Genomic DNA, 225,818 nt, shown 5'->3' with positions numbered 1-225,818 from the left:
ATCGGCATTCGTCTCTTGCGCGCACCGGCGCCCACGGCCGATGTGCAATCGCAGGGCATCACCGCGCCGCCTTCGCTGCGCGCGTTGGCGCGGCAGGAGTTCACCGTGGCGGCCGGCAATCCGAAGGCCATCCTGGTGTTCACCGCGTTCTTTCCGCAGTTCGTTGTGCCCGGTGCCTACGCCTCCAGCTATGTGCTGCTGGGTGCGACCTTCCTGGTGTTCGAGCTGGTCGCGATCGCGCTCTACGCGATGCTGGGTGCGCGCATGCGCCGGTTGGCGAACGGCAGCCGCGCGATGCGCTGGTTCAACAAGGTGAGCGGCAGCATGATGGTCGGCTTCGGGTTGATCCTCGCCTTCACGCGCCGGCCCACCTCCTGATTTCACACGCCCGTCGGGCTGAGCTTGTCGAAGCCTCGCGCAGCGCTTCGACAAGCTCAGCGTGAACGGATTCTTGTTGCTCGCCGACCTTGAGTTGGCTCGCTCAGGCTTTCAGGTACTCGGCCTTGGTGCCGAGCCAGCGGTCGATGTGTCGTTGGGCCAGATCGGGGTGCTTCTCGAGCATCACCGGCGCGAGTTCGCGGGCCCAGTCGAGCAGCAGCGTGTCGGTGGTCAGGTCGGCGAAGCGCAACAGCGGCGCACCCGACTGCCGCGCGCCCAGGAACTCGCCCGGTCCCCGGATCTCCAGGTCGCGCCGCGCGATCTCGAAGCCGTCGCCCGTCTCCGCCATCGCCTTGAGCCGCGCGCGCGCCGCCTCGCCCACGCGGCCACTGTCGCCCGGCGCGTAGAGCAGCACGCAAGCCGAAGCCGCCGCGCCGCGCCCCACGCGCCCGCGCAACTGGTGCAACTGCGAAAGCCCGAAACGCTCCGCATGCTCGATCACCATCAACGAGGCGTTCGGCACATCGACGCCCACTTCGATCACCGTCGTGCTCACCAGCACCTGAATCTCGTTGGCGGTGAAGGCGGCCATCACCGCCTGCTTCTCGGCCGTGGGCATGCGCGAATGCAGCAGGCCGACATGGACGGTCTCGCCCAGCGTTCCGGCGAGTTCGTCGCGCGTCTCGGTGGCGTTGCGCAGGTCGACCGCTTCGCTCTCCTCGATCAGCGGACATACCCAGTAGACCTGCCGGCCCTGCGCGATCTGCGCCTGGATGCGGTCGATCACCTCGTCGCGCCGGTGATCGGCCACCAGCTTGGTGACGATGGGCGTGCGGCCGGGCGGCAGCTCGTCGAGCGTGGAGACGTCCAGGTCGGCGTAGTAGCTCATCGCGAGCGTGCGCGGAATCGGGGTGGCGCTCATCATCAGCAGGTGCGGTTCGAGGTGGCCCACCGCCTTGCCGCGCAATGCGAGCCGCTGCGCCACGCCGAAGCGGTGCTGCTCGTCGATGATCGCGAGCGCGAGGTTCTTGAAGCGCACCTTCTCCGAGATGACCGCGTGCGTGCCGATGACCAGCGCGGCCTCGCCGCTCTCGACCGCGGCAGACATCGCATCGCGCTCTTTCTTCTTCTGGCTGCCGGTGAGCCAGGCCACGCGCAGGCCGCGCTCGGCCAGCAAGGGATCTAGCCAGCCCACGAGCTTGCCGAAATGCTGCGCCGCGAGGATTTCGGTCGGCGCCATCAGCGCGCACTGGAAGCCCGCGTCGATGGCACGCGCCGCCGCGAGCGCCGCCACCACAGTCTTGCCCGAGCCGACGTCGCCCTGCAGGAGCCGGTGCATCGGAATCTCGCGGCCGAGGTCGCGCGTGATCTCCTCGCCCACGCGTTGCTGCGCACCGGTCAGGCCGAAAGGCAGCACCGCGAGCAGTTGCGCATGCAGCGAAGTCGCCACGGGCTCCGGCGACGAAGGCAGCACCGGGGCGCGCTGGGCCGCGCGTTCCATGCGGGCCTGCAATTGCGAGAGCTGTTGGGCGAGCAGCTCCTCGGCCTTGATGCGCTGCCAGGCCGGGTGGCTGTGGTCTTCGAGCGTCGCCATCGCCACGTCGGGCGTGGGGTAGTGCAGGAAGGTGAGCGAGCTGCGCAGGTCCCAGGCGCCGCGCAGGCCGATCTGCACCGGAATCGTCTCGTCGAGCACCGCGCGTGCGAGGCCCGATCGCACCTCGCGCCGCAGCACCGGCTGCGCGAGACCGGCCACGGTCGAATACACCGGCGTGAGCGCCTCCGGCAGCGAGGTGCCCGCGGCTTTCACCGTGGGATGCATGATCTGCCGCCCCACGAAGCCGCCGCGCATCTCGCCCCGCACGCGGACCCGCGCGCCGACCGCGAGCTGCTTCTGCTGCGACGGGTAGAAGTTGAAGAAGCGCAACTGGCAGGTGTCGCTGCCGTCGTCGATGGTGGCGATCAGCTGACGGCGCGGGCGATACACCACCTCGCACTCGGTGACCACGCCCTCGACCTGCGCCATGTCGCCGTCGCGCGTGTCGGCGAGCCTGACGATGCGGGTCTCGTCCTCGTAGCGCATCGGGAGGTAGAGCGCGAAATCGATGTCGCGCACGAGGCCGAGCTTGCGCAGGGCGCGCTGCACGAGGCTCAGGCCCGAACCCGGCGCGGCGGACGCGGCAGCGGGCGCCGCAACGGGCTTTTCGGGGGGCGGGGACTTCGCGGCAGCGGGCATGGGACAATTCTGCCCGGCTCCCGCCTCCTTTTCCTCCCTTTCCCATGCCTCCTTGGCACGGGCCCGTCCGGCCCTCAAGCACCATGCGCGCCTTCACGCTTTCCGATTTCGATTTCGACCTGCCACCCGAGCTGGTGGCGCAACACCCGGCCTCCGAACGCACGTCTTCCCGTCTCCTCGACGGCACGGGGGACGCCCCGGTCGACCGCATTTTCAAGGACCTGCCCTCGCTGCTGCGCGCGGGCGACCTGCTGGTCTTCAACGACACCCGGGTGGTCAAGGCGCGCCTCTTCGGCGAGAAGCCGACCGGCGGCAAGCTCGAGCTGCTGGTCGAGCGCGTGCTGCAGGGCCAGGAGGTGGTCGCGCACATGAAGGTCAGCAAGAAGCCGCCTGTGGGAACGACACTGGAAATGGTCGGCGGCTTTCGCGCGACGCTCCTGGGCCGATGGCCCGAGGAGGACGGCGCGCTGTTCCGCTTTGCCTTCGAGAGCGACACGGGCGAGAACCCCTACATGCTGATGGAACGCTGCGGCCATGTGCCGCTGCCGCCCTACATCACGCACACCGATTCGGCCGACGACGAGAGCCGCTACCAGACCGTGTTCGCACGCGTGCCCGGCGCGGTGGCCGCGCCGACCGCTGCACTGCACTTCGACGAAGGCCTGCTGGCCGCACTCGAAGCGCGCGGCGTGCAGCGCGCGAACGTCACGCTGCACGTGGGCGCCGGCACCTTCCAGCCGGTGAAGACCGAGAACATCGCCGAGCACACGATGCATGCCGAGCGCTACGAAGTGCCCGAAGCTACGCAGCGCGCCATTGCCGAATGCAAGGCACGCGGCGGCCGAGTGGTGGCGGTCGGCACGACCACCGTGCGCACGCTCGAATCGTGGGCCCAAAGCGGCGAGGCCACGGGCGACACGCGCATCTTCATCACGCCGGGCTTCGCCTTCGCGCACGTCGATGTGCTGGTCACCAACTTCCATTTGCCCAAGAGCACGCTGATGATGCTGGTCTCGGCCTTCGCGGGCTACGAGCGGGTGATGGCGCTGTACGCCCACGCCATCGCGAACCGCTATCGCTTCTTCAGCTATGGCGACGCCATGCTGCTGGCACGCGCAAACACCCCGCATTCACGATCGATATAATTTCGCTTACCAACCAGGTATCGATATGCCAACCGTCACTGTTTCATCCAAATTCCAGGTGGTCATCCCGCAAGCTATCCGCGAGCAGATGGCCATCGAGCCGGGCGCGCGATTCAGCGTCGTGCGACACGGCAAAGCCATCGAACTGATCCCCGTCCCGACACTGGAGGAATTGCAGTCCGAGTTGCGCGGCATTCCGACGGACATCCTCGACGATCCCGAGCGGTTCTGATGGCGCGCACTTCTATCAAGGCACCCGTCGGACCTTTGGTTCTGGATTCGTCTTGCTGGCTCGAAGTCTTCGGCGCCACGGACCGCGCAAAGCTCTATCAGGCTGCCGCAGCCGATCCCAGCCTGCTTGTCGTTCCGGTCGTGACCTTGTATGAGGTTTACAAGACCCTGCGCCGCATCCGCGAGGCCTCCATCGCTTCGCGTGCCGCAGCCTACATGCAACAGGGCGAGGTGGTGGAACTCGATGCCGCCTTGTGCCTGGGTGCGGCCGACAACGGACTGCCTTTTGCCGATAGCCTGATCTATGCCACGGCGCTGTCGCGCAGCGCCACACTCTGGACCCAGGACGCCCATTTCGACGGACTGCCCGGCGTCAAGTACTTCTCCAAGCCCTGATGCTGAACTTCGAACTCCTCAAGACCGACCCCGACAGCCACGCGCGCCGCGCCACGCTCACGCTCAATCACGGCAAGGTGCAGACGCCGATCTTCATGCCCGTGGGCACCTACGGCACCGTCAAGGGCGTGATGCCGCGCAGCCTGGAAGAGATGGGCGCGCAGATCATCCTGGGCAACACCTTCCACCTCTGGATGCGCCCGGGCCTGGACGTGATGGCCAGCTTCGGCGGGCTGCACCAGTTCGAGAAGTGGAACAAGCCCATCCTCACAGACTCGGGCGGCTTCCAGGTGTGGTCGCTGGGCGCGATGCGCAAGATCAGCGAGGAGGGCGTGAAGTTCGCCTCGCCCGTCAACGGCGACAAGCTGTTCCTCACGCCCGAGGTTTCGATGCAGATCCAGACCATCCTGAACAGCGACATCGTGATGCAGTTCGACGAGTGCACGCCCTACGACACCAAGGGCCATATCACGACCGAGGCCGAGGCGCGCATCTCGATGGAGCTGAGCCTGCGCTGGGCCAAGCGCTGCCAGAGCGAGTTCGCGCGGCTCGAGAACCCCAACGCGCTCTTCGGCATCGTGCAGGGGGGCATGTTCGAGAACCTGCGCGAGGAGTCGCTCGCGGCGCTGGTCGACATGGACTTCCCCGGCTACGCCATCGGCGGCGTGAGCGTGGGCGAGCCCAAGGAAGAGATGCTGCACATCATGGGCCACACGCCGCACCGGCTGCCCGCGAACAAGCCGCGCTATCTGATGGGCGTGGGCACGCCCGAAGACCTGGTGCAAGGCGTGGCCGACGGCGTGGACATGTTCGACTGCGTGATGCCGACCCGCAATGCGCGCAACGGCACGATGTTCACGCGCTTCGGCGACCTGAAGATGCGCAACGCCCGCCACAAGAGCGACCCCCAGCCGGTGGACCCAAGTTGCACCTGCTACGCCTGCGCCGGCGCACCAAGAGGCCCCTCCGGTAGCCCGGGCGTGTCGTGGAACGACGGCGGCCGCGAAGGCTTCAGCCGCGCGTACCTGCACCACCTGGACCGCTGCGGCGAAATGCTCGGGCCGATGCTGTGCACCATCCACAACCTGCACTACTACCTGAACCTGATGACCGAAATCCGCGCGGCGCTCGATGCGGGCACGTTCACGGAATTCCGCGCACGGTTCAAGGCCGAGCGAGCGCGCGGCGTCTAGCCGGCGGGCTGGTCCGCGCCCTACTTCGCGACGCCCGGCGGCTTGATCGCGAGCGGCGTGGTGTAGGGCTCGATGCGCAGCAGGTCGTTCTTGAAGACGACGATCTGCCGCAGCGGCGCCTGCACCAGCGCGCCGCCCTCGCCGTGCTGGGAGGCGTACTGCCAGAGCGTGAGCTGGCCCTTGTCGGCCAGCATCGCGGCCAGGCGCTGCACGGGCGGTGTCGTGCCAGCGCCGAGTTGGGCCGACTCGATGCCCACGACGACATCGTCGCGCGGCGAGACCACCTTGAACAGCAGCACCGGTGCCGTCCCCGCCTGGGCGCGCACCTGCCGCGCCACGATGAAGGCCGGCAGAAGCGCAAAGCTGACGAGGGCGCGGCGGTGGAAGGAGTTCATGTCGGCAAGCCTATCCACGCCACGCCCTCCTGCCCACAGGCCGGAAGCCATACGCCGGGCGGAAGCCCGCGTTTCCCCCATGGCGGCGGCATCCGGTACGCTCGTGGCCTGTTTCCATCTTCATCGCCGTCGTCTTCATTCCCATGACCACAGCCACCTCAACCTCTCCCTACACCGCCCGCTATCCGTCGCTCGCCGGGCGCACTGTCTTCATCTCCGGCGGTGCCAGCGGCATCGGCGAATCGCTGGTGCGGGCCTTCCACGCGCAGGGCGCCAAGGTCGGTTTCTGCGACCTCGACACGGTCGCCGGCACGGCGCTGGCCGCTGAGCTGCAGGGCGAGACGCCCGCGCTGTTCGCCGCCTGCGACGTGACCGACACTGCCGCGCTGGCCGCGACCATCGCCGGTGTTCGGGCGCGCTTCGGGCCCATCGGCGTGCTGCTGAACAACGCGGCCAACGACCGGCGCCACGAGATGGCCGACGTGACCAGCGAGGACTTCGACCGCCTCGTTGCCGTGAACATCAAGCATCAGTTCTTTGCCGCACAGGCCGTGGCCGAGGACATGCGCGCACTGGGCGGCGGCTCGATCATCAACTTCGGCTCGATCAGCTGGATGATGAAAGGGCGTGGCTACCCGGTCTATCAAGCGTGCAAGGCGGGTGTGCGCGGCCTCACGCGCTCGCTGGCGCGCGACCTCGGCAAGCAGAACATCCGGGTCAACACGATCATGCCGGGCTGGGTGATGACCGAGCGGCAAATCAAGCTGTGGGTGAAGCCCGAATCCGCCGCCGAGATCGATGCGGCCCAGTGCCTGCCGGGCCGCGTGATGGCCGAGGACATCGCAGCGATGGCGCTGTTCCTGGCCGCCGACGATTCGCGGATGTGCACCGCGCAGGATTACGTGGTGGACGCCGGCTGGATCTGAAGCCTTTCGCCGTTCCCTTCAAAGCAAAAAGCCCGGCAGTGCCGGGCTTTTTGCTTTGAGCGACCCGAAGGGCGATCAGTCGCGCAGTTCGGCTGGCAGCGTGCCGCCATTGGCTGCGATGCGGGTCATCACCTGCTTGTGCAGGCCGATGTTCCATTCGGCCGAACCCGGCTCGCCGTCGCTGTAGAGAATTTCGCTGGCCAGCTCCTTGCGCGCGGCGAGGCTGCTGTCCAGGCCCAGCAACTTGAGCAGGTCGACGATCGAGGTGCGCCAGTTCAGGCTGGCGGCACCAGGCATTGCGTCCAGGATCGCCGGCACGTCGCCCAGCGGGATCGAGGGCGGTGGTGCCGCAACGGCCGGTGCGCCCGGTGCAGGCGCCGGCGGTGCGGCGACGACTTCAGCGGCGTTGGCCGACGGAAAAATCTTGGAAAAAATCTTGCCGAAAAAGCTCATGGAAGGAGGTCCTCGTCGTGTGTGGTGGAGGCCGGGCGACGCATGAAAGTGAACGCCGGCTGCGTGCGAAATGCAGCGCAGGCCAAGGTTCTAACACTTTGCGGCGACAGCTTCGCCAAAGTTGGCCACGCAGCGTGCGGAATACCCGCTCGTGGCGGAAAGATGCAGTGCCTCCGCGCCCTCTCAGGCCGCCGCCGTGCCGCCACCGGGCACCGCATGTGCCGAGGTGCCGCAGGCGTGGCAAAACTTCGAGAACGCGCTCTTGCGCGATTCGCACTGGCCGCAGTGGTCGAACAGGCCGATGCCGCAGTGCGGGCAGAAATCGATCTCGCCGTTCTTCAGGTCGACCGGCCGTTCGCAGCCCGGGCATACGCCCTTGCCGAGCCGCGCGAGCGCGACGTCGTAGCTCAGCTCTTCGCGGCGCACTTGGTCGGGCTGCTGTTCGGCGAGCTTCTGGCGCGCCAGGTAGGCGTTGAGCGCCACGATGGCGTAGCGTCCCACGAGCACGGTGAGCGAGATGCCCACCACGTAGCGCACATAGCCGCCGTAGCTCGGCAGATATGGCACCAGCTCCACGAAGAACGCGAACAGCGCGAAGAAGATGAAGCCCCAGACAAACGGCCAGTAGGTGCTCTTGCGCTTTTTCGCGAACAGCCAGCCGGCCACGGCCAGCAGCGGCAGCGTGAGCGCGAGGCGGTAGGCGAACACCCGCAGCTCGATGCGCCGGTACTCGGCATCGAGCTTCACCTGCGCATCGCGCTCCAATTCCGCGAGCGTCGTGCGGGCGCGCTGCTCGGCTTGGCGCGCGTCGAGCATGATCTTTTGCTGCGCGTTGACCTGGCGCTGGACGGCGTCTTCCTTCTGCTTGAACGCATCCAGCGCCTTGGTGCGCGCGATGAGCTCGGTGTCCTGCTCGGGCTGCGCGGTGGCGCGGCGGGTGGCGATCCAGTTGCCGAAGGTCTCGCGCGCATTGGCGCTGGCCTGCTGCGCGGCGCTCTGCTGCAGGCGGATCTGGTCGAGGTCGCGTGAAGCCTGAAGCTCCGCGGCTTCCGAGGTCTTGATGGTGTCGCGCAGCGGTTCGGCCGCGGGCAGGTCGATGAAGTCGTCGATAACGCGCACGCGCTCGACCTGCGGCAGGTCGCCGACGACCGTGCTGCCCAGGCCTATCAGGAAGCTCGCGAACACCAGCGCCACGAGCCAGAGCCCGCGGCGGAACCATTTTTCGGACAGGCGCAATGACTTGCTCATTTCTTGTTGCTCCTTGTTCTTCCCATCGGGATTCATGTTCAGAGGTACCGCTGCCAGAGTGAGTTGCTCAGCCGCCCTTGTGGGTCCACCGTGCGCTTCACCGCGCGAAAAGCCTCGGCCTGCGGATAGGCGGCTGCGAACTGCGCCGTGCTCGCATGCAATTGATAGGGCAGGTAGTAAGTACCGCCATGCTTCAACGCGGCGTCGATCATGTCGCGCGTCCACGCGCCCACGGCCTCCCGCGCCGCCGTCTCCGTGCCCTGCTTGTAGTAGACGACGAAGGAGAACACCTCCTCGCGGGCCCACGGCAGCATCGAGACCTCGTCGCGCGGTGAATGCCGGATCGACACGTTGAGCACCTTCGCACCATGCGTGCGGATGACCTGCGCCATGTCGGCGGCAAAGGCGAGGCACTGCGCCACGGGAATGAAGTACTCCTGGAGCACGTAGGTCGAGGCGCGGCGGCTGGCCGGCTCCAGCATGCGCACATCCAGGCTCGCCTCGTGGTTGCGCCAGGCCACCTCGGACTTGCCGAGGAGCGCCGGCCGGACGTACTTGCGCTGCAGCGCGTCGCCGTTCGGCAGCTCCGACACGGCCCACAGCAAGCTCTGTTCCATGCGATAGGTGCGATCTTGCGGAATCATTCGATCGGGCACCGTCACCGGCTTGTCCGTGACGCACCAGTTAGTGGCCCAGGCTTCGTCGAAAGCGGGCGGCAGCAAGTCGGCGTTGTGCAGCAGGCAGGCTTTCGCCGGCGGCCGTACCTCGCGCTCGAACCACGCGGGGTAGTCGCGCAGCGGCATCCTGGTCATGCGCTGCTCGATGCGCGCGTTGTCGTCCAGGTCGAGTTCCACTTCAGTGATCACGCCGATGGCGCCGTAGCCACCGATTGCCGCGCGGAACAATTCGGGGCGCGTCTGGCGGTCGGCTTCCACGACCTGGCCATCTGCCAGTACCAGCTGCAGCGCGCGCACCGAATGCCCGACCGGCCCGTGGCCGACGTAACGCCCGTGCGCATTGACCGACACCGCCCCGCCGATGGTGAAGTTGGCAAAGCTCTGCATGGTCCGCACCGAGAGCTGGTGGCCGTCGATGTGGTCCTGGAGGTCGCGCCAGCGCATGCCGGCTTCGACGCGCACCGTCTTCGCGTCGGGTCGCAGCCACACCAGCTTGTTCATCTGGCGCATGTCGACGTGCAGGCCCTGCGCGATCGCCACCTGCCCGCCCATCGAATAGCAGCCGCCGCCAACGGCAATGGCACCCGACCAGTCGCGCACCGCACGGCGCAGCTCCTCGCACGAACGGGGCGCGACGATGCGGGCCACCTCCACGGTGTAGAGGCGCGACGCGTTCTCGATGAGAAGCGGCGTTGCCGCATGAACCCTCGCGGGCGCCACGAGCAACAGGCCCGCGCCGGCCATCGCGGCCGTGAGCAGCGTACGCCGCGACAACAGGATGTCGTCGCCGCGCGCCGTCGATTCGTGTGCTCGCTTGCCCACGGACTTACAGCTTGAACGCCACCGGTGCCGCCCCCAGTCCCGCGCGCGGCATCCACGCGAAGACCGAATCGACAGTCACCGTCTCGATGCGGTCCGAAAACCGCTTCTCGTTCGGGTGATCGTCGAAGGCGATGTTGGCCGAGCCCACGCGGCCGCCGAGGCGGGTCAGCGGGCCGAGCTTCAGCGTGGTCGGCTCATAGCCCTTGAACTGCATCCACGCCTGCGCCTGCGCGCGGTTGTTGATGGTGGCGGGCTCCATGGCGGCGGCCAGCGTCTCGACAGCCCATTGGTTCGACTGCTGGTACTTCTGTCCCCATGCGTAGCTCACGATGCTGTAGGGCGCCACGTTGAGCCGAACGATGCGCGAAGGCGACTCGTCGAGCGCCGCCAGCAACTGCGTCTGCACCTGCGGCGTGGGTACGACCCAGGCGGCCTCGTAGCGCCACAGGTCGTCGAGGAAGAACTCGCCCAGCCCCTGCCGATAGACCGCAGCCACCGCGGTGCCGCACTGGTTGAGTTTGTGCACCACGCGCCACGGACCCTCGTCGGTCTTGTAGGCGATGCCCAGGTGCGAGTAGCGCAGGCCGTACTTGCTCAGGTCCTGCCCCGCACGCGCCAGCAGCACGACACGGGCGCCGCTCGCGTCGAGCTGCTGCGAGGTGCGCTCGGCCAGTTGCATGCCCTTGACGATGAGCGCCGGACTCGGCTTGACCTGCTCGCACGAACGGCCGGCCTGCGCCTGGAGCGCCGCGAACGCAAGCAGGCACACCACAAGCGCGCGCGTCATGACAGCCTCTCGTTGTGCAACAGCGCGCGGCCGATGGCGTTCGGCACGAAGGCCAGCACCTCGCCCGCGGCCGAGAGCACGACACCGCTGCCGATCACGCTGACCAGGACCGCCGTGCCGACCGATGCGGCCGCACCGTTGGCGGCGCGCCCCATCACCTTGACGCTGGCGCGTGCGCCGTCCGACGCGCGTTCCAACACATAGACGGTGCCGTCGGCCGATGCTTCGACGGCGACCACCGCGAGCGTCGAGCCGCCCACCGACAGCGCCGTGGGCACCGCGACCACCGCCGTCGCGGAAGCGCCGACGACGGACGCCGCGCCGATCACCGAGGCGACCGGCAGCAGCGAGAGCGCGACCGAAGCATCGCTCTGGGCCTGTGCGTGGAGCGGCGCCGCGACACCCGCGAACGCGGTGCAGACAACGAGAGCAAGCGTGGCAATCGACTTTTTCATGACGTTCTTTCGTTGGTTGACGGTGGGTGGAATACAGCGGCTCATTCGGCCGAGGCGGAAGCAGCAGCCTCCTGGCGGGCGGCGCGGCGGCCTTGCAGTCGCGAGTCGATCAGGTCGGCTTCGTGGCGGTCGCGCAGCGTCTTGGCCAGCGTGAAGACCGAGCTGATGAGGAACAGCCAGCTCACGCCCAGGAAGGCCTTGTAGGCATCGTTGATCTCCATGCGGACGAGGCCCCAGCCCGTCAGCCCCATCGCGGTGAAGAAGCTGCCCCAGACCACAAGGCGCCACATCGGCACGTCGCGACTGGTGGTGCCTTCGGCCTGCTGGTTGTCGCGGATGAACTTCGCCAGCATGAAGGCGGTGCTCAGGCAGAACACGTAGCCCATCACCATGAACGCCCGGTCCAGCGTCTCGCCCGGCAGCCAGCTCAAGCCGGTGGCGCAGAGGAAGACGGCGACTGCGAACGACGCCCAGACCTGGAACTGCCAGGCCCGCGTGTCACGCTGGATCGAAACGGTGGTGGACGAGAAGGGTTGCATGAGTGCCTCGCGGCGTTGTGAAGGTGGGCGAATGATGGTTCGCCACCGCACCGCGGGACTCGGATGCTTCTACCAGTGGCGGTTTGAGCCGCCACAGGTATCTCAACGGGATACTTTTCAGGCCGCGAGCAACCCGCTCACGCGCTGCTGCAGCGCCTCGGGCTGCACCTCGACCGGCGGCACCGGCAGGCCGACGTTGAGGCCCACGCGGCTGTAGAAGCCGCGGCGGAAAGGTTTGGCCATGGCCACCTGCTCGCCGCCGCGCAGTTCGATGCGGCTGAAGTACGAGCCCCAGAGGTTGGTCAGCGCCATCGGGATCACCGGCGGTTCGATGCCTTCGGCGCGCGCGCTCTCCACGATCTTCATCACGCCGCCCTTGAAGGGCTGCAGCGTGCCGTCGCGCGTGATCGCGCCCTCGGGGAAGATCGCGAGCAGGTCGCCTTCGCGCAGCACTGCCAACGCCTTGGCGAAGGCCGCTTCGTAGGCCACCGGGTCTTCCTTCTGCGGCGCGATCGGGATCGCCTTGGCCAGCTTGAACAGCCAGCCGAGCACCGGCACCTTGAAGATGCGGTGGTCCATGATGAAGCGAATGGGCCGCGGGCTCGCCGCCATCAGCAGCACCGCGTCGATGAAGCTCACGTGGTTGCACACCAGCACGGCCGCGCCTTCGGTGGGAATGTGCTCGTCACCCTTGATCTCGAAGCGGTAGACGAAGCGCGACAGCACCCAGGCCACGAAGCGCAGCAGGTACTCGGGTACCAGCATGAAGATGTAGAACGCCACCACCGCGTTGGCGATGCCGGTGAACAAAAATATCTGCGGAATCGTGAAGCCCGCGCCCAGCAGCGCGCCCGCGATGACCGAGCTGCCGATCATGAACAGCGCATTGAGGATGTTGTTCGCCGCGATGATCCGCGCCCGGTGCGTGGGCTGGCTGCGCAGTTGGATGAGCGCGTACATCGGCACGCTGTAGAGCCCCGCGAACAGCGACAGCAGCCCGAGATCGGCCATCACGCGCCAGTGCGCGGGCTGGTGCACGAAGGCGCCCAGGCCCATCTCGGCCACCTTCGGCAGCGCGCGCGAGGCGAAGTACAGGTCGATCGCGAACACGCTCATGCCGATGGCGCCCAGCGGCACGAGGCCGATTTCCACCTGTCGGCGGCTCAGCGTCTCGCACAGCAGCGAGCCGACGCCGATGCCGATCGAGAACACCACCAGCAGCAGCGAGGCGACCTGCTCGTCGCCATGCAGCACCTCCTTGGCGAAGCTGGGGAACTGGCTCAGGAACACCGCGCCGAAGAACCACATCCACGAAATGCCCAGCAGCGAGCGGAACACCACCACGTTGCCGTGCGCGAGCTTCAGGTTGCGCCAGGTTTCGCTGAAGGGGTTCCAGTTGATGACCAGCCCCGGGTCGGTGGCCGGCGCCTGCGGAATGGCCTGTGCCACGCCCCGGCCGAGCAACGCGAGCAGCACGCAGGCCACGGCCACGCTCGTGTGGCCGATCTGCGGCACCGCCACCAGGAGGCCGCCCGCCACCTGGCCGAGCAGGATGGCCACGAAGGTGCCCATCTCGACCATGCCGTTGCCGCCGGTGAGCTCGCGCGAATCGAGCACCTGCGGCAGGTAGGCGAACTTGACCGGCCCGAACAGCGTGGAGTGCAGTCCCATGAGGAACACGCAGCCCAGCAGCACCACCGCATTGCCGGTGACGAAGCCCCAGGCCGCGATCAGCATGATCGCGATCTCCAGGTTCTTGACGAAGCGGATCATCTTCGTCTTGTCGAACTTGTCGGTGAGCTGCCCGGCCGTGGCCGAGAACAGCAGGAAGGGCAGGATGAACAGCGCGCCGATCGCCAGGCCCGCCATGGCCGGCGGCATCCAGCTGAGCTGCAGCTGGTAGGTCACCATGACGGTGAAGGCGAACTTGAAGAGGTTGTCGTTCGCCGCGCCCGCGAACTGGGTCCAGAAGAAAGGCGCGAAGCGCCGCTGCTTGAGCAAGGCGAACTGGTTGGCGTGGGCGTTCGCTTCGTGAGGCGCCACGGAAGTGGCGGCAGCGGCGGGGGTTGTCATTCGAAGAATTCTCCTCAGGCCGTGATAGCGGCTGCGTCGGGATTGTGCCGCAGCAGGTCCGCTTGCCAGCCCTTCTCGAGCGACCTGAGCGCCAGCAGAACCGGCAGGCCGGCCAGCGCCGCGGTCAGGTGCTTGAGCGTGTGGCCGGAGACCAGGTGCTGCGTCGCTTCGTAGATCTGCCGGTCGCCCATCTCGAAGGCCTTGGCCAGTGCGTAGAAGAAGATCACCCAGCCCAGCTTGAGCCCCACCGCGCCGCGCATCGGCGCGGCCAGCGCCAGGGTGAGCACCAGCGCCATGCCGCCGAACTGCACCAGCGCCCAGGGCATGACGTTGCCGGTTTCCTGCGACACCTCCGCCGCCAGCAGGCCCGCCGTCAGGATGAACCACGCGGCCGGCCAGCCGGCGCGCTGGCTCACCCGTTCGCACACCGCGATGCCGATCAGTCCGGCAAAGGCCACCGCCATGCCGGCGCGGTCCGCCGCGAGCCGGGGGGCATCGGGCATCAGGTGATAGAAGGCCGAGCCGGCGGCGGTGGCGATCAGGCCGGCGAAGAAGAGCCAGGCGCAGTCCAGGGTGTTGTCCGGCGGATCGCTGGCGGGCGGCGCGAGCGGAAATTCGGCCAGCGCCTCCTGGTGCGAGCGGTCGATCCGGTTCAGGCGGTACAGCCCGAGGAAGCCGATGACCACGAACGGCAGGTTGCTCAGCACGTCCATCGCATTCGGCAGCCCGTGCCAGGCCCGGTTGTCCGCGAAGACCGAGGCGAATGCCACGTCGGCAGCCGGCAGCGCGGGGCCGAAGAAGGCGAGCAGCGTGAGCAGCGCGAAGGTGAAGAGCAGGGCGCGTTCACGGCGGCTGAAAGTGGGCAGGAGCATGGCGGACCTCGGTGGGTGGGTAACGAGCCGCGGAATTTAGTTGCCAGCCTCTCTGGCGGCATCGAGAATCGATACGAGGCACTATTTCACACCCAACGGTATCCTTTTCTAATACCCACCCAGCGCCCCGCACCCCTCATGAGCACCACCGTCGACCTCGTACTCGCCCTCAAGAACGAACTCAAGAACGCCCGCATGACCTATGCCGACCTGGCCCGGTCGCTCGACATGGCCGAATCCAGCGTCAAGCGGATGCTGGCCAAGAGCGACATGCCGCTGTCGCGCGTCGACGCCATCTGCCGGGCCCTGAAGATCGATTTCGCCGAACTCGCCCGGCGCGTGGCCGACGCCCAGCCGCTGCTCAAGGAACTGACGCAGGAGCAGGAAAAGGCGGTGGTCAAGGACAAGAAGCTGCTGCTGGTGGCCATCAGCGTGCTGAGCCAATGGACGCTGGAGCAGATCGTGGCGGCCTACCGCATCAGCGAGGCCGAGTGCATCGGCTGCCTCGCGCAACTGGACCGCATCGGCATCATCGAGCTGCGCCCGCTCAACCGGTATCGCCTGAAGCTCGCGAAAACCTTCCGCTGGCGGCCGCACGGCCCGGTGATGGAGTTCTTCCGCGAGAACGTGGTGCTCGACTACTACCGCGGCGGCTTCGACGGCCCGGCCGAGGGTCTGCTGCTGGTGCACGGCTCCATCAGCCGCTCGCTGGCGCCGGCCTTCCTGGAGCGCCTGCAGCGCGTGGCGCAGGACTTCGCGCAGCAGCACCAGACCGACCAGAAGCTGTCGGCCAAGGACCGCGAGGGCTACACGCTGCTGCTGGGGATGCGCAATTGGGAGTTCGAGCTCTTCACCCGCCTGCGCCGGGCTTGACGGCTCAGGGCTTGGCGGCTTCGAGCGCGTCGCGGGTGGCGCGCGCGGCGTTCTTCGCCGCATCGGCGAAGTCTTCGCCCGACGAGGCGTAGATGATCGCTCGCGACGAGTTCACGATGATCGGCGCATCAGCCCGCCAGCCGGCGCGCACCGTGGCGACCGCATCGCCGCCCTGGGCGCCGACGCCCGGAATCAGCAGCGGCACCGTCGGTGCGAGTTCACGCACCCGCTCGATTTCCGCCGGGTAGGTCGCGCCCACCACGAGGCCGAGCTGGCCGTTGAGGTTCCACGGCCCTTGTGCCAGCTTGGCGACGTGTTCGTAGAGGAAGGGCTGGCCTTCGATGTCCGCCAGCCGCTGGCCCTGCAGGTCGGCGCCCCCCGGGTTGCTGGTGCGGCACAGCAGGAAGGCACCCTTGCCTTCGTGCTTGAGGTACGGCGCCACCGAGTCGAAGCCCATGAAGGGCGAGAGCGTCACCGCGTCGGCGCCGTAGCGCTCGAAGGCTTCGATGGCGTATTGCTCGGCGGTCGAGCCGATGTCGCCGCGCTTGGCATCAAGGATCACCGGCACGTGGGGCGCGTTGCGGCGCATGTGCTCCATGAGTTTTTCGAGCTGGGCTTCGGCGCGGTGCGCGGCGAAGTAGGCGATCTGCGGCTTGAAGGCGATGACCAGGTCGGCCGTCGCGTCGACGATGCGCGCGCAGAAGTCATAGATGCTGCCGGCGTCGTCCTTGTATCCCCCGGGAAACCTGGCCGGCTCGGGATCGAGCCCCACGCAGAGCAACGAACCGTTTTTTTGCTGTGCGGCGGCCAGCTTGTCGAGAAAAGTCATGGGGGCCGATTTTAAGGACCCCATTCGTCAGTCCTGCTTCGACGGCGTTTGCTGTTCCGCGGCAAGGCACAGGTCGGCCCAGGCGCGCGCCTTGTCGGCGGGGTTTCGCAGCAGGTACGCCGGGTGATAAGTCGCCACCACCGGCACGCCATTGACCGACGCGAGCGGCACCGCGCGACCACGCAGCTTGCCGAGCGGGTCGCCGCTCTGCATCAGGCTTTGCGCGGCCAGTGGGCCCATCGCCAGCACGACGCTCGGCGCCAGCGCAGCGGCGTGCTCCGCGAAGGCTTCGTCCATCTGGCGCGGGCTGCCGGGCTGGCCGGCGGCCACGCCGCGGTGCGTGCGCATGAGGTGCACCGGTATCCTGCCGTCGTGCAGCTTCAGGGCACGCAGCATGTTGTCGAGCAGCCGGCCGGCATCGCCCGAGAAAGGCTCGCCGTGGCGGCCGTCGGCCTCGGGGGGCATGTCGGCCACGACGAGCCAGCCGCCTTGCGGGGAGGCCGGGGCTTCGGCCGCGTCGGCATAGAGACGGCAGGGCGCTTCGACAAGCACGGCGGCGCCTTGCGTTGGCGTCACCGCAGGGCGTGCAACCGGCGCGGGCGCCGCCACGGGCCTTGCGACGGGCGCAGGCGCCGGTGCGGCGACCGGCGCTTCCGCCACGTACCGCTCGGCGACCGGTTCCGGCGCCGCCGCGACCGCTTCTTCAACGACCGGCGCAGCCTCGACCATTTCGGCCGCCTGAGGAACGGGCCACCAGACCTTCACCCCCATCTCGTCGAGCATCGCGCGCTGGCGCGCATCGAGCTTCAGTGTCTGCACGGCGGTCATTACTTCAGGGCTCCCCAGGCGGAGCCTGTTTCATTCAAACGCAAACTCATCACGACCGCGTCTTCGCGCTTGCCTTCGAACGCCGGGTAGTAGCCCTTGCGCACGCCGACGCTGCGAAAACCCTGGCGCGCATAAATCTCCAGTGCGCGCCGGTTGCTCTCGCGCACCTCCAGCCAGAGCCACTGCGCGCCCTCGGCGCGCGACCAGCCGGTGAGCGCCTCCAGCATCAGCGGCGCCCAGCCCTGGCGCTGGAAGGCCGGCGCCACGGTGATGTTGAGCAGATGCACCTCGTCCACGCCCTTCATGGCGACGAAATAGCCGATGAGCGTCTCGCCCAGGCTGGTGACCGGCGAGGTCACGCCCTCTGCGAGGCCAGGTGCCAGCAGGCACTGGCAGTGATAGCCGACGGCCATCGAATCGGTGAAGTTCGCGCGCGTCCAGGGGTGCGTGTAGGCCGTCTGCTCGACCGCGCAGACGGCGTCGATCCGCTCGATCGTGAGCGGTTCGAGGCGGGCTTCGACGGGCTGGAGGACAGCGCTCATGCGGTGGTCGGTGGCGTAACGGTGGCAACAGCAGCAGCAGCCTTGATGGCGGCGCGCTCCTCGGTGGTTTGCGCCACTTTATCGCGAACATAGAGCGGCCAGGCCTGCGCGGCTGGCACGATCCGCCCGGCCGCGAGCAACGCGGGCGCCAGCCGCAGCATCGCGGTGGCGGTCGGCAGCACTTCGTGGCGGGCAGTGGCCGGCGCCAGGCGCGGGCCGTAGGCGGCGAAGGCATTGCCGGCGACCGACCAGCCGGCGGGCACTTCGACTGCTTCCGGCGAGAGCAGCAGCGGCTCGTCGTCGCCGCCAAGCGGACCAGCGGCATCGAAGTCGTAGCGCGCGGCGTAGAGCTGGTCCATGCGCGCGTCGAGCACGGCGACCACCTGCCGGGCGCCGAAGGCGTGACGCGCCTCCTCGGCCACGGCCAGCAGCGTGTCGACCGGCAGCAGCGGCACGTCGGCACCGAAGGCCAGGCCCTGCGCCACCGAGCAGGCGGTGCGCAAGCCGGTGAAAGAACCCGGTCCGCGGCCGAAGACGATCGCATCGAGATCGCCCAGCGCCAGCCCGGCATCGGCCAGCAATTGCTGGATCAGCGGCAGCAGCGTGGTCGAGGCCTGCGCGCCGCCTGCGCCGCTGTGTGCGAGCAGTTGCTCGCCGTTCTGCACGGCCACCGACAGGTGCTCGGTGCTGGTGTCGAAGGCGAGGAGGCGGGACGCAGTGGGCATCCCCCGATTATCGAGGGCGCCCCGAGGCGATGTCCGCGCGGGGATGTATCAGCCGGCACCCGGATCGTCGCTGCGCAGGATCGCGAGCCCGGCCTTGCGCAGCGGCGCCAGCGCCTTGGCGGGCGCGTCCGGCGATACCAGCAAGCTCGTCGCCGCAGTAACGGGGTTGATCACCCAGGCCGACGCGACGCCGAGCTTTTCGGACGAGGCCAGCACCACCGTCTCGGCGGACGCGGCCATCAGCGCGCGCTTGATCTCGGCCTCCTCGATGTCGCCGGTGGTCAGCCCGGCCTCGGCATGCACGCCGGCAACGCCCATGAAGTACGTGTCGGCGTGAACCCGCGCAATCGCGCCCATGGCCGCGGCGCCCACCGCCACCAGCGAATGCTTGAACAGGCGCCCGCCGATCAGCACCACCTCCAGCTGCGTGTGCGACACCAGCTCGATCGCCACCGAGGGGCTGTGCGTCACCACCGTCGCCTGCAGGTTCCTGGGCAGGTGGCGCGCGAGCTGCACGGCCGTGGTGCCGCCGTCGATGAAGACCACCTGCCCCGGCTTCACCAGGCGCGCGGCGGCGCGGCCGATGGCCACCTTCTCGTCGGGCGCGAGCTGCTGGCGGCTTGCGAAATCGGTGTCGGCCGGCGCAATGGGCAGCGCGCCGCCGTGCACGCGCTGCAACAGCCCTTCGGCCGCCAGCTCGCGCAGGTCGCGCCGGATGGTGTCTTCGGAGAGCGCGAGTTCTTCGCTGAGCGACTTGGCGACGACATTGCCGTCGCGCTGCAGGACCGAGAGGATGTGTTGCTTGCGCTGGCGGGTGAGCATCGGCCGATGGTAGTCGGGCTGCACGATTTCTGCACGAATTTTCTTGTTATTGCACGAATTTGCATTCACGCCTATGCTCGCCGCCCATGACCATTCATGACCGCGTCCGGGTGCACGAAGTCACCCTCCTATCCGACAACTGGTACACGCTCAAGACCACCCGCTTCGAGTGGCGGCGCAACGACGGCCAATGGCAGCGCATGGACCGCGAGACCTACGACCGCGGCAACGGCGCGACGCTCCTGCCCTACAACCTCGCGCAGCGCACGGTGCTCCTGACGCGGCAGTTCCGCTACCCGGCCTTCGTCAACGGGCACGACGACCTGCTGATCGAGGCTGCCGCGGGCCTGCTCGACGACGCGGCGCCCGAAGAGCGCATCCGCGCCGAGGTCGAGGAAGAACTCGGCTACCGCCTCGGCACGGTGCAGAAGATCTTCGAGAGCTTCATGAGCCCGGGCTCGGTGACCGAGAAGCTGCACTTCTTCATCGCGCCCTACGAGCCCGCGATGCGCATCGGCAGCGGCGGCGGGCTGGCCGAGGAGGGCGAGGACATCGAGGTGCTCGAACTGGGCATCGACGAGGCGCTCGCGATGGTGGCGGACGGCCGCATCGCCGACGCCAAGACGGTGATGCTGCTGTACCACGCGAAGCTGCACGTCTTCGCTGCGGCGTAGTTGTGAACCTGATCGGGATAATCGCCCGATGCCTTTCGCCACCCGCCTGATCCCGTCCCTCTTCGTCTCCCTTGCCACGCTGGTTTCGGCCAGTGCCTTCGCCCAGCAGGCCCTTCCCACCGGCGTCGAAGCCGCCCTGGCGCGCGCCAAGGTGTCGCGCGAAACGGTGACGATGCTGGTGGTCGATGCCGACGGCACCCGCCCGCCGCGCCTGGCCTGGCGCTCGCAGGTGCCGGTGAACCCGGCATCGATGATGAAGCTGGTCACCACCTACGCGGCGCTCGACCTGCTCGGCCCCGCCTACAGCTGGAACACGCCGGTATACATCGAGGGCACGGTGAACAACGGCGTGCTCGACGGCAACCTCTACATCAAGGGCCAGGGCGATCCGAAGCTGGTGCTCGAACGCGTGTGGCTGATGCTGCGCCACGTGCAGGGCCTGGGCATCACCACGGTGAGCGGTGACATCGTGATCGACCGCAGCGCCTTCGAGAACACGGCCGAGAACGACCCGAGCGCCTTCGACGGCGAGCCGCTGCGGCCCTACAACGCGTCGCCGGATGCGCTTCTCATCAACTTCAAGTCGGTCAACATGACCTTCGCGCCCGACCGCGCGGGGCAGATCGCACGCGTGAGCTACGAGCCGCCGCTCGCGAGCGTGGCGATGCCGGCCACCGTGCCGCTCGTGCCCGGCGAATGCGGCGACTGGCGCACCGCGCTCAAGACCGACTTCAGCGACGTCAACCGCATCCGCTTCAACGGCGGCTTCCCGGCTTCCTGCGGCGAGAAGAGCTGGGCCGTGGCGTACGGCGATCCGCGCACCTACAGCCTGCGCGCCATCGGCGGCATGTGGGCCGAGATGGGCGGGCGCGTCGGCGGCCAGATGCGCGAAGGCCGCGTGCCCGCGAACCTGAAGCCGGCCTTCGAATTCGGCTCGCCGCCGCTCGCGGAGGTGATCCGCGACATCAACAAGTACAGCAACAACGTGATGGCGCAGCAGGTGTTTCTGACCATCGGCCTCACGCAGAAGAACCGCGGCACCTTCGAGGCCTCGCGCAGCGCGCTGGGCCAGTGGTGGCGCGACCGCATCGGCACCGGCGAGGCGCAGCCGGTGTTCGAGAACGGCTCGGGCCTGTCGCGCGACGAGCGCATCAGCGCCGCCGCGCTCGGCAAGATGCTGCAGGTGGCATGGCGCTCGCCGGTGATGCCGGAGCTGATGTCCTCGCTGCCCGCCTCGGGCGTCGATGGCACGCTGAAGAAGCGCGCGCTGCGCTCGGGCGGTGCCGCGCACCTGAAGACCGGCACGCTGCGCGACGCCTCGGGCGTGGCCGGCTACGTGCACGGCGCGAGCGGCCGGCGCTATGTGCTGGTGGCCATCGCCAACGGCGAGAACGCAGGCGCCACGCGCGCCGCGTTCGACGCGCTGGTCGACTGGGCTTCTCAGGACAACTGACCGACGACAAAGGGTTGCCTTGCCGCGACTTCGGCCAGCCTTGTACTGAAAACTTCTGTAGGTGTAGGCCGCTTGCGCGCGGCCATGGCGCTGCCCAGAATCGGACGCTCGTTCGGTTCAACACTCAGCGATACAGCGCCACAGCGACACAGCAGGAGACACGCCTTGAACAAGCCGCAACCACAACGACCCACCACCCCGCTGCACAGGACGGCGGCCCTTGCCGGCGTCACGCTGCTGCTCGCAGCCTGCGGAGGCGGCGGAGATGGAGGCGGCATCGGGGTCGGCTTCCCGCCGCCCGTCACCGACACCGGGCGCGGCTCGGTCATCACCAATCCGCCCGCGCAGGTCACGCGGCTGTCGGTCGACCAATTCAAGACGCTGCTCGGCGCCGACGACAAGGGCCGCGCGCTGCTGCAGGTCGCGGGCACGCCCAAGTGCGGCATCGACACGCGCTACCTCGAATACCGCACCGTCGGCGGCAAGGGCGAAGCCACCACCGCCACGGCCGCGATCATGGTGCCCTCGGGCACCGACGTGGCCTGCAATGGCGCGCGGCCGGTGGTGCTCTACGCCCACGGCACGAACGCCGCGCGCGACTACAACCTCGCCAAGTGGACCGACATCAACCAGGCCGCCGCCGGCGAGGGCGTGGTGGTCGCCGCCATGCTCGCAGCCCAGGGCTATATCGTGGTGGCGCCCAACTACGCGGGCTACGACAAGTCGACGCTCGCCTATCACCCGTACCTGAACGGCGACCAGCAGGGCAAGGACATGGTCGATGCGCTCACGGCCGCGCGCAAGACCTTCTCGGGCATCGATGCGAACGATGCGGGCTCGCTCTTCATCACCGGCTATTCGCAGGGCGGCTACGTGGCGATGGCGGCGCACCGCGAGATGCAGGCCACGGGCAGGACGGTGACGGCCTCGGCGCCGCTGTCGGCGCCCTCGGCCATCAGCCTCTTGACCGACTACACCTTCCAGGGCTGGCCGGCGCTGGGCGCGACGCTCTTCGTGCCGCTGCTCTCGACCAGTTGGCAGCAGCAGTTCGGCAACGTCTACAACGCCACCGGCGACGTGTACGAAGCGCAATACGCCACCGGCATCGACACCCTGCTGCCGAGCGCGACGCCCGACACGCTGTTCTCCAGCGGCAAGCTGCCGCAGCTCGCGCTGTTCCCGGCCAATGCGACGCCGGGGCCGGTGAGCCCCGACCTGTCGATCTTCTACGGTGCCAACAACCTGGTGCGCCAGAGCTACCTCACGCAGGCGGCCGGCGATGTCCAGTCCAACCCCTGCCCCGGCAACGCGCTGCCCGCGACGGCGGCATCGCTGAGCTCGACGTCACCGCTCAGTTGCAGCCCCTCGACGGGCTTTCGCAAGGCGGCGCTGGCCAACGACCTGCGCAACTGGGTGCCGACCCGGCCGGTGCTGATGTGCGGCGGCGCCAACGACCCGACGGTGAACTTCGTCAGCACCCGCGCCACGGCGGGCTACTTCCGCGCGAAGGGCATGCCGGCTTCGGCATTGGCGGTGGTGGACCTGGAGGACTCGGGCGCGACCGACGCCTACTCGGCCGCCCGCGCCGGCTTCGCGCAGGCCAAGGGCACGCTCGCGCAGAACACGCCGGGCAGCAACGCCGACAAGGCACGCGCGGTCACGGCCGCGTACCACGGCACGCTGGCGCCGCCGTTCTGCCTGGCGGCAGCGCGCGGGTTCTTCCAGGGTGTGCTGGCCGCCGGGGGTTGAGGCTAGTCCTCAGGCTGCGCGCACTTCGTATCGCGCGCCTTCCTCCTGCCGGGGGCAACGCCTGAGGGCCGGCCAGGCCGGTTCCTCGGTGTTCCGGATCAGGCGGCCGAGGCTCGCTGGAGCCGGTCGCGCACGCCTTCCCACTCGGGCGTATCGGGCGGCGTCTCGACCCAGATCAGCTTGACGCCCTGCGCGTCGAACTCGCGCAGCACCGCGAACAGCTGGTGCGCGCTGGCCGCCGCGTCGTCGGGCATGCGCCGCTGCAGCACGCGCTGCGAACGGCAGCGCAGGCTGGTGCGCGACCAGACGGCGATGTGCGCGGCATTGGCGCCGAGCACGTCGAGCCCGGTCTGCAGCGCCTTCGCATCCATCAACCGCACCTTGGCATTCGGCGCGTAGTGCGCCTCGAGCGTGCCCGAGGCGCGCGGGTCGGGGGTTTCGAGCACGTCGCGGTCGCTGAGCTTTTCGCCGCAGGCCGCTTCGATCTGCGCGCGCGTGATGAGGCCAGGGCGCAGCAGCACGGGCGCACCGCGGCTGCAGTCGACGATGGTCGACTCGATGCCGACCTCGCAGGCGCCGCCGTCGATCACTGGCACCGCCTCGCCGAACTCCTCGTACACATGCTGGGCGGTGGTCGGGCTCACGCGGCCGAAGCGGTTGGCGCTCGGCCCGGCGACGCCCGGCACGCCCTGCTCGGCGCAGGCTTCGAGCAGCGCCTGCGCCACGGGGTGCGAGGGGCAGCGCAGGCCGATGGTGTCCTGCCCGCCCGCGGCCGCCGCGCCCACGCCGGGCTGGCGCGTGACGATCAGCGTGAGCGGACCGGGCCAGAACGCCTGCACCAGCTTCTGCGCGAAGAGCGGCAGCGGCTGGGCGAAGCGCGAGAGCGCCTCGGTGCCCTTCATGCCGGCTGCGACGTGAACGATCAGCGGATGGTCGGCGGGCCGCCCCTTGGCCTTGAAGATCCCTGCCACGGCCGTGTCGCTGCTCGCGTCGGCACCCAGGCCGTAGACGGTCTCGGTCGGGAAGGCGACCAACCCGCCCGCGCGCAGCACGCGCACCGCCTCGGCGATGGCCTCGGGGGATTGGCCGTCGAGGATCATGCGAGGCCGGTCACTTCCACCGGCGGCAGTCCCAGCAGCTGGGCAGCCTGCGAGGCGTTGGCGCGCACGCTCTCCAGCGTGGCGCCGGTGAGGGTCAGGTGGCCCATCTTGCGGCCGGGCCGCGGCTCGATCTTTCCGTAGAGGTGCAGGTGCACGCCGGGCAGCGCGAGCACGTCGCTCCAGCGCGGCGAAACGGGTTTCTCTTCGCCCGAGGTGAACCACAGGTCGCCCAGCAGGTTCAGCATGATCGCGGGGCTGTGCTGGCGCGGCGGCGCGAGCGGCAGGCCGGCGAGGGTGCGCACCTGCAGCTCGAACTGCGACACGTCGCAGGCTTCCATCGTGTAGTGGCCGCTGTTGTGCGGGCGCGGGGCCATTTCGTTGACCACCAGCGAACCGTCGGCCAGCGCGAAGAACTCGACGCACAGCACGCCGACATAGCCCAGGCCGTTGGCGATGCTTTTCGCGGAATTGACCGCGCCCTGCGCCACCGTCTTGGGCATGTTCAGCGCATGCACCTCGGTGACGGCCAGGATGCCGTCGCGGTGCAGATTGCGCTGGGCCGGGAAATGCACGATCTGCCCGTCGCGGCCGCGCGCGAGGATCACCGAGCATTCGAATTCGAGCGGCAGCAGCTTCTCGAGCACGCAGGGCACGCAGCCGGTGGCCTGCCAGGCTTCGACCAGTTCGGCGCGCGTTTTCACGCGCTGCTGGCCCTTGCCGTCGTAGCCGAGGCGCGCGGTCTTCAGGATGCCGGGCAGGAGGTGGTCTTCGATGGCGGCGAGCTGGGCGGCCGTCTCGATGGCCGCGTAGGGCGCGCAGGGCACGCCGCAGCGGGTGAAGTGGGCCTTCTCGGCGATGCGGTCCTGCGCGATGGCGATGGCCGAGGCGGCCGGCGATACCGGGCGTGCCACGGCCAGGTGCTCGAGCGAAGGCGCAGGCACGTTCTCGAACTCGGTCGTCACCGCATCGGCGAGGCCGGCGAGGCGGGCGAGGCCGTCGACATCGGCGTAGTCGCTGTGGATGTGGTGATGGCTCACCCGGCCGGCGGGGCTGTCGGCATCAGGGTCGAGCACCGCCGTGAAGTAGCCCATGCGCTGGGCGGCATGCGCGAACATGCGACCCAGTTGGCCGCCCCCGAGCACGCCGAGCGTGGCGCCCGGGAGGATGGGCAGGTCGCCGTTCTGGGTCACAGGGCACCTCCGCCTTGCGGCGAGAAAGGAGAAACGGCGGGCGCTTCGCCGGCAGGGGCCGATGGCAGCGTCATGGCTTCGGCAGCGGCGGTCTGGGCCGTGCGGAAGGCGTCGAGCTTTGCGCGGAGCGCCGGGTTGTTCACCGCCAGCATCGCCACCGCGAACAGCGCCGCGTTGGCCGCGCCGGCATTGCCGATCGCGAAGGTGGCCACCGGCACGCCCTTGGGCATCTGCACGATGCTGTAGAGGGAATCGACGCCCTGCAGGTGGCGGCTGGCCACCGGCACGCCGAGCACCGGCACCGTGGTTTTGGAGGCCAGCATGCCCGGCAGGTGGGCCGCGCCGCCCGCTCCCGCGATGATCGCGGTGAGCCCGCGCCCGGCGGCGCTTTCGGCGTACGCGAACAGCGCATCGGGCATCCGGTGGGCCGAGACCACCTTTGCTTCGTGCCCGATTCCGAATTGCTGGAGAATCTCGACCGCGTTGCGCATCGTCTCCCAATCGGAGCTCGAGCCCATCACTACACCGACCTGAATGGTTTCGTTCATGGTTTCAATTTTACGTTTCACCCCCAGTTGGTTCCGATGATCGACATCACTCTCGAAAATTTCCAGGCCGAGCTGATCGAAGGCTCCGTCGCCGCGCCGGTGCTGCTGGACATCTGGGCCGAATGGTGCGGCCCCTGCAAACAGCTCGGTCCGGTGCTCGAAAAGCTCGAGGTCGAGTACGCCGGCCGCTTCACCCTGGCCAAGCTCGACGCCGACAAGGTGCCGCAGATTTCGTCGCAACTCTCCGAGATGTTCGGTGTGCGCAGCATCCCGTTCTGCGTGATGTTCAAGGACGGCCAGCCGGTGGACGGCTTCGTCGGCGCCATTCCGGCCGAGAAGATCCGCGAATTCCTCGACAAGCACGTGCCCGGCGCCGACGAGGCCGAAGCCGCTTCGGAAGAAGCCGCCGCGCAGGAAGCGCTGGCCGAGGGCGACACGGAGGGCGCGCTCGAGAAGCTGCAGCACGCGGTGGCCACCGATCCGGCCAACGACGACGCCCGCTTCGACTACATCAAGCTCTTGCTGCAGGAAGGCCGCGTCGACGATGCCAAGGTCGCTTTTGCACCGGTGATCGCCAAGACCACGCTCGTGCGCCGCTTCGACTCGCTGCAGCGCTGGATGGACGCCATCGATTTCGCGGCCCCCGTCACCGGAGCCGCACCCGCGATCGCCGAGTTCGACGCGAAGATCGCCGCCAACAAGCGCGACTTCGAGGCCCGCTTCGGCCGCGCCCGCCTCCTGATGGCCGAACAGCGATGGACCGACGCGATGGACGAACTGCTCGACATCCTCATGCGCGACAAGACCTGGAGTGAAGACCTCGCCCGCAAGACCTACATCGCGATCCTCGATGTGATCGAGCCGCCGAAGGTGAAGGTGGCCGACGGACAGATTCCGCCGGACGACCCGGTCGTGGCCACCTACCGCCGCCGGCTCAGCAGCGTGGTACTGAGCTGAAAACACAAAATGCGCAGCTTGATGCGCATTGAATTGAAAAAGCGACCCTTGGGTCGCTTTTTTATTGCTTGCTCATCCCTAAATAGATAGCATTGCTACTCAATTTAAAGAAAAAGCGTACGCCAATGCTCCAACTCACCGAAGAACTCGAAAAAGCCCGCAAGGCCGGCGGCCTGAGCCAGGAGGCACTGGCCACACAGGCAGGCCTTTCGCGCATGACGGTGCAGCGCATCGAAAGCGGCCAGATCGATCCGCGCCTGTCGACGCTGCTCGAAATGGCGCGCGTGCTGGGGCTCGAATTGATGCCCGTGCCCGCCACCCTGCGCCCGCAGCTCGAGGACTTCGTGCGCTCGGGCGGCCGCCTGCTCGGCCAGCCGGCGGGCGTGGGCGCACCGCCGTCTATTGCGCAGAGCCTGGCTGACGAGAGCCGGTGAGTACGAGCGCCGCGTTCAACACCGGCATCCGCTACCTGCGGATGCATCTGCATGCGCCAGACGGCGGGCGGCGCGCCATCGGCTATCTCTCGCAGTACGGCGACATCCTGCGCGTGTCGTTCGACGAGGCGTACATCGCCGACCCTGGCCGGCCGACGCTCTCGCTCGCCTACCGCGGTGCGGATGAAGCCGCGACCCGCGCGATCCTGGCCTCGGCGCGCGACACCCGCGTCTCGCGCAGCGACGGCCACTGGCCGAGCTACTTCCAGAACCTGCTGCCCGAGGGCCACAACCGCGAACGCCTCGCGCAGCAGCGCGGCTGCGCGGCCGACGACGAGTTCGAGTTGCTGGCCGCAGCCGGCCACGACCTGATGGGCGCGCTCGAGGTCGAGCCGGTGCCGACGGCCGAAGGCATTCCCGACACCGTGCGCCACTGGCACACGGCACTCGGCCTGGACGTGCTGGAGCCCGGCTTCGTCGAAATGCCCGTGGAAGACGCCGCCGCCATCCCCGGCGTGGTGACCAAGTTCTCAGCCGTGCAGGACGGGCGGCGCTACGTGGTGCGGCGCCACGGGGCCGCGGGCTCCTTCATCCTCAAGCTGCCGAGCACGCGGCACCCGGACCTGGTCGACAACGAATTCACCGGCTACCGCCTGTGCGGCGCGCTGGGCCTCGATTGCGCCGAAGCCAGCGTGATCGGCCGCGCCGACGCCGACCTGCCCGAGCAGGTGCGCTTCGAGCAGATCCTCGCGGTGCGCCGCTTCGACCGCACGCCGGAAGGCGGGCGCATCCACATGGAAGAGTTCGCGCAAGTGCTGCAGTACGAGCCCCGGCAGAAATACGGCCGCGGGCTCGCGGTCGACTGGCCCGCGATGCTGCGCGTGCTCGACCGGCTCTCGCCCAATCCGGTGGCGGACGTGCGCGAGTGCGTGCGCCGAATCGTCGCGTTCATCCTGCTGGGCAACAGCGATGCCCACCTGAAGAACTGGGCGCTGCGCTACCCCGACGGCGTGGCGCCGGTGCTCGCGCCGCTCTACGACCCGGTGTGCGTGGCGGCCTTCTTCGAGGACGTGCCGGCCGGCGACTACGGCGTGAACCGCGCGATCGACGCCAAGCTGCGCGCCTTCGACGGGCCGGCGCTCGACGCCCTGCTGCGCTCGGCGGGCCTGCTGCGCCCGGCGCGGCTCATGGCGATTGCCCGCGACACGGTGCGCCAGGCGCAAGCCGAATGGCCCGCGCTGCTCGCCCAGGACGGCACACCGGCCAGCGTGCGGCGCTGCGTGGAGGCCCGGCTGGCGGGCGGCGTGGCGCTGGCGTCATTGGCGAGCTGAGCCGCGTCGCATACGATGGCGCCCGATTTCATCTTGTTGCAGATTCTCAAAAGGAAAGACTGGCCATGCGTTCCTTCGCCCGCCACATTGCGCTCCCCGTGCTTGCAACGGCCGCGCTGCTGACCACCTTGACCGGCTGCGGGAGCGGCATCAGCCTGGACGAACCCATCGAAGGCCCGGTGTGGCGCCTCGCGCAGCTGGGCGACGAGCCCATCGCGCCGGGCGGCGATGCGCAGATCCAGTTCGACCGCAGCAGCGGGCGCGTGAGCGGATCGGGCGGATGCAATCGCGTGTCGGGCACGTTCACCCGCAGCGGCATCACGTTGAAGATCGGGCAGCTGGCCTCCACGCGCATGGCCTGCGCCGACCCGGTGCGCGGGGCCAACGAGGCGCAGTTCCTCTCGGCGCTGCAGAGCACGACGAGCTACAGCCTTGCGCCGGGGCGGCTGGCGCTGCTCGACGCCGGTGGGCGGACGGTGGCGACGTTGAGCAGCACGGGGCGCTGACCTGCACCCATCACCGCTCGAATCACCGGAAGGTTCGCGAGCCTGCGCCCGCGGGCATCAGGCCTTCTTTGGCTTGGCAGTGCAAAGGCGGACCGCGCCGATACCCGCCTCGACCCTCGCGATGTCGAGCTCGCCCGCCACGGACTTGACCGCTGTATCGAATTCCGGTTTCTCCGCGCTGAATTTCTTGCGCAAGTCACCACTGGCCTTGGTGGCGACTTCTCCAACGACACGTTCATAGCGATCGAGCTTGGCGACAAAGCCGACAGTGGCCCTTCTTGCGTCTTCCAGCGCATCGGCCGTGCTGCGTTCGTCCGTTCCCGTTGCCTTGGCTTGCAGGGCTGCGTTCCGGGTCCGGGTCAAGGTCTCCGCGATGACCTTGGCATCGGCAAAGCAACCGAAAGCTGTCGCACCCTCCTTGTCCGCAAACTGCGTCCCGAGCGCCGAACGCAGCAATTTCAACGCAGCGGTCAACGTGGCCACCGCCGCTGGCGTGGACTTGTCCCCGATCACGCCCATGAGATCGTTCTCCAGCAATTTCAGCGTCCGCTCGATCCGCCCGAGGGACTGCGCAGCAGCCGCCACGACGTCCGTTCCACGTGTCGCGTCATAGGCCGATCCGGCACCACCGCGCAGCACCGCATCACCTGTGGCCAAGGGCGCCCCGCCCACCAACAAGGAGCTCGCTTCGATGTTCAGCGCCGCGGCCAGCTTGTTGAACTCGCCCACGGCATTCACATCCCCGGACGCCAACGCGCGGGCAAGCCTGTCCTTGAGCAACGCCCGGTTGATGGCGTCGCGCCCCGGCTCGTTGAGCCTCTGCAGCGCTTCGTTGGCCTGCTCCAGCCCATTGACAATGTTGCAGGACGCGTCGTAGCGCACGCCATCGGCCACGGCGGCGGCAATGTCGTAGCGCTCATAAGGTTGCGCCTGTGCCGCCTGCAGTTGGAGTCGCAGTTCCTTGCGCTTTTCGTCGATGGCCTTCGTGATCACGGAGACGGCCAGATTGGCGTAGTACTCGTTGTTGTACTCGGCGCGCACACCCGACGCCAGCGCGCTCAGACCCGACAGATTCTGGGCAGCCCGGATGCCGGGCACCAACGCGCCCGCGGTGGCCAGCACGCTGCTGCCGATGGCGAAGTAGAAATTCTTGTCGGCGTTCTCCTTCTTGAGGTACTGGAAAAATCGGCCGCATCGCCGCTCGGAGGCGGCGACCAGGCGGTTCAGCACAAGATTGCGGCGCACCTCGGGTGCGACATCGTCCGGGTGCGCCGCGAAGCTGGCGAAAACCCGGTCGTAGCGAACAGAGAAAGACAGCTTGCCCCAGCTCTCGCGTCCGCCGCCACCTCCACCCTCGCGTTCATACGATTGCCTCGTCAGGTCCTTCGGGTCGAGCAGCTCGATCAAATTGATCTGCTCGAGCACATGGTGGGTGACCGGCTCGATGCCGGAGCGGTTCAGGTCCTCCCAATTGCTGTCGGACGTACGGTCGTACTTGTTCGTGCCACAGGCGCCGAGCAAGACGATGCACCCCAAACCCAGAAGGCGAAGCAGTCGCGTGGTGATCATGGCGTCCCCAGCTTCATTGCAGCTTGTAGAGGCCCAGCAGCCTGCTCATCTCGACCTGCCGCGAACTGCGCGCCCAGAGCTCGAAGCTGTTGATGGTGCTGCCCTCGGCGTACTGCGGGGCGCCGAAGCGCGAGTCGCAATGCGCATCTGCTGCGGTCTGCGGCGAGCAGAAGAGCTGCGCCTTCCGCGCCTGGCCACTGACGCCGGTGGTGTCGTTGAAGCGGGCACCGGCGGGCGCGCGGCCCAGGGCGCTGAACGAGGTCGGTGCCAAGGCGCCGACTGGCACGACCCAGCCATCCTGATTGCCATCGGCGCTGAAGTCGACGATGTTCGGTTCCGCCTGGCTCGGCGCACCGAATGCGAAGTCGCCGGTGGCCTTGCTCGCGGCGACCAGCTCGGCACGCAGCGCCGGGGTGATCTCCGCAAAGGCCGACTGTCTAATCTCTCCGATCGTCAGCGACCGCGACAACGTGCGATGGTGCTGCACCACGTTCTGTACGGCACTGTCGACGTGGACGAACTCCAGTGTCCACGCGCCCTGGTTGTTCAGTGCGGCGATTCGCGCATCGGTGTACTGCGGGCTGACGAAATAGATGCCGCCTTCCTTTTCGCTCGGGTTGCCGGGCGTGGCCGCGTCCTGGTATTCGCCGCGCAGACGGAAGACCGGAGTCGCCGTGGGCGTGACGCCATCGTCGCGCGTCACCACCAGGTAAGACAGACCCGGCTGCGGCAGGTAGATGCGCTGCTCGCCGGTGGGCGCAGTCACCTTCACCTGGCTGAACACCGGGCTGCCGGCGCCATCGGTGCGGTTGTCGATGCTGATGTTGTAGCCGGTGGTGAAGGAACTGAAGGCCGGCGTGTTGAGCAATTCGCGGTTCTGCGCAAAGGGGCGCACGCTGACGTTGTAGGCATTGCTGTTGCCCGTGAGCTTGAGCACGCCCCCGACCTCGCGCGCTGCGAGGGTGTCTGTGTCGGTGTTGCCCGACGCGTCGGTCCACCGGTAGCTCAGGATCATGGTGCTGCCGTCGCGGAAGAACTCGACGTTGCCCTGCTCCCATTGGAGTCCCGTCGCGCCCGCGCGGAACAGGCTTGCAAAAGCGCCCGCGTTGTTTGCGTTGCGCCCGACCTCTCGGCCATTGGCGACGTAGCTGGCCGGATCGTCCCCCTCGAACAGCGTGCGGCAGGCCGGCGCGATGACATCGGCCGCGGTACCGATGGCATTGCCCGCATCGCTGTTCGCGTTGACACGCTGCGACAGCGGCAGCACATAGCAGGCGGTCAGGCGCTTCAACAGGTCGGACACCACGCCTGGTGCGGGCACGGGCGCAAGTTGTTGCGCAGTCAGCGCGGCTGGCAACGCCGGGATCGCCACATCGCTGCTGCGAAACACGATCGACAGCGGTGCGCTGTCGGCCGCTGCGGGCAGTGTCTTGACGGTGATTTCGACATTGGCGGAGGAGCCATCGGGTCGCACGCTGACCGAGATGGTGTCGAGCAACTTGTCCTGGCCTGTGCCATCGGCGGAGAACACGCCACCGATCGGATCGATGTTTTCGCTCAGGCCCAAGGCCCTCAACAGGGGCTGCAACGCGGCGATCAACGCACTCACCTGAACCCGCAAGGTGTCGGCAGTCACGGTCTCTGGGCCCGACTGGATCGCAGCGGCCAGATTACCCGGATGGCCCTGCGGCGCGAGCCTGGACACGACGATCGTGGTCAGCGGCGTCACGTTGGCGGTGCCATCGGCCGAACTCGCCACGGCGCTGTAGAGAACCTGCTCGTCGCGTGCAGCGCGTATGACCAGCGGCACCTTGGTGCCGGCTGGCAGGGTGCAGCGATAGCTTCCACCGGAATCGGTAGTGGTGCTGCAGACCGTTGCCCCCGTAGCATCGGTCACAGTGATCGCAGCCTGCACGAATGCGGCACCCGTGGCCGCCACACCGCTGAGCGTGCTGCTCGATGCCACGGGGGATGGCTCGACCGGTGTGCCGCCGCCGATCGGCCCCATGGGCCAACCGCCTGCGCCACTCCCGCCGCCTCCGCCGCCACAGGCCGCAAGAACCACAGAAAACGCACCGATGACTGCCCCACGGCGGGTGGAAGAAAAAAGTATCTGCTTCATGGAAACCTCTCGGCTTTGTGTGACAAGCCGGAATCCGACACGGACTCCGATGCCGAGCAGTGTTCTGGCCCTGGCCTCGAGGCACATCCCCTTCGCGGAGGAGACAAGGTGCGGTGAAACGCCTAGTTGTGAAATGTGTACCAAAGTCACAACATCCCGTTACTATCGCGAAAAAGAACTACGAGGCGCCCGCCGCCTCATTTCGCGGATTGCTCCATCCTGGGGAGGATGACCTTGTCGTCAAGGGACACCAACATGCCTGCATCGGCCGTTGCCGGGTTCAACCTTCAACGCCACCGCAAGGTGGTGCTGATCGTCGATCTCGTCGAATCGGTCAGTCTCATGCAGGCGGATGAACTGGGCGTGATCCAGCGTTGGCAAGCGTTTCTTGCCCACGTGAACCAGGTCATCCTGCCGGCCAACAAAGGGCGGCTTGTGAAAAGCTTGGGGGATGGGTTGCTGGTGGAGTTCGATGCCGTGCCGCTCGCTGCTGCGGCGGCGAATGCCATGCATGCGTGGATGGCGTCGAACATTGCGCCGCTGCGGTCGGGCAAGTCCCTGTCGCTTCGCGCGGGTCTGCATGCCACCGACGTCTACGCCGACGGCATCGACATCTACGGCAACGGCGTGAATCTCGCCGCACGGGTTGCCACTTTGGCTCAGCCGCATCAGACGGCCATGACTGTCGCCGCAAGAGAAGAACTTGTCGACGGACTCGATGCTGACATCGAGGATCTTGGAGAGTGCTATCTGAAGCACATTGACAAGCCGATACGCATCTACCGAATTGGCGCCAACGATGCGCGTCCCACCGCCTCGACCGAAACCAAAGCCCAAACCGCGTCCGACCAAACGGTGGTTGCTGTTCTTCCTTTCGACAATCGACGCGGCGATCCTCAGCACGCCATGGTCGGCGACCTGATCTCAGATGCCGTCATCCATCAACTTGCTCGGACCGAATTGCACGTGCTGTCGCGGCTTTCCTGTGCCGCATTCAAGGGACGCACACTGGATTCCGCGGCCATCGAAAGGCATCTCGGAGCGCGCTATGCACTGACCGGCGCGTTTCATGTGCGCGGTGCGCGCTTGTTCATCAGCTCGGAATTGAGCGATCTGCAGACCGGCGCCGTTCTGTGGACCGATAGCCGCTCAGCAGCGCTGGAAGATCTCTTCGATGCGCAGAGCGAACTCGTAGGCGCCATTGCGAACGGTGCGTATGACACATTGCTCCAGTCGCGTATCAGGCATGCACGCAATCAGCCACCGGAGACACTGGACGACTACTCGCTGCTGGTCGGCGGGATCGCACTCATGCACCGCCAGTCGCATGGCGACTTCGCGCGCGCCCGGCAACTGCTCGAACATCTCACGGAGCGCCGCCCGCGCTTCGGAATGCCTCGAGCCTGGCTCGGGCAGTGGTACGTGATCGGTGTCTCTTCAGGCTGGCTCGGAGATCCGCAGCACGAAGCGAAGCGCGCCATGTTCGAGATCGAGCGCGCATCCGATCGCGATCCGTCCTTGTCATTGGCCATGACGATCAAGGGACAGATCGCGGGCTATTTGCTCAAGGATTTTGACGCGGCCGAGCGTTCGTACCAGATGGCTATTGCAGAGAACCCGAACGAAGCGCTGGCGTGGTTGTTCATGGCTACCCTGAATGCCTGGAAGGGCTTCGGCCAACAGGCGCGCGAAGCCGCGGACAGGGCACTGCTGCTCTCGCCGCTGCACCCTGCCCGCTACTACTACGAATCGCTTGCCGCCACTGCGTATCTCTCGGCGGGCGAATATGCCACGTCGGCGATGCTGGCAGAACGCTCGCTCAGGTCCCATCGCCTGCATGCGTCCACCTACAAGACCCTCGTTGTCGCGAGCGCGATGTGTGGGAACGAAGCGCGCGCCCGAGAGGTCGCCACCGCACTGCTGACCATCGAACCGCTTTTCACGATCGAGCGATTCGTCGCCCGATCCCCAATGGCCAATTCACCACAACTGCAGGAAATCGTGCAAAGCATGCGCATTGCCGGTCTTCCAGCCCACTGACCAGGAACAGAAACCATGAACAAGTTCAGCGCCGAAAACATGTCCGGTATGTCGGGAATGTCTGGCATGTCCGGTATGTCTGGAATGATCACCATGGACTTCACGAACGCAGCCAATACGTTTGCTGGGTATTCAGGAGCCATCAGCAACCCTCTGCTTTACGGCGCCATGGATCTCAGCCGGCAATATGCTTCGCCGGTCCGTGCACCTGAGCCAGTGGAGCCCGTCGCATATCCTGAAAGCTCGCTCCCTGGCTACCTCCAGCAAAACGACGCGAGAACCCGGTTCCACCTGCTCACGCAAGAGTGCCTGGAGGGGTTGAGCGTAGCAAGCCCGCAACCCGAAAACGGTCCTCTCGAAGTTCAACTTCGATACGACGCATCGCCGTGGGTCACGCTCAAACGACCCGACAAGGGAGCATTCGGATCTCAAACAAAGCTCGTTCTGGCACGAAGAGCCGAGCGACCGGAGCGGATGGCGGAAATCATCTCTCAGGTGACGCCCCAGTTCGCGTTCTGGGCCAGCATCTGCAACCTTCATCCCGAGAGAAATCGATACACGATCGAACTGGCACTTGTGCTTCTGCACGTGACGATGCAACTGATCCACCGCATCAAGCATGAGCTTGTGTGCCCTCGGCCGGCTTCATGGAGCGTCGATGTCCAGCCCTGCATCCAGACGCCCGCCTATTTCAGTTGGCCGAGCGGGCACGCCACGGAAGCCTTCTTCTTCGCATCGTTGATGTCGCACCTGCGACCAAACCGGCACTCGCAGAACGAGCGCCTGCATGCGCTGGCCCATCGCATCGCGGACAACCGGGTCGTGGCCGGCTTGCACTTTCCCATCGACACGCCACCGGGCCAGTTTCTGGGGCACCGTCTGGCGGCCTACTTTGCCGCGCGCGCCGGAAACGAGAGCCCACAACCACGGCAGGTCGACTGCTGGTCTTTGGCTGGGAACCAGCTGCCCGACAGCAATCCCGAGATATCGAGGGCCAACGATTCGGGTATCCACCTTCTCGAAGGGAGTGGGGTCACGCGCGGCGTCGATGGCACGCCTGTGATCGAGGTCGAGGAGTCCAAGTCGCTCCATTGGCTTTGGCACAAAGCGCAAGAAGAAATTTCTTACTGAACTTCCAGGGAGATTTCGATGCCCGAACCCACGCCCACGCCCACGCACACCGTCGTTGCCGCATTGACGCAAGACCCCTATGTGGAGTGGGCTCTGTTGAAAGGATTGAAGTTCACCATCTGCGGCTTGCCCTCTCCCGAACCCAAAAGCTTGCAGTTGGTGCTCGAGTGCGATGAAGCGCTCAAGGACGACCTCCAAGCTCAGGCGCAGGGAACAAGTGGGCCGTATGCCGAGTACTTCAGCGTAGCCTTTCATGAGATTGCCGATGGTGATCACGGCAAGAAGATCTACAGCGTCTCCGCAAACGCTGACCATGTTGTGGGCTGGCGCGAAAAGGGGATGCTTCTCGCCGCTCATGCAGAGTACTCGACCGCGCGCGCCGTGCCGATTGACGAAGTCCTGAACTGGTTTCCGCCTGTGCTCGCCTTTGAACCACCCGAAGCAGCGTGGTCAAGCGCCCTTCAGGTGAACGCGTCTGTACAACCGTTGACCGGCAATGTCATGGTCATCATTGACGATGGACTGGCCTTCCTGCATGACGCCTTTCGCAAATCGGACGGCAAATCCACGCGGATCGCTTACTTCTGGGACCAAGATCCCTCACACGTCGTGGTTCAGCAATCAGGCGGGCAGATAGAGGAGTTCGTGCTGGGCAAGTCACCCGGACGCTATCCAACCGAATGGAGCCCGGTGGACGACTTCGCCTACGGACGAGAGCTCGCCGCCGCAAAGATCGACACGCTCATCGAGAACCTCTCCGACAGCCGGTCCGAAACCCGGATGTACGGCGACCTTCGCTACGACCGCGTACGGCTCGCACTCGCGCACGGGACCCACGTGGCGGATCTGGCCGCTGGGAGGCAACCTCCAAGGCACGGTCCCGCTGCCGCAGACGATGCAGGCTCCGACGCAACGCACATCGTCATGGTCCAGCTTCCGCCTCTGGTCTCGCAGGACACGTCGGGCGGGGGGCTCGCGAAACATGTGCTGGACGCGCTCACCTACGCCTTGCGCAAGATCGACAGCACGGCCAGCGTGGTCGTGAATCTCAGCTTCGGCGCAACGGGAGGTCCGCACAACGGCAGCAGCCTGTTCGAACGCGCGCTAGACAGCATCATTCAACGCGAGCGCGGCAAGGGGCGGGACTTTGCATTGGTACTCCCGGCCGGCAATCACTTCGACGCTGCGGGGCACGCGGCAGGGGTCGTCCGGCCAGCATCACCGGTCCAACTTGGTTGGCAGGTGCGGGTCGAAGACCCGACCGAGAGTTTCTGCGAGCTGTGGATCGAGACAAACCGCATCGGAGATGTGATGGTCGATCTGATGAAACCGGACGGCTCCCACGGCGGTCGAGCCCAGGTCGGCATGACCGTGTTCGATGGCGACACCGTTGAGTCGTCTTGCTGTGCCATTTCCACGTCGACAGGCAGCGTCCCCTCGGCCCCCGCGATGTCCTTGATCCTGATTTCGTTGCTTCCGACGCGTCTCGAAAAAGATTGTTCGGCTTCTGCACCGCATGGGCTATGGAGCATCAAGTTGTCCATTGCAGACTGGAAGACGCCCGTTGCCTTCGACGCATGGATTCAGCGCGACGAAGCCATTCCGGGTGCGCGCTATAACGCGCGGCAATCGCTGTTTCTGTCCACGCGCCCACGCCAGCCGGCCACGGTCGACGACGTCGCGGAGGATCCGGTCAAGCGTCGCGGCACCGGCAACAGCATTTCCAACGGTCTGCATCCCATCGTCGCAGGAGCCTGCTACGCAACGTCGGGGCTTCCATCGCCGTATACGGCCGCCCGTGTCTCTGTTCTATGCAACGGGCGGCACCAATGGCCGGATCTCGTGGCACCCGGAGACCAAGCAGAGGCCGCCCCTGGCCTGCTCGCCGCCGGTTCGCGCAGCGGCACGACCATACGGATGAACGGGACCAGCGTTGCCGCCCCTCAGGTTGCGCGCGCCATCCTGAATCTGTTCGCAGGCAACAGAGGCGGGCCGTCGTCCAAACCGCCGTCCCCGGGCATGGACAGCGCGGAGATCACCGATGCGCTGCTGGCGGGGACAAACCAAGGCTGCCGGATCAATTCGGTCAAGGCACCACTCAGCCCGCTGTTACCGCTGGATCCGCTCACACAAGCCCGAATCGGCGCGGGCTGGTTGAATGTGGGCTGTGACAGCATGGCCTCCATGCCGGTCACCGCCAACTCGGCGAGCCGCCTGGCTACCAGCGCGCGGGAAGGTCGCCCACAAGAATGAGCATCCGCCGGTCAACGGCGATGTAGCCACCTTCCTCCAGGTCCTTCATCAACCGACTGACCATCTCCCGCGAGCACCCGATCTCGCTAGCAATCGCCTGGTGCGTCAACCGCTCCGCAATGCAACGCCCCCCATCCGGCTGCATCTGCGCCCGCTCCTCGAGCAGCCGCTTCAACCGGCTGTAGACATCCAGCAGCGCGATGCTGCGGGTGCTCTCGGTCGCCAGCCGCGCGCGCCGGATCAGGCGCACGACAAGCTCCAGCGCGAACTCCGGATCGCGCGCCAGGTGCCGCAGCATCGTTTCCCGCGTGAGCACCGCGCACACCGTGGGCTCGGCCGCCTGCACGCTGGCCGAGCGCTGGCCCCCGTCGAGCGACATCTCGCCGACGTAGTCGCCAGGGCCGTGATAGCCGAGCGTGATCTCGCGGCCGCGGGCGTCCGAGACGTAGGCGCGCAGCCGGCCGCTGAGCACCACAAAAATGGTGTCGCCCGCGTCGCCTTCCTGAATCAGCAGGGTGTGCGTGCGATAGCGCCGCTGCACGCCGAGCGCGGCCAGTTTCAGGACCGCTGGCGGCAGTTCGGGCGGGGCAGGCGTCGGCATGCGCGGACTATAGCCGCGCCCTCTGACACCGCCGCCGGGGTTAGCTGGGGGCGGCGATCCGCAATGCAGACATCAACTGCGGCATGCGCGATACGCGATGCACGACCTCGCGAATGCTGGTGCTCCCGGTCTTCAGGCGAACGTTCTTGATGTGGGTGCGCACGGTCGACAGGCAGACCCCTTGCTGGCTGGCGATTTCTTCGGCGCGCTGCCCCGCACAGAGCTGCGCCAGCACGGCTTGCTCGGCGCGCGTGAGTTGCCTGGCCCGCGCGAACATCTGCATGGTGAGCGCCTCGCAGCCATCGGCGCGGCTGCACATGACGAGCACGGCGTCGATACCGCGCGAGGCCAGGGGAACGAAGGCCAGCGAAAGCGGCCAGTTGGCATGCTCGAGTTCGACCAGGCTTCGGCAGCCGCGCCCCGCATCCTGGAGCGCACGCCGAACCGCGGTTCGGCCGACGGGTTGCGTGGCGCAAAGCAGGCCGTCGATGCTGCACAGGGCGCGCTGTCCCGACAGTTCGCGCCGCGCCAACTGGTTGGAATGCAGGATGCGGCCGCTCATGTCGACCAGCAGCAGGCCGTGGTCGATTTCGTCGAGCACGCAGGCCAAGAGGCCGGCTTGCCACACATCCGGTGGCGGCATCGGCGTCGCATGCTCTGTGGGGCTGCTGTGAGGCAACCGCACATCGGTGGCAGAGCTCATCTTGTTTCTCCTCATCTGTAGGGATGAAGAAAGTGTCTGAAATCCCTGCCCTCGCGGATGGGCACTATTGCCGAGGCGTTTGTGACTTATTCACATCAGCCGGTGAGACGCTCCAGCGCCTCACGGTACTTGGCAGCAGTCTTCTCGATCACCTCAGCCGGCAGGCGCGGCGCCGGCGGCGTCTTGTCCCAGGGCTTGCCGTTGATCTTCGTGGCCTCGAGCCAGTCGCGCACGAACTGCTTGTCGTAGCTCGGGGGATTCGTGCCGGCGGCCAGCGCGGCTTCGTAGCCTTCCACGGGCCAGTAGCGCGAGCTGTCGGGCGTGAGCACCTCGTCCATCAGCACCAGCGTGCCGGCTTCGTCCAGGCCGAACTCGAACTTGGTGTCGGCAATGATCATTCCCTTGGTGAGGGCGATCTGCGCAGCGGTTTCGTAGATGGCGATGCTGGTCTCGCGGATCTGCTGCGCCAGCTTGGGGCCGACGATCTCGACCACGCGGTCGTAGCTGATGTTCTCGTCGTGCTCGCCGGCCGCGGCCTTGGCGGCGGGCGTGAAGATCGGGCGCGGCAGCTTGCTCGCGTTGGTCAGGCCCTCGGGCAGCGGCACGCCGCAGACTGAGCGGCTTTCCTGGTACTCCTTCCACCCGCTGCCGGCGAGATACCCGCGCACCACGGCCTCGACCGGGATCGGCTTCAGGCGCTTCACCAGCATCGAACGTTGGGTGACTTGCGGTACTTCCTCGGCAGTGACCACGCTCTCGGGCGCATCGCCGGTCAGATGGTTCGGGCAGAGCTGGCCGAGCCGCTCGAACCACCACAGCGCCATCTGCGTGAGGATCTCGCCCTTGCCGGGAATCGGCTCGCCCATGATCACGTCGAAGGCGCTGAGCCGGTCGCTCGCGACCATCAGGATGCGGTCCTCGCCGACGGCGTAGTTGTCGCGCACCTTGCCGCGCGCAAGCAGGGGCAGGCTCTGGATGGAGGAGGTGTGGACGGTGGTCATGGGCGCAAAGAGGGGGAGATGCTGTGGGGAAACGGGTGACGGGAAAGCGGATTGTGCGCGCAGAAAAAAGCCACCGCGAACGGTGGCCTTCGGATCGCAGGGAAGTTTTTAGACGACTTCCTGCGCCAGCTCGCCCTTGGCGTACTTGGCGGCGACCACTTGCAGCGTGTCGCCCTTGATCTTGGCGCCCTGGCCTTCGCAGCCGAACTCGATGTAGCGCTGCTTGCAGATCAGCTTGGCGGCTTCGCGCGCGGGCTTGAGCCACTCGCGGGCGTCGAACTTCTCGGGGTTCTCGGCGAGGAACTTGCGCACCGCGCCGGTCATGGCCAGGCGGATGTCGGTGTCGATGTTGATCTTGCGCACGCCGTGCTTGATGGCTTCCTGGATTTCCTTGACGGGCACGCCGTAGGTTTCCTTCATGTTGCCGCCGTACTGGCGAATGATCGCCAGCAGTTCCTGCGGCACGCTCGAGGAGCCGTGCATCACCAGGTGGGTGTTGGGAATGCGGCGGTGGATTTCCTTGATGCGGTCGATCGCCAGGATGTCGCCGGTGGGCTCGCGGGTGAACTTGTAGGCGCCGTGGCTGGTGCCGATGGCGATGGCCAACGCGTCGATCTGGGTGCGCTTGACGAAGTCGGCGGCCTGCTCGGGGTCGGTGAGCAGCTGCTCGCGCGTCATGGTGTCGTCGGTGCCGTGGCCGTCTTCCTTGTCGCCCTTCATGGTTTCGAGCGAGCCGAGGCAGCCGAGCTCGCCTTCGACGGTCACGCCCAGGCGGTGGGCCATGTCGGACACCTTCTTGGTGACGTCCACGTTGTAGTCGTAGCTGGCGATGGTCTTGCCGTCGGCCTCGAGCGAACCGTCCATCATGACCGAGCTGAAGCCCAGGTCGATGGCGCCCTTGCAGACGTCGGGGTTCTGGCCGTGGTCCTGGTGCATGACCAGCGGGATGTTCGGGTACTGCTCGATCGCGGCCTGGATCAGGTGCTTGATGAAGGCTTCGCCGGCGTATTTGCGGGCGCCTGCACTGGCTTGCAGGATGACGGGCGCGCCGGTTTCCTTGGCGGCCTCCATCACGGCCTGGACCTGTTCGAGATTGTTGACGTTGAAGGCCGGGATGCCGTAGCCATTGGCTGCGGCGTGGTCCAGCAGTTCGCGCATCGAGACGAGTGCCATGGGAAATACCTCGCGGGAATTAGGGGAAAAAGAAGGCTGAAAGACGAGAAAAACTGCCGTAATTCTACCGAGGCCCCTTGTGGGACAGGACTGACGCCAACCCGAGGAAGTCCATGACCGGCGGCAGCACTGGACCGCCCAGCCACTGCACCGGCTTGCCGAAGGCGCCGATCAACGTGACGTGGCTCAGGTTGTCGAACAGCCGCACCTGCACCGGAACCCCGGCGGCGCGGAGGGCCGCGGCCATTTGTCCGGTGTTTCGGTCGGGGTAGACGAGGTTGTCCTTCGACGCCGCCATGAGCAGTGCGCGGGGTGACGCGGCGCTTGCGTGCGCGAGCGGCTGGGAGTCGCGCGGCGTGTTCGGCCAGTTGAAGGCGGCCCGCGCCTGCGGGTCGCCGATGGGCAGGAAGTCATAAGGGCCGGCCAGGCCGATCCAGCCCGCGAGCTGCCGGGGGCTCGCGCCGAGTTCGCCGAGCCAGCGATCGTCCAGCGCCACCATCGCGGCGTTGTAGCCGCCCGAGCTGTGGCCCATCACGTAGACGTGCTTCGGGTCGGCGCCGAGCTGCGCGGCGTTGTCGAGCGCCCATTTCACGGCCAGGGCGCTGTCGCGCACGAACACCGGGTAGGTGAAAGCGGGCGAAAGACCGTAGTCGGGAATCACGACCACCGCGCCCCGGGCGGCCAGCGCCTCGCCGACGAACTTGTAGCTCGCGCGGTCGCCGCTCGTCCAGGTGCCGCCGAAGAAGAACACCACCAGCGGCCGCGCACCGCGTGCCGGCGGCGTGGCGGGCAGCGGCTGGTACACGTCGAGCTGCTGCCGAGGGGCTGCGCCATAGGCGATGCCGCCCTGGAACTGATAGGTGTCTTCCGGCACCAGCCCGTTGAGCACCTTGATCGGCGAGCAGGCCGACAGCACGGCGGCTGCGGTCACGGTAAAGGCGGTGGTGATGGCGCTGCGGCGCCGGCGCAGGGACGCGAAGGTGGGAAAGCTCATCGCACCAATACGCACGCGGGCGCGCCGCGGTTTCGTCAGATCGGAAGCTGCGTCGTCGACAGCACCTGCTTCAGGACCACGAAGGTGCGGATCTGCCGCACGCCCGGCAAGTACAGCAGTTGCTCGGCGTGCAGGCGGTTGAAGCTGTCGTTGTCGCGGGTGCGCACGAGCATGAAGTAGTCGAATTCGCCCGAGACCACGTGGCATTCGAGACAGCCGGAGACCTTCTGCGCGGCCTTCTCGAAGTCGGCAAAGGAATCGGGCGTGGAGCGGTCGAGCACCACGCCGATCATCACCAGCATGCCGACCTCCAGCGCGTCCGGATCGAGCAGCGCGACGATGCCCTTGATGAACCCGGCCTCCTTCAGGCGCTCGACACGGCGCAGGCACGCGGGGGCACTGAGATTGACCTTGGCGGCCAGCGCCACGTTCGACACCGAGGCGTCGCGCTGCAGCGCGCGCAGGATGGCGCGATCGGTGCGATCGAGTTCCAACGGTGGACGCAACTTTGTTGTGCTCATGCAGCCATCCTTGAACTGAAAAACTTCTACTGTCGAATCTTGCCTTCTTTTTTCCCAAAATCCTTCAGAAATTCGCAAGCACGTTGCGAGCGCTTCTTCCTACGATCAATGGCTTCAACCCCCTCGGAGCCGCGTCGATGAACCTGAAGAAATTTCCCCGCCATGCCCTGACCTTCGGCCCCACGCCGATCCATCCGCTCAAGCGCCTGAGCGCCCACCTGGGCGGCAAGGTCGAGCTTTACGCCAAGCGCGAGGACTGCAACAGCGGCCTGGCCTTCGGCGGCAACAAGACCCGCAAGCTCGAATACCTGATCCCCGAGGCGCTCGAAGGCGGCTACGACACGCTGGTGTCCATCGGCGGCATTCAGTCGAACCAGACGCGCCAAGTTGCAGCGGTGGCCGCGCACCTGGGCCTCAAGTGCGTGCTGGTGCAGGAGAACTGGGTCAACTACTCCGACGCGGTGTACGACCGGGTCGGCAACATCGAGATGTCCCGCATCATGGGCGCCGACGTGCGCCTCGACGCCGCGGGCTTCGACATCGGCATCCGCAAGAGCTGGGAAGACGCGATGGAAAGCGTGCGCCAGGCCGGCGGCAAGCCTTTTCCGATTCCGGCGGGTTGCTCCGAGCATCCGAGGGGCGGCCTGGGCTTCGTGGCCTTCGCCGAAGAAGTGCGCCAGCAGGAAGCCGAACTGGGCTTCAAGTTCGACTACGTCGTGGTCTGCGCCGTGACCGGCAGCACGCAGGCCGGCATGGTGGTCGGCTTCGCAGCCGACGGCCGCGCCGACCGCGTGATCGGCATCGACGCCTCGGCCAAGCCGCAGCAGACCTTCGAGCAGATCCTGCGCATCGCGAAGAACACCGCCGAACTGGTCGAGCTGGGCCGCGATATCACCGAGAAAGACGTGGTGCTCGACCGCCGCTTCGGCGGCCCGGAATACGGCCTGCCGAACGAAGGCACGCTGGAGGCGATTCGCCTCTGCGCGCGCTTCGAAGGCATGCTGACCGACCCCGTGTACGAGGGCAAGTCGATGCACGGGATGATCGAGAAGGTGCGGCTCGGCGAGTTCCCGGCTGGATCGAAGGTGCTGTACGCCCACCTGGGCGGCGTGCCGGCACTGAACGCCTACAGCTTCCTGTTCCGCAACGGCTGAACGGGACGATGCGCTGAATCACGCAACGAAAAAGGCCGGCATGCGCCGGCCTTTGCTTTGCCTTGCTGAGCGCGCGCTCAACTCGCGCGGCAGATCTTCAGCATGTTGGTGCCGCCCGGCGCGCCCATCGGCTCGCCGCAGGTGATGGCGTAAACGTCACCGCTCTGCACGATGCCGCGCTTCTTCAGGTGGTTCTCGGCCTGCTGCAGCGCGGTGTCGCGGTCGCTTTCCGAATCCATCAGGAGCGGGCGCACGTTGCGGTACAGCGCGAGCTTGCGCTGCGTGGCCAGGCGCGAGGTCAACGCGTACATCGGGATGTGCGCGCGGTGCCGGCTCATCCACAGGATGGTCGAGCCGGATTCGGTCAGCGCCACGATGGCCTTGGCGCCCAGGTGGTGCGCGGTGAAGAGCGCGCCCATGGCGATCGACTGGTCGATGCGGCTGTAGGCCTTGCCGCTGAAATCGGCGTCGAGCGTCTTGTCTTCGGCGGCCTCGGCGGCTTCGCAGATGCGGCTCATCTCCTGCACGGTTTCCAGCGGGTAGCGGCCGGAGGCGGTTTCGGCGGAGAGCATCACGGCATCGGTGCCGTCGAGCACGGCGTTCGCCACGTCGCTCACCTCGGCGCGGGTGGGCACGGGGTTGGTGATCATCGACTCCATCATCTGGGTCGCGGTGATCACCACCTTGTCCATGTCGCGCGCCATGCGGATCATCTTTTTCTGCAGCGCAGGCACGGCGGCATTGCCGACTTCAACGGCGAGGTCGCCGCGGGCGACCATGATGCCGTCGCTGGCGCGCAGGATCTCTTCGAGCTTCGGAATGGCTTCGGCACGCTCGATCTTGGCGATCATGCCGGGCTTGTGGCCGTACTCGGCGGCCGCCACATTGCACAGCTGGCGGGCCATTTCCATGTCGGTGGCGTTCTTCGGAAAGCTCACCGCCACGTAGTCGGCCTGGAAGCTCATCGCGGTCTTGATGTCTTCCATGTCCTTGGCGGTCAGCGCGGGCGCGGTGAGGCCGCCGCCCTGCTTGTTGATGCCCTTGTTGTTCGAGAGCTCGCCGCCGAGCTTGACGATGGTGTGCACCGCCTCGCCCTTGACGCCTTCGACCGTCAGCACGATGAGGCCGTCGTTCAGCAGCAGCTTGTCGCCGGGCTTCACGTCACGCGGCAGGTCCTTGTAGTCGAGGCCCACGGCGTCGATGTCGCCCAGCTCGGTGCGCGAAGCGTCGAGCACGAACTTGGCACCCGCCTCGAGCATCACCTTGCCCTGCGCGAACCGGCCGACGCGGATCTTGGGACCCTGCAGGTCGGCCATGATGGCCACTTCGCGGCCTGCCTTCCGGGCGGCTTCGCGCACCATGGTGGCGCGGTCGATGTGGTCCTGCGCGGTGCCGTGGCTGAAGTTCAGCCGCACCACGCTGACCTTGGCCTGGATCATCTTTTCCAGCAGTTCGGGGGTGCTGGACGCCGGACCGAGCGTGGCAACGATCTTGGTGGCGTGGCGGGGGATGCGATCCGTGCTCATGAAGTTGGTCTCCGTTTTTGTATTCGCTACTGTATACACTTTGTGTGTCTGACGGAAGTCACCCTCACGAGATTCCCCGCCGCCGAACTCAACCGGCCGCGCGCTTGGACAGGATTTCGAAGGCCGGCAGGGTCTTGCCCTCCAACACTTCGAGGAAGGCGCCGCCGCCGGTCGAGATGTAGCCGACCTGCTTCTCGATGCCGTACTTGGCGATGGCCGCGAGCGTGTCGCCGCCCCCGGCGATCGAGAACGCGCTGCTCTCGGCAATCGCCTGCGCGATGGCCTTGGTGCCGCCCGCGAAGGCATCGAACTCGAACACGCCGACCGGGCCGTTCCAGACGATGGTGCCGGCTTCGCGCAATTGCGCCGAAAGAATCGCGGCGGTCTTCGGACCGATGTCCAGGATCAGGTCGTCGTCCGCCACGTCGTTCGCGTCCTTGACGATGGCGGGCGCATCGGCCGCGAAGGTCTTCGCCGTGACCACGTCCACGGGAATCGGCACATCGGCGCCGCGGGCGCGCATGGCCTCGATCACCGCCTTGGCTTGGTCGACCAGGTCGGCCTCGGCCAGCGACTTGCCGATCGAAAGGCCTGCGGCCAGCATGAAGGTGTTGGCGATGCCGCCGCCGACGATCAGCTGGTCCACATTGGCAGACAGGCTCTTCAGGATGGTGAGCTTGGTGCTGACCTTCGAACCCGCCACGATCGCGACCAGCGGCCGCTTGGGCTGGGCCAGCGCCTTGGTGATGGCGTCGATTTCGGCGGCGAGCAGCGGACCGGCGGCTGCGATCTTGGCGAACTGCGCGATGCCGTAGGTGGTGGCCTCGGCGCGGTGGGCGGTACCGAAGGCGTCGTTCACGTAGATATCGGTGAGCGCGGCGAGCTTGCGGGCCAGGCCTTCGTCGTTCTTCTTCTCGCCCTTGTTGACGCGGCAGTTCTCGAGCAGCACGACCTGCCCGGGCTTGACGTCGACGCCGTCGACCCAGTTGGCGACCAACGGCACATCGCGGCCGAGCAGTTCGCCCAGGCGCTTGGCCACGGGGGCGAGCGAGTCCTCGGGCTTGAATTCACCCTCGGTCGGGCGGCCCAGGTGCGAAGTGACCATCACGGCCGCACCGGCGTCGAGCGCCAGCTGGATGCACGGCACCGAGGCGCGGATGCGCGTGTCTTCGGTGATGTTGCCTTGGTCGTCCTGCGGCACGTTGAGATCGGCGCGGATGAAGACGCGCTGGCCGGCGGCCTTGCCCTCAGCGCAGAGGTCGGTGAATCGAATGACGTTCATGGGTCTCTGGAGATAGTGGAAAACAGGTCGTCTTGCATTGTAGGTATCGCCCCAGAGCGGCTCTATGCGCCTCTTGCAGCGTTCCGATGCTTTTCAACCCTTCGGCTGCGCCTTCGCAAAGCGCTCCAGCAGCTCGACAAAGCTTGCCGCGGCCGGCGAGAGCGTGCGCCGCGCCGCGCTGTAGATGCACACCTCGCGGTGAAAGTCGGGCGACTCGAGCCGCACCATCTGCAGCCCGTGGGCACGTACAAGCGGCGCGGAATAGGTCGGGCACACGGTGAGCCCGAGCCCCGAGGCGACCATGCCGAGCGCGGTGGTCATGTACGACACCTCCTGGGTGCCGGGACGCAGCATGTAATCGCGCTCGGCCGGGGCCAGCTCGGGCAGCACACGCTGGCGGAAGTCGCGCGTGGGCGCGATGAAGGTGTAGGGACCAAGCTCGTGCCAGCGCACCTTGCGGCGTTTGGCAAAGGCGTGGTCCGGCGGGCAGATCAGCCAGTGGCGGTCGCGAAACAGCGTGCGGCGCTCGATGGCGCCATCGACTGTCACGTCCTGCCCCACGGCGAGCTCGACATCGCCGGCCATCACGCCGGCCAGCAGGTGCTCGGGCAGCGTGTCGGCCAGGCGCACATCGACGTCGGGATACGCCTCGCGGTAGGCCGCGATCACGCGCGGCATCAGCGTGCAGGCCATGAGCTGCGGCGCTGCAAGGCGTAGCACCCCTTTCTTCTTGTCACGCAGATCGGTCACCCCAGCCACGGCACTCGTCAGGTCGCCCAGCAGCCGGTGCACCGAAGGCAGGAACTCGCGCCCCGCCTCCGAGAGCTGCACGCGCCGGGTGTGGCGGTCGAGCAGCTGCACGCCCATCTCGCGTTCGAGTTCGCGCACCAGCACGCTGAGCGCCGACTGCGTGAGATGCAGCTGCTGCGCCGCAGCCGTGAAGCTGCCGGCTTCGGCGACGGCAGCGAAGGCGCGCAGTTGGCGCAAGGTCAGATTCATATGGCTATTTCATCAATCGATGAATTAATTTCGATTGCATCATAGGACGCGGCATCGCCCAATCAAGGCTCACCGGAGACACGCATGCCGACCACGACCGCCACCGCCGCGCCACCTGTGCGCGGGCTGCACCACTTCGCCTGGCGCTGCCGCGACAGCGAGGAAACCCGCCACTTCTACGAAGACCTGCTGGGCCTGCCGCTCGCGCACATCATCCAGAGCGACCACGTGCCCAGCACCGGCGAGTACTGCCCCTACGTGCACATCTTTTTCCAGATGCGCGACGGCTCGTACATCGCCTTCTTCGACCTGGGCGACGACACCGCCGCGCTGCCCTCGCCCAACACGCCCGCGTGGGTGAACCACATCGCACTGCGCGTCGATTCGGTGAACGATCTGCTCGCAGCCAAGGCGCGGCTCGAAGACGCGGGCATCGAGGTGCTGGGCGTGACCGACCACCACATCATCGAATCGATCTACTTCTTCGACCCGAACGGCATTCGCCTCGAATTGACTACGCCGACCGTGCCGCAGGCTGAGATGGACGCGCATGCGCGGCGCGCCCGCGCCGACCTCGACGCATGGACCGTGCGCAAGGCGGAACTGCGCGCAGCGAAAGGCGCGACGCATGTCTGATCTGCAACTCGCCGTCATCGACGTGAAGCCCGGCGCGGCGATGGAAAGCCAGTCGGGCCTGCAGTTGCTGCGCCCGCGCATCTACGGCGCCTTCCGTGAGCCAACGGGTCCGAAGAAGGTCGCGGCCCTCGTGATGCATCCGACCAGCAACTTCATGGGCCATTACCTGATCGGCCCTCTGGCCGAGCGTGGCATCTGCTGCATGGGGTTGAACTCGCGCTTCGTGGGCAACGACACGGTGCTGCTGATGGAGCGCGCCATCCAGGATCTGGGCGCCGGCGTGCAGTACCTGCGCGAAGCCGGTTACGACAAGGTGATCCTCGTCGGCAACTCGGGCGGCGCAGCGCTCGCGGCCTTCTACCAGGCGCAGGCGGAGAACCTCACCGCCACGCACTTGCCCGATGGCGACCCGACGCACCTGCACCCGAGTGACCTGCCACCGGTGGACGGCATCGCGTTGTGCGCCGCCCACCTGGGCCGCACACGACTGATGCGCGACTGGATCGATCCCTCGGTCACCGACGAGCACGACCCGCTCTCGGTGAACCCCGACCTCGACATGTACGACCCGCGCCATCGCGTGCCCTACGACGCTGAATTCCTCGCACGCTTCAGCGCAGCGCAGAAGGCGCGGCTCGATCGCACCGAGCAATGGTGCATCGACCGCTTGGCGTTGTTGCGCAACACACCGGGCGCGCCGCGCGACCAGACCTTCGTCGTCTACCGCACGCATGCCGATCCGCGTTGCGTCGACCTCTCGCTCGATGCGAACGACCGCTTGCCCGGCAGCGTGTGGGGCGATGCACGCCAGGTGAACTACTCGGCGAACGCAATGGGCCGCACCACCTCGCTTACTGCGTTCCTTTCGCAATGGTCATCGCGCTCGCAAGCCGACGGGCCGAGCAACCTCGCGCGCACCACGGTGCCCAAGCTGCTGCTGACCTACACAGGCGACCAGTCGACCTTTCCGAGCACGCGTGATGCGTGGATGGCCGCAGGCGGCGCGCGCATCCGCAACGTCGACATCGTCGGCGGCAATCACTACCTCGCGGGGCAACCCGAACTGATCCCGAAGGCGGCCGACGCCATCGCCGAATTCGCGCACGCCCTTTAGAAGAGACATGGAAACCTTTGCATTTGCGCCGGCCTATGAACTGCCGGCCTGGCCCTTCACGCCGCCACCGGAGCTGGACAACCCCAAGGTCGTGCGCCACCCGATCGTCATCGTCGGCGCCGGGCCTTCGGGGCTCACGCTGGCCTGCGACCTCGCGCAGCGCGGCGTGAGCGCCGTTCTGCTCGACGAGGACGACACCGTCGGCGTGCGCGGCGCCTCGTCGCGCGGCATCTGCTATGCGCAGAAGAGCCTGGAAATCTTCGAGCGCCTGGGCATCTACGAACGCATCGCGGCCAAGGGCATCACCTGGTCGTTCGGGCGCACCTTCTCGGGCGACGAGGAGGTCTACAACTTCAACCTGCAGGCGAACAGCGTCTCCAGGCAGCCGCCGTTCATCAACCTGCAGCAGTTCTACGTGGAGTGGTTCCTGGTCGAGCGCATCCTCGAACTCGGCGTGACGGACCTGCGCTGGAAGAGCCGCGTGACGCGCGTGCAGCAACTGGCCGACGGCGTGCGGCTCGACATCGAGACACCCGCCGGCAGCTACACGATCGAGGCCGACCGGCTCATCGACGCCACGGGCGCCAACAGCGCGATCCGCACGCAGCTCGGCATCGAGGCGCACGCCTCGCGCAGCACCGACCGCTGGTGCATCAGCGACGTGCGCTTCAAGAAGCCGCTGCCCACCGAGCGCTGGACCTGGGTCGACGCGCCCTTCAATGAAGGCCGCGGCGTGTGGCAGCACCTGATGGCCGACGGCGTGTGGCGCATCGACTACCAGATGCCCGAAGACTGCGACACGGCCTACATCAGCCAGCCTGAAGTGGCCGGCGCGCGGCTGCGCGAACAGCTCGGGCCCGGTGTGGAGTTCGAGTTCGTGTGGATCGGGCCCTACGGCTACCGCGACCACCTGCTCGACAGCTTTCGCCACGGCCGCGTGTTCTTCATCGGCGACGCCGCGCACGTGGTGAGCCCCTTCGGCGCGCGCGGCGGCAACAGCGGCATCCAGGACGCGGCGAACCTCGGCTGGAAGCTGGCGCTGGTCGCGCAGGGGCGGGCAGGCAATGCGCTGCTCGACAGCTACGACACCGAGCGGCAACCCGCGGCCAGGGAGAACCTGCAGGTGACGAGCCGCTCGGCGCGCTTTCTCGCGCCACGCTCGCCCGCCGAACACACGCTGCGCCGCGCGGTGGTGGCGCTGGCGGCGCGGCATCCGTTCGCGCGGGCGCTGGTGAACACCGGGCGCATGTCGGTCGCGAACGCCTACCCGGTCGCGCCGCTGCTGCCCGAAGGCGGGCACACGGTGCAGAACCTGCCGCTGCGCTGGGCCGACGGACGCGAGACCACGCTGATGCAGTTGCTGGCCGACGGCACGCAATGCATAGGGCTGTGGTTCGCACCGACGCGCGAGCAGGCCGACGCGGCGCGCGAGGCCACGGCCTCGTTGCCGCTGCGCCTGGTGGCCGTGGGTGGCGAGAGCGACAACCACGGGCTGCCCACGCTGCAGCCCGACGAGACGCTGGCCGCGCACCTCGGCATCGGCATCGACGACCGGGGCAGCTTCGCGCTGGTGCGCCCCGACGCCTACCGCGCCGCCGTGCTGGCGAAGGCCACGCCGACGACCATCGCCGCCGCCCTGCGCACGGCCCTCGCCCTGGACGCTGCCCCATGAACACAGCACCCCGCATCCCCGACCCCGACGGCTTCTACGCCGCCCTGCTCGCCGCGCACGAAGGCCGCAGCGAAGCGCAAAGCGCCGACCTCAACGCCCGCCTCGTGCTGCTGCTGGCCAACCAGTGCGCCGACCAGGCCGTGCTGCTCGCCTGCATCCACGCGGCAGCGACCGCCGAAGACCCCACGACCAGCCAAGCCCCATGACCACTTCCGTCTCTTTCGCATCCGCCTCCGACACCCGCGAACAGAAGCCGCAACTGCGCGAGCTCGCGCCGGGCGCCTACGGTTACATCAGCGACTTCGATCCCAACTGCGGCTTCGTGGTCGGCGACGACCACGTGGTGCTGATCGACACGCGCCCCACGCCGCGCATGGCGCGCGACTTTCTCGCGGCCATCCGCACCGTGACAGACAAGCCCGTCAAGACCATCGTGCTCACGCACTACCACGCGGTGCGCGTGATGGGCGCGAGTGCGTTCGAGGAGGTGGCGCAGATCGTCGCGAGCAACGGCACGCTCGACTGGATCCGCACGCGCGGGCAGGCCGACTTCGACTCGGAAGTGGGCCGCTTTCCGCGCCTGTTCGCGGGCGTGGAGGAAATCCCGGGCCTGACCTTTCCGACGATGAGCTTCGCCGGCGAGATGAGCCTGTGGCTCGGCCCGCGGCCGGGCACGGGGCGCGAACTGCGCCTGATGGCGCTGGGCCGCGGCCATTCGAGCGGCGACACGGTGGCTTGGCTCCCTGACTGCGGCGTGCTGTTCTCGGGCGACGTGGTGGAGAACCACTGCGGCGTGTACGCGGGCGACGCCTACATCGGCGACTGGGCCGGCACGCTCGATGCGGTGGCGGCGCTGGAGCCGCGCGTGCTGGTGCCGGGACGCGGCGCGGTGCTGCAGGGCGAGGCCGCGTGCGCCGAGGCCATCGGCCTGACCCAGGCATTTCTCTCGACGCTGCTCGACAGCGTGAAGGCGGGCATTGCCGCGGGCGACACGCTCAAGGGCTGCTTCGCGCGCGCCGAGGCCGCCATGGCGCCGCGCTTCGGCGGCTGGCCGGTGTTCCAGCACGTGCTGCCCTTTGACGTGTCGCGCGCCTACGACGAGCTGCGCGGCATCGAGCACCCGGTGGTGTGGACCGCCGAGCGCGACCGCGAGCTGTGGCAGGTGCTGCGCGGCGAGTGACCTGAACAGATTCCAAGACAAGCAAACGGAGACAAGAAACGATGAAGCGATTTTTTCCCCTGCTGGCCGCGACCCTCGCGCTGGCGACCACCTTCGCGTCGGCGCAGCCGGCGGCCTACCCGAGCCAGCCGGTCAGGTGGATCGTGCCCTACTCGGCCGGCGGTGGCACCGACAACCTGGCGCGCACGCTGGCCGAGGCGATGCAGCCGTCGCTCGGGCAGCCGCTGATCATCGACAACCGGCCCGGCGCCTCGACCAACATCGGCGTGTCGGTGATGATGCAGGCCAAGCCCGACGGCTACACGGTCATGCAGGCCGAGAACGCGGCGCTGCTGTTCAACGAGCACATGTTCGTCAAGCTCCCGTACAAGCCCGCGAGCGACTTCACCTACATCGGCACCATCGGCCGCTTTCCGGTGGCGCTGGTGGTGCACCCCGACTTTCCCGCGAAGAACGTGGCGGAGTTCGTGCGCTACGTGAAGGCCAACCCCGACAAGGTGAGCTACGCCTCGCCCGGCAACGGCTCGCCGCACCACATGGCGATGGAGCTCTTCAAGCAGAAGGCGGGCCTGACGATCACGCACGTGCCGTACAAGGGCGCTGCGCCGGCCATGACCGATGTGATGGGCGGGCAGGTGCCGGTGATGATGCTGGACCTGGCTTCGGGGCTGCCGATCATCCGCTCGGGCAAGGTGCGGGTGCTGGCCATCGCGCTGCCGCAGCGCGCCAGTGCCCTGCCCGAGGTGCCGACCTTCGTGGAGGCTGGCTTCAGCGACGTGAACGCCTACGCGTTCCACGGCCTGATCGGCCCGGCCGGCATGACGCCCGAGACGGTGGCGCGGCTGAACGCCGAGCTGCAAAAGGCCATGAAGGCGCCGAAGGTGGTGAAGCTGTTCGCGGACTTCGGCTTCGAGGCGTTGCCGGGAACGCCGCAAGACTTCTACAGGCTCTCGCGCTCGGAAAGCGACCGCTGGGGAAAGATCATCGCGGCGGCCGGCGTGAAGCTGGACTGACCCGAGGGCCTTCCATCCCCCTTCCATCCCCCCTCTCTTCGCTTACCAGCCAAGGCCGAGGTGCAAGGGCAGGTAGACGGCCATGCCGGCCAGCATCGTGCCGAGCACGCCGCGGCGCCAGAAGTAATACGCGCCGCCAACGACGGCCGCGTAGAGGCGCGCGTCGTGCAGCGTGGTGATCAGGTGGCCTTGGGTCATGACGATCTCGGGCGCGATCACGCCGGCCAGCGCCGCGGCCGGCGCGTAGTGCAGCGCGCGGTGCGCCCAGTCCGGCAGGCCCCACGGGCGGTCGAGGATGAAGAAGAAGCAGCGCGTGAGCACGGTGACCAGGGCCAGGCCGACGATCACGCCCAGCGTCCAGAGATCGGTGCCCCTCACTTGTCGTCCTCCGCGTCGGGGTCGAGCCCGAACTGCTTCTCGAGCCAGAAGCACAGCAGCACCGCCGCGCCGATGGCCACGACGATGTTGAGCTTGAGCGGCAGCGCATAGGCCGCGACGGCGGTGGCGCCCGCGATCAGCGCGGCCAGGATGCGCAGCGGCGTCGTCGCCATCGAGCAGACGATCGCCACCAGGCTCAGCACGCCGGCAAAACCGAGGCCCCAGGTCTGCGGAATGAGGTTGGCGAGCGCGATGCCCAGAAGGCTCATGCCCATCCACGAGCACCAGGTCACGAAGTAGTTGCCGGTGAGGTAGGCCTCCTGCGACTGCTGCTCGGCGAGGGTCACGGGCGGCGCCGGGTATTGCTTGGTGAAGAGCGCGTAGCTCAGGTCCGCCGTCAGGTAGCCGTGCGTCATGCGCCGCAGGCGCGGCATGTGCATGAGGTAGGGCCGCAGATGCAGGCTGAAGACCACGAAGCGCAGGTTCACGCAGAAGCCCGTCGCCAGGATCACCCAGGCCGGCGCGCCCGCGAACAGGAGCGGAATGGCCGCGAGCTGGGAGCTGCCGGCATAGACGAACAGCGTCATCGCCACCGCCTCGACCACGCTCATGTTCGACTTGACCATGGCCACGCCCGTCATCAAGCCCCAGGCGCCGATGCCCAGCGCGGCCGAGGACATGTCGCGCATGCCCTTGCGGAATTCGGGGCGCTGGCGGATGGCCGACGAGAGGAACATCAGCCGAACACCTGCCCGGGCTTCAGGTCGAAGCCGCGCAGGAAATCGGCCACGGACAGGCGCTTGCCGCCCGGACGCTGGAGTTCAGTGAGCATCACGCCCGCATCGCCGGCAGCCACCTCGACGCCGGTGTCCGAGACGGCCAGGATCGTTCCGGGCGCGGCGGACGCGCTGGCGGGCACCGCATGCGCGGTCCAGAGCTTGATGGTCTCGCCGTCGAGCGGACTGTTGGCGCCTGGGAACGGATCGAAGGCCCGGATGCGCCGCACGATGGCATCGGCAGGCTGCGTCCAGTCGATCAGCGCTTCGTGTTTTTCGACCTTGTTGGCGTAGGTGACGCCTTCGGCCGGCTGCGGCGTGCGAACGAGGCTGCCGATGTTCGCCAGAGCCTCGACGATCATCCGGCCGCCCAGTTCGGCCAGCCGGTCGTGCAGGCGGGCGGTGTTGTCGCTGCCGATGGCCACAGCTTCGCGCAGCAGCATGTCGCCGGTGTCGAGGCCCGCGTCCATCTGCATGATGGTGATGCCGGTTTCCGCGTCGCCGGCCTCGATGGCGCGGTGGATCGGCGCCGCGCCGCGCCAGCGCGGCAAAAGGCTCGCGTGGATGTTGAGGCAGCCGTGTGCCGGCAGGTCGAGCACCCACTGCGGCAGGATGAGCCCATAGGCGGCGACCACCATCACGTCGGGTTGCGCCTTTTGCAGCGCGTCGCGGCCAAGGGCGGCTTCGTCCGGGTACTTGCCATCGAGGCGCAGGCTGCGCGGCTGCGCCACCGGCCAGTTGTTGGCAACCGCGAACTGCTTGACGGGGGACGCCTGCAGCTTCATGCCGCGCCCGGCGGGCCGGTCGGGCTGGCTCAGCACCAGCACGACGTCATGGCCGGCGGCGGCAATGGCCTCCAGCGCGACGCGCGCGAACTCGGGCGTGCCCGCAAAAGCGATCTTGAGCCGGTTCAATCCCGGATCCGTTCGAATTCGAGGTCATCCCCCGTGTGATAGCGACGGACCACGCCGGTGGGGTCTATATAGATATAGAGCATGCGGCGCTCGTTCACGGCCTTGTAGCGCCAGGTCCAGACCACGCCGTCGAAGGAACTCACGCGGTCGATCTGGTAGGGCCGGCCGTAGAAGGCCATGACGTCGTTCTGGCGCCACTGATCGACCTTGATGTCGTATCCGAAGCGCGCCTCGTTGAGCACCTGGGTCACCGAGACGACCTTGCCCGAAGCGTCCACGTCGATGTCGGTGACCTCGAAGCCGGCCGGCATGCGCGAATACTGGAGGCGCTCGCCGCCGTTGTTGAGCGGGTAGCGGCCGGTCGGTGCGCCCAGGCGTTGCAGGGTTTCGGCGGCGGTGGTGCCGGGCTGGATGCCGGTGGGCTCGTTGGCGCAGCCCGCGACCGCTGCGAGAACCGCCAATGCCACGAGGGAGCCGAGGCTGCGCAAGGTCATGGGATTCAGGCTCGCTCGCGCGTTTCTTCGCGCTGCTGCTTGAGCAGCTTGCTCTTGATGCGGTTGCGCTTCAGGGGCGAGAGGTATTCAACGAACACCTTGCCCAGCAGGTGGTCGAGCTCGTGCTGGATGCACACGGCCAGGAGCCCGTCGGCCTCGATGGTGCGCATTTCGCCGTTCTCGTCGAGCGCCTGGACCTTGACCGAGGTGGAACGCATCACGCCGTCATAAATGCCGGGAACCGAGAGGCAGCCCTCTTCATTGAGCACTTTTTCGTCGCTGGCCCAGGTGATTTCGGGGTTGATCAGAACGATCGGCTTGTTGCGCTCTTCAGACACATCGATGACGACGAGCCGCTCGTGCACGTCGATCTGCGTTGCCGCCAGGCCGATGCCTTCGGCGTCGTACATGGTCTCCAGCATGTCGGCGACCACGGCCTTGATGCGTGCATCGACGCCCTGCACCGGCTTGGCCACGGTGTGCAGGCGCTTGTCCGGGTAACTCAGAATGATTCGTTTGGCCATGAAATCGGGGGGAAGTTGTGGCTATTTTCGCCAATTCCGCGACGCGAGGCCGCCTCCGGACCCGAAAACGTTGCCCTCTCAAGGGCTTCGGGCGCAGAATTCGTAGCAAATTGTGAGATTCGTATGCGCAACGATACGTCGTGCGCTCACCCATCCAGACATGAAAAAGCTCAGATCCACCGAACGCCAGCGCCCCAATCTCTTCGCCACGCTGACCGCCCTGGCGGTAATCGGCAGTTGCGGCGCCACCACGGCCTGGGCTCAGAACTACCCCGTGACGCCGCAGCAGCGCGCCACCGCCCAACAGACCGCCCAGGCAGGCGTGCCACTGAGCGAGCTGTCGCCGAAGGCGCCCGACGAGTACACGGTCAAGCCCGGCGACACGCTCTGGGCCATCTCCCGCCTCTACCTGCTGCGCCCCTGGCGCTGGCCGGAGCTGTGGGGCATGAACATCAACGAGATCGCCAACCCCCACCGCATCTACCCCGGCCAGGTTCTCTATCTGGACAAGAGCGGCGGCCGGGCTCGCCTGACCACCCGCCGCGGCGGCGTGAGCGGCGACGGCGGCACCATCAAGCTGTCACCGCGCACCCGTTTCGACTCGCTGGCCGGCATGGCCCTGCCCACGCTCAACCCGAGCCTGATCGAGCCGTTCCTGAGCGAACCGATCGTCGTGGACGCCAACACGCTCGAAAGCGCGCCGCGCATCGTTGCCGGCAACGACAGCCGCGTGCTGCTGTCGCGCGGTGACCGGGCCTACGCCCGCGGCAACCCCGAGTCGCCGCTGGTCGAAGTGCCGGGGCCGATCCAGAACTTCCGCATCTTCCGCAACGCGACGCCGCTCAAGGACCCGGGCACGGGCGAGATCCTCGGCTACGAAGCGCAGTACCTGGGCAAGGCTCAACTGCAGCGCGGCGAATCGACCACCATCGAGACGGTCGAGGACAAGGACATCATCACGGTCGTCCCGGCCAGCATCGACATCGTGGCTTCGCGCGAAGAAATGCGCGCCGGCGACCGCCTGCTGCCCGAACCGCCGCGCCAACTGCTGAGCTACGCGCCGCGGGCGCCTTCGACACAGGTCGATGGCCGGATCATCTCGGTCTATGGCAACGCGGTGCAGTTCGCGGCGCAAAACCAGGTCGTGGCCATCAACAAGGGCACGCGCGATGGCATCGACAGCGGCCATGTGCTGGCCATCCTGAAGAACGGCGAAACCATCCTCGACCGCACCGGCGCCCGCAAGGAAACCATCAAGCTGCCGAACGAACGCATCGGCCTCCTGATGGTGTTCCGCACCTTCGAGAAGGTGTCCTACGCCCTGGTGCTCGAGATCAACGACACCCCGAAGGCGGGCGACTACCTCGTCAACCCCTGATCGGCTTTCCGGCGCCCACGTCCTCGCCCCTACCCGTTTGGAACGCGCAGAACTCGCAGGCTGGCTGCGGCTTTCACTGACGCCGGGCATCGGCGATGGCTCCGCGCGCAAGTTGCTCGCGGCGTTCGGCCTGCCCGAAGCGGTCTTCGCGCAGACCCACGCCGCGCTGCGACAGGTCGTCAGCCATGCGCAGGCGGAGGCGCTGCAGCAGGCGCCCCACGGCCTTCAAGCATCGATCGACCAGACCTGGCAATGGCTGCAAGCGGCCGAGGGCAACGGCGTCGCCCGCCGCCTCGTCACGCTCGGCGATACCGGCTACCCGGCCTCGCTGCTCGAAATGGCCGATCCGCCGCTGATGCTCTACGTGCTCGGTGCCTCCGATTTCGACCTGACGCAGCTGCAGAACAGCATCGCCGTCGTCGGCAGCCGCAATCCGACGCCGCAAGGCGCCACCAACGCGCGCAGCTTCGCGCGGGCGCTGGGCGATGCGGGCTTGCCCGTCATCTCAGGGCTCGCGCTCGGCGTCGATGGTGCAGCGCACCAGGGCGCCCTCGATGCAGCCGGCGATGCACCGCGGCTCGCCACGGTCGCCGTGGTCGGCACCGGCCTGGACCGCGTGTACCCCGCGCGCCACCGCGACCTCGCGCACCGCATCACCTTGCAGGGGCTGATCGTGAGCGAGCTGCCGCTCGGCACGCCGCCCCTCACGCAGAATTTTCCGAAGCGCAACCGGCTCATCGCGGGGCTGGCGCGCGGCACGCTGGTGGTCGAAGCGGCGCTGGCATCGGGATCGCTCATCACCGCGCGGCTCACCTCGGAGCAGGGCAAGGAAGTGTTCGCCATTCCAGGCTCGATCCACTCGCCGCAATCGCGCGGCTGCCATGCGCTGATCCGCCAGGGCGCGAAGCTGGTCGAGTCGGTGGCAGACATCCTCGAGGAGCTGCCGCCGCTGCGCACAAGCGGTACAGCCAACGTCGCGCTGTCGAACGGCCACGGAGGCCACGACGCATCGGCTTCCGAAGACCCGCTGCTCGACGCTCTCGGCTTCGAGCCCGTGAGCCTCGATGCGCTCAGCGCACGCACCGGGTGGAGCGCCGCGGCACTGCAGGCCAGGATGCTCGAGCTCGAACTGGACGGGCATATCTCGCGCCTGCCCGGCGGGCTCTTTCAACGGACCGCATCCGCTTAGCGTGTTGCCACGCAAATAGCTGCGCGGACGAAATGCGGGGCAACACACTAGCCTGCCCTGCACATTCGTGGGCTATATTGGGCTCATGTTCGAAGTGCTTGTTTTTGTCTACGAAAACTATTGGCGCGGCGATGCCTGCCCCGAACCCGAACAGCTGGGCCGCAAGCTCAGTGCCCACGGCTTCGAGGCAGACGAGATTCGCGATGCCCTGCACTGGCTCGACGGCCTGAGCCTCGCAACGCAGGGCATGCAGCTGGAGCTCGATGCCGACGACGACACCACCGCCACGGTCACCTTCCGCGGCGCGCCCGAATCCTCCCTGCCCCAATCGGACGACGCCATGCGCGTCTACTCCCATGCCGAGCAGGAACACCTGGGCGCCGAATGCCTCGGCTTCATCCGCTTCCTCGAATCGTCGAACGTGCTGTCGTGTGGATTGCGCGAGATCGTGATCGAACGCGCGATGGCGGCACCGGGCGATCCGGTGGCGCTCGACGAGCTCAAGATCATCGTGCTGATGGTGCACTGGAGCACCGGCATCGAGCCCGATGCATTGGTGCTCGATGAGCTCTGCGAAAGCCGCGAAGGCCGCGTAGCGCACTGACGAAGTCGGGCCGCGGCGGCCGGCCAGTTCAGTTCAGCAGCCGCTCCGGATTCGCATCGAGCTTCGCCAACGCCTCGCGCGTGGCGCGCACCGTGAGCGTCTCTTCCTCGGCCGGCACCAGGAGGCCGGCCTGCAGGTACGTCGCCAACCGACCCGCCTGAATCAGGAAGCTTCGACCGTCCGCCGTAGCGAACAGGTGCAACTGCTTCCTGTCGCTGCGCCAGACGAATTGCACCTGGCTCACGCGGTCGTTGTGGTCCAGCATGAACCAGTTGCCCACCTGCAGTTCGTGCGCCCAGGCCAGCATGTCCTCGGCCACCTGCACGCCGGCCGCATCGGGCACCACCTCGATCGAGGCGGCATCCACGCCCAGCAGCAGTTCGATGCTGTGCGCATCGAGCGGCAGGTCGGCGGTGCCGCCGATGTCGCTCACGAAATCTTCCAGGTGCGCCAAGCGCTCGGCCATGGCTTCGATCTTGGCCTGCGGGATCGCCTCGGTCTTCGACAGGAAGGCATCGGACAGCGTGGCGCCGATGGTCTTGATGTGCGCTTCCTGCGGCTCGTCGACGATGCCCAGGAGCGCCATCCCTTGGCGCAGGCGCTGCAGCAACTGCGGCAGGTCTTGAATGACGCGGGCGCGGTCGGTGCGGTTGGGCTTGGCGCTCGCGGCCCAGACCAGCTCGGAAGCCACTCGCTTCAACATCACCGTCTGCTCGCCCTGCGCGCCGTAGCGCAGCGCGGCAATCGCCAGCACCTCGGCCCACACCTTGAACAGGAACTCGCGGATCTCGTCGCGCACCGGCATGTCGTTGAGCATCTTGCGCAACTCGATGGTGTACTGGATCGCCATCGTTTCCTTCTGCTCGACCTGCTGCGCCACGCTCATCACACGCTGCGTGGTGTCGCTCTGCGTGAGATAGCGATTGAGGAAAGCGACGAACTCGTCGAACACCAGCTTGAACACGCGCTGGCCGGTCTCCGGGTATTGCTCGATCACCTGCACCACGCGACGGATCTCGCCTTCGAGCGCGCTGCCGGTGATGGCGGCTGCATCGAAACCCATCACGCAGGAGCCCATGCGATCGATCAGCATGCGCGCGGGATGCTGCAGCGTGCCGAAAAATTCAGGCTCGGCGATGGCCACGCGCAGCACCGGCATCTGCAGCCGCGCGAACCACACGCGCGCCGAAAACGGAATCCGCTCCTCGGCCAGGATGGCCTGGAACATGAGGGCGACGATTTCCACGGTGGCCTTGTCGGCGGTGGTCGGTGCGCGCTTTTTGAGTTCGGTGCTGCGCCGACGCAGGTCGACTGCCGTCTGCTGGATGACTGTGGCCTGCTCGCCCGATGCGTCCATGTACTGCGTGGCGGCCATGCGGTAGGCCACCTCGGCTTCGGCGATGGCGCCGGCAAAGGTCCTGGAGAACTGCCGCGGGGCGGTGTTGCCGCCGGTGCCCGGCGTGCCGCCGCCGGTCGCACGGCCCGCCGGAGCGGTGCCGGTGATTGAATTCTGGGCGGGGACGGTGGTGGTGGTATCGCTGCCGATGCGCCCCGTGACGAATCGCTTGAGGCTCAGCAGCGCGGTCTGGGCTCGCTGCCGCGCCATCATCAGCGGCGAGCCGCCGATCGTCGACGTGCCGGCGGACATCGGTACGGAAGCTTGCGGTTGCGACTGGTGCGAGTGTTGTGGCGCCTGCGTGCCGTAGCCAGGACGCTGCTGCGAGCCACCGCCACCGCCACCGCCACCGCCATCCATCATCGGCGCGGTCGCCGAAGCCACCCCGCCCGCAAAGGAGGTGTTGAAGCCCGCGCTGTTGCCGGCGCCTGCGGCATTTCCGGTGCGCCGCACGAAGCTCTTGAGATCGATCTCCTGCATCACGCCATTGGCGATCAGGTAGGCATTGGCGCTCTCGTAGGCCTTGACGATCACATCGATCAGTTGCTGCTGCACCGTGTCCTGCACGCGAGCCCAGAGCTCGCGGCTCAGGCCGGCGGCCAGCCACTGCTCCACCAGCAGCCGCGCCAGCGTCTCGGGCTTGAGCACGTCCTTCGAATCGAGTTCGTTCGTGCCTTCGAGGTGCTGGATGCGCAGGCGCAGATCGCTGAGCTCGAAGCTCGCCTTGTCGTGGATCACCTGCGCGAGGCGCGAGGCGAGGATGTTGGTCTCGACCACCTCGTCGCCGATCAGCTCGAGTCGCAGCGCCGTGGGAAAGGTCGTCAATCCGCCGGTGGGCGCAGCGGCGCCAAGCGCCTTGCGCCAGCTCGTCTGCGAGAGCGTCACCCATTGCGTGGCCTGGCCCTGGAACGCCACGAAGTCGTCGCGGTGCTCCTGCATGGCGCGGGCGTTGCTCACCTCGGAGGCCAGCTGCGTCAGCCGGTCGCGGATCGCGCGGGCCAGCGGGACGATGGCCCCTTCCGTAGCCAATACGAAACGCTCACGCGTCTCGCGTGCGAGCTGCAGGGAAGAGGCGGACCGCGCAATGCTCATTGAAGGATCGGGAAGGCCAGGGAGAACTGTTCATCGGCAACAACAACCGCGAGCTTGCATCGGGAAGCGCCACCGCACAAGTGTGGACACTGCCCGGCGTTGCACGGGAACAGCGGTGCGGCCCCGCCGCCTGCTTTGTTGAACCCTGAAGTATCCGTCAGACCACGGCGCCGGCGTTCGGGTCGTCTTCCGTGTCGCCTTCGCGCTTGGTCGGCGGGCCGCCGCCCTTGATCAGGTCTTCGCGCTTCACGCCCAGCCACATCGCGATGGCCGCTGCCACGAAGCACGAGGAGTAGATGCCAAAGCAGATGCCGATGGTCAGCGCCAGGGCAAAGTAATGCAGCGTCGGGCCGCCGAAGAAGAACATCGACAGCACCACCAGCTGCGTGGAGCCGTGGGTGATGATCGTGCGGCTGATGGTCGAGGTGATCGCGCTGTCGATGACTTCGGCCGTCGTCATCTTGCGGTAGCGGCGGAAGTTCTCGCGCACCCGGTCGAAGATCACGACCGATTCGTTCACCGAGTAGCCCAGCACCGCCAGCACCGCCGCCAGCACCGCCAGCGAGAACTCCCACTGGAAGAAGGCGAAGAAGCCCAGGATGATCACCACGTCATGCAGGTTGGCCAGAACGGTAGCCAGCGCAAACTTCCATTCGAAGCGAAACGCCAGGTAGATCATGATGCCCACGACCACCATGCCGAGCGCCTTCAGGCCGTTGCTGGTGAGCTCGTCGCCCACCTGCGGACCGACGAACTCGTTGCTGCGCAGTTCCACGGTCGGCTCGATCGCCTTCAGGGCGCCCATCACCTGGTCGCTCTGCTGGGTCGAGGTCATGCCCTTGGCCACCGGCAGGCGGATCTGCACCGCGGTGCCGAAGCTCTGCACCTGCACCTCCTGGTAGCCCAGCTTGGCGACGACCTCGCGCACCTTGCCGACGTCGGCCGATTGCTTGTAGGCCACTTCCATCACCGTGCCGCCGGTGAACTCCACCGACAGGTGCAGTCCGCGGTGGAACAGGAAGAACACGGCCAGCGCGAAGGTGACGACGGAAACGATGTTCAGCACCACCGCGTGGCGCATGAACGGGATGGTCTTGTGGATCCGGAAGAATTCCATGGCGGTCTCTTATTTGGTTTCGGCCACGACCGCGGCATCGGTGCCATCGGCTGCATCGGTCTTGGGACGCCATACCGTGCCGATCGACACGCTCTTGAGCTTCTTCTTCTGTCCGTACCAGAAGTTCACCAGACCGCGCGAGAAGAACACGGCCGAGAACATCGAGGTGACGATGCCGATGCAGTGCACCACCGCGAAGCCGCGCACCGGGCCCGAGCCGAAGGCCAGGAGCGCGATGCCCGCGATCAGCGTGGTCACGTTGGAGTCGAGAATCGTGCCCCAGGCGCGCTCGTAGCCCGCATGGATCGCCGCCTGCGGCGAGGCCCCGTTGCGCAACTCTTCGCGTACGCGCTCGTTGATCAGCACGTTGGAATCGATGGCCACGCCGATGGCGAGCGCCATGGCGGCAATGCCGGGCAGCGTGAGCGTGGCCTGCAGGATCGAGAGGATCGCCACCAGCAGCATCAGGTTGACCGCCAGCGCGATCGAGGAGAACACGCCGAACAGCGCGTAGTAGATGCACATGAACACCATGATCGCGGCGAAGCCGTACATCACGCTGTCGAAGCCCTTCTTGATGTTCTCGGCACCTTGCGTCGGGCCGATGGTGCGTTCCTGGATGATTTCCATCGGCGCGGCCAGCGAGCCGGCGCGCAGCAGCAGCGCGAGGTCGTTGGCCTCAGACACGGTCATCGCGCCGGAGACCTGGAAGCGGTTGCCCAGTTCGCCGTTGATCGAGGGAGCGGTGAGCACTTCGCCCTTGCCCTTCTCGAAGATCAGCATGGCCATGCGCTTCTTGTAGTTCTCGATGCTGACCTGCCGCATGATGTTGCCGCCCTTCGAGTCCATCGTCAGGTCGACCTTGGGCTGGTTGGTCTGCTGCTCGAAGCCGGGCTGCGCGTCGGTGAGGTTCTCGCCGGTGACCAGCACCTGCTTCTTCACGATCACGGCGCGGCCGGAGCGGTCGAGGAATTTCTCGGAACCGAACGGCACCGGGCCCGTGCCTTGTTCGGCTGCACGGCCTTCGGTGCTTTCGTCCACCAGGCGCATCTCGAGCGTGGCGGTGCGGCCGATGATGGTCTTGGCTTGAGCCGGGTCCTGCATGCCGGGCAGCTGCACGACGATGCGGTCGAGGCCCTGCTGCTGGATCACCGGTTCGGCCACGCCGAGTTCGTTGATCCGGTTGTGCAGCGTGGTCACGTTCTGCTTGAGCGCCGCGTCCTGGAAGCGGCGCGCCGCTTCGGGCTTGATGCTGGCCACGATGCGCGATTCGGTGCCCTGCTGGCTCTCGACGGTGCTGAGGTCGGGCATCTGGTCCTGCAGCATGCGCCGGGCGATCTCCAGGCTGGCGGCGTCGCGCAGCGTGATCTCCACGGTCTGGCCGTTGCGGTTCACCGCGCTGCCGCGCACCTTCTTGTCGCGCAGGCCCGCGCGGATGTCGCCGGCGAAGGACTCGGCCTTCTTGTCCAGCACGCCGCGCATGTCGACCTGCAGCAGGAAGTCGACCCCGCCGCGCAGGTCGAGGCCCAGGTACATCGGGAAGGCATGCAGCGCCGTCAGCCAATGGGGCGAGCGCGACACGAGGTTCAGCGCCACCACATAGGACGCTTCGTCCTTGTTGGGTACCAGGGCCTGCGTCAGCGCATCACGCGCCTTGATCTGGTCGTCGGTGCTGACGAAGCGCGCCCGCACGGCGGTCGGCTCCAGTGTCAGCAGATCGGGGGTGAGGCCGGCCGTCTTGAGTACCTCTTCGACCCGGGCCTGGGTCGAGGCATCGATCTTGACGGTGGATTTGGCCGCCGACACCTGCACCGCAGGCGACTCGCCGAAGAAATTGGGCAGGGCGTAGATGAGCCCCACGAGCAGCACGATCACGATGATCGTGTACTTCCAGACCGGGTAACGGTTCATGAGAAAGCGCTTTTCAAGAAACGGGACACGGCGTGAATTGGGGCCCTGCGCCGCAAAGCGCAAGGATCAGCTCACGCTTTTATTTGACGGCGCCCTTGGGCAGGACCTGAACCACGGCGCTGCGCTGGATCTTGATTTCGATGCCGTTGGCGATTTCCAGGCCGAGGTACTGGTCGCCCAGCGAGGTGATCTTGCCGAGCACGCCGCCGGCCGTTGCGACTTCGTCACCCTTGGCCAGGGCCTCGATCATGGCGCGGGCTTCCTTCTGGCGCTTCATTTGCGGACGGATCATGACGAAATACAGCACCACGAACATCAGCACCAGCGGCAGCATGCTGCCGAGGGAGGACAACATGTCGCCGCCGCCGGCGGCTGCGGGCGCGGTCTGGGCGAAAGCAGAGGAAATGAACAAGAGAGTCTCCAGCAGAGGGAAGAGAAGAAAGCGAGAGGAGTGCGGGCCGGGCCTGCCATTCCATCTCTGAGCGGTCGCGGGAAAAACCGGCCGCAAATCAAAGCTCGGCGGGGCTTGGCCACCGCACAGCACCGGGCATTGTATTCGGGGCACGGCGCCCTTCCAGCGGCTTATCCGGCGCGGTGGGGAGGGCTTTCCGGGTATCCGGCCCGGCCGTTCTTTGCTACGTTTTGAATAGCAAAAAGCGCCCGGCGGGCGCTCTTTGAAGACGGGAACGGCTGAAAAAAATCAGGCCGCCGCGCGCTGCCCCTGCGGGTTGCGCCACTTGGCCATCAGTTCGCTCCAGCGCGCACGGGCCGCCACGAGGTTGCGCTCCTTCACATGGCCGTAGCCGCGGATCTGCTCCGGCAGGCTCGCGATTTCCAGCGCCAGCGCGTGGTTGTCGGCACGCAGGGCGCCGATCACCTCTTCGATGCTCGCGCGGTACTCGGCGATCAGCGCGCGCTCGGTCTTGCGTTCTTCGGTGCGGCCGAAGATGTCGAGCGCCGTGCCGCGCAGGCCCTTCAGCTTCGCGAGGAAGCGGAAGCCAGTCAGCATCCAGGGGCCGAACTTCTGCTTCTGCAGCTGGCCCTTGGCGTTCTTCTTGGCAATGATCGGCGGGGCGAGGTGATAGTTGAGCTTGTAGTCGCCTTCGAACATGCCTTCGACGCGGTCGAGGAACGTGCGATCGGTGTGCAGGCGCGCGACTTCGTACTCGTCCTTGTACGCCATCAGCTTGAACAGGTAGCGCGCCACCGTCTCGGTGAGCGCCGTCTTGCCCAGCGGCGATTCCGACTGCTGCACCTTCGCGACGAACTGCCTGTATTCCTCGGCGTAGGCAGCGTTCTGGTAGCCGGTCAGGAACTCGGCGCGGCGTGCCACCAGGCTCTCGACCGTCTCGCGCTTCTTGAACTCGATGACCTGGCCCGGGCGCACGCGCTTTTGCAGTTCCTCGGGACGAACGGCTGCCTGGCGGCCCCATTCAAAGGCGGTCTTGTTGTTCTCGATGGCCACGGCGTTCAGCTCGATAGCGCGCATCAGCGACTCGTGCGCCAGCGGCAGCCAGCCCTTCTGCCAGGCATAGCCCAGGATCATCGGATTGACGTAGATGCTGTCGCCCATCAGCGTGGTGGCGGCCGCATCGGCGTCGAAGGTGCCGATGCCGTCGATGCCCACGGCGCGCGCGATCTCGGCGGCACAGGCGTCTTCGGGGTTCTGCCAGTTGGCGTTGCGCACGAAGGCGGCCGTCGGCGAGCTGTGGCTGTTGAGCGCCACGTGCGTGCGCCCTTCGCGCATCCGCGCCATGGTTTCGCCGTTGACCGTGACCAGCGGGTCGCAGGCCAGGATCAGGTCGGCGGCCGCGGTGCCGACGCGCGTGGTGCGGATGTCGTCCTGCGTATCGCCGATGAGCACGTGGCTCCAGGTGGCCCCGCCCTTTTGCGCAAGGCCCGCCGCATCCTGCGTGACGATGCCCTTGGCCTCGATGTGCGCTGCCATGCCGAGCAGCTGGCCGATGGTGATGACGCCGGTGCCGCCGACGCCCGCCACCACCACGCCCCAGACCTTGCCGCCCGCCAGCGACGGAATCACGGGCTCCGGCAGCAGGCCGAATTCGGCCGGCGTCGCGCCCTTGTTCTTGCTCTTCTTCTTGAGCTGGCCGCCCTCGACGGTCACGAAGCTCGGGCAGAAGCCCTTCAGGCAGCTCATGTCCTTGTTGCAACTGCTCTGGTTGATGGTGCGCTTGCGGCCGAATTCGGTTTCCAGCGGCTCCACCGAGAGGCAGTTGCTCTGGACGCTGCAGTCGCCGCAACCTTCGCAGACCAGCTCGTTGATGACCACGCGCTTGGCCGGATCGACGGCCGTGCCCCGCTTGCGGCGGCGGCGCTTCTCGGTCGCGCAGGTCTGGTCATAGATGATGGCCGTGGTGCCGGCCATCGCGCGGAACTCGCGTTGGATCTCGTCGAGCAGATCGCGGTGCTTCACCTGCACGTGGTCGCCCGGAATCGAGACGCCCTCGTACTTCTCGGGCTCGTCGGTGACGATCACGACCTTCTTCGCGCCCTCGGCATGCAGGCTCTCGGCGATCTGCAGCACCGAGTGGCCTTCGGGGCGTTCGCCGACCTGCTGGCCGCCGGTCATCGCGACCGCGTCGTTGTAGAGGATCTTGTAGGTGATGTTCACACCGGCCGCGATGCTCTGGCGAATCGCGAGCAGGCCGCTGTGGAAGTACGTGCCGTCGCCCAGGTTGGCAAAGATGTGCTGGTCGGTCGTGAAGGGCTGCTGGCCCACCCATGGCACGCCCTCGCCGCCCATCTGCGTGAAGCCGATGGTGGAGCGGTCCATCCAGGTCGCCATGAAGTGGCAGCCGATGCCGCCCATCGCGCGCGAGCCTTCGGGCACCACGGTGCTGGTGTTGTGCGGGCAGCCCGAGCAGAACCACGGCTGGCGCGTGGCGTCGGCCACGCTGGTGGAGGCCTGCTGCACCACCATCGAACGCTCCTTGGCTTCGAGGATGGCCAGCTGCGCGTCGATGCGCGCGGTCATGTCGGCGCCGGCCGCGGCCAGGAGGCCGGTCTTCTTCAGGCGCAGCGCGATCGCCTTGGCGATCAGCGCGGGGTTCAGGTCGGCGTTGGCGCGCAGCAGCGTGTGCGCGGTCGGGTTGGGCATCGACCATTCGCCGCCCGAGTAACCCTCGGCCGCATGCACTTCGCCTTCATCGAACTTGCCGACCACGTTGGGCCGCACGTCGGGGCGCCAGTTGTAGAGCTCTTCCTTGAGCTGGTATTCGATGACCTGGCGCTTCTCTTCGACCACCAGGATTTCTTGCAGGCCGGTGGCGAATTCGCGCGTGAGCTGCGCTTCGAGCGGCCACACCACGCCCACCTTGTGCAGGCGGATGCCGAGCTGGCGGCAGGCGGCATCGTCGAGCCCCAGGTCGAGCAGCGCCTGGCGCGTGTCGTTGAAGGCCTTGCCGCTGGCCATGATGCCGAAGCGGTCGTTCGGGCCTTGAATGACGTTGTGATTCAGCCGGTTGGCGCGGATGTAGGCGAGCGCGGCGTACCACTTGTAGTGCATGAGCCGGGCTTCCTGCTCCAGCGCATGGTCGGGCCAGCGGATGTGCAGGCCGCCGGGCGGCATTTCGAAGTCGGTGGGAATGACGATCTCGACGCGCTCGGGGTCGATCATGGCCGTGGCGCTCGACTCGACGATCTCCTGGATCGTCTTCATGCCCGACCACACGCCCGAGAAGCGGCTCATTGCGAAGGCGTGAATGCCCAGATCCAAAATTTCCTGCACGCTCGTCGGAAAGAACACCGGCGTGCCGCAGGCCTTGAAGATGTGGTCGCTCTGATGAGCGGCGGTGGAGCTCTTGGAAATGTGGTCGTCGCCCGCCACCGCGATCACGCCGCCAAATTCGGTGGTGCCCGCCATGTTGGCGTGCTTGAAGACGTCGGAGCAGCGGTCCACGCCCGGGCCCTTGCCGTACCAGATGCCGAAGACGCCGTCGAACTTGTTGGTGCCTTGCGGGGAGAAGCCCAGTTGCTGGGTGCCCCAGAGCGCGGTAGCCGCGAGCTCTTCGTTCACGCCCGGCTGGAAGACGATGTTCTGTTCCTTCAGGAACTTGCTGGCCTTCCACAGCGCCTGGTCGTAGCCGCCGAGCGGGGAGCCGCGGTAGCCGCTGATGAAACCGGCGGTGTTCTTGCCGGCCTGCTTGTCGCGCAGCTGCTGCAGCATGGGCAGCTTCACGAGGGCCTGAACGCCGCTCATGAAGGCGCGGCCGTAATCGAGGGAGTACTTGTCGTCGAGCGTGACGGTTTCTAGCGCGCGGCGAATGTGCTCGGGCAGCGGGGCGTTCATGTTGTCTGTCTCCGTATTGGCAGGGCCTTGTGGGCCTGGCTGGATTGGCTGTGGGTCTGTGCCCGGTAGGGCGCGAGCCCATGATCACGCAAAGTGTATGCCGGGGTCCGCGACAGGTGTTTGCGTTCTTTGCCCCGAAAAACGCGCTTCCAGAAAGAATCTTGCTTAGCATCGGCATCCATGGAAAGCATTGACAAGTTCGACCTCGCAATCCTGCAAGAACTGCAGGCCGATGGCCGCCTCACGAACGCCGAGCTTGCGCAGCGCGTCGGACTCTCGGCGGCGCCCTGCTGGCGGCGGGTGCGGGCGCTGGAAGAAGCCGGCTTCATCAAGGGCTACCGCGCCGAGATCGACCGCCACAAGATAGGGCTGGGCGTGCTCGCCTTCGTGCGCGTGGACACCGAGCGCGTCACCAACGAGGCCACCCGCAAGCTGGAAGACGCGATCCGCAAGATGCCCGAGGTGGTGGCCTGCCACTACATCAGCGGCACCGGCACCTTCGAACTGCAGGTGGTGGCGCAGGACCTGAACGGTTTTTCGGCCTTTGCGCGGCAGCATTTGATGAATCTGCCGAACGTGAAGGACCTGCACACGAGCTTCTCGCTGGGTGAGGTGAAGGCGAGCAGCGCGCTGCCGCTGGGGCATCTGGCGAAGTAGCGGCGCACGGCTGCTGTGCGAGCATCCGCCATCACTAGGACAAGAAAGAAGAGGGAGCCGCATGAATCTCGACCCTAGCCGCCGCGCACTGGACCATCTGCAGCAAGTCCGCCTGCTCACCGACGCCGAACACGCAGCCGCCACCAACGATCCGGAGTTGCCCAACGCCCTGTTCCGCACGCCAGCCGAAGCGCTCGCCTGGATCGTCGCCCGCGAAATCGTTCCACAGGCGCAACTCGCCGATCTGCCCGCCCGCGCCGCCGTCGCGGGCCAGGAGAACGAAGCCCAGGCCATCGTTTCCGAGGCCACCGACCTCATCAGCGGCGAGTTTCCGCTGCCACCCTGGGCGCTGCTGCACATGCGCCTGCTGGACCGCCGGGTGCACGACGGCGTCAGCGCCAACGCGCTCGACCAGTTGCTGGCCCTGCAGCTGATCGACGCGGCGCAGCACTCGCACAGCCTCTCGATGCTGCCGACGCACGAGGAAGCCTGGGCCGCGCCCGATTCGCTGCCCGCCACGCTCGCCTGGACGGTGCTCCGGGCGGGCGCGCTGAGCGCGGATGACCTGAAGGCGCTGGCCGGCCGTACGGCGCATGACGAGATCGTCGCGGACGCCGTGGCCCGCGTGGCCGGCGCGCGGACGGAGATGCGAACGACGAAGACCACGACGACGTTCTCCGTCGATTCGATGGACTTCACCACCTCGTCGTCTTCGTCGACGTCTTCCTTGCCGTCCATGCCGTTCGCGTTGCCGCCGTCTTCCAGCTCGCAGACGCGGACCTTCACCTGGACATCGTCCTCGGCTTCAGAGTCCGCCCCTGGCGGTTGGAAGAAGAAGGTGATCGGCGCGGTCGTGGTCGCGCTGATCGCGCTTTACTTTCTCTTCGGTCGCTGAAGAGAAAAAGACAGCCGGCGCGCCAATCAGCGCCGCTCGGCGCGGCTCGCATCGCGCGTCGCGCGGAATTCCGATCCCTGCCCCCATTCCGGCCAGCGCTTGCTGTTCGCCAGCGTCTCGCCCACGCGATAGAGCAGCGGCAGGTCGTGCGCCATGCCGGTGAAGGACCAGTCGGCTTTCCATTCGTCGGCCGGCTGGTGGTAGCGCTCGGCGGTGTAGGCCTTGGCGGACGCTTCGCCGGCCGCGAGGCCGCCCTCGACCCAGTCGTTGCCCGAGGCGAACGACAGCGCCGGCACGCCGCGCTTGGCAAAGGAGAAATGGTCGGAGCGGAAGAAGTAGCCGGCCTCGGGGTGCGGGTCCGGCGCATAGGCGAGGCCGAAGCCCTTGGCCTGTTCGACCAGCAGGTCCTGCAGCTGCGACTCGGCGCTGCCCGAGGTGCTGAAGTTGCGCGCCCGGCCTTCAGGGCTGAGCGCGTCCATGTTGATGACGGCGACGGTCTTGGCCAGCGGGTACAGCGGCTTGGCGCCGTAGAACTCGGAGCCCAGGAGGCCGCGCTCCTCGGCGGTCACGGCCAGGAAGACGACGGAGCGCTCGGGCTTCTTCGGCGCGCTGGCGAAGGCGCGGCCCATCTCGATGAGCGCGGCGAGGCCGGTGCCGTTGTCGACCGCGCCGTTGTAGATCCTGTCGCCCTTGGCATCGGGGGCGCCGACGCCCAGGTGGTCCCAGTGGGCGCTGTAGATCACCGTTTCGTCGCGGCGTTGACGGCCTTCGACGCGGCCGACCACGTTCTTCGAGACGATCACCTGCCGGTCGATCGCGTACTCGGCGGTGAGGCTCGCGTCCTTGAGCACCTGGGGCTGGAACTCGCGGGTCTGCGCAAGCTTCTTCTGCGCCTCGAAGTCCAGCCCCGCGCGGCGCAGCAGCTCGACCGCCACATCGCGCTGGATCCAGGCCTCCAGCTTCGGATGCACGGCGGCGGGCTGGTCGCGCTCGATGTCGAGCATGGTCGCGGTGTTGGAGTTCTTGACCGTGGCCCAGCCGTAGGCGGCCGGCGCGGTCTCGTGCACGATCAGCACGCCCAGGGCGCCGCGGCGCGCGGCCTCCTCGAACTTGTAGGTCCAGCGGCCGTAGTAGGTCATGGCCTTGCCGCCGAAATCTCCGCTGCCTGTCTCGAAGTCGGGGTCGTTCACCAGCACCACGGCGATCTTGCCCTTGAGGTCGACGCCCTTGTAGTCGTCCCAGCGCCGCTCGGGCGCGCTCACGCCATAGCCCACGAAGACCAGCGGCGCCTGCTGGATCGAGACCGAGGTCGAGCCGTCCATCGCGGCGCGCACCGCGATCTGTTCGCCCTGCACCAGCGCATCGCGCTGCGTGCCGACCTGCAGCGTGAGCTTCGGGGCGCCGCGGAAATCGGTCTTCACCAGCGGCACCGACTGCGTCCAGCCGCGCTGGCCGCCTTCGAGGTCGCCGCCGGGCACTAGGCCCGCGGCCTTGAACTGGGCCACGAGGTAGTCGACTGTCTTGGCCTCTGCCGGCGTGGCGGGCGCGCGGCCCTCGAAGTCGTCGCCGGAGATGGTCTTCACGATCTGCGACAGGCGCTGCGGATCGAAGCGCGGCGCCGAGTCGCCGGCGGCCAGCGCGCTCGTGGCGCTCCATGCCAGGCCGATGCCGCAAAGAAGAAAGGCAGGTCCGAGTCGCCGGGTCATGCAGAGCTCCTGAAAAGGGTAGCTCCGGATACTAGACAGCGCGCCACGCCGCCGGGCGATGCCCCCGGGCCCGCCCGGAGAACCTTAGTTAGCCCGCGGGCGCGCTTATGGCAAGGACTCAGTCGAAGCACTCACATTCCGCTTTGCAGAGCGGTGCGAAAGGGCGCCCGATAGCGCCAGCCTAAAATCCTCGCCCACCACACATACGCATACCGCCGCGCCCCGCGGACACAGAGGACCCTCGAATGAACCCCATCCGCCGCGCACTGGCCCTCGGCCTTGCTGGCCTTGCCGCCGCCACGCTCGCCTTCGGCGCCCAGGCGCAGAACCGCGAACTCACCGTCGCCTCCAGCGCCACCTACGCTCCCTTCGCGTTCGAGAACAAGGACAAGCAGATCGTCGGCTTCGACATCGACATCATCAACGCCATCGCCAAGCAGCAGGGCCTGAAGATCAAGGTGGTCAACACGCCGTTCACCGGCATCTTCGGCGCGCTGAACAACGGCGACGTCGACCTGGTGATCTCGGGCGTGACCATCAACGACAAGCGCAAGCAGAGCTACGACTTCACGCCGCCCTACTTCGCCGCGCGCCAACTGATCGCGCTGCCGAAGAACAGCACGGTCGCGTCGCTGAAGGACCTCGCGGGCAAGAAGATCGCCGTGGTGAGCGCCTCCACCGCCGACGACATCGCCTCGCGCGAATTCGGCAAGACCAGCCCCAACATCCGCCGCTTCGAGAGCACGCCGCTCATCATTTCGGAGCTGGCCGGCGGCGGCGTCGATGCGGCCATGGGCGACAACGGCGTCATTGCCTACCGCGTGGCACAGCATGCGGACCTCAAGACACTGGACGACAAGTCCTTCCCCGAAGAGGGCTTCGGCATCGTGGTGAAGAAGGGCGACAAGGTGCTGCTCGACAAGCTCAGCGCGGGCCTGGCGGCCATTCGTGCGGACGGCAGCTACGTCACGATCTACAAGAAGTGGTTCAACAAGGACCCGAACGTGCGCTGAGCCGCACGGCACCTGTGACCCGATCACGGCCGCCCTCGAAGCGGCCGTTTGTTTTTTGAGAGTGATGACGCGAAGGCGATGAATATGGAACAACCGATCCTCCTGTTTGGATGGTTCCGCTGGGACATCCTGGTCGAATACAAGGACCTGTTCTGGCAAGGCGCATGGATGACGCTGCGCATGACGGTGGTGTGCGTGCTGCTGGGTTCGAGCTGGGGCCTCTGCCTTGCGCTCGCTCGCCTCGCGCAGCCTCGCCATGCGCCGTGGACCTGGATCGCGCGCTTCTTTTTGCGCTGGCCGGCCACGGTGTACGTGAGCTTCTTCCGGGGCACGCCGCTGTTCGTGCAGATCCTCTTGATCCACTTCGCGGTGATGCCGGTGTTCATCCATCCGACGAGTGGCATCCTGATCGATGGCGAACTCGCGCGCACCTTGAAGCAGGAGCACGGCGCGCTCATCTCGGGCGTGGTGGCGCTCACGCTCAACTCGGCGGCGTACATCTCGGAGGTGTTCCGCGCGGGCATCCAGTCGATCTCGCGCGGGCAGTTCGATGCGGGCCGCTCGATCGGTTTCTCGCCCGCGCAGGTGATGCGCTACGTGGTGCTGCCGCAGGCGTTTCGCCGGATGCTGCCGCCGCTGGGCAACAACGCGATCGCGCTCTTGAAAGACACATCGCTGGTCTCCGCCATCGGCCTGGCCGAGCTGGCCTATGCGGCGCGCACCGTGGCTGGGGCCTATGCGCGCTACTGGGAGCCGTACCTCGCGATCTCGGTCATCTACTGGGTGATGACGCTGGTGCTGACGACGATGCTGAGAAGACTCGAACACCGCCTCGCACGCAGCGACCGGGGCTGACGCCAAAAAGCGCGCGCCACAATAGCGCCACATGCCACCGATAACGACCGAAGAGACACCCCTGCCGCCCACGCGGCCGCAACCCTCGAAGTTCGCGGCCCTCGAGCCGCTGAAGCTCCCCGTGTTCCGCATGCTGTGGAGCACCTGGCTCATCGCCAACATCTGCATGTGGATGAACGATGTGGCCGCGGCGTGGATGATGACCTCGCTGACCACCTCGCCGATCTGGGTCGCGCTGGTGCAGTCGGCCTCCACGCTGCCCGTCTTCCTCCTGGGCCTTCCGAGCGGCGCGCTGGCCGACATCCTCGATCGCCGGCGCTGGCTGGTGGCCACGCAGTTCTGGCTGGCCGGCACGGCCATCGTGCTGTGCGCGGCACTGGCGCTCGACCTCATGACCGCGCCGCTGCTGCTCGCCCTCACCTTCGCCAACGGCATCGGCCTGGCGCTGCGCTGGCCGGTGTTCTCGGCCATCGTGCCGGAGCTCGTGCCGCGTCCGCAGCTCCCGGCTGCGCTCGGCCTGAACGGCATCGCGATGAACGCCTCGCGCATCATCGGGCCGCTCACGGCCGGCATGCTGATTGCGAGCGCGGGGACCATCTGGGTGTTCGCGCTCAACGCGGTGCTGTCGGTGGCCTCGGGCTTCGTGGTGCTGCGCTGGCGGCGCGAGCACACGCCCAATCCGCTGGGGCGCGAGAAGCTCATCAGTGCGATGCGCGTGGGCGTGCAGTTCGTGCGGCAGTCGCAGCGCATGCGGGCGGTGCTGACGCGCATCTCGATCTTCTTCTTTCACTCGACGGCGCTGCTCGCACTGCTGCCGCTGCTCGCGCGCAACCTCAAGGGTGGCGATGCGGGCACCTTCACGCTGCTGCTGGCCGCGATGGGCATGGGCGCGATCATCGCGGTGCTGTTTTTGCCGCGGCTGCGCCAGGCCTTGGGGCGCGACCAGTTGGTGCTGCGCGGCACGCTGCTGCAGTCGGGCGCGACGGCGGTGATGGCCTTCGCGCCCAACGCCTGGGTCGCGGTGCCGGCGATGTTCTTCGGCGGCATGGCGTGGATCACGGTGGCCAATTCGCTCTCGGTGTCGGCGCAGCTCGCGCTGCCCGACTGGGTGCGGGCGCGCGGCATGTCGATGTACCAGATGGCGATCATGGGCGCGAGCGCGATCGGTGCGGCCATCTGGGGCCAGGTGGCGACCATGACGGCGCTGAACCTGAGCCTGGCGGTGGCTGCGGTGAGCGGCACGCTGCTGATGCTCATCGCCCTGCGCTTCGTGACCGACGTCACCGGCGAAGACGACACCAGCCCCGCCGAAGCCGGCTGGGCCGCGGGGCCACCGGCCGAGGCGCCGCAGGAAGAAGGGCGCGTGGTGATCACGGTCGAGTACCTCATCGAGCCGGCGCGTGCCGCCGCCTTCCATATCGTCATGCAGCAGACGCGCCGCGCGCGCCTGAGCCAGGGCGCGATCGGCTGGGAGCTGCTGCACGACATCGCGCAGCCCAGCCGCTACGTGGAGCAGATCGTGGATGAATCGTGGACCGATCACCTGCGCCGCTTCAACCGCGCGACGGCCAGCGACATGGTGCTGCGGGAGCGGCGGCTGGCCTTTCACATCGGCGAGTCGCCGCCTGTGGTAACGCGGTACGTGGTGCGGCGCTGAATGTTGCCATTCCTTAACCACGCGAAACAAGACCAAGACCTCGTGAATTAAGTCCGGGGCCATCTGAGTGGTGTGAGAAGCAAGTCACCCAATGCGCGCTTTGGCTGCCGATGATCTGCAAGACACAACACAGGGGGATCCATGACACAGACACATCAGGTGCTGGCAACAGACATCGTTTCCGATATCGATGCGCGCATAGAAAATCTGCTCGCACTTATGTCGGAGCATGATTTCGAAGGACTCAAGTCCGTGTTGAGCCAGCGCTTCGGCCTCGAGTATTTCGAGATCGACGCTCATCCGAACCATATCAAGACCATCATCACGGGCAAGAAGGTCATTTTTTCGAAAGCGGTATCTTCCGCTTCGCGTGCCTTCATGGTCCTGCACAGTCTTGGGCACTACTACTTCATTTGCGAAGCAAAGCGCAAGAACATCGAGCGATACGCTTACATATACGATTCACGCGGCGTCCAGGCGGCCCTTCACTACTACGAGACGGAGGGCAAACCCAACGGCCTCGACCAGCCACCCGAGATGACTGAGCAACGCCGCAAGGATCGTGTGTCTTTCGAGGTCGGCGCGAACAATTTCGCAATCGACATGTTGTCGAGCATCGGCATCTCGGGCGGTGCCCAGATCATTCAGAACTATCAGGCCGGCGATATCAACTACATCCTCGATGTCTCCCGTGGCGGCAAGCACGCAATCACGCCCACAGATCGCGACTATCTGGAGAAATATGTCTGCTCCGGGTTGACGATCGACCCAGGTGACGCCTGCGACGACGGCGTCTATGACCGTAAATCGTTCGATATCGAGGCGATCGACTGGCAGTACATCGCGGATATCAAACTCGAGATCCACTTCTTCTGACAAGCAGGCGGCCAGCAGTCCATGACGCTCCAACAAACCGCAACGCTCTTCAGTTGCCTTTTCCTCATCGGGTCGGCAGAGGTTCTGGCAGGACCAATGATGGGCGCCATGAGCGCCGACTTCGGCGTTCGCTCCAGCGCCATCGCCTACCTGCCCGCCGCCTATGGCCTGAGCTACGGCGCGGTGGCGCTTGTGGCGGGGCCGCTGTCGGACCGGTGGGGGCGCAGGCGGCCGCTGCTGGCAGGCTTGCTGGGTTTCGCGCTGCTGAGCGCCGCGATCCCGAGTGCGCCCCACCTGCTGGCGGCCATCGTGCTGTCGGCGCTGGCCGGCGTGTGCGCGGCCGTGGTGCAGCCCAACTCGCTGGCGCTGGTGGCCGACGAATCGCCGCCCGCAGAGGTGGGCCGGCGCCTGGGCCAGGTGTTCATCGGGCTGATGCTGGCCTTCGTTCTCACGCCGGTGCTGGCGGGACGGCTGGCGGACACCTGGGGATGGCGCTCGGCCTACTACGCGATGGCGGTTCTCGCCGTGCTGGCCGCGCTGGCGGTGGCGCGCAACTTCACCGACCGCGTGCCGACCGCGCATGCGCACATGGACTTCCTGGCCACGCACTGCGAAGCCCTGAAGACGCCGGGCGCGCGCCGCCGGCTCCTGGCCAGTTACCTCTGGCTGGGCTGGGTCGCCGGCTTCGGAGCGGTCGTGGCGGAGGTCGCGTCGCGCAAGCTCGCGCTGTCGCCCACCGACACCGGCCTGCTGGCCGGCTTCTACGGCCTCGCGGTGATCGCGGGCAACCTCGCGAGCGGCACGCTGCAGCGCGTATTCGGCGAAGCGGCGCTGCCGGGCGCGGCGCTGGTCGCGGCCGTGGGCCTGCTCGGCTTCATGCTGCCGGTCGGCTCGATGACGCAACTGGCGCTGCTCGGGCTGCCGTGGGCCTTCGGCTACGGCTGCGCCGGCCCCTTGCACCACGCGCGGCTGAGCGCCTTGTCGGAGCGCTGCCGGGGCACCATCAACTCGTACCACGCGAGCTTGCTGAACCTGGGCATCTTCTCGGTCTCGTTCGCGCTGGGCACGATCGCCCCGCGCTTCTCGATGGCCGTGTTCTGCGGCCTCGCCGGCGTGGTCACACTGCTCGGCGCTTGCCTGCTGCTGCCCTGGCCGGGCCGCAAGGCGCGGACCGCGGCGGCCTGAAGAAGCGGGCGCGCTGCCATTGACCAGTTGATCTGGTTTGGGTGGCCTTCTCGGGCGAATTCCCAAGCGTACGGGTAATTGCGGAGCTACTTTTTTTGACCGATCGGATGATTTAGGCCATCATCCGGCCGTCGCGTCACGAGGTACACCCCGATGAATCCGCCCACACTGCGCAGCCGCTTCTGGTCCGACCTGACCAGCGAAGAGTTCTCCCGCCTCGACCGCGAACGGCTCATCGCCGTGCTGCCGGTGGGTGCCACCGAGCAGCACGGTCCGCACCTGCCGATGTCGACCGATACCGCCACCATCGACGGCATGGTGCGCGCCACGCTCCCGCACCTGCCCGACGACCTGCCGGTGCTGTTTCTTCCCACCGTGCCCTATGGCAAGAGCAACGAGCACTCGCGCTACCCGGGCACGCTCACCGTGTCGGCGAACACGTTGATCTCGCTGTGGAAGGACATCGGCGCCTGCGTCGCGAAGGCCGGCGTGCGCAAGCTGGTGCTCTACAACAGCCACGGCGGCCAGATGAGCGTGATGGACATCGTGGCGCGCGACCTGCGCGAAGAGCACGACATGATGGTCGTCGCCGCCAACTGGTACACGCTGGGCCTGCCCGAGGGACTCTTCACCGCGCACGAAGGCAAGCACGGCATCCATGCGGGCGACCTCGAAAGCTCGGTGATGCTGCACCTCACGCCCGACTACGTGCGCCGCGACCAGTTCCAGAACTTCAGTTCGATGACCGAGCAGCTGGCCGAAGAAAACAGGTTCCTGTCGATCACTCCCAGCGGCAAGCTCGGCTGGCAGATGCACGACATCAACCCCTCGGGCGCGGCCGGCGATGCCACGCGCGCCACCGCCGAGAAGGGCGCCGCGGTGCTCGATCACGTGGGCCGCCGCTTCGTCGAACTGCTGCATGAGGTGGACCGCTTCCCGCTGTCCCGCCTCGCCAACGAACCCGCCTGGCGCTAGGCTCGCCCACCATGGAAAGCACCACGCCATCCACGACCCCGCCGCTGGTCAGCCTGCGCCATGTCAGCAAGCGATTCGCCAACGGCACGCTCGCGCTGCAGGGCATGACGCTCGACATCGGCGAGCACGACTTCATCAGTTTTCTCGGCCCTTCGGGCTGCGGCAAGAGCACGGCGTTGCGGCTCATCGCGGGCCTCACGCGGCTCAGTTCGGGCGAGATGCAATGGTCCGGCGCCAACACCGGCAAGACGCAGAGCGACCGCGACCTGGGCTTCGTGTTCCAGGAGCCCACGCTCATGCCCTGGGCCAAGGTGTTCGACAACGTCTGGCTGCCGCTCAAGCTGGCAGGTCAGAGCCGCGACGCGGCGGCGCCCGTGGTGCAGCAGGTGCTGGAGATGGTCGGCCTCTCGCGCTTTGCCGACGTGTACCCGCGCGAGCTTTCGGGCGGCATGAAGATGCGTGTGTCGATTGCGCGCGCACTGGTCACGCACCCGCGCCTGCTGCTGATGGACGAGCCCTTCGCCGCGCTCGACGAAATGACGCGCATCAAACTCAACAACGACCTGCTCGCCATCTGGCGCGAGCACCGCTTCTCGGTGGTGTTCGTCACGCACAGCGTGTACGAGTCGGTGTATCTCTCGAACCGCATCGTGGTGATGGCCGCGCGACCGGGCCGCGTGATCGACGAGATCCGCATCGAGGAGCCCTATCCGCGTGGCGAAGAGTTCCGCACCTCGAGCCGCTACAACGCGCACTGCACGGCGGTGTCGCAATCCCTGCACGGAGCCCTGCATGGCGTCGACATCGATCACTGAACCCGTGGCCCTCGCGGACGTGGACGCGGCGCCCTCCGAGGCGTCGCTGCGCGTGCATGAAGACAAGCTGCGCCGGCGCGAATCGCTGCTTCGCATCGTGGTGCCCGCGGCCATCGTGATGTTGCTGCTGCTCATGTGGGAATGGACGGTGCGCGCCAACAACATCCCGCACTACATCCTGCCCGCGCCCTCGCTCATCCTGAAGACGCTGTTCGACAACTGGGACACGCTCTCCAGCGCGCTGTGGTTCACGGTGAAGCTCACGCTGCTCGCACTGCTGGCGGCCATCGTCGGCGGCGTGCTGCTGGCGATCGCGTTCGCGCTCTTCAAGTGGGTGGAGATCGGCCTCTTCCCCATCGCGGTGATCCTGCAGGTGACGCCGATCATCGCGATCGCGCCGCTGATCCTGATCTATGTGTCGAGCACCACTGCGGCGCTGTTGCTGTGCGCGTGGATCGTGGCGTTCTTCCCGATCCTGTCGAACACCGTCATCGGCTTGAAGAGCGCCGACAGCAACCTGCGCGACCTGTTCCAGCTCTACAAGGCCTCGCCCTGGCAGACCTTCCGTTATCTGCTCGCGCCGAGTGCGCTGCCGTACTTCATGGCAGGTTTGAAGATCGCGGGCGGGCTGAGCCTGATCGGCGCGGTGGTGGCGGAGTTCACCGCCGGCACGGCGGGCAAGGAGACGGGCCTGGCCTCGCGCATTCTCGAGTCGAGCTTCCGCACCGAGATCCCGATGATGTTCGCGGCGCTGCTGCTGGTGTCGTTGCTCGGCATCGTGATCTTCATCGTGTTCGCCGCCCTCTCGCGCATGGTGCTTGGCCACTGGCATGAAAGCGAAATGCGCCGTGAAAGGTAATTGGCTCGCCCCCAGGCTTCGCGCACTTCGTGTCGCTTCTCCAACCCCCTACCGGGGGCAACACCTGAGGCCCGGCAAAGCCGGTTCCTCGGTGTTCCCTTGCAATGCGATCCCGCGAGCAGAGCCCCGATGATCTTTGAACGACCGTTCACCACAGACGTCGACTGGGACGCCGTGCGCGAAGACCTGCGCGGCCTCAACCTCGTCACCGCACCGAGCCAGCGCAAGCAGCTGTCGAAAGACTTCTACTGGTACAGCCCCATCCTCACCGCGCAGCTCGCGGGCTGCGTGGCCGACCTCGTGGTGAAGGTCAGCACCGAGGACGACGTGCGCCAGGCGGCGGCAGTCGCCGCGAAGTGGAAGCTGCCGCTCACCGTGCGCGCGGGCGGCACCGGCAACTACGGCCAGTGCGTGCCACTCGAAGGCGGCATCGTGCTCGACGTGACGCAGATGTGCCGCGTGCTCGACATCCAGGACGGCCGCATGCGCGTGGAGGCCGGCGCGCGCATGCACGACATCGACCTCGCCGCGCGCGAGACCGGGCAGGCGCTGCGCATGTGGCCCTCGACCTGGCATGTGGCCAGCATCGGCGGCTTCATCGCGGGCGGCTTCGGCGGCATCGGATCGTTTCGCCACGGCATCCTGCGCGACCCCGGCAACCTGCTGCGCGCGCGTGTGATGACGGTGGAGCGCGAGCCGCGAGTCATCGAGTTGCACGGCGACGAGATCCAGCAGGTGCACCATGCCTACGGCACCAACGGCGTGATCCTCGATGTCGAAGTAGCGCTGAGCCCGGCGGTCGAATGGGTGCACTGCACGGTGCTGTTCGAGACGTACCGCGGTGCGCTCGACTTCGGCATCGCAGCGCAGACGCCGACGCTCGACATCTTCCTGCTCTCGACGGTGGAAGCCCGCTTCTCGCCGTACTACACGGCAATGCGCGACCGCTTCCCGATCGACCGGCATGCGGTCTTCACCATGGTCTCGCCCGAATCGATGGCCGAGTTCCGCGCGCTGGCCGATGCGCACGGCGGCACGATCTCCGTCGCGGGCACCGAGGCCGAGCTGCTGGCCGACGGCTTGCCGCCTGCCTACGAGTGCGCCTTCAACCACACGACGCTGCAAGCGCTGAAGGCCGACCGGGGCTGGACCTATCTGCAGGTCGCGTATGCGCAACCGTTCGACCCGTCGGTGGTCGAGCGCCATCTGCAAATCTTCGGCGACGACGTGCTCCAGCACCAGGACTTCGCGCGCGCGGGCGGCGAGTGCGGCACCTTCGGCATCCTGCTCGTGCGCTGGAAGGGCGAGGCCCACCAGTACGAGGTGATCCGCGAGATCGAGTCGCAGGGCGGCTGCCAGATCTTCAACCCGCACGTGGTCACCATCGAGGACGGCGGCATGAAGACCATCGACACGCAGCAGATCGAATTCAAGAAGCGCAGCGACCCGATGGGTTTGATGAACCCCGGAAAAACGCGCGGCTGGACGCCCGAGATGGCCGTCGAGCGCTGAAAAGATTTAGTCTCCGCATCCCGTACTTTCCAAAACCTCCACAGGAGTCCGTCCCCATGCGCATCCCCGCCTTCCACCTCCGCCCATTGGCCTTCGGCCTGGCGCTGACAGCAGCCGCCTTCGCCGTGCAGGCGCAGGAAAAAGTGGTGTTCGCCACCAACTGGAAAGCGCAGGCCGGCCACGGCGGCTTCTATCAGGCGCTGGTGGATGGCACCTACAAGAAGTACGGCCTCGATGTCGACATCCAGCAAGGCGGGCCGATGGTCAACAACCGGCCGATGCTGCCGGCCGGCAAGGTCGATTTCCTCATGACCGGCAACCTGCTGCAGTCCTTCGACAACGTGAAGAACGGCGTGCCCACCGTGGTGGTCGCGGCCTTCTTCCAGAAGGATCCGCAGGCCATGTTCGCGCACCCGGGCCAGGGCTTCGACACCTTCAAGGACATGACCAAGGCGCCCGTGGCCTTCATCGGCAAGGACGGCCAGTTCAGCTTCTGGCAGTGGATGAAGTCGGAGCACGGCTTCAAGGATTCGCAGCTCAAGCCCTACACCTTCAACGTCGGCCCGTTCCTCGCGGACAAGAAGTCGATCCAGCAGGGCTATGCCATCTCGGAGCCGCTGTCGATCAAGGCGCAGGCCGGTTTCGATCCGGTGGTGCAACTGCTGGCCGACAACGGCTTCTCGACCTACTCGACCACCATCGAGACGCGCGCGGACCTCATCAAGACCAAGCCCGAGACGGTACGCAAGTTCGTCGAGGCCTCGATCATCGGCTGGAACAACTACCTCTACGGCGACAACAAGGCCGCCAACGAGATGATCGCCAAGATCAACCCCGATTCGCCCGTGGCCGCGTTGCAGGGCTCCATCGAGCTGATCAAGAAGATGGGCATCGTGGACAGCGGCGATTCGCTCACCAAGGGCATCGGCGCGATGGACGAAGCCCGCGTGAAGGACTTCTACGACAAGATGGTCAAGGCCGGTCTCTACAAGACGGGCGAGGTCGACCTGTCGAAGGTCGTGACCACGCAGTTCGTGAACAAGGGCGTCGGTGTCGACGTTCGCAAGAAGCTCACCGGCAAGTAATTCGTTCAGTTTTTCCCGTGGGTCGCGCGGGGCTTGCGCCGGGGTCAGATGCCGGCGCCTGGGTTGCCATAAGGCACCGCGCGGCCTTTTGTTCCTTGGGCTCTGACCCCGTCTCGCCGACAGGCGATGCGGCCCTCCACATGAAAACGCTAGTCGTCCACTGCCATCCGAACCCTGACAGCTTCAACCACGCGCTCTACCGCACCGCCCTCGAAGCGCTCGAACAGCGGCATACCGTCCGCGCCATCGACCTCTACGCCGAGGGCTTCGATCCGACGCTCACCCGCGAAGAGCGCATCGCCTACATCGACAACCCCGACCTCATCCGCGAACGTGTGAAGCCACATGTCGAAGCGCTGCTGTGGGCCGAACACCTGGTGTTCGTGTTCCCCATCTGGTTCTACGGGCCGCCGTCGATGCTCAAGGGCTGGCTGGAGCGGGTCTGGCTGCCGGGCGTGGCCTTCCTGCCGGCCGAGCGCAAGGGCCAGCTCACGAAGTCGGGCATGCGCCACATCCGGCGGCTCACGGTGGTGACCACGGGCGGCTCGCCGCGCTGGTTCCTGAAGGTGATCGGCGACCCCTGCCGGCGGTTGTTCACGCGGGGCCTGCGCGCGCTGTTCGCGTGGCGCTGCAAGGTGACGTGGCTGCAGCTGCACGACATGAACGCCGTCACCGAGCGCGACCGCACGCATTTCATCGAGCGCGTTTCGCGGACGTTGCAAGCGCTCTAGAAAAATTCGATCCGAGCGAGAGCAACAAATGCCAACCACCGTTCGGGCTGAGCTTGTCGAAGCCTGCGTCCATTGGGCACAACCCTTCGACAAGCTCAGGGCGAACGGCGGGAAGGTTCAGGGCGAAAGGAATCGCTCAATGAACATAGAAAGGAAAACACCATGAGCCTCGAACGCACGCTGACCGTCCGCGTCGAACGCATCTCGCGCGAGACGCCGGAGATCCTGGCCTTCGAGCTGGCGCATCCGTGGGGGCGCGCGCTGCCGGGGTACGAGGCCGGCGCGCACATCGATGTGCACATGCCCGGCGGGTTCTCGCGCCAGTACTCGCTGGCCCGCTGGTCGGGTGCGCCGTCGAATGCGCCTTCGTACGTGATCGGCGTGAAGCGCGAGCTTGCGAGCCGCGGCGGATCGGCCTCGATGCACGAGCGGGTGCGCGAGGGCGACCTGATCGCGATCAGCACGCCGCGCAATACCTTTCCGCTGCGCGAAGAAGCCGCGCACCATCTGCTGATGGCAGGTGGCATCGGCATGACGCCGCTCCTCGCGATGGCGCAGGCGCTCGCGGCGCGCGGCGCATCGTTCACGCTCTGCGTGTTCGCGCGCAGCGAAGAGCACCTGGCGTTTGCCGATGCGCTGCGCGACCCCGCGCTCGCGCCGCATCTGCGTCTGCACCTCGACCAGGGCGATGCCTCGCAGCGCATCGACCTGCAGGCGCTGCTGGCCGATCGCGCGCCCGACACGCACCTCTACGTCTGCGGCCCCGGCGGCTTCATGAAGGCGGTGCGCGACGCGGCCGCGCACTGGCCCGAAGACGCGCTGCACACCGAGTACTTCGCCGCGCCGACCGATGCCAACACGACCACCGGCCTGCCCTTCACGCTGAAGCTCGCGCAGCGCGGCATCACGGTGCCGGTCGCGGCGGACCAGACAGCGGTCGATGCGCTGCATGAAGTGGGCATCGACATCCCCGTGTCCTGCCAGCAGGGCCTGTGCGGCACCTGCGTGGTCGAAGGCGACGGCGAGGCCGCCGAGCACCGCGACTTCTGCCTCACCGGCACCGAGCGGCGCAGCAAGGTGGCGCTGTGCTGCTCGCGCGCCAAGGGCCTCGAACTGGTGCTGCAACTGTGAGCGTGGAAGCGAAAGGCATCGAGAGCGACAGCGAAGCGCCGGCCACGCGCGGCCGGTCGCGCAAGTACACGCAGGTGCTGGGCGTGATCTACCAGGCCGCCATCGAGGTGTTCGCGAGCGAGGGCCTGGCCGGTGCAACCACGCAGGCCATCGCCGACAAGGCCGGGCTCTCGAAGGCGCAGCTGCACTACTACATCGACAGCAAGGAAGCGCTCTACCGGCTGGTGCTGCAGGACATCCTGAACGACTGGATCGTGGTGTTCGGCTTCAGCGACGAGGCCTTCGGGCCGCGCAAGGTGCTGAGCGATCTGATCCATCGCAAGATGGTGTTCTCGTTCCAGCATCCGCTGCGCTCGCGCATCTTCACCGCCGAGATGATGCGCGGCGCGCCGGTGCTCAACACCATGATGGACACGAGCAAGGCGCGCACCGACCAGGCGGCCGCCGTGATCCAGAACTGGATGAACCAGGGGCTGATGGACAAGGCAGACCCGATGCTGGTGCTGTTCCACATCTGGGCGGTGACGCAGTTCTATGCGGACCATGCGACGCAGGCCGCGTACTTCCGAAACGTCGCGCAGGACGGCGACGACAAGGACCGAAGCTACCTGATCGCGCAGGTGACGGATTTCCTGCTGAAGGGGGCGGGGGTCAAGTAGCCGGAGGCGTCAGCGCTTCGGCAGGTACATGGTTGCTTCGACCTCGACCAGCACCTCATCGCCTGGCAGGAAACGCGACACCTCGACCACCGTGCTCACCGGCGGCTCGCCCGGATAGAAGAGCCCGCGCACGCGGTTGTAGAACGCGTAGTGCGGCAGATGGCGGAAGTACTGCACCAGCTTGACCACGTCGTCCATCGTGCCGCCGTGCTCGGCCGCGATCTGGCGGATGCGCTCCAGCACGAACCAGCTCTGCGCGACGATGGCCGCCTCGAACACATCGACCGACATCTGGCCGGTGGCGTAGCCCACGCCCTGCAGGGCGGTGCGGGCTTCCTCGGGAATGTCGTCGTAGCCCGCGACCGCGCGGCGCTTCGCGGGATCGACCGCGACCACGCCGCTCATGAAGACGAAATCGCCGACGCGTTTCGCGGCGGCGTAGTTGGCCATTGGCTTGCCCATGCTCATTGTGTTTTCTCCAGAATTCGACCGCCACGGATGACAGTGCGTTCGCGCCCGCGCGGCCCGATCAGCTCATGCTCGTCGGTCGCCGCGAGCAGCACCAGGTCCGCGGGGCAGCCCGGTGCGATGCGGCCGTCCCACGCGAGGCCGAGCGCCTTCGCGGGGCTCACGGTAATCGCATCGAGCCAGTCGCTTGCGGGCGCGAGGTGCGCCATCTGCACGCCGAGGCCGAAGGTCTCCAGAAGATCGTAGCTGCCGTAGGGATAGAAGGCGTCCTGCACGTTGTCCGTGGCCAGGCTCGCACGCAAGCCCCGTGCCGCCGCTTCGTGGATGCGCGTGATGCCGCGCGGCACGGGGGTGCGGTCCCAGGCGCCTTGCAGGTAGAGGTTGGTGGTCGGCAGCGCGACGATGTGCAGGCCCGCGCCGGCACAGAGCGCGAGCGTTTCGTTGGCGACGGCGTCGTCCTGCACCGAGAGCGAGCAGCAGTGGCCACAGACGACGCCCCGCTTGAAGTCGCGCGCGCGTACCAGTTGGGCAATGCTGCGCAGGCCCGTGGCCTCGGCATCGAGGCCTTCGTCGACATGGAAGTCGAGACCGAGGCCGTGCTGCTGCGCGAGATCGAACACGCGGCCCAGCTTGTGGACGATGCCTTCGTTGCGATAGACGAACGCGCCGAGCACGCCGCCTGCGCGCTTCACCTCGGTGGCGATGCGCTCGCCCGCCGCGAGGTCCGCGAACACGTCGAGCGGGGTGAGCGAGACGAACTGCAGCTCGATGCGGCCGCGCCACTCCTCGCGCAGTGCTTCGAACACGGCCAGCGCGGCCGGCGCCTCGGGCTGCACCCAGTCGATGTGCGTGCGCAGTGCGCGGGTGCCCGATTGCCAGGCGTCATGCAGCGCGCGTTCCATGCGCAGGCGCAGCGTTTCGCGGGTCCAGCCGGCGCGATGCCTTTCCATGCGCTCGATGGCCGCGAACAGGTTGCCCTGCGCCGCACCCACTTCCTGCACCGTGTAGTTCTTGTCGATGTGCGCGTGGGCTTCGACCAGCCCGCTCAGCAGCGTGCCGCGCGCTTGCGTCTGCGAGGCACTGGGCACGATGGCCGCGACCTTGTCGCCATCGAGCGTGACGTCGAAGACCTGCGCACCGCCCGCCGCGAAGCCGCGCAGTGGCGCCGGAATGCGCAGCGCCTCGAGCTTCATGCGCGTTGCTGCAATGCGCGCAGCCAGCCCAGGCCCGCGGAAGTGCCGCCGGGCTCCGAGCCGCGCTTCGGCCGGTACTCGCAGCCGACCCAGCCCTGCCAGCCGCTTTGTTTCGACACCTCGTCGATCACGTCGAAGAGGTAACCGTAGTTCTGCTCGCCGATGTCGGGCTCATGGCGCTCTGGCACACCGGCGATCTGCAAATGGCCGACGCGGCCGGTAGGCAGGTACTTGCGGATCTTCATCGCCACGTCGCCTTCAACGATCTGGCAGTGGTACAGATCCATCTGCACCTTGAGGTTCGGCGCGCCGATGGTCTCGACGATCTCGTGCGCATCGTCCTGCCGGTTGAGGAAGAAGCCCGGGATGTCGCGTGTGTTGATCGGCTCGATCAGCACGTCGCGTCCGGCCTTCGCTGCCTCTTCGGCGGCCCAGCGCAGGTTGTCGAGGTAGACGGGCCGCACCGCATCGCGCTGCAGATCCTGCGGCACGAGGCCGGCCATGATGTGAATGCGCGGGCAGTCGAGCGCCACGGCGTAGTCGATGGCTTTGGCGATGCCGTCGCGGAACTCGGCGTCGCGGCCGGGCAGGCACGCGAGGCCGCGCTCGCCGCCCTCCCAGTTGCCGGGCGGACCGTTGAAGAGCACCTGCTGCAGACCGTTGTGCTTCAGGCGCGCGACGATGTCTTCCTTCGCGAACGCATAGGGGAAGAGGTACTCGACGGCCTTGAAGCCGTCTTTGGCGGCGGCATCGAAACGGTCGAGGAAGTCGAGCTCGGGATAGAGCATCGAGAGGTTGGCTGCGAATTGGGGCATGGCTTGTTCCTGCTACCAGCGCGCACCGAAGGTGGTGCGCAGTTCATCGATCTGTGAGGCATCCAGCGGCGACGGCCTTGCGGCATTCGTGCGCATCTGGAGCCTGGCGGTTTCCTCCAGTTCCTCGAGCACTGCCATCGCGGCAGCCGGCGTCTCGTGCCACACGTTGGGGCCGAGGCGGTCGAGCATCACGGCGCGGATAGGCGTGCCGGCAGCGCCGAAGCGCTCGATGGCTTGCGCCACCTGCTCCGCCGCTTCCGGCGCGCCGGGGCGGTGGTACGGAATGAGCGGCACATGGCCGACCTTCATCACGAAATACGGCGTGAGCGCGGGCAGCAGTTCGTCGCCCGCTGCGGTCAGCGTGAGCGCGACGCAATGCGTGCTGTGCGTGTGGATGACGCAGGCGGTCTCTGCATCGAACCTGCGCGCGGCCGCGTAGATGCGCGTGTGCAGCGCGATGGTCTTGCTGGCGCGGTCACCACCGACCTGCTTGCCGTCCGCATCGAGCCGCGCAAGCCGCGCCGGATCCAGAAAGCCCAGGCAGGCATCGGTCGGCGTGATGAGGAATTCATCGTCGTCCAGCCGCACGCTGATGTTGCCCGCCGTCGCATGCACGTAGCCGCGCTCGAACAGACTGCGGCCGACGCGGCAGATTTCTTCGCGTGCTTGGTTCTCGGTCATGCCAGCACTGTAAAGGCCTTGGTGAAGAAATCGTCGCCGCCGAAGTTGCCGGACTTGAGCGCGATGTGCACGCCTGCGCCACCAGCAGTTTTGGCAGCCTCGGCGCGTGCGTGGCACCACGGCACGCCGGGGTCTATCTGCGGGCCGATCTGCATCTGCGCGATGCCCAGTGCCTGCACGCACGCGCCCGAGGTTTCGCCACCCGCGACAACCAGTTGGCGCACGCCCTTGTCGACCAGGCCGCGCGCGATGGCGGCGATGGTGCGCTCGACCATCGCGCCGGCTTCCTCGACACCGAGCTTGCCCTGCACCGACTTCACAGCGCCGGCCTCGGCGGTGGAATAGACGAGCACCGGTTGATTGGCGACCAGTGGCGCGGCCCATGCCAACGCTTCGGCCGCGACATCGATACCCGCCGCGATGCGCAGCGGATCGATCGCCAGCGCCGCGCCACCGCGCTGGATGAAGTCGAGCACCTGCCGGTTGGTCGCGAGCGAGCAGCTGCCCGACACGATGGCGCGCAGCCCGCCCGCTGCCGGCAACGCGCTGGCTTGCGAAGAAGGCGAGAGTCCGAAGTTGGCGGGCAGCCCGATGGCCACACCCGAGCCAGCGGTGACCAGCGGCATCTTCGCGAGCGCCGGGCCGAGGCGCAGCAGGTCGTCGTTCGACACGGCATCGACGATCGCGATCGAGACGCCTTCGCCCTTGAGCTGCGCGATGCGCTCCGTGATGGCCGCATCACCGCGCGCCACCACCGTGTGATCGATCAGCCCGACCTTGCGCGTGCACTGCGCCTGCAGCACGCGCACGAGGTTCGCATCGATCATCGGCGTGAGCGGATGGTTCTGCATGCCGCTCTCGTTGAGCAGCACGTCGCCCGCGAACAGGTAGCCCTTGAAGACGGTGCGCTTGTTGTCGGGGAAAGCGGGCGTGGCGATGGTGAAGTCGCATTGCAGCGCCTCCATCAGCGCCTCGGTGACCGGGCCGATGTTGCCTTGCGGTGTGCTGTCGAAGGTGGAGCAGTACTTGAAGTAGATCTGCTGCGCGCCCTGCGCCTGCAGCCAGCGCAGCGCGTCGAGCGACTGCGCGATGGCCTCGGCCGGCGCGATGGTGCGCGACTTGAGCGCGACCACCACGGCATCGACATCCGCATCGAGCGGGGTGGCCGGCACGCCGATGGCTTGCACCACGCGCATGCCGGCGCGCACGAGGTTGTTGGCGAGATCGGTCGCGCCGGTGAAATCGTCGGCGATGCAGCCGAGCACTAACTTGGCCATGGATCAGTCCTTGATGTCGACAGGAAGTTTCACTGCCTGCGGGTTCTCGCGCACGTAGTCGCGCAGGATGGCGTCGAAGCTCGCATCGGCCTTCAAGCCCAGCGCTTCCGCGCGTGCGGCGTGGATGCGGCTCGGCCAGCTGGTGACGATCTTCGCGACCTGCGCGTCGGGCGTCCAGTCGATCAAACCCGTGGCGTCCTTGCCCGCGATGCGTTCGAGCGCATCGGCCATCTCGCGCACTGTCGTGGTCAATGCGGGCAGGTTGATGGCGGTGCGCGCGCCCCATTCGGCCGCGCTCGCGGTGGCCGCGCGCACGATGCCCGCGACGGTGTTGCCGGGCGAGGCCAGCGCGACCGGTGTTTCAGGCGCTACCGGGCAGCGCGCGCGCTCGCCGGCCAGTGGTTCTCGCAGCATGCCGCTCAGGAAACTGGAGGCGGCGCCGTTCGGACGACCCGGACGTACCGACACCGTCATGAGCCGCACGTTGCGGCCTTGCACGAAGCCCTTGCGCGTGAAGTCGGCCACGAGTTGCTCGCCGATGAACTTCTGGATGCCGTAGCTGTTCTGCGGCGTTGGCAGCGTCGTGTCTTCTATCACCGCGGGCAGGCGCTGCTCGGGCGAATCACCGAACACCGCGACCGAACTGGAGAACACGAGCACCGGTGCGTGGCCCGCGCGGCGGCAGGCATCGAGCAGCGCACGGGTGGTGTCGAGGTTGCTGCGCATGCCGAGGTCGAAGTCGGCCTCGCATTCGCCGCTCACGGCGGCGGCGAGGTGAAAGACGGCATCGGTGTCGGCCAGCGGCAGCGCGCCGTTGCCGGCCTGGTCGTACAGGTCGCCTTGCACGAACTGGATGCGGGCATCGGATGCGAGGTCGGCGGGCGGCGGCACGCGGTCGGCCAACGTGATGCGCGCGATGTTCTTGGCCGTGCCGCCGGCCAATGCGAGCGGGCCGCCCGCGAGCAGCGTGCGCGCGAGCCGTGCGCCGAGAAAGCCGCAGCCGCCGGTGATGAGGATGTTCATGGTGTCGTCTTGTCTGGCGTGGATTCAGGAAATGGCGGGCAGGAAGCGCAGCAGCGCATGAGCCACCGCCTCGGGTGCTTCGCGTTGCGGGAAGTGACCCACGCCGTCGAGCAATTCGCGGCGATAGGGACCGCTGAAGAAGCGCTCCTTGTCGGCCGAGGTATCGGGATGATTGCAGCTGTCGGCCGCGCCGTGCAGCACGAGCGTGGGCACGGGCAGCACGGGCGCGGGGTTGAGTGCGGCATCGTCCGCCGCATAGCGCGGATCGCCGGGCGCGAAACCCCAGCGGTGGCGGTACGAATGCAGCACCACCTTCGCCCAGTCGTCACCCTCGAAGGCGGCGGCGGTGGCCTCGAACTCGGCGGGGTCGTACCAGCCCTCGGGTGCCCAGGTGTTCCACATCAACCGCGTGAAGGCGATGCGGTCGGCGTGCACCGTGCGCTCGCCGCGCGAGGTGGCCATGTACCAGTGGTACCAGTAGTTGCGCGCCTGCTCGAGCGCCATCGGCTGGTCGGGCGCGTTGGTGCCGTAGCCGACCGACATCAGCACCAGCGCACGCGCCACATCGGGCCGAAGGCCGCAGGCATTGGCGACCGCGCGGGCACCCCAGTCGTGGCCGACCAGCGCGGGCTTCTCGAGGCCGAGCGCATCGATGAAGTCGAGCATGTCGCGGCCGAGCGCCGAGAGCTGGCCGCTGCGCGGCGTGTCGCCATGCAGGAAGCGCGAGGGCGCGAAGCCGCGCAATGCGGGTGCCAGCACGCGCCAGCCGGCTTCCGCGAGTTGCGGCGCCACGCCGCGCCAGCAGCGCGGGCTGTCGGGCCAGCCGTGCGTCAGCACGACCGTGGCGGCGCCGCCCGGGTTCCACTCTTCGTAGCCGATGCGCAGCAGCGGCGTGTCGACGGTCTTGATGTCGCTCATGGTGTCTTTCCTTTTGCAGCCGGCAGTTCGATGCCGGGAAAGATCTTGATCACCGCGCTGTCGTCCTCGCGCGCAAACCCCGCGGTCGATGCCTGCATGAACATCTGATGCGCGGTGGACGACAGCGGCAGCGGAAACTTGCTCGCGCGCGCCACGTCGAGCACGAGGCCCAGGTCCTTCACGAAGATGTCGACGGCCGACAGCGGCGTGTAGTCGCCCGCGAGCACGTGCGCCATGCGGTTCTCGAACATCCAGCTGTTGCCCGCGCTGTGCGTGATGACTTCATAGAGCGCCTCGGGGTCCACGCCTTCGCGCAGGCCCAGCGCCATCGCCTCGGCGGCGGCGGCGATGTGCACACCGGCCAGCAGCTGGTTGATGACCTTCACCTTGCTGCCAGCGCCAGCCGAATCGCCGAGGCGGTAGACCTTGGCAGCCATCGCGTCTAGCGCGCCGCCGGCCTTGGCGTAGGCGGCGGGCGTGCCGGCGGTCATCATCGTCATCTGCCCGCTCGCGGCCTTCGCGGCGCCGCCGGAGATCGGTGCGTCGAGGTACAGGATGCCCTGCGCGGCGAGGCGCGCCTCAAGCGCGACCGACCAGTTCGGATCGACGGTGGAGCACATCACGAACAGGCTGCCGGGCTTCATCGACGCCGCGCAACCGGGCGTGGTGCCGTCACCGAACAGCACCGATTCGGTCTGCGCCGCGTTGACGACGACGCTGACCACGATGTCGCATTGCGCACCGAGCGCGGCCAGCGTGTCGCATGCCGTCCCGCCCTCGCGCGCGAAGGCTTCGGCGACGCCGGGGCGCACGTCGAACACATGCGGCGCATGGCCGGCGCGGCGCAGCGATTGCGCCATGCCGCTACCCATGGCGCCGAGGCCCACGAGGCCGACGACGGGGGAGTTGCTTTGGGTGTCTGTCATGGTGTCGTTGCTCCGTTCAGCGGTTGACGAGTTGCTTGGGTGTGAGCCATACGCCGATGGCGCCGAGCACCAGCGCCGCGGCCAGCACGTACATGCCGATCTGCGTGCTGCCCGTGAGGTCCTTCAGGTAGCCGATGAGGTAGGGGCTCACGAAGCCCGCGAGGTTCCCTACCGAGTTGATGGCCGCGATGCCTGCAGCCGCCGCGGTGCCCGAGAGGAACGCGGTGGGCAGCGACCAGAAGAGCGGCGCGCAGGTCAGTACGCCGGCCGCCGCCAGCGACAGAAACGCGAGCGACACGGCCGTGTTCTGCGTGTACGAGGCGGCGACGGTAAAGCCGATGGCGCCCATCATCGCGGGCACGATCAGATGCCAGCGGCGCTCCTGCAGGCGGTCGGCGCTGCGGCCGAAGAGGTTCATCGCGATGATCGCGCAGACGAACGGAATCGCGCTCAGCAAGCCGATGTTGAAGTTGCCCTGCACGCCCGTGGCCTTGACCAGCGTGGGGAGCCAGAAGGTCAGCGCGTACTGGCCCATGACGAACGCGAAGTAGATGAGCGCCATCCACCACACGCGCGCATCGCGGAACACCGCGGCCACCGAGTGCGGGCCCTTGGCGCCGTGCGCCTGGTCGCGCGCGACCTCGCGCTGGAGCAAGGCCTTTTCCTCGGGCGAGAGCCAGCGCGCCTGCTGGATGCCGTTGTCCAGGTAGAAGAGAACCATCACGCCGACAAGCACCGCGGGAATGGCTTCGATGATGAACATCCACTGCCAGCCGTGCATCGACGACACGCCGTGAAACGCATCCATGATCCAGCCCGACAACGGATTGCCGAAGATGCCCGCCACCGGAATCGCCGACATGAAGACCGCGATGATCCGCGCGCGCCGGTGCGAGGGATACCACTGGGTCAGGTAGAGGATCACGCCGGGATAGAAACCCGCCTCCGCCACGCCGAGCAGGAACCGCAGGATGTAGAAACTGGTGGGCGTTTCCACGAACACGAAGCATGCCGAGAGGATGCCCCAGGTGATCATGATCCGCGCGATCCACATGCGCGCGCCCACGCGGTTCAGAAGCAGGTTGCTCGGCACCTCGAAGAGAAAGTAGCCGAGGAAGAAGATGCCCGCGCCCAGGCCGAACACCGTTTCGCTGAAGCCCAGGTCCTGCCCCATCTGCAGCTTGGCGAAGCCGACGTTCACGCGGTCGAGGTACGCGACCACATAGCAGAGCATCAGGAAGGGAACGAGGCGCCAGAAGACCTTGGAATACGCGCGCTTCTCGAGCGCGGTGTCGGCGGGCAGGTCGGCCATGGCCGAGGGCGCGCCGGCCTGGAGGGTTGAAGTCATGAAGGGAAGTCCGCTTGCTTGGATGAGGGAAGCGAGGTCGTCCCGTCGCCCTGAAAGCGCGGTCGCCTCTTGATTTGTCAGGTCATCATACAAATTCAAGACAAGTTGACCGACTCGGGTAAACCCTCGAGCTACACCTCGTTTCCTTCTTATTTGCCTGCGGGCCAGCCTTCGACCAGCGGCTTCGCGAGCTGCGCGCCTTCCTGCTGCCAGAAGGCGGGATCGGCCTGCTCGATGCGGCGGATCGCGTTGTCCATATGGGACTTGGCCGCCTCGCGGGCGCGGAGCGCATCGCCGGCCTCGATCGCTTCGACGATCTGCGCATGCTCCTCTGCGACCTCGCGCGCGAAGTCCGCGCGGCGCGCCTCGTTGGCGCGGGTGACGCGCGTGGCGCCGTGCAGGAACTGCCGCAGGTACTGCAGCGTGCCGATGAGGAACGGATTGCGCGCGGCCTCGGCGATGGCGCGATGGAAGCGCACGTCTTCGTCGGCGCCGTTGCCGCCGGCCGCCACCGCGGCATGCAGCGCGTCGATCGCCTCGCGAATGCGCTGCACGTCTTCGGGCGTGCGGCGCTCGGCGGCGAGCGCGGCCACCTCCGCTTCGAGCGCGCGGCGCAGCTCGACCATCTGGATCACCGCTTCGCGCGAGGCGACATGCGGCATTTCGAAACGCAGCGGCTCGACCCCTGCGGCGCGCACATACACGCCGCTGCCCTGGCGCGAATCCACGAGCCCCAGGGACTTGAGCCGCGAGACCGCTTCGCGCACCACGGTGCGGCTCACGCCGAACTGCTCGGCAAGCACCGCCTCGGTCGGCAGCCGGTCGCCTTCGGACAAGCGCCCGCTGCGCACCTCGGCCGCGAGCGCATCGGCCACCTGGTCGGCCAGGCGGACGGCGGGGGCGAGGGATTGGAAGCGGGCGGTCATGGGCGCGATGCGTCGGGGCCTGCGACTCTAACGCAGGCCTTCGCGCCGTGTCCTCCAGAAATGCGAGCACCCGACGCAGCTCCCGACCCGTGAAGCCCGGCCTGCCGGGCGTGCGGCGTACACCAGGAATGCGAGTAGACGAATGCGAGTGCCGGCTCGTATTCTTTCCACATGCGAAACCATTCAACGATGCAACTGGAGATCGACCGCATGACAACCCCATCCAACCGACTGCTGGAGTGCCACCGTCATTTCCGTGGGGCAGGCACTGCCTGAATACGCCGATGCTCTACACAACCGTCTTGATGATTCATACCGGCGCGACGCTGGCGGCACTTCTGTCGTTCATGGCCGGCGAACTGTTCCTTGCCATGGCCCGCAGGGGCCAATGGCAGCCTGCGAGGATGGCGTTGCTGGCCGGCCGCTCCGCGCACTTGCTGCTCAACGCGGGCGTGCTCGCCGGCATCGTCCTCGTGTTCCTCGGCGGCTGGCCACTGTGGACACCGTGGCTGCTTGCGGCATTCGCCGTCATCGCCGCGGCCATGGTGGTGCAGAAGAAATTCGTCGCGCCGTGGCAGACCCGCATCGAATCGGCGCTCGGCGGCGAGGCTGCAGGTGTACAGGTCGAAGCGTTTGCCGGCGAGAAGTCCGCCCTCATTGCGCGCGTGGCTGTGATCGCCCTCTTCGGTGTGGTCGCAGCCTTGATGACGACAAAGCCGAGCTTCGCGCTCCTGGTCGGCGGTTGACCCCGGAACTCGCCGCCCGCATGAGCGGCGACTCGCATTTCCCTTCGTCCCGAGGAACGCCGACATGACACGCAAGGCCATCACAAGACCCAGGAAGCACGCCACGCAGGAGCGCTCGAAAGTGACCGTCGATGCGCTGGTCGAAGCGACAGCCCGCATCCTGGTGAAGGAAGGTTTCGACAAGGCCAGCACCAACCGCATCGCCGAAGCGGCGGGCGTCAGCGTCGGCTCGCTTTACCAATACTTCCCCAGCAAGGAGGCGCTCGTGGCAGCCGTCATCGAACGCCACAACGCGGAGATTGCGCAGATCGTCCGGGGCGCCATGGCCGAGGTCGCCTCGCAGCCGGTGGCGAAGGCGGTGCGCAGGCTCGTGGCCGTGGCCATCGAGGCGCACCGCCTCGATCCGAGGTTGCACCGCGTGCTCGCGGAGCAGATTCCGCACACGGGCCGCTTCGAGAACGCGGTGGGCCTCATCCGCGAAACCCATGCCTTCTTCGCGGGCTACCTCGAAGCCCATCGCGAGGAGCTTCGCGTGACCGACCTCGAACTGGCGGCCTTCATGTGCGTGACGGCCATCGAGGCGCTGGCCCACACCGCGGTGCTGCACCGCACCGACATGCTGTCGGACAAGGCACTGAAGAAGCTCACCGACGAGACCACGCGCCTGGTGGTCGGCTATCTGCAGTAGGCGTTCGACGGGGGGGCGGGGGCGGCACTCACCGGCTCGTGCCGAGCGCCACGCGTGCAGCCCGCGCGATGCTCGCCGCATCCACGCCGAAGAACGCGCGCAGCGCGGCGCGCGTGTCGCTGCGGCCGAAGCCGTCGGTGCCGAGCGTGAGATAGCGGCGGCCTTCGGGCAGGAAGGCGCGCACGCTCTCGGGCACGCTGCGCACGTAGTCGGAGGCGGCGACGATCGGGCCTTTGCCCTTGCCGAGTTGCTGGGCGATGAACGCTTCGCCGGCCTCTTCTTCGCCTGCAATCGCGCGCTGCTCGCACGCCAGGCCATCGCGCGCAAGCTCGCTCCAGCTCGTGACGCTGAACACCTCGGCCTCGATGCCTTCGTCGGCCAGCAGTTGCGCGGCCTTCACGACTTCGGTGAGGATCGCGCCCGAACCCATCAGCGTGACCTTCTGCTTCGCCTTGCCCTTGGCCGGCGCGTACGTGCCGAAGCGATAGCACCCGCGCAGGATGTCCGCCTCCGCACCTTGCGGCACATCGGGCTGCGCGTAGTTCTCGTTCATGAGCGTGACGTAATAGAAGACGTCCTTCTGCTCGACCATCATTTCGCGGATGCCCGCATCGACGATCACCGCCATCTCGCCCGCATAGGCCGGGTCGTAGGCCTTGCAGTTGGGGATGGTCGCGGCCACGAGGTGGCTGCTGCCGTCCTGGTGCTGCAGGCCTTCGCCGCCGAGCGTGGTGCGGCCCGAGGTGGCACCCAGCAAAAAGCCACGCGCCCGCTGGTCGGCCGCGGCCCAGATCGCATCGCCCACGCGCTGGAAACCGAACATCGAGTAGTAGATGTAGAAGGGCAGCATCGCCAGCCCGTGCACGCTGTAGCTGGTGGCCGCGGCCGTCCAGCTCGCGATGGCGCCGGCCTCGCTGATGCCCTCTTCCAGGATCTGCCCGTCGGTCGCTTCGCGGTAGCTCAGCACCGAGCCGATGTCTTCGGGCGCATAGCGCTGGCCCACGCTCGAATAGATGCCCACCTGCTTGAAGAGATTCGCCATGCCGAAGGTGCGCGCCTCGTCGGCCACGATGGGCACGATGCGCGGGCCAAGGGCCTTGTCCTTCATGAGGTTGCCCAGCATGCGCACGAACGCCATGGTGGTGCTCATCTCCTTGCCGGCCGCCGCGGTTGCGAACTGCGCGTAGCTTGCGATGTCGGGCTTGGGCACCACGTCGCAGGCGGTCTCGCGGCGCGGCATGGCGCCGCCGAGCGCTTCGCGGTGCTGGCGCAGATAGCGCATCTCGGCGCTGTCCTCGGCCGGGCGGTAGAAGTCCATCGCGGTAACCTGCGCATCGGTGAGCGGCAGGTTGAAGCGGTCGCGGAATTCGATGAGGTCCACGTCGCCCATCTTCTTGTGCGAGTGCGTGGTCATCTTGCCCTGCGCGGCGCTGCCCATGCCGTAGCCCTTCTTGGTGTGGGCGAGGATCACGGTGGGCTGGCCCTTGTGCTTGGCCGCCGCGGCATACGCGGCATGGATCTTCACGAGGTCGTGGCCGCCGCGCTTGAGGCGATCGATCTGCTCGTCGGTCATGCCTTCGGCCAGCCGCGCGAGTTCGGGGTTCTGGCCGAAGAAGTTGTCGCGGTTGAAGCGGCCGTCCTTCGCGGCGAAGGTCTGCATCTGGCCGTCGACGGTGTTGGCGAACACGCGCGCGAGCGCGCCACTCACGTCCTGCGCGAAGAGTCCGTCCCAGTCGCTGCCCCACACGAGCTTGACGACGTTCCATCCTGCCCCGGCAAAGAGCTTTTCGAGCTCGTCGATGATGCGGCCGTTGCCGCGCACCGGGCCATCGAGGCGCTGCAGGTTGCAGTTGACGACCCACACGAGGTTGTCGAGTTTTTCGCGCGCGGCGAGCGTCAGCGCGCTCATCGATTCGGGCTCGTCCATCTCGCCGTCGCCGAACACGCCCCAGACCTTGCGGCCTTCGCAATTGAGCAGGTTGCGGTGCGTGAGGTAGCGCATGAAGCGCGCGTGATAGATCGAGCTGATCGGACCGATGCCCATCGAGCCGGTGGGGAACTGCCAGAAGTCCGGCATCAGGTACGGATGCGGATAGCTGCTGAGGCCGCGCGCGCCGCTGCCTTCGGTGAAGGCTGGCGCGGTGAGTTCCTGGCGGTAGTGCGCGAGGTCTTCTTCGCTCAGGCGGCCTTCGAGGAACGCGCGCGCATAGACGCCAGGCGCGCTGTGCGGCTGGAAGAACACGAGGTCGCCGCGATGTTGCTCGCTGCGCGCATGGAAGAAGTGGTTGAAGCCGGTCTCGAACAGGTCGGCCGCGCTCGCGTAGCTCGCGATGTGCCCGCCGAGTTCGCCATACGCCTGGTTGGCCTTGGCCACCATCGCAAGCGCGTTCCAGCGCATCAGCGAAGCCAGGCGCTCTTCCACCGCGAGGTCGCCGGGGAACGGCGGCTGGTCTTCGGCGGCGATGGTGTTGACGTACGGCGTCGCGAGCTCGGGCTGCCAGCCGATGCGCTGCTGCCGCGCGAGGCGGGCCAGCTCGACCAGCATCTGGCGCGCGCGCTGCGGCCCCTGCGTTTGCGCGAGCGCCAGGAAGGCGTCGCGCCATTCGGCGGTCTCCGCGGGATCGGGGTCGTTCGACATCGGGCTGTCGAGCAACAGGGCGCGCATCTGGTCGGCTGAAATCGGGGCGTTCACGACGGCACTTTAAGCCGGTGTGCGGAAAATTAGCTACTGGCGCGGGCAATTCCACGCTCTCATCGCGGCATAAAATGCCGCCACTTCTTCATTTCGAAGCATTTCATGCAACTGGACGCCATCGACCTGCGCATTCTCGACGAGCTGCAACGCGACGGCGCGCTGTCGAACGTGGAGCTCGCGCGCCGCGTGCACCTCTCGCCATCGCCCTGCCTCGCGCGCGTGAAGATGCTCGAAGCCAATGGCGTGATCGATCGCTACGTGGCGCTCGCAAGCGCGAAGGCGCTGGGCCTCGGGCTCAATGTGTTCATCTCGATCAGCCTCACGACGCAGAGCAAGCAGTCGCTCGCCGACTTCGAGCAGCGCATCGCCGAGCACGACGAGGTGATGGAGTGCTATCTCATGACCGGCGACAGCGACTACCTGATCCGCATCGCCGTGGCCGACATGGCGGCGCTGGAGCGGTTCATCATGGAACAGCTCACGCCGATTCCGGGGATCGAGAAGATCCGCTCGAGCTTTGCGTTGAAGCAGGTCAGATACAAGACGGCGCTGCCGTTGCCGGCAGCGCCGTCCTGAATCGAATCCGGCTTTGAAAAGCTGGCTTACTTCGCGAGCTTCGGCTGGATCGGGTCGGCCGTGAGGTAGCCGACGACGGCGCTGAAGCCTTGGTTGTAGTTAGCCTTGACCAGCGGGCCGAGCGTGCTCTTCACATCGGCGGCAGCGGTCTTGATGAACTCGCCCGGGTGCTGGAAGTTGCTCATGATGTAGGTCCAGCCATTGATCTCATCCACCGCGTGAAGACCCGTGCATTCGGCGCCGGTCGGGGTCGACAGGATGCGCGACAGCTTCTTCGTGTCGACGTTGTAGGCCCACAGGAAGTTGTTGACGTGGTTGCCGCTGTCTTCGCCGATGAAGAGGGTGCGCATCTTCTCCGAGAACTTGATGTTGTCGGGGCTGGCGATCTTGTCTGCGTGGGCGTTGTTGCCAAGGTTGTCGGGGGTGTCGAGATCCTCGCCAACGATCAAGGCCTTGGTCTTCACGGGCACCCATTCGCTGTTGATCGCGGTGCCGCCGGTGTCCTTCTGCCCACCGGTCAGGTTGTGGGCCATCACGCCGCCGGCAACGAGGGCCTTGGCGACCGTGACGTTCAGATCTGCGCGCCACGCGGCGTTGTCCTTGACCATCGACGACTGGATGTTGGCCAGCGCGGAATACGCGATCTTGTCCTTCGCGTTGACGGTGGTGCCTTCCATCTTGGTGAAGGCCATGCTGGCGCCCACGAGGTTGGCGTAGCGGTGCGTCTCGAGGAATGCGGCGGCCTTTTCCATGCCGGGCACGAGCTTCACCCATTGCGCGACGCCGTCGGCAAAGATCTTCGTGTAGCTCGCGTCGGCCGGGTCGGCGAACTTCACATCCATGATGTCGGTCGGCGCAACGGTGTTGGCCAGCGCCTCGATCTCGGCGCTGGTGGCGTGGCCCAGCTTGATCCAGGTCAGGTCGGCGCCGGCGGCGGCCGGGTCGATCGAGAAGCCGGCGCCCACCTTGGCGACGTACAGCGTGCCGGCGGAGAGGTCCTTCTCCTTGTCGGCCACGAACATGAAGAGGCCGCCGTTGGTGTAGTCGTCGCCCATGAGCGCGGTGCGGTTGTCGGGCATCACCTGGATCAGCTCGTGCGAGATGCGGCCGAGGCAATAGTGTTTCTTCACGCTGCCGGTGCCGTCGGGGTTCACGGTGACTTCGGGCAGGTGGCCGTAGTGGTAGGCCTTGGCCGTGGTCTCGCTGCCGAACACGTTCTTGCTGTAGGCCTTGAACTGCGCATTGCCCGAGGCGGTGAAGGCGTCAGGTTCGTACTCTTCGCTCGAGAGGTGCGTGCCCCAGGGCGAGAGGCTCGCGCCGCAGGTGATCCACAGGCCGTGGGCGCTGGACATGTCCACGTTGTGGTACTTCACCAGGCTCAGCTTGCCGGTGGCCTGGTCCTGGTCGAGCGTGAGCACGGCGATCGGCGAGGGCAGTTGGCCGTAGGTGCTGGCACCAGCCTGGTTTTTCGTCGTGTATTCGAACTGGACCACCGCGAACACCGGCTTGCCCTTGACGCCGGGCACGCTGGCATTGGGCACGGTCAACAGCGAGCTGCCGTCCGGTGCGTCCGAGAAGAACTGGCGCTCCTTGCCGGCCACCGAGGCATCGATGATCGGCTTGTTGTTGATGTCGACGTAGCCACCGGCGAGCACCTTGCCGCCCTTGCCGTCGGACACCATGTCGCCGGTCAGGAAGAACGGCTGGTAGGCCAGCTTGTATTCGGTGGAGCTGCCGTTGTCGAACGACACCTTGAGCGTGGAGCCGACCGTGGTGGTGGCCATGGCGGCCGCATCCGCGAGCGACGGCGCGGCCATGCTGCCGAACTCGGCCGAGACGAAGTTGGCGGCGGGAGCCGGTGCCGGTGCCGGCGAAGGAGCGGGCGCTGGGGGAATGAACGGGAAGCTGGTGCCGCCGCCACCACCGCCGCCGCAGGCAGTGAGGAAGGCAAGGCCGCCGAGCGGCAGCATCGGTGCGGCACCGAGCAATTTGAGGGCGTGACGGCGCGAGGCGCCGGACTGCGCCTTGGAATCGGACATGGAAATTCTCCCGAGTTATCGTGGGTGTTGCGGGTGGATGACCGTGCAGCCTCTCTCGCTGCCGGTCAGGCGTGAACCTTAGTTATCCACTGTGACGACGGCGTGCATCGCTCATGACAAAACGATGACGCCGCACGCACGCGAACACGACGACAGCCGCGTGTCGTCGTCCACATTCGGGAGCCGCACGCGTGGACCGGCGAGGCCGGTCCACGGTGCCTGGCTAACTTCAGACGCCGATCAGGCCGCCGTCGTTCTTCGTGATCACCACCGTCGCCGAGCGCGGACGGGACGTGCCGCCGTCCGGCCAGTGGCTGATCGGCGCCTTGATGTCGCTCGTGCCTTCACCCGGATGCTGGATGTTCACGAACAGTGCGCGACCGTCGCCTGATTCAGCGATGCCGGTGATCTCGCAGTCCTTCGGGCCGACCAGGAAGCGGCGCAGGCCGTCAGTGCCAGGCGCCTTGCCGACGAAGGTCGCCTGCGTCGCGGTGGTGCCGCCGTCCACGTTGGTGATGGTCTTCGCAGCGCCGTCGCCGACCTTGCCCGGCAGTGCCGCGAGCAGCATGCAGTTGGTCACGTCGGTGTACTTGCCGTCGTCGGTTTCCAGCCACAGCAGGCCGGGGGCGGCCTCGCTGAACCACATGCCGTCGGGGCTGGAGAAGTCGTTGTCCGCGCCCAGGGCCGACAGGTTCACGTCGGCCGACGCGCTGGAGCGTGCGCCGAAGAGGTAGCAGTCCCAGGTGAAGGTCACGGCCGCAGGGTTGCCGCCAGCGTCGGCGAAGCGAACGATGTGGCCGTTCGGGTTGCCCTTCTGCGCGATGCCGTTCCTGGGATCGTTGTACGAACGCGGGTTGGCCGCGTCGGTGCCGCCGACCGGGCGCGCCGAGTTGTTGGTGAGGGTGAGGTACACCTCGCCGTTCTTCGGATTCACGGCCGTCCATTCCGGGCGGTCCATCTTCGTGGCGCCGGCCGCGTCGGCGGCGTGGCGCGCGTTGATCACCACGTCCGCCGCGTCGGCGAATGCGTATTTGGCGTAGCCCGAAGTGATGTTGTTCACGCCCAGCTTCAACTCGAGCCAGTTGCCCGTGCCGTCGGCGTTGAACCTGGCGACGTAGAGCTTGCCGTCGTCCATGTACTTGTCGCCGGCCGCGATGCCGCCGCCGATGTCGGCCGCATCCCACGCCTTGGTCGAGACGAACTTGTAGAGGTACTCGTTCTGCGAGTCGTCGCCCATGTACCAGACCAGCGGCTTGCCGACCACGACCGGGCCGAGGCAGGCGCCTTCATGGCCGAAGCGGCCGAGCGCGGTGCGCTTCTTGGGCGTGCTGGCGGGCGTGAAGGGGTCGATCTCGACGACCCAGCCGTAGGTGTTGTGGCCGTTGCGGAAGTCGTCGGTGGCGGTGGCGCCGATGACTTCGGTGTTCCAGCGGCCGTAGAGGTTGTCGGCGGTGTCGGGCGTGACGGTCGCCCAGAGTTCGCGGCCGTTGCTCGCCACGCCGTAGCGATTGAAGCTCGCGATTTCCTTGGCGCTGCGCTTCGGATCGTCGTTCGCCTTGATGCGGCGGAAGTAGCCGGCCCAGTTCTCCTCGCAGGTCAGGTAGGTGCCCCAAGGCGTGGTGCCGTTGGCGCAGTTGTTGAGCGTGCCGCGGGTCTTGCTGCCGTCGGTCGAGTACTTGGTCTTCAGGTAGTCGGTCTTGGCGGCCGGGCCCGAGAAGGTCATCTCGGTCAGCGTGTGGACGCGGCGGTTGAGGCTCGAGTCCTGCTTGTAGGTCCAGGTGTTGCCGACCTTGTTGACCTCGATCACGCTCACGCCGTGCAGGTAGAACTCGCGCAGCACTTCGTCGGCGACGGTGCGCACGCCGCCCACTACCGTTTGGCCGGCGGGGTGCAGGAACAGCGGCGTGATGGCTTCGTGGTTCATCACGAGCAGGCCGCGCGATGCGCCGGCCGGGTCCCACTTGTTCGACGCGTTGATGCCGAAGAAGGTCATGCCGTCGTGGTGGTCGCCGGCGCGGCGGTCGTAGGTGGCCGGAGCGTCGGTGCCGTCGTTGGCATAGGCGGGCACGCCGGCGGCGATCGGGTCGCCGAGGCGGTAGAGCACGCTGGCGGTGTAGCCGGCGGGAACGGTCACCACGTCGTCCAGGCTCTTGGCCACGGCATTGAAATTGAGCTTGAGCGGTGCCTGCTGCGCGGGCGGTGCGGGTGTCGGTGCCGGCGGTGCGGGCGCGGGTGCCGGGGGCAGGATCGGGAACGAAGTGCCGCCACCGCCACCACCGCCGCAAGCTTGCAGCAGTGCGGTGCCTGCAGTGCCGACGCCCAGGCCGAACAGATGGCGGCGGCTCAGGCGCGACGCGATCAGGTCGGTGAACGAGGGGTTGGCGGTGGGGTTGGTGCCGATATCGTCGAGATCGATCCCGGATTCGTCGGAACGGGTGTTTGCGGTCATGCGCAATTTCTTTCGTGGGTTGAAGAAGAAGACAACCCGCGAAGCTAGGCACTTCGTATGACACTCCCGTGAATTGATCAGGTCCCCGTCAGGTTGAATCTGGCTCGCCCCCAGGCTCCGCGCACTTCGTGTCGCTTCTCCTACCCCCTACCGGGGGCAACACCTGAGGCCCGGCAAAGCCGATTCCTCGGTGTTTCTGGAAAGGGAAGGACGCGCCCTTTGGGGGCCCCTCCCTTTGAGTTCAGGGCGCGGGGAGTTGCCTTGGCCACAGGGCCCACAGGCGCAGCGGCTGGTTCACGCTCGCGGCCAGCCGGCCCGCATCGGGGCCGGTGCCCGCGAAGTAATCGGCGCGCACCGCGCCGAGGATCGCGCTGCCGGTGTCCTGCGCCACCACCAGCTTCTGCAGTTGCGCCGCCGGCCCGCTCGAGACGAGCCACACCGGCGTGCCGTAGGGAATGCTCTCGCGGTCGACCGCGATCGAGCGGCCCGCGGTGAGCGGCACGCCCTGCGCGCCGCGCGGGCCGAAGGCGGCATCGACCTCGCTCATGGTTTCCTCACGGAAGAACACGTAGCGCGGATTGCTCCACAAAAGCTGCGGCACGCGCTGCGGGTTCTGCACGGCCCAGGCCTTGGTGTCGTCGGGCCACTTGCCGACCTTGCTCACGCCCTGGCTCATCAGCCACTGCTGCACGCTGCGATAGGGCTGCTCGTTGGTGGCCGAGAAGGCCACGCGCACGGTGTGCTGGTAGCCGTTGGCCTCGGTGATGCGCAGGCGCCCCGAACCCTGGATGTGCAGCATCAGCGCATCGATGGGATCGGCCATCCACGCGATCTCGCGGCCGCGCAGCGCGGCCTGGGCTTCGGGCAGGGTCTCGATTTCCTGGCGCGTGTACCAGGGCCGCTTGGGCACCAGGCCATCGGGCGCCTGGTAGAGCGGCACGTTGAAGGCGGCGCTCGGCACGCGCGAGGCTTCGTACACCGGCTCGTAGTAGCTGGTGAGCTTGCCTTCGCTCTGGCCCGCGAGCGATTCGACGCGGTAGGGCTGCAGCCGGTCGGTCATCCACTGGCGCTGCTCCTCGGGGGTCGCGATGGCCAGCTGGCGCACATCGCGGCACAGCGGCGCGAAGGCGGCGTTGGGGCGCACGCAGTTGGCGAGCAGCGCGATCCAGGCTTCGTGCAGCGGGTCTTCGCTGAAGCCCGGCAGCTCCGCCCAGCCGACGGGCACCCAGCGGCTCTTGGGGTGCGCGAGCGATCCGGTCAGCGGACCGAGCTCGCGCGGCGGGGTGGCGGAAGGCCGGGTGGGGGCGTCGGGCACGCGGGGGCCGACGGAACAGCCGGCGAGCGTTGCTACGATCGCAAGCCCGACCAGCCACTGGAGTCCATTTCTCATGGGTTTGATTCTGCTTGAAGCCCTCGCCGCGGGACTCGTGTTCATCTTGATCATCTGGTGGACCATGTTTTCCGGCCGCAGCAAGGGTGAATTGCATGACGACACGGAGGCCGAAGCCGACCGCGCGCCCGACGATGGACGCTCGCCGCCGAAACCGTGAATTGCTCGTGTAGCCCGCCGCCGCGCACCCATGTCGGAGAAGCGCCTGGTCGCTATTACTTTAGTAGCAATCATCGCAGCATGCACGCGCAATGGCGAAGGTTTTCTTATTTTCCGTAGGGCCTTGAACCCGTACCATCGCTACCCTCCCCAGCGCTAAGCTGTGCCCCGCTTGATTCAACATCGAAAGGGATCGCCATGAAAAAGTTCGTACTCGCCACCTGTGCCACCGCCATCGTCTTGTCCGGCTGCGCCGGCGGCATGACAGACACCCAACGCAACACCGGCATCGGTGCCGGCATCGGCGCACTGGGCGGCGCCGCCATCGGCTCGGCCACCGGCGGCAACCGCGGTGCCATCGGCACGGGCGCGGTGGTCGGCGCGGCAGCCGGCGCGCTCGGCGGCTACCTGTGGTCGCAGCGCATGGAAAACCAGAAGCGCCAGATGGAAGCCGCCACGCAGGGCACCGGCGTCGCCGTGACCCAGACGCAGAACAACGAGCTGAAGCTGGCCATTCCGAGCGACGTGTCGTTCGACGTGGGCCGCGCCAACATCAAGCCCAACTTCGCACCGGTGCTCGACCAGTTCGCCAGCGGCCTGCGCAACAACCCGAATGCCGAGGTGCGCATCATCGGCCACACCGACAGCACCGGCTCGGACGCCATCAACAACCCGCTGTCGGTCGACCGTGCCACCAGCACGCGCGACTACCTGGTCGCACGCGGCGTGAACGCGGCGGCCTTCCGCATCGAGGGCCGCGGCTCGCACGAACCGGTGGCCGACAACAACTCCGACGCCGGCCGCGCGCAGAATCGCCGGGTCGAAATCTACGTGGGTGAGCGCGGCCCGCGCGGCTAAGCAGCCATCACCCACCGGGAAACCGGCCGCATCGAACGGCCGGTTCCCGCCATCGTTTTTATTGGTCCATAAGAGGGAAAACTCATGAGGAAGCTTCTAGTCTCGGGTGCAGCAGCAGCGGCTGCGTTGATGTTCATTGCAGGTTGCGCTTCGCAGTCCGCACCGCCGCCGGCACCCGCGCCGGCCGCACAGCCGGCAGCGCCCGCCAACAGCTGGACAGCGCGCCTGGCCGCACTGAAGTCCGACCTGGAAACCTCGACCAAGGGCACGGGCGTGGTGATCGAGCAGACCGCCGACAACCAGCTGCACGTGGTCATTCCGAATGAGCTGTCGTTCGACACGGGCCGCGCCAACGTCAAGCGCAACCTCGCGCAGGTGCTCGACAAGGTCGCCGAAGGCCTGAAGACCGCCACCGCCGCCAGCGTGCGCGTGGTCGGCCACACCGATGCGACGGGCAGCGAGGAAGGCAACGAGCGCCTCTCGGTGAGCCGCGCCGACAGCGTGCGCAACCACCTGGTGGGCCGCGGCGTGTCGACGACCGCCATCACGACCGACGGCCGCGGCTCGCGCGAACCGCTGGCCGACAACGGCACCGCCGCAGGCCGTGCCCAGAACCGCCGCGTCGAGATCTTCGTCGCGGAAAAGGCCTGATCTCTTAAAGATCCCGAAGTCGGTTCGCCAATTCGACGGCCGACTTCACTTCCATCTTCTCGAACACGCGCGCCCGGTGGACCTCCACCGTGCGCACGCTGATGGCCAGCTGATCGGCGATCAGCTTGTTCGGCAGTCCCTCGACCACGAGCCGCATCACGTCGCGCTCGCGGTCCGTCAGCTCGGCGATGCGCCCGGCGAGGCTGCGGCGCACGCGCTGCACCTCGAGCGCGCGCAGCGACGCACCGAGCGCCTGCTCGATGCGGTCGACCAGCGCGTTGTCCGAGAACGGCTTCTCGCAGAAATCGAAGGCTCCGCGCTTGACGGCATCCACGGCCGTCGGCACGTCCGCATGGCCGGTGAGAAAGATCACCGGCATCGCATCCAGCAGGCCGCGTTCGGCCAAGCGGTCGAACAGCACGAGCCCGCTGGTGCCGGGCATGCGCACATCGAGCAGCAGGCAGCGCGGCTGATCGGGCAGCGGGCCTTCCGCCAGCAATTGCTCGAAGGCCTCGGCGCTGCCGAAATGCTCGCTCGCCAGGCGGCGCGAGCGCAGCAGCCAGGCGAGCGCCTCGCGCACGCTGGCGTCGTCGTCGACGATATAGATGAGTCCATCGATCAGCGGTTGCATATCAACAATTCCAGGAAGAACGAAGGCCGGGAGCGCGTCATGTGCTCGGCAAGGTGAATCGGAAGATGGTGCCGCGCGGCCGGTTGGGCTCGTGCATGAGCGCGCCGCCGTGCTGCTCCACCACCGTGCGGCACAGGCTCAGCCCGAGGCCCATGCCGTCGGCGCGGGTGGTGAAGAAGGGCGTGAAGAGCCGCTCGGCCACGTCGTCGCTGATGCCGCAGCCGAGATCAGCCACCGAGAACTCGAGCCAGCGGCGGGCGTCGTCGGGGGCGGTGCTTCCGCCCACCGCCACGGCGCGCGCCACGCGCAGCCGCAGCACGCGGCTGCCGACGTTGTCGGGGCTGTCCATCGCCTGCATCGCATTGCGCGCGAGGTTCAGCAGCACCTGCTCGACCAGCGTGCGGTCGCACATGGCCGCCGGCAGCCGGTCTTCGAGCACCACCTCGATGATCACGCCGAGCTTGCGCGCCTGCAGCCGCACGAGCGGCAGCACCGCGTCGATGAGTGCCTGCGGCGCGACAGCCTCGCGCGTGCGGTCGCGCCGGCGCACGAAGTCGTGCACGCTGCGGATCACCTGGCCCGCGCGGTCGGCCTGCTCGGCGATGCGCTTGACCGCCATCGCGACTTCGCCCTGGTCGCCCTTGGCGTTCGGCCCGAGCAGGTTGAGCGAGCCGCTGGCATAACTCGCAATCGCGGCCAACGGCTGCGTGAGTTCGTGACTGAGGAGCGACGCCATCTCGCCAACCGTCGCGAGCCGCGCGCTGGCCTGCAGGCGCTCCTGGCTCGCGCGCGAAAGCTCCTCGATGCGGCGCTGCTCGCTCACGTCGATGAACGCGCTCATCCAGCCGGTCTGCACGCGGTGCGCGTTGATCAGCGGCGCCTCGAAGATCAGCACCGGAAAACGCGTACCGTCCTTGCGCATGAAGACCGATTCGAACCCCTCGCGCGGCGGCATACCGCCGGCCAGCCGCCGCGCCTGGCGCTGCTGGTATTCGTGCGCCAGCTCGGTGGGCCAATAGGGCGCTTCGGGTGCATCGGCGCTGTCGGCCATGAGCTCCTCGGGGGTGAAGCCGACCATCTCGCAGAAAGCCGGGTTCACGTAGGTGATGCGCCCCTGCAGGTCGCGTGCGCGCAGGCCGGTGATGACCGAATCTTCCATCGCCTTGCGGAATGCGAGCGCATCGGCCAGGTCGCGCTCGGCGCGCAGGCGCATCCGCGTGTCGCGCGCGAGCAGCACCAGCACCGACACCAGCGCGATCGAGATCGCGGTGACCAGCGCCGTGAGCATGTTCGGGAACAGGTCGGGCGCGGCGCGCCAGCCGTCCACACGCAACATCAGCGCGGCGCCCGGCAGGTCGATCAGCTGCTGCGAGGTGAAGACGCGCGTGCCGACGCGGCGCGAACTGCCCAGCGCCACCAGCCGCGTGCCGTCGGTCTCGGTGAACGCCACTTCCTGCCCGCGCGTGAGCGTGGGGCCGACGAGTTCGATGAGCGCATCGCGCAGCGAATAGCTCGCCACGAGGAAGCCGCCGGCGTCGATCGGCACGCAGAACTCCATCACCTCGACACCACCGCCGCCGGCAATCGGCACGTAGTGGCTCGGCGAGTACGCGCCCGCGCCGAGCTTGCGGGCGGCCGCGCAGGCCAGCATCACGTCGGACTGCTCGGGGCCGCGGCTCGCCTCGTCGAGAAGGCGCATGCGGTAGGGCGTGTTGATGGCCTCGACCGGCCGCAGCGCGGCATCGCGCCATTCGAGCCGGAGCCACTCGCGGTGCTCGCGCAGCAGGGCGGCCGCGGCGTCGTTCCATTTCGCGCGGTCCGTGCCCGGCGTCTGCGTGGCGCGCAGGCTCTGCGCATTGCGCTGGAAGCCGCTGCGCAGATCGGAGACGGCGTCGGCGGTGTCGCGGTCGAGTTGCGCCTGCACCTGCTCGACCTCGTGCCGACCTGCCAGCCACACCACCGTGACCAGCAGCACCGACACCAGCACCGCAAGCAGCAGCCACAAGAACCAGCGCTGCCACAGCGAGCGCATCCGCACATAGGCGGATCGCGCCCACCGCGGCGGTGCGACGGTCAGCAGCGCATCGGAGGACATCGCGGCTAAAGCACGCAGTGCGACAACACGGGCAGCTGCGCGCGCGTGCGCTCGATCTGCTTCGCGTCGATGTCGAACAGCACCACGCCTTCGTCGCTCGCCTGCTGCGCCACCACCGTGCCCCAGGGATCGATGACCAGCGACTGGCCCCAGGTCTGGCGGCCGTTCTCGTGCGTGCCGCCCTGCGCGGGCGCCACCACCCATGCGAGGTTCTCGATGGCGCGGGCGCGCAGCAGCACTTCCCAGTGGGCTGCGCCCGTCGTGCGGGTGAAGGCGCTGGGCACCAGCAGCAGGTCGGCGCCCTGCTTGGCGAGTGCACGGTACAGCTCGGGAAAGCGCAGGTCATAGCAGACGCTCATGCCGATGCGCCAGTTGTGGCCGTCGCGCGAAGGCAGGTCGAACACAACAGGCTTGGCGCCTGGCGCGATGACACGGCGCTCGTCGTAGCGCTCGGTGCCGTTGTCGAAGAAGAAGAGATGGATCTTGTCGTAGCGGGCCACGCACTGGCCGTCGGGCGAGAAGGCCAGCGAGCTGTTGAAGACGTGCTCGGCATCGGTGCTCTCGATGGGCAGCGTGCCGCCCACGATCCAAAGGCCGAACTCGCGCGCCGCATCGGCCAGGAAGCCCTGCACCGTGCCCGCGCCGGCTGTCTCGCGCAGGCCCAGCTTGTCGGTGTCGCGCGCGCCCATCATGCAGAAATACTCGGGCAGCACCGCGAGCTCGGCGCCCGCCGCGGCGGCCTCGGCGAGCAGGTCGTGGGCGCGCGCGAGGTTGGCTTCGCGGGCGATGGCCGACACCATCTGGATGGCTGCGACTTTCATTGCGTGGTCTCCGTTTTCTTGCCTTCTTCCGCGGCCGCGGAACCGGTCCGGCCCGGCGATCCCGGCAAGCCCGGGAGGCTCGGCATTTGCAGCGAGCGCGGCACCTTGGCTATTTTGGGGTCGGCCCAGGTGCCCTCGATGTGGAACTCCTGCGTGGCGGCGGCGGCGAGCGGCTTGCTCAGCACCCACTGCGCCAGGAAGGTGCCGAGGCCGATGGCCGGGTTGATGGCGGTGGCCACCAGCGCGGCGGTGCCGGCGTTGATCTCGGGCACCACCACCACGCGCAGGTTCTGCGTCTCGCGCACGATGTCGGCCGAGCCGTCCATCAGCGCCGCGGCGTTGACGCCCTTCATCTGCAGGTTGTTGGTGCTCGCGATGCCTTTGTTGATCTTGGCGTCGCCGCGGATGAAGTCGAAGGCGAAGCCCTCGCTGAACACGTCGCGGAAGTCCAGCGTGAGGCGGCGCGGCAGTGCCTGCAGGCTCAGCACGCCGAGCAGCTTGGCCAGCCCCGGATCGGCCTTGAGGAACTGGCCCGATTCCACATCGACCTGCAGGTTGCCGCCCAGGCTCGGATAGTCGAGCGAGAACGGCGAGCCGCGCCAGTTGACGTCGCCTTCCATCCGCCCCTTGCCGCGCCGCAGCACGCCGGGCATGCCGAAGCGCGCGAGCAGGTCGCCGGCATCGGCGATGTCCAGCTTGAAGGTCATGGCGGTGCGGCGCTGGCCGGCGGCGGCGCCGGGAATGGCGGCCCAGGTGCCCTTGGCCGCGAAGCTCGCTTCGGGCATGGTGAAGGTCAGCTTGTTCAGCAACCACTCGCGGCCCGCGCCGCCCCGGTTGACCGCATCGATCTCGGCGCGGCCCAGGCGCTTGCCGAGCAGTTCGAAGTCGTCGATCACGATGTCCAGCGCGGGCAGCGTGCCGGGCTGCTCGTCGAGCAGTGCCTCGACCTGGGTCGCCTCGGACGGCGCGATCTTCAGGCGCGCGAGCCGCGCGTAGAGCCGGCCGGCCTGCGTGTGGCGGTACTCCGCGTAGCCGCTCAGTTCGGTGGCGTCGATGTTGGCGCGCCAGAGCGCCCCTTCGCGCGTGCCGCCCAGCACCACGTTGTGCAGCGTGCGCCCGGCAACGCCCAGCTGCTGCGCGCGCACCGCGATGCGCGTGGGCATGTAGGCCTGCGCGGCGTCCTCGCCGGCGCCAGGCGCTTCGCTCGGGGTGCTGCTGCTCGCGGCGGCGCCCAGGAGGGCATCCCATGCGGCGATGTCGAGCTTGTCCACGTTGACGTTCGCGAACACGCCCTTGTCGGGCAGGCTCGCGGTCTCGCCCGCCGAGAGTCCGACGCCGATGCTGCCGCGCAGCACGCGCGCCTCGGCACCCGAGATGTCGCGCACGAACTGCACCGCGCCGACGCGGCCCAGTTCCAGCGAGAGCTGGTCCTGCGTGGCGACAGTGGTGCCGCCCTGGCGGCTGTCGCGGGTCTCGCGCGCCAGCACCTTCTTCTCGATGCGCAGCGGCATCTGCTCCTCGGCCGTCTTCACCAGCGGCGCCGGCAGTTGCAGCGCAAGGCCTTGCAGGCTGCTCGTGAGCGAGAGCTCGGAGGCACCGTCGCGCACCGAGAACGTGGCCGCGTACGGCGTGCTGCCGGTGGCCTTCTCGGCCAGGCGCGCAAGCCAGTCGACCTCGCGCGCGCTGCGCAGGCCCTCGGCGGTGGCGGTGCCCTGCGCCTTCAGCGCGACCTCGCGGTTGGGGCCGGTGAAGCGGCCCTTGCCTTCGAGGCGGATGTCGCCGCCGAGCAGCTTCGCCTGCACGCCGGCCAGCGAGAACCCGGTCTCGGTGAAGTTCAGCGTGCCTTTGCTGTGCGTGAGCGAGGGCGCCTCGGGCACGACCTGCAGCTCGTTGTCGGCCAGTGCGACGCTGGCCTGTACCTTGGCGTTGTCCATCGCCGCGAGCGGCAGCTCCAGGTGCAGCTTGTAGTCGGCCGAGCCGGTGGCGCGCGCGGTGCGCATGATCTCGCCCGTCTCGCCGGCCAGCGGCGCGCCCACGCGCAGCACCTCGCCGAGCGGGCCCTTGGCCTGCACATCGACGCGCAGCACCTGCGCGTGGTGCGACAACTCGGGAATCTGCGCCTCGCCCTTGGTCACCTCGACACCGGTGGCGCCGACCAGGCGGCCGCGCGCATTGCGCACCAGCATGCTGTCGCGCTCGAACACCAGTTCGCCCGAGAGGCCGGTCAGCGCCGGCCACACCGGCGCGGGCGCTGCGCTGCGCGGCGACGCGGCTGCGAGCGAGGGAGGCACATAGGCGTAGTCGACATCCGCCACCTTGGCCGCGATGCGGAAGTCGCCGAGCTTCGGATCCTTGAACGGCATGTCGTGCAGATCGCCGCGCACACGGAAATCGACGGTGCTCGCGGTGCCCTTGGTGACGGCGTCGCGCACGTAGTCGCGGGTGTGCTGGGGAATGTCGAGCGGCAGGTAGCGGAACACGCGCGTGCCGTCGGCGCGGGTGAGCTTGCCCTGCAGCTCGAGCACGCCCGGGAAACGGCCCTTGCCGCTGGAGACGGCCGGGTCGCTGGTGCGCCAGCTCGCCTCGGCATCGCCCTCGGCGTCGGTATTGGCGAAGCGCAGCTTGGAAACCTGCAACTGCGCGTTGCCGTTGTCCAGCTTCCACTGAAGCTGCGTGGAGAGCCGGTCGATCGGGATCACGGGCTCTTCGAACACGCCCGGGAATTCGAGCGTGCCTTGCGCGATGGCCAGCGTGGCCGTGCCGCCGGCCTGCGTGGCGTCGAAGTCGACGGTGGCGCCGCTCAGGCCGGGCGTGCCGGGATGCGCGCGAGGAGGCGTGGCCGTGGCCGTGGCCGTGGCAGGCGTCGCAGGTGGAGCCGGCGTTGCCGGCGCCGGCTGCGAGGCCACGCGCAGGCCGCTCACGCGGCCGCGCGCCTGGTACTTGTCGGGCGCGCCCAGCGAGCCCTGCCAGCTCAGGTCGATGTGCTCGACCAGCCCGCGCGGCGCGTAGCTGTCGAGCACGCGGTGCGTGGCATCGCCCAGAGGCAGCCGGTCGGCGATGAGCGCGAGCGCGGCCAGGTCGAGCCGGTCGGCGCGCAGCGCGCCCTTCTCGGGCGTTCGGCCTTTGGCCGGCGTGTGCTGCAGCCAGAGGTTGCCGCCGGGCCAGCGCATGCCGTCCGAGGTGTCGAACTGCAGCGCGGTGGTCGAGAACTCGAGGGTGTCGTCGTTCAGCTGCCCCGCGAGGCGGCCGGTGACCGAGCGCAGCACCAGCGGCTGCAGGCCCTTGCCCAGCGAGGCATCGACGCGGTCGAGCCCCAGGTCGGCCGCGCCGCCCAAGAGCAGGCCGTCTTGCACGTCGGCCCAGAGGCGCACCGCACCGTTGCCTTCGCGGATGCGCGCATCGAGCGAGACGTATTGGCCGAGGCGCGTGACATCGATGTAGGGCAGGTCGGCGTAGATCTGGCCGTCCCACGTCTGCCAGTGGCCGGTGCGCACCGACAGCAACGGCTGGCGGAATTGCCCGCGCAGCGTGAAGCGCCGGCCCCAGCCGGCGGGCGGCGTGGCATCGAGCCGGAGGCCGTGGCGGCGGCCGCCGTTGCGCGCCACGAAGCGCACGTCGGTCAAAAGGAGCGGCTCGGCCCGGCGCTGCTCGTCGGTCCAGCGCACGGTGCCGCCTTCGATGACCAGCTCGCGCTGCGCGAAAAACCAGTCGGCGGCGCGGGTCTCTCCGGTCGTATCGGTGTCCATGTGCAATCCAGCCACATGGAGTTTTCCCTGAGCGTCGCGGCGCACGTCGAGCTGCGGACCCTCGATGTAGAGCTGCTCGAAACTGAAGCGCCAGATCGATCGCGGCGACACGCTGGCCACCACGCGCACGAGGCGAAGCGCCTCGCGCTGATCGGCATCCTGCAGCACCACGTCGCGCAGTTCGAAGGCGGGGAAAAGCCCCTCGGGGCGGGCGGTGATAGACCCGATGCGAACCGGCACGCCGATGGCCTTGCTAGCCTGTGCCTCCAGAGCGCCGCGGAAATCACCGATTCGCGGCACAATCCACGCGTGTAGGACAACGACTGACAGCGCCAGCAGAAGCCATGCAGCGATCAGCAAACCCAACAGCCAGCGCGCCGTCGCAGCGGTGATCTTGAGCAGACGTGAAGGGGAAGACGCCGTGTCGTTCATTGAGGATCGCGCTGTGTCGGGAATTATGACCGCCAGCATTCAGAGGGGTTCCACGGAAACCGATAGCAGTGTGAACCAGTTGCCAGCCACTTCGACGCAGACCGCAGAGGTCGCGCTCTCTTCCTACTCCCGTTTCGTACAGCGCCTGCGTCGCAGGTATGCGGCCGAGCTTGCATTGCTTCCCCCGGGCGAGCCGCGGCGCGAATCGATGGCCGTGGCCTTCGAGGCATTGCGCCAGCGCGGTGATGCGGTGGGCGATGCCTTGCGCATTGTCAGGCAGCTCGTGATGGAGCGGCTGGTCACGCTCGATTGCGACCAGCAGGCGCTTCTTGCGGTGGTGACCACCGCGGTCACCGAGCTCGCCGAATTCGCGCTCGATATCGCTTGCGCCGATGCCTGCCGCGAACTCGACGCGGTGCACGGCGCGCCGCTCGGCCCCGAGGGCCAGCGCGCGCAGCTCTGGGTGATCGGCATGGGCAAGCTCGGCGCGCGCGAGCTCAACGTGTCGAGCGACATCGACCTCATCTACCTGTACGACCTCGACGGCGAGACGAAAGGCGATGCCGACGGGCGCGGGCGCCTCGCCAACCAGGAGTACTTCTCGCGCGCCGTGAAGCGCATCTATGCGCTCGTTGGCGATACCACCGAGCACGGCTTCGTGTTCCGCGTCGACCTGGCGCTGCGCCCCAATGGCAACTCGGGGCCGAGCGTGGTCTCGCTCGATGCGCTCGAAGAGTATTTCCAGGTGCAGGGCCGCGAGTGGGAGCGTTTCGCGTGGCTGAAGAGCCGCGTGGTGGCGCCGCGCCACGTGGTGCTCGATGGCAATGCGCAGGGCCTGCGCGGTGCGGTGCTGCCCTTCGTGTTCCGCCGCTATCTCGACTACAGCGTGTTCGATTCGCTGCGCACGCTGCACCGGCAGATCCGCGAGCAGTCGGCACGGCGCAGCGCCGGCCGGCCCGAGCGTGCGAACGACGTCAAGCTCTCGCGCGGCGGCATCCGCGAGATCGAATTCACCGTGCAGCTCCTGCAGGTGGTGCGCGGCGGGCAGTTCCCCGAACTGCGCACGCGGCCCACGCTCGACGCGCTGCAGCGCCTCGCACGCGCCAACCTGATGCCGCAGGAAACCGCCGATGCGCTGGCCCTCGCCTACGAGTTCCTGCGCCGCGTTGAGCACCGCATCCAGTACCTGGACGACCAGCAGACCCATGTGCTGCCGGTGGCCGACGACGACCTGCGCTGGATCGCGCAATCGATGGGCTACGCCGACTGCTGCCCCTTCCTCGCGCAGCTCGACACCCACCGCGAGTTCGTCGCGCAGGAGTTCGACAAGCTGCTCGGCGGCGAAAAGCCCTGCAGCGGCAAGTGCAACGGCAAGAAGGCCTCGGCCCCCGCCGATCTGGTCGACCTGCTCGATGACCTGCCGCCCGTTTTTGCCGAGCGCATCCGCGACTGGTGCGAAACGCCGCGCGTGCTCGCCCTGCGCGAAGAAACCCGAGGGCGGCTGCGCCAGCTGGTGCAGCGCACCGGCCAGTGGCTCAAGGAGCCCGATGGCGACGGCCCGGGCCAGACGCCGCGCCACGTCGATGCGGCGATGCGCTGGGCCGACTGGATCGAACCGCTGATGCGCCGCGAAAGCTACCTCGCATTGCTGGTCGAACGGCCCGCCGTGCAGGAGCGCCTGCTGCGCCTGTTGGGCGCCGCGAAATGGCCCGCGCGCTACCTGATGCAGCACCCCGGCGTGATCGACGAGCTCGCGAGCGACGAGATGCTGTCGGGCCGCTTCGTGGCCGATGAGTTCGAGCGCGAACTCGAAGCGCGCCACGCGTCGCTCACCCGCACCGGCGAAGCCGACGAAGAGCGCCTCTTGAACCTGCTGCGCCATGCCCATCACGCCGAGGTGTTTCGCACCCTGGCGCGCGACGTCGACGGTCGCATCACCGTCGAGCAGGTGGCCGACGACCTGAGCGCGCTGGCCGACACCACGCTGCGCGTGACCGCCCGCTGGTGCTGGCCGCATGTGCGCAACCGCCACCGCGAAGTGCCGCAGTTCGCCATCATTGGCTACGGCAAGCTGGGCGGCAAGGAACTGGGCTACGGCAGCGACCTGGACATCGTGTTCGTCTACGACGATGACGACGAGCGCGCCGGCGAGGTCTATGCGGCCTATGTGCGCAAGCTGATCAACTGGCTCACGGTGAAGACGCGCGAGGGCGACCTCTTCGAGATCGACACGGCGCTGCGGCCCAACGGCAACTCGGGCCTGCTCACCACCAGTTTCGAGGCCTACGAGAAGTACCAGCTCCGACGCGGCAGCAACACCGCATGGACCTGGGAGCACCAGGCCATGACGCGCGCGCGCTTCGTGCTCGGCAGCGCGGACCACGGTGCCGAACTGGGCGCGCGTTTCGACCAGGTGCGTGAGGCCGTGCTGGTGTCGCCGCGCGACCGCGAGGCGCTCAAGGCCGAGATCATCGCGATGCGCGACAAGCTGCGCGGCGCACGGCCGGTGAAGGCCGGCCGCTTCGATGTGAAGCACAGCCCCGGCGGCATGGTCGATGCCGAGTTCGCGGTGCAGTTCCTGGTGCTGTCGTCGTCGGGCGAACACCCCGAGCTGATTCCGAACGTGGGCAACATCGCGCTGCTGCTGCGCGCCGAACTGGCGGGGCTGCTGCCCGAAGGCATCGGGCGCAGTGCGGCACGGGCGTATCGCGAGCTGCGCCGCGTGCAGCATCGCGCGCGCCTGAACGAAGAGCCGACACAGGTCACTCCGCCTGCATTGGCCGCCGAGCGCGACGCCATGCTGGCGCTCTGGAAGGCGGTATTTGGCTGACGGAGCCCGTGACCGCACGACCACCGCGCTGGCTGCGTGCGCGGTTGCCGTCGCCGTCTTCCTCGCCGGTTGCGCGAGCGGTCCGCGCAGCAGTGGCGGCGTAGCCAGCGGCCGCGACGGCCCGGGCACGAACATCCCCTCGGACCTGGACCGCGTGCCCGACGCCGAGCCCCGCATCGAACCCATCCGCAGCAGCGGCGGCACCAGCAAGCCCTACACGGTGCTGGGCCGCGGCTACCAGCCGATCACCGAGGACCGGCCGTTCCGGGAGTCGGGGCTGGCTTCCTGGTACGGCCGCAAGTTCCACGCCGCATCGACCTCCAGCGGCGAGCCCTACGACATGTACGCGATGACGGCCGCGCACAAGACATTGCCGCTGCCCAGCTATGTGCGGGTGCGCAACCCGGCCAACGGGCGCGAGGTGATCGTGCGGGTGAACGACCGCGGGCCGTTTGTCGACGGACGCGTCATCGACCTGAGCTACACGGCCGCGCTCAAGCTCGACCTCTTGCGCGGCGTCGCGCCGGTGGAGATCGAGCGGATCACGAACGAGGACATCCGCACGGGCGCATGGCGGCGCGATTCGGGGACCGCGTATGCGGCAGCTTCGCCGGCCCCGCGCGCAACGGCTGCGTCGGTGCCTGTGCCATCGGCCTGGGTGGCGCCGGTGGCGATGATGAATGGGCCGGCGGCTGCCACGATGCCTGTCGCACCGCAAACACCGGTGACGGCCATGGCACCTGTGGAACAACAGCAGCCCGTGGCGCAAGCAGCGCCGCAGGCCGTCGAAGCAGATGTGCCACCGCCACCGCGGCAGCCGATCGTGGTCACCGACCTTGCGCCGATGGCACCGCTCGACGTACCTGCAAGGACGCCGTCGGCAGCTTCAGCAGCCGCGCCGTCTGCAGCCTCGGCGACGGGTTTCTGGGTGCAGCTCGGTGCCTTCCGCGAACGCGACGGTGCGGAAACCCTGCTGAGCCAGGCCGCGCGCGGATTGCCTTCGCTGGCGCCGCAACTGCGCGTGTTCAGCGAGGCCGGCACGCATCGCCTGCAGGCCGGGCCGTTCGCCTCGCGCAACGCGGCCGGCGAAGCCGTCACGCAGTTGCGCGAGAGCCTGCGGATTGCGCCGATGGTGGTCGAGCGCCGCTGAAATTCAGTCCAACGCTTTCACCGCGACGGGCACGCGCATGCCGACGTTGATGCGGTTCCAGGTGTTGATCTGCGCAACCGCTACGGTGAGCTCGGCAATCTCGACATCACTGAACTGCGCCTTCAAAGCTGCGAACTCCGCTTCGCGCTCGTCGTGGTGATCGGCCAGCCGAGTGAGCGATTCGGCCCAGGCCAGCGCCGCGCGCTCGCGCTCGTTGAAGAAGCTCACTTCGCGCCAGGTCGCCAGGCTGTTGATGCGCTGCCATCCCTCGCCCTGCTTGCGCAGATCGCGCACGTGCATGTCGAGGCAGTAGGCGCAGCCGTTGATCTGCGAGACGCGGGCGAAGACGAAGTCGAGCGTCGTCTTGCCGACGGTGCTCGCGTCGATGCTGGCGCTGACGGCCAGGATCGCTTCGAAGGTCTTGGGGATGGTCTTGAACCAGTTCAGGCGGGGGGTCGTGTTCATGCGAAGGCTCCAGTGGATGGGTTGAAGAAAAAATCTGCTTCCTACCCACTGAAGACGGGCCAGCCTTCGGCCCTGTGACACGCCGCGCGAACTATTTATTTCGAGGCGAAGCGCTGCGCGATGCGGGCGAGCTTGTCGGGATTGCGCTGCACACGGATGCGCGCGATGCGGTCGTCCTCGATCTCGAAGGTCTGTGCCGATTCGAGCTCGCCGTCGATGAAGCGCAAGAGGCCCGGCTCGCCGTTGATCTCCACCAGTTCCATGCGCACCACCGGGCCCATGCGGCGCCAGAGCGAGTAGTAGAGCTGCGCGAGGCGCTGGTTGCCGGTGAGCACCTTGCTGAACGACTGCACCTTGCCGCCGCCGTCGCCGATGAGTTCGACCTCTTCGGTCATCAGCGCCTTCAGGTCCTGCATGCTGCCGCGCGCGGCGGCATCGGCGAAGGCGCGCAGCAGGCGCTGATGGGTTTCGCGCGAGACCTGGTAGCGCGGGCGGGCGTCCTGCACCTGCGCCTTGGCGCGGTGCACCAGCTGGCGGCAGGCGGCCTCGCTCTTGCCGAGCGTGAGCGCCACTTCGTCGTAGTCGGCCTCGAACACCTCGCGCATCAGGAAGGCGGCGCGCGCCTCGGGGGCGAGGCGCTCGAGCACGGCGAGGAAGGCAACCGAGATGTTGTCGGCGCGCTCGAGCGATTCTTCGGGCGTGTCGGGAGATTCGGTCAGCGTGGGTTCGGGCATCCAGGCGCCGATGTAGTGCTCGCGCTGGACCTTGGCGGCGCGCAGCCGGTCGATCGACAGCCGCGTGACGACTGTGACGAGCCAGGCTTCGGCGCTGTCGAAACCGGCCTTGTCGGCCTCATGCCAGCGCAGCCAGGCGTCCTGCACCACCTCTTCGGCCTCGGCAACGGAACCGAGCATGCGGTAGGCAATGCCCTGCAGGCGGCGACGGTGGCTGTCGAAGGTGAGGGTCGGGTCGTCCATGCCCGATTAGACGTTCGGCGCCCGCGGGTTGTGACACCGGCCGCCCAAAAAAATCGCCCCGGATTGCGGGGCGAAGTTTCTGGTTATGCGCCTTGGTACTCGGGCTTGGGCCCCAGGGTGGCGGCGACTTCCTTGCGGTACCGGTTCAGTTCCTGCACGGTCTTGAAGCTGCGATTCATCAGGAGACTCAGGTTGTGCAGGATGCGCTCGCCGACCTTGGTTTCCCAGACGGCATCGAACTTGATCTGCTTGTCGAGCCAGTGCTCGAGCCAATCGGGGTCGGGCATGCGGCTCTGGATGGTGTCGTTCGGGAACAGCGCCTTGTTCACATGCAGGTTGGTCGGGTGCAGGGCCTGCGCGGTGCGGCGGGCGCTGGCCATCAGGACGCCGACCTTGGTGAACGCGGCACGGGCCTCGTCGCCGAACTTCTCGAGCGCGCGCTTCATGTAGCGCAGGTAGGCGCCGCCATGGCGGGCTTCGTCCTGGCTCAGCGTGGTGTAGATGTGCTTGATGACCGGCTCGGTGTGCCACTGGGCGGCACGGCGGTACCAGTGGTTCAGGCGGATCTCGCCGCAGAAATGCAGCATGAGGGTTTCGAGCGGGGGGGCCGGGTCGAAATCGAAGCGCACTTCGTGCAGTTCGGCTTCGGTGGGCGCGTGCTTGGGGCTGAAGCGCTTGAGGTACTCCATCAGCACCAGGGAGTGCTTCTGCTCCTCGAAGAACCAGATCGACATGAAGGCGGAAAAATCGCTATCGTGGCGGTTGTCGCGCAGGAACATCTCGGTGGCCGGCAGCGCCGCCCACTCGGTGATGGCGTTCATCTTGATGGTCTGGGCCTGCTCTTCCGTCAGCAAGGAAGCGTCGAACGACTGCCAGGGAATGTCCTTGTCCATGTCCCAGCGGACGGATTCGAGTTGTCTGAAGAGTTCCGGATAGAGCATCAAAGTCTTTCTATGGCCGCCGATTTTAGTCGGCCCGTTTGGCGCGCCCATGACAGACGCGCGATGATGCGAATACGTGCGCCGTAGCGGCACGGATGCACACCCCCCACTTTTGAACCAGGAGCCCGCCATGCGAACCCTTTTCTTATTGTCGACGCTCTGGCGCTGCACACCGGCGGTTTCCCTCGTGGCGGCGCTGTTTACGGCGGTTCCGGCGAGTGCCCAGACACCGCCCGCCGCGCCCGCTCCGGCAGAGGCTGCAGGCTGCCCCGCCATCCTTCAACACACCTTCCCACGGCTGCAGGACGAAAAGCCCCAGACTTTGTGCCAGTACTCCGGAAAGGTGGTCCTGGTGGTCAATACGGCGAGCTTCTGCGGCTTTACTCCGCAATACAAGGGCCTGGAAGCGCTGGACCTGAAATACCGCAACCGCGGGCTGGTGGTTCTGGGCTTCCCGTCGAACGATTTCTCCCAGGAATCGGGCTCCAACAAAGAAATCGCCGACTTCTGCGAAAGCACCTTCGGCGTGAAGTTTCCGATGTTCGCCAAGTCGTCGGTGCGCGGAACGGACGCCAATCCGCTGTTCAGGCAACTCGCCCAAGCCTCGGGCACCACGCCGAAATGGAATTTCTACAAGTACCTGATCGGTCGCGACGGCAAGGTCGTCCAGGCGTGGTCGAGCATGACGGCGCCGGATGAAAACGGCTTCGTGAACGTCATCGAGAAGCAGCTCGGGACAAATTAAGACTGACCAGTTCGCAAAAAAACGAATCGGTAATATTATTTACCGATGCGTCCAAACAATCGTGAACTGAACGTCACAAACGTTTACCACTGCACCGGGAACCGGGCCACGGGAGCCGCGCTCATAATTTGCGTGGGTGGTCAACGCCCACCAGTTTTCATGTTGCGAGGTCTTCCAGGCGCTTGCCGTCTGGTCGAAATCCCGAGGCGATTCTTCTCCTCCTCCCTCCCTCCCTCCTTCGCGTCGGGGCGCCTCGCAGCATTTTTGTATTCCCGCCGGAACCGGGGCCCGCGATGACGCGGCCCCTTCGAGTCGCCGTCATCGGCGCCGGCATCTCGGGACTGGCCGCGGCGCACACCCTTCACGATTCGGCCCGCGTCACCCTTTTCGAAGCCAGTGACTACTTCGGCGGCCACGCCCACACGGCAACGATCGAGCTGCCACGCTCTTCAGCCGACACGACCCCCGTCCCTCACGGCGTCGACACCGGCTTCCTGGTCTACAACGACCGCACCTATCCGAACCTGATACGCCTGTTCGCCGAACTCGGCGTCGAGACCGCGCTGTCCGAGATGTCGTTCTCGGTCCAGGCCACCCGCGACAACGGCGGCCGCCTCGAATGGAGCGGCAACAACCTCGCCACCGTCTTCGCCCAGCGGCGCAACCTCGCCGACCCGCGCTTCCTCGGCATGCTGGCCGACCTTTTGCGCTTCAACCGGCTGACCACGCGCATCGCCCAAGCCGGCACCGAGGGCGAGCTGGCCCAGCCGCTCGGCGATTTCCTGGACGCCCACCGCTTCGGCGCCGCCTTCCGCGACTGGTACTTCCTGCCGATGATGGGCTGCATCTGGAGCTGCTCGACCGCGCAGATGCTGGCGTTCCCGGTCGCGACCATGATCCGGTTCTGCCACAACCACGGCCTGATCCAGATCGCCAACCGGCCACAGTGGCGCACGGTGCGCGGCGGCTCGCGCCACTACGTCGAGAAGATCGTCGCGGGCCTGGAAGACAAGCGCCTGCGCACCCCGGTGCGCCACGTCACCCGCACCGACGACGGCGGCGTGCTCGTCGCCACCGACGTCGGCACCGAGCGCTTCGACCACGCGATCCTCGCCACCCATTCCGACCAGTCGCTCGCCATGCTCGGCGACGCGAGCCCCGCCGAAGCCGCCGTGCTCGGCGCAATCCGCTACCAGCCCAACCACGCCGTGCTCCACACCGACGCCTCGGTGCTGCCGCAGCGCCGAGCGGCCTGGGCCGCCTGGAACTACGAGCGCGCGGCGGCCAGCGAGCGCGAATCGGGCCGGGTCTGCCTGCACTACCTGCTGAACAAGCTGCAGCCGCTGCCGTGGGAGCAACCGGTGATCGTTTCGTTGAATCCGGTCGGCGAGATCCAGCGTAGTCAGGTCATGGCCGAATACGACTACGACCACCCGGTGCTCGACCTTGCCGCGATCCGCGCGCAAGCCGAGGTGCCCGCCCTGCAAGGCCAGCGCAACACCTGGTTCGCCGGCGCGTGGATGGGCTACGGCTTCCACGAAGACGGCCTCAAGGCCGGCCTGGCCGCGGCCGCCGGCCTGCGGGCGAGGTCTGCGGCGTGACCCAGGAGCGCCCGCTTCCGTTGATGGGCTTCGGCGAGGTGCGCCATGCGCGTCTGCGTCCTGCGCGCAACGCCTTCGTCTACCCGACCTATTTCCTGATGCTGCCGATGCGCACCCTCCGCGCGCACGGCAGCGAGGCGCTCGCGCTCAACCGGCGGGCGGCGCTGTCCTTTCACGACGACGACCACGGCGACGGCCGGGCGCCCGCGCAAGGCGGCGCGTTGGCCTGGCTCGACGACCTGCTGGCCGCCCACCAGATCCACGACGCGACCGGCGAAGCCTGGCTGCACTGCTACCCGCGCGTGTTCGGCTACACCTTCAAGCCGGTGAGCTTCTGGTATTGCCACACGGCCGAAGGCGCGCTGCGCGCCATCGTGGTCGAGGTGAACAACACCTTCGGCGAGCGCCATTGCTACCTGCTGGACCGCCCGGTCTACGGCATGGAGCTCAAGGCCACCAAGGCATTCCATGTGTCGCCGTTCTGCGAGGTCAGCGGCGGCTACCGCTTCCGCTTCTTCGTCGATGCCGAATTCGCCCACACGGTGGTGCGCATCGACCACGACGACATCGACGGCCCCTTGCTGCAAACCAGCGTCAGCGGCGAACTCGCGCCGCTGACCGCCGCCACCGTGCGCCGTGCGCTCTGGCGCTATCCCGCGATGACCTTCGGCCTCATCGCGCGCATCCACTGGCAGGCCGCCAGGCTCTGGCTCAAGCGCGTTCCTTTCGTCGCCAAGCCTGCGCCGCCCCGCCATTTCGTGTCCAGCGACCACCCGCACCAGCAGCAGCAGGCGAACCCATGACTCCCACCACCACCGCCCCCCAGGTTTCGCGCTTTTCGCTGCCCCAGGATGCGCCCGGCGCCGCGCGTACCGTGCTCGGCCTGCTGCAGCGCCTGGCGCACGGCTCGCTCACGGTGCGCCTGCCTGACGATTCGGTGCGGCACTTCGGCGCCGCGCCCGGCAGCAGCGATCTCACGGCCTCGCTCACGCTGCGCAACTGGGAGGTCTGCAAGGCCGCGCTCAAGTCGGGCGACATCGGCTTTGCCGAGAGCTACATCGCGGGCGACTGGACCACGCCGAACCTGGTCGAGCTGATCAAGGTGTTCATCGCCAACCGCCGCGCCATCGAGGACGTGGTCTACGGCAGCTGGTTCGGCCGCCTCGTGTACCGCGTGCGGCACCTGATGCACCGCAACAGCAAGGCCGGCAGCTCGCGCAACATCCATGCGCACTACGACCTCGGCAATGCCTTCTACAAGCTCTGGCTCGACGAGACGATGAACTACTCGTCGGCCTGGTTCGAAGGCAACTTCGACAAGCCGATGCCCGAGGCACAACGCGCCAAGGTGCGCCGCGCGCTGGAGTTGGCGAACGTGAAGCCCGGCGACCGCGTGCTCGAGATCGGCTGCGGCTGGGGCGCGCTGGCCGAGATGGCCGCCTTCGATTTCGGCGCCTCGGTGACAGGCGTGACGCTCTCCACCGAACAGCTCGCCTTTGCCCGCCAGCGCACCGCGGGCCTTTCCGCCGACCTGCGCCTGCAGGACTACCGCGACATCGACGACGCACCGTTCGACGCCATCTGCTCCATCGAAATGGTCGAAGCCGTGGGCCGCGAGTACTGGCCGACCTACTTCCAGAGCGTGAGCCGGCTCCTGAAGCCCGGCGGCCGCGCCTGCGTGCAGAGCATCGTGATCGACGACCAGCTCTTCGACCGCTACATCGACTCGACCGACTTCATCCAGCAGTACATCTTCCCCGGCGGCTGCCTGCCCTGCCCGCGCGAGTTCCGGCGCGAGGCCGAGGCCGCCGGGCTGGCGGTGGTGGACGAATTCGCCTTCGGTGCCGACTACGCCGAGACGCTGCGCCGCTGGCGCGAGCACTTCCTCGCGCAGCGCGGGCAGATCCTGCAGCTGGGCTTCGACGAGCGCTTCATGCGCATCTGGGAGTTCTATCTCGCGTACTGCGAGGCGGCGTTCTCGCAGGCCAACATCGACGTCGTCCAGTACACGCTGCAAAAGCGCTAGCCCTTCGTGTCCTCCTTCGGACCTCTGGCCGGCGTGCGCTACGGGCTGCTCGGCCTGCCGCTCGCCTTCGTCGCGCTGCCGCTCTATGTGCTGCTGCCGAACCACTACGCACGCGCCTTCGGCGTGCCGCTCGCCACGCTGGGCGCGGTGCTGCTGGGCGCGCGGCTGCTCGATGCGCTGATCGATCCGCTGCTCGGGCGGCTCAGCGACCGGCTGCATGCGCGCTCGGCGCAGGCGGTGCTGGGCTTCGGCGCGGTCGCCGCGGGCGTCCTGCTGCTGGGCTTCGGGCTGCTTTTCTTTCCGCAACTGCTGGTCGACCCTGCGCACCATGGCGCGCTGCTAGTGGTGGCGGCCGCGCTGCTCGCGCTGACCTACGCGGGCTACAGCATGCTGAGCATCGCGCACCAGTCGTGGGGCGCGATGCTGGGCGGCGATGCCTCGCAGCGCAGCCGCATCGTGGGCTGGCGCGAAGGCATGGGGCTCGTCGGCGTGGTGCTGGCTTCGGTCACGCCGACGCTGGCGGGATTGCCCGCGACCGTCGCTCTGTTCGGCGTGCTGCTGGTGGCCGGATGGTTCTCCTGGACGCAGGCGCCGCGTCCGGCACGCAACGCCGCGCCGCATGTATCGGTCGACCTGCGGCTGCCGCTTCGCAGTGCGCCGTTTCGCCGCCTGCTCGCGGTGTTCGTGCTCAACGGCATCGCGAGCGCGGTGCCGGCCACGCTGGTGCTGTTCTTCGTGCAGGACCGGCTGCGCGCGCCCGCCGCGATGGAGCCCGCATTCCTCGGCCTCTATTTCGTCGTGGCCGCCGCGTCGATTCCGGCGTGGCTGCACATCGTGCGCCGCTGGGGGCTCGCCCGCAGCTGGCTCGGCGGCATGTGCATGTCGGTGGCGGTGTTCGCATGGGCCGGCGTGATGGGCGCGGGCGACGCGGTGCCTTTTCTCGTCGTCTGCGCACTGTCGGGTTTCGCGATCGGCTCCGACCTCGTGCTGCCGAGCGCGCTGCTCGCCGGAATCATTGCCGACGCAGGTGACCAGCCGCATGCCGGTGCCTACTTCGGCTGGTGGAATTTCGCGACCAAGCTCAACCTCGCGCTGGCCGCCGGACTCGCGCTGCCGTTGCTCGGGCTGGCCGGCTACGTGCCCGGCGCGCGCGATGCGTCGGCGTTGCAGGCGCTGTCGCTCGCGTACTGCCTGCTGCCCTGCGTGTTGAAGTTGGCGGCTGGTGCGGCGCTGTGGGCGCTGGTGATTCGATCGCCCGCTTCCGCCCTTCAGCTTCCTGCGAAGGCGGCGCCGTGAAGCCCTTCAATCCGCCGCTCGCCGACTGGCAGGGCAAGACGGCTTGGATCGTCGGCGCCTCCTCGGGCATCGGCCGCGCGACGGCGCTGGCGCTGCTCGAAGGCGGCGCGCGGGTCGCGGTGTCGGCCCGCAACGGCGAAGCGCTCGAGGAACTCGCGGCGCTGCACAACGATGCCGCGCTGCCGCCGCGGGTGATCGTTCTGCCGCTGGACGTGTGCGATGCCGCCGCCGTCGCCGCCGCCTATGCGCAGCTGGAAGCGATGGCCGGCACCATCGATCTCGTGCTCTTCAACGCCGCCACCTACGGCGCGCTGCGCGCCGACGCATTCGCGCTCGACGAAATGCTCGCGCACCAGCAGGTCAACTACGTCGGTGCACTGAACGTGCTGGCGGCTGTGCTGCCCGGCTTCGTGGCACGCGGCGCGGGCCACATCTCGCTCACGGCGAGCGTCGCCGGCTTTCGCGGACTGCCGAAAAGCCTGGCCTACGGCCCGACCAAGGCCGCGCTGACCAATCTGGCCGAAGTGCTCTACATCGACCTGCACGCACGCGGCATCGGCGTGAGCGTGATCCAGCCGGGCTTCGTGGCCACCGCGCTCACCGCGAAGAACGACTTCGCGATGCCGGCGCTCATCACGCCCGCTCAGGCGGCCGAGGCCATGCTCGACGGCTGGCGCCGGGGCGCATTCGAGATCCACTTTCCGCGGCGCTTCACCTTCTGGATGAAGCTGATGCGGCTGCTGCCGTACCGGCTCTACTTTCCGGCCGTTGCCAGGTTCACCGGGCTCTGAAAAAGAAAAAGGCGCCGGGTGGGCGCCTTTGTCGTGGGTCGTGCCGTCTCAGGGCTGGGTGTCGATGAAGCTCGGGCGGAGCATGAGCTTGTCGTACAGCTTGGCCAGATTGGCGTGCTCGCCGCGCCAGTCGATATCGGGGAAGCGCAGGCTCAGCCAGCCCAGCGCGCAGCCCACCGCGATGTCCGACAGGCTCAGGTGGATGCCGCTGCAGAAAGGCTTGTCGCCCAGGCCCTTGGACATGGCGGCCACGCCCTCCACGACCTTGGTGCGCTGGCGCTCGATCCAGGTCGTGCTGCGCTCGTGGTCGTTGCGGCCGGACCAGGTGGCTTCCAGGCGCCAGAGCACGCCGGCGTCCATGACGCCATCGGCCAGTGCTTCCCAGGTCTTGACCTCGGCGCGTTCGCGGCCCTGCTGCGGGATGAGCTTGCCTACCGGAGACAGCGTGTCGAGATATTCCACGATCACGCGCGAATCGAACATCGCCTCCCCGCCTTCCATGATCAGGCAGGGCACCTTGCCCAGCGGATTGGAATTGGAAATGGTGGTGTCGGCGGACCAGACGTCCTCGAGCACGAACTGGTAATCGAGCCGCTTTTCGGCCAGCACCACGCGCACCTTGCGCACATAGGGGCTGGCGGCGGATCCGATCAGTTTCATGAAGGCTCTCTCCCTTTGTTCTTGGCTGGATGACACTTGCTAATAATCATTTTAGGTGAATGGGACCGGCGGAGCCCCGAATCCGGCCCGATGTGTCGGTACGGCCCCACGGACCGCCGGCCGCCTAAAATTCGGGCATGAGCTTTTCCACCGTCTCCGCCCTCTCCCCCCTTGACGGCCGCTATGCGGCCAAACTCGCGGCCTTGCGCCCGCTGATGAGCGAACAGGGCTACATGCACCGTCGCGTGCAGGTCGAGGTGGCGTGGTTCATTGCGCTGTCCGACTGCGGCTTCGCCGAATTCAAGCCCCTCACCGGAGGCGCCCGCAAGTACCTGCTGGGCCTGGTATCCCACTTCTCCGAGGCCGACGCGCTGGCCATCAAGGAGATCGAGAAAACCACCAACCACGACGTGAAGGCCGTCGAGTACTGGATCAAGTCCAAGTTCGAAGCCCGGCCCGAGCTGCTCGCCGCCGCCGAGTTCGTGCATTTCGCCTGCACCAGCGAAGACATCAACAACACCAGCCACGCCCTGCAGATCCAGGCCGCGCGCGAAAAGGTGGTGCTTCCGGCCATCGACGGCCTGATCGCCAAGCTGCGCGAAATGGCGCACCAGTTCGCCGGCGTGTCGATGCTCTCGCGCACCCACGGCCAGACCGCCAGCCCGACCACCGTCGGCAAGGAAATCGCCAATGTGGCGGTGCGCCTGTCGAAGGCCCGCGCGCAGATCGCCTCGGTGCAGCTACTGGGCAAGATGAACGGCGCCGTCGGCAACTACAACGCCCACCTGGCTGCCTGGCCCGACTTCGACTGGGAGGCCTTCAGCCGCAAGGTCATCGAGACGCCGGCGCCGCTGGGTCTCGGCCTGAGCTTCCAGCCGTACAGCATCCAGATCGAGCCGCACGACTACATGGCGGAGCTGTTCGACGCGGTGGCGCGCGCCAACACGATCCTGATCGACTTCTCGCGCGACGTCTGGGGTTATGTGAGCCTGGGCTACTTCAAGCAGCGCCTGAAGAAGGGCGAGATCGGCTCCTCGACGATGCCGCACAAGGTCAACCCGATCGACTTCGAGAACGCCGAAGGCAACCTGGGCCTGGCCAACGCGGTGCTGCGCCACCTGAGCGAGAAGCTCCCCATCAGCCGCTGGCAGCGCGACCTGACCGACAGCACGGTGCTGCGCAACATCGGCGTGGCTTTCGGCTACGCCACGCTGGCTTATGCGAGCCTGGCCACTGGCCTGGGCAAGCTCGAACTCAACGAAGAGGCGCTGGCCGAAGACCTGAATGCCTCGTGGGAAGTGCTGGCCGAGCCGATCCAGACCGTGATGCGCCGCTACGGCGTGCAGGGCGCTTACGAGCAATTGAAGGAAGTGACGCGCGGCAAGACCGTCACGGCCGAAGCGCTGCACGGGCTGATCCGCTCACTGGCCATTCCGGACGAGGAAAAAGCCCGCCTTCTGGCCATGACGCCTGCCAGCTACGTCGGCAAGGCCGCAGAGCTCGCCACTAGAATCTGAGCCCCGTGCATCGATCCACCAACCGCCGCGAGCGGTTGGCCGGACTCGCACACAAACCCCGACTTTCCAGCCAACGCGCCCTTTCAGGGACGCGCCAGCCAACAACCATGACGGGACTCCTCGAGGTCCCCGTGATTCATGCTGCGCGCTCCGCTGCGACGTCTCTGGCTGAAAATCCACCGCTGGACCGGGCTCACGCTCGGCCCGATCCTGGCCCTCATTGCGCTGCTCGGCGCGGTGCTGGTGGTGGCCCAGCCGATCGACCGCCAGGTCCATTCCGATCTTTTCGTCTCGCGCAGCGGGGGTGATGCCATCGCGGCCGCCGCCGCGCTGCCGCTCGAACCGCTGCGCCAGCGCATCCTGGCCGAGTTCGGCCCCGACACCAACTTCACGCTGCGCCCGCCGCACCACGCCGACGAAACACTCTGGGTGCTGGTGCGCGGCAAGTGGAGCGGCACGCTGTACCTCGACCCCGCCAGCGGCGCCGAGCAAGGCCGGCGCGGCACCGAGGAAGGTTTCTACAACCTCGCCTACAAGATCCACAACAGCCTGCTGCTCGACAGCACCGGCAAGGGCATCCTGGCTTTCGTGGCCCTGTCCTACCTGTTCCTGCTGGTGACAGGCCTGGTGCTGTGGTGGCCGGTGCGCTGGCCGCCGTCGCTGCGCATCGTGCTGAACCGCGGCCTCTTGCGCGGGCTGTTCGACCTGCACCGCACGGGGGGCGCGGTGCTCGGCCTCCTGATCGCGGTGTCGGTCGCCACGGGCGCCTACATGGCCTGGCGGCCGCTGGGCGATTTCATCTCCGCAGCCATGGGACAGAAGCCGATCAAGGCGCCGGCCATCGCGAAGGGCAGCGCAAGCGGTCCGCGCATGCCGCTCGACGAGATCGTGGCGCGCGCCCAGAAGGTCTACCCCGGCCAGCCGATCGGCTACGTGCTGGTGCCCGGCAAGGCAGACCGGCCGGTGCGCGTGCGCTTCCGCCTCGCGGACGACCCGCACCCGAACGGCATCAGCTCGGTGTGGCTCCACCCTGTCAGCGGCGAGGTACTGGCCGCACGCAAATGGCAGGACCTCGACGCCGGCAACGGCGCGGTGGCGGTGATCTTTCCGCTGCACACCGGCGAACTGGGCGGCGTGACCCACCAGGTCGTGACCGCGCTGCTCGGCCTTGCGCTCGGCGGCCTGGGGTTCAGCGGCATCTGGCTCTGGTGGCGCCGACGCGCCATGGCCGCCGCGGCGCGCCGCAACAACAACGCGCTTTCCAGTCGAACGACGTCCTGAAGAAGAAGCCCCACGGCCCGCCACTGGTTTTTAGTTTTCACCCCGGAGGATTTCCCCCTTGTTCCCGCACAAACGCACCGCCATCGCGATGGCCCTGTTGCCCCTGAGCCTGCAGAGCTTCGCAGCCGACGCAGAACCTGCCGCCGACCCGTCGAAGTCGCTGGACACCATCACCGTCACCGGCGACTGGCTCGCCAGCCCCAACGAGACCAAGGTGCTCGAGCACGCCGGTGCGCGCAGCATCGTCGAGCGCAAGCAGATCCAGGAAAGCGGCGCCTCCAGCGTGCGCGACGTGCTGCGCCAGATTCCGGGCGTGCAGGTGCAGGAGAGCAACGGCACCGGCGGCAGCGACATCTCGCTGAACGTGGGCGTGCGCGGCCTGACCGCCCGGCTGTCGCCGCGCTCGACCATCCTGCTGGACGGCGTGCCGCTGGCCTATGCGCCCTACGGCCAGCCGCAACTGTCGCTGGCGCCGCTGTCGCTCGGCAGCATCGAGACGGTCGACGTGGTGCGCGGCGCGGGCTCGGTGCGCTATGGCCCCCAGAACGTAGGCGGCATCATCAACTTCGTGACGCGCGCGATTCCCAAGCAGTTTTCGGGTGAAGTCGGCGTGGGCATCGAAGGCGTCGGCCACGGCGGCGGCACCAAGACCACGCCCACGCTGTTCGTCGGCGGCACCAACGACAAGGGCCTCGGCCTCGCGCTCTTGTATTCGGGCACGCACGGCGACGGCTTCCGCCAGAGCAACGACCACACCAGCATCGACGACCTGATGCTCAAGGGCGCCTACCGGATCTCGAACACCGACGACATCGCCATTTCGCTGCACCACTTCGAGGGCAAGGGCCGCATGCCGGGCGGGCTCACCACGGCGCAGTTCGCGGCGAACCCGTTCCAGTCGGACCGCCCCTTCGACGAATTCACCGGCAGCCGCACCGACGGCTCGATCAAGTACACGCACAACGACGGCGTGAACAAGTTCGAGATGCTGGGCTACTACACCGACTCGTTCCGCAGCAGCTACCTGGAGCAGGAAGGCACCGGCACCAACGCCGGCAAGCGCCGCCTGACCAGCTCGCCGCGCAACTACAAGACCTTCGCCATCGAGCCCCGGTATTCGCGCCTCTTCGATTCGGGCAGCGTGGTGCAGGAAGTCAGCGTCGGTTTCCGGTACCTGCGCGAACAAGCCTCCGAGGTGGCAACGCGCACGGTCTACTACACGCCCTCGCCTCTGGAGAACGCCTACAGCCGCACCCAGTCCCCCTTCCAGACCAGCAAGGGCGGCACCGTCGCGCACGCGTTCTACATCGACGACCGCATCGACTTCGGCAACTGGACGGTCACGCCCGGCGTGCGCTACGAATCCTTCAGCTCGCACAACGACGTGTTCACCGTGGCGAACAACCGCATCACGAACGCGATCTATCCGAAGATCGATTCCAACGAAGTGCTGCCGACGCTGTCGGTGCTCTACCGCGCGAGCGAGCGCTGGTCGCTGTTCGCGAATGCCGGCGTGTCGTTCGGCCCGCAGCAGTACGCCCAGCTCGCGCAGTCCACCACCAGCCTGCATCCCGAGAAGGCCAAGACCTACGAAATCGGCACGAAGTACAAGGGCGAAGCCTGGAGCGGCGAGCTGACGCTGTTCAACATCAACTTCGACAAGGAGCTGCTGCTGGCGCGCTCCATCACCGGCGACGTCGGCCAGTGGACCGACCTGGGCGCCACGCGCCACCGGGGCCTGGAATCGGCGCTGCGCTACGACCTCGGCGACCTGAGCGCATCGCTCAAGGGCCTGTCGGTGTCGGGCACGTACACCTACACGCAGGCCACCTCCAAGGCCGGCAACTTCGCCGGCCGCGACCTGCCGTTCTATTCACGCCAGATCCTGACCCTCGGCACGCGCTACGAGCGCGGGCCGTGGACCTTCAACGCCGACATCTACGCGCAGTCCAAGCAGCGCTCGCCGGGCTCGCCGGAAGACGGCAAGCCGTACATCACGCTGGAAGATTCGACCGGCCGCTTCGGCAACATCCCGGGCTACAGCACCGTGAACCTGCGCGCCGCCTACGACTTCGGCCCGTCGATGAGCAACCTGAAGCTGGCCGTCGGCATCAAGAACCTGTTCGATCGCCGCTACTACAACCGATCGGTGGACAACAACGGCGGCAAGTACGTCGGCCAGCCGCGCACGCTGTACCTGCAGGCGTCGGTGGCGTTCTGAGGCCGGGGGAGCGCGGGCATACACTCGCGCACCCATGGCCCTCAAATCCACCATCTTCAAGGCCACCCTCGCGGTGGCCGACATCGACCACGGCTACTACGCCGACCATGCGCTGACCCTGGCGCGCCACCCGAGCGAGACCGACGAGCGGATGATGATCCGGCTCGTCGCGCTCGCGCTCAACGCGCACCAGCTGCAGGACATCTGCCAGGGCGACGGCACGCTGGCCTTCGGCGCGGGTCTCTCGAACGTCGAGGAGCCCGACGTGTGGCTGCGCGACTTCACGGGCGAGGTCAAGATCTGGGTCGAGGTCGGCCAGCCCGAGGACAAACCCATCATCAAGGCCTGCGGCAAGGCGGACGAGGTGATCGTCTACTGCTTCAACCATGCGGCCGAGATCTGGTGGCGCGGCATCGAGAACAAGCTCACGCGTCCGCAGAACCTGAAGGTCTACCGCGTGCCGACCGAGGCCTCGCAGGCACTGGCCGCGCTCGCGCAGCGCAGCATGCAGCTGCAGGCAACGATCCAGGAAAACACGCTCACATTGGGCGACGGCACGAACAGCATCGACGTCGAACTGCTGCGCTGGAAGTAGCGCTTCGGCCTCCGCAGCGCTAGACGGCCGGCATCATCTCGCCGCACTGCCAGCACTGCTCGAAACCACCCTCGATCCGCTCGCCGCACACGCACTGCCAGTCGTGCTGCGGCCGGTGCTGCACCGCATGCAGCAATTCCTTGGCGCGATCGAACTGGCTCTCGTCGTCGATCCAGATTTCCGGCAGGCACTGGTCGGGCGGCAGCTGGCCCATGACGGCGCCGAGGAACTCGCGCTGCACCGTGGCTTCGACGCCATCCTCACGCAGGGCGTGCACCCACAGGGTTGCGATGGCGAGATTGGGCGCTTGGGCAAGACGACGCACGGCGATGGCCTCTCAAGGCGTGTCGTCGGGACCGAGGGGTTCGGCGGGGTCGTCGGGCCCATCAGGCCACTTGGGTGGTTCGGCTTCACGCGCCCGCTCGGCGTACTTGTTGAAGCGCCAGGCCGAGTCTTCCATCGTGATGCGGCGCCAGGTCACGCGCTTCTCGACCGGGGTCATCGCGGGCCAGTGCTGCACTTCGTCGAAGCTGCGGCCGCAGCCTTTGCATTCGTCGTCGCCCTGGCTGGTGGAGCAGATCGCGATGCAGGGCGTGTCGGGGGTGCTGTGGTACCAGTCGAGCCATGCGGCCCAGGCCTTGGGCGGAAAGCCGACCTCGTCGACCTCGTCCTCATGGTGGAACACCATGAGCGCGTAGACCTCTGCCAGCGCGCGCAATTCGGGCGCCAGCGTGATGCCGTCGGGCGAGGGACTTTTCGCGCGCCAGTGGTTGATGGCGGCCTCGATGTCAGTGATGTGAATGGCGGCCATGGGGGAGTGAAAAAGCAGCGAGCGGCAATCATAGTCCGCCAATGTCCCGCAGCCTCGAAGGGACATGGTCGCTACAAATCAGATAGCACGCAAGCTCCTGTTCATCGGCCCTCCCGAGCGGTTCTCTTCGGATGCTTGAAAACTTTCGGTTGCCACGCCGCGAGCTTCGATGCTCTAATCCCGCCCACGAAGGGGAGTAGCTCCCGACCGCCGTGGACAACGGCGGACATCGACAGGTCGTCAATACGAAGCACAACACTTCCGGCCTTTCGGACAACGCATGCGCACTGGCGCAGGCGCTGTTGAGCAAGACCTTCGATTTGAACCTGCGCAGGTTTGGTCGAAGCGTTCGCAAGTCCCCGGAGTCCACACCCGGCGCCTTCGTTTCCTCGCTTTCGACCAGCCCCGTGCGGGATGAATCGAAACGCATCGATATGCGCCTGCCCGTCGCGATCCAATCAAGGAACGGCAGGAACGGCGCGAAGACAAGAGGAACCTATGGAACAGTTCATGACCCCGGAATTCTGGGTCGCCGTCGGTCAGATCATCATGATCGACATCCTGCTGGGCGGCGACAACGCCGTCGTCATCGCGCTGGCGTGCCGCAAGTTGCCGCCCGCCCAACGCACCCAGGGCATCCTGTGGGGCACCGCCGGCGCCATCGTGCTGCGCGTGATCCTGATCTTCTTCGCGCTCACGCTCCTGGCCATTCCGTTCCTGAAGCTGGTGGGTGCCCTCCTGCTGTTGTGGATCGGCGTGAAGCTGCTCGCTCCCGAACATGACGACGCGCACGGCAACATCACCGGCAGCGACAAGCTGTGGGGCGCCGTCAAGACCGTGATCGTGGCCGACCTCGTGATGAGCGTGGACAACGTGATCGCGATCGCCGGCGCCGCTCAAGGTGCGGGCGAAGGCCACCAGATGCCGCTCGTGATCTTCGGCCTCTTGGTGAGCATTCCGATCATCGTCTGGGGCAGCCAGCTGGTCATCAAGCTGATGGACCGCTTCCCGCTGATCATCACGCTGGGCGGCATGCTGCTCGGCTGGATCGCCGGCACGATGGCCGTGTCCGACCCGGCCTTGGCGAACCCCACCAACTGGACCTGGGTGCCGAAGGTGCCGCAGACCGACACGATCAAGTACGCAGCCGGCATCGGTGGCGCGCTGCTGGTGCTCGCGATCGGCAAGTGGGTGGCCATGCGCCAGGCCCGCAACAAGCCGGAAACGGCTGTGACGACCGGCTGAGCACTGGCATACCCCATTGATCGCCAGAAACTTCGCTGAGAAACTTTCCTGTCCAAACCAGTCTCTGCCACTCTAACTATCTGAAGGAGCACTCATGGAAAAGATCATTCTTTATGTCGACGACGCCGTGTATGCCAGCGAGCAGTTCGCCGAACTCGCGCCGGATGCCAACAGTGTCGTGGCGCGCCATTGGGTGCTCGTGGCTTGCGCGCCGCGCATGACGCATCGCATCAGCAAGTGGGTGAGCCACAGCGCACGCGAGAACTGGCGCGCCAAGTGGTTCAGCAAGGTGCAGGCGCAGTTGCTGCCCCTCCTCGAGCGCAACGGCGGCCAGGTGACCCCGGTGCTGGCCAAGGGGCCGCTCGCGGAATTGACGGTGCAACTCAAACGCGAGCACGGTGCATCGCATGTGGTCGATGCGCGTCGCCCGAAGATCGGTGTCGATCTGGAACCGGTCACGCCCGACCAGACACCCGCGCATCAGTCGGGGTGGGCCTTTCCCGGCGCCGTGATGGGCATGGGCGCATTGCTGGTGCTGGCGAACGAACTGGCCGAGTAAACACGAGGCAGACACCTTCTGACGAGCCCCGGTGCGGCAACGCACCGGGGCTCGTTGTTTTGGGGGCTCTGGGGTATCCTGCGCCGCATGCGCATCATCCTCAAATGGCTGCTCAGCGCCGTCGCGCTGCTGGCAGTGGCTTATCTCTATCCCGGTGTCCAGGTCGCGAGCTTCGGTTCCGCACTCATCGCAGCCGCGGTGATCGGGCTGCTCAACATGATCGTGCGGCCGGTGCTGGTGGTGCTGACATTGCCGGTCACCATCGTCACGCTCGGGCTCTTCCTGTTCGTGATCAACGCGCTGCTGTTCTGGGCCGCGTCGGGGCTTCTCGGCGGCTTTCACGTCAACGGCTTCGTGGCCGCGCTGATCGGCTCGCTGATCTACTCGCTGCTCGGCCTTCTCATCGAGACCGCGCTCGGCGGCCTTCTCTCCAAGCGTTGAGCACGACTGCTACTATCTCAGCGGCGGCTCTTCCGCCTGCTGCTTGACCAGCACATCGACGGCGCGTGCGCGGGTGTCGATGATCGACGCCTCGTAGTGATCGATCGGCGCGCCCGAAGCGCCCGACTTGCGCACCAGCTCCTGCGCCGCCTTGAAACGATCGCGCGCGGCAGGGTAGTCCAGGATCGCCACGTTGGCTTCGGCATCGGCGCGCACCGCCCGCAGCGTGTCGTTCTGCGCGCCGTACAGGTTGCCCAGCACGCGCCACACGGTGGCATCGCGCGGATTGGCGGCCACCCAGTCGCGCAGCACGGGAATCATCGGCTCGGGCTGGCGCGTGGCGGTCGCGGCTTCGGCCGCAAGGATCATCTCGGGACGCTCCTTCGACCTGGCATCGAGCAGCGCGGCCGCCTTGGCCGGAGCGCCGGCGGCCAGTTCGATCTCGGCACTGAGCCATCGCGCCTGCTTCGCCGCAGCCGGGTCTTCCGCAGTGCGCGCGACGAGCCGCTCGGCCAGTGCACGTGCCGACTTGTAGTCGCGCAGCTCCTTGGCCCCCAGCGCCGCCGCGTAGAGCGTGCCGGCCTGCTGGGCCGGCGTGCTCTTGGCGAACTCGCCGCTCGCGGCCGACTGGATCCAGAGCCGCAGCACGTCGACGCCCGGCCGCGTCAGCACGCGGGCGCGCGAAGCGATCATCGCGTGGTCCATCGCGAGCGGCAGCGCGGGGGCCGTGTCCATGCGGAACTGGAACCGGCCCTGCATGTCCGAGATGCGCTCGGTCGTGAGCGGATGGCTGCGCAGGTAGGGGTAGGAGCCGTTGTCGTTCAGGCGCGAGGCGTACTGCAGCTTCTCGAACATGGCGGCAGCGCCCTGCGGCGCAAAGCCCGCCTGCGTCATCACGCCGAAGCCGATGCGGTCGGCCTCGCGCTCCATGTCGCGCGAAAAGCTCAGTTGGTTCTGCATGAAGAGCGCCTGGCTCCCCATGATCACGGCCTGGCCGGCGTCGCCGTTGCGGCTCTTGCTCGCGGCGATCATCCCGAGGATGAGGCCCGCGATCATCAGCGGCATCTGCTTGCCCTGCTTGCTCATCATCCGGGAGATGTGGCGCTGCGTGACGTGCGAGAGCTCGTGGCCGAGCACCGTCGCCAGCTCGTCGCGGCTGCCCACCGCGGCCACCAGCCCGAGGTTCAGGCCGAGATAGCCGCCCGGCAGCGCAAAGGCATTGATGTTGCGGTCGCGGCCCAGCACGACGATCCAGGCGAAGCGCTCGTCCAGCTCGGGCGTGAGCTCGCCCCGCGCGCGGGCGGCGGTCAAGAGGCGCTGCCAGATCTCTTGCACGTAAGCGGCGATCACCGGATCGTCGATGTAGTCGGTGTCGCGATAAAGCTCGCGGGCGATCTGGTCGCCGAGGCTGCGCTCGGCGCTGGCGGTCATTTCGCCGCCGTCGCCGAGGCCGGGGAGGATCGACTGCATCTGCGCGCCGGCGGGTATCGGCAGCAGGGCCTGCGCCGCTATCAAAACGGAAGCGCATAGCGCGCGCAGGGTGGGCGTTGCGGTGGTCTTTGGCTTTGCGGAGGGAGTCAAGCGCAGCATTCCTCGTCCATGGCTCGGGCTCTTATGATGCACCTTCGAAACGAACGTTCACCCATGAGCATCGCGCCGGACGGCTCGCAGCAAGCTCGACGCGGTGCGCAGCACGAAGGTACCCCATCCATGAACACCCTCACCCACTTTGATGCCCAGGGCCAGGCCCACATGGTCGACGTGGCCGCCAAGCCCGCCACCCACCGCGTGGCCGTGGCCACGGGACGCATCGAGATGCAGGCGGCGACGCTCGCGCTGATCGAATCCGGCACGGCGAAGAAGGGCGATGTGCTGGGCATCGCGCGGATCGCCGGCATCCAGGCGGCGAAGAAGACGAGCGATCTGATTCCGTTGTGCCATCCGCTGGCGCTGACACGGGTCGCCGTGGCGTTTGCACTGGCGGATGCGGGCAGTGCGCCGCAAGTGGCTTGCACGGCGACCGTCGAGACCGTCGGACCTACCGGCGTGGAGATGGAGGCGCTGACCGCGGTGCAGGTGGCGCTATTGACGATCTATGACATGTGCAAGGCGGTGGACCGGGGGATGCGGATCACCGATGTGCATGTGCTGGAGAAGCATGGGGGGAAGTCGGGGAGTTGGGTGGCGGGATAAGACCTGGTGTGCCGGCAGCATAGCTAGCGCCAGCAAGTCGCCGTCGTACCTGGGGTACCGGCAAACATATTCTTGGTGCCTTTGGCATCCAAAGTGAAGTCGCCGCACTTGCTATCCGCAGTTTGTGCCCCCGTACGCTGGGCTTTCAATGTGTAGTCCGTGGCGGAAGCATCGATCACACTCAATGTGTAGTAGCCGTTCTGCGACGCGGCGCCGTCCGGTAGCTTCAGCTTCGTCAGGTCGGAGGTATAGCTTCCGTTCTGTGCACGGAAACGCTCTTGGCGTGCGGCAGCATCATTGAGCAGGTTTTGCCCCTCCACCCGCCGGGAGCGCTTCACGTACTCCATGTACGACGGGTAAGCAATAGCCGCCAGGATGGCGACGATGGCCACCGTGATCATCAGCTCGATCAGGGTGAAGCCCTTTTCAGCATTGCGCACTGGTTTCTCCTTCAAAAGACATGCTTCGGGCCGCTTGGGCGAATACGGGTGGCATCGGGCGACACCCCCGTCCTCTAGATTCGGGCGGGGGAGCGCTTGAAACATCAGTTCGGCGGCTGCTTTCGCCAGCTTTGCCGGCCGAACTGCAACCCGTGGTTGACGGCCTTCTTGGGATCCCCGCTGGGGTCGAACACTTGCCCGCCGCCCACGGTCTGACTGCCCCCGCCGGTTGGCGTGCCATTGACCTGGCCGCCCGCCACCATGTCGGCGGAATTGAACACCCCGTCGCTGTTCATGTCGAATACGACGTAGTCGGTACGGCCACCACCATTCGGATCGATGCCGTAGATCGTTCCGCTCATGCCCGCTGCACAAGCGTCGTCTGAAGTCCGAACCGACGTAAGGAACAGCCCTCGTCCGTACAGCGTCATGTCATAGACCATCTTCTCCCCGTTGCGCGGCAGATCCACGATCCAGCCCCATTTGTCGACATCGGCGTCTCGTGTGCCGGTGGCATTGGCCTTGTACCAAGCCACCGTGTTGTTCGTCAGCGAGAAGTTGCCTGTCCCGGCCCCCAGTTCCTCGAACGACTGGCTCTGCAGATTGGTGCGGCCCTTGGAGGCCGTCGGCAAAGGCGTGGGCGATGTCGCCCCCCTGCCGCTGTAGCGGTCCCAGATGCCATACGCGGTCTGTCTCTGCGTGCTGCTCTTGTCGCTGGCCGTCAGCAGGCGCCCCGTACCGAAGATCACCAGATCGCCCGTTCCCGTGGGGTGCGGTACCACGTAGGGAGCCGTCGTGATGGCTTGGCGCTTGTCGTTCGCATCCCTGGCGGTATAGAACTTCTGCACCGTCCACGCCGAGATATCGCCGCTGCTCATGTCGAAGCGCCACACGTTACCCGCGAGGTCGCCGGCGTAGGCCACGTCCACCTTGCCATCGCGGTTGTTGTCCACTGCACTCACACGCGACAGGCCGTTGCCTAGGGGCAGGGACGCCGCCAACTCCTCGGCCGTCATGCCACCATCGAGATCGAAGCGCCGGAGCACGGTGCCGTTGGAGATGTCCAGGACGAACATGCTGGCGCCGCCGCCGCCTGCAGTGCTGTTGCCGCCCTGATAACCACCGGATACCAGCGCGACCCATTTGCCCTTGCCGGTTGCGGGATCATTGAGACGAGCAATGGTCGGTTTCGGCAGCGAGTTGCCCATGTTGGCGTTCTGGTCGGAACCGAACTCCCACAGGAGGCTGGGCGATGCGGGATCGGTCACGTCCAGCGCAAACACTTGCCTGCCGCCTGCGCCCAGGCTGCCGATCACCACCTTGTGCCACGCCGCGCCGAAATACACGTCCGAGGCAACGGGCGAGCCATCGACGTAATAGCGATGGGACGTTCCGTCCTTCTTGCCGTAGTCGGGCGCGGTCAGCGTGTTCAGGTTATTGCGCACCGCCGTGGGAATGAAGGCGAACTGCTCCACGCCGTCCGCCGCGCTGAAGGCATGGAACATGCCATCGTTGGCGCCAACGTAGATCATCTCGCCCCGTCCCGCCTGAGTCGTGGCATAGGTCGCGTAGTTGCTGCCGGTGCCTTCTAGCGCATCCGCCGGGGCCGCCCTGTAGAGCGCTCCGCCCACGCGCAGAGGCGAGGAGTTGACGATGTCGCCCAACACATTGGAGCTGAGGGTGGTGCCGGTGCCAGTGGACACCTTATTGCGGGCGCGAAACGCGTCGTTCTCGCCACGCAGGAAAGCGATGCGCTGCTCGGCCTTGCCGTCGGCGCGGGCCGGACTCGTGCCGGGCTGCAGGTTCAGCGCCGTGAGCCACGCCGCATCGGCCGTCTGTGCGGAGATGCCCGTGAAGGTAAAGGGGCGCAGGGTCGGCGTGGTGGTACCGGCGCCCGCGTACAGGATGTTGCGCGTCGTCTTGTCGCGCGCAGCCAGTTTCTCCGCAGCGCTCCACTGACGCACGGTGTTGAAGCTGGTGGTGGTGGTGCCGCCAGGGCCGGCGGTGTTCGTCGCGGTGAGCTTGTCCCGGATCACGTCGCCTGCCCAGCCATCGGCCTCGAACAGCGTGCGGTAGACATCGGCGCCCGCGGCGATCGTGCCACCGGGCAGGCTCAACGACACCGCCGTCACTGAATTGTTCTTTTGCAGGATGTCATTGAAGGCCTTGGTCATCTGCGCCTTCAGCGTGGTGGCGTTGGTGACCAGGAAATAGTTGTCCGGGTCGCCCGCGACCAAAGCCGGATTGCGCCCCGGCATGCCGTACTTGGCGGCATACCACAGCGGGTCTTTGAGGAAGCTGCCCGAGGAGCCCGTGGTGCTGGGCGTGAAGGTGCGGCTTGCCGTGAGTGGCAGGTCGGCGCATTTCGCTTCGTTGGGTTTGTCCGCGCAGTAACCGGGCGCCTGCCCTTGAGGCGTGTTCAGCGCGTAGTAGACGGAGCCAGTGTCCTTGTCACGCACTTCCAGATACATGCCATCCTGGGTGGTGCCCGAGATCACGTAGCCCATGTGCTGACCGATGCTGCCCGCGGCGTACTCGGACAGCATGTCGACCGTCACCGTGCCGTTCGCCTGCAGCGCGACGGTATAGCGCGAGATGGCATCCATGTCGTGGTCGGCGCCCTGCTCCACGTCCTCGTAGTTGATGCGGAATTCCGCATAGGGCCGCCCCCCGTTGATGCTGGCGTTCTGGTCCGCCGTGCCGGTATTGGCGATGCGGTCCACGTAGTAGTCCACGATCTGATTGGTCGGCGCGAAGACCGTCGGGTTGATGTTGAAGCCGGTCACGGACTTGGCAAAGGGGGAGATCGTCACGAACCGGCCATTGCCCACCGGAAAACGGATCTCCGGCAGCGGGGAGGCGATGGCCACGGAATAAGTCATCAGCGCGTTCTTCACCGTGCCACTACCGAAAACCGCGTTGTTGGCAGCAAAGCGCGATACGCCCGCGGAGTAAAAACTGCCTTCCTTGCTGGGCTCCTGGGGCGACAGCCCGCGCACCCAGGAGAGATCATCGACCGTCTTCACCGACGGCGCGCCGTTCGCGTTGGTCGAGTTCGACTGCCCGATGAAGAAGTTCTTGCCGTTGATCCCCTCGGCCGTGCCGATGGCCTGCACCTCGTTCGCGACATTGAAGCCGGTCAAGGCGCTCGCATTGGCGTCGATGGACTGATAGCGGCTACCCGGCATCTTCGTGTCGTACGAAGGATTGATGTCGCTGAGCACCGTCATCACCGGACGCGCGCAATACTGGTAGCCGCCGCCACCGCTGGCCTTTGCCGTGTAAGGCGCAACCCATGCGGGCTTGGAGAGATTCAGCGGGTCCGCGCTGTCCTTGGCACCGGTGCCGTAGTCATACTGGCTGTGGGCTCCCGAGGCTCCGGCGAAATAGCGCAGCGTCTCGAACATCATCTCGCCCACGGGGTTGCCCCACATCGAACACATCGACGGATCAGCTTTGCCGCTGATTGGGCCGTCGCTGATCCAGCCGCACTCGTTGTACTGGCTGCCGTTGAAGCCGATCAGGCGCAGACGGTCCATGTTGGCCACGACACCGGCAACGCCGGTCTGGTAGACGCCCGTCTGCGGGTTCACCTCGTCGGCGAAGCTGCTCATGTTGCGGCGCAGAATGCCGCCCGCGATGTTCTTCTGGTACGAGCCCGAGAGCAGGCCGAAGTACATCTTGTTGTTTTCGCCAAAGTCGTGCAGCAAGCCGGTCGGCTTGTAGATGGCCGTGCCGCCGTTGTTCGGATAGGACTTGCAGCTGGCTTCGCGCAAGGCCGCGTTGGTGCTGGAGCAGGCTTCCACACGGACCTTGCGGGTCACGATGGTGCTGACAGGCTGTATCTGCACCTGCAAGGCCAGCCCCCAGTTGTCGTCGCCTGAACCCTCGACATGGCGGAATACGATCGTGTTCCAGCCCTTCGCGAGGGTGATGCTCTGCGAGTGATTTCCCAAGCCGTTTTGGCTGCGGTCTGCACCGTGGCCGCCATACCAGCCCCAGCGTGTGCCAGCGATGGTGGCCTCGACGGCGTCATCTCCATCAACGGCAAAGGTGTAGGTTCCTGCCTCCGGAACATTGACTTCGCCCTTGATCTCCGTCAGGTAGTTGTCTTGGGTGCAGTTGTTGTTTTTGCTACCGGTGAACGGGTTGTTACCCCCGCCAGTGGTATTGATCACTTGAAGCGTACCCGTGCCGCACAGGTTTTTGCTTATTGCGTTGGTGGCGAAGAACGAGGCCATTTCCGTCGCATTTGTCGGCGTCGCATCGTTGTTTCTTGTCTTCTTCCACGTCATGATGCTCAGCTTCTGGAACGAAGTGCTGGGCAGCATCTGGAATACCGTACCCGACGCGCATGGCACCCCACCCAGGCAAAGGTCCTGCCCCGCAGTTCCCTCCTTGGACACCCAGTCCCAGATCTGGAATTTCGAGTCGTTGAGAACACGCAGGCGGGGGATGGCGTCGTCGCCGGTCTCGCCCAGCGTGGTCACGGCGAACAGATGGCGGGTGCCGCTCACCGGCGCAGCCAGCGGCGCGTAGTCGCTGATGTTGTAGACGGTGCCATCACGAACCGGGTCGTAGGCCTTGCCCCACGCATGCGCGTCCCGCGGTACGTAGGCGCCTTGCAGCACGGTGCTGCTGGTGGTGTCGGTCACGCGCATGCCACCGTAGAGCACCCGGCGGATGGCGTCCATGCGCGACGTGGTGAGATAGTTCAGGAAGTCACCGCTCCAGCGGGTTCCGCCGCAGAGCTTCTTCTTGTCGCCCGTGGCAGCCACGGCGGGCGTGAACTTTTCGTTGGCGTAGTCGTAGCAGGCGTTGTTGTTGAAGTAGCCGTAGTAATCGATCTGATTGGGCTTGTAGCCCACGTCGATCACGCCGTCGCCATTCAGGTCGGAGGCGTCGTTGTAGGCCTCGTAGTAGAGCTTGTGGTCGCGCCCCATCACCAGCATGTTCAGTGGCGGATTGCTCTCGCTCACGAACAACGGCGTCTGCGCCAGGGCCGTGTCTCCGCCGTCCTGCGCGGTCGCAAGGTGCTGGCCGAACAGCATGGCCGCCGCAGCCGCGAGCAGGCCGACTGTGTGGAAGATGCGAAAGGGTGAGCGCTGTGAAGGTGTGGAGCGAGCCATTGCAGCCCTCCTCGATTATTGGATGAACAGATTGATCGTGGAACGCAGGCAGAACGCCTGCGGGCCGCAGGTTTGCACGCTGGCCTCGGCGGTGGCCTGGGCGTTGAGTTCGTAGAACTCCATGCAGCCGGTGCCGGCGGCCTCGAGCGCGGATGTGGCGCTCGAACCCTTGGGGCAGACCGTGGAGACGTAGCGCGGATACCAGTAGCCGGACGGGTCTTGATAGCTGGACCCGAACCCGGTGGCCTTGGTTTTCACGGCGAACGAGGTGTTCAGCCCGAACTCGTCGGTGCGTGCTTCCCCGACGTAGCACGGCTTCGCGCCGTCGAGGGGGCTGGTCGCAGCGTCGGCGCACTTGGCGAGCGACAGGCCGTACTTCTGGATGGCGCGTTCGCCTTGGCGCAACGCACCGTCGGCCGTTTCCTGCAGCCTTTGGCTCTGGAGCATGTTGCCGGCAATGCGCGACTCCAGCGTGATGGTGCGCATGCCGACCACAGCCAGCACCAGCACCAGCAGCATCATGATCATTGCGACGAACAGCGCGGCGCCGCGCTGGCGGGCCCGCGAGGAAGAGGAGGAAGGCAGGGGGTGACGTGGCACGCTCATGGCATCAGGTTTCTCAACGTGAGGGATCCGCTGGACAACTGGTAGAGCTGACCCTTGCTGGCGTCGCAACTGGCGCCGGCACCGCCCGCAGCTTCCCAACGGGCGCACACGGTCGACTCCACGCCGCCCGTGACCCTCTGGGCGGAACTGGCCAGCAAGACGGAATAACGCAATGAACGGATGACATCGCCGGCCGCGAGAGCGCCGGACTTGAACGCCTCGACCTGGCGCATGGCAAACGAGTCGCTGCCCTTGCCGACGCCGAACTCGAAAAACACGCCTTGCACGCCGGCGGCCACTTCTTCCCCGCCCGCAGCTTGACTGCCGGCCTGGCAGACCAGCGCGTTACCGGCGACCTTGTACCTTTCAACGAACAGGCCCGCACCCAGAGCCGGCGCGGGCGGCGCTTCATAAGGCTTCAAACCGGCGATACCCGCCGCCGAACCCGCGCAGTCTTTCTCACTGTCGTCGCGCGGCTGATAACGGATGCACAGGTCGCTGCCGTTGATGTTGATCGCCTCGCCCCGCGCGAATTGGCAGCCATTGGGAAGGGCGGCGGCATCGGCCGGAAAGGCCTCGTCCATGGACTGCGTCGGGTCGCGCCGGTAGCCGGCCTTCGTGAACTCGTTTTCCAGGGTCGCCAGCGTGTAGCGGCTGTTGCCGAGGTTCTCGCTCTGGCTGGTGCGGAAACCGAAGTTGCGCAGGCCTTCCATGTAGATCGTCGTGGCGATCAGGATGACGATGAGGCCCACGGCAATGGCCACCATGAGCTCCACCAGCGAGATGCCTTGCTCGGCTGCTCGAGAGCGGGGGATGACGCTGCCACGCCGCTTCAGCGGAAATTTGTGCGACATGGGCTCAGAGCCTCGATCGCAACGTGAAGGTGCAATATTCATTGTCATTTCCATCCAGGCATTGGCCCTTCTTGACCGGCCATGCGACGGTGATCGCGATCACGCCGCTCGTCGCATCCAGGCCGACGGCAAAGTTGCTCGTGACAAGGTCATCGGACAGCTCGGGCATGAGCTGCTTGGCGCGCAGCCCCCAGCAACCCAGCCGCTTGGCCGGGGCCGAATCCAGCGGCTGGCAATCGGCTGCCGCGACGGCTGCAACGCCGGTTCCCTCCGCTTTCAGGTAGCCGCCCAGATCCCCCTTGGGCGTGCCGTCGGCTTGCAGGATGGTGAGCGTGTCGCCGCGCATCGTCTCCATCAATTCGGACGCGACCATGGATGCCATCTGGCGCCGCTCGGTATCGGTGCCGAATTGGATGGCGCGCACGTGCATGCCGGCGGCGCCGAGCAGGCCGACACTCACCAGCAGCACAGCCATGAGAACCTCGATGAGGCTCATGCCCGCTTGCCGGGACGACGATGGAGAACGAGGGATGTGCATGGAAGAAACCGTGTCAAAGATGCCGGGGTTTCATGGGCAGGCTTGGCTTTGCAGCCGCACCAGGCCCGCGCGGGTCACGCTGAGGCACTGCACGCGCGTCGCGTTGGTGGCGGAAAACGTCACCGCGTACGACGTGGCGCCGGCAGCAGCGCTGGCCTGGCCCGACAGGTCGAAGGTCACGCCGCCGGCGGAGCCGGGCACGACGCTCACCGCATCGGACAACGTCGCCTCGCGCAGCACTTGCGTCCCCGCCTTGGCTTGCCATGTCTGTCCCGCCACGGTCACGGTGGTTTGCGTACGCTTGTAGACACCCTCGGCGCGGGCGAACTGGAGCAGGGTCAGCAGCTCCTGTGCGGCCGAAGTCACCCGCTGATTGGCGATCATGGTGGTGAACGACGGCAGCGCCAGCGCGGCCAAGATACCGACCAGGACGACGACGACCATCATCTCGATCAGGGTGAAGCCTTTCTGCCGCTGCGGTGGGGAAGCTGATTTGTTCATTGCGTGCCGGAGCTATCGAGCTGAGGTGTCAATTCAAGTGAAGAACGTTTCTGACAGTAACGTTTGTACCTGCAATTGTTACCAGAGCGAGAGTCCGCTCGCCCGCCCGAGGCGACCGTTTGTCTGAAAGGCGGACCCGTGCGCCTGAAGCTTTCAGGCGTTTATCGGCACCAGTGGAAGGACGCACTCTCCATCCGCAGTCGATCGACCGGTACGAAGGCTCAGGCTGCCGAAGAAATCAACGGCTGCCCTTGAGCCACAGTTCGTACGCGGACGGATATGCGATGCGAAACCGTTCGATCTCGGCTCGGGCTTCGTCGGGACGGCCGGACAGCTGCGCGCTTTCGATCAGCTTGATGACCACGCGGGGCTCGGGCGAGAAATGGACCGTCGACCGGGCCATTTCGTACATGCGCTCCGCATTGGCGGGGGTGACATCGGTCAGCGTGAGTTCGGCAAACTTCACTTGGCTTGCGAACAGCCAGGAGCCTTGCAGCTTGGCCAGCGTGTCGTCCTGGTAGACGCTCAGGCGTTCGCTGCGCGGCAAATAGATTTGACTGATGCGGATGTAGTCCCAGGCGGCATAACCCAGGCAGCCGAGCAGCGTGACGGCGGCGAGGGTCAGCCACTTGCGTCCCCCGACAAACGCGGCGAAACCGCGATTGCGGACCGGAAGTTGCGGCAATTCGTTGCCGCTGCCACGGGTCCGCGGCCACAGCATGCCGAGGCAGACGCCAAAGACCAGCTGAAACGGACCGTACCAAAGTGGGTACTCGAGAAGGCTGTGCAGCAGGATGACGCCGAGCAAGCCCCAGGCCATCAGTCGCGTCGGAGAGCGTTCGGCCCATGGCCGCGCTGCAATCACCATCCAGACAAAACCGCCGCAGATCAGCAGCGCAGCGGGAATGCCGAGTTCCGCGGCCAGGTGCAACGGCAGGTTGTGGGCGTTGTCGAGGAGTACAGGGAAGCGCGGACCCGCATACAGGGTGCTGTAGTGCGCGTAGCTCAGTTCGCCCCAGCCCCATCCGAGCCAGGGGCGCTGCGAGATCAGCGTCAGCACGTTGCTCCAAAGATTCAGTCTGCTTTCGCCGGCCAATGCGCCGTGGCGCAAGCGCCCAAACATTTGCTGGACTTCACCGCCAACCAGGAGCGGCAGCAGCCAACTTGCTGCGAAGTACAGAGGGATCAGTGCGAGCAATGCGAGGGGTGAGGGCAGGCGGAACACGGAGTCGCCGTTGGCTGCTTCGGCAGCCCGGCGCTCGCGGTGAGCCATGAATGCAGCCAGTCCGACGATGAGGAGCAGCTGCAGCAGCCCGGTTCGCGACACCGATGCGGCGAGCCCTACGGTCAAGAGGCCTGAAGCGCCCATCAACAAGCGTCTGCGCCATACGCCGCGACCGCCGGCATGCAGCCACAGCGCGGCGATCAGCGCCATGCTGAGCATGGTGGCGAACTGGTTTCTTTGGCGTAGGCTTCCGTAGGCTTGACCGATGCCCGGCTCGGTAATCCATGGGGCAAACGGCTCCGCGAGGCCGTAGTACTGGAGCAGGCCGATTGCGGCGTTGATGAGTCCGGCGACGAGCAGGCCAAGTGCCAATGCGCGCGGCGCTCGCATGTCCTCTCGAATCAACCCGGCGCCGACACATGCGGCTATGCCGATCTCGATTGTCGCGGTGCAGGTTGCCAGCGAAAGCCCGATACCGATTTCTGGGCTACGCCTGAGGAGAGCAACAACTGCTGCGGTGGCGAACCACACGAGCAGCATTCGACGCGGTCTTGCGGCTGACCCGATTGAGGCAAGCAAGCCCACGCACAACCAAGAGACAAGCAGTTGCCAGAAGTTGACCGACGGGCCCGAGGTGAACGGAAAAATGAATGGCAGTCCGAACAACACCATGCAAATAGACGCACTCGATTTCGTATGCTGACGATGTGCGACGGTTATTACGGGCTCAAGAAAAGATTTATCGGAGGGGATGCGGACCGTCACTCACTGGAAACTTCATTGGTGACTCAGGTGGCAACGCAGCACTATATAGCCGAGGTCGAGCAATCCTTGGGTCGCAGTCTCACCGCGATGCTGGTGGAACATGTCCAAACGCCGCTCGCACCCGTTACAACGTCTGGCGTTCGGGTCAAGACGATCCTTCTTGTCGCGATAGCCGGCATACCTTTTAGGATGCATTGAATTGTTGCGTTGCCAGTCGGAGTGACCATTACGCTATAGATGCATCGGTTGCTAGATTCACTAACAAAGCCAACAAGTGCGGCTGTGGAAATATTTGATGCAATGCCCCCCATGACCCTGGCTTCTACATTGGTTTTTGCAGGGGAGATTTCTGCAAGGCCGGCAGCTATTTGGGATTTAGCAATATTCTCCTGAAGCATTGGAAGAGAAATTGCAGCCAAAATTCCAACAATTGCCACAGCAATCACCAATTCAATCAGGGCAAATCCTTTTTGCAATCCTGGAGAGGGCAAGTCAATCAAAACAATCTCCACAGCAATAATTCAAATTGCCAAACAGTTTCGATAAATTTTTCGCAAATTTTTATTGAGCTTCTCGAAGGCCTTCCTGGTCAGGACCTTAATTATCACCAGCAGTAAAAATTTAGCCATAAAAAAGCCGCCCGGAGGCGGCTTTTGCTTAAATGCCTGGGATTAGGCTTGGCATTCCTTCGGAACCAAGCTGGTCTTCGTAACGTTCGAAGTGCAGGCCCAGGAAGCTTGTGCAGCAGCGGTATCAGCGGTGCGCGTCCAGGTAATTGTCTGGCCATTGACCAGCGTGCTGCCGATCATCGTGCAGGTGATCGTGCCAGCGCCAGCGGTGATGGCAACAGCGATAGCGCTGCAACGTTTCGTCGAAGCCGCAAGACCGAGAAGTGCCGGGGTGGCGATGTCGCCATTGCCTGCAGCCACCTTATCTTCGACATTGACCTTGCCAGGGGTGATTTCTGCCAGGGAAGCAGAGATCTGCGACTTGGCAACGTAGTCCTGGTATGCAGGCAGGGCAATAGCAGCCAAGATACCAATGATCGCCACAACGATCATCAATTCGATAAGGGTGAAGCCGGCCTGTGCGCGGCGGGCAATCTTGCGAACGTTCATGAGAAAAACTCCAGGTTGGTTGTAGAGCCCGGGAACCAGCCCGGAGCGCAGTACCTTCCGCAGCATCCGTGCCACCCCGTTTTCGCGCTCGCACCAGCCAAAATCGTCAATTTTGTTCACATTGGCGTTACACCATGCGACACAACTTGCTTCAAGATGCTACAAGCAGTGACAAATTTGTCATGCCACGCAGCCAGCAAGGAATCAGAAAGTCAGGATCCCATCCGCCTTCAGCCAGCGAATATCCCGCTGCGCCAGCCCCGCCACCTGCCGCCCGGCCAGCGTCTCGATCTGGCTCATGATTTCTTCGGTTTCCGCCGGTTTGGTGTGGGTGATGTAGATCGGATAGCGCTTCCCCGGATCGATGTGCGACAGCTCATCGGCCAGCACCTCTGGCGACAGGTGCTGGCTGCGTTCCGCCAGCGCCTGCTCGCGACTGCTGAAAGCCGTTTCGATGACCAGCATCGCCACGTCGAGCGCGTTGACGCGGTCCCAGAAGGGCGCGTTGCGCTCGGTGTCGCCGCTGAAGACCCAATGCGCGCCGCCGGTGGCGTGGCGCACGGCAAAGCCGCAGGCCGGCACGGTGTGGACGGCCGGCAGCACCTCGATGAGCTTGGGCGCGCTGGTGCCCAGTTGCAGCACCTGGCCGACCGAGATGTCGTGAAAGCTCACGAACGGCGCCTCGGGGCTCGGGATGCTCTCGAAATCGGGCCAGATGACGTTGTTGAACACATGCGCCCGCAGCGCCTCGATGGTGGCGCGCAGCGCATGCACGCGCAGCGGCTGGGTGCGGCGGCTGCCGACGGCATCGAGCATCAACGGGAGTGCGGCGATGTGGTCGAGGTGGCTGTGGGTGAGCACGACATCGTCGATGCGCGCCATCTCGTCGAGGGTTAGGTCGCCGACACCGGTGCCGGCATCGACGAGCAGGTCCGTGTCGACCAGGAACGAGGTCGTGCGGCAGTCTTTGGCGATGGCGCCTGAGCAACCCAGCACACGAACCTGCATTGTGAGAGACCCCTTGAAGGTGTTGGGCTGCGCGCATGCGCAGGTGTCTGTCGTCATTTGGTTTCGAACCGGGTTGCGCCGTCCCAGCCCGGGTCTTGCGGCCGCAACGCCATCGAGGCTAAACGCTGGGCGTAGAGCTGGTAAAGGACTTTTTTCGCGTCGGCCGCGAGCAGGGGCGCGAGCAGGTTCCGGCCGGTGGCCCAGTCCTGGCGGCGGTAGGCCGCGAGCACCTGGCTCCAGCGCTGCAACTGCCCCGTTCGCTGGGCCGCAATGGCAGCTTCGGTGGTGAGCGGCGTGAAGACGGCCACGGCCTGCGCCCTGCCCTTGACGAGCACGCTGTCCAGCTCCTGCCAGGTGCAGCAGTCGGGTGCGAGGTCGCGCGTTGTGCCGCTGGCCACGATCTCGACGCCGTAGTGCCCGCTGAGGCCTTCGAGCCGCGATGCGAGATTGACCGCATCGCCGACCACGGTATAGCTGCGCCGCGCGGCCGAGCCCATGTCGCCGACGCTCATCACGCCGCTGTTGATGCCGATGCCCACGCTGATCTCGGGGCGGCCGCTCGCGCGGTGGATGCGGTTGATGTCGCGCACGGCATCGGCCATGTCGAGGGCCGCGCGCACGGCCAGCGCGGCGTGGTCGGGCGTGTCGATCGGCGCGCCCCAGAAGGCCATGACGCAATCGCCCATGTACTTGTCGACGGTGCCGCGGTGGGCGCTGATGACGTTGGTGAGGCGGCTGAAAACGGTGTTCAGGAAGGCCTGCAGTTCGGCCGGCGCCATCTGCTCCGAGAGGCGGGTGAAGTCGCGCATGTCGCAGAACAGGACGGTCATTTCCTTGCTCTCGGCGCGCATGCTGTAGCTGCCCGGGCGCACGAGCATTTCGTCGACCAGCTGCGGCGGCACGTAGGTGCCGAAGAGCCGCACCAGCCCGCGCCGCGCGCGCGATTCGACGAAGTAGCCCCAGCTCATGTTGAGCGCGAAGGCAAGCGCCGTCATGACGAGCGCCGACGCGAGCGGCAGCACGAGGCTGTGGCCGATGTAGAGCCAGGTGTTCAGGCCGACCAGCACCGCAGCCGTTCCCGCGCCCAGCAGGACCGCCCGCGGCGCTGACAGCAGCGACAGGCCGAACGCCAGCACGAGCCCCGCGACCAGCACCGTCAGCACGTCGTAGCCGGGCGCGTAATCCGGCACGGCGAGCAGGCGCTGATCGAGCAGGCCCGAGACGATGTTCGCGTGCACCTCGACACCCGGAAACGCCGCGCCGACGGGTGTCGCGCGCAGGTCCTGCAGGCCGGGCGCCGTCGCGCCCATGAGCACGATCTTGTCTTTCAACTCGCCGGGCGCGAGCCGGCCTTCGACCACATCGGCAGCCGCCACGTAGCGGAACGATCCGCCGTCCGCGCCGCCGGGTCCGCGAAACGGCACTTGCATGCTGGCGTTCTGGTCGACGGGAATGCGCAGGCGCCCGAGCGCCAGCGAGTCGAGCCGCTGCATGGCGCCGCCCGGCGCGAGGAGCGGCCGCACCGGCGGCGATCCGTTCGCAAGCCGGTAGACGGCCAGGGCCAGCGACTCGTAGTAGCCGGGGTTCGCGTGCTCGCCTTCGTAGCGCGCGATGAGCGGCACGCTGCGAATGACGCCGTCGCCGGCCTCGCCGATCAGCGTGTTCAGGAAGCCCGCGACGGGCGCGGCCTCCGCCAGCATTGGAAGGCTGGCGCCGAAACCGCTCCAGGCGGTGGCGTAGGAGGCGCCTTGCGGAAAGGTGTCGGGCGGCAGCAGCGGCGCGGACGGCAATTGCCCTTTGGCGCTCGGCACCGGCGTCCGGGTGAAGTAGTAGCCGAGTGCGACGCGCCGGTTGCGCAGCGCCGCGGCGAAGGTGATGTCGTGATCGAGCGTGGGCGCGAGCCGTTCGATCTCGGCGGCAAGACCGGTCATGTTGCGCAGCGGCCCGCTCGCGATCTGGCGCAGTCTCTGGAGGCCCGAACTCCGGTCGGGCTCGAGGAACATGACGTCGAATCCGAGCACGGCCACCTGCTGGCGAACCAGGAGCTCGGTCGTCAGACGCGCCATCGTGTCGCGCGCCCAGGGCCACTGCCCCTGGCGCGCGAGGCTCGCGTCGTCGACATCGACGATCACGACGCGCGTGTCCAGCGTCCGCGGCATGGTGGCGCGCAGGCGCATGTCGTAGATCAGGTGGTCGAGGCGCTCGAGCGTCGACAACTGCCAAAGACCGGTGGCATGCGCCAGCGCCAGCAGCACCGGCAGCAGCGTGATGGCAATGCGCGGCCAATGCCGCTGCAGCGCGTTCATGGCGCCTCGATCAGCCGGCCTGCGCCGCACCGTGGAATGAGAGGAAAAAGACGCTCAGACCCGCACGAACTGCATGCGCGTGGCGCCGCCGAGTTCGAGCACGTCGCGCTCCTGCAAGGCGACGGCATCGGTGCCGAGCACCGCGCCGTTGAGCGTGACATCGCCCATGACGCTGGCGGCCACATAACCCTGCCGGCGGCGCGTGACGACCGCGACGGCCACGCCGGGCTTGCCGATGGTGGTGACAACCTTCTGCAGCGGCACATCATGGTTGTCACTGCCGCCCGAGAGCACGCGAAGCATCGGAACGCCGAGCTCGATGAGCGCCCCGGATTCCGTGGGTGCCGAAGACAGCGGAATGGAAGTGGAGAACTCGCCCGGCGCCGTGCGCGTCGAGGAAGAAGCGCCGACGGCCAGATTGCTGCGGGCGCGAAAGTGGATGCGGCAGCCGCCGACCTCGATGACGTCGTTGTCCTCGAGCGTCTGCTTCTGGACGGCCAGCGCATTGACGTACGTGCCGTTGGTGCTGTTGAGATCTTCAATTTGGACTTCGCCATCGCTCATGTGCAGCACGGCATGCTCGCCGCTGACCGCCAGGTTGTCGATCACGATGTCGTTGTAGGCGCGCCGGCCCAGCGTCGTGCGGTCCTTGGCGAGCGCCACTTGCCCGATGACAACGCCATCGACCGAAATGATCATCTTCGGCATTGCCGGCTACCCCTCAAGTGCAGAACTGTATCGATCGCAAGCGCGGCGGCGGGTTGCCGCTGCGGCCCGCTAGCCGGCCATGCGGGACGTGTCGCCAACGTCCGCCCTTGCCAGAACAACCGAAATGTTGTCCCGGCCGCCATTGTCGTTTGCAATTGCAACCAAAAGTTGCGCTTTTTTCTGAAGGCCGGCATCGTGTTCTAAAAGCGTGAAGAGCTGCGCATCGGTCACCATCTCGCTGAGACCGTCGGAACAAAGCATATAGAGATCGCCGGGTCTTGCGCTGTGTTCATGCATTTCCAGCAAGACTTGGGCCTCCACGCCGACTGCCCGGGTCACGAGGTTGCGGGTGGGCGAACTCAGCGCTTCCTCGGGGGTGATGGCGCCGGCGTCGAGCTGCTGCTGGCGCAGCGAATGGTCGCGCGTGAGCAACTCGAGCTTGTTGTTGCGCAGGCGATAGCAGCGCGAGTCGCCGATGTGGCCGACCAGCACGCGCTGCGTCTGGAAGGCCGCGAGCACCAGGGTCGTTCCCATGCCCTGCAGTTCCGCCTGGGTCGTGCCGGCATGGAGGATCGATGCATTCGCCTCGTCCGTGGCGGCCTGCAGCGCCCGGCGCACCACGCGCGCCGGCGCCTGCGGCCCGCCTTGGGCGAACCAGCGGCCGAAGCTGGCATGCACCAGCGAGACGGCCATCGCGCTCGCGACCTCGCCGCCCTTGTAGCCTCCCATGCCGTCGGCCAGCACGGCCAGCCCGAGCGCGGGGTCGACGTGAACGGCATCCTCGTTGTGGGCGCGCACGCGGCCGGTGTCGGTCAGCGCGGCGTACTCCCAGCACAGCGCCGGCCGGTTCGAGAAAAGGGATGCGCCGAGGCTCGCCATGGTCTGCGTGCGTCGGCCGGCGGGTAAAAAAGGCTCAGTGTGCAGCGGCGTGGGCACGCCGTTGCAGCAGACGGCCCGCGGCCACGACGAACACCGCACCGGCGGCAGCCGCCGCGTAGTGCAACCAGGGGTTGGCCACCAGCACGTCGCGCAGCGCGACGTCGCTCACGATGGTCTCGCCGCCGACCCAGCCGATCAGCGCGGCGCCCAGCATGACGATGATCGGGAAGCGTTCCATGAGCTTGATCATGAGCGTGCTGCCGAAAATGACCAGGGGAATGCTGATCGCCAGGCCCAGGACCAGCAGGACCATGCTGCCCTGCGCGGCCGCCGCGACGGCGATCACGTTGTCCAGGCTCATCACCAGGTCGGCCAGGAGGATGGTGCGCACCGCGACCATCATGCTGCCGTATTCCTTGGATTCGCCCTCGCCGTCGTCTTCTTCGCTCAGCAGTTGCAGGCCGATCCACAGCAGCAGCAGGCCGCCGACGATCTGCAGGTAAGGCAGCGCCAGCAGCTTGGCCGCCACCACCGTCAGCACGATCCGCAGCACCACGGCCGCGCCCGAGCCGAACAGAACGGCTTTTTTCTGCTGCGCAGGCGGCAGCGAGCGCGCCGCCATGGCGATCACCACGGCGTTGTCGCCCGAAAGAATGATGTTGATCCAGATGATCTTGACCAGACCGATCCAGAAATCTGTGCTTTGAAGGAGTTCCATGTCTCTGATCCCACTGTGTTTTATTTGAAAAAAGCGCCCGCAATCGAGTGCGGGCGCTTTTTTATTTCTGTGGTCCTCGCATGACCCGGCTCTGTGGCCGGTGTCCTGCACCCGTCTCTTACAGCTTGGCCTTGAGCAGCTTGGCCAGTTCCGAGAAGTTGCGCGTCACGGTGAAGCCGCACTCTTCCATGATGGCGAGCTTGGCATCGGCCGTGTCGGCACCGCCCGAGATCAGCGCGCCGGCGTGGCCCATGCGCTTGCCCGGAGGGGCGGTGACACCGGCGATGAAACCGACGACCGGCTTCTTCATGTGTTCCTTGCACCAGCGGGCCGCGTCGGCTTCGTCGGGGCCGCCGATTTCGCCGATCATGATGACGGCGTCGGTGTCCGGATCGTCGTTGAAGGCCTTCATCACATCGATGTGCTTCAGGCCATTGATCGGGTCGCCGCCAATACCCACTGCCGACGATTGGCCGAGGCCGATTTCGGTCAGCTGCGCCACGGCTTCATACGTGAGCGTGCCCGAGCGCGAGACCACGCCGATGCGGCCCTTGCGGTGGATGTGGCCGGGCATGATGCCGATCTTGATTTCGTCGGGCGTGATGAGGCCGGGGCAGTTCGGGCCCAGCAGCAAGGTCTTCTTGCCGCCGGCCGCTTCCTTGGCCTTCATCTTGTTGCGCACTTCGAGCATGTCGCGAACCGGGATGCCTTCGGTGATGCAGATCGCCAGGTCCAGGTCGGCTTCGACAGCTTCCCAGATGGCGGCCGCGGCGCCTGCCGGCGGCACGTAGATCACCGACACGGTGGCGCCGGTTTGCGAAGCGGCTTCCTTCACCGAACCGAAGATCGGGATGTTGAAGATCGACTCGCCGGCCTTCTTCGGGTTCACGCCCGCCACGAAGGCGTTCTTGCCGTTCGCGTATTCCTGGCACTTCTCGGTGTGGAACTGGCCGGTCTTGCCGGTGATGCCTTGCGTGATGACTTTGGTGTCTTTGTTGATATAGATCGACATGACTTTTTCCTTAGGCCTTCTTGACTGCTGCGACGACCTTCTGGGCCGCGTCCGCCATGGTGTCGGCGCTGATGATCGGCAGGCCCGAATCGGCCAGCAGCTTCTTGCCTTCGACTTCGTTGGTGCCCTTCATGCGAACGACCAGCGGCACTTGCAGGTTCACGGCCTTGCAGGCTGCGATCACGCCGGTGGCGATGGTGTCGCACTTCATGATGCCGCCGAAGATGTTCACGAGGATGGCTTCCACGTTCTTGTTCTTCAGCATGATCTTGAAGGCTTCGGTGACCTTCTCGGGGGTAGCGCCGCCGCCCACGTCCAGGAAGTTGGCCGGCTCGCCGCCGAACAGCTTGATGGTGTCCATGGTGGCCATGGCCAGGCCGGCACCGTTCACCAGGCAGCCGATGTTGCCGTCGAGCGAGATGTAGGCGAGGTCGAACTTCGAAGCTTCGACTTCGGCCGCGTCTTCTTCGTCGAGGTCGCGCAGGGCCACGATTTCGGGGTGGCGGAACAGCGCGTTGCTGTCGAAGTTGAACTTGGCGTCCAACGCCATGACATTGCCCTTGCTGTCACGGTTGAGCGGGTTGATCTCGACCAGCGAGGCGTCCGTCTCCATGTAGCAGGCGTAGAGCTTCTTGAGGATGTCGACCGTCTGCGCGGTCGAGTCGGCCGGCATGCCGATGCCGTCGGCGATCTGCTTGGCCTGTTCGTCGGTCAGGCCCTTTTCGGGGTCCGCGAACACGGTGATGATCTTTTCCGGCGAGGAGTGAGCCACTTCCTCGATGTCCATGCCGCCTTCGCTCGAAGCGATGAACGCGACCTTCTGGGTCGCGCGGTCGGTCACGGCCGAAACGTAGTATTCCTTGTTGATGTCGGCGCCATCTTCGATGTAGAGGCGGCGCACCTTCTGGCCTTCGGGGCCGGTCTGGTGGGTCTTGAGCTGCATGCCGAGGATTTCGCCGGCCAGCTTCTTGACGTCTTCGATCGACTTGGCGACCTTGACGCCACCGCCCTTGCCGCGGCCACCCGCGTGGATCTGGGCCTTGACGACCCAGACCGGGCCTCCAAGCTTCTGGGCGGCTTCGACAGCCTCCTGAACCGTGTATGCCGGGATGCCGCGCGGCACCGGCACGCCGAACTTGGCAAGGATTTCCTTGCCTTGGTACTCGTGAATCTTCATGAGGGATGTCTCTCGGAAGGAGGAAGTTGAGAACGGGAGATCTGGGGTCTGAGGCTTCTTTGGCTCTGTTGCTCGCGGGCGACGGCAGCCTGACGGCTGGGGGCGGCGAACAACCGCGGACTGTATCATGGTGCGCCGCACCAATACTCGACGTGCGGTTGCGGTCAATACGTACTTTCTTCTAGTCACTCTACGCACACTCCGATATGGCCAAGGTTTTCATCGACGGCGAAGCCGGCACCACCGGCCTTCAGATTCGCGAGCGGCTGCAGACGATGCCGCAGATCGAGCTCGTGAGCATCGCGTCCGAGCTGCGCAAGGACGTGAACGCCAAGCGCGAACTCATGGCCGGCGTCGATCTCGTGGTGCTGTGCCTGCATGACGACGCGGCCCGCGAGTCGGTCGCCCTGATCGACCAGTTGCCCGGCAAGAAGCCCAAGATCATCGACGCCTCCACCGCGCACCGCGTGGCGCCCGGCTGGGTCTTCGGCTTTCCCGAACTGGTCGAAGGCCACTGGCAGGCCGTGGCAAAGGCCAACCGCGTCGGCAACCCCGGCTGCTACGCGACCGGCGCCATCGCCATGCTGCGTCCGCTGGTCGATGCGGGGATCCTTCCAGTCGACTTCCCGGTGTCGCTGCCCTCGGTGAGCGGCTATTCGGGCGGTGGCCGCGCCATGATCGAGGAGTACGAAGGCGGCAAGGCGCCGCTGTTCGAGACCTACGCGCTGGGCCTGAAGCACAAGCACATTCCCGAAATCATGGCGTACACCGGCCTCACCCGCCGGCCGGTCTTCATTCCTTCGGTGGGCAATTTCAAGCAGGGCATGCTGGTTCAGTTGCCGCTGCACCTCGACCTGCTGCCCGGCAAGCCGAAGTCTGGCGACCTGCAGGATGCGCTCACCGCGCACTACGCGCGCAGCAACACGCCCGAGCAATTCGTGAAGGTGCTGCCGCCCACCGAGAGCGGCAAGCTCGACGCGCTGGCGCTCAACGACACCAACCAGCTCGAGATCCGCGTGTTCCCGAACGAAGACCACCGCCATGCCGTGGTGATCGCGCGCCTGGACAACCTGGGCAAGGGCGCCAGCGGCGCCGCGGTGCAGAACCTGAAGCTGATGCTGGCGCTCTGAGCGCCACGCACCTTCTCTTTCCTCTTACTTGACGAGCCACAGGCCCACGCCCAGCAGTACGGCGTGCGCGCCCAGCGCGATATAGAGCGGCTTGCGCGAAGGCGTCGACATCTCCTGCAGCGTCTCGTTGATGCGGCGCGTGAGCAGCGCGCGAAGCGCCGGGTCTTGCGCCGCGCCCTCCCCCGCCACCGGCTCTCCCTGCGCGGCGCGGCCTTGCTGCCATTCGGCCAGCATGTCGCTCAACGGCAGGCGGTTCAGCACGAAGGCCACCACCGATCGCACCGCCTTGCTCTCGCCCAGCACCGGTGCGAGTTGCTTGGTCAATGCATCGACCGACAGCCAGTCGGCCGTCCGCTGCAGCGCGCCGTGCGTGCGCGGCATCGCCTCGATGCGGCCCGCGACGGCGCCCGCCAGCCGCTGCGACACCGCCTCGCCACGCGCCGCAACCAGGTGCTGCATCGCCTTGGCGCGCCCTTGATGCACGCCCAGCATCGTGTAGACGACCACGAACAGGAGCAGCAGCACCGCGATCAGCACCGGCGGCGAAGTGACGAGCGCCACGATGGCCCCGGCACCGCCGGCCCGCGCCGCTGTATTGCCCGGCCCATTCAGCTGGCTCAGGTAGAAAAAGAAGACCCCACCACCGAGCACCACGCCGAGCAATCCGCCCTTGATGACCGAGCCAGCGAAGGAGAGTCCGGCCTTGGCGCCGGTGCGGACGAGAGAGGGTTGGTTGACGGGTTCAGATGACATGGAAAGCTCCTCCGGTTTTTTTTCACGCCGCCTCGCACGAGGCCGGTCGCCGCAGATCATGCCATCGGCATCCAACACCATAATCGCGCCCACATCACAACGAGGAGAGGGATCGCCATGGCAACAGTCAAATTTCAGAAACCGACCGGCGCATTTGTCGCCGCCTCCTGGGCCGCGCTGATCATCGGCGCCATCGTCTACCTCATCGGGCTGTGGAACGCCTCGATGCAGCTCAACGAGAAGGGCTACTACTTCACCATCCTCATGTACGGCCTCTTCTCCGCCGTGTCGCTGCAAAAGACGGTGCGCGACCGCATCGAGGGCATGACCGTGACCGGCATCTACTACGGCCTGTGCTGGATCTCGCTGCTGCTGTCGGTCGCCCTGCTCTCGGTCGGCCTCTTCAACGCCACGCTGGCGGCCAGCGAAAAAGGCTTCTACGCCATGGCCTTCCTGCTGAGCCTCTTCGGCGCGGTGGCGGTGCAGAAGAACGTGCGCGACATCGCGGCGCACAAGGGCGAAGCCCCGGCGTTCGACGACACGCCCGAAGCCAGCTGAAGCCCGCGGCTCAGCCCGCCTCGAGCAACCGCTTCAGCGCCTGCAGGTCGCGCGCGATCCACGCGGCATCGCGCTCGAAGGCCGCGTTGTCCATGTGCGGCTGGCGCAGCAGCGTGAACTGCAGCTCGCAGGCGTCCGGCGCCACGCCGATCACGCGGAACGGCAGGTAGACCTCGGGCACGCCTTCGGGCGCGACCCAGTGGTCGAGCACACCGAAGTCGTTGGTGGGCGCAAAACGCATGCGGGCATCGCCGCTCTCGGGCGTGCGCACGATCCAGTGGTCGCCCTGTGGCAGCAACGCGCTCTTGGCGAGACCGCTGGCCCAGTCGGGCAATCGCATCGGATCGGCGGGCGACCTGGTAGGCACGGCGCCACTCGCAAGCCACGCGCTGCACGATGACGCGCGACTGCACGCCGCGGTCTTCATTCGTCTGCTGGTTCATCGAAATCGCTCCTGAGCACCTTGGACACGACGGCGCCCGAGAAGCCGCGCGCCATCAGGAATCGCATCTGCTTCGCGCGCTCCTTCGCATCGGCCGGCGGAGCGTCGAAGCGGCGGCGCCACAGGGCCGTGGCACGTTCGACTTCGGTGTCCTGCAGGCCGGCCACCGCCTCGGCGATGGCCTCGGGCGCGATGCCCTTGGCCTGCAGTTCCTGCCTGACGCGCAACGCGCCCGATCGGGCGGCCCGCTGGTTCAGCACCGAGGCCACCACGCGCGGCTCGCTGATGAAATCCTTGGCGACCAGTTCGTCGAGCGCCTTCGCCAGCGTGCCGGGTTCTTCTTCGTGCCTGGCGAGCTTGCGCTCCAGCTCCGCGCGCGAATGCTCGCGCTGGCTCAGGAGCCGCAGCGCGCGGCCTTTGAGAGAGGGGGCGCCGAAAGCCATCCGGGGTTCGCTCGCGCGGCCCGTGAAACTCGCGAAGGGCCGCTATCGAACTCTTACTCCGCTGCGGCCTTGTCGGCCTTGGGCGCCTTGGCGGGCTTCTCGGCCTTTTCCGGCTCCGACCCTGCATCGGCAGCCAGCAGCGGAATGCCCAGCGACTCGCGCACCTTGTTCTCGATCTCGCGCGACAGCTCGGGGTTCTCGCGCAGGAACTCGCGGGCGTTGTCGCGGCCCTGGCCGATCTTCTCGCCGTTGTAGGCGTACCAGGCGCCAGACTTGTCGACGATCTTGGCGGTGACGCCCATGTCGATGACTTCGCCTTCGCGGCTGATGCCTTCGCCGAACAGGATGTCGAACTCGGCCGTCTTGAACGGAGGCGAGACCTTGTTCTTCACCACCTTCACCTTGGTTTCGTTGCCGATGGCCTCGTCGCCCTTCTTGATGGTGCCGATGCGGCGGATGTCCAGGCGCGCACCGAGGCGTAGAACTTCAGCGCATTGCCGCCGGTGGTGGTTTCGGGCGAGCCGAACATCACGCCGATCTTCATGCGGATCTGGTTGATGAAGATGACCATGCAGTTGGTCTTCTTGATCGTGGCGGTGAGCTTGCGCAGCGCCTGGCTCATCAGGCGGGCTTGCAGGCCGGGCAGCGAATCGCCCATTTCGCCTTCGATTTCGGCCTTGGGCGTGAGCGCGGCGACCGAGTCGATGACGATCAGGTCGACGGCGCCCGAGCGCACCAGCGAGTCGACGATTTCGAGCGCCTGTTCACCGGTGTCGGGCTGGCTGATCAGCAGGTCGGACAGGTTCACGCCGAGCTTCTGGGCGTACTGCACGTCGAGCGCGTGCTCGGCGTCGACGAAGGCGCAGGTGCCGGCCTGCTTCTGCATGGCGGCGATGACCTGCAGCGTGAGCGTGGTCTTGCCCGAGGATTCCGGACCGTAGATCTCGATCACCCGGCCGCGCGGCAGACCGCCGACGCCCAGGGCGATGTCGAGGCCGAGCGAGCCGGTGGAGACGACCTGGATGTCTTCCAGCGCCTCGCCTTCGCCCAACCGCATGATCGTGCCCTTGCCGAACTGCTTTTCGATCTGGGCCAGCGCGGCTTGAAGAGCCTTGGCCTTTTCACTGTTGGCGACCGAGATGCTTGCGCCCTTGACGACTGCGTCCATGTGGAAATCTCCTTGAAAATCAACGGTTTGTGTCTGGTTTCCATCCATCTGCTTTTAACCACAGGCTGGATGTTTGAACAGTAGTGTAGGGGCTCATGGGTTTCCGTAAACCCATTTTTTGGTCAGTTTGCTTTACCATTTGGCGACATGGCCGAAGCCGCTTTCCCGACCGATCCCGACGCTTGGCGCCAGACCCATCTGGGCCGCCTGCTGGGCCATGCGATGCGCCGCTTCGACGAGCGCGTGCTGGAACTGATGGCGCACGACATCGACGTGCCGCTCGCCCTCTCGAACCTCGCCGCGCGCGCCCAGGTGAGCGCCGCGCACATCCACATCACCCGGCATCTCGCGCGCGAAGGCTCGCGTCTCACCGAGCTGGCCGACCGTGCCGGCATGACCAAGCAGGCGATGGGCGCGCTGGTGGATCAGTGCGAAGCCTGGGGCCTGGTCACGCGCGGCCCCGATCCGCTCGATGCGCGCGCGCGGCGCGTGCTCTTCACCGCCGACGGCCTCGCCTGGCTCGACGCCTTCCGCAGCGCGGTGACCCAGGCCGAGCGGGAGTTCCGCAGCAGCGTCGGCGACGAGATCGCCACCGTGGTAACCATCGGTCTCGAAGCCTATACGGCGGGCTAGACTAAGCCGAGAGACAAAGTGAATGGCGCCGGCATGGCGCCCGAACCGGCCGGAGGTGGCTCATGCGAATACTGATTGCCGAAGACGACCAGGTGCTCGCCGATGCCCTGTTGCGGAGCCTGCGCACCTCGGGTGCGGCGGTCGACCACGTGGCCAACGGCTCGCAGGCCGACACCGCGCTCATGACCCACAGCGAGTTCGACCTGCTGATCCTCGACCTGGGATTGCCCAGCCTGCACGGCATCGAGATCCTCAAGCGCCTGCGCGCCCGCGGCTCGCAACTGCCCGTGCTGGTGCTCACCGCTGCCGACAGCGTGGAAGAGCGCGTCAAGGGCCTGGACCACGGTGCCGACGACTACATGGCCAAGCCCTTCAGCCTGCAGGAGCTCGAAGCGCGCGTGCGCGCCCTCACCCGCCGCGGCATGGGCGCCACCAGCAACGCGATCCGCCACGGCCCGCTGGTCTACGACCAGGCCGGCCGCGTGGCGACCATCGACGGCAAGATGATCGAGCTCTCGGCCCGCGAACTCGGCCTGCTCGAAGTGCTGCTGCAGCGCGCCGGGCGGCTCGTGAGCAAGGACCAGCTCGTCGACCGTCTGTGCGAATGGGGCGAAGAGGTGAGCCTCAACGCGATCGAGGTCTACATCCACCGCCTGCGCAAGAAGATCGAAAAGGGCCCGGTGCGCATCGCGACGGTTCGCGGACTGGGTTATTGCCTCGAAAAAATCCAGTGACGATGGCGCAGCCGCCCCGCATGCGCGGCATGCCGGAGGGCTCGGCCCGATGAAGCTCTTTCAGCGCGCTCAGCGCTCGCTCTTCGGCGAAATCCTCGACTGGATGCTCACGCCGCTGCTGCTGCTGGTGCCGGTGAGCATCGGCGTCACCTGGCTGGTGGCGCAGGGCATCGCCAACGCGCCCTTCGACCGCGCGCTCGAGCACAACGTGAAGGCCCTGGCCGAACTGGTGACGGTAAAGGAAGGGCACACGCAGTTCGTGCTGTCCCAATCGGCGCGCGAGATCCTGCGGGCCGACGACACCGGCCACGTGTATTACCAGTTGCTCGACGGCCACGACACGCTGCTCGGCGGCGAACGCGACCTTCCGATGCCGGGCCTCGACGAACCGCTGCCGGCCGGCCAGGTCTTCCTGCACAACAGCGCCCTGCACGGCAACGAGGTGCGCGTGGCCTCGCTGTGGATTCCCAGCGGCGTCGACGACGTGCCGCCCACGCTGCTGCAACTGGCCGAGACGCGCGAGAAGCAGTCGGTGCTCGCCCTCGAGATCATCAAGGGCGTGCTGCTGCCGCAGTTCGCGATCCTGCCGCTCGCGGTGCTTTTGATCTGGCTTGCGCTGGTGCGCGGCATCAAGCCGCTCTCGGTGGTGGAGGCGCGCATCCGCGAACGGCGCCCCGGCGACCTGAGCCCGCTCGACGAATCCTCGGTGCCGCTCGAAGTGGTGCCGCTGGTGTCGTCGGTCAACGAGCTCTTGAACAAGCTCAACGACTCCATCGACACGCAAAAGCGCTTTCTCGCCGATGCGGCGCACCAGCTCAAGACGCCGCTCGCGGGCCTGCGCATGCAGGCCGACCTCGCACAGCGCGAAGGCGCCAATGCCGATGAACTGAAGCAGTCGCTCAAGCAGATCGGCCGCGCCAGCGTGCGCGCCACGCACACGGTGAACCAGTTGCTGTCGCTGGCGCGCGCCGAAGGCAACAGCGCCAACACGCACCGCCAGCCCTGCGACCTCGCACGGCTCACCATCGAAGTGGTGCGCGAGGCCGTGCCGCGTGCCATCGAGAAGCGCATCGACATTGGCTACGACGGCGCGGAGGCCGGCGCGCCCGGCGTGATGTTCGACGGCAACCCGACGCTCCTGAAAGAGCTGGTGCGCAACCTCGTGGACAACGCGCTCAACTACACGCCCTCCACGCCCGAGCACCCCGGCGTGATCACCGCGCGCGTGCTGGCCGATCCCTTCGGCCATGTGCTGCTGCTGCAGGTGGAAGACAACGGGCCCGGCATCGCCGAATCCGACCGCGAGCTGGTGTTCGAGCCCTTCTACCGCGTGCTCGGCAACGAGGCCGACGGCTCGGGGCTGGGCCTGCCGATCGTGCGGGAGATCGCGAATCAGCACCGCGCACAGGTGAAGCTGGAAGATGCGCATCCCGGCAAGCATCCGCCGGGTGCGCGCTTCACGGTTCGTTTCGAAGGGGAGCATCTGCAGTGAGCGCGTCCGCCAAGGAGAGCAAGGTCATCGAGGCGCTGCGCCGCCGTTTCAAGGCGATCCGCATCGACACCGACGTGTCGGACATGTTCGACTTCGGCGCCGATCTGCTGGCGCTTCAATCGGCCGAAGCGCTGGCCTTCCACTACGAACTGCTGCGCGACACCGGCATGGACAGCGAGTTGTACGACTGGCTTTGCCGCAAGTTCAGCGAACGCGGCGACGCAGCCGAAGACCATCTGCTCGCGTGTTTTGCAAAGGAGCACGACCCGGCGACGCAGGCGACGGTGCTGCAGATGCTCGGCACCTTCAAGTACCGCAAGGGTCGGCGATTGAAAGAAACAGCGGCACTGGCGCGCGCCGCGCTCGCATCGCCTGAGGAAGACCTGCGCTGCAAGGGCCTGTGGGTGATCGGCTGGCTCGGCGGCGCGACCGACATCGCGAAGGTAGCGCCCCTGCTCGCCAGCGACCCCATCGCTGCGAACCGCCAATGGGCCGCCAGTGCGCTGATGCAGATCGTGCTCAACCGCCGCAGCGCGGCGCCCAAGGCGCTCGAATGTTTGCGCACCGCCCTCGAGGCCGAGACCGATCCGGTGGCGCTTCGCGGCATCCTGGTCGCGGTGCAGGAAATTGCGGGCAAGAAGTTCGGCTTGAGTTCAAGTTCGCACGAGCAACCGTCCGAAGACAAGCTGCAGGCCGCGCTGGCCAAGGCGCGCCGCATGTTCGCGCGCGCCGTAGCCTGATCCCCGGACCCCGGCTACGGCGCGGGCGCGCCCGCCTTCGCTTCCTTGCGCACCTGCACCCACTCGGGCTTGATCTGCCGAGACACGCGCTGCGGCTCGCGCTCGTTAAGGCTGGCCGGCGCCAGGCCGAAGCCCACCAGATCGCCGCGTGCCCACAAAAAGTAGCCGGCGTTGGCCAGCAGCAGGACGATCAACGCCAGGCGCAGTTTCATGGGGATTGATGATTTTCAGAACGCCATGCCGCGAGGGCGCACGCTCACTTCGTCGCTCGTGATGGTCTGCAGGCCCGCGGCCGTGCGCACCTGCAGCTCGCCGCTCCAGGCCACGCCTTCGCAGACGCCTTCGGTGCCGTCGCTCAGCACCACCTCGCGGCCGCGCAGCACATCGCGCGCGGCAAAACGTTCGGCGAACTGCGCGAAGCCCTGCGCCTCGAAGGCGAGCACGTTGCGCACCAGCGGCTCGGCCAGTTCGCGCAGCACCTCGGGCGCCGTCGCGCCGGGGCGCCATTGGTGCAGCCATGCGGGCGGCGTGCGCATGCCGTCGGCTTCGCGTGCGCCGATGTTGATGCCGATGCCGATCACCACGTAGCGCTGCGCGCCGGGTCCGCCGGCATGCGGCATTGCGGTTTCGATGAGGATGCCGACCAGCTTGCTGTCGTTCACCCAGATGTCGTTGGGCCACTTGAGGCCGACCTTGTGTACACCCGTCGGATCGAGGCTTTCGGCCACGCTGACACCGACGGCGAGCGACAGGCCCGACCAGTCGGCCGGCGCGAGCGGCATGCCCAGCGAGAACAGGAGCGAAGCCTGCGCCTGGCTCTGTGGTGCGCTCTGCCACGCACGCCCGAGGCGGCCGCGGCCGGCGGTCTGGCGCTCGGCCACCAGCAGCACGGGCTCGGTGCGGCCGGCGCGCGCGCGGCGCATGAGTTCGGTGTTGGTGGAATCGATCTCGGCCACGGCCTCGACCGCGAACCCGGGCAGCAGCGGCGCCACCGAGGCGGCGATCCGGTCTTCCTGCCAGGCGACCCTGGTGCTGCTCATCGGCGTACCTTCGTGCTTCGCACTGCGGTGCGAGCTTGCTTGGGGCGGCCCGGCGCGGCGCTCATGTCAGTCCTTCTTGGACTTTTTCTTGTCGGATTTCTTCTCGGCCTTCTCGGACTTCCTGGCCTCTTTTTTCTTCTCTTCTTTCTTCTCGGCCTTTTTCTTTTCGGCCTTCTTCTTGGCTTTCTTCTTCTTTTTCTTTTCTTCGTCCTCATCCTTGGGTGTCAGCAGCGTGCCGCGGCACTGCTCGGAGCCGCACCAGCAAGGAAATTCGGACAGGAGCTTCGGCGTGTACGGCTCGTCGATGATCAGGCCGTAGTCGTAGTTGAGCTCTTCTCCTGCAGCGATGTTGCGCAGCGCCTTGATATAAACGCGCCCATCGACTTCGTCGGCCTCGCAGTTCGGCTCGCACGAGTGATTGATCCAGCGGGCGTCGTTGCCCTTGACGTTGCCGTCGATCACGCGACCGTCGTCGATGTGAAAGTAGAAGGTGTGGTTCGGCTGGGCCGGGTCGTGCGGATGGCGGCGCAGCGCCTCTTTCCAGTTGATGACCTCGCCCTTGTATTCGATCAGCGTCTCGCCTTCGGCCAGGTCGTCGACGGCGAACACGCCGTTGCCATGGACGTCCGAGCGCCGCATCTGGATGCGGCGGCCGGCGAATTGTGGGGATTTGGAAGGCATCGCCGAAGTCTGTTAGTTTGAATATGCACACACATGCGCGTGTGCGCGTGTGCACACGCGGGAAGCCGCAGAGTATAGAGAGCCCTTAGATGACAAAGACGTTGGTAATCGCAGAAAAGCCGTCGGTGGCACAGGACATCGTCCGTGCCCTCACGCCGGTGGCCGGCAAATTCGACAAACATGACGAGCATTTCGAGAACGACAGCTATGTCGTGACCAGCGCTGTCGGTCACCTGGTCGAAATCCAGGCGCCCGAGGAGTTCGACGTCAAGCGGGGCAAGTGGAGCTTTGCGAACCTGCCCGTGATCCCGCCGCACTTCGACCTGAAGCCCGTCGACAAGACCAAGACGCGCCTGAACGCGGTGGTCAAGCAGGCCAAGCGCAAGGACGTGACGCAGCTCATCAACGCCTGCGACGCGGGCCGCGAGGGCGAGCTGATCTTCCGCCTGATCGAGCAGTACGCCGGCGGCAAGAGCCCGCTGGGCAAGCCGGTCAAGCGCCTGTGGCTGCAGTCGATGACCCCGCAGGCGATTCGCGATGGCTTCGATGCGCTGCGCACCGAAAAGCAGATGCAGGGCCTGGCCGACGCCGCGCGTTCGCGCTCCGAGGCCGACTGGCTGGTGGGCATCAACGGCACGCGCGCCATGACCGCATTCAATTCGCGCGACGGCGGCTTCTTCCTCACGACCGTGGGCCGCGTGCAGACGCCGACGCTGTCGGTCGTCGTGGAACGTGAAGAACAGATCCGCAAGTTCGTCTCGCGCGACTACTGGGAAATCCACGGCAGCTTCGCGGCCGAAGCCGGCCAGTACCCGGGCAAGTGGTTCAACCCCGACTGGAAGAAGGCCAACGCGCCGCTGCTGGCCAACGGCGAGCCTGATGCCGAGCAGCGCGCCGACCGCGTGTGGACCGAGCAGGAAGCCCGCGCCATCGCCGACGCCTCGCGCGGCAAACCCGCCACCGTCACCGAAGAGAGCAAGCCCACCACGCAGGCCTCGCCCGCGCTGTTCGATCTGACCTCGCTGCAGCGCGAGGCCAACGGCCGCTTCGGCTTCAGCGCCAAGACCACGCTCGCGCTGGCCCAGAGCCTGTACGAACGCCACAAGGCGCTGACGTATCCGCGTACCGATTCGCGCGCGCTGCCGGAAGACTATCTGCCGGTGGTCAAGCAGACCATGGAGATGCTCGCCGACAGCGGCATGAAGCATCTGGCGCCGTTCGCCAAGCAGGCGGTCGACGGCAACTACGTCAAGCCGAACAAGCGCATCTTCGACAACGCCAAGGTGTCGGATCACTTCGCCATCATCCCGACGCTGCAGGCCCCGAGCGGCCTGAGCGAGGCCGAGCAGAAGCTGTACGACTTCGTGGTGCGCCGCTTTCTGTCGGTGTTCTTCCCGAGCGCCGAGCACCAGGTGACCACGCGCATCAGCACGGTGGAGCAGGGCGGCAAGAAGTACCCGTTCCGCACCGATGGCAAGGTGCTGGTGAAGCCGGGCTGGCTCGCCATCTACGGCAAGGAAGCCCAGGACGACGAGAAGGAAGACGACAAGGACGGCAAGCGCCTCGTGCCGGTGAAGCCGGGCGAGATCGTGCAGAACGAGTCGGCCGACCTCAAGGGCCTGAAGACGCGCCCGCCCGCACGCTATTCGGAAGCCACGCTGCTGGGCGCCATGGAAGGCGCCGGCAAGACCATCGACGACGACGAGCTGCGCGAGGCCATGCAGGAAAAAGGCCTGGGCACGCCAGCCACGCGCGCGGCCACCATCGAAGGGCTGATCGCCGAGAAGTACATGCTGCGCGAAGGCCGCGAGCTCATTCCGACCGCCAAGGCCTTTCAGCTCATGACGCTGCTGCGCGGCCTGGGCGTGGAGGAACTCTCCAAGGCCGAACTCACCGGCGAGTGGGAATACAAGCTCGCGCAGATGGAGAAGGGCGCCCTGAGCCGCGACGCCTTCATGCGCGAGATCGCCCAGATGACGGAGCACATCGTCAAGAAGGCCAAGGAGTACGACCGCGATACCGTGCCGGGCGACTACGCCACGCTCGCGACGCCGTGCCCCAACTGCGGCGGCATCGTGCGCGAAAACTACCGCCGCTACGGCTGCGTGGGCAAAAGCGGCACGGGCGAGGACGCCTGCGGCTTCTCGTTCGGCAAGTCGCCGGCCGGCCGCACCTTCGAGGTGGCCGAGGCCGAGGCGCTCCTGCGCGACAAGCACATCGGCCCGCTGGAAGGCTTCCGCTCCAAGGCGGGCTGGCCCTTCACCGCCGAGATCATCCTCAAGTACGACGAGGAAGAATCGAAGAACTGGAAGCTGGAGTTCGACTTCGGCGACGACAAGAACGGCGACACCGGCGAGATCGTCGACTTCAGCGAGCAGGACACCGTGGGCCCGTGCCCGGTGTGCGGCGCGCCGGTGTTCGAGCACGGCAGCAACTATGTCTGCGAGAAGTCGGTGCCGACCAACGCGCAGCCGACGCCCAGTTGCACCTTCAAGACCGGCAAGATCATCCTGCAGCAGCCGGTGGAGCGCGCGCAGATGGAAAAGCTGCTCGCCACCGGCAAGACCGACCTGCTCGACAAGTTCGTAAGCATGCGCACCCGTCGCGCCTTCAAGGCCTTCCTCACCTGGAACGCCGAAGAAGGCAAGGTGACCTTCGAATTCGCGCCACGCGAAGGCGGCAGCAAATTCCCGCCGCGCAAGACCTTCGGCAAGCCGGCCGCCAAGACCGCGGCTGCGAAGAAGGTGGCTGCGAAGAAGACGCCTGCCGCCAAGAAGACACCGGCCGCGAAGAAGGCCGCCGCGCCGCGCAAGCCCGGCGCGGGCCTGAAGCCCAGCGACTCGCTGGCCGCGGTGATCGGCGCCGAACCGGTGGCGCGCACCGAGGTCATCAAGAAGCTGTGGGACTACATCAAGGCCAACGGTCTGCAGGACGCGACCAACAAGCGCGCGATCAATGCCGATGCCAAGTTGAAGCCCGTGTTCGGCAAGGACCAGGTGACGATGTTCGAACTCGCGGGCATCGTGGGCAAGCACCTCTCGGCGCCCGACGCGGCCTGACGACGCATGCGGCGCCGCTCTCTTGCCTCAGCGCTGGCCGCAGCGATGTTGCTGGGCGGCGCGGCCCTCGCCCAAGCCGCCGCGTGGCCTGACAGGCCCATCAAGCTGGTCGTGCCTTTCCCGCCCGGACAGGCCACGGACATCTTCGCCCGCGCGCTCGCCGAGCAACTCGGCAAGCGGCTGGGCCAGCCCGTGATCGTCGACAACAAGGCGGGCGCGGGCAGCAACATCGGCACCGAGTTCGTAGTGCGCGCGCCGCCAGACGGCTACACGCTCGTGGTGGCCGGCAGCGCGATGGCGGTGAACCAGACGCTCTATGCCAAGCCAGGGTTCGATCCGCGCAAGGACCTGGTCGGCATCTCGCTCGTCGCGAAGGTGCCGCTGGTGTTCCTGGCCACGCCCGAAAGCGGCATCCGCACGCTCGGCCGACCTCACGGCGCGCGCCAAGGCCGAGCCGGGAAAGCTGAGCTACGCGAGCGCCGGCATCGGCGGCACGCAGCACCTGTCGGGCGAGATGTACAAGTCGGCCGCACATGTGTTCATCACGCACATTCCGTACCGCGGCAGCGGTCCTGCGCAGTCGGATTTCCTCGGCAACCAAGTGCCGCTGATGGTCGATTCGGTGACGGCCGCGCTGCCACACATCAAGGCGGGCAAGGCGGTTACGCTGGCGGTGACCTCGGCCACGCGCTCGTCGCAACTGCCCGACGTACCGACCGTGCGCGAGAGCGGCGTAACGGGCACGAAGAATTTCGAGGCCGTCGGCTGGCTCGGCCTGATGGCGCCGCGCGGCACACCGCCCGACATCGTGGAACGGCTGAACCGCGAGGTGACCGACATCCTGAAGACGGAGCAGATGGCGCGCTTCATCCGCGAGCGCGGCGCCGAATCCGCGCCGACGAGCGGGCCCGAGTTCGACCGCTTCGTGGCGAGCGAGATCGGCCTCTGGGGCGCGGCCGTCAAGGCATCGGGCGCCAGGCCCGAATAACGGGGCGGACAAGCGCCCGGTGGCGGGTGGGTTGTTACAAGGCCGGTCGGGACGCGCGCCTATAGTGGTCCGCAGTCCCACCCATTCCTGGAGTTTTCCGTGAAGTCATTCATTGCAGCTGTGTTCGCCCTCGCGATGGGCGCGCTCGTGGCGGGCTGCGCCGGCACCGGTTCTGCGGGGTCGGCCAGCGGTGCCTCCGGCGCTTCGTCCGGCAGCGGCGTCACGGTGTTCGGCACCATCGACGCCGGCGTCAGCGGCAGCACGAACCGCTCGGACCGCCGCTGATCTTTCTTCTTCAGCGCCGCAGCAGCGCCTGGCGCAGCACTCGCGCCGCGCGGTCTCGGATCTTGCCGGAGCCCGAGCGCGGCGACGTCTTCGGCGCGACCTTGGCGGTTGCACAGGCCCACAGGAAGTCATGCAGGATCGGCGTGTCGTCGACCGTCTCGGTGCTGCCGTACTTGTGGAATTCGGGGTGCCACTGGGTCGCGGCGATGTAGCTGCGACCCTTCTCCGGCCGGCGGCGGATCGCCTCGGGCACCCGGTCGGGCAGGCTCCAGGCCTCGATCTCGAAACCCGGCGCGAGCCCCTTGATGCCCTGGTGGTGGATGCTGTTCACGCGCGCCGTGTCCACCTGCGGATAGAGCTTGGAGAGGCGCGTGCCCTGCACGATCTCGATTTCGTGGAAGTTCTGGTCGTAGGTCACCGGGTCGCGGTGGCGAAGGCCCCCTTCGTGCTGCGCCTCGATGTCCTGGTAGAGCGTGCCGCCGAAAGCCACGTTGATGAGCTGCAGCCCGCGGCACACGCCGAAGATGGGCTTGCCGGCCTGCTCGAAGGCTTCGACCAATGCCAGGTCGTAGAGATCGCGGATCTGGTCGCCGATCCACGCGTCCTTGAGCGGCACCTCGCCATAGCTGCCGGGCCAGACGTCGGCGCCGCCGTGCATCACCACGCCGTCGAGCCATTCGGCGTAGTGCGAGAGCTTGGTGTCGCCGCGTGCGGTTTCGCCGGTGGGGCAGGGGACCATCACGACCATTGCGCCGGCCGACATGAGCCAGTGCGCGATCGATTGCTCGACGTATTGCAGCGTCTTGTTGGTGAACAGCGACCGGGCCGGATCGGCGTGCGAGAAGCAGGCGGACAGGCCGATCTTGAGCCGGGCGGAAACAGGTTGCGTCATCGCGGGACTGTCAGCGCGAACTGATCGGGAGGTGCGGAAAGGAAAGTCCATTGTGGCTCGTTGGCCTCTCGCACGGGGTCGGACGACACGCCAAGTATGCTTTCAACGCCGCCACGACGCATAAGGAAGACAAGCCATGAAAACCATCAAGGGCCCCGCCATATTCCTGGCCCAGTTCGCGGGAGACACCGCCCCTTTCAACACGCTCGACGGCATCGCCGGATGGGCCGCGGGCCTCGGCTACAAGGGCGTGCAGATCCCAAGCTGGGACGCGCGCCTGTTCGACCTCCAGAAGGCCGCCGAGAGCAAGACCTACTGCGATGAAGTGAAGGGCACGCTCGCGAAACATGGGCTGGAGATCACCGAGCTTTCGACGCACCTGCAAGGCCAACTGGTCGCGGTGCACCCGGCCTACGACGCGGGCTTCGACGGCTTCGCGGCGCCCGAGGTGCGCGGCGACCCGGTCAGGCGCCAGCAGTGGGCCGTGCAGCAGCTGCATTTCGCGGCGAAGGCCTCGGCCAACCTCGGCCTCACGGCGCACGCGACCTTCTCGGGCGCGCTGGCATGGCCGTACCTCTATTCGTGGCCGCCGCGCCCGCCGGGGCTCATCGAGGAAGCCTTCGACGAGCTCGCGCGCCGCTGGCGACCGATCCTCGATGCCTTCGACGCCGCGGGCGTGGACGTGGGCTACGAGATCCACCCCGGCGAAGACCTGCACGACGGCGTGAGCTACGAGATGTTCCTGGAGCGCGTGGGCAACCACCCGCGCGCCTGCCTGCTGTACGACCCGAGCCACTTCATGCTGCAGCAGCTCGACTACCTCGCGTACATCGACCACTACCACGAGCGCATCAAGATCTTTCACGTGAAGGACGCCGAGTTCAACCCGACTGGCAAGCAGGGCGTGTACGGCGGCTTCCAGAGCTGGATCAACCGGGCAGGGCGCTTCCGCTCGCTGGGCGATGGGCAGGTGAACTTCAAGGCGATCTTCTCGAAGATGGCGCAGTACGACTTCCCGGGTTGGGCGGTGCTCGAATGGGAGTGCTGCATCAAGCATCCGGAAGACGGTGCGCGCGAAGGTGCGGCCTTCATCGCCGACCACATCATCCGCGTGGCCGACCGGGCCTTCGACGACTTCGCGACGGGCGGTGTGGACAGCGCGGCGAACAAGCGGATGCTCGGCATCGGGCGCTGACCCAGGCCGCGGAACCGCCTCGCGTGACTGGGCCCCGGCGAGTTCGACGCGCGGTCAGCCGCCGGCCGGCCGCATGCCCATCGCAGCGCTTACAGCAACCCTGAAAGGCGGCGGATCGCGCCGTCGATCTGCGATTCGTCGATGAGGCCGTAGCCGAAGGCGAGGCCGTTGGGTACATCGGGTGCCTGCGGGTCCAGTGCGAAGCGCGAGAGCGGCGGCAGCGTGATACCGACCGCGGCGGCGCGTTCGACCACGACGTGGTCGCGGGTGCCGGTGCGCAGCCAGGCCGACAGGTGCAGGCCCGCATCGGACGGGATCACCTCGAGCCGTCCGGCGGTGTGCTTCGCCAACGCCTCAAGCAGCGCGGTGCGCCGCGCGCCATAGACCTTGCGCATCTTGCGGATGTGACGCGCGAGGTGTCCTTCGGCAATGAAGGCGGCCAGCGCCTCCTGCCCGAGCACCGGCCCGTGCCAGTCGGCCAGCTCGCGTGCCCGCACCAGCGCCGCGCGTGCCCACGGCGGCGCGACCACGAAGCCCAGGCGCAGCGCGGGGAACAGGCTCTTGGAGAAAGTGCCGACGTAGCAGACCGACTCGGCGCGATCGAGCGTCTGCAGGGCATCGAGCGGGCGGCCGGCGAAGCGGAATTCGCTGTCGTAGTCGTCCTCGATGACGACCGCGTTGCGCGCCCGCGCAAAGGCCAGCAGCGCCGCGCGGCGCTGGGGCGACATCGCGACGCCGGTCGGGAACTGGTGCGAGGGCGTCACGCAGATCACGCGCGCCTCGGGTGGCAGCCGATCGACGCACAGGCCCTCGATGTCGGTCGGCACGGTGACCACCTTCGCGCCCGCGGCCGTCATGGCCTCGCGCAGCGAGGGATAGAAAAGCTGCTCCACCGCGACCACGGTGCGCCCCGGCACGACGAGGATGCGCGCGAGCAATCCGAACGCCTGCTGTGCACCGGCGGTGACGACGATGTCGTCGGCCGTGCAGCCGACCGCTCGGGTGAACGACACGTGCTTCGCGATCGCCTCGCGCAGCGCGGCCTGGCCCTGCGGCTCGGCGTAATCGGCGGGCTCGCGCGCGATGCGGCGCAGCGCGCGGTCGGAGAGGCGGCGCCAGATATCGAACGGGAAAGCGCTGGAGTCGGGCAAGCCGACGCGGAAGTCGTCGCGCGCGCGTTGCGGCTGCAGCGTGGGCGCGAGGTCGGCGCCCGGCACGTTCAGCGGCACCAGCCGCGGATCGCGTCGCACGGATGCGCTCTTGGAAATGCGACCGCGGCGCGACTGCGGCAGCGTGTCGGCCACATAGGTGCCGGCGCCGGGGCGCGCAAGCAGGTAGCCCTCGCTCAGCAGCAGGTCGTACGCAGCGAGCATGGTGTTGCGCGACACGCCCAGCCGCTCCGCGAGGGCTCGTGTGGCGGGCAGGCGCGCGCCGGGCTGCAGCCGGCCATCGAGGATGGCATCGCGCAGTTGCCGGTGCACCTCGCGCAGCAGGTCTCGCGAGCCGGTGCCCGGCAGGCGAATGGCGAGTTCGAAAAGTGGATCCATGAAGTTCGTGGATTGTGGTTCTTTTGAAGAGCCAATCGCAAGCCTATTCTGAAGACCTCAGAACGCTCACCGGAGTCTCGCCATGAACACCGAACCCGTCGCCAGCCCACAAGCGCAACCCGCCGAACACCTGCCTGAACGCCTCCCTTTGGGCTTGGCGTGGCTCGCGCTCGGCGCCTTCGCCATCGGCACCGAAAGCTTCATGGTCGCGGGCCTGCTGCCGGTGCTGGCGGCCGACCTGCAGGTGAGCGCCACGCGCGCCGGGCTGTTGGTGCTGCTGTTCGCGCTGAGCTACGCGATCGGCTCGCCGCTGATGGCCGCGCTGTTCGCGCGCTTTGGCCGGCGCCCGTTGCTGATTGCCAGTCTTGCGGCGTTTTCGGGCCTCACGCTCGCGGCGTCGATGGCGCACGGCTTCGCGCAACTGGCGCTGGCGCGGGTCGCGCTGGGGTTGGTGGCCGGCGTGTTCCTGCCGACCGCGAGCGCGGTGGCGGCATCGATGGTCTCGCCCGCGCGGCGCGGCCGGGCGCTCGCCATCGTGTCGGGCGGCGGCACGGTGGCGGTCGCGCTCGGCGTGCCGCTGGGCGCGTGGATCGCCGGTTGGGGCGGCTGGCGCACGGCCTACCTGCTGATCGCCGCGGTGGCGGCGCTGGCCACCTGGGGCATGGCCGCCGGTTTGCCGCGCGGGCTGGCGTCGGCACCGGCCGCTGCCGCGCGCACGCCGTCGTTCTCGGTGGCACGCGAACCCGGCGTGCTGCCGGCACTGCTGACCACCATGCTGTGGGCGACGGGCGGCTTCAGCTTCTATACGTACATCGCGCCGTTCCTGTCCGGCACGCTGGATTTCGGGGTCGAGAGCGTGAGCGCCGTTTTCTTCGCGATCGGCATTGCGGCAGCCATCGGCACGGCGGCGGGAGGCTGGGCGACCGACCGCTTCGGCGCTGATCGCATGGCGCAGGGCTTCGCGCTGATGCTGGTGGTGATCTTGGGCGGCCTGTCGTTCTCCGCGCAGATGCTGTCGCGTGAACTGGCGCTGCCGCTGATCGTGGGGCTGTCGGCGCTCTGGGGCTTTGCGGGCTGGGGCTTCGGCCCGGCGCAGGCGGTGCGGCTGATCCGTCTCGCACCGGAGCGTGCGCCGATGACGCTGTCGCTCAACGCCTCGGCGGTCTACCTGGGCATCGCGGCGGGATCGGGGCTGGGCGGCGTGGTGATCGAGTGGGTCGGCGTGGGTGCCGTGGGCTGGGCGGGCGCGGTTTGCCAACTCGCGGGGTTGGGCTTGATGTTGCGCGCTGCCCACAAGTCGCGGGCTGCGCTTTCCTCGCCGACATCGCCGCTGGCCGCCTGATTGCAGCGAGTTTCGCTACATTTTCGATAGCAAACTTCACAGAAGCGACCGTTCTTAGCGGGGCCATTGAGGCCCCGCTTGCTTTGAAGGCGAGCAACTGTCATGCCCGTCAAGCTATAATGGCGGGTTCGTTTCGATACCACGACGAAGCACTTCGTCAAATTGCCGGCTGACCTGCAACTGTCCCTTGGATTTTTCAGGCCCCCACACTTTCAGCCGGCTTCACAGTGTGTTGGAGCGCCAGACCGGGCGCCCATGATTGCCACCACTGCCTTCGTTCTTGTTGAAGCGAATAGCGCGTCCGCCGCGCCATTCCGGCCGGCCCACGCCCGTTTTCAATTATTTTTCAGGCACTTCGCGTTCAACATTCGCGCGCTGTGCCAAGGCTTCATGGACATCATTCAACACAGTATCGCGGTGGGCAAGTACCTTGTTTCTCCGCTCATTCGACACCAGGACGACGGCAACTACGCCGCCTCCGTCTCGATCCGCTCCGGCCACGGCAGCGGCATGCACGACCGCGTGATGCGTTTCACGCCGCGTTTTGCGAGCCACGCCGCCGCCGTCGGCTATGCCATCGACCAAGGCCTGGGCTGGGTGCGCGAGCGCAACGCGCCGCTCGCCTTGCCGTGCGCAGGCTGAAACAATCACGCCCATCTTCATATCCAACACACATCGAACGAGATTCAGAGGTAACCAAGCATGCCCAAGGAAGAACTGATCGAAATGAACGGCGCAGTGACCGAAGTCCTGCCCGACTCGCGCTACCGCGTCACGCTGGACAACGGCCATCAACTGATCGCCTACAGCGGCGGCAAGATGCGCAAGCACCACATCCGCATCCTGGCGGGTGACAAGGTGTCGCTCGAGCTCTCGCCCTACGACCTGACCAAGGGTCGCATCACCTTCCGTCACCTGGAACGTCGCGGCCCGCCGCCGACCTCCGGCGGCAACAACTCTCCCCGCCGCTGATCCGCGACGGACAAGAGGCCTTGCGGCACCCCGCGAAGGGTGCCGGCAAGGCCTTTGTTTTTCCGGGTCCCGGCTGCTGAAACGATGACTACGACCAATCCCACAGCCGACGGCTCCCAAGCCCAGGTTTCGACCGACAACGGCTTTGCCACCCTGGCGCTCTCGCCCCAGATGCTGGCCAACCTCACCCAGCTCGGCTACACGCAGATGACGGCCATCCAGGCCGCCGCCCTGCCGCCGGCGCTGCTCGGCAAGGACCTGATCGCCCAGGCCAAGACCGGCAGCGGCAAGACCGCTGCCTTTGCCCTCGCGCTGCTCGCCAATCTCAATGCACGCCGCTTCGCCATCCAGGCGATGGTGCTGTGCCCGACGCGCGAGCTGGCCGACCAGGTCACGACCGAGATCCGGCGCCTCGCGCGTGCCGAAGAAAACATCAAGGTGGTCACGCTCTGCGGCGGCGTCGCGCTGCGCGGGCAGATCGCCAGCCTGGAGCACGGCGCGCACATCGTCGTGGGCACGCCGGGCCGGATCATGGACCACCTGGAGCGCGGCAATCTCGACCTTTCGGCGCTCAACACGCTGGTGCTCGACGAAGCCGACCGCATGCTGGACATGGGCTTCTTCGACGACATCGTGAAGGTCGCGCGCCAGTGCCCGAAGGAACGCCAGACGCTGCTGTTCTCGGCCACATACCCCGAAGGTATCGCCAAGCTCGCGCAGCAGTTCATGAAGAGCCCGCAGCAGATCACGGTGCAGGCACAGCATGAAGGCAGCAAGATCCGCCAGCGCTGGTACCAGGTGAAGGACAGCGAGCGGCTGCACACCGTGAGCCTGCTGCTCGACCATTTCCGCCCCGTCAGCACGCTGGCCTTCTGCAACACCAAGCAGCAGTGCCGCGACCTCGTCGAGGTGCTGCAGGCGCAGGGCTTCAGCGCGCTGGCGCTCTTCGGCGAGCTCGAGCAACGCGAGCGCGACCAGGTGCTGGTGCAGTTCGCCAACCGCAGCTGCTCGGTGCTCGTGGCCACCGACGTGGCGGCGCGGGGTCTCGATATTTCCCACCTCGAAGCGGTGATCAATGTCGACGTGACGCCTGATTCGGAAATCCACATCCACCGCGTCGGCCGCACGGGCCGCGTGGGCCAGTCGGGCGATGCCGAAGGCCTCGCGCTGAACCTGGCCAGCATGAACGAGATGGGCAGCGTCGGAAAGATCGAACAGCTGCAGGGCCGCGAATCCGAATGGCACGAACTGGCCGAGCTCACGCCGGCCAAGGGCGCGCCGCTGCAGCCGCCGATGGCCACGCTGCAGATCGTCGGCGGGCGCAAGGAGAAGATCCGCGCCGGCGACGTGCTGGGTGCGCTCACCGGCGACTGCGGCTACACGAAGGACCAGGTCGGCAAGATCAACGTCAACGAGTTCTCGACGTATGTGGCGGTGGACCGCGCGATCGCCGCGGAAGCGGCGCACAAGCTCGGCAGCGGCCGGGTCAAGGGCAAGTCGGTCAAGGTGCGCCTGCTGACGCTGCAGGACCAGTAACGGCAACAGGCTGCGGCGTGGCGAGCGCCGCAGCATCGCCATGCGCCGAGGTCGGCGCCACTGGAGCATCGAGCACCGGTGCAGGCGCCTTCATCGACGGTTCCTGCCGCGCCAGTCTGGCCGCCAGCCGGAACGCCACCACCACCGCGAATAACCCAAAGATCGACGAGCCCACGGCCTGCCCGACGAGCACGCCGGCCGCGCCGTAATGCGAGCCCCACCAGGCGAACGGAATCGTGCCCAACGTGGCGCGCCCCCAGTTGAAGAAGGTCGACAGCAGCGGATGCCCGAGGTTGTTGAACGACGCGTTCGCCACGAACAATCCGCCTGAAAAGAAGAAGCTGGCCGCGAGCCAGGTGCAGAACAGCGCGATGAGTTCGGCCGCCAGCCCCTCCGCCGAGAACGCGCGGATCAGCACGCCCTGTCCCAACGCCAGCACGAGCCAGGCGACGGCCACCGAGGCCACCATGAAGAGCAGGCTGTCGCGCAATCCTTCCTGCACGCGGCGGTACTGGCCGGCGCCGAGGTTCTGCGCAAGGATCGGCCCGACCGCGCCGCTCAGCGCATAGACGAGCCCGAAGGCCACGGGGCTCAAGCGATCGATGGTGGCCGCGCCCGCCACGGCAGACGGACCGAACTGAGCGATCGCATGCGTGACGAACGCAGCGCCAACGGGCGTCGCGAGGTTCGTCAACACCGCCGGCCCCGCAACGCTCGCGAGCGCACGCGCGTCGCCGACCAGCCGCGACGCTTCGAAGCGCCCGAGCATCCGGTGCTTCACCATCACGCCGTGCAACCCGATGCCCGCGAGCACGAAGCGCGACACCACCGCGCTGATGGCAGCGCCGTCGAGCCCCAGGCCGAAACCAAAGATCAAGATCGGATCGAGCACCGCCGTTACGAAGGCCGCCGCGAGCGTGACCGTCATCGAGCGCCGCGCATCGCCGATGGAGCGCAAGAGCGCCGAGCACGCCATGCCCAGGCCCAACAGTGGCAGCGTGTGCACCGTCACCGCGAGGTAGCGCTGCGCGAGCCGCGCCGTCTCGCCCTCGGCACCGAGCACGTGCAGGGCAGGGTGCAGGAAGAAGGCCGTGCCGCTGCCCACCACCACCGATGCGGCCGTCATCAGCACGAGGCTCGAGGTGGCGATGCGCCGCGCATCCATCGCGCGGCCGGCACCCACCGTGCGCGACACCACAGCCGCGATGCCGATCGTGAGCCCGATGCACAGCGACGCATGAAAGAACCCCACGACGCCCGCGAAGCCGACGGCGGCTGCCGTCTCTTTCTCCCCGAGCAGCGAGATGTAGAAGAGGTTGATCAGGTCGACCGCGAACACCGCGATCAGCCCGATGGCACCGGTGCCGGCCATCACGCAAACATGGCGCAAGAGCGAGCCCGAAACGAAGCGCGGACGCTCGACGGCACCCGCCGTTTCGGTTATTGGCATATGAAATCCTCGATGTGGCCTAATTGCGGGTTCGAACATTACTTTTACCCGAGCTTTTCATGCCCAAGACATTCCGTACCGAAGCCGAACGCGTTGCCACCCCGAAGCCGACGCCGCTGCCCGGCTACACGCTGCCCAAGACCGGTGGCGGCCAGAAGGTCAGCCTGGAACGTGGCACCGCAACGCGCAGCAAGAAGAACCCCGGCAAGCGCGCCAAGAAGGGCGGCTGATCCAGCCCCTCTGGCTCCCCGGGAGCCACGACGAACGCGCCCTCGGGCGCGTTTTGTCGTTGGGCCAGCTATAAACAACGCCGCGATGTCCGACGACAACCAGATCTTCATCCCGCCCTCGTTCTTCGCGGTCTACAGCGATGCGCGTCAGCGTTTGAGCGAACCGATCGGCGTGGTGCGCGAGCGCTACGAAATCTGCGAGGACCTGGCCAACCACCTCGTGGGCCACGCGCAGATCCAGCATCACACCGAGGTGCCGGTCGAGGCCGAGATCCTGCGGCGCATCCACGCCGGGCTCGCGACGCCGGAATCCGGCGTGTCGCCCGCCGAGGCCGAATGGATCGTGCAGCGGCTGGCCGAGCTGCTGGGCTGGCAAGGCCCCGAGCCGGCAGCCGCAGGTGACTGAGCCGCGGACGCCGTTTGGCGGCCGATGCTCCGGCAAGGCGCCTCGGGCCTGGACGCCAGGTCGACTCACCAGGAAGTCCGGGTCATGACCACCAGCCGAACCACCGACGTTCTCCTCACCGCCGCCGCGCCCGCCATCTGGGGCAGCACCTACATCGTCACCACGGAACTCCTGCCGCCGAACTATCCGTTGACGGTCGCGCTGCTGCGCGCGCTGCCCGCGGGATTGCTGCTGCTGCTGATCGTCCGGCAGCTTCCCGAGCGCGCATGGTGGGGCCGCATCTTCGTGCTCGGCGCGCTGAACTTCTCGATCCTCTGGGCAATGCTGTTCGTGGCGGCCTACCGGCTGCCGGGCGGCGTCGCGGCGACGATCACCTCGGTGCAGCCGCTCTTCGTGGTGTTCCTTGCGAGCGTGCTTCTGGGCTCGCCGATCCGCGCGCTGTCGATCGCGGCAGCGGTGGTCGGCATCGGCGGCGTCGCGCTGCTGGTGCTCACGCCGAATGCCGCGCTCGATGCGCTCGGCATTGCCGCGGCGGTGGCCGGCGCGGTGTCGATGGCCTTCGGCACGGTGCTCGCCCGCCGCTGGCAGCCGCCAGTTTCGGCGCTGGTCTTCACCGCATGGCAGCTCACCGCGGGCGGGCTCCTGCTGCTGCCGTTCGCGCTGCTGATGGAGCCGCCGCTGCCCGCGCTCACCGCGCAGAACTGGATCGGCTTCGCATGGCTCGGCCTCGTGGGCGCCGCGCTCACCTACATCGTGTGGTTCCGCGGCGTGGCGCGGCTGGAGCCTTCGGCGGTCGCGCCGCTGGCCTTCCTGAGCCCGGTGACGGCGGTGATCCTCGGCTGGGCGTTGCTGGGTCAGCGCCTCTCGGTGCTGCAGGTCGCGGGCATCGGCATCGTGATCGCGAGCATCTGGCTGAGCCAGCATGCACAGCGCGGCGCGCAGCCGCCGGTGCTCGCGAAACCCGCGGCGCGCTAGCCGATCAAGCGGCCGCCTGCGCCGCTGTCGCCCGCTTCAGCAGGTGCAGGTAGCCGGGCTGCACTTCCATCCGATCGGTGATGCCTCGGCGCAGCAGCAGGCGGTGCGCCTTCGGCAGTGCCCAGCAGGGCAGGTTGGTGAACATGTGGTGTTCGCAGTGATAGTTGACCCAGTAGGGCGCGATGAAGATGCGCTCGACCAGGTTGGCATGCGTGGTGCGCGCCTGGCGCAGCGGGTCGGCCTCGTTCTGCGTCACCAGCGCATGCTCTGCGATGTTGCGCACGCGGCTCACGAGCGGCAGCCAGGTCGCCATCGGCAGCAGCCACATCAGCACCCAGGCCCACCAGTAGCCAGCCAATGCGAAGACCAACAGGCCACCGCCATTGCCGATGAGGAAGCGCCGGTCCTTCGCGATTTCGCGGCCGAGCACCTTCAGCGCCGCTTCGCCGGGCGCGCGATTGCGAATGCCCTCCGCGATGTGGCCGAAGCGCTGCTTGAAGAAGGTCTGCCCGCTCAGGTCGCGCACGACCTTGCGCCACATCGATTCGCGCGTGATCGGAAAGGGCGCCGACAGCACGAGGTCCGGGTCTTCGGTCTGCTGCACGAAGCGGTGGTGCTGCAGGTGATAGGGCCGGTAGTCGCGCAGCGTGGACGAACACAGCCAGTGGCCGACCCAGTCGTTGACCTTGCGGCTGCGGTGCAGGCCCGCATGCGCCGCGTCGTGCATGAGGATGAAGAGCCCCAGTTGCCGCGCGCCGACGATGGGCACCATGAGCGGAAGGGTCCACGGCCACACGATGCCCGCGAGCATCGCGGCGCCGATCACGCCCCAGCAATGCGCCACCAGCCACAGGCCCTTCCATGACGAACGGCTGGTGAGCGACAGCCACTCTTCGGGCGTGAAGAAGTCTTCGGGTTGGGCGCGGGGGGCGACGGCCATCGGGCCAGTATGCGCCGCAGCCCACGGCAAATCACGCGTAGTTCCCCGGTAGTCCTTCGACCTATTTGTCGATGATCTTGCGAGCGAAAAGCTCCAGGTAATCCATGAGGCGTTCGGCGCCCGCAACCGCCGCGGCCTCGTCACCGGTCGCGATGCCCTGCGCGAGTTCGAGGTGCGCGTTCGCGCCTTCGACGATCTCGCCTTCGTGCTGGTAGGCGTACCAGAAGCGCCGGCATTGCACGATGGGCGGGATCACCGCCTTCACCGCCGAATCGTTGTGGCTCGCCTGGTGGTTGACGAGGTCCAGCGCGTGGTCGGCGCGCATGTAGCCGGTCAGATCGCCACGGCCCGCGGCCTCGACCATTTCCTCGGCGCAGCGCACGATGTCCTTGCGCTGCAGCGCGGTCGCGCGGCGCGCCGAGCAGCCCGCGATCACGCGTTCGAGCACGCGCCGGGTCTGGATCACGTCCAGATGGTCGGCCAGGTCGATGGCCGACACCAGCAGACCGCGGCGCGGCTGCTGCACGATGAGCCCGATCGACACCATGCGCATCAGCGCCTCGCGCACCGGCGTGCGGCCGAGGCCGGTGCGCTCGGCGAGGTCGGCCTCGACGATCTGGCTGCCGGGCTGCAGTTGCATGGTGGACAGCAGCGTTTCGATGGCGTCGTAGGCCACGTCGGCGGCGCGGCGCTTGGGCGGGGGGCGGGGAGGGGTCTTCGGGGGGGCCATGGTTGTCTTCGGATGCGGCCTCATTGTCGGGCGTCGCCCGGCCCGGCGAAGCCAGCCAGTGTGGCGATGCGCACCGGCGACAGCGGCGGGCGCGGCGCGGGCGGTGTCCAGCCGAAGAGAAATTGCGCCGCGTCACCGCACACGCGACCCTGGCAAGCGCCCATGCCGCAGCGGCGGTGGAGCTTGGCGTCGGTCCAGCCGGTGCAATCCGCAAGCGCGGAGAAGGGCACGTCTTCGCAGCGGCACACGAGGGTTTCGGGCTGCGGCATCTGTTTGATCTCCGGGGCCAGCGCGAAGCTGCGGTGGAGTTGCGCGGCGAAGGCGTTCCAGCGGGCGCGTTCTGCTTCGTGCTGCTTTGCGGCCCACTCGTTGCCGACGGCCGCGTAGCCGGCGATGGCGCCCTGCGCGAGCGCGCGTTCGCTGCCGCCGAAGCCGGTGCATTCGCCGGCGGCGTAGACGTCGCGCACGCTCGTGAGTTGACGCGCGTCGACCGCCAGCGCCCGCGCGCCTTCGACAGTGAGAGTGCAGCCGAGCAATTGGCCGAGTTGCGTGTTGGGCGTGAGGCCGAAGCCGCAGGCCACGCGATCGCAGGCGATTTCCACTTCGCGCCCGCCTTGAAGAAGCCGGACCGATTCGACCTGCGTGCTGCCTTGCGCCGAGACGATGCGCGACGCGGTGCGGTACTGCGGATCGGCCAGCGTCACCGACTGCGCGGCCTTGCCCGGCCAGCGCCAGAGGTTCGCGGCAAAGCCCGCGACTGCCGTGAATGAAGCCTGCTCGGCGATGCGCACGACCTTCGCGCCCGCCGCGCGTGCCGTCGAAGCAGCGGCAAGGAGCAGCGGGCCGCTGCCCGCGATCACGATGCGCTCGCCCTCGACCGGCAGGCCCGCCTTGACGAGGGCCTGCAAACCGCCTGCGCCCGTCACGCCGGGCAGCGTCCAGCCGGGAAAGGGCAGAAGCAGTTCGCGCGCGCCGGTGCAGAGGATCAACTTCTTCCACTGCATGCGCCAGCCGCGCTCAGCGTCTTCGAGCAGCAGTTCGTTGCGGGCTGGCGCGGCGATCACGCGCGTGCCGCTGCAGACGCGGATGTTGGCGTGGCGTTCGAGCGCATCGCGCCACTTGCGCGCGGCCGCGGGCAGCGAGGCGCCGGGGCCGTCGCGCCAGATCTGTCCGCCGGGCACGGGGTTGTCGTCGATCACGACGATCGATGCGCCGCTTGGCGCGGCAGCGACCGCCGCCGCCATGCCTGCCGGGCCCGCGCCGACGATCAGCACATCGCAATGTTCGAGCGCGGTCATTCCGAGGTCTCCACGCGCATGCCTTCGCTGCAGACTGTCTGACAGGCGAGCCGGCGGCGGCCATCGATCAGCACGCGGCATTCCTGGCACACGCCCATGCCGCAGAAAGGCGCGCGCGGCTGGCCCGTGACGGAGGTCCGCGCCACGCCCATGCCGACCGCGACGCGCAGTGCCGCAGCGACAGAACTACCCGCCTTCACGCGCACGAGATTGCCGTCGATGTGCAGCAGGGTATGAGTGCTCACGCCATCTCCATCAGCCCGCGCGGTGCGTAAGGCGCCGCATCGAATTCAGGTGCGGCGCCGGTCATCAGCGCCGCGAGCAGGTGCGCGCTGCCCGGCGCGGTGGTCACGCCCAGGCCTTCGTGACCGACTGCGAGCCAGAGCTTCTCGCGCCAGGGGTGCTTGCCCAGCAGCGGCAGGCCATCGGGCGACGCGGCACGCATGCCGGTCCACGAACGCACCGCGTTGAGGTTCGCGAGCCCCGGCAGGTAGTCGAGCGTGCGCTGCAGCATGCGCGCGAGCATCGGCGCTTCGACTGCCGGATCGGTCGTGTCGAACTGGCGCGAGGAGCCGACCAGCAACTGCCCCGTCGGCCGCGGCTGCACGTTGAACGCGACCGAGTCGCCATCGCTGTGGTGCGCGCTGGTCACGTAGCCGAGTTCGACGAGCTGGTGATGCACCGTGCCCGGATAGCGGTCGGTGATCAGCAGGTGGCCCTTCTTCGGGTGGATGGGGAGTTCGGGGCAGAGCGTCGTCGCCTCGATGCCGTTGGCCAGCACGATCTGCGGCGCGATGCGGCGGGTGCCGTCCGCGAGACGCAGCGTGCCGTCGTCTTCGATGGCATCGACTTTCGCGTGTTCGATGCGGATTGCATTGCCGCCTTGCGCGAGCAGCCAGCGCGCGGCATTCGGTGCGTAGAGGATGCCGTCGCCCGGCACTTCGAGCGCGCCCGCGAGGCCTTTGCGCAGCGCGGGTTCGGCGCGTGCCAATGCGGTTGCGTCGAGCAGCCGGCTTTCGATGCCGTCCGCGCGCAGGCGTTGCTGCTTGCGTACGGCCTCCGCCATTTCTTCTGCGTTCGCTGCGATCCAGAGCGTGCCGCAGGCGCTGTACGCGCAGTCTTCGGACATGCGCGGCGCGAGGGCGCGCCATCGCGCCGTCGAATCGCGGCTCAACGCGAGTTCGGCCGGGTTGTCGTCCATCACCACGAGGTGGCCCATGCCCGCGCCGGTGGCGCCGCCGATGCGCGCATCGAGCACCAGCACCCTGCGGCCGGCCTGCGACAGCGCGTGTGCGCAGGCGGCGCCGACGATACCGGCGCCGATGACGATCACATCCGCGTTCATGTCGGCGGCGTCAGAAGGTATGAATGAATCCGGCGTGCCCGAGCAGCCCGCCCAGGCGCGCCCGATCAAGGCGCAAAGCGCAGCCATAGCTCGGGCTATGGCGAGCATTTGCAACGCCGAGCGGGTGTGCTTGGGCGGGATGAGCGGGCATGGCGGGTTCGTTCACACCTTCTCAGAGCCGGATGCCCCATCCGAAGGGGTCGTTGTCGTCGACCAGCAGCGTGGCCTCGGCGCTGATGTGCGCGCGGCCGCGCAGGGTCGGGATGACCTTGTCGCCGTCCATCGTGTAGCTCGCTTCGAAGCGGCTGCCGATCACGCTGGCCTGCGTCCACGTTTCGCCCAGCGCGAGCTTGCCGTCGGCGGCGAGGCAGGCGATCTTGGCGCTGGTGCCGGTGCCGCAGGGCGATCGGTCGTAGGCGTTGCCGGGGCAGAGCACGAAGTTGCGGCTGTCCGCACCTTCGTCGTCGTTGGCGAAGAGTTCGATGTGATCGATCTCCGCGCCCTCGGCGCCGGTGATGCCTTGCGCTGCGAGCGCTTTGCGCAAGGCGGCTGTGTAGTCGGTCAGCGCGGCGAGGTTGTCGCTCGCCACGCGCTGGCCATGTTCGCTCACCAGGAAGAACCAGTTGCCGCCATACGCCACATCGCCGCGCACGGTGCCGTGGTCCGGCAGCTCGACCGCCACCTGGTGCAGATGCCGGTACGCCGGCACGTTGCGCACGCTCACCGAGCCGTCTTCATGCAGCGTGGTCGTGACCGTGCCGACCGGCGTCTCGATGCGGTGCTCGCCCACGCCGATGCGCCCCATGTGCGCCAGGCTCGCGACCAGCCCGATGGTGCCGTGGCCGCACATGCCCAGATACCCGGCGTTGTTGAAGAAGATCACGCCCGCGGCGGCGTCGGGCGACACCGGCTCGCACAGCAGCGCACCGACCACCACGTCGCTGCCGCGCGGCTCGAGCACCGTGGCGGCGCGCCACTTGTCATGCTGGTCTGCGAGCAGCGCACGGCGCTCGGCCATGCTGCCGCCACCCAGGTCGGGGAACCCGCCGATCACAAGGCGCGTGGGCTCGCCGCCCGTGTGCGAGTCGACGATCTGGATGCGTTGCATGTCGTGGCGTCTTTCGTTCAGTAGCTGGCGATAGGAACGGGGGCGGCGTTCTTGAAGGTGAACACCGTGATCGGCGCCTGCTTCATGTTGCCCTTGTCGTCATACGAATAGGTCGCGGCCACGCCCTTGTAGGTGTCCTTGTAGAGCTGTGCGCCCACCTTGTCGGGGTCGATCGAGTTGGCCTTCTTCATCGATTCGCCGATGAACAGCACCTGGTCGTAGTACGAGGCAGCGTACGCATCGGCATCGGCGTTGAAGCGCTTCTTGAACTTCTCCTTGAAGGCCGGGCCGCTCTGCGCCTTCTCCAGGATCGAGCCACCCTGCGCGCAGTACACGAGGTCGTTGACCGCATCGCCGCCGAGCTTGCCGGTGGCCGGGCTGCAGACAGTGTCGCCGCCCAGGAGCTTGCCGGGCACGGCCAGCTGCTTCATCTGACGCGCCATCGGCGCGGCCTGCGGTGCATAGCCGCCGAAGAAGATCGCCTCGGGGGCCTTGGCCTTCATGTTGGTCAGGATGGCGGTGAAATCCACGGCCTTGTCGGTGGTGAATTCCTTGCCCACGACCGTGAGGCCCTGCTTCTGCGCTTCCTTGGTGAACTCTTCGGCGAGGCCCTGGCCGAAGGCGGTGCGGTCGTCGATGACGCCGACCTTCTTGACCTTCAGTTCCTTGGCCGCGTACACCGCCATGCTGGAGCCGATCTGGTTGTCGCTCGCGATGATGCGGTAGAGGTTCTTGTAGCCGCCCTGGGTGACCTTCGGGTTGGTACCCACGGTCGAGACCATGGTGCCGCCGTCGCTGTAGATGCGTGAGGCCGGAATCGCCACGCCCGAGCAGTACGGGCCCATGACGAACTTGACGCCGTCGTCCACGAACTTCTGCGCCACGCTCACGCCGGTCTTGGCGTCGCACTGGTCGTCTTCGGAGACCAGCTCGAACTTCAGCGTCTTGCCGCCGACGCTGAGCTTCTTGGCGTTGAGCTCCTCGATGGCCAGGCGCACGCCGTTTTCATTGTCCTTGCCCGCGAACGCATTGGGACCCGAGAGGGGACCGCTGTGGCCGATCTTCACGACCTGCTCCTGCGCGCTGGCCTGGCCTGCGATGGCGAGCGCCACCAAGCCGATGCCGCCGATGAATGGAACCATGCTTGCTTTTGTCTTCATGCTTCTTCCTAGGTTGGGACAATGAAAGGGGCGGTTATTACACAACCGACTGGTACTGCGCCGGGCGCGTCGCGAGCGCCTTCTTCACGATGTTCTCGATGAAGGCTCGTTCCTCGCCGATGAGCGGCAGACGCGGACGGCGCATGTGCTCCGTGCCCACGCCGACCAGCAGGTCGATGAGCTTGAGGTTCTGCACGAGCTTGGTCGACACATCGAGGTGCAGCATCGGCGTCATCCACTGGTAGAGCTTCAGCGCCTCGGCGAACTTGCCGGCCTTCATCAGGTCGTAGAGCGCCACGGTCTCGCGCGGGAAGGCGCAGCCCACGCCCGCCAGCAGGCCATCGCAGCCGAGCGCCAGGCCTTCATAGGCCAGGTCGTCCACGCCCAGGAACAGCTGGTAGCGGTCGCCCACCGTGTTGCGCAGATCCGTGATGCGGCGGATGTTGTCGGTGCTCTCCTTGATCGCGGCGATCCACTCGCAATCGGCCAGCTCGACCATGTGCTCGGGCTTCAGGTCCACGCGGTAGGCCACCGGGTTGTTGTAGACCATGATGGGTTTCTGCGCCGCGTTCGCGATGGTGCGCACGTTGAGCATCGCCTCGCGTGCGTCGGCCACGTAGATCACCGAGGGCATCACCATGAAGCCGGCCACGCCGAGCTTGTTGGCGCCGTCCACGTAGCGCAGCGCCTCGCGGGTGCTGGTCTCAGACACGTTGGCCAGCACCGGGATGCGGCCGTCGGCGGCTTCGAGCGCGATCTTGGCGACCTGCAGCTTTTCTTCGAGCGTCAGCGTGCTGGCTTCGCCGAGCGAGCCGCAGGTGACGAGGCCGTGGATGCCGTTGCGGATCTGGAAGTCGATGTGGCGCGCGGTGCCCTCGGCATCGATGCTTTCGTCGGCGTGGAACTTGGTAGTGATGGCGGGGAAGATGCCTTGCCAGCGGGGATTGCTCACGGGTCGCTCCTTGGGTGTGCTGTGGAAATCAGGCGCACTTTAAATATATTAAACATATATCGTCAAGATTTTTCGGCGCCGGCCAGCCGCCAGGCGTTGCGGCACTCGCGTCTTTCCGCCTTGGTTTATCCGACGCGCGGCACGCCCACTACATCGGCTGCGCCCGCAAGGAAGCGCGCAGCCTCGCTGCGCATTCCCCGCGAAATCGCTTCCCACGTCTTTGCGGGGAAATCGGCCGGCAGCAATGCCTCGACTTCGCCCAGCGCCTCGTCCAGAGACGCCACCATTCCCAACATGGCGTTCCACACGTCGATGCCGCCGTTCTTCATCGCCAACTGGTGCCAATGGCGTGTCTGGATGGTGTGAAAAAGGTAGTGCTTGCTTTTGGAGCGAACCGCCATGGCCAGACCCGCCTTGCGCGGCTGGAACTGGTGGGTTCCATTGCCGAAGTAGGGCCACATCGAAATGATGTCGTAGAGCGGCGTCATGTCGTAGACGTCGCCCTGGTACAGGCGGACCGAGAAGTTCTTGGCGTGGCCGTCCGTCGCGGCGAGAAGAAAGAAGGCCAGCTGGGTCAGCAGGAATCGGGTGCGGTCGTCGGTGCTCCGGCTTCCTTGCAGAAGCTGCAGGCAATTGGGCATGCCGGGGCCTTCGTCGTGCTCGTACTTCCGGGTCGACGGCAGCCCCATGGCTTGGCAGAAATCTTCTTGCGGCAGGCGTGCGATCCATGCACCGCCGTCCATCCACTCGCGATCGAAACGCTCCACCACCAGGACCGTCTGGCCCTCGAAGGTCGCCATGGATGTCGGCGCCACAAGCAGGCCGAGCGCCTCGACGATCTGCGCGCAAACCCATTCGTTCTGCACCGAGTCGGATGCGTCCACGCGCCGGGAGCCGCCGATGAGTCCGAGCGGCAATTTGATGATGTGCGTGGTCGGCGTGGCGCCGTGCGGGCGGCACCACGCGCCGTTCCAGCGGGTCAGGGCGGTCTTTTCCTGCGCGCCGGCAAGAGAGATGCGAAACAGGTCTTCGTCGCGCATGCTTTCGGGGGTGGCGTCGGACGGAACGGCCCGCAGCAGCTCGGCGATTTCCTTGTCGCCGATGGGCTCGCAGTTCATCGCGTTCCAGCCTTCAGGTTCCGCGCCTTCAGGCAGCAATTGCACGGCGCCGACGCAGTCACGCCCGATGGCTTCGAGCAGGTCGAAGGTGTGGATGCCCTTGAGCTTGAAACGGTGGCCCAGCCGCACCCGGATCCCGATGTTGTCGGGCAGCAGGTTGTCGAAGTAGTTCCTGACAACGTCGCCCCGGACTTCGAGCGTGCTGTTGATCGGGATCGACAGCGACAACGAACGCCGTCGCGGCGAATCCAGCCATCCGGGGTGATACCTGAACGCGTGGGAATCGCGATCGACAGACCAGGTGCCGACCAGCTCCCCGTTCATCCACGCATTCAGCGCCTGCATCACCAGGAGTCCGTCTTCGGCCGGATGACGAAGCTGCGGCGCGATGTCGGCTTGACCTCTTTCCCCGGGTTCAGGGCTTGAAGCTGCCGGAGCCATGCACCCGGTGCGGTCGATGGGACCTGGGCAGCCTCATCCTCGTCGGACGATTGCGCAGCCGCGGCGGCAGGCTCTTGCGCGGGCAGTGTCACCAGCACGGACCCGCCGTTCATCTTTCGGGTCGTCCACCCCTCGGGGACCTTCACGTCCATGTCCTGGGACGACGTGTATTCCGGGCCCTCCTCCATGGCGTACACGGGGCCGCTCGAAGGCGGCGCATCGTCCCGCAGGTAGAAGGACGCCCCGAGCGCCGACAGAAGCTTCGCCAAGTGCTCGAGACCGACGGCACCGGGATTCGCCTCGATCTCCGCGATCCGGGCCTGGCTGACGCCGACGAGCGCGCCCGCTTGCGCCTGCGTCAGGCCACGTTTTTTTCGCAGCGCTTTCAGGTGGGGCCGGAGTTGATCGACGAAGCGAAGGGGATAGTCCATCTTGCAAGCAAGATATCGGCCCTGGCTTATTTTGTCAATATACAAGCTGTGGCGTATTTTTGCTGATTACAAGCTTTGGCTTGTAGTAGCCAAAAATAAGCTCGGGCTTGTAATTCGCACCTCAGTCGATCTTCGCGCCCGACGCCTTCACCACCGCGCCCATCGCATCCCAATCAGACCGCAGCAGCTTCTGGAACTCCTCCGCGCTCTGGCTGCGCGGCTCCACGCCCAGGCGCTTGAAGCGCTCCTGGATCGCCGGATCGGCCAGCACCTTGTTGGCCGCTGCGTTGATCCGCTCGACCTCCGCCTTCGGCGTGCCGGCCGGCGCCAGCAGCCCGATCCACGAATCGAAGGCGTAGCCCGGCAGGCCGCTCTCGGCCACGGTCGGCAGCTTCGGCAGGAAGGGGCTGCGCGACTGGCCGGTGGAGGCGAGCAGCTTCATGCGCGCGTCGTCCTGGAAGCCCATCACGCCGATGCTCGAGGAGATGACCGCCTGCACCCGGCCCGCGAGCACTTCGTTGACGGCTTCGCCGGTCGACTTGGTCGGGATGTGCGTCATCTGCAGCCCCGCCTTCGCGAGGAACGACGCCATCGCCAGATGCGTCGCGCTGCCGTTGCCCGCCGAGGCGTAGTTGTACTTGCCCGGGTTGGCCTTCACCTCCTTGATGAAGTCCGCCGTGTTCGACACGTTCATCCCGCTCGCCACCGCCAGCACATAGCCCGCGTTGCCCACATTCGCCACGCCGACGAAATCCTTCAGCGGGTCGTACGGCAGCTTGCTGTACAGAAAGGCCGCGATGTTGTGGCTCGCGGCCGCGAGCACCAGCGTGCTGCCATCGGCCGGCGCCTTGGCCGCGACGGCCGCGCCCACGGTGCCGCCCGCGCCCGCGCGGTTCTCGACGATGGCGCTGGCATTGAGCGCCGCGCCGAGCTCGTTGTTGAAGGCCCGCGCCACCGTGTCCTGCACGGCGCCGGTGCCGAAGGGCACGATGACGTGGATCACGCGCTGCTGTGCGTGAGCAGCGCCGAAGCTGCAGAGAGCCACGGCGGCGGCAACCGCAGCCAGCGAACGTCGGGTGAACAGGGTGGAAGTCATCGTTGTGGCCGCTTTCATCATCGTCAACAGGAAAGAAAAATTCAGGTGCCCGACGGCAGCCAGCGCTGCACCAGCTTCACGAAGTAGCTGGCACCGATCGGGATGATCTCGTCGTTGAAATCGAACGAGGTGTTGTGAATGATGCAAGGGCCGGGCCCGTGGCCGTCGAGCCGGTGGTCGCCGTCGCCGTTGCCGAGAAACGCATAGCAGCCGGGCCGCGCGAGCAGCATGTGCGCGAAGTCTTCCGCGCCCATCACGGCGGGAAAGTTGTCGGTGACCATGTCGTCGCCCACCACCTCGCGCATCACGCCGGCGGCAAAGCGCGCTTCGGCCGGATGGTTCACCGTCGGCGGTGAGGAGCGGTTGAAGTACACGTCGGCCGTGCAGCCATGCGCCGCCGCCACGCCGGCTGCCACTTCGCGCAGCCGCGCCTCGATCTTGTCGATGGCCTCGATGGAGAAGGTGCGGATCGTGCCGCCGACCGTCGCCACATCGGGAATCACGTTCGGCGCATCCGAGCCCTGCAGTTGCGTGACCGCGAGCAGTGCGCGCTCGGTGCTGGGAATGGTGCGCGCCACGATGGTCTGCAGCTGCTGCGCGAGCGTGATCACCGCGGCCACCGGGTCGATGCCCGTGTGCGGCATCGAGGCGTGCGTGCCGCGCCCGCGCACCGTGATCTTGTAGGTGTTGCTCGATGCCATCAGCGCGCCTTCGTTGAGCGCGAAGCGGCCCACGTCGCCGACCGGAAAGTTGTGCAGCCCGAAGACCGCATCGCACGGAAAGCGCTCGAAGAGCCCCTCGTCGATCATCTTCTTGGCGCCGGCCTTGCCCATCTCCTCGGCGGGCTGGAAGATGAAATGCACGGTGCCGTCGAAATCTTCCGGTCCTTGCTGCGACAGATGCCAGGCGGCGGCCAGCAGCATCGTCGTGTGGCCATCGTGGCCGCAGGCGTGCATGCGGCCGGGGTTGGTGGACTTGTGCGCGAAGTCGTTGGCTTCGTGCAGCGGCAGCGCGTCCATGTCGGCGCGCAGGCCGATGGTGCGACTGCCCGTGCCCTTGCGCAGCACGCCGACGAGGCCGGTGCCCGCGATGCCGCGGTGCACCTCGATGCCCCATTCGGTGAGCAGGTTCGCGACCTTCTCGGAGGTGCGGTGTTCCTCGAAACCGAGTTCGGGATGCGCGTGGATGTCGCGTCGAATGTCTACGAAGCGGGCGGCGTTGCTGGCGAAAGCGTCGACGATGTTCATGGCGGGTGGGGGCTGCGGGAGTCGTTCGAAGCGAACGATTCTGTCGCAGCCGCCCGCCGGGCGCACGCTGGTTTGCTCTGGGTCTGCGGTGCCCGGATCAGCCCAGCCGGCCTTCCTGCCGCAGCGTCGCGCCGATGCGCCGGATCTCCGCCTCGCCCTGGTCGAGCGTCGCGCGGCTCGTGTGCACCGAGTAATGCCCCATCACGAGTTCATGCGGATGCTTCACCGCCGAACCGAGCACGAACGAGGTGTCGCCGCGCGCCGTGAAATCGATCGCCTCGCCGGACTCCTCGAACACCGCGAGTTCGCCGGTGTCGATGGGTCCGCCCGCATCGAGCCGCCCCGCGTTCACCGCGACCCAGCCGATCGTGTGGCCAGCCGGCGGCGTGTAGCGCCAGCGTTCGCCGTCCTTCAATTCCACCGCCAGATAGTTCATCGGCGCCGGTGCGGGAATGGCGCTCTGCACCGCGCCGTAGCGACCGAGCAGCACGCGCGCCGGGCCCTCCTGCGGCACCTGCGAAGGCGCGAGGTAGATGCTTTGCGCCAGCGCGTTTTCTTCCGACGCCGGCAGCGCCACCCAGAGCTGGAAGCCGCGCACGCGCTTCACGCCCGGCGCGGGCGCGCCGGTGTGCCACACGCCGTTGCCCGCGCGCATCCACTCGACGCCGCCGCCGCGCAGCACGCCCTGTTCGCCGGTCGTGTCTTCGTACAGCGTGTCGCCTTCGATCAGCCAGGTCAGCGTCGCGATGCCCGAGTGCGGGTGCATGCCGAAACCCTTGTGGCCGCCGCCAACATCGAAGCCGAACAGGTCCAGGAACACGAAGGGTTTCAGGAATTCGCCCAGATCGCCCGGGCTCATGAGCCGCGTGATCGGCCCGTGCTGCGCGCCGCGCGTGCGGTAGACGATGGCGCGGGCTTCGGTGGCAACGGCGGCGGCGGTCATGCGGCCTCCCTCGCTGTCTTCAGCGCACGGGTCCACCACGCGAGATCGTCCAGCATGCCGGTGGCGGCCTGCGCGAGGTGCGGGAAGTCGTCGAAGCTCTTGCCCTGCTGCCAGATGCCCAGGAACTCGACCATGCCGATGTGCACGGCATTGCGCACCGGCGCCATCTGCATCTCGACCGCGACCAGCCGCAGTTGCTCCACCGCGCGCGCCGCGCCCACGCCGCCGTAGCCCACGAAGCCGATCGGCTTGCGGATGAATTCCTTGTAGGCCCAGTCGATCGCGTTCTTCAGCACCGCGCTCGGGCCGTGGTTGTATTCGGGCGTGACGACGATGAGCCCGTCGAAGGTCGCGAGCCTGGCCTGCCAGCGCTGCGCGGCCTCGTTCTTCACCGGGCCCCAGGCGGGCGCGCCGGCTTCGTTGAAGAAGGGCAGCGGATGGTCGCGCAGGTCGACAAGCTCGAAGGCGAGGTCGGTGCGTTGTTTCGCGATGTCGTGAATCCATTGCGCTGGCTTCTCGCCGAAGCGGCCTTCGCGGGTCGAGCCGAGGACGATGCCGATGAGAGGTTTTTGCTGTGGGGTCATGGGTACTCCTGAATGGGTGGGAAGGCGGCTGCAAGGCCATGACCTGAAGGTTAGGGTCGCTCCCATTGATCGAATAGACGGTAGAGTCGAATTGCACTCGTCCATCAATCGAAGGAATCAGCCACATGCTCGACCTCAACCACATCGCCATGTTCGTGCAGGTGGTGCGCCACGGCAGCTTTGCCGAAGCCGGCCGCCGGCTTGGCCTGCCGCCCAACACGGTGAGCCGGCGCATCCAGGAGCTCGAGGCGCAGTTGGGCACCCGGCTGATGCAACGCTCCACCCGCAAGCTCACGCTCACGAGCGCCGGGCAGGCGTTTCACGAACGCTGCGCGGGGTCGGTGGACGGGCTGGTCGAGGCCGGACAGGCGCTGATCACCGGCAGCCAGGAGCCCAGCGGGCTCGTGCGCGTGGCGGCGACGGCGGATTTCTTCGACTTCTTCCCGATGGAGTGGGTGGCGGAGTTCCTGGCGGCGAATCCGCTGGTGCGCGTCGATTTCGTGCTGAGCGACGCGAAGGCCGACTTGATTGCCGATCAGATCGACGTGGCGTTCCGCGGCGGCGAACTGCCGGATTCAGGCTATGTCGGCCGCAAGTTATTGGGGCCGCGCACGGACGGCATGGTGGCGAGCCCCGCGTACATCGCCGCGCGCGGCGCACCTGCGACGCTGCGGGACCTGGCAGACCATGACTGCGTGACGGCGGCGCATCCGAGCGGGCGTGCGACCTGGCGCATGACCGGACCGGACGGGGTGGAGGAGGAAGTGCAGGTCACCGGACGCTTCAGCGGGAATACCGCGCAGGCGCTGAGGAGGGCGGCATTGGCCGGGCTTGGCATCGCGCTGTTGCCGCCGTCGATGGGGCGGCTGGATGTGGAAGCGGGGCGGCTGGTGCCGGTGCTGCCGCAGTACCAGCGCACCGGGCAGGGGTTGAGCGTGCTGTATCCGAGTCGGAAGCATCTGCCGCTGGCGGTTTCGGCGTTTATCGGGATGGTGATGGAGAGGCTCAGTACCGAAGAGACGCTGCCGGCAGCGTTCAAGTCGTGGAAGACCTAGCTTCAACGGCGAATCGATTTCCACAGAAAATGCCCCGATGAAAATCGAAAAAGACACCGTCGTCACCATCAAGTACAAAGTTTCCGATGCCCAGGGCAAGCTCATCGAAGCCAGCCCCGAGCCGATGGCCTACCTGCATGGCGGCTACGAGAACACCCTGCCCAAGATCGAGGAAGCGCTCGACGGCAAGGAACAGGGTTATCAGACCGTTCTGAATCTCTCCCCCGAAGACGCCTTCGGCCAGCGCGACGAGGCGCTGGTTCGCACCATCCCCAAGACCGAATTCCCGCCGGGCGTGAAGGTGGGCGGGCAGCTTCAGGGCCGGCTCGACGACGGCACCGAGCACGTCTTCACCGTGACCAAGATCAAGGGCCCGGTCGTGCTGCTCGACGGCAACCATCCGTGGGCCGGCAAGGCGCTGAAGTTCAGCCTGCAGGTGACGGACGTGCGTGCGGCGCTGCCGGTGGAAATCGAGCACCGGCATGTGCATGGTGCGCACGGGCACCATCACTGAGAAGGTGTGAATAAACCTACTGCGCGGTCCGATCTCGCACCTGCGGTCCTCACCGTACAGAGCACGGCTCCGGTCCTCGGTGCAAGTTCGAACCGCTCGCTACGGTTTCTTCACACCTTCTGATTCTTTTCGAGTCAGCGGGCGCCCGCCGCCTTCTTCCAGAACCGCGGCGCCTCTTCGATCCCGCCCAGCGCCTTGCGGCATGCCTTCGCATGGACCGCATGCCTCGCACTGAACCAGCCGACCGCGAACCACGCGCGTCCATCGCGCGCCGTGGCTTCGAGATAGAGCGCGAGCGCGACGGCTTCGTCGTTGAATTCGCCCAGTGCGTCCTGCGCGGGGCGCAGGTGCTTCAGGTAGCGCTCGGCGGCTGACGACGAAGACGACTTTCCCTCCGCATCGAACAGCGGCGCGACGAACTCGGCGAGGTAGCGCAGGCGCTTGAGCCGCTTGCGCACGCGGTGCTGGCTTTCGGTATCGAGCGACTCGAAGCGCTTGCCGTCGCGAACCGCCTGTTTGTGCAGGTGCTGGAGGCGCTTGCGCAGGAGGCGGCGGGCGTCGTTGATGCTCAATGGGGTCGGCGCCGGAGGGGTCTCGGCGTCTTCGGCCTTCGGCGCAATTTCTGCTGACGGCGCTGCCGCGGTGAACCCGATCAGCGAAACAAGCACCGACTGAAACGCCGGTGCACGCACGACATCGCCGGACGACCGCACATCGGCCGCCGCATCGTCACCGCCACCCGCGAGCGGATCGAACTCCGGCGCACCGGCTTCGCGCAGTTGCGGCTGCGCCAGCTTCACCACCTGTTCGCGGTCGCGCAGATCGCCAAGCGCGCGGAAGGCCTCGACCAGCGGCGGCTCCCATCCGGCCGCGTCGAAAAGGCCGCTGCCCGCATCGAGCCCCGCCACTTCGCGCAGCGCGGTGCGCAGGCGCCGGATGCCGATGCGCAGCTGGTGGATCTGCTCTTCATCGGTGCTGCCCGCGGCGATCTCGCTGGCGTTGGGCAGCATCTGCGCGAGGCACGACGCGACGATGGCCTGCTGGATCGCGCGGCCGTCGAGCTTGTCCTTGCCTTCGGGAAAGCGCGGCGTCTCGGCCTTCTCGGCCGGCACGACTTCGACCTTCGCCAGCAGCCGCGCGCCGCGCTCGGCCTTTGACACGGTGCTGAACCACAGCCCGTGCTGCTGCGACCACCGGCGCGCGAGCGACACGAGCCCCTGCACGTCGCCGCGCTTGAGTTCGAGCTCCAGCTCGCACACGGGCGATTCGCACTGCTCGGGCGTGCCCGCGTAAGCGACGACCTTGCCGACATCGAGCGCCATCTCCACGACTGCGCCGCCGGGCCCGGTGACGCGCACGTCGCGCGTGAGCCGGACGATGTCGGTGGACTGCCGCTCGACCAGCGGCGCACCGCTCGCGGCCAGCACCTTGGCGAGACGGTCGCCCACGGGCGTGCCCTGGTGGCGCTGCGGGTCGATGGCCGGCAACGCACCGCCTGTGGCGGCGGTGCCGAGATCGACGTTGTGCTCCAGCCGGTGCAGCGCGTTGTCGCCCGTCGCCTTGACGGTCTGCACCCAGCGCCGGCCTTCCTTACGCAGCCGCAGCACGATGCCCTCGACGGCGAGCGCCTGGTCGGCGGTGTCGAAATAGCGCGCCTGCAGGCGGGTGCGCACGACGGTGCCGCGCCGCAACGCGGTCTCGACGGCCTTGAGCCGGTCGGGCGGGATCTGAAACTTGAACTCGATTTCCATGGCGGCCATGATGCCCCGCCTCCTTCGGCCCGGAAGCAATCCCCCGAGGGCCGGACCGGGCAAAAACAAAGATCTGAAAAATCATGTGGACGCCGTCCATTTTCTTTGATATCTTTTGTGGACGGCGTACACAAAACGTCGGCAAACCTCGAATCCAACCCTTCATCGACACAGGAAACACCATGGCCAACAAGCAGATCTTCGTGAACCTCCCCGTCAAGAACCTCGAGAAGACCAAGGCGTTCTTCGCCGCACTGGGCTACACCTTCAACGCGCAGTTCACCGATGCGAATGCCGCCTGCATGGTGATCGAGAAGGACAGCATCTTCGCGATGCTGCTGGTCGAGGACTTCTTCAAGACCTTCACCACCAAGAGCATCGCCGACACGAGCACGAGCACCGAGGTGCTGGTGTGCCTCTCGTGCGAGAGCCGCGCCGAGGTCGACGCGCTGGTCGCCAAGGCCGTGGCCGCGGGCGGCACCACGCCACGCGAACCGCAGGACTACGGCTTCATGTACGGCCATGGCTTCCAGGACATCGACGGCCACCTCTGGGAGCTGATGTACATGGACCCCAACGCCGTCGTGACGCACCAGAACGCGTAACGCCGCGGGCGCAAGGACAAGAGCGATGCCCATCGTTCCATACGCGCTCTTCACTGTTGCAGGCAAGGCCCCTACCGGAAGACGGCGGCGGCCCGATATTCCTGGCACTGGCACGGCATCATCGGCCGAGCTCCCCATGAAAAGGAATTTCGACATGTCCGACAACAACAAGGGCCCCATCGTCCAGGTCCAGCCGCTCGGCTTCCCCTGGCAGACGATCGACCCGTTCCTGTTCTGCGTCTATCACGACGACGCCTACCCCAAGGCCAACGGCCGCATGGGCCCCGAAGCCTCGCTGGCCGGCCGCCAGATCGGCCAGGACTTCAGCCGCAAGGACGGCTGGAGCATGTACCACGGCGACACGGTGCCGGGCTTTCCCTCGCACCCGCACCGCGGCTTCGAGACCGTGACCATCGTGCGCAAGGGCCTGGTGGACCATTCCGATTCGCTGGGCGCCACCGCGCGCTTCGGCGGCGGCGACGTGCAGTGGCTCACGGCAGGCAAGGGCATCGTGCATTCCGAGATGTTCCCACTGCTCGATGCGGACGCGCCCAACCCGCTGGAGCTGTTCCAGATCTGGCTCAACCTGCCGGCGAAGAACAAGATGGCCGAGCCGCACTTCACGATGTTCTGGTCGGACGCGATTCCGCGCTTCGCCTCGGACGACGCGAAGGGCGGCCGCACCGAGGTGGCCGTCATCGCGGGCCGCCTCGGCGACGCGGCCAACGGGCAGGACCCGATCCAGCCGCTCGCGCCGCCGCCCGCGTCATGGGCCGCAGAGGCCGATGCCGACGTGGCGATCTGGACGATCAAGATGACGCCCGGCGCGCAATGGACGCTGCCGGCTGCCACGGGCGAAGGCACGCGGCGGATGCTCTATTTCTTCAAGGGCGCGGCCGCGCAGATCGACGGTGAGCGCATCGAAGGGCCGGTGGCGGTCGAGCTGCGCGCGGATGCGGCCGTCGAGCTGGTCAACGGCGACGACGAGAGCGAATTCCTTGTGCTGCAAGGCCGTCCGATCGCCGAGCCGGTGGCGCAGTACGGCCCCTTCGTGATGAACACGCAGGCCGAGATCAGCCAGACCATGGCCGACTACCGTCGCACGCAGTTCGGCGGCTGGCCGTGGGACGACTCGGCGCCGGTGCACGACGCCAAGGCCTCGCGCTTTGCGCGGCATCCGGGTGGGCGCGAAGAAGTCCCGGCAGCGAAATAGAAGAACCAGTGGGTCTTTTCGCGGAACACCGCGGAACCGGCTTCGCCGGGCCGCTGGTGTTGCCCCCGGTAGGGGGTTGGCGAAGCGACACGAAGTGCGCGCAGACTGGGGGCGAGCCCTGAAATCAGAACGTCTTCAGGGCCTCGATGCTGGGGGCGGTCATGCTGGGGACGAATTCCGTGATGTCCACGTGCGCCACGCCGCCTTGCACGAACGGGTCGCGCGCCAGCACCGCCTGCAGCGCCTCGCGGTCACCCGACCGCGCGAAGATCACGCCACCCGTGCGCGGCACCTGCCGGCCCGAGGCCACGAACAGGCCGCTCTCGTAGTGCTTCTTGAGCCACACCATGTGCGGGTCCATCAGCGCATCGACTTCTGCGAGGGGACGGGTGTAGGTGAGGGTGACGATGAACATGTGCGGGATGGCGGGTGAATACGGAAGCCCCGATCCTATGGCCTCGGCGGGTGTCCGAACCACCAGTGTGTGCGCGCGCGTAACGGCGCACCGGCACCCTATTCGATGGCCACGCCACCTTCTTTCACCAACTTCGCGAATTTCGCGGTTTCCTCGCGGATCTGTCGCGCCATGTCGTCTGGCGAGCCACCCAACGGCTCCGCGCCGATAGCCTGCATGCGTTGCGCAAAGTCGGGCGACTTGATGATCTTGACCATCTCGGCGTTGAGCCGCGCCACGATGTCCTTGGGCGTCGCGGCCGGCGCGAGCACGCCGAACCAGGTGCCGATGTCGAAGCCCTTCAAGCCCGCCTCTTCGAGCGTGGGCACATCGGGCAGCACCGACGAGCGGCGCGCGGTCGTCACGGCCAGCGCGCGCAGCTTGCCGCCCTTGATGTGCTGCAGCACCGGCGTGATGGTGTCGAACGACATCGCCACCTGCCCGCCGAGCAGGTCGGTGGTGAGCGGGCCACTGCCTTTGTAGGGCACGTGCAGCAGCGTGGTGCCGGTGCTGGCCTGGAACTGCGTGCCGATCAGATGTTGGGCCGTGCCGTTGCCGTTGGAGCCGTAGGCCAGCTTGTCGGGCGCGGCCTTGGCGAGCGCGACCAGCTCGGCCACGTTCTTCGCGGGCGTGTTGGTCGGGTTGATGACCAGCACGTTCGGCACCATCGCCACGACGGTGATCGGCGCCAGGTCTTTCTGGAAGTCGTAGGGCAGCTTCTTGTAGACGCTGGTGGCGATGGTGTGGTGCACCGCGCCCATCAGCAGCGTGTAGCCGTCGGGCTTGGCCTTCGCGACGTAGTCGGCGCCGAGCGTGGCGCCCGCGCCGGGCTTGCTCTCGACCACCACGGGCTGGCCGAGCGACTGCGAGAGCTTGTCGGCCAGCGCGCGCGCCAGCACGTCGGTGGTGCCGCCGGCCGGGAACGGCACGACAAGGCTGATCGGCCGCGCGGGCCATGCAGCCGGTTGCGCGAAGGCCAGCCCGGCAACGCCGAGGCCGAGCGCCATCGCGCCGGCCTGCAGCATCGTGCGACGGCGCGGACTCTTCTGGGTGAAAGTGAAAGCTGCCATGTCTTGTCTCCGTCTCGTTGTGGTCGTGAGGTCCGCGCGCATCGAGGCGCGCTGTGACTGCGGTGAAGAAGAAGAAGGAATCAGGCCGCGAGGCGCTGCCGCGCGCCTGCGATGTGCTCGCACACAGCACGCGTCACCTGTTCGGTGGTCGCGCTGCCGCCGAGGTCGCGCGTGTGCAGCGAGGGGTTGGCGGTGACGTGCTCGACCGCCGCCATCACGCGGCACGCCGCCTCCGCTTCGCCGAGATGCTCGAGCAACATCACGACCGACCAGAAAGTGCCGACCGGATTGGCCAGACCCTTGCCCATGATGTCGAAGGCCGAGCCGTGGATGGGCTCGAACATCGACGGGTAGCGGCGCTCCGGATCGATATTGCCGGTGGGCGCGATGCCCAGGCTGCCGGCCAGCGCGGCCGCGAGGTCGCTGAGGATGTCCGCATGCAGGTTGGTCGCGACGATGGTGTCCAGCGAAGCGGGCCGGTTGACCATGCGTGCGGTGCAGGCGTCGACCAGTTCCTTGTCCCAGGTCACGTCGGGGAACTCCTTGGAGATCTGCAGCGCGATCTCGTCCCACATCACCATCGCATGGCGCTGCGCATTGCTCTTGGTGACGACGGTGAGCAGCTTGCGCGGCCGCGAGCGTGCGAGCTTGAAAGCGAACCGCATGATGCGTTCGACGCCCGCGCGGGTCATCATGCTCACGTCGGTCGCGGCCTCGATCGGATGGCCCTGGTGCACGCGGCCGCCGACACCGGCGTACTCGCCCTCGGAGTTCTCGCGCACGATCACCCAATCGAGTTGCCCCGGCGCGCAGCGCTTGAGCGGAGCGTCGATGCCCGGCAGGATGCGCGTGGGCCGCACGTTGGCGTACTGGTCGAAGCCCTGGCAGATCTTCAGGCGCAGACCCCACAGCGTGATGTGGTCGGGAATGTGTGGATCGCCCGCGGAGCCGAAGAGGATGGCGTCCTTGTTGCGCAGGGCCTCGAGGCCGTCGGCCGGCATCATCTCGCCGTGCGCGCGGTACCAGTCGCCGCCCCAGCCGAAGTCTTCGAAGGCGAAATGCAACGCGCCGCCGGAGGCCGCGGCCAGCGCCTTCATCACTTCACGTCCGGCCGGGATCACTTCCTTGCCGATGCCGTCGCCGGGAATGGTGGCAATGCTGTAGCTGCTCATCGTCGTCCTTCGATATGGAATGCTTCTGGAAGCCGCCACTGTAGGATTCGAAGCGCCGAACGATTCATGCCCGAAGTGAATCCATCCTTAACCTCAGTTCAACAATCGGATCGCCCATGGTTTCTCCGATCCAGCCCGCCGAACTCGGCTTCTTCTCCACGCTCGCCGCCTGCGGCAGCCTGAGCGCCGCGGCGCGCGAACTCGGCATCAGCACGCCGGCGGTGAGCAAGCGGCTTGCGCAGATGGAAGCGCGCATCGGTGTCACGCTGGTGAACCGCACCACGCGTCGCATGAGCCTCACGCCCGAGGGCGAGCTCTATGTGGAACATGCGCGCGGCATCCTCGGCGCGATCGACGACATGGCGCAACTGCTGGGCGAAGCGAAGGCCGAGCCGCGCGGCCTGCTGCGCGTGAACGCGACGCTGGGCTTCGGACGCAGTCACGTCGCGGCGCTGATCTCGAAGTTCGCGCGCAAGCATCCGGAGGTGGAAGTGCAGCTGCAGCTCTCGGTGAATCCGCCGCCGCTCACCGACGATGCCTTCGACGTCTGCATCCGCTTCGGCGCGCCGCCCGAATCGCGTGTGATCGCGCGGCGCATCGCGTCGAACCGGCGCCTGTTGTGCGCGTCGCCCGCGTACCTTGCGCGGGCCGGCCATCCCAAGGTACCCCACGACCTCACGCGCCACCGCTGCATCGGCATCCGGCAGGGCGACGAGGCCTACGGCGTGTGGCGCCTGAGCTCGGGCCGCGGTGCCGCGCAGCACACCGAGGCGATCAAGACGCGCGGCGCGCTCAGCACCAACGATGGCGAGATTGCGGTCAACTGGGCGCTCGACGGACACGGCATCCTGATGCGCGCCGAATGGGACATCGCGCGGTACCTGCGCAGCGGCCGGCTGGTGCAGGTGCTGGCCAACTACCGCACGCCCGATGCCGACATCTACGCGGTGTACCCCCAACGTCATCAGCTGTCGGCGCGCGTGAGAGCTTTCGTTGACTTCATCGCAACCGCGCTCGAAAACGGCAGCATCCGGTGACACCTGCAGAGGGACTGCAGCGACACGGATCAACGGCTTTCTGCTACCGTATTTTTCATCGCTGAACGCCTATCGGAGAACCGCTCATGCCGCTTCGCCCGCCACCGATCCTGCCGCCCAGCTTCGTACCGCCGTACCTGCTGGACCGGCTCGCGGCGCATGCCAATGCGCCCGTCAGTGCGCGCGCGGCCAACACGTTGATGATCGACCGCGAGCACCGCGGCCTGCGTGAATTCCTTGCGCCCCAGATCTCGTCGGCACCCTCGCCGCCCTACGCGAAGCGCGGCTCGCCTGAACGCAAGATCCATGACGCGGGCAACACCACGCAACTGCCCGGCAAGCTGGTCCGCTCCGAAGGCCAGGCCGCGAGCAAGGACCTCGCGGTCGACGAGGCCTACGACGCCCTCGGTGCCACATGGCGCCTGTATCACGACATCTACGAACGCAACTCCATCGACGGCGCGGGCATGCCATTGCTGGGCAGCGTGCACTACGGCAACGACTACGACAACGCCTTCTGGAACGGCACGCAGATGGTGTTCGGCGATGGCGATGGCGAGGTCTTCAACCGCTTCACCATCGCGGTGGACATCATCGGCCACGAACTCACGCACGGCGTGATCGATCACGAGTCGGGCCTGATCTATCAAGGCCAGTCGGGCGCGCTCAACGAATCGATCTGCGACGTGTTCGGCGCGCTCGTGAAGCAGCATGTGCTCCAGCAGTCCGCGCAGCAGGCCGACTGGCTGGTGGGCGCGGGGCTCTTCAAGGAGACGGTGAAGGCGCGCGCGCTGCGCTCGATGGCCGAGCCCGGCACCGCCTACGACGACCCGGTGCTCGGCAAGGACCCGCAACCGGCGCACATGAAAGACATCGTCGTCACACGGCAGGACAATGGCGGCGTGCACATCAATTCCGGCATTCCGAACCGCGCCTTCTACCTGGCCGCAACCGCCATCGACGGTCCGGCGTGGGAGACGGCCGGGCGCATCTGGTACGACACCGTGTGCGACCGCCGGTTGAAGCAGGATGCGGATTTCGCCGCCTTCGCCGAACTGACCGTGAGCGCCGCCGCCAAGCGCTTCAGTGCCGGCAGCGCAGCGCACAAGGCGGTCATCGCCGCATGGAACACCGTGGGAGTCACCGCATCATGATCCAGCTGCCGCCGCTCAATGAAGCCACCATCGTGCGCGTGACGCGCGAGGGCGGCATCGCCTACTTGCCGGGCCTCGCACGGCCGCGCAGCTTTCAACTGGGCGACTGCACCGAAGAGCTGCGCCAGCAGATCGACGACGCGCTGCAAAGCGCCGTGTCGCATGCAGAGGAAAGCGGCGCCGCGTCGCCCGGCGGCGACCAGCGCGTCTACCGCGTGGAGGTGGTGATGGAGAACACGGCCACCGCGAGTTCGGTCAGCTTCGATGTGCCCGAGACCGAGGCGCCCGCGGCGCTGGTGCATCTGTGGAAGGACGCGGGCAAGCGCCGCTGACCTTCCGCTTTGGCCTCAGCCTTTGCCGAGGATCAGGGAGCCGATCAGCCACACATTCGCTGCGCTGATCACGCCGAACAGGCCCCAGGCCAGGAGCTTCACCACAGTGCCGTTGGCAAAGCCGCCCATCATGTCGCGGCTGCTCGTGAAACGGATCAAGGGCCACATCGCGAACGGCAGCTGGAAGCTCAGCACCACCTGGCTCAGCACCAGCATCTTGCCGACGCCGCCGTCGCCGAACCACCAGACACCGAGAAACGCCGGCCCCAACGCGAGCGCGCGTGTGAGGAGGCGCCGCTGCCAGCAGGGGATCTTCAGGTCGAGAAAACCTTCCATGATGATCTGGCCCGCGATGGTGCCGGTGAAGGTCGAGCTCTGTCCCGATGCAAGGAGCGCGATGCCGAACAGCGTGGCCGCGAACGCGCTGCCGACGATGGGCTCGATGAGCCGGTAGGCATCGTCGATCTCGGTCACCTCCTGATGGCCGGTCGCGTGGAAGGCGCTGGCCGCGAGCACCATGATCGCCGCGTTGACCAGCAGCGCGAGCGACAGGGACACCACCGCGTCGAGCGTGCAGAAGCGCACCGCCTCGCGGCGTGCCGCATCGGTGTCGGCAATGAGCCGCGTCTGCACGATGGACGAATGCAGGTACAGGTTGTGCGGCATCACGGTGGCGCCGACCACGCCGATGGCGAGGTACAGCGCACCGGGCTGCTGCAGCCGCTCGAAGCTGGGTGCGAAGCCCATCGCCACGCCGAACCAGTTGGGCTGCGACATCGCGAGCTCGACGATGAAGCAGCCCGCGATGGTGCCGACCAGCCCGAGCACGATGGCTTCGACGCGCCGGAAGCCCGCGCCCTGCAGGCCGAGCACGAGCAGCGTGTCGAAGGCCGTGATCGCGATGCCCACCGGAATCGACACGCCGAACAGCAGGTGCAGCGCGAGTGCGCTGCCCAGCACCTCGGCGAGATCGCACGCGACGATGGCCAGCTCGGCGCCGAGCCACAGGAAGCGGTTCACGCGCGGCGAATAGTGTTCGCGGCACGCGCGAGCCAGGTCTTTCTGGGCGACCAGCCCGAGCCGCACGCACAGCGTCTGCAGCAGCATCGCCGCAAGGCTCGCGAGCAGCACCACGAAGAGCAGGCCGTAGCCGAAACGCGAGCCCGCCTCGATGTCGGTCGCCCAGTTGCCCGGGTCCATGTAGCCCACGGAAACCAAGAGGCCCGGACCTGCGTAGCGCAGCAGTTTCTTGCCGAAAGGCAGGTCTTGCGGGACCGCTACGCTGCCCTTGACCTCGGACGGGCAGAAGGGCGCGGTGGCCGTGCGGGGGAGCGGAAAGAACATGCGCGCGATGATAGGGTGGGGCATCGGGTCTCGCGCGGGACCGATACCAAAGTGCCGGATCTTTTAGATTCGACGTTCGCCATCCATCCCCTCACATCACCCCGGAGTTCATTCCAATGATTCACGTAGTCGCTGTCCTCACCGCCAAGCCCGGCCAACGCGCCAAGCTGCTCGAAGCCTTTGCCGAAAACCGCGCGGCCGTGCTGGCCGAAGAGGGCTGCATCGAGTACGGCGCAACGATCGATGCGCAAGGCGTTCCCCCCTCGAAGGCGAGCTTCGGCCCCGACACTTTCGTCGTGATCGAGAAGTGGGAAACGCTCGCGCACCTGCAGGCCCACGCTGTCGCGCCGCACATGAAAGCCCATGGCGAGAAGACCAGGGAGCTGGTCGAGAGCAAGCTGATCCACGTGCTCGAACCGGTCTGAGGTTCTTCCCTTAGCGGCCTTCGCGCGCGGCGCGGGGCGTGCTACCTTCGCGCCGGGGAGCAGACAACTCGGACGAGGGGACTCAAGACATGGCGATCTTCTTCAGACCGCATGGTTTCCACCTGCACGCTTTCGCCGCAAGGCTCGGTGCGCTGGCCGCAGTGCTGCTCGCGGCCGGTTGCGCGCAACTCGGTGCGCCACCTTACGCCGCCGACTACGAGGCGCTCGATCGCCTCGAGGCGAACAACCCCGGCAAGGTGGCGGTCGCCAAGGTGCAGCCGACCGACCCCAACGACAAGATCAACATCCTGAGCCTGCGCCGCGCCAAGCTGGTCTCGCCCAGCGGCACCTTCGCGCAGTACCTCGAAGACGCGCTGATGCGCGATCTGAGCGAGATCGCCGTCTACGACCCGAAGGCGCCGACCCGCATCTCAGCGCGCATCGTCGTCAACGAACTCGACCTCGGCGTGATCAACGGCACCGGCCGCATGGACGTGGAGGTCACCGTCACGCGCGATGCGGCGCAGAAGCTGCGCAAGACCTACCGCGGCGAGATCGCCTTCGATTCGAGCTACGCGAACATCGTGGCCGTGCCCGCGGGGCAAGCCGCTTATCCGAGGCTGGTGCGTGCGCTGCTTCGGCAGGTGTATGCCGATCCGCAATTCGTTGCGGCCATTGCCGCGCCTGCACAGTAGACCGGAGAAGCACCATGTCGTTTTCTTCATCCTGCGCCTGCGTCCTTCGCCTCGCCGCGGCTTCGACGCTGATCACCTTGGTGGCCGGCTGCTCCCATCCGATCACGATGATCACGGAGACCGCACCGCCGCGATCGACGGCCCACCTCATCCCGAAGAAGGTCGCCTACGTGATGACCGATGCGCAGCGCGACCTGCAGGTCACGACCGCCGGCGGCAGCGGCGACCGCGTGAGCTACTACCCGTACCGCGACCTGGAGAAGTCGATTCGTGATGCGCTGCGCGGCGTCTACCGCAACGTGATCGTGCTGCGCACCGCCAGCGATGCGAAGGCGAACGAAGCTGCGGGCGTGTCGCTGGTGTTCACGCCGCAGATCAAGACGGATTCGAGCTCGTCCTCGTGGATCACCTGGCCACCCACCGCATTCACGGCCGAGGTGTCGTGCGTGGTGACGAACGCGGCAGGCGTCGAAGTCACGCGCGTGCGCGCTGTCGGCAACGGCGCGGCGGAGTTCGGCGAGTTCAATGGCGATTACGGGCTGGCCGCGCGACGTGCGGCCCGGCAGATGACTTCGCAGCTCAGCAGCGAGATTCGCAGGAACGAGAAGCTGCAGTGAGCGGGTTGTCTCCCCATCGGCGAGCCCCATGAAAAAACGCGCCCGAGGGCGCGTTTTTCATTGAAGCCGCGAAGCCTTACTTCGACACGACCTTCACCATCTCCAGGCACTTGTTCGAGTAGCCCCATTCGTTGTCGTACCAGCTCACGAGCTTCACGAACGTGCCGTCCAGCGCAATGCCGGCTTCGGCGTCGAAGATCGAGGTACGCGGGTCGCCGCGGAAGTCGGTGGCCACGACCTTGTCTTCGGTGTAGCCCAGCACGCCCTTGAGCGCGCCTTCGCTTTGCGCCTTCATCTCGGCGCAGATTTCCTTGTACGAGGCTTCCTTCTCCAGCTCGACCACGAGGTCGACCACCGACACGTCGGAGGTCGGCACGCGGAAGCTCATGCCGGTGAGCTTCTTGTTGAGCTCGGGAATCACCACGCCCACGGCCTTGGCCGCGCCGGTGCTCGAGGGAATGATGTTTTCCAGGATGCCGCGGCCGCCGCGCCAGTCCTTGTTGCTCGGGCCGTCGACGGTCTTCTGCGTGGCGGTGGCGGCGTGCACGGTGGTCATCAGGCCGCGCTTGATGCCCCACTTGTCGTGCAGCACCTTGGCCAGGGGGGCCAGGCAGTTGGTGGTGCAGCTGGCGTTGCTGATGATGGCTTCGCCGGCGTACTTCTTGTCGTTCACGCCGTAGACGAACATGGGGGTGTCGTCCTTCGACGGCGCCGACAAGATCACCTTCTTCGCGCCCGCGTCGATGTGCTTCTGCGCCGTTTCCTTCGTGAGGAAGAGGCCGGTCGATTCGAGCACGATGTCGGCGCCGACCTCGTTCCACTTGAGCTGCGACGGGTCGCGCTCTTGCGTGAGGCGGATCTTCTTGCCGGCGACGATCAGCGTGTTGCCTTCGACCGAGACTTCACCCTTGAAGCGGCCATGCACCGAGTCGTACTGAAGCATGTAGGCGAGGTAGTCGGGCTCGAGCAAGTCGTTGATGGCAACGATCTCGATGTCGTTCTTGAAGTTCTGCACCGCTGCGCGCAGCACGTTGCGACCGATGCGGCCGAAGCCGTTGATACCGAGTTTGATAGCCATCTGACTTGCTCCTAAGGTTGAAAAACTTGTGATCGGACGAGAAGAAGAAACGCCTGGGAACGATCAGTCCCGCAGCGCCGCTTCCACGGTGGCGGCAACGTTCTCCGCCGTGAATCCGAAATGCTTGAACAGCTCCGGCGCCGGTGCCGACTCGCCGTACGTATCGATGCCGACGACGGCCGCGCAGCCGTACTTCCACCAGCCGCCGGTGCAGCCCATCTCGACGGCGATGCGCGGAATCTTCTTCGGCAGCACGGCCTTCTTGTAGGCGAGGTCCTGGCGGTCGAAGGTGGTCGTCGAGGGCATCGACACCACGCGCACGGCGATCTTCTTGGCGGCCAGGAGCTTCTGGGCAGCCAGCGCGAGCGGCACTTCGGAACCGGTGGCGATGATGACGGCGGCCGTCTTCTTGCTCTTCAGGCCGACGGTCTCGGGCTCGGACAGCACGTAGGCGCCGCGGCTGATGTCGCCGAGTTCGCTCTTCGGTGCGTAGGCGATGTTCTGGCGGCTCAGCAGCAGCGCGGTCGGGCGCGACTGGTTCTGCAGGGCCACGGCCCAGGCCACGGCGGTTTCGGCCGTGTCGCCCGGACGCCAGACGTCCAGGTTGGGAATGAGGCGCAGCGAGGCGGCGTGTTCGATCGACTGGTGCGTCGGGCCGTCTTCGCCGAGGCCGATGGAGTCGTGCGTGAACACGTGGATCACGCGGCGCTTCATCAGCGCGGCCATGCGGATGGCGTTGCGGCTGTAGTCGCTGAAGGTGAGGAAGGTGCCGCCGTAGGGGATGTAGCCGCCATGCAGCGCCACGCCGTTCATGATGGCCGCCATGCCGAACTCGCGCACGCCGTAGTTGATGTGGCGGCCGATGGTGCCGTGCGGCACTTCGGCGGGGGCTTCGGGCTTGGCTTCGTCTTCGGCGCCTTGCTTGGCCGGGACGGCCGGCACGTTCATGACCACGGCACCGGTCTTTGCGTCGAAGCGCAGGGCGGCGGTGCTCTTGGTGTTGGTGAGGTTCGAGCCGGTCAGGTCGGCGCTGCCGCCGAGCATTTCGGGCAGCGCGGCCGTGAAGGCTTCCAGCGCGAGCTGGCTGGCCTTGCGGCTGGCGACGGTCTCGCCCTTGGTGTGGGCGGCGACCACGGTGTCGAAGGCGACTTGGTGGAAGTTCTTGGGCAGCTCGCCCTTCATGCGGCGGGTGAACTCGCCGGCCAGGTCGGGGAAGGCCACGGCGTAGGCGGCGAACTTCTCGTTCCAGGCGGCTTCTGTCTTGGCGCCGGCATCCTTGTGGTCCCAGTCGGCGTACACCTCGGCCGGGATTTCGAAGGCCGGGTACGGCCAGCCGATGGCTTCGCGGGTGAGGGTGATTTCCTCGGCGCCGAGCGCCTCGCCGTGCGCCTTGGCGGTGCCCGCGCGGTTCGGGCTGCCCTTGCCGATGGTCGTCTTGCAGATGATCAGCGTGGGCTTGGATTCTTCCTTCTTCGCCTTGGCGATGGCCTTGGACACGTCCTTGGCGTCGTTGCCGTCGATCGGGCCGATGACATTCCAGCCGTAGGCCTTGAAGCGCTCTTCGGTGTTGTCGATGAACCAGGGCTTCACCTGGCCGTCGATGCTGATGCCGTTGTCGTCGTACAGCGCGATCAGCTTGTTCAGGTGCCAGGCGCCGGCCAGGGCGCAGGCTTCGTGGCTGATGCCTTCCATCATGCAACCGTCGCCGAGGAAGGCGTAGGTGTGGTGGTCGACGATGTCGTGGCTCTTGCGGTTGAACTCGGCGGCGAGCAGCTTTTCAGCCAGTGCGAAGCCCACGGCGTTGGTGATGCCCTGGCCCAGCGGGCCGGTGGTGGTTTCCACGCCGGGGGTCACGTCGACTTCGGGGTGGCCGGCGGTCTTGCTGTGGAGCTTGCGGAAGTTCTTGATCTCGCCGATCGGGAGGTCGTAGCCCGTGAGGTGCAGCACCGAGTACAGCAGCATCGAGGCGTGGCCGTTGGAGAGCACGAAGCGGTCGCGGTCGAACCAGTGCGGGTTGGCCGGGTTGTAGCGAAGGTGATCGCCCCAGAGTGCGACGGCCATGTCGGCCATGCCCATCGGTGCACCGGGATGGCCGGAATTTGCTTGTTGGACGGCATCCATAGCCAGAGCGCGGATTGCGTTGGCCATCAGGGCGTGGTTTGCCATGTGCGGTGGACTTTCGGAGGGAAAAGAGAGGGTTGGGGTCGGGAGAACCCGCGATTTTACCGGGCGAGCCCCAACCCGCCTCGATACGGGCCGAACACCCGACTGATGTTCTCTTGTGCACTGGCCGGCTGCTAGAGTTGCCACCCATGCATGGGCTGCACCTCACCGCCGATCTCCACGACTGCCGATGCGGTCTTCAATGGCTCACCGACGGGCCCGCGCTGGGCTCGGTCTGCATCAAGGCGGTGACCGCCGCGGGGCTGCAGGCGGTGGGCAAGATCGTCCATTCCTTTCCCGCCACGCCCGAAGGGCCGGGCGGCGTGACGGCCACGGTGCTGCTGGCCGAATCGCACCTGTGCATCCACACCTGGCCCGAGCAGCGCGGCGTGACGCTCGACGTGTACGTCTGCAACTTCGGCGGGGACCATTCGGCAAAAGCGCATGCGCTGATGGAATGTCTGGTCTCGCTGTTCCAGCCGACCCACAGCGAACGCAACGAGCTGCAGCGCGGCCGCATCGCAGCGTAAATGAAGCTCGCCCCCAGGCTCCGCGCACTTCGTGTCGCTTCTCCAACCCCCTACCGGGGGCAACACCTGAGGCCCGGTAAAGCCGGTTCCTCGGTGTTTCACGAAAAGACCGATCCGTGAACATGGCTTCAACTTCCGTGCGGGCGATGATCCTGGCCGCCGGCCGCGGCGAGCGCATGCGGCCGCTGACCGACGCGACGCCCAAGCCCCTGCTCGAAGTGCGCGGCAAGCCGCTGATGCAGTGGCCGATGGAAGCGCTGGCCGAGGGCGGGTTCGCCGACCTGGTGGTCAACACCGACTGGCTGGGCGCGCAGATCTCGTCCCGCTTCGGCGTGAATCCCTTGCTGGATGGGCATGGCGCGCTATCGATTTCATACTCCGACGAGGGCCGCGACTTCGGCGGCGCGCTGGAGACGGCCGGCGGCATCGTCCGCGCGCTGCCGCTCTTGGGCGAGGTGTTCTGGGTCGCGGCCGGCGACGTCTTCGCGCCGGACTTCCGCTTCACGCAGGCTTCGGTCGACCGCTTCCTGGCCAGCGGCAAGCTGGCGCACCTGTGGCTGGTGCCGAACCCGGCGCACAACCCCAAGGGCGATTTCGGCCTCTCCGCCGAAGGCCTGGCGCTCAACACGGCCCCCGAGAAATACACCTTTTCGACCATCGGCCTCTACCGCGCCGCGCTGTTCGCGCCGCCGTACTGCGTCATCCCGTCCGGCAACCCGGCCGGCGTCAAAGCCCCATTGGCACCGATCCTGCGGGCCGCCATGGACAATGAACTCGTGAGCGCCGAGCTCTACACCGGCCCCTGGACCGATGTGGGAACCCCCGAACGGCTTGCCCAACTGAACACCACGCCAAGATGACCTCCGCAGACACCACCACGATCTACGCCGAGCGCCGCGCGCGCCTCGCCTCGCAACTCGGCAAGGACGGCATCGCCATCATCCCGACCGCCCCCGAGCGCCCGCGCAACCGCGACACCGACTTCCTGTACCGGCACGACAGCTACTTCTATTACCTGACCGGCTTCACCGAGCCCAACGCCTGGCTGGTGCTGGCGGGCGACGGCCGCGCCACGTTGTTCTGCGCGCCGAAAGACCTGGAGCGCGAGATCTGGGACGGCTACCGCCTCGGCCCCGAGGCCGCGCCCGCGGCACTCGGCGTCGACGAGGCCTTCTCGGCCGCCGATCTCGACGCGCAATGCCCCAAGCTGCTGGAGAACCGCTCGACCGTGTGGTTTCCGTTTGCGATCCACAAGGGGCTGGAAACCCGCATCGACGGCTGGCTGCAATCGGTGCGCGCGCGCGTGCGCTACGGCGCGCTGTGCCCCGAGGAGCAGCGCGACCTGTGCGGCCCGCTCGATGAGATGCGCCTCGTGAAGGACGCGCACGAGCAGGACATCATGCGGCGCGCCGCGCAGATCAGCGCCCGCGCCCATGTGCGCGCGATGCAGCTGTCGGCCCGCATGCTGCGCGAGGGCAAGGACGTGCGCGAGTACCACCTCGATGCCGAGCTGCTGCACGAATTCCGCTTCGGCGGCTCGCAGTACCCGGCGTACTACTCCATCGTCGCGGCCGGCGCCAACGCCTGCGTGCTGCACTACCGCGCCGACGCGGCGCCGCTGCGCTCGGGCGAGCTGGTGCTGATCGACGCGGGCTGCGAACTCGACGGCTACGCGAGCGACATCACCCGCACCTTCCCGGCCGACGGCAAGTTCACCGGCCCGCAGCGCGCGCTGTACGACCTGGTGCTCGCGAGCCAGGACGCATCGGCCGCCGCCACCAAGGCCGGCAACCGCTTCACCGACCCGCACGACGCCGCGGTTCGGGTGCTCGCGCAGGGCATGCTCGACTTCGGCCTGCTCGACAAGAACAAGGTCGGCAGCGTCGACGACGTGATCGACTCGCGCGCCTACTTCCAGTTCTACATGCACCGCACCGGCCACTGGCTGGGCATGGACGTGCACGACTGCGGCAGCTACGTGGAGCCCACGCAAGTCGGCGAAGTGAGCGAGCGCAAAGATCCGCTCTCCAACGAAGTCATCAAGAACCGCCCGAGCCGCATCCTGCAGCCAGGCATGGTGCTGACGCTGGAGCCCGGCATCTACGTGCGGCCCGCCGAGGGCGTGCCCGAACAGTTCCACAACATCGGCATCCGCATCGAGGACGACGCGATCGTCGCGGCCACGGGCTGCGAACTCATTTCGCGCGGCGTGCCGGTGAAGGCGGATGAGATCGAGGCGCTGATGCGCGGCTGATCGCGCACCGAGCTGCTTGCTATGTACCCGACGCGGCAAGCAGCAGGCAGATCAGCAGCCCGAGCAGCGCAACGGCTGCCGCCGCGGACGCGATCCAGTGAAAGCGCCGCGGCGCGCATCCCAGCAACCCCACGGTCGCCAGCGCGGCCGCCGTGAGCGCGCCCAGCCAGAGCACCCAGCCGATCGCGCTGCCCGCCGCCTGCAGGCTCGCGCCCAGCGACACGCACAGCAGCGCGGTGCCGCCCAGTTGCAACCAGCGGCGCCATGGGCCCGGCGTGCTGCCGCGGCCGAAGACGTCTTCGCTGTGACGGTCCATCGCGAGGCTCAGCGCGCAGAAGCCGGCGAGCGAGGCGGCGAACACCAGGGCGAGAAGCAGGGCGCCCATCTCAGGAACCCTGGCCCGACGCGGCGAGCCCAGGCGGCGGCGGTTGCGTGCTGGCGGCCTGCCTGGAAACCGCCTTGCGGCGCTTGCGCTCCACGAGCCAGGCCGCGCCGGCGAGCCCCAGCCCCAAAGCGATGACGACCAGATCGAAACCCGCCACCGCGCTCGGCCCCGAACGCAGGCTCACCGTCAGCGGCGCGGGGCCGGTGAACGCATTGAGCACCGGCAGCAGCACGAACAGCAGCGCGCCGAGCGCGAGCTGCGCCTGCCACATGCGCAGCGTCGTGCGCAGCAGGCCCAGCACGGCGGCCGCGCCCCAGACGATGAAGAACCAGCGAATCTCCGCTTCGCCGCGGTCGGCCACGTCGAGCGGCAGCAAGCGGTTGGCCCAGAAGAAGGCCGCCATCGCCATCGGCAGGCCGGCGATCGCGCCGACGTTCAGGCCATCGACCAGGCGCAGGCCCCAGCCGATGCGGCCGCCCTGCTTGAGCGTCTTCGCGAATTTCTGGCGCTCCTTTACCGCCCAGAGCAGCAGGCCGGTCGCCACCATCAGGCAGCCCGCGAGTCCCGAGAGAAAGAACAGGCCGCGCAGCAGCGGATCGGCAAAGCGGCCGATGTGCAGGCCGTAGAGCACGCCGCGCGTCTCGGCGGCGGCCTTGGGCACGTCACCGAAAGTGCCGATCTGCGCGCCGGTGACGCCGTTGAACTGCATCGAGGGCTGGTCGTACGACAGCCGCTGAGTGCCGGCGCGGGCGATGGACACCACCGCATTCGCGTCGTTGGGAAAGTGCACGGTGATGCGGCCGACGGGCGCGCCGTTCCAGTGGGAGGACGCCGCCGCCACCATCGGTGCGATGGGCGCCAGCGGCGCCGGGGTGCCGGAGGCCTTGAACTGGGTGCGGCCGCCGCCGGGGAAGGCCTCGGCGAAGAAGGCCTCGGTGCCGCCGTGGTCCTTGTAGGCGGCCTGCGGCGCCCAGGGCATGTACATGAACATCAGCGTGACCAGCCCGGTGTAGGTGATCATGGCGTGATAGGGCAGCGCGAGCACCGCGGTCACGTTGTGCGCATCGAGCCACGAGCGCTGGCCCTTCTTCGGACGGAAGGTGAAGAAGTCCTTGAAGATGCGCCGGTGCGTGACGATGCCACTGAAGATCGCCACCAGCATGAACATCGCGCAGAAGCCGACGATCCAGCGCGCCCAGATTGCGGGCATGTAGTGCAGGTCGAAATGCAGGCGGTAGAAGAACTCGCCGCCCCGCGTCTCGCGCGGTGCGGTGACCGCCTGGCCGGTAGCTGGGTCGAGCAGCGCCTGGTCGAAGCGGCGGCGCCGCTCGACGGGTGCGGCGCTGGCCGGCGGGGGCGGCTTCAGGTACAGCACGCTGGTCGACGGCTCGCGCTCGGTCGGCAGCGTGATGAACCAACGCGGCGCATCGGCGCCGCGTTGCTGCAGGAAGGCGACGGCGCTTTCCGTGGCCTTCGCCTGCGTCGCGGCGTTGGGAGATACGGCGTGCAGCTCCGGCTTCATCCAGAAGGTGATCTCGTCCTTGAAGTACGACGCGGTGCCGGCCGCGAACACCATGAAGAGCACCCAGCCGACCAGCAGGCCCGACCAGGTGTGCAGCCAGGCCATCGACTGGCGAAAGCCCTCTTTCATGCGCCGCCTCCGCCGGCTCGGGTGAGCAGCAGAACCAGCGAGCCCGGCACCACGGCCGCGATGACAAGGCCCGACCACGCGCGCCAGGCGGTGCGCGCGGCAAAGACCCACATCACGGCCAGCGCAAAAACGATGAAGGAGGCGAGCGTGCCGGTCATCACGGCTTCACTGCGTGCCATGCCGAAGGCGGCGGGCAGGCACAGGGCCAGGGCGGCGGCGGAAAGGGCTGCAACGCCGTAGCCGCCGACGATAGCGGCGAGCGCGCGCGAGGCCACGCCGAGGCGATAGCGAAAGCTGGCGCTCACAACGTGCGCCAAACGGCAGGCAAAGTCGTTCGGGAATTCATGGAAAGAGGGGAAGAAAAAACCGGTGCAGATGAGAATCATACTCATCTAGCCTGATTTCCCCCTCAACGCCCGGCGCGGGACCTGGATATCGCGGCTCGGCCGAGCGCGCTTTTTCCTCGGCTTTACTTCGCCTGCAGCAGCGCGCCCGCTTCGAGCAGCACCAGTTCGTTGTCGTCCGCCTTGTTCGGCTCGCGGCTGCTCGAGAACGGCAGGTTGTTGTCATTGCCGACCACGATGTGCGTGGCGTCGATCACGTCGACGTTCTCGATGGTGAAGAACGGAAACTTCAGCACGCCGTCGTTCAGCGGCTTGCGGGCGAGCTTGTCCGGATCGGCGATGTTCAGCAGGTCGATGTAGCCGATCTTGCGCACCGCGCCGCCCACGTTCGCGTCGCTCAGCTCGACCTTGTAGACGCGCTTGAACTTCGCGATGTCGTGGAAGCAATCGGTGCGCTTCTGGCCTTCGGGGCAGGCCTTGTCGCTCGTGCCTTCGCCGTTGTCGCGCTCGATGATCAAACCGGTGGTGCCGTCGATCATGTTGAAGTCGCCGATGGCGTTGCCGTTGGCTTCGAGCACGTACTTCCAATGGCGGCCCGTCCATTTTTCGGACGCCACGTCGAACTCCAGCACGCGCAGGGCTTCCTTGCCGTCGAGCTTTTCGTAGTCCTTCGTCTCGGCGTTCCACACCGGGCCTTCGAGCAGCGCATAGAGCTTGCTGCCGTCCTTGGAAGACGCCATGCCTTCGAAGCCCTTGGAGCGCTTGATCTGGAAATCGACCGCGCCGCCCGGTACGCCCGGCGTGATGACTGCGGGGTGATCCGGCGATCGCACGGCCTTGCCGTCGACCTGCGTGTCGAACACCGCGAGCACCTTGCCCTTGAGGTCGGCCTTGATGAGAAACGGGCCGAACTCCTCGCCGATCCACAGCGCGCCGCCGGCGAACTGGAAGCTCTCGGGGTCGAAGTCCGAGCCCGTCAGGTAGCGCTGCTTCGTGCCTTCGTGGACGATGCGGAACGGCACCTTCTTGTCGGGGTCGTGCAGGAAGAGGGTGTTCAGGCGATTGAACTTGCCGCTCTTGAAGTCCACCTTGTAGTGGTTCAGGTAGAGCATGAAGTCGGGCGAGTTGGCCTTCGCGCCGGCACCGTTGTCGGTGAGGATCCAGAACGAGCCGTCGTCCATCTTCTTGATGCCCGAGTGCCCCTGCAGCGGCTGGCCCTTGAAGGGCACCGAGACGCCGGTGCCGCGTCCACCCGAGAGCCCTTCGACCGTGCCCAGCGCCTCGACGCGCTTGCCGGAGGTGAACTTGCCGCTGACCTGCAGGTCGACCGGCGCGTCTTTCGGTGCGGCGACGAAGCTCTGCGCGGGCAGCACGGCGTGGCCGGCGAGCGTGGCGGGGAAGGCGGTCTGTGCGGCAGCGCCGCCGCAGGCGAGTGCGGTGGCAAGGGCGATGAAAGTGATGGAGGCGAGACGCGTCATGGGCAGAAGAAAGGTTTCAGTCGAAACGCGAGACCATGCCGAGCGCGCATGACGTGACGGTGACATCCGTGACGCCCGGTGTGGATCTGCGCTCAATCCACAAGCACCGTTCGGGCTGAGCTTGTCGAAGCCTCGCGCCGCGCTTCGACAAGCTCAGCGAGAACGGCTCTGTCGTCGAAGACCAGGCATGCGAGAGCTACGGGGCGATGTCCACCGTCACTTCGCGCGATTCGGCGCGGCCCTGGTCATCGACCGCTCGCAGCACATAGCGCCGTCCCGAGTCGGCCATGTCCGGCATCCACGTGATGCCTTCGCCGGGCGACGCCTTGCCGATCAACGCGTCATCGGCAAACCAGTAGATCGTCTGCGTGCCCGCCGCCGCTTCGGCGCGCAGCACGATCGGCTCCGGCTTCTTCACGCGCAGCGTGTGCCGCACGCCGCGCAGGGGCGATGTGATGAGCGGCGCCGTCTCCGAGGCCTCGCCCTTCTCGCAGCCATCGGTCGGCAGGCTCGCGCGCGGCAGGCCGGCCTGGCGGAACAGCCGCCGCATGTCGCTGCCCCATTGCTCGACCACCTGCTGCCGCGCATTGGGCTGCGGCCCGCACACCACCTTGCCGGTGGTCTCATCGACCCACACGGCGCGGTGCAGGTTGCTGACCTGGATTGGCGACTTGCCCGCGATGAACCATGTCGTGGTGCGCACCGGGCACAGCGCATCGGGCAGCCCGCCCGTCGCGGTGCACACCTCGACCTGCCGCAGATCGGCCGGCTGCCGCGTCGCGATCTCGCCGGGGTCCAGCCGCTCGGCGCGCAGCGCGTCGACCATGCGCAGGAACAGCGGCGCGGCCGCATCGACGCCCACGAGCGCGGGGTTGCTCGTGCCGTCGAAATTGCCGACCCACACCACGAGCACATGGCGGCCGAACACGCCCGCAGTCCACGCATCGCGAAAGCCCCATGACGTGCCCGTCTTCCATGCGATGGCGGGGCGCGCGGGCAGCGTGGTGTCGGGGCGCGGCGTGTGGCGCAGCATGTCGAGCGTGATGAAAGACGCCTCTTCGCTCAGGAGCCGCAGCGGCTGCGTGGGCCGCTCGTCGGGCGCAGGCTGCGTGTAGCGCAACGGCTGCGAGACGCCGCCGTTGGCCAGTGTCGCGTAGAGACCCGCCAGCTCCTCGGGCGTGACCTCGCCGCCGCCGAGCACCAGCGCAAGCCCGTAGTGCGATTCGCTCTGCAGCTTCTGCACGCCCGCGAGCCGCATGAAGTCGTAGAGCCCGGGCTTGGAGAGCTTCGCGGCCACGGAAACCGCCGGGATGTTGCGGCTGCGGATCAGCGCCTCTTGTGCGGGCAGCGGGCCGGCGAAGCGGTGGTCGAAGTTCTCGGGCGTGTAGGGGGCCGAAGGATGTCGGCGCATCCTTCAGCATCGTCTTCGGATGCAGCAGCCCCTGGTCGAGCGCGAGCGCATAGATGAAGGGCTTGAGCGTGGACCCGGGCGAGCGCTTGGCCTGCGTGCCGTTGACCTGCCCAGCGATGGCGTCGTTGTGCCAGTCGGCCGAGCCGATCAGCGCGCGCACCTGCATGGTCGAGGCGTCGAGCAGCAGTGCGCTCGCGTTGGTCATGCCCACGTCGGCGTGCGTGCGCAGGTACTGGCCCATCACGCGTTCGAGCGTGGCCTGCATGCGCAGGTCGATGGTGGTGCGCACTTCCTGCACGCCGCGCTCCTGCGCGAGCAGCATGTCGGTGGCGTGCGGTGCGAGAAAAGGGAGGCTGCCGCGCGACTGCGCCGAGAGCGCGAGCTGCGCATCGGGTGCGTGCTGTTTGGCGGTCGGGTCGCGCTCGGCCCACAGAGCCCACAAGCGCTCGCGCGCCGCTTGCAGCTCGGCATTGCGGCCGCGCTCGGCGATGCGCTTGACGGGGTTCTGCGGAATCACCGCGAGCGTCAGCGCCTCGGGCAGGCTGAGCTTGGCGGCGTCCTTGCGAAAGTAGATGAGGCTCGCGGCCTGCACGCCTTCGATGTTGCCGCCGTAGGGCGCGGTGTTGAGGTACGCCTCGAGGATCTCGCGCTTGCCGAAGCGCGCCTCCAACCAGAGCGCCGCGCCGATCTGCGCGATCTTGCCCAAGGCCGTGCGGCTGTCGATGCCGTAGACGCGCCGCGCGAGCTGCATCGTGAGCGTCGAGCCGCCCTGCCTGCGCTCGCCGCTCGCGATGCGCCATGCGCTGCGAACCAGCGCAGCGGGGTTGACGCCGGGGTGTGCGTAGAAGCGGCGGTCTTCGTAGAGCAGCACCGCGTCGATCAGCGTCGGGGAGATGCGGTCGAGCGGCACCCAGAGGCGGTATTGCTCGTCGCCCGCGAGCGTGAGGCGCAGCAGCTCGCCGCCTTGCGCGTACACGGCGCGCGAGCTGCCGACGGTTTCGCTGAGCGGCGCGTGCGGCCAGAAGCGCAGCAGCGCGAGCAGCAATGCAACGGCTGCAAAGGCGATCGCGACCCTCTTCCCTCTGCCCCTCTTGCTCCCTCTCCCGCTTGCGGGAGAGGGTTGGGGTGAGGGCAGTGGCGGCCGATCAGGCAACGTGGTCATGGTGGCGCTGCACCCTCACCCTGGCCCTCCCCGCAAGCGGGAGAGGGGACAAGGCAGGGAATGCCGAGGTCAATTGGCCACCACCTGGAAGCGCGCACCCGCCGAGCGCGAATACACGCGCCGGTCGTACATCGCTTCGCCGTACGCGGCCGGCACCACGAAGTCGCCGACGTTGGTCGCGCGCGCCTTGTAGGTCACTTCAAGCAGGTTCTTGTCGACGGCACCGTAGAACACGACGCGGTCTTCGCGGATGTCGGCGTACTGCACCTTCCACGAACCGCCGCCGCCCAGGCGCTTCTTCCAGATCGGCGCGTCGGCATTGGCTTCCTCGTCGTCGCCCACGGCCTGCAGCACCGGCTCCAGCCCGCCGGGCAGCAGGTCGACCAGCGCCACGTCGTTGAGCTGCGCGCGCTCCAGGCTGCGCACGCGCACCCGCACCGTGACCTCTTCGCCGAGCTTGGCCTTGGTGATCGGGTTGCCCTTGGCATCGAGCACTTCATGGAAGATCTCGAGGCCCTGGTTCACCGGCGTCGTGGGCACGTTGCGCTCGAAGCCCTGTTCGGCCCAGCTGTAGTACAGGTTGAAGTCGCTGTCGTTCGACAGCTTGAGCTTCGCCGTACCGGCGGGCACCGCAGCACGCGTGATTGGGTTCACCGAGCCAAGGGCCAGCGCCGCGACCTGGCCTTGCGCGTTGACGCTCTGCGCCGTCAGCTTGCCTTCGGCGTTCTGCGCCACCGCTTCGAAGTACGCATCGACGGCGAGCAGCATCGAGGCCGACGACAGGCTGTTGTACCAACCGTCGCGCACCATCGCGCCCATGCCTTCCCATACTTCCGGCTTCAGCGTTTTCAGGCGCGAGGGGAAGTGGCGGCCCACCAGGTGCAGTGTCATGCTGTCGTGCACCAGCGGGTCGTAGTAGGCACCCCAGACGTTGCGGCGCTGCTTCTTCTCGGTGCGAGCGAGCAGGTCGGACCACACCGGGTTGAGCAGCTCGTTCGCCACCTGCTCCTGCTTCACGAGCTGGTAGCTCGCGGCAAGGTACACGGCGCCCAGGTCGTCGCTCCAGCCCTGCGTCTGCTTGTTGCGCCAGGCTTCGCGCAGGTTGGCCAATGCGGCCGGCGCGATGATGCCCTGGCGTGTGAGCAGGTACGCCGCCTGCGTGCGCTGGCGCCAGCCGTCCAGCGAGGTGTCGCCGCTGCCGAGCCAACCCTGCAGGTAGGTGTTGGCCTTCTGCAGCAGGTCTTGCGGCACGGGCAGCTTGTGGTCCTTGGCTTCGATGAGCAAGTGCACCGCATAGAGCGTGGCAAACGGATCGGCTCCGGCGCCGGGCCACAGCGAGAAGCCGCCGTCGGCCGTCTGCCGCGCGCGCAGTTGCACGAGGTAGCGATCGAAGGTCTTGCGCGCCTCGGGCATCGGGCCCTGCTCGGGCGTGCGGCCGCGCGCCATTTCCTTCACCAGCTCAGGGCGGCCCGACAGCAGCACGGCAGGGAAGGTCTGGCTCGTGATCTGCTCGGTGCAGCCGTGCGGATAGACCTCCAGGTACTGCATGAGACCGGTCGCGAACGCCCATGGCGCGGCCGACACCGCGACATCGCTCTTGCGGAAGTTCGGATACAGGTCGGCCTTGCTGCTCAGTTCGCCCGCGCGCTGGAAGCTGCCCGCCTGCACCATCGTGACGAACGGCGACGCGGGTCGCACGCTCACTTCGGTCGAGAGGCGCGCGCTGAAGGTCTTGTGCGTCGAGGTGAACACCAGCGCCGACGAACCGAGCACTGCCTGTTCGCCCGGCTTGGCGCGCACGTTGAACTTGGTGCTGGCTTCGCCGCGCTCATTGACCTTGAGCGTCTGCGTGGCATCGCCCACCACTTCGAGCCCGCCCGAGGCGGTGAGCGTGAGCGCGATGGGCACTTCCTTGCCCGACCCTACGATGTTGTTCGCGAGGCCCACGCCCACTTCGACGGAATCGCCCGGCGCCATCGCGAGCGGCGCGTTCGGCAGGATCACCATGTCGCCGCGCACCACGGTGCGGGTGCTCTTGGCGGCGGTGGTCTCGTCGTTCACCGCGACGGCCATCACGCGCAGGCTGCCGTTGAAGCTCTCGGGCACGGTGTAGCTGAACTCGCGGCTGCCGTTCACATCGACCAGGCCCGACCAGTAGGCCACCGGCTTGTCGCGCTTGCGCTTGAACGGGTTCAGGTG

At 67.0% G+C, this 225,818-nt stretch carries 210 protein-coding genes and 3 pseudogenes (2 of these 213 cut by a window edge); 94 read left to right on the top strand and 119 right to left on the bottom strand.

From position 1 onward, the window contains the following. Positions 1-378 carry the 3' portion of a LysE family translocator gene (locus QF040_RS26160; protein ID WP_429613440.1) on the top strand. It extends 255 nt beyond the left edge of the window, so 378 of the gene's 633 nt are visible here — the last part of the coding sequence; its start codon lies beyond the left edge, outside the window; its stop codon occupies positions 376-378. A gap of 103 nt (positions 379-481) precedes the next feature. Here QF040_RS26160 and recG read toward each other — a convergent pair whose 3' ends face one another. Further along, on the bottom strand, positions 482-2,611 hold the full coding sequence (gene recG, locus QF040_RS26155; protein WP_429613439.1) for an ATP-dependent DNA helicase RecG: 2,130 nt from the start codon (positions 2,609-2,611) through the stop codon (positions 482-484). Between the two features lie 83 nt (positions 2,612-2,694). On the opposite strand from recG, the gene queA reads away from it, so the two are divergent. From queA to tgt, 4 genes are read left to right on the top strand one after another with little or no spacing between them, the layout of a single operon-like run. Continuing rightward, positions 2,695-3,756: a tRNA preQ1(34) S-adenosylmethionine ribosyltransferase-isomerase QueA gene (gene queA / locus QF040_RS26150; RefSeq protein WP_429613438.1), complete on the top strand. Its 1,062-nt coding sequence runs from the start codon at positions 2,695-2,697 to the stop codon at positions 3,754-3,756. A 25-nt stretch (positions 3,757-3,781) separates the two neighbouring features. Next, on the top strand, positions 3,782-3,988 hold the full coding sequence (locus QF040_RS26145) for an AbrB/MazE/SpoVT family DNA-binding domain-containing protein (protein ID WP_429613437.1): 207 nt from the start codon (positions 3,782-3,784) through the stop codon (positions 3,986-3,988). Next, the gene (locus tag QF040_RS26140; protein ID WP_429613436.1) at positions 3,988-4,383 is read left to right on the top strand and encodes a type II toxin-antitoxin system VapC family toxin; all 396 of its coding nucleotides are present in this window, start codon (positions 3,988-3,990) and stop codon (positions 4,381-4,383) included. Before QF040_RS26145 ends, QF040_RS26140 begins: the two co-directional genes overlap by 1 nt. Next, positions 4,383-5,576 carry a tRNA guanosine(34) transglycosylase Tgt gene (gene tgt, locus QF040_RS26135; protein ID WP_429613435.1) on the top strand — a complete coding sequence of 398 codons (1,194 nt, stop codon included), beginning with the start codon at positions 4,383-4,385 and terminating at the stop codon, positions 5,574-5,576. The genes QF040_RS26140 and tgt overlap by 1 nt, the downstream gene beginning before the upstream one ends. A 20-nt stretch (positions 5,577-5,596) precedes the next feature. On the opposite strand, the gene QF040_RS26130 is transcribed toward tgt, so the two are convergent. Then, positions 5,597-5,971, bottom strand: a complete 375-nt coding sequence (locus QF040_RS26130) for a hypothetical protein (protein ID WP_429613434.1) — start codon at positions 5,969-5,971, stop codon at positions 5,597-5,599. 143 nt (positions 5,972-6,114) lie between these two features. Here QF040_RS26130 and QF040_RS26125 point away from each other — a divergent pair, with 143 nt between their 5' ends. Then, complete coding sequence (locus QF040_RS26125) at positions 6,115-6,897, top strand: SDR family NAD(P)-dependent oxidoreductase (RefSeq protein WP_429613433.1); 783 nt, start codon at positions 6,115-6,117, stop codon at positions 6,895-6,897. Between the two features lie 75 nt (positions 6,898-6,972). Here QF040_RS26125 and QF040_RS26120 read toward each other — a convergent pair whose 3' ends face one another. From QF040_RS26120 to QF040_RS26085, 8 genes are all read right to left on the bottom strand, one after another. Continuing rightward, positions 6,973-7,350 carry a DUF3597 domain-containing protein gene (locus QF040_RS26120; protein WP_013544137.1) on the bottom strand — a complete coding sequence of 126 codons (378 nt, stop codon included), beginning with the start codon at positions 7,348-7,350 and terminating at the stop codon, positions 6,973-6,975. Between the two features lie 183 nt (positions 7,351-7,533). Next, a complete protein-coding gene (locus QF040_RS26115) occupies positions 7,534-8,598 on the bottom strand; it encodes a serine endopeptidase (protein WP_429613432.1) in 1,065 nt (354 codons plus the stop codon). A gap of 38 nt (positions 8,599-8,636) precedes the next feature. Next, positions 8,637-10,097, bottom strand: coding sequence for an FAD-binding oxidoreductase (locus QF040_RS26110; RefSeq protein WP_429613431.1), 1,461 nt, complete (start codon positions 10,095-10,097; stop codon positions 8,637-8,639). A gap of 4 nt (positions 10,098-10,101) precedes the next feature. Next, on the bottom strand, positions 10,102-10,884 hold the full coding sequence (locus tag QF040_RS26105; protein ID WP_429613430.1) for a DUF2145 domain-containing protein: 783 nt from the start codon (positions 10,882-10,884) through the stop codon (positions 10,102-10,104). Continuing rightward, complete coding sequence (locus tag QF040_RS26100; RefSeq protein ID WP_429613429.1) at positions 10,881-11,339, bottom strand: hypothetical protein; 459 nt, start codon at positions 11,337-11,339, stop codon at positions 10,881-10,883. Before QF040_RS26100 ends, QF040_RS26105 begins: the two co-directional genes overlap by 4 nt. 41 nt (positions 11,340-11,380) lie before the next feature. Then, on the bottom strand, positions 11,381-11,878 hold the full coding sequence (locus QF040_RS26095) for a YiaA/YiaB family inner membrane protein (RefSeq protein ID WP_429613428.1): 498 nt from the start codon (positions 11,876-11,878) through the stop codon (positions 11,381-11,383). Positions 11,879-11,995: 117 nt separating this feature from the next. Beyond that, positions 11,996-13,951 (bottom strand): MFS transporter, encoded by a 1,956-nt coding sequence (locus QF040_RS26090; protein ID WP_429613427.1) that lies wholly within the window; start codon positions 13,949-13,951, stop codon positions 11,996-11,998. A gap of 14 nt (positions 13,952-13,965) precedes the next feature. Beyond that, positions 13,966-14,823, bottom strand: coding sequence for a hypothetical protein (locus QF040_RS26085; protein ID WP_429613426.1), 858 nt, complete (start codon positions 14,821-14,823; stop codon positions 13,966-13,968). 138 nt (positions 14,824-14,961) lie between these two features. Between QF040_RS26085 and QF040_RS26080 the strand changes: the two genes are divergently transcribed. Continuing rightward, on the top strand, positions 14,962-15,696 hold the full coding sequence (locus QF040_RS26080) for a helix-turn-helix domain-containing protein (protein WP_429613425.1): 735 nt from the start codon (positions 14,962-14,964) through the stop codon (positions 15,694-15,696). 4 nt (positions 15,697-15,700) lie between these two features. Here QF040_RS26080 and pyrF read toward each other — a convergent pair whose 3' ends face one another. Genes pyrF through QF040_RS26055 form a run of 5 tightly spaced genes read right to left on the bottom strand, consistent with a single transcriptional unit; the run spans position 15,701 to position 19,442 of the window. Continuing rightward, entirely contained in the window at positions 15,701-16,525 is an 825-nt protein-coding gene (gene pyrF, locus QF040_RS26075) for an orotidine-5'-phosphate decarboxylase (RefSeq protein WP_429613424.1), read from the bottom strand. A gap of 27 nt (positions 16,526-16,552) precedes the next feature. After that, the gene (locus QF040_RS26070) at positions 16,553-17,353 is read right to left on the bottom strand and encodes a uracil-DNA glycosylase family protein (RefSeq protein WP_429613423.1); all 801 of its coding nucleotides are present in this window, start codon (positions 17,351-17,353) and stop codon (positions 16,553-16,555) included. Then, positions 17,353-17,895 (bottom strand): ribosomal protein S18-alanine N-acetyltransferase, encoded by a 543-nt coding sequence (rimI, locus tag QF040_RS26065; protein WP_429613422.1) that lies wholly within the window; start codon positions 17,893-17,895, stop codon positions 17,353-17,355. Before rimI ends, QF040_RS26070 begins: the two co-directional genes overlap by 1 nt. After that, positions 17,892-18,620, bottom strand: a complete 729-nt coding sequence (gene tsaB / locus QF040_RS26060; protein WP_429613421.1) for a tRNA (adenosine(37)-N6)-threonylcarbamoyltransferase complex dimerization subunit type 1 TsaB — start codon at positions 18,618-18,620, stop codon at positions 17,892-17,894. The genes rimI and tsaB overlap by 4 nt, the downstream gene beginning before the upstream one ends. A 48-nt stretch (positions 18,621-18,668) precedes the next feature. Beyond that, positions 18,669-19,442, bottom strand: coding sequence for a DeoR/GlpR family DNA-binding transcription regulator (locus QF040_RS26055; protein ID WP_257863262.1), 774 nt, complete (start codon positions 19,440-19,442; stop codon positions 18,669-18,671). Positions 19,443-19,528: 86 nt separating this feature from the next. Here QF040_RS26055 and QF040_RS26050 point away from each other — a divergent pair, with 86 nt between their 5' ends. The 3 genes from QF040_RS26050 (at position 19,529) to QF040_RS26040 (ending at position 23,318) form a co-directional block, all read left to right on the top strand. Beyond that, on the top strand, positions 19,529-20,116 hold the full coding sequence (locus tag QF040_RS26050) for a GDP-mannose pyrophosphatase (RefSeq protein ID WP_429613420.1): 588 nt from the start codon (positions 19,529-19,531) through the stop codon (positions 20,114-20,116). Positions 20,117-20,144: 28 nt separating this feature from the next. Beyond that, positions 20,145-21,569, top strand: a complete 1,425-nt coding sequence (dacB, locus tag QF040_RS26045; RefSeq protein ID WP_429613419.1) for a D-alanyl-D-alanine carboxypeptidase/D-alanyl-D-alanine endopeptidase — start codon at positions 20,145-20,147, stop codon at positions 21,567-21,569. Positions 21,570-21,734: 165 nt separating this feature from the next. Then, the gene (locus QF040_RS26040; protein WP_429613418.1) at positions 21,735-23,318 is read left to right on the top strand and encodes an alpha/beta hydrolase family protein; all 1,584 of its coding nucleotides are present in this window, start codon (positions 21,735-21,737) and stop codon (positions 23,316-23,318) included. Positions 23,319-23,416: 98 nt separating this feature from the next. Here QF040_RS26040 and QF040_RS26035 read toward each other — a convergent pair whose 3' ends face one another. Genes QF040_RS26035 through purE form a run of 3 tightly spaced genes read right to left on the bottom strand, consistent with a single transcriptional unit; the run spans position 23,417 to position 26,156 of the window. Further along, positions 23,417-24,418, bottom strand: a complete 1,002-nt coding sequence (locus tag QF040_RS26035) for an L-threonylcarbamoyladenylate synthase (RefSeq protein ID WP_429613417.1) — start codon at positions 24,416-24,418, stop codon at positions 23,417-23,419. Continuing rightward, on the bottom strand, positions 24,415-25,608 hold the full coding sequence (locus QF040_RS26030) for a 5-(carboxyamino)imidazole ribonucleotide synthase (RefSeq protein ID WP_429613416.1): 1,194 nt from the start codon (positions 25,606-25,608) through the stop codon (positions 24,415-24,417). Before QF040_RS26030 ends, QF040_RS26035 begins: the two co-directional genes overlap by 4 nt. Next, positions 25,605-26,156, bottom strand: a complete 552-nt coding sequence (gene purE / locus QF040_RS26025) for a 5-(carboxyamino)imidazole ribonucleotide mutase (RefSeq protein WP_429613415.1) — start codon at positions 26,154-26,156, stop codon at positions 25,605-25,607. The genes QF040_RS26030 and purE overlap by 4 nt, the downstream gene beginning before the upstream one ends. Positions 26,157-26,192: 36 nt before the next feature. Between purE and QF040_RS26020 the strand changes: the two genes are divergently transcribed. From QF040_RS26020 to QF040_RS26005, 4 genes are all read left to right on the top strand, one after another. Continuing rightward, the gene (locus QF040_RS26020; protein ID WP_429613414.1) at positions 26,193-27,113 is read left to right on the top strand and encodes a tetratricopeptide repeat protein; all 921 of its coding nucleotides are present in this window, start codon (positions 26,193-26,195) and stop codon (positions 27,111-27,113) included. Between the two features lie 125 nt (positions 27,114-27,238). Then, complete coding sequence (locus QF040_RS26015; protein WP_013544157.1) at positions 27,239-27,547, top strand: helix-turn-helix domain-containing protein; 309 nt, start codon at positions 27,239-27,241, stop codon at positions 27,545-27,547. A gap of 41 nt (positions 27,548-27,588) precedes the next feature. Continuing rightward, complete coding sequence (locus tag QF040_RS26010) at positions 27,589-28,878, top strand: type II toxin-antitoxin system HipA family toxin (protein ID WP_429614696.1); 1,290 nt, start codon at positions 27,589-27,591, stop codon at positions 28,876-28,878. A gap of 65 nt (positions 28,879-28,943) precedes the next feature. Then, positions 28,944-29,384, top strand: a complete 441-nt coding sequence (locus QF040_RS26005) for an META domain-containing protein (protein WP_257863253.1) — start codon at positions 28,944-28,946, stop codon at positions 29,382-29,384. A 57-nt stretch (positions 29,385-29,441) separates the two neighbouring features. On the opposite strand, the gene QF040_RS26000 is transcribed toward QF040_RS26005, so the two are convergent. Both QF040_RS26000 and QF040_RS25995 read right to left on the bottom strand, forming a co-directional pair. Beyond that, entirely contained in the window at positions 29,442-30,953 is a 1,512-nt protein-coding gene (locus QF040_RS26000) for a hypothetical protein (protein ID WP_429613413.1), read from the bottom strand. A 13-nt stretch (positions 30,954-30,966) separates the two neighbouring features. Further along, positions 30,967-32,961, bottom strand: a complete 1,995-nt coding sequence (locus QF040_RS25995; RefSeq protein WP_429613412.1) for a carboxypeptidase-like regulatory domain-containing protein — start codon at positions 32,959-32,961, stop codon at positions 30,967-30,969. 369 nt (positions 32,962-33,330) lie between these two features. On the opposite strand from QF040_RS25995, the gene QF040_RS25990 reads away from it, so the two are divergent. The 3 genes from QF040_RS25990 to QF040_RS25980 are packed head-to-tail and all read left to right on the top strand — an operon-like array spanning position 33,331 to position 38,499. Further along, positions 33,331-35,115, top strand: coding sequence for an adenylate/guanylate cyclase domain-containing protein (locus QF040_RS25990; RefSeq protein ID WP_429613411.1), 1,785 nt, complete (start codon positions 33,331-33,333; stop codon positions 35,113-35,115). A 15-nt stretch (positions 35,116-35,130) separates the two neighbouring features. After that, the gene (locus QF040_RS25985; protein ID WP_429613410.1) at positions 35,131-36,246 is read left to right on the top strand and encodes a phosphatase PAP2 family protein; all 1,116 of its coding nucleotides are present in this window, start codon (positions 35,131-35,133) and stop codon (positions 36,244-36,246) included. Positions 36,247-36,264: 18 nt separating this feature from the next. Further along, positions 36,265-38,499: a S8 family serine peptidase gene (locus QF040_RS25980; protein WP_429613409.1), complete on the top strand. Its 2,235-nt coding sequence runs from the start codon at positions 36,265-36,267 to the stop codon at positions 38,497-38,499. Here the strand turns inward: QF040_RS25980 and QF040_RS25975 are convergent. The 6 genes from QF040_RS25975 to QF040_RS25950 form a co-directional block, all read right to left on the bottom strand. Then, positions 38,465-39,100, bottom strand: coding sequence for a Crp/Fnr family transcriptional regulator (locus QF040_RS25975; RefSeq protein ID WP_429613408.1), 636 nt, complete (start codon positions 39,098-39,100; stop codon positions 38,465-38,467). The two genes, QF040_RS25980 and QF040_RS25975, sit on opposite strands and share 35 nt — an antisense overlap. A 40-nt stretch (positions 39,101-39,140) precedes the next feature. Continuing rightward, on the bottom strand, positions 39,141-39,803 hold the full coding sequence (locus tag QF040_RS25970) for a helix-turn-helix transcriptional regulator (protein WP_429613407.1): 663 nt from the start codon (positions 39,801-39,803) through the stop codon (positions 39,141-39,143). A gap of 95 nt (positions 39,804-39,898) precedes the next feature. Further along, on the bottom strand, positions 39,899-40,804 hold the full coding sequence (locus QF040_RS25965) for a phosphoribosylaminoimidazolesuccinocarboxamide synthase (protein ID WP_307646042.1): 906 nt from the start codon (positions 40,802-40,804) through the stop codon (positions 39,899-39,901). 108 nt (positions 40,805-40,912) lie between these two features. After that, positions 40,913-41,977 carry a class II fructose-bisphosphate aldolase gene (gene fba / locus QF040_RS25960; RefSeq protein ID WP_013544161.1) on the bottom strand — a complete coding sequence of 355 codons (1,065 nt, stop codon included), beginning with the start codon at positions 41,975-41,977 and terminating at the stop codon, positions 40,913-40,915. 64 nt (positions 41,978-42,041) lie between these two features. After that, positions 42,042-42,971, bottom strand: coding sequence for an alpha/beta hydrolase (locus tag QF040_RS25955; RefSeq protein ID WP_429613406.1), 930 nt, complete (start codon positions 42,969-42,971; stop codon positions 42,042-42,044). Positions 42,972-43,006: 35 nt separating this feature from the next. Further along, complete coding sequence (locus QF040_RS25950) at positions 43,007-43,492, bottom strand: Lrp/AsnC family transcriptional regulator (RefSeq protein WP_429613405.1); 486 nt, start codon at positions 43,490-43,492, stop codon at positions 43,007-43,009. Between the two features lie 137 nt (positions 43,493-43,629). On the opposite strand from QF040_RS25950, the gene QF040_RS25945 reads away from it, so the two are divergent. Then, entirely contained in the window at positions 43,630-44,646 is a 1,017-nt protein-coding gene (locus QF040_RS25945) for a 1-aminocyclopropane-1-carboxylate deaminase (protein ID WP_013544164.1), read from the top strand. A gap of 77 nt (positions 44,647-44,723) precedes the next feature. Here QF040_RS25945 and pyk read toward each other — a convergent pair whose 3' ends face one another. The 3 genes from pyk to QF040_RS25930 form a co-directional block, all read right to left on the bottom strand. Then, entirely contained in the window at positions 44,724-46,172 is a 1,449-nt protein-coding gene (pyk, locus tag QF040_RS25940; protein ID WP_013544165.1) for a pyruvate kinase, read from the bottom strand. A gap of 88 nt (positions 46,173-46,260) precedes the next feature. Beyond that, positions 46,261-47,454, bottom strand: coding sequence for a phosphoglycerate kinase (locus tag QF040_RS25935; protein WP_429613404.1), 1,194 nt, complete (start codon positions 47,452-47,454; stop codon positions 46,261-46,263). A 93-nt stretch (positions 47,455-47,547) separates the two neighbouring features. Continuing rightward, positions 47,548-48,453 (bottom strand): LysR family transcriptional regulator, encoded by a 906-nt coding sequence (locus QF040_RS25930; RefSeq protein ID WP_429613403.1) that lies wholly within the window; start codon positions 48,451-48,453, stop codon positions 47,548-47,550. Positions 48,454-48,537: 84 nt separating this feature from the next. Between QF040_RS25930 and QF040_RS25925 the strand changes: the two genes are divergently transcribed. The 6 genes from QF040_RS25925 to QF040_RS25900 are packed head-to-tail and all read left to right on the top strand — an operon-like array spanning position 48,538 to position 54,068. Further along, positions 48,538-49,089 carry a VOC family protein gene (locus tag QF040_RS25925; RefSeq protein ID WP_429613402.1) on the top strand — a complete coding sequence of 184 codons (552 nt, stop codon included), beginning with the start codon at positions 48,538-48,540 and terminating at the stop codon, positions 49,087-49,089. Beyond that, positions 49,082-50,203: an alpha/beta hydrolase family protein gene (locus QF040_RS25920; protein WP_429613401.1), complete on the top strand. Its 1,122-nt coding sequence runs from the start codon at positions 49,082-49,084 to the stop codon at positions 50,201-50,203. Before QF040_RS25925 ends, QF040_RS25920 begins: the two co-directional genes overlap by 8 nt. 7 nt (positions 50,204-50,210) lie before the next feature. Then, a complete protein-coding gene (locus QF040_RS25915; protein ID WP_429613400.1) occupies positions 50,211-51,875 on the top strand; it encodes an FAD-dependent oxidoreductase in 1,665 nt (554 codons plus the stop codon). Beyond that, the gene (locus QF040_RS25910; protein ID WP_429613399.1) at positions 51,872-52,081 is read left to right on the top strand and encodes a DUF2783 domain-containing protein; all 210 of its coding nucleotides are present in this window, start codon (positions 51,872-51,874) and stop codon (positions 52,079-52,081) included. Before QF040_RS25915 ends, QF040_RS25910 begins: the two co-directional genes overlap by 4 nt. Further along, the gene (locus tag QF040_RS25905) at positions 52,078-53,055 is read left to right on the top strand and encodes an MBL fold metallo-hydrolase (RefSeq protein ID WP_429613398.1); all 978 of its coding nucleotides are present in this window, start codon (positions 52,078-52,080) and stop codon (positions 53,053-53,055) included. Before QF040_RS25910 ends, QF040_RS25905 begins: the two co-directional genes overlap by 4 nt. Positions 53,056-53,096: 41 nt before the next feature. After that, positions 53,097-54,068: a Bug family tripartite tricarboxylate transporter substrate binding protein gene (locus QF040_RS25900; protein ID WP_429613397.1), complete on the top strand. Its 972-nt coding sequence runs from the start codon at positions 53,097-53,099 to the stop codon at positions 54,066-54,068. 42 nt (positions 54,069-54,110) lie between these two features. On the opposite strand, the gene QF040_RS25895 is transcribed toward QF040_RS25900, so the two are convergent. The 5 genes from QF040_RS25895 to def are packed head-to-tail and all read right to left on the bottom strand — an operon-like array spanning position 54,111 to position 57,154. After that, positions 54,111-54,446, bottom strand: a complete 336-nt coding sequence (locus tag QF040_RS25895) for an AzlD domain-containing protein (RefSeq protein WP_013544174.1) — start codon at positions 54,444-54,446, stop codon at positions 54,111-54,113. After that, on the bottom strand, positions 54,443-55,183 hold the full coding sequence (locus QF040_RS25890; protein ID WP_429613396.1) for an AzlC family ABC transporter permease: 741 nt from the start codon (positions 55,181-55,183) through the stop codon (positions 54,443-54,445). Before QF040_RS25890 ends, QF040_RS25895 begins: the two co-directional genes overlap by 4 nt. Further along, complete coding sequence (gene fmt, locus QF040_RS25885; RefSeq protein WP_429613395.1) at positions 55,183-56,136, bottom strand: methionyl-tRNA formyltransferase; 954 nt, start codon at positions 56,134-56,136, stop codon at positions 55,183-55,185. The genes QF040_RS25890 and fmt overlap by 1 nt, the downstream gene beginning before the upstream one ends. Continuing rightward, positions 56,133-56,630, bottom strand: coding sequence for a hypothetical protein (locus QF040_RS25880; RefSeq protein WP_429613394.1), 498 nt, complete (start codon positions 56,628-56,630; stop codon positions 56,133-56,135). Before QF040_RS25880 ends, fmt begins: the two co-directional genes overlap by 4 nt. A gap of 5 nt (positions 56,631-56,635) precedes the next feature. Beyond that, positions 56,636-57,154 carry a peptide deformylase gene (gene def, locus QF040_RS25875; protein ID WP_429613393.1) on the bottom strand — a complete coding sequence of 173 codons (519 nt, stop codon included), beginning with the start codon at positions 57,152-57,154 and terminating at the stop codon, positions 56,636-56,638. A gap of 160 nt (positions 57,155-57,314) precedes the next feature. On the opposite strand from def, the gene QF040_RS25870 reads away from it, so the two are divergent. From QF040_RS25870 to QF040_RS25860, 3 genes are all read left to right on the top strand, one after another. Then, positions 57,315-58,532, top strand: coding sequence for a LysM peptidoglycan-binding domain-containing protein (locus QF040_RS25870; protein ID WP_429613392.1), 1,218 nt, complete (start codon positions 57,315-57,317; stop codon positions 58,530-58,532). A 37-nt stretch (positions 58,533-58,569) separates the two neighbouring features. Further along, a complete protein-coding gene (gene dprA / locus QF040_RS25865) occupies positions 58,570-59,721 on the top strand; it encodes a DNA-processing protein DprA (protein ID WP_429613391.1) in 1,152 nt (383 codons plus the stop codon). Between the two features lie 85 nt (positions 59,722-59,806). Further along, positions 59,807-60,325 carry a DUF494 family protein gene (locus QF040_RS25860; RefSeq protein WP_429613390.1) on the top strand — a complete coding sequence of 173 codons (519 nt, stop codon included), beginning with the start codon at positions 59,807-59,809 and terminating at the stop codon, positions 60,323-60,325. 28 nt (positions 60,326-60,353) lie between these two features. On the opposite strand, the gene QF040_RS25855 is transcribed toward QF040_RS25860, so the two are convergent. From QF040_RS25855 to QF040_RS25835, 5 genes are all read right to left on the bottom strand, one after another. Continuing rightward, positions 60,354-62,813 carry a DUF1631 family protein gene (locus tag QF040_RS25855; RefSeq protein ID WP_429613389.1) on the bottom strand — a complete coding sequence of 820 codons (2,460 nt, stop codon included), beginning with the start codon at positions 62,811-62,813 and terminating at the stop codon, positions 60,354-60,356. Between the two features lie 157 nt (positions 62,814-62,970). Continuing rightward, on the bottom strand, positions 62,971-63,930 hold the full coding sequence (gene secF, locus QF040_RS25850) for a protein translocase subunit SecF (RefSeq protein WP_429613388.1): 960 nt from the start codon (positions 63,928-63,930) through the stop codon (positions 62,971-62,973). A gap of 9 nt (positions 63,931-63,939) precedes the next feature. Next, complete coding sequence (gene secD, locus QF040_RS25845) at positions 63,940-65,841, bottom strand: protein translocase subunit SecD (protein ID WP_429613387.1); 1,902 nt, start codon at positions 65,839-65,841, stop codon at positions 63,940-63,942. 79 nt (positions 65,842-65,920) lie between these two features. Next, a complete protein-coding gene (gene yajC, locus QF040_RS25840; RefSeq protein WP_013544185.1) occupies positions 65,921-66,253 on the bottom strand; it encodes a preprotein translocase subunit YajC in 333 nt (110 codons plus the stop codon). A gap of 288 nt (positions 66,254-66,541) precedes the next feature. Continuing rightward, the gene (locus QF040_RS25835; RefSeq protein ID WP_429613386.1) at positions 66,542-70,150 is read right to left on the bottom strand and encodes an indolepyruvate ferredoxin oxidoreductase family protein; all 3,609 of its coding nucleotides are present in this window, start codon (positions 70,148-70,150) and stop codon (positions 66,542-66,544) included. 180 nt (positions 70,151-70,330) lie between these two features. On the opposite strand from QF040_RS25835, the gene QF040_RS25830 reads away from it, so the two are divergent. Together QF040_RS25830 and QF040_RS25825 are read left to right on the top strand one after the other, a co-directional pair. Next, complete coding sequence (locus QF040_RS25830; RefSeq protein WP_042577412.1) at positions 70,331-70,807, top strand: Lrp/AsnC family transcriptional regulator; 477 nt, start codon at positions 70,331-70,333, stop codon at positions 70,805-70,807. 61 nt (positions 70,808-70,868) lie between these two features. Further along, positions 70,869-71,702, top strand: coding sequence for a hypothetical protein (locus QF040_RS25825; RefSeq protein WP_429613385.1), 834 nt, complete (start codon positions 70,869-70,871; stop codon positions 71,700-71,702). 26 nt (positions 71,703-71,728) lie between these two features. Here the strand turns inward: QF040_RS25825 and QF040_RS25820 are convergent, their stop codons facing one another. Then, positions 71,729-73,408: a M28 family metallopeptidase gene (locus QF040_RS25820; protein WP_429613384.1), complete on the bottom strand. Its 1,680-nt coding sequence runs from the start codon at positions 73,406-73,408 to the stop codon at positions 71,729-71,731. Between the two features lie 245 nt (positions 73,409-73,653). Between QF040_RS25820 and QF040_RS25815 the strand changes: the two genes are divergently transcribed. The 13 genes from QF040_RS25815 to QF040_RS25755 all read left to right on the top strand — a co-directional run bounded on the left by QF040_RS25815 (position 73,654) and on the right by QF040_RS25755 (position 86,761). Then, positions 73,654-74,421, top strand: coding sequence for a basic amino acid ABC transporter substrate-binding protein (locus tag QF040_RS25815; protein WP_429613383.1), 768 nt, complete (start codon positions 73,654-73,656; stop codon positions 74,419-74,421). Between the two features lie 84 nt (positions 74,422-74,505). Further along, positions 74,506-75,276: an amino acid ABC transporter permease gene (locus QF040_RS25810; RefSeq protein ID WP_013544193.1), complete on the top strand. Its 771-nt coding sequence runs from the start codon at positions 74,506-74,508 to the stop codon at positions 75,274-75,276. Between the two features lie 31 nt (positions 75,277-75,307). After that, positions 75,308-76,933 (top strand): MFS transporter, encoded by a 1,626-nt coding sequence (locus QF040_RS25805; protein ID WP_429613382.1) that lies wholly within the window; start codon positions 75,308-75,310, stop codon positions 76,931-76,933. A 141-nt stretch (positions 76,934-77,074) separates the two neighbouring features. Next, positions 77,075-77,809: a hypothetical protein gene (locus tag QF040_RS25800; protein ID WP_429613381.1), complete on the top strand. Its 735-nt coding sequence runs from the start codon at positions 77,075-77,077 to the stop codon at positions 77,807-77,809. Between the two features lie 21 nt (positions 77,810-77,830). Then, a complete protein-coding gene (locus tag QF040_RS25795) occupies positions 77,831-78,994 on the top strand; it encodes an MFS transporter (RefSeq protein ID WP_429613380.1) in 1,164 nt (387 codons plus the stop codon). A 153-nt stretch (positions 78,995-79,147) separates the two neighbouring features. After that, entirely contained in the window at positions 79,148-79,969 is an 822-nt protein-coding gene (locus tag QF040_RS25790) for a creatininase family protein (RefSeq protein WP_429613379.1), read from the top strand. A gap of 11 nt (positions 79,970-79,980) precedes the next feature. Continuing rightward, on the top strand, positions 79,981-80,784 hold the full coding sequence (locus QF040_RS25785) for an ABC transporter ATP-binding protein (protein WP_013544196.1): 804 nt from the start codon (positions 79,981-79,983) through the stop codon (positions 80,782-80,784). After that, complete coding sequence (locus tag QF040_RS25780; RefSeq protein WP_429613378.1) at positions 80,762-81,643, top strand: ABC transporter permease; 882 nt, start codon at positions 80,762-80,764, stop codon at positions 81,641-81,643. The genes QF040_RS25785 and QF040_RS25780 overlap by 23 nt, the downstream gene beginning before the upstream one ends. Positions 81,644-81,772: 129 nt before the next feature. After that, positions 81,773-83,155: an FAD-binding oxidoreductase gene (locus tag QF040_RS25775; RefSeq protein WP_429613377.1), complete on the top strand. Its 1,383-nt coding sequence runs from the start codon at positions 81,773-81,775 to the stop codon at positions 83,153-83,155. A 56-nt stretch (positions 83,156-83,211) separates the two neighbouring features. After that, entirely contained in the window at positions 83,212-84,240 is a 1,029-nt protein-coding gene (locus tag QF040_RS25770) for an ABC transporter substrate-binding protein (protein ID WP_429613376.1), read from the top strand. A gap of 140 nt (positions 84,241-84,380) precedes the next feature. Then, positions 84,381-84,971, top strand: a complete 591-nt coding sequence (locus tag QF040_RS25765) for an NAD(P)H-dependent oxidoreductase (RefSeq protein ID WP_013544200.1) — start codon at positions 84,381-84,383, stop codon at positions 84,969-84,971. 162 nt (positions 84,972-85,133) lie between these two features. Beyond that, on the top strand, positions 85,134-86,102 hold the full coding sequence (locus tag QF040_RS25760; RefSeq protein ID WP_307511609.1) for a PDR/VanB family oxidoreductase: 969 nt from the start codon (positions 85,134-85,136) through the stop codon (positions 86,100-86,102). A 2-nt stretch (positions 86,103-86,104) separates the two neighbouring features. Further along, on the top strand, positions 86,105-86,761 hold the full coding sequence (locus QF040_RS25755; protein ID WP_429613375.1) for a TetR family transcriptional regulator C-terminal domain-containing protein: 657 nt from the start codon (positions 86,105-86,107) through the stop codon (positions 86,759-86,761). A 9-nt stretch (positions 86,762-86,770) separates the two neighbouring features. Here the strand turns inward: QF040_RS25755 and QF040_RS25750 are convergent, their stop codons facing one another. From QF040_RS25750 to QF040_RS25705, 10 genes are all read right to left on the bottom strand, one after another. Then, positions 86,771-87,229, bottom strand: coding sequence for a RidA family protein (locus QF040_RS25750; protein WP_307610907.1), 459 nt, complete (start codon positions 87,227-87,229; stop codon positions 86,771-86,773). Further along, complete coding sequence (locus tag QF040_RS25745) at positions 87,226-88,422, bottom strand: amidohydrolase family protein (protein ID WP_429613374.1); 1,197 nt, start codon at positions 88,420-88,422, stop codon at positions 87,226-87,228. Before QF040_RS25745 ends, QF040_RS25750 begins: the two co-directional genes overlap by 4 nt. Beyond that, complete coding sequence (gene otnI / locus QF040_RS25740) at positions 88,419-89,237, bottom strand: 2-oxo-tetronate isomerase (protein ID WP_429613373.1); 819 nt, start codon at positions 89,235-89,237, stop codon at positions 88,419-88,421. The genes QF040_RS25745 and otnI overlap by 4 nt, the downstream gene beginning before the upstream one ends. Positions 89,238-89,249: 12 nt before the next feature. Further along, entirely contained in the window at positions 89,250-89,918 is a 669-nt protein-coding gene (locus QF040_RS25735) for an aldolase (protein ID WP_429613372.1), read from the bottom strand. Then, positions 89,915-91,195 (bottom strand): 3-oxo-tetronate kinase, encoded by a 1,281-nt coding sequence (gene otnK / locus QF040_RS25730; protein ID WP_429613371.1) that lies wholly within the window; start codon positions 91,193-91,195, stop codon positions 89,915-89,917. The genes QF040_RS25735 and otnK overlap by 4 nt, the downstream gene beginning before the upstream one ends. Positions 91,196-91,198: 3 nt before the next feature. Continuing rightward, positions 91,199-92,218, bottom strand: coding sequence for a D-erythronate dehydrogenase (gene denD / locus QF040_RS25725; RefSeq protein ID WP_429613370.1), 1,020 nt, complete (start codon positions 92,216-92,218; stop codon positions 91,199-91,201). 24 nt (positions 92,219-92,242) lie between these two features. After that, positions 92,243-93,136, bottom strand: coding sequence for an alpha/beta fold hydrolase (locus QF040_RS25720; protein WP_429613369.1), 894 nt, complete (start codon positions 93,134-93,136; stop codon positions 92,243-92,245). Further along, entirely contained in the window at positions 93,133-94,062 is a 930-nt protein-coding gene (gene ltnD, locus QF040_RS25715) for an L-threonate dehydrogenase (protein ID WP_429613368.1), read from the bottom strand. The genes QF040_RS25720 and ltnD overlap by 4 nt, the downstream gene beginning before the upstream one ends. Before the next feature lie 16 nt (positions 94,063-94,078). Continuing rightward, complete coding sequence (locus tag QF040_RS25710; RefSeq protein WP_429613367.1) at positions 94,079-95,410, bottom strand: MFS transporter; 1,332 nt, start codon at positions 95,408-95,410, stop codon at positions 94,079-94,081. 149 nt (positions 95,411-95,559) lie between these two features. Beyond that, complete coding sequence (locus QF040_RS25705) at positions 95,560-96,336, bottom strand: FadR/GntR family transcriptional regulator (RefSeq protein ID WP_429613366.1); 777 nt, start codon at positions 96,334-96,336, stop codon at positions 95,560-95,562. 284 nt (positions 96,337-96,620) lie between these two features. On the opposite strand from QF040_RS25705, the gene QF040_RS25700 reads away from it, so the two are divergent. Both QF040_RS25700 and QF040_RS25695 read left to right on the top strand, forming a co-directional pair. After that, entirely contained in the window at positions 96,621-97,082 is a 462-nt protein-coding gene (locus QF040_RS25700) for a hypothetical protein (protein ID WP_429613365.1), read from the top strand. A gap of 64 nt (positions 97,083-97,146) precedes the next feature. Next, on the top strand, positions 97,147-97,770 hold the full coding sequence (locus QF040_RS25695) for a TetR/AcrR family transcriptional regulator (protein WP_429613364.1): 624 nt from the start codon (positions 97,147-97,149) through the stop codon (positions 97,768-97,770). Between the two features lie 28 nt (positions 97,771-97,798). On the opposite strand, the gene mdeB is transcribed toward QF040_RS25695, so the two are convergent. Beyond that, positions 97,799-100,462: an alpha-ketoglutarate dehydrogenase gene (gene mdeB / locus QF040_RS25690; RefSeq protein WP_429613363.1), complete on the bottom strand. Its 2,664-nt coding sequence runs from the start codon at positions 100,460-100,462 to the stop codon at positions 97,799-97,801. Positions 100,463-100,567: 105 nt separating this feature from the next. Between mdeB and QF040_RS25685 the strand changes: the two genes are divergently transcribed. After that, a complete protein-coding gene (locus QF040_RS25685; protein WP_013544210.1) occupies positions 100,568-101,041 on the top strand; it encodes an Lrp/AsnC family transcriptional regulator in 474 nt (157 codons plus the stop codon). A gap of 26 nt (positions 101,042-101,067) precedes the next feature. Here the strand turns inward: QF040_RS25685 and QF040_RS25680 are convergent, their stop codons facing one another. From QF040_RS25680 to mltA, 3 genes are all read right to left on the bottom strand, one after another. Further along, positions 101,068-103,080 carry a PhoX family protein gene (locus tag QF040_RS25680; protein ID WP_429613362.1) on the bottom strand — a complete coding sequence of 671 codons (2,013 nt, stop codon included), beginning with the start codon at positions 103,078-103,080 and terminating at the stop codon, positions 101,068-101,070. A 229-nt stretch (positions 103,081-103,309) separates the two neighbouring features. Then, complete coding sequence (locus tag QF040_RS25675; protein ID WP_429613361.1) at positions 103,310-105,529, bottom strand: PhoX family protein; 2,220 nt, start codon at positions 105,527-105,529, stop codon at positions 103,310-103,312. A 241-nt stretch (positions 105,530-105,770) separates the two neighbouring features. After that, complete coding sequence (gene mltA / locus QF040_RS25670; RefSeq protein WP_429613360.1) at positions 105,771-106,919, bottom strand: murein transglycosylase A; 1,149 nt, start codon at positions 106,917-106,919, stop codon at positions 105,771-105,773. Between mltA and QF040_RS25665 the strand changes: the two genes are divergently transcribed. From QF040_RS25665 to QF040_RS25655, 3 genes are all read left to right on the top strand, one after another. Further along, the gene (locus tag QF040_RS25665) at positions 106,918-107,079 is read left to right on the top strand and encodes a hypothetical protein (RefSeq protein WP_429613359.1); all 162 of its coding nucleotides are present in this window, start codon (positions 106,918-106,920) and stop codon (positions 107,077-107,079) included. The two genes, mltA and QF040_RS25665, sit on opposite strands and share 2 nt — an antisense overlap. Before the next feature lie 197 nt (positions 107,080-107,276). Continuing rightward, the gene (locus tag QF040_RS25660) at positions 107,277-107,936 is read left to right on the top strand and encodes an OmpA family protein (protein ID WP_042577385.1); all 660 of its coding nucleotides are present in this window, start codon (positions 107,277-107,279) and stop codon (positions 107,934-107,936) included. An 84-nt stretch (positions 107,937-108,020) separates the two neighbouring features. Next, complete coding sequence (locus tag QF040_RS25655) at positions 108,021-108,587, top strand: OmpA family protein (RefSeq protein ID WP_429613358.1); 567 nt, start codon at positions 108,021-108,023, stop codon at positions 108,585-108,587. Positions 108,588-108,591: 4 nt separating this feature from the next. On the opposite strand, the gene QF040_RS25650 is transcribed toward QF040_RS25655, so the two are convergent. From QF040_RS25650 to QF040_RS25635, 4 genes are read right to left on the bottom strand one after another with little or no spacing between them, the layout of a single operon-like run. Continuing rightward, positions 108,592-109,218, bottom strand: coding sequence for a response regulator transcription factor (locus tag QF040_RS25650; RefSeq protein WP_307600640.1), 627 nt, complete (start codon positions 109,216-109,218; stop codon positions 108,592-108,594). A 37-nt stretch (positions 109,219-109,255) separates the two neighbouring features. Continuing rightward, positions 109,256-111,313 carry a two-component system sensor histidine kinase NtrB gene (locus tag QF040_RS25645; protein ID WP_429613357.1) on the bottom strand — a complete coding sequence of 686 codons (2,058 nt, stop codon included), beginning with the start codon at positions 111,311-111,313 and terminating at the stop codon, positions 109,256-109,258. Between the two features lie 5 nt (positions 111,314-111,318). Beyond that, complete coding sequence (locus tag QF040_RS25640; protein WP_429613356.1) at positions 111,319-112,134, bottom strand: carbon-nitrogen hydrolase family protein; 816 nt, start codon at positions 112,132-112,134, stop codon at positions 111,319-111,321. Beyond that, positions 112,131-116,312 carry a YhdP family protein gene (locus tag QF040_RS25635; RefSeq protein ID WP_429613355.1) on the bottom strand — a complete coding sequence of 1,394 codons (4,182 nt, stop codon included), beginning with the start codon at positions 116,310-116,312 and terminating at the stop codon, positions 112,131-112,133. The genes QF040_RS25640 and QF040_RS25635 overlap by 4 nt, the downstream gene beginning before the upstream one ends. A gap of 25 nt (positions 116,313-116,337) precedes the next feature. Here QF040_RS25635 and glnE point away from each other — a divergent pair, with 25 nt between their 5' ends. Both glnE and QF040_RS25625 read left to right on the top strand, forming a co-directional pair. Next, positions 116,338-119,142: a bifunctional [glutamate--ammonia ligase]-adenylyl-L-tyrosine phosphorylase/[glutamate--ammonia-ligase] adenylyltransferase gene (gene glnE, locus QF040_RS25630; protein WP_429613354.1), complete on the top strand. Its 2,805-nt coding sequence runs from the start codon at positions 116,338-116,340 to the stop codon at positions 119,140-119,142. Beyond that, positions 119,135-120,292 carry a septal ring lytic transglycosylase RlpA family protein gene (locus QF040_RS25625; protein ID WP_429613353.1) on the top strand — a complete coding sequence of 386 codons (1,158 nt, stop codon included), beginning with the start codon at positions 119,135-119,137 and terminating at the stop codon, positions 120,290-120,292. The genes glnE and QF040_RS25625 overlap by 8 nt, the downstream gene beginning before the upstream one ends. A gap of 3 nt (positions 120,293-120,295) precedes the next feature. On the opposite strand, the gene QF040_RS25620 is transcribed toward QF040_RS25625, so the two are convergent. The 3 genes from QF040_RS25620 to QF040_RS25610 all read right to left on the bottom strand — a co-directional run bounded on the left by QF040_RS25620 (position 120,296) and on the right by QF040_RS25610 (position 122,675). Next, positions 120,296-120,757: a carboxymuconolactone decarboxylase family protein gene (locus QF040_RS25620; RefSeq protein ID WP_429613352.1), complete on the bottom strand. Its 462-nt coding sequence runs from the start codon at positions 120,755-120,757 to the stop codon at positions 120,296-120,298. 95 nt (positions 120,758-120,852) lie between these two features. Next, entirely contained in the window at positions 120,853-121,734 is an 882-nt protein-coding gene (locus QF040_RS25615; protein ID WP_429613351.1) for an RNA polymerase sigma-70 factor, read from the bottom strand. 83 nt (positions 121,735-121,817) lie between these two features. Further along, entirely contained in the window at positions 121,818-122,675 is an 858-nt protein-coding gene (locus QF040_RS25610) for a ferritin (protein ID WP_041943094.1), read from the bottom strand. 130 nt (positions 122,676-122,805) lie between these two features. Between QF040_RS25610 and QF040_RS25605 the strand changes: the two genes are divergently transcribed. From QF040_RS25605 to QF040_RS25580, 6 genes are all read left to right on the top strand, one after another. Continuing rightward, positions 122,806-123,420 carry a glutathione peroxidase gene (locus tag QF040_RS25605; RefSeq protein WP_429613350.1) on the top strand — a complete coding sequence of 205 codons (615 nt, stop codon included), beginning with the start codon at positions 122,806-122,808 and terminating at the stop codon, positions 123,418-123,420. A 293-nt stretch (positions 123,421-123,713) separates the two neighbouring features. Continuing rightward, on the top strand, positions 123,714-125,021 hold the full coding sequence (locus QF040_RS25600) for an NAD(P)/FAD-dependent oxidoreductase (RefSeq protein ID WP_429613349.1): 1,308 nt from the start codon (positions 123,714-123,716) through the stop codon (positions 125,019-125,021). 23 nt (positions 125,022-125,044) lie between these two features. Further along, positions 125,045-125,824, top strand: a complete 780-nt coding sequence (locus QF040_RS25595) for a DUF1365 domain-containing protein (protein WP_429614695.1) — start codon at positions 125,045-125,047, stop codon at positions 125,822-125,824. Next, positions 125,821-127,047 (top strand): SAM-dependent methyltransferase, encoded by a 1,227-nt coding sequence (locus QF040_RS25590; protein ID WP_013544228.1) that lies wholly within the window; start codon positions 125,821-125,823, stop codon positions 127,045-127,047. Before QF040_RS25595 ends, QF040_RS25590 begins: the two co-directional genes overlap by 4 nt. A gap of 6 nt (positions 127,048-127,053) precedes the next feature. After that, entirely contained in the window at positions 127,054-128,343 is a 1,290-nt protein-coding gene (locus tag QF040_RS25585; protein ID WP_429613348.1) for an MFS transporter, read from the top strand. Next, entirely contained in the window at positions 128,340-129,134 is a 795-nt protein-coding gene (locus QF040_RS25580; protein WP_429613347.1) for an SDR family NAD(P)-dependent oxidoreductase, read from the top strand. The genes QF040_RS25585 and QF040_RS25580 overlap by 4 nt, the downstream gene beginning before the upstream one ends. 48 nt (positions 129,135-129,182) lie before the next feature. On the opposite strand, the gene QF040_RS25575 is transcribed toward QF040_RS25580, so the two are convergent. Then, positions 129,183-129,794 (bottom strand): glutathione S-transferase N-terminal domain-containing protein, encoded by a 612-nt coding sequence (locus QF040_RS25575; RefSeq protein ID WP_013544231.1) that lies wholly within the window; start codon positions 129,792-129,794, stop codon positions 129,183-129,185. Between the two features lie 137 nt (positions 129,795-129,931). Between QF040_RS25575 and purB the strand changes: the two genes are divergently transcribed. The 4 genes from purB (at position 129,932) to QF040_RS25555 (ending at position 135,408) form a co-directional block, all read left to right on the top strand. Beyond that, on the top strand, positions 129,932-131,311 hold the full coding sequence (gene purB / locus QF040_RS25570; RefSeq protein WP_013544232.1) for an adenylosuccinate lyase: 1,380 nt from the start codon (positions 129,932-129,934) through the stop codon (positions 131,309-131,311). Between the two features lie 138 nt (positions 131,312-131,449). Further along, complete coding sequence (locus QF040_RS25565) at positions 131,450-132,592, top strand: PepSY-associated TM helix domain-containing protein (protein ID WP_429613346.1); 1,143 nt, start codon at positions 131,450-131,452, stop codon at positions 132,590-132,592. Positions 132,593-132,680: 88 nt separating this feature from the next. Continuing rightward, a complete protein-coding gene (locus QF040_RS25560) occupies positions 132,681-134,813 on the top strand; it encodes a TonB-dependent receptor family protein (RefSeq protein WP_429614694.1) in 2,133 nt (710 codons plus the stop codon). A 34-nt stretch (positions 134,814-134,847) separates the two neighbouring features. Further along, the gene (locus QF040_RS25555; protein WP_013544235.1) at positions 134,848-135,408 is read left to right on the top strand and encodes a YaeQ family protein; all 561 of its coding nucleotides are present in this window, start codon (positions 134,848-134,850) and stop codon (positions 135,406-135,408) included. Positions 135,409-135,427: 19 nt separating this feature from the next. Here QF040_RS25555 and QF040_RS25550 read toward each other — a convergent pair whose 3' ends face one another. Together QF040_RS25550 and QF040_RS25545 are read right to left on the bottom strand one after the other, a co-directional pair. Next, positions 135,428-135,733, bottom strand: a complete 306-nt coding sequence (locus QF040_RS25550) for a putative signal transducing protein (RefSeq protein ID WP_429613345.1) — start codon at positions 135,731-135,733, stop codon at positions 135,428-135,430. A gap of 12 nt (positions 135,734-135,745) precedes the next feature. Continuing rightward, positions 135,746-136,219, bottom strand: a complete 474-nt coding sequence (locus QF040_RS25545) for a DUF3717 domain-containing protein (RefSeq protein ID WP_041943095.1) — start codon at positions 136,217-136,219, stop codon at positions 135,746-135,748. Positions 136,220-136,717: 498 nt separating this feature from the next. On the opposite strand from QF040_RS25545, the gene QF040_RS25540 reads away from it, so the two are divergent. From QF040_RS25540 to QF040_RS25530, 3 genes are all read left to right on the top strand, one after another. Next, positions 136,718-137,464, top strand: a complete 747-nt coding sequence (locus tag QF040_RS25540; protein WP_013544238.1) for a TerC family protein — start codon at positions 136,718-136,720, stop codon at positions 137,462-137,464. Positions 137,465-137,558: 94 nt separating this feature from the next. Beyond that, positions 137,559-138,023: a hypothetical protein gene (locus QF040_RS25535; RefSeq protein WP_013544239.1), complete on the top strand. Its 465-nt coding sequence runs from the start codon at positions 137,559-137,561 to the stop codon at positions 138,021-138,023. An 87-nt stretch (positions 138,024-138,110) separates the two neighbouring features. Further along, a complete protein-coding gene (locus tag QF040_RS25530; protein WP_013544240.1) occupies positions 138,111-138,464 on the top strand; it encodes a phage holin family protein in 354 nt (117 codons plus the stop codon). Positions 138,465-138,476: 12 nt separating this feature from the next. Here the strand turns inward: QF040_RS25530 and QF040_RS25525 are convergent, their stop codons facing one another. Further along, the gene (locus tag QF040_RS25525; RefSeq protein WP_429613344.1) at positions 138,477-140,054 is read right to left on the bottom strand and encodes a M48 family metalloprotease; all 1,578 of its coding nucleotides are present in this window, start codon (positions 140,052-140,054) and stop codon (positions 138,477-138,479) included. A gap of 120 nt (positions 140,055-140,174) precedes the next feature. Here QF040_RS25525 and moaC point away from each other — a divergent pair, with 120 nt between their 5' ends. Beyond that, the gene (gene moaC, locus QF040_RS25520) at positions 140,175-140,657 is read left to right on the top strand and encodes a cyclic pyranopterin monophosphate synthase MoaC (RefSeq protein ID WP_429613343.1); all 483 of its coding nucleotides are present in this window, start codon (positions 140,175-140,177) and stop codon (positions 140,655-140,657) included. A 23-nt stretch (positions 140,658-140,680) separates the two neighbouring features. Here moaC and QF040_RS25515 read toward each other — a convergent pair whose 3' ends face one another. From QF040_RS25515 to sucC, 16 genes are all read right to left on the bottom strand, one after another. Next, positions 140,681-141,097 (bottom strand): type IV pilin protein, encoded by a 417-nt coding sequence (locus QF040_RS25515; RefSeq protein WP_429613342.1) that lies wholly within the window; start codon positions 141,095-141,097, stop codon positions 140,681-140,683. Positions 141,098-141,201: 104 nt separating this feature from the next. After that, positions 141,202-146,226, bottom strand: a complete 5,025-nt coding sequence (locus QF040_RS25510; protein WP_429613341.1) for a pilus assembly protein — start codon at positions 146,224-146,226, stop codon at positions 141,202-141,204. A 15-nt stretch (positions 146,227-146,241) separates the two neighbouring features. Beyond that, entirely contained in the window at positions 146,242-146,832 is a 591-nt protein-coding gene (locus tag QF040_RS25505; protein ID WP_429613340.1) for a pilus assembly PilX family protein, read from the bottom strand. Further along, entirely contained in the window at positions 146,829-147,686 is an 858-nt protein-coding gene (locus tag QF040_RS25500; protein WP_429613339.1) for a prepilin-type N-terminal cleavage/methylation domain-containing protein, read from the bottom strand. Before QF040_RS25500 ends, QF040_RS25505 begins: the two co-directional genes overlap by 4 nt. Positions 147,687-147,690: 4 nt before the next feature. Then, positions 147,691-148,224 carry a type IV pilus modification protein PilV gene (pilV, locus tag QF040_RS25495; RefSeq protein ID WP_429613338.1) on the bottom strand — a complete coding sequence of 178 codons (534 nt, stop codon included), beginning with the start codon at positions 148,222-148,224 and terminating at the stop codon, positions 147,691-147,693. Positions 148,225-148,254: 30 nt separating this feature from the next. Further along, entirely contained in the window at positions 148,255-148,725 is a 471-nt protein-coding gene (locus QF040_RS25490) for a GspH/FimT family pseudopilin (RefSeq protein ID WP_429613337.1), read from the bottom strand. Between the two features lie 238 nt (positions 148,726-148,963). Beyond that, positions 148,964-150,490, bottom strand: a complete 1,527-nt coding sequence (locus tag QF040_RS25485; RefSeq protein ID WP_429613336.1) for a PglL family O-oligosaccharyltransferase — start codon at positions 150,488-150,490, stop codon at positions 148,964-148,966. Positions 150,491-150,756: 266 nt separating this feature from the next. Continuing rightward, a complete protein-coding gene (locus QF040_RS25480; protein WP_429613335.1) occupies positions 150,757-151,215 on the bottom strand; it encodes a pilin in 459 nt (152 codons plus the stop codon). Positions 151,216-151,386: 171 nt separating this feature from the next. After that, positions 151,387-151,833, bottom strand: a complete 447-nt coding sequence (locus tag QF040_RS25475) for a pilin (protein ID WP_429613334.1) — start codon at positions 151,831-151,833, stop codon at positions 151,387-151,389. A gap of 204 nt (positions 151,834-152,037) precedes the next feature. Continuing rightward, positions 152,038-152,841, bottom strand: coding sequence for a 3',5'-cyclic-nucleotide phosphodiesterase (locus QF040_RS25470; protein WP_429614693.1), 804 nt, complete (start codon positions 152,839-152,841; stop codon positions 152,038-152,040). Positions 152,842-152,894: 53 nt separating this feature from the next. Next, positions 152,895-155,147: a CHASE2 domain-containing protein gene (locus QF040_RS25465; RefSeq protein WP_429613333.1), complete on the bottom strand. Its 2,253-nt coding sequence runs from the start codon at positions 155,145-155,147 to the stop codon at positions 152,895-152,897. Positions 155,148-155,201: 54 nt separating this feature from the next. Further along, the gene (locus QF040_RS25460; RefSeq protein WP_307511670.1) at positions 155,202-155,855 is read right to left on the bottom strand and encodes an FHA domain-containing protein; all 654 of its coding nucleotides are present in this window, start codon (positions 155,853-155,855) and stop codon (positions 155,202-155,204) included. 69 nt (positions 155,856-155,924) lie between these two features. Then, on the bottom strand, positions 155,925-156,734 hold the full coding sequence (locus QF040_RS25455; protein WP_307511671.1) for a Stp1/IreP family PP2C-type Ser/Thr phosphatase: 810 nt from the start codon (positions 156,732-156,734) through the stop codon (positions 155,925-155,927). A gap of 34 nt (positions 156,735-156,768) precedes the next feature. Continuing rightward, on the bottom strand, positions 156,769-157,452 hold the full coding sequence (locus QF040_RS25450; protein ID WP_013544257.1) for a TerC family protein: 684 nt from the start codon (positions 157,450-157,452) through the stop codon (positions 156,769-156,771). A 118-nt stretch (positions 157,453-157,570) separates the two neighbouring features. After that, entirely contained in the window at positions 157,571-158,464 is an 894-nt protein-coding gene (gene sucD, locus QF040_RS25445) for a succinate--CoA ligase subunit alpha (protein ID WP_013544258.1), read from the bottom strand. 10 nt (positions 158,465-158,474) lie between these two features. Beyond that, entirely contained in the window at positions 158,475-159,641 is a 1,167-nt protein-coding gene (gene sucC, locus QF040_RS25440) for an ADP-forming succinate--CoA ligase subunit beta (RefSeq protein WP_013544259.1), read from the bottom strand. 206 nt (positions 159,642-159,847) lie between these two features. Between sucC and argC the strand changes: the two genes are divergently transcribed. Then, positions 159,848-160,771, top strand: a complete 924-nt coding sequence (argC, locus tag QF040_RS25435) for an N-acetyl-gamma-glutamyl-phosphate reductase (protein ID WP_429613332.1) — start codon at positions 159,848-159,850, stop codon at positions 160,769-160,771. A gap of 24 nt (positions 160,772-160,795) precedes the next feature. On the opposite strand, the gene QF040_RS25430 is transcribed toward argC, so the two are convergent. Next, the gene (locus QF040_RS25430; RefSeq protein ID WP_429613331.1) at positions 160,796-161,524 is read right to left on the bottom strand and encodes a hypothetical protein; all 729 of its coding nucleotides are present in this window, start codon (positions 161,522-161,524) and stop codon (positions 160,796-160,798) included. 117 nt (positions 161,525-161,641) lie between these two features. Here QF040_RS25430 and yiaA point away from each other — a divergent pair, with 117 nt between their 5' ends. Next, positions 161,642-162,082 (top strand): inner membrane protein YiaA, encoded by a 441-nt coding sequence (gene yiaA, locus QF040_RS25425; RefSeq protein WP_306881247.1) that lies wholly within the window; start codon positions 161,642-161,644, stop codon positions 162,080-162,082. A 10-nt stretch (positions 162,083-162,092) separates the two neighbouring features. On the opposite strand, the gene QF040_RS25420 is transcribed toward yiaA, so the two are convergent. From QF040_RS25420 to recA, 3 genes and pseudogenes are all read right to left on the bottom strand, one after another. Beyond that, positions 162,093-162,449 carry an SRPBCC family protein gene (locus QF040_RS25420; RefSeq protein ID WP_429613330.1) on the bottom strand — a complete coding sequence of 119 codons (357 nt, stop codon included), beginning with the start codon at positions 162,447-162,449 and terminating at the stop codon, positions 162,093-162,095. A 56-nt stretch (positions 162,450-162,505) separates the two neighbouring features. Further along, entirely contained in the window at positions 162,506-162,967 is a 462-nt protein-coding gene (gene recX, locus QF040_RS25415) for a recombination regulator RecX (RefSeq protein WP_429613329.1), read from the bottom strand. Positions 162,968-163,020: 53 nt separating this feature from the next. Then, positions 163,021-164,135 (bottom strand): annotated as a pseudogene (gene recA, locus QF040_RS25410) (recombinase RecA). A 147-nt stretch (positions 164,136-164,282) separates the two neighbouring features. Here recA and QF040_RS25405 point away from each other — a divergent pair. The 4 genes from QF040_RS25405 (at position 164,283) to QF040_RS25390 (ending at position 167,734) form a co-directional block, all read left to right on the top strand. Continuing rightward, positions 164,283-164,768 (top strand): MarR family winged helix-turn-helix transcriptional regulator, encoded by a 486-nt coding sequence (locus QF040_RS25405; RefSeq protein WP_429613328.1) that lies wholly within the window; start codon positions 164,283-164,285, stop codon positions 164,766-164,768. Positions 164,769-164,830: 62 nt separating this feature from the next. Next, positions 164,831-165,502, top strand: a complete 672-nt coding sequence (locus tag QF040_RS25400) for a response regulator transcription factor (protein WP_176661219.1) — start codon at positions 164,831-164,833, stop codon at positions 165,500-165,502. Positions 165,503-165,551: 49 nt separating this feature from the next. After that, positions 165,552-166,994 carry a sensor histidine kinase N-terminal domain-containing protein gene (locus tag QF040_RS25395; RefSeq protein WP_429613327.1) on the top strand — a complete coding sequence of 481 codons (1,443 nt, stop codon included), beginning with the start codon at positions 165,552-165,554 and terminating at the stop codon, positions 166,992-166,994. Further along, the gene (locus tag QF040_RS25390) at positions 166,991-167,734 is read left to right on the top strand and encodes a HEAT repeat domain-containing protein (RefSeq protein ID WP_429613326.1); all 744 of its coding nucleotides are present in this window, start codon (positions 166,991-166,993) and stop codon (positions 167,732-167,734) included. The genes QF040_RS25395 and QF040_RS25390 overlap by 4 nt, the downstream gene beginning before the upstream one ends. 14 nt (positions 167,735-167,748) lie before the next feature. Here the strand turns inward: QF040_RS25390 and QF040_RS25385 are convergent, their stop codons facing one another. The 3 genes from QF040_RS25385 to QF040_RS25375 form a co-directional block, all read right to left on the bottom strand. After that, entirely contained in the window at positions 167,749-167,946 is a 198-nt protein-coding gene (locus QF040_RS25385) for a hypothetical protein (protein ID WP_013544271.1), read from the bottom strand. 15 nt (positions 167,947-167,961) lie between these two features. Continuing rightward, positions 167,962-168,774, bottom strand: coding sequence for a biotin--[acetyl-CoA-carboxylase] ligase (locus tag QF040_RS25380; protein ID WP_429613325.1), 813 nt, complete (start codon positions 168,772-168,774; stop codon positions 167,962-167,964). 66 nt (positions 168,775-168,840) lie between these two features. Beyond that, a complete protein-coding gene (locus QF040_RS25375) occupies positions 168,841-169,455 on the bottom strand; it encodes an SET domain-containing protein (protein ID WP_429613324.1) in 615 nt (204 codons plus the stop codon). A gap of 89 nt (positions 169,456-169,544) precedes the next feature. On the opposite strand from QF040_RS25375, the gene QF040_RS25370 reads away from it, so the two are divergent. The 3 genes and pseudogenes from QF040_RS25370 to QF040_RS25360 all read left to right on the top strand — a co-directional run bounded on the left by QF040_RS25370 (position 169,545) and on the right by QF040_RS25360 (position 173,787). Beyond that, on the top strand, positions 169,545-172,514 hold the full coding sequence (locus QF040_RS25370; protein WP_429613323.1) for a DNA topoisomerase III: 2,970 nt from the start codon (positions 169,545-169,547) through the stop codon (positions 172,512-172,514). 6 nt (positions 172,515-172,520) lie between these two features. After that, positions 172,521-173,502 (top strand): annotated as a pseudogene (locus tag QF040_RS25365) (tripartite tricarboxylate transporter substrate binding protein). Positions 173,503-173,601: 99 nt separating this feature from the next. Then, complete coding sequence (locus tag QF040_RS25360; protein ID WP_429613322.1) at positions 173,602-173,787, top strand: hypothetical protein; 186 nt, start codon at positions 173,602-173,604, stop codon at positions 173,785-173,787. 10 nt (positions 173,788-173,797) lie between these two features. Here the strand turns inward: QF040_RS25360 and QF040_RS25355 are convergent, their stop codons facing one another. Further along, positions 173,798-174,679 (bottom strand): gamma-glutamyl-gamma-aminobutyrate hydrolase family protein, encoded by an 882-nt coding sequence (locus QF040_RS25355; RefSeq protein ID WP_429613321.1) that lies wholly within the window; start codon positions 174,677-174,679, stop codon positions 173,798-173,800. Positions 174,680-174,815: 136 nt separating this feature from the next. Here QF040_RS25355 and QF040_RS25350 point away from each other — a divergent pair, with 136 nt between their 5' ends. Continuing rightward, entirely contained in the window at positions 174,816-175,874 is a 1,059-nt protein-coding gene (locus tag QF040_RS25350) for a sugar phosphate isomerase/epimerase family protein (RefSeq protein ID WP_429613320.1), read from the top strand. Between the two features lie 89 nt (positions 175,875-175,963). Here the strand turns inward: QF040_RS25350 and QF040_RS25345 are convergent, their stop codons facing one another. After that, a complete protein-coding gene (locus QF040_RS25345; protein WP_429613319.1) occupies positions 175,964-177,421 on the bottom strand; it encodes a PLP-dependent aminotransferase family protein in 1,458 nt (485 codons plus the stop codon). A gap of 82 nt (positions 177,422-177,503) precedes the next feature. Between QF040_RS25345 and QF040_RS25340 the strand changes: the two genes are divergently transcribed. From QF040_RS25340 to dbpA, 4 genes are all read left to right on the top strand, one after another. Beyond that, a complete protein-coding gene (locus tag QF040_RS25340; RefSeq protein ID WP_429613318.1) occupies positions 177,504-178,763 on the top strand; it encodes an MFS transporter in 1,260 nt (419 codons plus the stop codon). Between the two features lie 390 nt (positions 178,764-179,153). Then, positions 179,154-179,405 carry a hypothetical protein gene (locus tag QF040_RS25335; protein ID WP_013544281.1) on the top strand — a complete coding sequence of 84 codons (252 nt, stop codon included), beginning with the start codon at positions 179,154-179,156 and terminating at the stop codon, positions 179,403-179,405. Positions 179,406-179,465: 60 nt separating this feature from the next. Beyond that, positions 179,466-179,735 carry a translation initiation factor IF-1 gene (infA, locus tag QF040_RS25330; protein WP_013544282.1) on the top strand — a complete coding sequence of 90 codons (270 nt, stop codon included), beginning with the start codon at positions 179,466-179,468 and terminating at the stop codon, positions 179,733-179,735. Between the two features lie 84 nt (positions 179,736-179,819). Then, positions 179,820-181,271 (top strand): ATP-dependent RNA helicase DbpA, encoded by a 1,452-nt coding sequence (gene dbpA / locus QF040_RS25325; protein ID WP_429613317.1) that lies wholly within the window; start codon positions 179,820-179,822, stop codon positions 181,269-181,271. Here dbpA and QF040_RS25320 read toward each other — a convergent pair. Continuing rightward, on the bottom strand, positions 181,237-182,721 hold the full coding sequence (locus QF040_RS25320) for an MATE family efflux transporter (RefSeq protein ID WP_429613316.1): 1,485 nt from the start codon (positions 182,719-182,721) through the stop codon (positions 181,237-181,239). The genes dbpA and QF040_RS25320 overlap by 35 nt on opposite strands. A gap of 59 nt (positions 182,722-182,780) precedes the next feature. Here QF040_RS25320 and QF040_RS25315 point away from each other — a divergent pair, with 59 nt between their 5' ends. The 3 genes from QF040_RS25315 to QF040_RS25305 all read left to right on the top strand — a co-directional run bounded on the left by QF040_RS25315 (position 182,781) and on the right by QF040_RS25305 (position 184,332). Beyond that, on the top strand, positions 182,781-182,951 hold the full coding sequence (locus QF040_RS25315) for a hypothetical protein (RefSeq protein WP_013544285.1): 171 nt from the start codon (positions 182,781-182,783) through the stop codon (positions 182,949-182,951). An 85-nt stretch (positions 182,952-183,036) separates the two neighbouring features. After that, positions 183,037-183,357 (top strand): hypothetical protein, encoded by a 321-nt coding sequence (locus QF040_RS25310; RefSeq protein ID WP_013544286.1) that lies wholly within the window; start codon positions 183,037-183,039, stop codon positions 183,355-183,357. Between the two features lie 84 nt (positions 183,358-183,441). Next, positions 183,442-184,332 carry an EamA family transporter gene (locus tag QF040_RS25305; RefSeq protein WP_429613315.1) on the top strand — a complete coding sequence of 297 codons (891 nt, stop codon included), beginning with the start codon at positions 183,442-183,444 and terminating at the stop codon, positions 184,330-184,332. A 4-nt stretch (positions 184,333-184,336) separates the two neighbouring features. On the opposite strand, the gene QF040_RS25300 is transcribed toward QF040_RS25305, so the two are convergent. The 14 genes from QF040_RS25300 to QF040_RS25235 form a co-directional block, all read right to left on the bottom strand. After that, a complete protein-coding gene (locus QF040_RS25300) occupies positions 184,337-185,272 on the bottom strand; it encodes a fatty acid desaturase family protein (protein WP_429613314.1) in 936 nt (311 codons plus the stop codon). Between the two features lie 61 nt (positions 185,273-185,333). Beyond that, positions 185,334-186,002, bottom strand: coding sequence for a GntR family transcriptional regulator (locus QF040_RS25295; protein ID WP_429613313.1), 669 nt, complete (start codon positions 186,000-186,002; stop codon positions 185,334-185,336). Positions 186,003-186,022: 20 nt separating this feature from the next. Further along, entirely contained in the window at positions 186,023-187,300 is a 1,278-nt protein-coding gene (locus QF040_RS25290; RefSeq protein ID WP_429613312.1) for an FAD-dependent oxidoreductase, read from the bottom strand. After that, complete coding sequence (locus tag QF040_RS25285) at positions 187,297-187,545, bottom strand: (2Fe-2S)-binding protein (protein ID WP_429613311.1); 249 nt, start codon at positions 187,543-187,545, stop codon at positions 187,297-187,299. Before QF040_RS25285 ends, QF040_RS25290 begins: the two co-directional genes overlap by 4 nt. Further along, positions 187,542-188,645 carry an NAD(P)/FAD-dependent oxidoreductase gene (locus QF040_RS25280; protein ID WP_429613310.1) on the bottom strand — a complete coding sequence of 368 codons (1,104 nt, stop codon included), beginning with the start codon at positions 188,643-188,645 and terminating at the stop codon, positions 187,542-187,544. Before QF040_RS25280 ends, QF040_RS25285 begins: the two co-directional genes overlap by 4 nt. A gap of 172 nt (positions 188,646-188,817) precedes the next feature. Further along, positions 188,818-189,753, bottom strand: a complete 936-nt coding sequence (locus QF040_RS25275; RefSeq protein WP_429613309.1) for a 4-hydroxyproline epimerase — start codon at positions 189,751-189,753, stop codon at positions 188,818-188,820. Between the two features lie 17 nt (positions 189,754-189,770). Then, positions 189,771-190,913 (bottom strand): branched-chain amino acid ABC transporter substrate-binding protein, encoded by a 1,143-nt coding sequence (locus tag QF040_RS25270; protein WP_307600685.1) that lies wholly within the window; start codon positions 190,911-190,913, stop codon positions 189,771-189,773. A 37-nt stretch (positions 190,914-190,950) separates the two neighbouring features. Continuing rightward, on the bottom strand, positions 190,951-191,865 hold the full coding sequence (locus tag QF040_RS25265; RefSeq protein WP_206176293.1) for a dihydrodipicolinate synthase family protein: 915 nt from the start codon (positions 191,863-191,865) through the stop codon (positions 190,951-190,953). A gap of 125 nt (positions 191,866-191,990) precedes the next feature. Next, positions 191,991-193,328 carry a type II toxin-antitoxin system HipA family toxin gene (locus QF040_RS25260; protein WP_429613308.1) on the bottom strand — a complete coding sequence of 446 codons (1,338 nt, stop codon included), beginning with the start codon at positions 193,326-193,328 and terminating at the stop codon, positions 191,991-191,993. Further along, a complete protein-coding gene (locus tag QF040_RS25255) occupies positions 193,328-193,855 on the bottom strand; it encodes a helix-turn-helix domain-containing protein (RefSeq protein WP_429613307.1) in 528 nt (175 codons plus the stop codon). The genes QF040_RS25260 and QF040_RS25255 overlap by 1 nt, the downstream gene beginning before the upstream one ends. A gap of 121 nt (positions 193,856-193,976) precedes the next feature. After that, positions 193,977-194,951, bottom strand: a complete 975-nt coding sequence (locus tag QF040_RS25250) for a tripartite tricarboxylate transporter substrate-binding protein (protein WP_429613306.1) — start codon at positions 194,949-194,951, stop codon at positions 193,977-193,979. 41 nt (positions 194,952-194,992) lie between these two features. Further along, on the bottom strand, positions 194,993-196,198 hold the full coding sequence (locus tag QF040_RS25245) for a M20 aminoacylase family protein (protein WP_429613305.1): 1,206 nt from the start codon (positions 196,196-196,198) through the stop codon (positions 194,993-194,995). Between the two features lie 97 nt (positions 196,199-196,295). Continuing rightward, positions 196,296-197,141, bottom strand: coding sequence for a pirin family protein (locus tag QF040_RS25240; protein WP_429613304.1), 846 nt, complete (start codon positions 197,139-197,141; stop codon positions 196,296-196,298). After that, complete coding sequence (locus tag QF040_RS25235) at positions 197,138-197,725, bottom strand: NADPH-dependent FMN reductase (RefSeq protein ID WP_429613303.1); 588 nt, start codon at positions 197,723-197,725, stop codon at positions 197,138-197,140. Before QF040_RS25235 ends, QF040_RS25240 begins: the two co-directional genes overlap by 4 nt. Positions 197,726-197,850: 125 nt before the next feature. Here QF040_RS25235 and QF040_RS25230 point away from each other — a divergent pair, with 125 nt between their 5' ends. Continuing rightward, the gene (locus QF040_RS25230; protein WP_429613302.1) at positions 197,851-198,780 is read left to right on the top strand and encodes a LysR family transcriptional regulator; all 930 of its coding nucleotides are present in this window, start codon (positions 197,851-197,853) and stop codon (positions 198,778-198,780) included. 37 nt (positions 198,781-198,817) lie between these two features. Then, positions 198,818-199,294: an FKBP-type peptidyl-prolyl cis-trans isomerase gene (locus tag QF040_RS25225; RefSeq protein ID WP_429613301.1), complete on the top strand. Its 477-nt coding sequence runs from the start codon at positions 198,818-198,820 to the stop codon at positions 199,292-199,294. Positions 199,295-199,428: 134 nt separating this feature from the next. On the opposite strand, the gene QF040_RS25220 is transcribed toward QF040_RS25225, so the two are convergent. Further along, positions 199,429-201,054 carry a CHAD domain-containing protein gene (locus tag QF040_RS25220; protein WP_429613300.1) on the bottom strand — a complete coding sequence of 542 codons (1,626 nt, stop codon included), beginning with the start codon at positions 201,052-201,054 and terminating at the stop codon, positions 199,429-199,431. Positions 201,055-201,227: 173 nt separating this feature from the next. On the opposite strand from QF040_RS25220, the gene QF040_RS25215 reads away from it, so the two are divergent. Continuing rightward, positions 201,228-201,650: a VOC family protein gene (locus tag QF040_RS25215; RefSeq protein ID WP_306881282.1), complete on the top strand. Its 423-nt coding sequence runs from the start codon at positions 201,228-201,230 to the stop codon at positions 201,648-201,650. A gap of 154 nt (positions 201,651-201,804) precedes the next feature. Next, entirely contained in the window at positions 201,805-202,863 is a 1,059-nt protein-coding gene (locus tag QF040_RS25210; RefSeq protein WP_429613299.1) for a pirin family protein, read from the top strand. Between the two features lie 124 nt (positions 202,864-202,987). Here QF040_RS25210 and QF040_RS25205 read toward each other — a convergent pair whose 3' ends face one another. The 3 genes from QF040_RS25205 to QF040_RS25195 all read right to left on the bottom strand — a co-directional run bounded on the left by QF040_RS25205 (position 202,988) and on the right by QF040_RS25195 (position 205,559). Next, positions 202,988-203,278 carry a YciI family protein gene (locus QF040_RS25205; RefSeq protein ID WP_307611034.1) on the bottom strand — a complete coding sequence of 97 codons (291 nt, stop codon included), beginning with the start codon at positions 203,276-203,278 and terminating at the stop codon, positions 202,988-202,990. A 98-nt stretch (positions 203,279-203,376) separates the two neighbouring features. Continuing rightward, positions 203,377-204,387, bottom strand: a complete 1,011-nt coding sequence (locus tag QF040_RS25200) for a Bug family tripartite tricarboxylate transporter substrate binding protein (RefSeq protein ID WP_429613298.1) — start codon at positions 204,385-204,387, stop codon at positions 203,377-203,379. A gap of 80 nt (positions 204,388-204,467) precedes the next feature. After that, positions 204,468-205,559 carry a tartrate dehydrogenase gene (locus QF040_RS25195; RefSeq protein WP_429613297.1) on the bottom strand — a complete coding sequence of 364 codons (1,092 nt, stop codon included), beginning with the start codon at positions 205,557-205,559 and terminating at the stop codon, positions 204,468-204,470. A 116-nt stretch (positions 205,560-205,675) separates the two neighbouring features. Here QF040_RS25195 and QF040_RS25190 point away from each other — a divergent pair, with 116 nt between their 5' ends. From QF040_RS25190 to QF040_RS25180, 3 genes are all read left to right on the top strand, one after another. Further along, positions 205,676-206,596 (top strand): LysR family transcriptional regulator, encoded by a 921-nt coding sequence (locus tag QF040_RS25190; protein ID WP_429613296.1) that lies wholly within the window; start codon positions 205,676-205,678, stop codon positions 206,594-206,596. A gap of 86 nt (positions 206,597-206,682) precedes the next feature. Further along, positions 206,683-207,750 carry a M4 family metallopeptidase gene (locus QF040_RS25185; RefSeq protein ID WP_429613295.1) on the top strand — a complete coding sequence of 356 codons (1,068 nt, stop codon included), beginning with the start codon at positions 206,683-206,685 and terminating at the stop codon, positions 207,748-207,750. Beyond that, positions 207,747-208,082 carry a protealysin inhibitor emfourin gene (locus tag QF040_RS25180; RefSeq protein WP_429613294.1) on the top strand — a complete coding sequence of 112 codons (336 nt, stop codon included), beginning with the start codon at positions 207,747-207,749 and terminating at the stop codon, positions 208,080-208,082. Before QF040_RS25185 ends, QF040_RS25180 begins: the two co-directional genes overlap by 4 nt. 15 nt (positions 208,083-208,097) lie before the next feature. On the opposite strand, the gene QF040_RS25175 is transcribed toward QF040_RS25180, so the two are convergent. Next, positions 208,098-209,426, bottom strand: a complete 1,329-nt coding sequence (locus QF040_RS25175; protein ID WP_429613293.1) for an Nramp family divalent metal transporter — start codon at positions 209,424-209,426, stop codon at positions 208,098-208,100. 116 nt (positions 209,427-209,542) lie between these two features. Between QF040_RS25175 and QF040_RS25170 the strand changes: the two genes are divergently transcribed. The 3 genes from QF040_RS25170 to QF040_RS25160 all read left to right on the top strand — a co-directional run bounded on the left by QF040_RS25170 (position 209,543) and on the right by QF040_RS25160 (position 211,163). Next, the gene (locus QF040_RS25170; protein WP_306881290.1) at positions 209,543-209,851 is read left to right on the top strand and encodes a putative quinol monooxygenase; all 309 of its coding nucleotides are present in this window, start codon (positions 209,543-209,545) and stop codon (positions 209,849-209,851) included. An 89-nt stretch (positions 209,852-209,940) separates the two neighbouring features. Next, on the top strand, positions 209,941-210,546 hold the full coding sequence (locus QF040_RS25165; protein ID WP_429613292.1) for a hypothetical protein: 606 nt from the start codon (positions 209,941-209,943) through the stop codon (positions 210,544-210,546). Between the two features lie 14 nt (positions 210,547-210,560). Beyond that, the gene (locus tag QF040_RS25160) at positions 210,561-211,163 is read left to right on the top strand and encodes a hypothetical protein (protein WP_429613291.1); all 603 of its coding nucleotides are present in this window, start codon (positions 210,561-210,563) and stop codon (positions 211,161-211,163) included. A gap of 76 nt (positions 211,164-211,239) precedes the next feature. On the opposite strand, the gene gap is transcribed toward QF040_RS25160, so the two are convergent. Both gap and QF040_RS25150 read right to left on the bottom strand, forming a co-directional pair. Next, positions 211,240-212,241, bottom strand: coding sequence for a type I glyceraldehyde-3-phosphate dehydrogenase (gene gap, locus QF040_RS25155; RefSeq protein WP_013544317.1), 1,002 nt, complete (start codon positions 212,239-212,241; stop codon positions 211,240-211,242). Positions 212,242-212,304: 63 nt separating this feature from the next. Next, complete coding sequence (locus tag QF040_RS25150) at positions 212,305-214,407, bottom strand: transketolase family protein (protein ID WP_429613290.1); 2,103 nt, start codon at positions 214,405-214,407, stop codon at positions 212,305-212,307. A 146-nt stretch (positions 214,408-214,553) separates the two neighbouring features. Between QF040_RS25150 and speD the strand changes: the two genes are divergently transcribed. The 3 genes from speD (at position 214,554) to QF040_RS25135 (ending at position 217,188) form a co-directional block, all read left to right on the top strand. Then, the gene (gene speD / locus QF040_RS25145; RefSeq protein WP_429613289.1) at positions 214,554-214,934 is read left to right on the top strand and encodes an adenosylmethionine decarboxylase; all 381 of its coding nucleotides are present in this window, start codon (positions 214,554-214,556) and stop codon (positions 214,932-214,934) included. Positions 214,935-215,080: 146 nt separating this feature from the next. After that, entirely contained in the window at positions 215,081-215,794 is a 714-nt protein-coding gene (locus QF040_RS25140; RefSeq protein WP_429614692.1) for a nucleotidyltransferase family protein, read from the top strand. Continuing rightward, the gene (locus tag QF040_RS25135; RefSeq protein WP_429613288.1) at positions 215,791-217,188 is read left to right on the top strand and encodes an aminopeptidase P N-terminal domain-containing protein; all 1,398 of its coding nucleotides are present in this window, start codon (positions 215,791-215,793) and stop codon (positions 217,186-217,188) included. The genes QF040_RS25140 and QF040_RS25135 overlap by 4 nt, the downstream gene beginning before the upstream one ends. 19 nt (positions 217,189-217,207) lie before the next feature. Here QF040_RS25135 and QF040_RS25130 read toward each other — a convergent pair whose 3' ends face one another. The 7 genes and pseudogenes from QF040_RS25130 to QF040_RS25100 form a co-directional block, all read right to left on the bottom strand. Continuing rightward, positions 217,208-217,573: a DUF3325 domain-containing protein gene (locus tag QF040_RS25130; RefSeq protein ID WP_429613287.1), complete on the bottom strand. Its 366-nt coding sequence runs from the start codon at positions 217,571-217,573 to the stop codon at positions 217,208-217,210. A 1-nt stretch (position 217,574) separates the two neighbouring features. Further along, positions 217,575-219,224, bottom strand: coding sequence for a PepSY-associated TM helix domain-containing protein (locus QF040_RS25125; protein WP_429613286.1), 1,650 nt, complete (start codon positions 219,222-219,224; stop codon positions 217,575-217,577). Next, positions 219,221-219,610, bottom strand: coding sequence for a DUF3649 domain-containing protein (locus QF040_RS25120; RefSeq protein WP_429613285.1), 390 nt, complete (start codon positions 219,608-219,610; stop codon positions 219,221-219,223). The genes QF040_RS25125 and QF040_RS25120 overlap by 4 nt, the downstream gene beginning before the upstream one ends. 83 nt (positions 219,611-219,693) lie before the next feature. Further along, complete coding sequence (locus tag QF040_RS25115; RefSeq protein WP_429613284.1) at positions 219,694-221,046, bottom strand: esterase-like activity of phytase family protein; 1,353 nt, start codon at positions 221,044-221,046, stop codon at positions 219,694-219,696. A 196-nt stretch (positions 221,047-221,242) separates the two neighbouring features. Next, a complete protein-coding gene (locus QF040_RS25110) occupies positions 221,243-222,457 on the bottom strand; it encodes a penicillin-binding transpeptidase domain-containing protein (RefSeq protein WP_429613283.1) in 1,215 nt (404 codons plus the stop codon). A 43-nt stretch (positions 222,458-222,500) separates the two neighbouring features. Then, positions 222,501-223,619: pseudogene (locus tag QF040_RS25105) on the bottom strand (transglycosylase domain-containing protein); the annotation flags it as partial. Between the two features lie 69 nt (positions 223,620-223,688). After that, positions 223,689-225,818, bottom strand: the end of a protein-coding gene (locus QF040_RS25100; RefSeq protein WP_429613282.1) for an alpha-2-macroglobulin family protein. 3,882 nt of this gene lie beyond the right edge of the window; only the last 2,130 of its 6,012 coding nucleotides appear in the window; its start codon lies beyond the right edge, outside the window; its stop codon occupies positions 223,689-223,691.

The sequence above is a fragment of the Variovorax sp. W2I14 genome (assembly GCF_050435205.1).
Lineage (GTDB): Bacteria > Pseudomonadota > Gammaproteobacteria > Burkholderiales > Burkholderiaceae_C > Variovorax > Variovorax paradoxus_C.
The sequence above is the reverse complement of the archived record's forward strand: the minus strand, read 5'-3'. Positions and strand labels throughout refer to the sequence as shown.

Coding starts and splice junctions, on each gene's coding strand:
- QF040_RS25225 (WP_429613301.1), top strand. CDS start 198,818: ATGAAAATCGAAAAAGACACCGTCGTCACCATCAAGTACAAAGTTTCC.
- QF040_RS25260 (WP_429613308.1), bottom strand. CDS start 193,328: ATGCAGGCGCTGAATGCGTGGATGAACGGGGAGCTGGTCGGCACCTGG.
- sucD (WP_013544258.1), bottom strand. CDS start 158,464: ATGTCGATCTATATCAACAAAGACACCAAAGTCATCACGCAAGGCATC.
- QF040_RS25500 (WP_429613339.1), bottom strand. CDS start 147,686: ATGTCGCACAAATTTCCGCTGAAGCGGCGTGGCAGCGTCATCCCCCGC.
- QF040_RS25705 (WP_429613366.1), bottom strand. CDS start 96,336: ATGACCGCCCGCTTCCAATCCCTCGCCCCCGCCGTCCGCCTGGCCGAC.
- QF040_RS25150 (WP_429613290.1), bottom strand. CDS start 214,407: ATGGCAAACCACGCCCTGATGGCCAACGCAATCCGCGCTCTGGCTATG.
- QF040_RS25700 (WP_429613365.1), top strand. CDS start 96,621: ATGCTCTACACAACCGTCTTGATGATTCATACCGGCGCGACGCTGGCG.
- QF040_RS25430 (WP_429613331.1), bottom strand. CDS start 161,524: ATGTCATCTGAACCCGTCAACCAACCCTCTCTCGTCCGCACCGGCGCC.
- denD (WP_429613370.1), bottom strand. CDS start 92,218: ATGAACATCCTCATCACCGGCGGCTGCGGCTTTCTCGGCGCACGGCTC.
- QF040_RS25115 (WP_429613284.1), bottom strand. CDS start 221,046: ATGACGCGTCTCGCCTCCATCACTTTCATCGCCCTTGCCACCGCACTC.
- QF040_RS25745 (WP_429613374.1), bottom strand. CDS start 88,422: ATGAAGCTCGAGGCGCTGCGCATTCCGGCGCCACTGCGCGGCTTCGCG.
- recX (WP_429613329.1), bottom strand. CDS start 162,967: ATGGCTTTCGGCGCCCCCTCTCTCAAAGGCCGCGCGCTGCGGCTCCTG.
- QF040_RS25785 (WP_013544196.1), top strand. CDS start 79,981: ATGGAAAGCACCACGCCATCCACGACCCCGCCGCTGGTCAGCCTGCGC.
- QF040_RS25110 (WP_429613283.1), bottom strand. CDS start 222,457: ATGCGCCGACATCCTTCGGCCCCCTACACGCCCGAGAACTTCGACCAC.
- QF040_RS26130 (WP_429613434.1), bottom strand. CDS start 5,971: ATGAACTCCTTCCACCGCCGCGCCCTCGTCAGCTTTGCGCTTCTGCCG.
- QF040_RS25460 (WP_307511670.1), bottom strand. CDS start 155,855: ATGCCGAAGATGATCATTTCGGTCGATGGCGTTGTCATCGGGCAAGTG.
- QF040_RS25970 (WP_429613407.1), bottom strand. CDS start 39,803: ATGAGCTCTGCCACCGATGTGCGGTTGCCTCACAGCAGCCCCACAGAG.
- QF040_RS25385 (WP_013544271.1), bottom strand. CDS start 167,946: ATGAAACTGCGCCTGGCGTTGATCGTCCTGCTGCTGGCCAACGCCGGC.
- QF040_RS25975 (WP_429613408.1), bottom strand. CDS start 39,100: ATGCCGACGCCTGCCCCGCCCGAACTGCCGCCAGCGGTCCTGAAACTG.
- mltA (WP_429613360.1), bottom strand. CDS start 106,919: ATGAGAAATGGACTCCAGTGGCTGGTCGGGCTTGCGATCGTAGCAACG.
- QF040_RS25245 (WP_429613305.1), bottom strand. CDS start 196,198: ATGAACATCGTCGACGCTTTCGCCAGCAACGCCGCCCGCTTCGTAGAC.
- QF040_RS25510 (WP_429613341.1), bottom strand. CDS start 146,226: ATGGCTCGCTCCACACCTTCACAGCGCTCACCCTTTCGCATCTTCCAC.
- QF040_RS25870 (WP_429613392.1), top strand. CDS start 57,315: ATGAAAAAGCTCAGATCCACCGAACGCCAGCGCCCCAATCTCTTCGCC.
- QF040_RS25695 (WP_429613364.1), top strand. CDS start 97,147: ATGACACGCAAGGCCATCACAAGACCCAGGAAGCACGCCACGCAGGAG.
- QF040_RS25475 (WP_429613334.1), bottom strand. CDS start 151,833: ATGAACGTTCGCAAGATTGCCCGCCGCGCACAGGCCGGCTTCACCCTT.
- QF040_RS25770 (WP_429613376.1), top strand. CDS start 83,212: ATGCGCATCCCCGCCTTCCACCTCCGCCCATTGGCCTTCGGCCTGGCG.
- QF040_RS25370 (WP_429613323.1), top strand. CDS start 169,545: ATGACAAAGACGTTGGTAATCGCAGAAAAGCCGTCGGTGGCACAGGAC.
- QF040_RS25980 (WP_429613409.1), top strand. CDS start 36,265: ATGCCCGAACCCACGCCCACGCCCACGCACACCGTCGTTGCCGCATTG.
- QF040_RS25210 (WP_429613299.1), top strand. CDS start 201,805: ATGTCCGACAACAACAAGGGCCCCATCGTCCAGGTCCAGCCGCTCGGC.
- QF040_RS25720 (WP_429613369.1), bottom strand. CDS start 93,136: ATGAGCGACATCAAGACCGTCGACACGCCGCTGCTGCGCATCGGCTAC.
- QF040_RS25215 (WP_306881282.1), top strand. CDS start 201,228: ATGGCCAACAAGCAGATCTTCGTGAACCTCCCCGTCAAGAACCTCGAG.
- QF040_RS25795 (WP_429613380.1), top strand. CDS start 77,831: ATGACGCTCCAACAAACCGCAACGCTCTTCAGTTGCCTTTTCCTCATC.
- QF040_RS25270 (WP_307600685.1), bottom strand. CDS start 190,913: ATGAAGACAAAAGCAAGCATGGTTCCATTCATCGGCGGCATCGGCTTG.
- QF040_RS25130 (WP_429613287.1), bottom strand. CDS start 217,573: ATGGGCGCCCTGCTTCTCGCCCTGGTGTTCGCCGCCTCGCTCGCCGGC.
- tgt (WP_429613435.1), top strand. CDS start 4,383: ATGCTGAACTTCGAACTCCTCAAGACCGACCCCGACAGCCACGCGCGC.
- QF040_RS25655 (WP_429613358.1), top strand. CDS start 108,021: ATGAGGAAGCTTCTAGTCTCGGGTGCAGCAGCAGCGGCTGCGTTGATG.
- QF040_RS26085 (WP_429613426.1), bottom strand. CDS start 14,823: ATGCTCCTGCCCACTTTCAGCCGCCGTGAACGCGCCCTGCTCTTCACC.
- purB (WP_013544232.1), top strand. CDS start 129,932: ATGAGCTTTTCCACCGTCTCCGCCCTCTCCCCCCTTGACGGCCGCTAT.
- QF040_RS25710 (WP_429613367.1), bottom strand. CDS start 95,410: ATGACTTCAACCCTCCAGGCCGGCGCGCCCTCGGCCATGGCCGACCTG.
- QF040_RS25400 (WP_176661219.1), top strand. CDS start 164,831: ATGCGAATACTGATTGCCGAAGACGACCAGGTGCTCGCCGATGCCCTG.
- QF040_RS25560 (WP_429614694.1), top strand. CDS start 132,681: ATGGCCCTGTTGCCCCTGAGCCTGCAGAGCTTCGCAGCCGACGCAGAA.
- QF040_RS26050 (WP_429613420.1), top strand. CDS start 19,529: ATGACCATTCATGACCGCGTCCGGGTGCACGAAGTCACCCTCCTATCC.
- QF040_RS25140 (WP_429614692.1), top strand. CDS start 215,081: ATGATCCTGGCCGCCGGCCGCGGCGAGCGCATGCGGCCGCTGACCGAC.
- dacB (WP_429613419.1), top strand. CDS start 20,145: ATGCCTTTCGCCACCCGCCTGATCCCGTCCCTCTTCGTCTCCCTTGCC.
- gap (WP_013544317.1), bottom strand. CDS start 212,241: ATGGCTATCAAACTCGGTATCAACGGCTTCGGCCGCATCGGTCGCAAC.
- QF040_RS26020 (WP_429613414.1), top strand. CDS start 26,193: ATGATCGACATCACTCTCGAAAATTTCCAGGCCGAGCTGATCGAAGGC.
- QF040_RS25320 (WP_429613316.1), bottom strand. CDS start 182,721: ATGCCAATAACCGAAACGGCGGGTGCCGTCGAGCGTCCGCGCTTCGTT.
- QF040_RS25950 (WP_429613405.1), bottom strand. CDS start 43,492: ATGAGCACAACAAAGTTGCGTCCACCGTTGGAACTCGATCGCACCGAT.
- QF040_RS25280 (WP_429613310.1), bottom strand. CDS start 188,645: ATGAACGCGGATGTGATCGTCATCGGCGCCGGTATCGTCGGCGCCGCC.
- QF040_RS25810 (WP_013544193.1), top strand. CDS start 74,506: ATGGAACAACCGATCCTCCTGTTTGGATGGTTCCGCTGGGACATCCTG.
- QF040_RS25650 (WP_307600640.1), bottom strand. CDS start 109,218: ATGCAACCGCTGATCGATGGACTCATCTATATCGTCGACGACGACGCC.
- QF040_RS25335 (WP_013544281.1), top strand. CDS start 179,154: ATGGACATCATTCAACACAGTATCGCGGTGGGCAAGTACCTTGTTTCT.
- QF040_RS25890 (WP_429613396.1), bottom strand. CDS start 55,183: ATGTTCCTCTCGTCGGCCATCCGCCAGCGCCCCGAATTCCGCAAGGGC.
- QF040_RS25205 (WP_307611034.1), bottom strand. CDS start 203,278: ATGTTCATCGTCACCCTCACCTACACCCGTCCCCTCGCAGAAGTCGAT.
- fba (WP_013544161.1), bottom strand. CDS start 41,977: ATGGCACTCGTCTCGATGCGCGAACTGCTGGACCACGCCGCAGCCAAT.
- QF040_RS25675 (WP_429613361.1), bottom strand. CDS start 105,529: ATGACCGCAAACACCCGTTCCGACGAATCCGGGATCGATCTCGACGAT.
- yiaA (WP_306881247.1), top strand. CDS start 161,642: ATGGCAACAGTCAAATTTCAGAAACCGACCGGCGCATTTGTCGCCGCC.
- QF040_RS26125 (WP_429613433.1), top strand. CDS start 6,115: ATGACCACAGCCACCTCAACCTCTCCCTACACCGCCCGCTATCCGTCG.
- tsaB (WP_429613421.1), bottom strand. CDS start 18,620: ATGCCCACTGCGTCCCGCCTCCTCGCCTTCGACACCAGCACCGAGCAC.
- QF040_RS25160 (WP_429613291.1), top strand. CDS start 210,561: ATGTCGTTTTCTTCATCCTGCGCCTGCGTCCTTCGCCTCGCCGCGGCT.
- QF040_RS25805 (WP_429613382.1), top strand. CDS start 75,308: ATGCCACCGATAACGACCGAAGAGACACCCCTGCCGCCCACGCGGCCG.
- rimI (WP_429613422.1), bottom strand. CDS start 17,895: ATGAGCGCTGTCCTCCAGCCCGTCGAAGCCCGCCTCGAACCGCTCACG.
- QF040_RS25635 (WP_429613355.1), bottom strand. CDS start 116,312: ATGAACGACACGGCGTCTTCCCCTTCACGTCTGCTCAAGATCACCGCT.
- QF040_RS26095 (WP_429613428.1), bottom strand. CDS start 11,878: ATGCAACCCTTCTCGTCCACCACCGTTTCGATCCAGCGTGACACGCGG.
- QF040_RS25750 (WP_307610907.1), bottom strand. CDS start 87,229: ATGAGCATGGGCAAGCCAATGGCCAACTACGCCGCCGCGAAACGCGTC.
- QF040_RS25830 (WP_042577412.1), top strand. CDS start 70,331: ATGGAAAGCATTGACAAGTTCGACCTCGCAATCCTGCAAGAACTGCAG.
- QF040_RS25925 (WP_429613402.1), top strand. CDS start 48,538: ATGCCGACCACGACCGCCACCGCCGCGCCACCTGTGCGCGGGCTGCAC.
- QF040_RS25125 (WP_429613286.1), bottom strand. CDS start 219,224: ATGAAAGAGGGCTTTCGCCAGTCGATGGCCTGGCTGCACACCTGGTCG.
- QF040_RS26080 (WP_429613425.1), top strand. CDS start 14,962: ATGAGCACCACCGTCGACCTCGTACTCGCCCTCAAGAACGAACTCAAG.
- QF040_RS25935 (WP_429613404.1), bottom strand. CDS start 47,454: ATGAACGTCATTCGATTCACCGACCTCTGCGCTGAGGGCAAGGCCGCC.
- QF040_RS26005 (WP_257863253.1), top strand. CDS start 28,944: ATGCGTTCCTTCGCCCGCCACATTGCGCTCCCCGTGCTTGCAACGGCC.
- QF040_RS26145 (WP_429613437.1), top strand. CDS start 3,782: ATGCCAACCGTCACTGTTTCATCCAAATTCCAGGTGGTCATCCCGCAA.
- QF040_RS25380 (WP_429613325.1), bottom strand. CDS start 168,774: ATGAGCAGCACCAGGGTCGCCTGGCAGGAAGACCGGATCGCCGCCTCG.
- QF040_RS25905 (WP_429613398.1), top strand. CDS start 52,078: ATGACCACTTCCGTCTCTTTCGCATCCGCCTCCGACACCCGCGAACAG.
- QF040_RS25965 (WP_307646042.1), bottom strand. CDS start 40,804: ATGACCACCGTCCACACCTCCTCCATCCAGAGCCTGCCCCTGCTTGCG.
- QF040_RS25195 (WP_429613297.1), bottom strand. CDS start 205,559: ATGAGCAGCTACAGCATTGCCACCATTCCCGGCGACGGCATCGGCAAG.
- QF040_RS26035 (WP_429613417.1), bottom strand. CDS start 24,418: ATGATCCTCGACGGCCAATCCCCCGAGGCCATCGCCGAGGCGGTGCGC.
- pilV (WP_429613338.1), bottom strand. CDS start 148,224: ATGCACATCCCTCGTTCTCCATCGTCGTCCCGGCAAGCGGGCATGAGC.
- QF040_RS25525 (WP_429613344.1), bottom strand. CDS start 140,054: ATGCTGCGCTTGACTCCCTCCGCAAAGCCAAAGACCACCGCAACGCCC.
- QF040_RS25680 (WP_429613362.1), bottom strand. CDS start 103,080: ATGTCCGATTCCAAGGCGCAGTCCGGCGCCTCGCGCCGTCACGCCCTC.
- QF040_RS25790 (WP_429613379.1), top strand. CDS start 79,148: ATGAATCCGCCCACACTGCGCAGCCGCTTCTGGTCCGACCTGACCAGC.
- QF040_RS25350 (WP_429613320.1), top strand. CDS start 174,816: ATGAAAACCATCAAGGGCCCCGCCATATTCCTGGCCCAGTTCGCGGGA.
- QF040_RS25235 (WP_429613303.1), bottom strand. CDS start 197,725: ATGACCCCACAGCAAAAACCTCTCATCGGCATCGTCCTCGGCTCGACC.
- QF040_RS25920 (WP_429613401.1), top strand. CDS start 49,082: ATGTCTGATCTGCAACTCGCCGTCATCGACGTGAAGCCCGGCGCGGCG.
- pyk (WP_013544165.1), bottom strand. CDS start 46,172: ATGAGCACGGATCGCATCCCCCGCCACGCCACCAAGATCGTTGCCACG.
- argC (WP_429613332.1), top strand. CDS start 159,848: ATGGCCAAGGTTTTCATCGACGGCGAAGCCGGCACCACCGGCCTTCAG.
- QF040_RS25930 (WP_429613403.1), bottom strand. CDS start 48,453: ATGAATCTGACCTTGCGCCAACTGCGCGCCTTCGCTGCCGTCGCCGAA.
- QF040_RS25340 (WP_429613318.1), top strand. CDS start 177,504: ATGAACACCGAACCCGTCGCCAGCCCACAAGCGCAACCCGCCGAACAC.
- QF040_RS25915 (WP_429613400.1), top strand. CDS start 50,211: ATGGAAACCTTTGCATTTGCGCCGGCCTATGAACTGCCGGCCTGGCCC.
- QF040_RS25135 (WP_429613288.1), top strand. CDS start 215,791: ATGACCTCCGCAGACACCACCACGATCTACGCCGAGCGCCGCGCGCGC.
- QF040_RS25490 (WP_429613337.1), bottom strand. CDS start 148,725: ATGAACAAATCAGCTTCCCCACCGCAGCGGCAGAAAGGCTTCACCCTG.
- QF040_RS25555 (WP_013544235.1), top strand. CDS start 134,848: ATGGCCCTCAAATCCACCATCTTCAAGGCCACCCTCGCGGTGGCCGAC.
- infA (WP_013544282.1), top strand. CDS start 179,466: ATGCCCAAGGAAGAACTGATCGAAATGAACGGCGCAGTGACCGAAGTC.
- QF040_RS25600 (WP_429613349.1), top strand. CDS start 123,714: ATGACGCGGCCCCTTCGAGTCGCCGTCATCGGCGCCGGCATCTCGGGA.
- QF040_RS25190 (WP_429613296.1), top strand. CDS start 205,676: ATGGTTTCTCCGATCCAGCCCGCCGAACTCGGCTTCTTCTCCACGCTC.
- QF040_RS26015 (WP_013544157.1), top strand. CDS start 27,239: ATGCTCCAACTCACCGAAGAACTCGAAAAAGCCCGCAAGGCCGGCGGC.
- QF040_RS25760 (WP_307511609.1), top strand. CDS start 85,134: ATGAGCCTCGAACGCACGCTGACCGTCCGCGTCGAACGCATCTCGCGC.
- QF040_RS25395 (WP_429613327.1), top strand. CDS start 165,552: ATGAAGCTCTTTCAGCGCGCTCAGCGCTCGCTCTTCGGCGAAATCCTC.
- QF040_RS25595 (WP_429614695.1), top strand. CDS start 125,045: ATGGGCTTCGGCGAGGTGCGCCATGCGCGTCTGCGTCCTGCGCGCAAC.
- moaC (WP_429613343.1), top strand. CDS start 140,175: ATGAACACCCTCACCCACTTTGATGCCCAGGGCCAGGCCCACATGGTC.
- QF040_RS25660 (WP_042577385.1), top strand. CDS start 107,277: ATGAAAAAGTTCGTACTCGCCACCTGTGCCACCGCCATCGTCTTGTCC.
- QF040_RS25200 (WP_429613298.1), bottom strand. CDS start 204,387: ATGGCAGCTTTCACTTTCACCCAGAAGAGTCCGCGCCGTCGCACGATG.
- QF040_RS25295 (WP_429613313.1), bottom strand. CDS start 186,002: ATGGCCCCCCCGAAGACCCCTCCCCGCCCCCCGCCCAAGCGCCGCGCC.
- QF040_RS25910 (WP_429613399.1), top strand. CDS start 51,872: ATGAACACAGCACCCCGCATCCCCGACCCCGACGGCTTCTACGCCGCC.
- dbpA (WP_429613317.1), top strand. CDS start 179,820: ATGACTACGACCAATCCCACAGCCGACGGCTCCCAAGCCCAGGTTTCG.
- QF040_RS25120 (WP_429613285.1), bottom strand. CDS start 219,610: ATGATTCTCATCTGCACCGGTTTTTTCTTCCCCTCTTTCCATGAATTC.
- QF040_RS25765 (WP_013544200.1), top strand. CDS start 84,381: ATGAAAACGCTAGTCGTCCACTGCCATCCGAACCCTGACAGCTTCAAC.
- QF040_RS25955 (WP_429613406.1), bottom strand. CDS start 42,971: ATGAGCTTTCCCACCTTCGCGTCCCTGCGCCGGCGCCGCAGCGCCATC.
- glnE (WP_429613354.1), top strand. CDS start 116,338: ATGACCGCCAGCATTCAGAGGGGTTCCACGGAAACCGATAGCAGTGTG.
- QF040_RS25175 (WP_429613293.1), bottom strand. CDS start 209,426: ATGTTCTTTCCGCTCCCCCGCACGGCCACCGCGCCCTTCTGCCCGTCC.
- QF040_RS25290 (WP_429613312.1), bottom strand. CDS start 187,300: ATGACCGCGCTCGAACATTGCGATGTGCTGATCGTCGGCGCGGGCCCG.
- QF040_RS25665 (WP_429613359.1), top strand. CDS start 106,918: ATGGGTTTGATTCTGCTTGAAGCCCTCGCCGCGGGACTCGTGTTCATC.
- QF040_RS25250 (WP_429613306.1), bottom strand. CDS start 194,951: ATGACTTCCACCCTGTTCACCCGACGTTCGCTGGCTGCGGTTGCCGCC.
- QF040_RS26090 (WP_429613427.1), bottom strand. CDS start 13,951: ATGACAACCCCCGCCGCTGCCGCCACTTCCGTGGCGCCTCACGAAGCG.
- QF040_RS25880 (WP_429613394.1), bottom strand. CDS start 56,630: ATGACCTTGCGCAGCCTCGGCTCCCTCGTGGCATTGGCGGTTCTCGCA.
- QF040_RS26055 (WP_257863262.1), bottom strand. CDS start 19,442: ATGCTCACCCGCCAGCGCAAGCAACACATCCTCTCGGTCCTGCAGCGC.
- QF040_RS25860 (WP_429613390.1), top strand. CDS start 59,807: ATGTTCGAAGTGCTTGTTTTTGTCTACGAAAACTATTGGCGCGGCGAT.
- QF040_RS25465 (WP_429613333.1), bottom strand. CDS start 155,147: ATGAACGCGCTGCAGCGGCATTGGCCGCGCATTGCCATCACGCTGCTG.
- ltnD (WP_429613368.1), bottom strand. CDS start 94,062: ATGACAGACACCCAAAGCAACTCCCCCGTCGTCGGCCTCGTGGGCCTC.
- QF040_RS25775 (WP_429613377.1), top strand. CDS start 81,773: ATGATCTTTGAACGACCGTTCACCACAGACGTCGACTGGGACGCCGTG.
- QF040_RS25645 (WP_429613357.1), bottom strand. CDS start 111,313: ATGTCCTCCGATGCGCTGCTGACCGTCGCACCGCCGCGGTGGGCGCGA.
- QF040_RS25470 (WP_429614693.1), bottom strand. CDS start 152,841: ATGCAGGTTCGTGTGCTGGGTTGCTCAGGCGCCATCGCCAAAGACTGC.
- QF040_RS25815 (WP_429613383.1), top strand. CDS start 73,654: ATGAACCCCATCCGCCGCGCACTGGCCCTCGGCCTTGCTGGCCTTGCC.
- QF040_RS25530 (WP_013544240.1), top strand. CDS start 138,111: ATGCGCATCATCCTCAAATGGCTGCTCAGCGCCGTCGCGCTGCTGGCA.
- sucC (WP_013544259.1), bottom strand. CDS start 159,641: ATGAAGATTCACGAGTACCAAGGCAAGGAAATCCTTGCCAAGTTCGGC.
- QF040_RS25485 (WP_429613336.1), bottom strand. CDS start 150,490: ATGCTGCTCGTGTGGTTCGCCACCGCAGCAGTTGTTGCTCTCCTCAGG.
- pyrF (WP_429613424.1), bottom strand. CDS start 16,525: ATGACTTTTCTCGACAAGCTGGCCGCCGCACAGCAAAAAAACGGTTCG.
- QF040_RS25615 (WP_429613351.1), bottom strand. CDS start 121,734: ATGGACGACCCGACCCTCACCTTCGACAGCCACCGTCGCCGCCTGCAG.
- QF040_RS25230 (WP_429613302.1), top strand. CDS start 197,851: ATGCTCGACCTCAACCACATCGCCATGTTCGTGCAGGTGGTGCGCCAC.
- QF040_RS25995 (WP_429613412.1), bottom strand. CDS start 32,961: ATGGGGCCGATCGGCGGCGGCACACCGGTCGAGCCATCCCCCGTGGCA.
- QF040_RS26010 (WP_429614696.1), top strand. CDS start 27,589: ATGCATCTGCATGCGCCAGACGGCGGGCGGCGCGCCATCGGCTATCTC.
- QF040_RS25310 (WP_013544286.1), top strand. CDS start 183,037: ATGTCCGACGACAACCAGATCTTCATCCCGCCCTCGTTCTTCGCGGTC.
- QF040_RS25405 (WP_429613328.1), top strand. CDS start 164,283: ATGGCCGAAGCCGCTTTCCCGACCGATCCCGACGCTTGGCGCCAGACC.
- QF040_RS25255 (WP_429613307.1), bottom strand. CDS start 193,855: ATGGACTATCCCCTTCGCTTCGTCGATCAACTCCGGCCCCACCTGAAA.
- QF040_RS25535 (WP_013544239.1), top strand. CDS start 137,559: ATGGAAAAGATCATTCTTTATGTCGACGACGCCGTGTATGCCAGCGAG.
- recG (WP_429613439.1), bottom strand. CDS start 2,611: ATGCCCGCTGCCGCGAAGTCCCCGCCCCCCGAAAAGCCCGTTGCGGCG.
- QF040_RS25780 (WP_429613378.1), top strand. CDS start 80,762: ATGGCGTCGACATCGATCACTGAACCCGTGGCCCTCGCGGACGTGGAC.
- purE (WP_429613415.1), bottom strand. CDS start 26,156: ATGAACGAAACCATTCAGGTCGGTGTAGTGATGGGCTCGAGCTCCGAT.
- QF040_RS25540 (WP_013544238.1), top strand. CDS start 136,718: ATGGAACAGTTCATGACCCCGGAATTCTGGGTCGCCGTCGGTCAGATC.
- otnI (WP_429613373.1), bottom strand. CDS start 89,237: ATGCCCCAATTCGCAGCCAACCTCTCGATGCTCTATCCCGAGCTCGAC.
- QF040_RS26105 (WP_429613430.1), bottom strand. CDS start 10,884: ATGACGCGCGCGCTTGTGGTGTGCCTGCTTGCGTTCGCGGCGCTCCAG.
- QF040_RS25170 (WP_306881290.1), top strand. CDS start 209,543: ATGATTCACGTAGTCGCTGTCCTCACCGCCAAGCCCGGCCAACGCGCC.
- QF040_RS26100 (WP_429613429.1), bottom strand. CDS start 11,339: ATGAAAAAGTCGATTGCCACGCTTGCTCTCGTTGTCTGCACCGCGTTC.
- QF040_RS25355 (WP_429613321.1), bottom strand. CDS start 174,679: ATGACGCAACCTGTTTCCGCCCGGCTCAAGATCGGCCTGTCCGCCTGC.
- QF040_RS25990 (WP_429613411.1), top strand. CDS start 33,331: ATGCCTGCATCGGCCGTTGCCGGGTTCAACCTTCAACGCCACCGCAAG.
- QF040_RS25375 (WP_429613324.1), bottom strand. CDS start 169,455: ATGCCTTCCAAATCCCCACAATTCGCCGGCCGCCGCATCCAGATGCGG.
- QF040_RS26120 (WP_013544137.1), bottom strand. CDS start 7,350: ATGAGCTTTTTCGGCAAGATTTTTTCCAAGATTTTTCCGTCGGCCAAC.
- QF040_RS25275 (WP_429613309.1), bottom strand. CDS start 189,753: ATGCAACGCATCCAGATCGTCGACTCGCACACGGGCGGCGAGCCCACG.
- otnK (WP_429613371.1), bottom strand. CDS start 91,195: ATGGCCAAGTTAGTGCTCGGCTGCATCGCCGACGATTTCACCGGCGCG.
- QF040_RS25640 (WP_429613356.1), bottom strand. CDS start 112,134: ATGAAAGTCGCAGCCATCCAGATGGTGTCGGCCATCGCCCGCGAAGCC.
- QF040_RS25835 (WP_429613386.1), bottom strand. CDS start 70,150: ATGAACGCCCCGCTGCCCGAGCACATTCGCCGCGCGCTAGAAACCGTC.
- QF040_RS25165 (WP_429613292.1), top strand. CDS start 209,941: ATGGCGATCTTCTTCAGACCGCATGGTTTCCACCTGCACGCTTTCGCC.
- def (WP_429613393.1), bottom strand. CDS start 57,154: ATGGCCAAACGAATCATTCTGAGTTACCCGGACAAGCGCCTGCACACC.
- QF040_RS25620 (WP_429613352.1), bottom strand. CDS start 120,757: ATGAACACGACCCCCCGCCTGAACTGGTTCAAGACCATCCCCAAGACC.
- queA (WP_429613438.1), top strand. CDS start 2,695: ATGCGCGCCTTCACGCTTTCCGATTTCGATTTCGACCTGCCACCCGAG.
- QF040_RS25735 (WP_429613372.1), bottom strand. CDS start 89,918: ATGACCGAGAACCAAGCACGCGAAGAAATCTGCCGCGTCGGCCGCAGT.
- QF040_RS26140 (WP_429613436.1), top strand. CDS start 3,988: ATGGCGCGCACTTCTATCAAGGCACCCGTCGGACCTTTGGTTCTGGAT.
- QF040_RS25315 (WP_013544285.1), top strand. CDS start 182,781: ATGCCCAAGACATTCCGTACCGAAGCCGAACGCGTTGCCACCCCGAAG.
- QF040_RS25305 (WP_429613315.1), top strand. CDS start 183,442: ATGACCACCAGCCGAACCACCGACGTTCTCCTCACCGCCGCCGCGCCC.
- QF040_RS25820 (WP_429613384.1), bottom strand. CDS start 73,408: ATGACCCGGCGACTCGGACCTGCCTTTCTTCTTTGCGGCATCGGCCTG.
- QF040_RS25455 (WP_307511671.1), bottom strand. CDS start 156,734: ATGGCGAGCCTCGGCGCATCCCTTTTCTCGAACCGGCCGGCGCTGTGC.
- secD (WP_429613387.1), bottom strand. CDS start 65,841: ATGAACCGTTACCCGGTCTGGAAGTACACGATCATCGTGATCGTGCTG.
- QF040_RS25900 (WP_429613397.1), top strand. CDS start 53,097: ATGAAGCGATTTTTTCCCCTGCTGGCCGCGACCCTCGCGCTGGCGACC.
- QF040_RS25610 (WP_041943094.1), bottom strand. CDS start 122,675: ATGCTCTATCCGGAACTCTTCAGACAACTCGAATCCGTCCGCTGGGAC.
- speD (WP_429613289.1), top strand. CDS start 214,554: ATGCATGGGCTGCACCTCACCGCCGATCTCCACGACTGCCGATGCGGT.
- QF040_RS25345 (WP_429613319.1), bottom strand. CDS start 177,421: ATGGATCCACTTTTCGAACTCGCCATTCGCCTGCCGGGCACCGGCTCG.
- QF040_RS25565 (WP_429613346.1), top strand. CDS start 131,450: ATGCTGCGCGCTCCGCTGCGACGTCTCTGGCTGAAAATCCACCGCTGG.
- QF040_RS25180 (WP_429613294.1), top strand. CDS start 207,747: ATGATCCAGCTGCCGCCGCTCAATGAAGCCACCATCGTGCGCGTGACG.
- QF040_RS25800 (WP_429613381.1), top strand. CDS start 77,075: ATGACACAGACACATCAGGTGCTGGCAACAGACATCGTTTCCGATATC.
- QF040_RS26000 (WP_429613413.1), bottom strand. CDS start 30,953: ATGATCACCACGCGACTGCTTCGCCTTCTGGGTTTGGGGTGCATCGTC.
- QF040_RS25945 (WP_013544164.1), top strand. CDS start 43,630: ATGAACCTGAAGAAATTTCCCCGCCATGCCCTGACCTTCGGCCCCACG.
- QF040_RS25985 (WP_429613410.1), top strand. CDS start 35,131: ATGAACAAGTTCAGCGCCGAAAACATGTCCGGTATGTCGGGAATGTCT.
- QF040_RS25220 (WP_429613300.1), bottom strand. CDS start 201,054: ATGGCCGCCATGGAAATCGAGTTCAAGTTTCAGATCCCGCCCGACCGG.
- secF (WP_429613388.1), bottom strand. CDS start 63,930: ATGGAATTCTTCCGGATCCACAAGACCATCCCGTTCATGCGCCACGCG.
- QF040_RS26070 (WP_429613423.1), bottom strand. CDS start 17,353: ATGACCGCCGTGCAGACACTGAAGCTCGATGCGCGCCAGCGCGCGATG.
- QF040_RS25590 (WP_013544228.1), top strand. CDS start 125,821: ATGACTCCCACCACCACCGCCCCCCAGGTTTCGCGCTTTTCGCTGCCC.
- QF040_RS26115 (WP_429613432.1), bottom strand. CDS start 8,598: ATGAGCAAGTCATTGCGCCTGTCCGAAAAATGGTTCCGCCGCGGGCTC.
- QF040_RS25605 (WP_429613350.1), top strand. CDS start 122,806: ATGCGAACCCTTTTCTTATTGTCGACGCTCTGGCGCTGCACACCGGCG.
- QF040_RS25855 (WP_429613389.1), bottom strand. CDS start 62,813: ATGAGCATTGCGCGGTCCGCCTCTTCCCTGCAGCTCGCACGCGAGACG.
- QF040_RS25505 (WP_429613340.1), bottom strand. CDS start 146,832: ATGAGCGTGCCACGTCACCCCCTGCCTTCCTCCTCTTCCTCGCGGGCC.
- QF040_RS25240 (WP_429613304.1), bottom strand. CDS start 197,141: ATGACCGCCGCCGCCGTTGCCACCGAAGCCCGCGCCATCGTCTACCGC.
- QF040_RS25185 (WP_429613295.1), top strand. CDS start 206,683: ATGCCGCTTCGCCCGCCACCGATCCTGCCGCCCAGCTTCGTACCGCCG.
- QF040_RS25685 (WP_013544210.1), top strand. CDS start 100,568: ATGCAACTGGACGCCATCGACCTGCGCATTCTCGACGAGCTGCAACGC.
- QF040_RS25450 (WP_013544257.1), bottom strand. CDS start 157,452: ATGGAACTCCTTCAAAGCACAGATTTCTGGATCGGTCTGGTCAAGATC.
- QF040_RS25825 (WP_429613385.1), top strand. CDS start 70,869: ATGAATCTCGACCCTAGCCGCCGCGCACTGGACCATCTGCAGCAAGTC.
- QF040_RS25545 (WP_041943095.1), bottom strand. CDS start 136,219: ATGGCCGCCATTCACATCACTGACATCGAGGCCGCCATCAACCACTGG.
- QF040_RS25300 (WP_429613314.1), bottom strand. CDS start 185,272: ATGGCCGTCGCCCCCCGCGCCCAACCCGAAGACTTCTTCACGCCCGAA.
- QF040_RS25575 (WP_013544231.1), bottom strand. CDS start 129,794: ATGAAACTGATCGGATCCGCCGCCAGCCCCTATGTGCGCAAGGTGCGC.